The following is a 229600-nucleotide window of genomic DNA, read 5'->3' on the forward strand; positions in this document are numbered from 1 at the left end:
GATGGAACAGCACAAGGCCGTCATCGCGGCGCGCTGGCATATCGCGATCTACATCGCGACGATCGCGCTCGCCGTGTTCATGCGGTCGTGGATACCGGTGGTGCTCATCGGCGTGCCGCGCCTCTACGGCACCTGGCACATGGTGCTGACCGGCCTGCTGCAGCATATCGGTCTGGCCGACAACGTCGTCGACCACCGGCTCAACACCAGGACCGTGTACATGAATCCGATCAGCCGGTTCATCTACTGGAACATGAACTACCACGTCGAGCATCACATGTTCCCGATGGTACCGTATCACGCGCTGCCCAGGCTGCATGAACTGATCAAGCACGATCTGCCCGAGGCGAACCCCTCGATATGGCATGCCTATCGCGAGGTCTGGCCGGTCCTGCTCAGGCAGCTCAAATACGAGGACTATTTCCTCAAGCGCGAATTGCCGCCGACGGCACGGCCCTATCGTGGCGAGTTCCACGACGTGAACATGTCGGCAGCGGCTGAGTAGGCACTGCACGAGCGCAACGCAGAAATTTCAGGAGAAGCAGAGATGGCCGATTGGGTCGAAGCGTGCGCCGTGGACGATGTCGAAGAGGAAGATGTCATCCGCTTCGACCATGGCGGCCGCACCTTCGCGATCTACCGTTCGCCGGACGATGAATTCTTCGCCACCGACGGGTTTTGTACGCATGAACAGGCTCATCTGGCCGACGGGCTTGTCATGGACGACATCATCGAATGCCCCAAGCACAATGGCCGCTTCAATTACAAGACCGGCCAGGCGAAGGGCGCTCCCGTTTGCGTCAATCTCGCGACCTATCCAGTCAAGGTCGAAGCTGGCAAGGTGATGATCCAGATCGCCTGACCGGCCTTCTGTCACGTAGCAAAGGGGACCAAAATCCATGAGCCGGAAAAGACCGACCGTCGCCGACCTGCGCGCCATGAAGGGCAAGCGGCAGCTGACGATGCTGCGCGTGCTGACGATGGACGAGGCCGAGGCCGCCGAACGCGCCGGCGTCGATATCGTCTCGGTGCCGCCGGAGCTGGTGCTCAATCCGCAATATCGCGATGCGGCACCCAGCCTGTTCACCATGCCGGGCGAGAATTTCTTCGAGATCGGCACCGCCGATCATTTCGTCCGCTGGGCGTTCCGGCTCTACAAGGCCAGCGCCGATGCGGTCTATTGCAGCGCCGGCTACGCCACCATCAAACGGATGGCCGACGATGCAATTCCGGTGATCGGGCATGTCGGCCTCATCCCGTCACGCGCCACCTGGACCGGCGGCTTCAAGGCCGTCGGCAAGACCGCCGATACCGCCATGCAGGTGTTCGAGGCGGTGAAGCAACTGGAGGCCGCCGGCGCGATCGGCGCCGAGATCGAGGTGGTGCCAGTCGAGGTGGCCAAGGCGATTTCGGAACGCACATCGCTGATCATGTTGTCTATGGGGGCGGGCACCGGCTGCGATGCGCAATACCTGTTCGCAGACGATATCCTCGGCCAGAACCGTGGCCACATGCCGCGCCATTCCAAGGTCTATCGCAATTTCGCCGCCGAATACGATCGGCTGCAGGCCGAACGCATCGCTGCCTTTTCCGAATATGTCGCCGATGTGAACAGCCTGGCGTATCCCGAAGACAGGCACGTCGTGCACATGGACCCGGACCAGCTCAGCCTGTTCCTGGAGAAGATCGAAGCCGCATGAGACACGCCGGCAGTGGCGCGAAGCGCCATCGCGGATCGTAAAAACGCCGGTTCGGCGGCAGGGCCAGGTCATCGCATAGCCGGGCTGCGATGCCACACGAAAGTTTGTTGGTCCATGTCTGGACGGCACCGGCCAAATGCTGTTGAAACCGGTGCGTCATCGGTTTGCCGGACATTTGTGCGGCTGCCGATGGGGCGGGAGAAGATTCCCCTTCGGACAGTTCTACGCATGACCGCCATTCCCGAAGACAAAGCCTTACCCGAAACCGCGCCGGCGGCGCGGCAAGCCCGGCGGGTGGCGCTGATCGTCGCCGTCGCCTTCTTCATGCAGCTTCTAGATTCGACCATCATCTCGACCTCGCTGCCGCAGATGGGAGAATCCTTCGGCGTGCCGGCGGTGGCGATGAGCATCGGCATAACCGTCTATATGCTGACCATGGCGGTGTTCGTGCCACTGTCCGGCTGGCTCGCGGACCGTTTCGGCGCGCGCAACATCTTCCTCATGGCGATTGCCCTGTTCACGCTGGCCTCGCTCGCCTGCGGTGTCTCGCAGAACCTGGCTGAATTCGTCGCCGCACGTGCCGTGCAGGGCCTGGGCAGCGCGCTGATGACGCCGGTCGGCCGCATCCTGGTGCTGCGCAATGCGCCGAAATCCGAGCTTCTCAACGCTACGGCGCTGATCACCTGGCCGGCGCTGTTCGCGCCGGTGGTCGGGCCGGTGCTTGGCGGCTTCATCACCACCTATGTCTCCTGGCACTGGAATTTCTTCATCAACATTCCCCTTGGGGTTGCCGGTTTGGCGCTGGTCGCCCGCTTCATTCCCGGCGACCGCGAAGCTGGGGCCAAGCCGCTCGACTGGCCGGGCTTCCTGCTGACCTCGGTAGGGCTCGCCGCGATGCTCTATGGCCTCGAGCGCATCGCGCATCCGCGAGGGGGGGTGTTGCCGACCGTGGCACTGCTCGGTACGGGCATTTTGGTCGGCTGGCTGGCGGTGCGGCATCTGCGACGCGCCAACCATCCGCTGCTTGATCTCACAGCTTTCAAGGTGCAGACCTTTGCCATCTCGACGCTGTCGGCCGGCACGATTTTCCGCATCGCCATCAACGCCACGCCGTTCCTGCTGCCGCTTTGGTTCCAGGTTGGCTTCGGCCTGAGCCCGGTCGATGCTGGCATGATGGTCCTGGCCTATTTCCTCGGCAATCTCGGTATGAAGGTGGTGACGACGCCGACGCTGAGGCGGTTCGGCTTCCGTTCGGTGCTGATCGTCAACGGAGTGATCGCCTCTTTGTCGATCATGGCCTGCGCGGCGCTTACGCCGCAGACGCCGAAAGCGTTGGTGGTGGTGCTGATGCTGATCGCCGGACTGTCGCGTTCGATGCAGTTCACCGCGCTCAACACACTGGCCTTCGCCGATGTGGCCTCACCGCAGCGTAGCTCGGCGGCGACGTTGTCCAGCATGCTGCAGCAGGTGGCGATGCTGTTCGGCGTGGCGGTCGCGGCGGCGCTGCTCAACCTGTCGCAGATCGCCAGGGGCGCTGCGGCGCTCGATCTCGTCGACTTCCGACTTGCCTTCCTGGCGATCGGCGCAATCGGGCTCGTCGCCTCGTTCCGCTTTCTGGCGTTGCCGAAGGCCGCCGGCGCCGAGGTCTCGGGCCATGTTTTGCGGATTTGACGCAGAAGCTGCGCGGCGAGCGCGGACATAAATTCTGCCTGCTCCGCTCGTCCGGGAGCAAACCTTTGCCAGCGCTTCGATCGGCACGATCAATTGCAAAAGTGCTTGAGTTCCAGGCATTGCGCCAGCCTCGCAATCGGTGCGTCCAACCGCGGAATTTCCTCGCAAGCCGGCCTGCAATGCGCGGATTCATTTGACGGATTGGTCTTGAGCCGATTAGCTTTCGTTCGATGGCCGCAGAGGGAGCAGGGCGTAGCCATCGCGGGTGAAAGCGGGCAATGAACGCGACCGGCTGGCTAAACTGGAGAAGCCTGAACCAGGAGGGCATTGTCTTTGCCATCGCGGTCGTGCTGTTCATTGCCGCCGCCATCGGACTGCCTGGTTTTATCAACTCGAACAATCTTGTTGCCATCGTGCGCTCGGTCTCGGTGCTGGGCATATTGGCGCTCGGCATGGCGGTCGTCATTATCGGCAGGGGCATCGATCTGTCGGCGGTGGCGATCATGGCGATGTCGGTCGCTTGGTATCTGCAATTGCTGAGTTCGGGAATGTCCGACGGGCTGGCCTTCGCCTATGTGCTCGCCGGCGTTCTCGCCATCGGGCTTTTGAACGGCATTTTGGTCGCCTACGCCGAGGTTCCGGCGATCTTCGTGACGCTGGCGACCGCGTCCTTCGTCTTCGGCTATGTGCGCTCACAATTGATCACACAGGACGCCGTGCCGGTGCCGCCCGGCCATTGGGTCGAGCTTCTGGGCGGGCTTCGGTTCCTCGACATCCCGGTCGAGGTTTTTGTCTTCGCCGGGCTGGCTTTCGCCTTTTTCCTGTTCCTGCGCTACACCAAATGGGGCCGCTACGTCTATTTCGCCGGCGACAACCCGGTTGCGGCGCGCAATATCGGCATTCCAGTGCGCCCGATGCTGGTGCTGCGCTACGTGTTGTCGGCCTTGGTCTCGCTGATTGCCGGCTTGCTCACCGCCGCCAGCCTGCATTCGATCAACACCCGCATCGTCAATTCCACGCTGCTCTACGACATCGTGCTGGTGGCGGTGATCGGCGGCATCGGTCTATCGGGCGGGCGGGGCGGGGTGCGCAACGTGCTGGTGGGTGCCGCGCTGATCGGCATCCTGCTCAACGCCATGACCATCATCGACATTCCGCTGCTCTATCAGAACCTGATCAAGGCGGCGATCCTGCTGGCGGCGATCATCGTCGATGGGTTCATCAATCCGCGCGACGAGCAGACCGCGCAGCAAGGCGACATTTAGACTGACGCGAACGGTTGGGGCCGGCCGCGAACGACAACGACCAAACCAGAGGATGTGACATGAAAATGATCAGGACGTTTATGGCCGCCGCGGCAGCGCTTGCCGTCTCCGCCTTCGTGGCGCCAGGCTTCGCCGCCGAAGATCCGGGTCCGGGCGCCTATTCGCAAGCGCTCAAGGGCAAGCGCGTGATGCTGGTGCCGATGGCGATGGGCTTCGATCTGGCACAGGGCTGGGCGCATTACCTGAAGACCGAGGTCGAGGCCTGGGGCGGCGTGTTCGAGACGCGTGACCCGAACTGGGTGGTCGATGCCGGCGCGCAGGCGATAACCGACGCTATTTCGTCTGACACCAGGCCGGACGTGCTGATCATCCATTCGCCGGACCTCAACTCCTATGCCAAGCTGATGAAGAAGGCGCAGGCCGCCGGCACCTATGTCCTGCTGGTCGACAATCCGGCGAACTTCCCGGCCGATGCCTTTGTCGGCAGCGACTGGGATCGGCTCGGCCAGCTGGAAGCCGATGCGGCGATCAAGGGTTGTGGGCCGAACTCCTCCAAGAAGATCGGGCTGGTGCAGGGCGACCAGGCCAACTCGTCGAGCCTCTATCAATATGCCGGCATTATGAAGGTGCTGGACAAGAACCCCGACTTCAAAGTCGTGGCCAAGCCTGACTCGAACTGGGATGCGACGACCTCGCGCAACGTGACGACGACGATGCTGCAGCAGAACCCCGACATCTGCGCCATCATCGATTTCTGGGACGGCGACGCGACGGGCGCATCTGCTGCGATCCGCGATGCCAAGCTCGAGGGCAAAGTCTTTCTGGTCACCACCGGCGGCGGCGAAAAGACTGCCGACTGCGACAAGCTGCAGGACGGCACCTATGGCGCGGTGGTGATGACCGACCTTGCCCGCCAGTCGGGCGACATGAACGCCGTCATCAAGTTCCTGTTGCAGAGTGGCCAGCCAGCCGGCACCTCGCACACCTACATCTACACGCTGGAGAAGGCGACGACCAAGGCCGACCTCAAGCCAGACAGCTGCTGGGACTTGAAAGCACTGCAAGCCCAAGCTGCGGCCAAGTAAACCGCGGGTCCGTTGCAAGCATCGACGAGGTGGCCGGACCTTGTTCGGCCGCCTCTTTCTCTCTTGAGTGGCAGCAGCAACCGATGTCCTTTCGCGAACGCCTTCAATCCTGGCGCTACAATCTCGTGCCCGACCACCTTGTCGGCGAGATCCTAAGCAAACGCTGGACTGATAACGCCATTCCGTTCCTGGCGCTGGTGGCGACGCTCAGCGTGTTCGGTTCGATCATTCCCGGCTTCTTCAAGCCGATGTCGCTGCAGGAATCGACCCGCCAGCTCGGCGAATTTTCGCTGGTCGTCACCGGCATGACGGTGGTCATGCTCGGCGGCGGCATCGACCTTTCGGTCGGCTCGATCTTCGCGCTGTCCTGCTTTTCCGCCGTGTTCGTCTTTTTCATCCTCGAACAATCGGTATGGCTGGCGCTGGCCGCCTCGATCGCCACCGGGCTGCTGTTCGGCGCGATCAATGGTTATCTGATCGGCTATTTCAGGCTGCGCGCTTTCCTGACGACACTGGTCACCTTCATCTTCGGGCGGGCGCTGTTCGACATATTGGTCACCACCTATGCCGCCGACGTCCAGCTTTCCGATGCCACATCGGATGTGCTGGACTTCATCGGCGACGATACCTTCTGGGGCCTTTCGGTTGCGGTGTGGGCGGCGATTATCCTGGCCATCATCACCCATGTCGCGCTGACGCGCTCGCGGCCCGGCTGGCATGTGCAGGCGGTGGGCGGGTCGCGGCGATCGGCCCACAATGCCGGCATCCGCGTGCGCCGCACCGTGTTCATGACCTATGTGTTCTCCGGCTTCTGCGCCTCGCTCGGCGGCTTCCTCATCGCCTGCCGGCTGAGCGGGGCAGGGCCGGGCACAGGGCTCAATCTCGAGGTCATGGCTTTGACAGCAGCGGTCGTCGGCGGCGTCAGCCTGGGCGGCGGCCGCGGTTCGGTGATCAAGGGGCTGATGGGCGCGATCATCGTGCTGACGATGACCAACGGGCTGATCCGGCTGGGCTATGGCACCGGCACCAACCAGATGGTGTTGGGCATCATGCTGGCCGTGGCGGTCACCATCGACATTCGCTGGCTGAAGAACCGCCACAAGGTGCTGGACGAGGTCTATGTCGCACCGGTCTATTTGAAGATGGGGGCAACGCAGTCGGCCGCACCGGGCTCCGGCACGCCTTACGAGCTCGACAATCGCCTATCGGAGGCCGACCATATCGGGCTTGGCGAGCTGGAAGGGCCGGAAGACGTCATCCTCGACCGCGACGACCATCTCTATTGCGGCACCAGGCATGGCGAGATCGTCCGTTTCTTTGCGCCGGATTACAAACGTTCGGAGGTCTTTGCCCATATTGGCGGCTTTCCGCTCGGCCTGGCCTTCGACAAAACAGGCAATCTGATCAGCTGCGTCGGCGCGATGGGCCTTTATTCGGTCTCGCCGGAGCGGGAGGTGAAGCGGCTATCGGCGGAAACGTCGCGCTCCTGGACTTCGATCGTCGACGATGCGCGGCTGCGCGATCCCAATGATTGCGACATCGCGCCGGACGGCCGCATCTACTTCACCGATTCCACCAAGCGCTATGACGCCCACGACTGGGCGCTGGACTCGATCGAGAACCGCGCCACCGGGCGGCTGCTCGTCTATGACCCGAAGGACGCTTCGACGAAGACATTGCTCGACGGCTACCGCTACACCAACGGCGTGTGCATGGCGCATGACGGCAAGTCGCTGTTCTTTGCCGAAAGCTGGGCCTGCCGCGTGCACCGCTACTGGCTGGAAGGGCCGAAAGCAGGCACCGCCGAATGCGTCATCCGCGACATGCCGGGCTACCCCGACAACATCAACCGCGCCTCCAACGGCAACTACTGGATGGCCTGGCTCGGCATGCGCACGCCGAGCTTCGACCTGTCGCTGCGCCATCCCGACATGCGCAAGCGCATGACGCGCCGGCTGCCGCAGGACGAATGGCTGTTCCCCAACATCAACACCGGCGGTGTGGTCAAATTCAACGAGAAGGGCGGCATCGTCGAAGCGATGGGCGACCTGTCGGGCGCCGCGCATCCGATGGTCACCTCGATGCGCGAGCACAAAGGCTATCTGTTCGTCGGCGGCATCCTCAACAATCGGATCGGCCGCTACCGGATTGCCGGTGCCGACCCGAACTGGACCAGCCCCGCTTCCTATTGGGGAGCGAAGCCATGATGCTGGACCCGATCCTTGACATCTTTCGCGGCAAGGCGGTGACAATCCCGCCGCTCGATGGCGCCTTCAGGCCGAATACGCTGCTGGACGATGCTCCGGCTTTTGTTGAACTGCCGGAGCCTGACAACCTGCTGATCGATAAGGACCGGTTGCTGGCGGCCAGCGGCAATGCCGTCTATGCGCTCGCCGCCGGTGCCGCGCCGACGATAGTCGAGACATTTCCGTCCCCGGTCACAGCGCTCGCGCGCTCGCCCGCCGGCGAACTGACGGTCGGGCTCGAAAACGGCAGGCTGTTGATCGCGGGTAAGGACGCTCCGCTACCGGCCGAAATCCGCTGCATCACAGCGCTCGCCTACGCAGAAGATGGCACGCTTTGGCTGACCAATGGCTCGGCCGAACACGGGCCGTCGCAATGGGCCGCCGATCTGATGAAGAAGGGCGCTTCTGGTTCGCTGTGGAAGCGCGAACCGGCAGGCAGCGAATTCCGCAAGCTCGCCGGTGACATCGCCTTTCCCTATGGGCTGCATCCAACCGGCAAGGATGTGTTGGTCAGCGAGAGCTGGCGGCACCAACTTATCCGCTTCGACGGCGCGACAGGCAGCCGCTCGACGGTGCTGGCGCATCTGCCCGGCTATCCCTCGCGCCTGTCGCCTGCCGCCGGTGGCGGTGCCTGGCTGGCGCTGTTTGCGCCCCGCAACCGGCTGATCGAATTCGTGCTGCAGGAAACGCACTATCGAAACGACATGCTGGCGCAAGTGCCGCCGCAGCACTGGATCGCGCCGGCACTTGCCTCCAACCGCAGCTTCCTCGAGCCGCTGCAATGCGGCGGCATTCGCACCATGGGCATTCACAAGCCATGGTCGCCGAGCCGCTCCTACGGCGTGGTGGTCAGGCTCGACCGGGAGATGCGGCCGCAATTCAGCCTGCACAGCCGCGCCAACGGCACGCGCCACGGCATCTGCAGCGTGGCGGAGAAAGACGGTCGCCTGTTCATTGCCTCGAAAGGCGGCGATTGCCTGCTGGCCATCGACTTGGGTCCAGGAGGACATCGCTGATGGAACCGATCGTCCGCCTGGAGAACGTGACCAAGACCTATCGCGGCGTGCCCGCGGTGAAGAATGTCAGCTTCGAGCTGCGCAAGGGCGAGATCCACGCGCTGCTCGGCGAGAATGGCGCGGGAAAATCGACGCTGACCAAGATCATCGCCGGCGTCGTCGACGCGACCTCGGGAAAGATGTTCCACAACGGGCAGGAGATCGCCTACGCCTCGCCGCATGCGGCCCTTCAAGCCGGTATCGCCATGGTGTTCCAGGAGACCAGCCTGGTGCCGTCGATGACGGTGGCGCAGAACCTTTATCTCGGCACGGAAAGCTTTCTCAACCGGCTGCGCGGCACCTACATTTCAGCGCAGCAATTCCTGCAGTCGTTGAACTTTCCCGTCGACCCGAACGCCATGGTGGCGACGCTGGGCGCGGCCAAACGGCAGATGGTCGAGATCGCGCGCGCCGTCCACCACAATGCCGAGATCATCATCTTCGACGAGCCGACGGCGACGCTGACGCCGGAGGAGAAGCGGCACTTCTTCGCGCTGATCCGCCGGCTCAAGGCAAGGGGTGTGTCGATCGTCTTCATCAGCCATGCGCTCGAAGAGGCGCTTGATGTCGCCGACCGCATCACCATTCTGCGCGACGGCGAACTGGTGATCACCGACGACACAGCCGCCTTCGATCGCGACAGGATCGTCGCCGCCATGGTCGGGCGCACGCTGTCGGGGCAGCTCTACAGCCAGCGCGACGAGGCCAAGCTGCGCAAGGCCGGCAAGAAGGTGCTGTCGGTGCAGGACATCTCGATGAGCAATGTCGTGCGCAACAATTCCTTCTCGATCTTCGAGGGCCAGATCACCGGGGTGTTCGGGCTGATCGGCTCGGGTCGCACCGAGACGTTCAAGATCGTTTCCGGCATCTACAAGCGCGACTTCCTGCGCGGCGGCACCATAGAGCTGGACGACCGGCCGGTGCGCTATCTCGTTCCGAGCGAGGCGGTGGCGGACGGCATCGTCTATGTCACCGAAGACCGCAAGAGCGAGGGGATTTTCGAGACCATGGACGTTGCCGAGAACCTGTTCGGCGGCTTTTTGGCGGCCGGGCGGGAAAAGGGCTGGGTGATCAATGCGCAGGAGATGCGGGCGCTGTCGGCCGAATGGACCAAGACGCTGAACGTCAAGGCGATCAACGACAATGCGCGGGTGGTCGAGCTCTCGGGCGGCAACCAGCAGAAGGTGGTGATCGGCAAGGGGCTGGTGCAGAAGCCGCGCACCGTCATCTTCGACGAGCCGACGCGCGGCGTCGATGTCGGTGCGATCGCCGAAATCCACCAGATCATCAACCGGCTGGCCGATGAGGGCCTGGCCGTCGTCGTCATCTCGTCCTACCTGCCGGAGATCATGAACCTGTCCGACCGCATCCTGGTCTGCCGGCAAGGCCGCATCGTCGAGGAGTTCTCGCCGGCCGAGGCGACGGAGGAGAAGATCATGTATGCGGCGGTTCATTAGGTTCCAGGCGAAGCGTACTTCGACAATTGGCGGAGTCACCAGTCCATTCGTCATCGAGGGGCGAAGCAAGGAGCGCAGCGACGCGGCGCAGACCCCAGGATGACGACGGTGAGGGCCTCTGCATTTCCAGGGTTCTGGGCCGGCCTGCAAAACGTGAATCACCAGAACAAGTTAGCCGCATTCGCTACCAAGCCGATTCAACGACCTCTCTCATCGATTCAAACCGAAAGGAGCCTGCCCATGGCCACCACAAGACTTCTGACCGATGCCGAGGTCGAGGCGATTCCCGCTGTGAAGGCCGTGTTCGACGACATCCGCGCGACGCGCAAATCCGATTTCGTCAATAATTTCTGGCGCGGGCTGGCCAATGATCCGGTCTCGCTGAAGCGGGTGTGGGAACAGCTCAAGGCGGTGATGGTCGCGGACAGCGTCATCGACCCGCTGACCAAGGAGATGATCTACATCGCCGTCTCGACAGCCAATGGCTGCTCCTATTGCGTTCACTCCCACACCGCCGCCGCCCGCGCCAAGGGCATGACCGAAGCGCAGCATGGCGAGCTGGTGTCGATCATCGGGCTGGCCGGGCAGACCAACCAGATGGTGACAGCGCTGCAGATTCCGGTCGATCCGGAGTTCGAGGTGAGGTGAGGTGCGGCGCCTTCCCTTCTCCCCTTGTGGGAGAAGGTGGCCGAGCGAAGCTCGGTCGGATGAGGGGTGCCGGAAGGATTGCTAGCCTGGAGACGTAAGTGCTTCAAATTGCCTAGATTTCCACCGCCGAGTTTCTTCCAGCACCCCTCATCCGTCTCGGCGCTGCGCGCCGATCCACCTTCTCCCACAGCGGGAGAAGCGAATGCGCGCTACACCGGCCGATAAACCTTCTCCGCCGTGTTCCAGAAGATGTCGGCCTCTGCCGCCGCGCCGTGCTTGCCCACCGCTTCCCTGTGCGCCCTGATCAGCTCGGCGTGGCTGGTCCACAGTTTCTCGATCGGGAAGTTCGATCCGAACATCAAATGATTGCTGCCGAGGATGTCGATGGCGGCGTCGACGATATAGCTGATCAGCGCCGGGTCGTTGCGGTGGACGAAGGTGCCGAGGCCGGACAGTTTTGCATAGAGGTTGGGGGCCGCTGACAGCGTGCGCAGGCCGGCTTTCCAGGCCTCGGTGGTCTCTGGCTCCATGTCGGTCAGCATGCCGGCGTGGGTGAGGATGAAATTGGTCTCGGGGTTCTCGCCGACAAGCGTCAGCCCGTCCTTCATCTGGGCGGGGAAAAGCTGCAGGTCGAAGGACAAGCCGTAGTCCTTCAGACGCGCCACATTGGCCCGCACCTTCGGGTCGATGACCTGATCGGCCGAGGCAGCGAAGCGGAAGGCCGGCATTTCGTGCCAGTGCAGCTGCATGCGCACGCCGCGCAGCAGGGGGTATTTGATCAGCCGGTCGATCTGGGAACGCACGTCGTCCACGGTCATGTCGGCATAGCCGACGATGGCGTGCGGCCAGCCGGTTTCTTCCGCGGTTTTCTGCAGGAAGGCGACCTCATTCTCGAAATCCTCCTTGGCCCAGTTGGTCTGGACATAGACCGCCTTCTCGACGCCCGAGCCTTGCTGGTCGGCGAGGAATTCCCCGATAGGATAGTCGCGGCGGATCGGCTCATATGGTCCGAAGATGCGCGGCACCATCGGCCCGACCAGCCAGGGCTGGTCCTTTTGGCGCCAGATGTGGAAATGCGCGTCGATCGCCTTCTGCATCACGAAACCCTCCTCCAGATTGCCGCGGCCGCCGGGGCTGGGCGGGCGAGCGACAGGATGAAATCGGTGAGGCCGGCGGTCGACGAACCGTCGACCAGGTCGTCGAGCACTGGCAGGATGGCGCGAAGCGCTGCCGTCGCCGGCCGAAAGCGTGGATCGCCGGCCAACGGCGTCGCCAGCGAAAGCCGAAAAGCGCGGGCGCTCAGCCGGCGCATCGCCGTCTCCAGCTCGGCATGATCGCCGCGCTCCAGCGCATCCGACAGGATGACGATCGCCGCCCCGCGCGCAAAGGCCGAAAAACGCGGCACCGAGAGGAAGGCAAGCAGTGTCGGTCCCATGCGGGTGCCGCCGTCCCAGTCGTCGACCTGGGCAGCGGCGCGGGCCAGCGCCTGGTCGCGGTCGCGAATGCGCAGCGCCGAGGTGATACGGGTCAGTCGTGTGCCGAAAGTGAAGACCTCCGCCCGGTCGGCGCCTTGCACGGCCGCATGCGCCAGCTTGAGATAGTCTGAGGTGTAGAGTTTCATCGAGCCCGACACGTCGATCAGGATGAGTAGCTTGCGTGGCACTGTCTGCCGCCGGCGCAGCAGCGGCGAGGGGATATCGCCGTCGGCACTGACGATTTCGCGCAGCGAGCGGCGCAGGTCGAGCTTGCCGCGCGCATGCGTGCGCACCGTGCGGAAGGAGCGGCGGGCGGGCAAAGCGGTGGCGAGCTTGCGGCGGAAGGCGGCAAGCCCGTCGCTATCGCGGCTGAATTCGCGGACGCTCAACTGTTCGCTGGCCGAAGACAGTTCGCCGCCTTGCTCCTGGCGGACCACCTCGATTTCTTGTTCGCTGGTTTCGCCGTCATCCTTGATGCGGGTTTCCTCGTCGGCCTCGCCTCCGACCACTGCCGCGGTGCTGCCATAGAAATGGCTCCGAAAATGCGCCTCGAATTCGTCGCGGCGGTCGGGCGGCGGCGCCAGCGTGGCGAGCGCCGCTTCGCGGATGTCGGCCATCGAGCGCGGCCCAAGCAGCGTCACCGCTTGCATGAAGCCGGAGACCTGCTCGGGCGCCACTGAAAAGCCATAGCGGCGCAGCAGCCGGCCGAAGCCGAGGAAGGGCGTCGCCCCTCGAGGCAGAGCCGCGGGGCTCACGCCAGCGCCTCCTCGACAATCTTGCCGAACTCGGGCGCGATGCAGGAAAGGTCCTCCTCGTCCTTGATCAGCACGCCAATGGCGCGGCGAAACGCTTCCGGCCACGGACTGCCGCCTTTTTCGAGGATCGTCGCGGCGTTCGCCCATTCGACCGCTTCGGCGATGCCGGGCGGCTTCGCCAGCGGGCGGGCGCGAATGTCGCGCACTGCGGCAGCCACGGCGCGCGCCGTGGCCTCGGCGACGTCGCCGGCGCGCAGCATGATGATCTCGGCTTCGCGCCGGGCGTCGGGATAGGTGATCCAGTGGTAGACGCAGCGCCGCCGCAGCGCTCCGGCAAGCTCACGGGTGCGGTTCGAGGTCAGGATGACGATCGGCTGCGCAGTCGCGCGAATGGTGCCGCGCTCGGGAATGCTGATCTGGAAATCGGACAGGAACTCCAGCAGCAGCGCTTCGAATTCATGGTCGGAACGGTCGATTTCGTCGACCAGCAGCACGCGCTTTTCCGGCGCTTTCAGCACCTGCAGCAGCGGCCGCGCGATGAGAAAGCGGTCGTCGTAGATGTCGACCTCGTGCTCACCGGCATGGCGGATGGCGAGCAACTGGCGCTGGTAATTCCATTCGTAGAGCGCATGTGCGGCGTCGATGCCCTCGTAGCATTGCAGCCGCACCAGGTCGCGCCCGAGCACCTCGGCAATCGCCTTCGCAGCTTCCGTCTTGCCGACGCCGGGTGCGCCTTCGAGCAGCAGCGGCTTTCCCAGCCTGATCGCCAGGAAGATGGCGGTGGCCAGGCTTTCATCGGCGAGATAGCGCGAGGCGGCGAGGCGCGACGCCACCGCCTCAGGCGAGGTCGCGACTGTCTCAGCGCTTCTCTTGGGCATTTTCAGCACTCAGTTCGGGGCTTGCGCCTTCAGCGCCCGCAGGATGCGCTCCGGCGTGATCGGCAGCGTATCGATGCGCACACCGACAGCGTCGAAGACGGCATTGGCAACCGCCGGGATCTGCGGGTTGGCGCACATTTCGCCCGGCCCCTTGGCGCCATACGGCCCGTCCGCCGAGGGCCGTTCCAGCACGATGATCTCGGTTTGCGCGAGATCGCCAGGACCCGGCATCAGATATTGGTTGAAGTCGGTGCCGCCATGGTCGCGGTTGGGATAATAGGGCTCGGTCGTTTCGTAGAGCGCATGGCTGATGCCCATCCACGAGCCGCCAACGAGTTGCTGCTCGACCATTTTCGGGTTCAGCGCGCGGCCGATCTCAAACACGTTCTTTACCGTCAGCACGGTGACCTCGCCGGTCTCGTCGTCGACCTCGACCTCCGCCACCGTGCAGGCATGGGCGTAGCAGGTAGACGGCTTCATCGCTCCGGTCTCTTTCTCCGGATAGGAGCGGGGGATCAAAAACATGCCGCGGCCGGAAATCGAACGGCCGCGCTTGAAATGCGCCGACAGCGCGACATCGAAGATCGAGATCGATCTTTGCGGCGCGCCCTTGACCAGGATGTTGCCCTCGCCATCGGTCTCGAGGTCCGAGGCGTTTACCTCAAGTTCCTCGGCCGCCACTTCCAGCATCACCTGGCGGGCTTCCCTGGCGGCCTGGATGACCGCATTGCCGGCCCGATGCGTGCCGCGCGAGGCGAAGGTGCCCATGCAGTGCGGGCCGGTGTCGGTGTCGGCGGTGTCGACGACGACGCGGTCGGTCGGTACGCCGATCGTCTCGGCGCAGATCTGTGCCATGATCTGCTTCATGCCCTGGCCCAGGTCGACGCTGGAGAGCGTGACCATGAAATTGCCGGTCGGCGTCGAATGCACCAGCGCCTGCGTCGGGTCGCCGCCGAGATTCATGCCGGTCGGATAATTGATCGCGGCGACGCCGCGTCCGCGCCTGATCGCCATCTCAAGCTCCCTTCGCGTAAGACGACATCGTCATGAACTTCTCCGCCACTGGCCAGTTGGCGGCGCGCGAGGCTTCCTGCATGCACTCGATCAGCGCCGCCCCCTCCGTCGGCTGCCGGTGTGCCTTCATGTCGCCGTCGCGGTAGGCGTTGATGAAGCGGAATTCGAGAGGGTCCATGCCGATCAGCCGGGCGAGCTTGTCCATCTGCACCTCCAGCGCGAAGTCGCCGATGGTGACGCCGAAACCGCGCATCGCCGAGGACGGGGTACGGTTGGTGTAGACGCAGTAGGTGTCGATCCAGACATTCGGGATCGTATACGGGCCAGGATAATGCCCGGCGCCCTTCTGCGCGCCGTAGGGCGAATGGCGCGAATAGGCGCCGGCATCGGTGTAGCCGGTCACTTTCCGCGCCACGATGCGGCCGTCGTTCATGACGCCGTCCTTGATGACGACCTTCTCGGCGGCGCGCGGCGAGGAAATCTGCATCTCCTCCTCGCGGCTATAGACAAAACAAACCGGTCGTCCGGTTAGTTTGGCGCCGAGGATGGCGATCGGCTCGACGATGACGTCGACCTTGCCGCCAAAACCGCCGCCGACGGTGCCGCCGACGAAATGCAGCTTGTTGCCGGGCATCTGCAGGATGATCGAGGCGTTGTCGAGCGTGAAGAACATCGCCTGCGTGTTGGTGTAGCAGGTGAAGCGGTCGTTGCCCTCCGGTGCGACGATGCAGCCGGTCGTCTCGGTCGGCGCATGCTCGATCGGCGAGGACTGATAGGTCTGTTCGAGCACGTGGTCGGCTGTGGCAAAGCCTGCCTCGACATCGCCAAAGCGCACCTTGCGGCATTCGCCGCTGTCGTAGAGGTAATAGTTCCGGCCGTGATACTCGTTGACGATCGGCGCGTCGGGCTTCAGCGCTTCCTCCATGTCGAAGACGGCCGGCAGCACCTCGTAGTCGACCTTGACCTTGGCGGCGGCTTCCTGCGCGGCGCGCTCGGTCTCGGCCAGCACCGCCACCACCGCCTCGCCCTTCCAGCGCACCTTGCCGTCAGCCAGCACCGTCTCGTCCTCCGGCCCGATCTGGATCAGGATCAGGATGGTGTAGACATTGTGCGGCACATCCTTGGCGGTCAGCACCTTGACGACACCCGGATGCTTTTCCGCCTCGGACGTATCGATGCTGCGTATGCGGGCGTGATGGTGCGGGCTGCGCACCATCTTCAGGTGCAGCATGCCGGGAAAATTGCGGTCGGCGAAATAGGTGGTCTTGCCAGTGACATGGCCGGGTGAATCCGAACGCGGCCGCGGCTGGCCGATCTCGTGCAGATCGTCCTTGCGCTGGTCGGCGAAATAGCTCTTGCGGAGTTCCATTTTCTTAACTCCCTCAAACCGCGTTCTGCGAATTGGAGCGCGCGGCCGTCAGCACCGCCTGGATGATCGGCTCGTAACCGGTGCAGCGGCAGATATTGCCCGACAGCGCCTCGACCACGTCCTCGCGGCTGGGGTTCGGCGTGTGATCGAGCAGTACCTTGGCTGCCATGATCATGCCCGGCGTGCAGAAACCGCATTGCGTGGCGAAAGCATCGAGGAAAGCGCGTTGCAGCGGATGCAGCACGCCGCCTTCCGAAAGCCCCGACGTCGTGGTGACGGCCGCACCGTTGCAGGTCTCGGCCAGCGTCAGGCAGGACAGCCTGAGCTCGCCATCGATGATGACCGTGCAGGCGCCGCAAGTGCCTTGATGGCAGCCGCCTTTTGGCGAGGTGTCGCCGATCTTGTCGCGCAGCGCGTGAAGCAGCGTCGTGCCGCTGTCGATGAACTCGGCCTTTTCGGCACCATTGAGCGTGAACTGAACCGGGACCTTCGCCATCTTTATTACTCCTTGCGCCGCAGCCAGGGCGTTCAGGCGAGCAGCAGCCGGCCGAGATGGACCGGCAGGACTTCGTTGCGATACCAGGCACTGGCGATCGGATCGGTTGGCGGCGAAGTGCCGTCGTGGGCAACGGCCAGTGCCGGTGCGATGCCGTCTGCGGTGAGTTTGCGGCCAATCAAGGCTTTCTCCGCCGCCCTGGCACGGATCGGCCGGTCGGCCATGCAGCCGAGCGCGATCCGCGCTGACGTGACAGTGCCGTCCTGTGCCTGTTCCAGCATGGTGGCGATGCTCAGCACCGCGACGCCCTTTGGCTTGACCCGCGACTGTTTCAGGAAGCGAAAACCGCCTTCCTTCGGAAGCGTGAAGCCGACCGCAGTGACGATGGCGTGATTGCTCTCGCGCTTTGCCAGAAAGGTTTCGATCGGCAGCTCGCCGTAGTCGGTGGTGACGGTTGCGTCCAAAGCCAGCAGTGCAACGGTGAAATCGCCGTAAGGCGTTGGCGCGAAGAGATTGCCGCCGACCGTAGCCATGTTGCGGATCGCCGGTCCGCCGACGGCGCGCGCGGCGTGGGCCAGTGGAGCGAAATCCGGGTGACGGGCGATCGCCGCCATGGTCACCGAAGCGCCGATGCGGACCTCGCCGCCGGAAATGCGGATGACCGACAGCGCCGGTTCGGTCGACCGGATGAAACCGGAAATCGACACGTCGCCTTCGTTGGCGGCGCGCACGACCAGTGTGCCGCCACCGAGATAGCGGGTGCCGGCGGCCTTCAGCGCCGCGCCAGCGTCCTTCACCGTCGGGAAAGTCTGCAGTGCAAGCGCCATGGAACGCTCCTGGTTGTCAGCTCAATTCAGTTCAACCTTGCCGGCGAAATGGGCCTTCAGGGCGTTGAAGCCGCCCTGGAAGACGTTGGCGCCCATGCCTTCGGCCAGCTTGTCGGCTTCTTCGGGAGGGGCGTCGAAGCTGGCGGTCCATTCGGCATAGGTGCGGTCGCCGTCGGTCACCCGCCGCAACTGCAGCGTCGCCTTGTGGTTGGTAAGCGGTTGCGGCGTCTCCAGGATGGAGTAGCTGACGAGGAAATTCTCGTCGGAGAAATCGAGCAGCTTTTCGCGGAGGCGGGCGCCGCTGGCGAGCTGGAAATTGCGCACGCAGCCGATCGTGCCGGCATCCTTGCCGTCCTCGATATGGCTTTCGACCATGCGCGGGTGCCAGGTCGGCAGACCGTTGAAGTCGCGTATGCGCGCCCAGACCTTTTCGACCGGCGCATCGATGACGCTGGAGATGGTGACTTTCGCCATAGGATCGTTCCCTTGCAAATCAGCTGCTTGGGAGGGTAGGGCGGCGGGCTACGCGGCGCTTATCAATGCGTCTTGAATGCCTATCAATTAGTCTGAAAAACGGGCGCTCAGCTGATCGCCCGCGCCGCCTCGCGGTAAAGCGTCGGCGGAACGCCGACATGGTCGCGGAAGAAGCGCGAGAAATTGCCCTGGGTGGTGAAGCCGAGATTGCAGGCGACCGAGATCAGCGGCTCCTGCGACCACTGCAATTGCCGCACCGCTTCCTCCATGCGCAGCGTGTTCCAATAGACGTTGGGCGTCAGATTGGTCTGCTCCTTGAACAGGGCGAAGAAATGCGGCCGCGACAGGCCGACGCTGCGCGCCACGTCGTCGAAGCAGATACGCTCGCAGACATTGGCTTTCATCAGCTGGATCGCCTTGCGGACGCGGAAATCCTGCATGGTGTTGACGCGGGCGCGCACCGTCTGCGGTGCGCAGGCGTCGGCGGCATCGAGCACGCTGTCGATGAAGCGCTCGATCTCGTAATTGGCGATGTCGTCGATGCTCTCATTGTCGCTGAGATGGTCGAGAAGGTTGGCCGCTGCCTTGTGCAGCCAAGGCTCGAGCGTGATTGCCGGGGCGGAGAACAGCGGCGCGGCGGAAGGCAGCTCGCGGCGCCTTCGAGCCCAGTCCGGATCGATGTAAAAGGCGAGGAACAGGCCGGGCGTGCCGTCGCGGGACAGAGCGTGGCTGTGCGGCTGGAAGGAATTGATGCCGGCGGCGGTGCCCGGTCCAAGCCGCACCGTCTCGCGGCCGATGGTCATCTCGCCGGCCGTGCCTTCCAGCCAGATGATGATATGCGCCTCGACATGGGCATGGGTGACGAAGTCGCTGGCGACGTTCAGGACAGAAACATGTCCGAACCGGCCCCAGTAGAGCCTGATCGCTTCCGTCATCGGTATATCCTCCCGCAGGCGACTGGCCTCCCTTCGCCTGCTGCGAGCGATTGTGCGGCTCAGTTCGGGCTTGCGTCAAGACGGATGTGCACGTCCGGGCGCCGGCCATGCGCCGCAGCGGCGGATTTTCAGACTCGGCGATAGGAAGAAGGCGAGCGTTTCCAGGCCGGTATGGCAAGACCGGTGCGGTCGACGGCAACCGGCACTCCCTTCGAGGCTGAGCAAGGACTTTTGCCAGCGAAGCAACTTTGCCCCGCCGGCGGAAAAGTTCAGTCGTTGCGCCTGAAATTGCGGATGCGGTCGAACAGCACGGCAAGCAGGATGGCGCCGCCGATGAACACGCCTTGCCAGAAGGCATTGATGCCGAGCAGGCCGAGGCTGTTGCGGATGACCTCGATCAGCGCCGCGCCAACGACTGCGCCGAAGGCTGTGCCCATGCCGCCGGCCAGGTTGGCGCCACCGATGACGGTGGCGGCGATCACCTGAAGCTCCATGCCGTTGCCGAGATTTGTGGTGACCGCGCCCAGCCAGCCGGTCTGGATGATGCCGGCAAGGCCCGCCGCCAGTGCCGAGATCATGTAGACGACAACCTTGATCTGGCGCACAGGAACGCCGGTCAGCGTCGCCGCATGCTCGTTGCCGCCGATGGCGAAGATGTGCCGGCCGAATTTCGTCCAGCGCAGCACGAAGCCGGTGATCATCGCCAGTACGATCATATAGAGCACCGGATTGGCGATGCCGAACACCCAGGCGCCGCCGCCAAGCGCCAGCAGCTTGTCGTGGTCCGGCCCGAACTGGAAGACGACGGTGTTGTTGGAGGCGACCATGGCAAGGCTGCGTGCGATCGAGAGCATGCCAAGCGTCACCACGAAGGGCGGAAAGCCGAGATAAGCGATCAGAACCCCGTTGAAGGCGCCGATGATCAGCGCCGTCGCGATCGCTGCGGCAATGCCGGTCTCGATGCCGTAGCCGGCATGCATGGTCACGGCCAGCACCATCGAGCACAGGCAAAGCACCGAGCCGACCGACAGGTCGATACCGCCGGTGATGATGACGAAGGTCATGCCGAGCGCCACGATGGCGACGAAGGTGACGTTGCGGGTGATGTTGTAGAGGTTCTTGGTCGTGGCGAAGGAATCCGTTGCCACCGACAGGAACAGGCAGGCGAGGATGACCGCGATCACCACCCAGAAGGTCTGGCTGGCAAACACCTTGCTCAGCAAGGTGTGCTGCTTGTGCGCGATCGTCTGATCAAGGGTGACTGCCATTATCGACCTTTTTTACTCTGGTTGAGGCGTCAATCATACCTGTTCGATGGCGCCGGTGATGAGTCCGGTGACTTCTTCCGGCGAACTCGATGCGATCGTCTTGTCGGCGACCTTGCGGCCGCGCCGCATGACGATGACGCGGTCGGCGACGTCAAAGACGTCGGGCATGCGGTGGCTGATCAGCACGACGGCGATGCCCTGGTCGCGCAAATGGCGGATCAGGTTCAATACCTCGGCGACCTGGCGGACCGAGATCGCCGCGGTCGGCTCGTCCATCAGCACGATCTTGGCCTGCGAAAGCATGGTGCGGGCGATCGCCACCGCTTGCCGCTGGCCGCCCGACATCTGTTTGACCAGGTCGCGCGGGCGGGTTTCGGATTTCAGCTCGGCGAAGATCTGGCCGGCACGCTTGTACATCGCGGCATAGTCGAGGATGCGAAGCGGCCCGAGGCCGCGGCGCAATTCACGGCCGAGATAGACGTTGGCGGCGGCCGTCAGATTGTTGCACAGTGCCAGGTCCTGATGGACGATTTCGATGCCGTGCTGGCGCGCCTCGACCGGCTTGTGCAGGATCAGCTCCTTGCCGTCCATCTGCATCGTGCCATGGCTCGGTGGGAAATTGCCGGCGATCATCTTGACCAGCGTCGACTTGCCGGCGCCGTTGTCGCCCATCAGGCCGACAACCTGTCCGGCCTCGATCGACAACGAAACGTCGTTGACCGCCTGGATGGCGCCAAAATGCTTCGAGATGTTGGTGAGTTCGAGAACCGCCACCAGCCTTCTTGCCTCCCCGTGCTTTGCGGCCTGCGGTTCTGCCGCGGCCTTTCGCTCTCCCCAGTTCCTCCCGGAAGCAGCGATTTTGCCCATTTACGCATAAGCCACCTTGGCGTCAACCACGGCTTCTTTCGAAAAATCAGTTTTGTAGGACAAATAGCATTGACGTCGGTGACAAGGCGATATTAGCTAAGTGTCGGAGGAGCTTGCGCCGATCCCCCGGGTTGCCGGAAGGAATCGGTGAAGGTTTGTCGGTCAGGGATTTGGTAACCAGCAGTATCTGTCGGTGCCGGTCTGAGACTGAATATGAAAATGCTTATCGACCTGGCTTGGCGACACGAGTGCGACGTCCTCTGTCATCTTGCTCCGGGTCGATCTGTGTGTGGCGGGCACGCGGTGTCCGTTTGTTTCAAAAGGGAGGACTGACATGAGGAAATCACTATTGCTCGCTGCCGCCGCCATCATGGCGTTGGGTGCCGGGCCGGCTATGGCCAAGAAACAGCTCGTCATCGTCGTGAAGGGTCTCGACAATCCATTCTTCGAGGCCATCCACCAGGGTTGCGAGAAATGGAACAAGGAAAACGCCAGCTCGGAATATGAGTGCTTCTACACTGGACCGGCGTCGACCTCGGACGAGGCCGGTGAAGCCCAGATCGTCCAGGACATGCTGAGCAAGCCCGACACTGTGGCGATGGCGATTTCGCCATCGAACGCGCCGCTGATCGCGCAGACGATCAAAAGCGCCAATCCGTCGATCCCGATCATGACCCTCGACGCCGACCTCAGCAAGGAAGATGCGGCGCTGCGCAAGACCTACCTCGGCACCGACAACTACCTGATGGGTCACAAGATCGGCGAATACATCAAGAAGGCCAAGCCGAATGGCGGCAAGATCTGCACCATCGAAGGCAATCCGGCGGCCGACAACATCCTGCGCCGCGCGCAGGGCATGCGTGACGCGCTTTCGGGCAAGGACGGCCTCGCCGCGCTGGCAGGCGAAGGCGGCTGGACGGAAGTTGCCGGCTGCCCGGTGTTCACCAATGACGACGGCGCCAAGGGCGTGCAGGCGATGACCGACATCCTCGCTGCCAATCCCGATCTCGACGCCTTCGGCATCATGGGCGGCTGGCCGCTGTTCGGCGCTCCGCAGCCCTACCGCGACCTGTTCAAGCCGATGGCCGACAAGATCGCCAGCAACGCCTTCGTCATCGGCGCCGCCGACACGATCGGCGACGAGGTGGCGATTGCCCGTGACGGGCTGGTGACCGCGCTGGTTGGCCAGCGGCCGTTCGAGATGGGCTACAAGGCGCCCTCGGTGATGATCGACCTGGTCGAAGGCAAGCCGGTCGCCGATCCGGTGTTCACCGGCCTCGACGAATGCACCAAGGACACGGTCGACACCTGCATCCAGAAGTAGGTTCGCAGTTTCGGGGCGCCCTTCGACGGGCGCCCCGTCACAGACCGTCCATACGAACGCACGAGGCGACGCTGCTTTGGAGCGTAGGCCGCTGCTTTGTCGTGTCCTGAGTTCAGGCTTTCGACAAGCAGCTGCCGGGGAATACGAATGCCGGACGCGACATCAAAAAAGCGACCCGCCAAGTTGAAGGCCGAGGCTGAACGGCCGGCCGGCGTTCGGCGTGCCGACGCCGCACACTTTCCCGGCTCGAGTGTGCACGCCTCGCTGGCCAACGAAATCGGGCTGAGGATCGTGCGCGGCGATTATCCGCCGGGAACCATCCTGCCCAACGAGGCCAAATGGTCGGAGACCTTCGACGTCAGCCGCTCGGCGGTGCGCGAAGCCATAAAAATGCTGATGGCGAAAAGCTTGCTTGCGTCGCGCCCGAAGATCGGCAGTTGGGTCGAGCCTAAGGAGCGCTGGAACCTGCTCGATCGCGATGTGCTGGCCTGGTACGCGACCTCGCCGGACCGCGAGGTGTTTCTCAGGACGGTGCAGGAATTCCGCCACATCATCGAGCCGGAGGCCAGCGCCTTTGCCGCGATGCGGCGCACCGACGAGCAGATGGCCGAGATCAGCCAGGCCTGTCGCGAAATGGGCGAAGCGACCAACCTGCAGGAGCGAACGCGCGCCGACACGCGGTTCCACCTCGCCATCCTGCGCGCCTCGGGCAACGATCTGCTGGTGCCGCTCGGCGTGCTGATCGAATCGGCGCTCGATCACCTCTTTGTTTTCGTCACACGCGAAACCAGCGACCAGCGTCGGGCGCAGGCACTGCACGAGGCGATCGAGAAGAACATCCGCCTGCAGCGGCCCGCCGCAGCCCGTGCCGCGGTGCACAGGCTTCTCGCCAACACCGACGATGTTATCGGGCGGTCGCGGCGGTGATGGTTGCACCAGGGCTGGCATTGCTCCGAACGATTGCAAAACTCGGCATTCCTTCGCGCCCCTCTCTGTCCTGCCGGACATCTCCCCCACGAGAGGGGAGATTGGATGCCACTTCGGCTTTCGCTAATCATCAACGTTAGGCAATGAGGGCGGCGACCTCGGATGGGCCAGGGATTCGGACTTTTTTACCGCCGCAGCGTATTTTGTTCTTGCTTTGTGCCGGCAGCTATGCTACTAATTTGGCTATGGTGCTGATTGGCGCCGACGACCCGCCCACCGAGGCGGGTTTTTTGTTTCTGGCTTTGAAATTGCAGTGTTGCCGATCTGAGGTCTGAGGGACAGCACCCCCCTCTGCCCTGCCGGGCATCTCCCCCAACAAGGCAGGGCAAATCGCGTAAGGAGTCCCCCTCATCCGGCCGCTTCGCGGCCACCTTCTCCCCGCTGGGGAGAAGAGGCTGACGCCGGCGCTGGCGATCTCCTCTCCCCTCGGGGAGAGGTTGGATTGCCCCGAATTGCCCTTCGCAATTCGGTTGGCAATCCGGGTGAGGGGGCTCTTGCCTACATGCGATTGCACTGCCTCAAGGGGGAAGATTGGCAGGTTCGCCAGTGGCGCTGACGCCTCGGAATGTTGCGGCAAGCTTGCGTGGCCAAAAGCTGATCGGCCGGCTCAGATCGTCTGCTTCTTGCCATCCCTGGTCGGCATCAGGTCGACGCCGTTGACCTTGCCGATATGCGTGGCCAGCATCGGCACATATTGGTCGGCGGGGCCGGCCGCGAAGGCGCCGGCGAAGGCGTTTTTGGTGGCGTTGCCGAGTGGGTTGGCGATGCCGGCAGCATCCGCCATCGATTCGAGATAGGTGAGATCCTTGAAGGCGTTGGCGATGCTGAATTTGTGCGCGTCGCGGTCGCCTTCCAGCGTCCAGCGCATGAAGGTCTGGTAGAAGCCGCAATCCATGCGGCCGTTGCGGATGACGCTGTCGAAGCGCGGCGGCGAGATGCCGACCTTCTGCGCCAGCGCCAGCGCCTCGGAATAGATCGCAGCGTAGCCGAGCGAAATGAAGTTGTTGAGCAGCTTCATGCGATGGCCGTCACCGGTGTCGCCGATATGGACGATGCGCCCGGCCCAGGTGTCGAGCACCGGCTTCAGCCGGGCAAAGACCGCGTCGGGCGCGCCGACCATGGCATCGAGCGTGCCTTCCCAGGCCTCCTTCGGGGTGCGGCTGAGCGGGGCATCGACATAGTCGACGCCGAGCGCCTTGAGTTCGGCGGCTAGCGCCACCGTCGAAACGGGATCCGAGGTCGAGCAGTCGACGACAACCGATCCCGGCTTCAGGCCTTCCTTGAGGCCGCCTGGGCCGCGGATGATGGCTTCGACCTCGCGCGAGCCGGTGACGCAGATGAAGACGATATCGGATGCCGCGGCGACGTCGCGCGAGGTCGCCGCTTCCCTGGCGCCGCGGCCGAGCAGGTCTTCCGCCGGTGCGCGGTTCTTGCGGCCGAGAAACGTCAACGGATAGCCCTTGTCGACGATGTTCTTCGCTATGCCGTGCCCCATCAGGCCCAGCCCGATGAAGCCGATCTTTTCGCTCGCGGCGGTAGTGTTCATGTCGTTTCGTCCTATTTGCAGTGATGGATGACGGCGCTGCACCTTGCCGGCGAATTGTTGAAGCGGGTTTTTGCCGCATGCCATGGCAGGCGATTGCAGAGTTCGATATTGTCTGACAATACACGTGAATTCCAGGGAGAGCAAAATGACGAAGCGGATCATGTTCACCGGCGGCAGCGGCAAGGCCGGGCGCCACGTCGTGCAGTATCTGGTCGAGCAGGGCTGCCAGGTGCTCAACATCGACACCAAGCCGCTCGACAATCCCAAGGTGCGCACGCTGATCACCGACATCACCGACAGCGGGCAGGTGTTCAACGCGCTGTCGAGCTATATCGGCCTGCATGAATTCGACCCGTCGCTGCGTTCGCAACCGGTCGATGCCGTGGTGCATTTCGCGGCCATCCCGCGCATCATGATCACGCCCGACAACGAGGTGTTCCGCATCAACGCGCTCGGCACCTACAATGTCATCGAGGCCGCAGTGAAGCTCGGTATCCGCAAGGTGGTGATCGCATCCAGCGAGACGACCTACGGCCTGGTCTTCGCCAACGAACCGCGCGATCCGACGCATTTTCCGCTCGACGAGGAGTACGACGTCGATCCGATGGACAGCTACGCGCTGTCCAAGGTCGTCAACGAGAAGACGGCGCGCGCCTTTGCGCTGCGCAGCGGCTTCGACATCTACGCCTTGCGCATCGGCAACGTCATCGAGCCGCATGAATATTCGCTGTTTCCGAGATGGTTCGCCGATCCGGGTTTCCGCAAGCGCATCGCCTGGAGCTATATCGACGCGCGCGACCTCGGCCAGATCACGCTGCGCGCCATCGAAAAGGATGGGCTCGGCTATCAGGTGTTCAACGCCGCCAATGACGACACCTCGTCCGACCTGCCGACAGCCGAACTCCTGAAGCGGTTTTATCCCGATGTGCCGGTCAAGGGCGAACTTGGCGAATACGAGACCCTGCTCTCCAACCGCAAGGCACGCGACATGCTCGACTTCCGGCCGGAGCACAGCTGGCGGAAATATGTCAAGACGACCTGACGGGCGTACGTGATACGGAGCCGGCACTGGGCCAGCCCCGACGCGCAACGTTGAGAAGGCTCTGACTCAACCTCGAATTTGACATAGGCTATCTGCTGGCTGGTAATAACACGTTTCCCCCTTCGAGAGGAACGGTGCGGCCTGCGGGGAAATTGTTGACTTTAAACGCAACTAACTCTATTCTGTATCGAGCGGTCGAAACCGGTCGGCTCGTCGCGCGGCCTGCACTTAACCAAAAGGTGGAGGCCAAGCGGTTTCTGTATGTAACGCCAAATGTTTATAGAGGATTGGCTGGGAAGGATCCCGACTTAAGCCATTTGCCGATGGCGAAAATGGAAGAACTGATAGCAATTTTTTGTTTCGGTTGGTTCGTGACGGCAAGCCTCAAAGGAGACCCAGACGAGCGGGGGCCAGACATCGAACGATTGCATTCTGTTGACGAGGTCTGGGTAATTTGTGCGCGAAAGCCTAGGCATGTCCAAGTGCGTCTGTTCGGTAGGTTTCTCGACGCCGGGGTATTCATAGGTTTAGGACTGCATTGCCGACATTGGCTAGGGATCAAAAAGAACTATAGCGAAACCGTCGCTGGAATCCCCGATCTTTGGGGCAACACCATGGGTAATGCGCAACCTTTTCGTGCAGCAACGGCGTTAGAGCACGTGAAGGGAATATGTCGAGATGTGGATGAAAAAATCTAATAAGGTTTCCGACCAAGCGTTCGTTGAAGAGTTCGAACGCGGGATACTTCGTTCGGCTTTTGTGAGCGCCTTTTGGGCGGTCATTCAAGCCAGGAAAGCGGAAACGGGGCTCACCCTAAGTCAGCTTGCCGATCGCCTCGGAATTAACAAGTCTGCGGTCTCTCGCTGGTTTTCAGGAACAAAGCCGAACTGGGAAATAGACACTATCGCGGACCTCGCGACTGCCCTTGAGGTAGACGTAGAGGTTGTGGTCGTAGACAGAAAAATGAACCGTCGGTTTGGGCCTGCGGGCGAGATACAGCCGCTTACGCTCGGAGCGGGGACCACACTAAGTTCCGGGCAGCATTCCATCCTGCCGGGAACCGATGCCGTGAGTGCGGTGTCAATACGCCTTGAGGCAGCATGATTTTGAACCCCCATGCTAGCGTCGTGTTTTGCGATGACCTTCGACAGGAGGCCAACGGGAAGCAGCTGCACATAGGGGTCTATAATGATGCCGTTTTATTCGACGGACCTTTGCCGTGGGCATTGCCCACGGGGCTGTGGTGTCTGATTAAGTATCTTGAACCGTATCCAGAAACTTTGCCTACCCTCGCGATAAAAGTTCGTCTTGAATCCAAGGCCGGTGGGGTAGTTGATTTGATAGAAGCTCCAGTGCCGAAGACCGACATCATCCCCCAGAAAGGACCCCTCGAATTTGAGAAGGATACAGTCAAATTATTGGCCCTTAGCATGAACATTCAACTGTCAACCTTGGTCTTCCAAGAGCCTGCAAAACTCGTGGTCGTAGTCGTTCGGGACGGGGAGGAAATCTCAGCTGGCCGATTGCGCATCTCGCAGTTGAGTAGGGATGGAGCCGGCAACCCCATCCCCGCTGTTTAGGCCCAAAGGGGTCAAGGTTCTCCGATACTTCACTTGTTGAAGGGGCAATACCCTTGATCAATAAGTTCTGAGCCTAGCCCTCACTCGTTTCCTGCCGTGCGGCAATTAAGCTACTTGTCTTTCCAGAATTCGGCCTGGAGTTGCGCCGCCTCATCGGCAAGCAGCGGACCAACGACTTCAGTCGGACGCTGCCCAGCTTCGAAGACGATCCTGCAGGGCAGGTCGAGTGTAGGATTCTCGACATGTGCACCCGTCGATGCCTTGAGGTCATGTTCGCTCTGGCCAAAGACGACCCGTCCGATGCCCGCCCAATAGATTGTGCCGGAGCACATCGCGCAAGGTTCGGCCGAAGTGTAGAGTGTGCAGGAGGCCAGCTTTTCGAGACTGAAATTCATCCCCGCCCATGAGGCCAGCAGCCTTTCGGCATGAGCGGTGCGGTCGCCCCCGCCGGCTTTGTAAGCGTTGGGCTGCTCGCGCAAAACATTGCCGTCCTTGTCAGCGAGGAGCGAACCAAAGGGATGTTCGCCGGCATCGCGGGCCTTGCGCGCGACTTCGAACGCCTGACGGAGCAGGCGCTCATCATAGGGGCGTTGTGGCATCGGCGGATCCTCCGGCTATGCCGCTGGACCATAGTGCCGAACAATCCGCCGACACAAGTCGGCGGCCTAAAACGCGTCGCGTTCGACCGGCCTCATGCTACGCGCTTCAGGTTCTTGTTTTGATGCATGTCGTATCGCAAACCCGCTGCACACTTTTGAGCGACATGCATCAGGACTCGTTGCGATTGGGGCGTTGAGCCAGCCAGATGCTGCCGATGACGAAAACGACGCCGGCGATTTGAGGCAAGGTCAGCGTCTGGTCCAGGAATACCCATCCAAGCAGCACGGCGGTCACCGGGCTGAGGAAAAGCAGCGATGACACCACGGCAGATTCCAGTCGCGCAATGCCCCGGAACCAGAGGACATAGGTCAGCGCCGCACCGATCAGGCCGAGCCACACCAGTCCAAGCAGGTTGGCCGCGGTCGGGAGCGGGATGGAGGGCTCGAAAAGCAGGGCCACCGGAACGAGAAGCAGACCGCCGGCGGTCAGCTGCCATGCCGTAAAGGTAAGCAGCGATACTGGCGGTTGCCACTTACGGGCCAATACGCTTCCGAAGGCCATGGAGGCCGCCCCGGCGAGGCCGGCGGCAACGCCGACCGCATCGAGCGTCGCGTTCGGGGTCAGCACCAGCAATGCAACACCGGCGATCCCGACAAGGGCGGCGACGATCGCCAACCGACGGACAGGGCTGGCAAGCAGGGCAGCGGCAAGGAAAATCACGATCAACGGCTGGACCGACAGCACCGTCGCGGCGACCCCGCCCGGAAGCCGGTAGGCGGCGACAAACAACATGCTCAGGAAGATCGAGATGTTGAGGGCTCCGAGGACGAAACTGCGCAGCCACCAGATGCCCGTCGGCAGTTGCCGAACGATCGCCAGCAGCAGCAATCCGGCTGGCAAGGCACGCAGCATTGCGACCGTCATCGGCGAAAAGTTGGGCAGGAACTGGGTGGTGACGATATAGGTGCTGCCCCATATCGCGGGTGCAATGGCTGTCAGCAACAGATCGAAACGGCGCGTTTTCATAAGATTTCCAGTACTTCGGCAAGAGGGCGGCGCGGCTTTTGCGGCCAGTTGCCGGGCGCGGCGCGGCCGACCGCGATGAGCATCACCGGCACTTCATTCAGGCCAAGGCCAAACTCGCGGGCCACGCCTTCGGCATCGAAGCCTCCCATCGGACCAGCGACGAGCCCCAGCGCTTCGGCTGCAAAAATCAGCGTTGCAGCGCCAAGCGTTGCAGAGCGCACCGCTTCGTCGCGGGCTGCCCGAGGATCGGCATATTGGGCGCGGGCGCCTTCCTGCCAGCCCGAAGCCATATCCGCCGGCATGAAGCCGGCTTCGACGAAAGGACGCAGCCTTGCATTGAGGGCAGCGTGGTCGGGCAATACGCCGCAGACAATGAAGGTGACCGCTGCTTCCTGCACCTTGGCCTGGCCATGGGCCACGCTGCGCAACCGCGCCTTTGCTTCCGGCGTCCGCACGGCGATGAACCGCCAGTTCTGAAGGTTGTAGGCGGTTGGCGCGCGCGTTGCGAGACGTGCCAGTTCCTCGACCTCGGCATCCGTCAATGCGTACGAGGCATCGAACCGATTGGCCGACATGCGTCGCTCGATAAGGGAGATTGTGGGGTTGGTCATCATATCATTCCGAAATTGAGAAAGCCGTTCGGGAAGCAGATATGGAATTTACCAACAGACGATAATATGTGACAATTGAAAGACATTGTTTACTGGAAGAGAATGGTGCAGTGGATCGCCTGACTGCGTTGCAGGTTTTCCGTCATGTGGCGGAACTGAACAGCTTTGCCGAAGCCGGACGGCGGCTCGGTCTCTCGCCTCCCGCGATCAGCAAGAACATCGCCGAGCTGGAGGCGCATCTGGGGGTGCGGCTCATCAACCGGACGACGCGGCGGATGGCCCTGACCGAAGAAGGCAGGATCTATCTGGAGCATGTCACGCAGGGGCTCGATGCGCTGGCCAGGGCCGACCAGGTCCTCGGCCCGATCAAGACGGCGCCGAGCGGCACGTTGCGGGTCAGCGCGCCGATGACTGTCACGTTGACGCGGCTTTCGGCTGCCATTCCCGCGTTTCTATCGCGCTATCCCGATTTGAAACTCGACCTGCATCTTGATGACAGGCGCGTCGATATCGTGCGGGAGGGATTTGACCTTGCCATTCGCGGCAGCGACAATCTCGAGGATTCCAGCCTGGTCGCCAGAAAGCTTGCGGTCATGCCGCACGTGCTTTGTGCAGCTCCTGCCTACTTCGAGCAGCACGGCCGGCCTCAAACGCCTGCCGATTTGAAGGCGGCCAACTGCATCCGGTTCAGCCTCTCGGGGCATGCGGACATATGGGAATTCCGCAAGGACGGCCGCAGCGAGCGGATCGCCATCGACGGACGATATTCGGTCTCCTCGAGCCTTGCCGTGCGCGATGCGCTGCGCGCCGGCTTCGGCGTCAGCCTGATCCCCTATCCCTATGTCGAAAGCGACCTGAAAGCAGGCCGGCTGCAATCGGCTCTGGATGACTGGGACAAGGTCGAAACCACACTCTACGCGGTCTATCCGGCACGGCAGCATCTTGCCCCGAAAATCCGCGTCTTCCTTGATTTCCTGATCGAGGAATTCAGTCGGGACAAAGAGAAGCCGTTCGTGCCTCCCCGGCGTGAACGCCCGGCAAAGCGCGGTGTCGGCGAGGCGACGGATACGGAAAATCAAACCGAGATATTGCCGTCGATTTCATCTCCTTGACACGCCTCCAAATCCGGACTTTGTGGAGCCATGCAGGACGCGAAGCCGAATAAGGGAAAGACAGCGGCCGAGGCGTTCGCCGAACGCACGAGCGGTATTCGCCGCGCCGATGCGGCGCGCATGCCGGGGTCGAGCGTGCATGCGTCGCTGGCCAACGAAATCGGGCTGAGGATCGTGCGCGGCGACTATCCGCCGGGAACCATCCTGCCCAACGAAGCCAAATGGTCCGAGACCTTCGACGTCAGCCGCTCGGCGGTGCGCGAAGCCATAAAAATGCTGATGGCGAAAAGCTTGCTTGCGTCGCGCCCGAAGATCGGCAGCTGGGTCGAGCCTAAGGAGCGCTGGAACCTGCTCGATCGCGATGTGCTGGCCTGGTACGCGACCTCGCCGGACCGCGAGGTGTTCCTCAGGACGGTGCAGGAATTCCGCCACATCATCGAGCCGGAGGCCAGCGCCTTTGCCGCCATGCGGCGCACCGACGAGCAGATGGCCGAGATCAGCCAGGCCTGCCGCGAGATGGGCGAGGCGACCAACCTGCAGGAGCGGACGCGCGCCGACACGCGGTTTCATCTCGCCATCCTGCGCGCCTCGGGCAACGATCTGCTGGTGCCGCTCGGCGTGCTGATCGAATCGGCGTTCGATCATCTGTTCGCTTTTACGACCCGGGAACTCGACGATTTGCAGCATGCGCAGAGGCTGCATGAGGCAATCGAGAAGAGCATCCGCCTGCAGCGGCCGGACGCGGCACGCAATGCAGTGCGCAAGCTGCTGGCCAATACCGACGGCGTCATCAAGTCCAGGTAGCCGCCGTTCGGCTCCCGGTTTGAGTGCTCAGTCGAACCGGTCCGGTCGCGAGATGCCGCCGGGTCAGCCCGAGCAGCAAGGCCTGATCGCGGGCGGCGTGTTCGGGCGGGTTGACGACGGGGTCGCCATTGACGATCGCCGCCCAGAAGCCACGCATCTCCTCGACGAAGGCTTCCGCGTAGCCGGCGCGCAAATCTTTCTTCGACAGCGTGTGACCGTGCGAGGTCGCCACCGTCAGCCGGGTCGGATGATGGTTGAGCCAGGGCGAGGGGAATTCGAGCTCCAGGCTGGCATCGTCGAAGAACAGCGTGATCCGCTCCTTGTAGTCGGCGAGCTTAGGTACGGTAAGATGGGTCATGGTCCACAGCGCCTGTCCGTCCAGCAGCTTGACGGCGCCCTGGCCGCCGTCGCCATTGGCAAAGATCTGCGCGCCGACGATCTCGCCGTCCGGCACGCCGAGCGCATCGAGCAGGCCGTGAACGGCATTGACATCGTGAATCAAGGCCGAGCTGTAAGCGCCGGTAAATCCACGGAAAGCGAGATCAGTGAAAGGCACGCCAATGGCTTGTTCGACCTGGCGCTTCTGCTTGGCGGCGACAGCGGCGACCATGTCCTTCGGGATATCGGTGCCGCGCCTGTAGGGCAGGTGGGCGATGAACGGCCAGGCGTCGGGATCGTTCACTTCCACCGAGACCGAGCGCAGCGTGCTCGGTGTCCCCGGCAGCGAAGCGAGCGCCAGCCGGTAGCTCGGATCGAAGCGCTTCATGTAGCCGACTTGCATGATTTTCCTGGCGGCATCGCGCGCGGCGACGATCTCGGCGATTTCCGCCAGGGAATAGCAGAGCGGCTTTTCGCAAAAGACATGCAGGCCGCGCGCCAGCGCCGCCAGCACCTGTTCGTGATGCAATGGGTCCGGCGAGCCGATCACTACCGCGTCGAGGCGCTGGTCGAAGAGCTGGTCGATCGTTTCGAAATTGGCGATGCCATGGGTGTCAGTGACGAACTGCCGTGAAATCCTGGAGGGGTCGGCGACGCCGACCAGCTCGAACAATTCACCGAGGCGCAGCAGATTGGGAATATGCTCGACCTGCGAGATCATGCCGGCGCCGACGACCCCGACGCGTAACCTGCTCATGCCATCATCCCCGCGATGTCCGATTGTCAGCTCAAGCCGCCGCAGGCGGCCGGTTGCCGATCTGGGCGAGCAGGCCGGCAATCTCCGCCTCGACCGCCTTCAGATCCTCGCCACCCGACATGATCGAGATGACCTCGTCGCGCGAGATGTCCGATTTGGCGTAGGTACCGCGATTGCGGCCGCGGTTGAGCAGCGTGAAGGTGTCGCCGACCGGATAGGCATGGTGGATGTTGTGGCTGATGAAGATCACGGCCAGGCCCCGCATGCGTGCTTCGATGATGAACTTCAGCACCATCGCCGCCTGGTGGACGCCGAGTGCCGAGGTCGGCTCGTCAAGGATCAGCACGCGCGCGCCAAAATGCACGGCGCGGGCGATCGCCACCGACTGGCGCTCGCCGCCCGACAGCGTGCCGACGGCTTGCGTCGGGTCGCGCACATCGATGCCGATATCGGCCATTGCCTGCCTGGCGATAGTGTTGGCGCGCTCCTTGTCGATGCGCGAGAAGGGCAGGCTGCTTTTGGTCGGTTCGCGGCCGAGGAAGAAGTTGCGGGTGATCGACATCAGCGAGATCATGCCGAGGTCCTGGAACACCGTTGCCACGCCGAGCTCCTGCGCGTCGCGCGGGCTGCGGAAGGTGACCGTCTTGCCGTCGACCAGGATTTCGCCTTTGCTCGGCCGGTAGACGCCGGACAGAACCTTGATCAGCGTCGACTTGCCGGCGCCGTTGTCGCCGAGCAGGCAGTGGACCTCGCCCGGATAGACCTTGATGTCGATGTCCTGGAGCGCGCGCACCGAGCCGAAATTGACGCTGACGCCGCGCAGTTCCATTGCGGGTTCGGTCATTTGGGCCGTTCGCTCATTTGGGCCGGCTCGGTCATTTGCCACCTCCGCGGCCGAGCGCCTTCACCCTGATGTAGTTGTTGACCAGCACGGCCATCAGGATGACGATGCCGAGGAAGACCTTGAACCAGTCGGTGTCGATGCCGGTGTAGAAGATGCCCATCTGCACCAGCCCGAAGATCAGCGCGCCGAACAGCACACCATAGACTGTGCCGTAGCCGCCGGTGAGCAGCACGCCGCCGATGACGGCGGCGATGATCGCCTCGAACTCCTTGAGCAGGCCGCGCGTGGTGTCGGCGGAGCCCGCCTCCATCACCTGGATGGTGGCAAGCAGCGTCGCCGCGCAAGCGGTGTAGACGAACAGGCTGATCTTGACGCGATCGACCGGCACGCCGACGTTGCGAGCTGCGATCAGGTCGCCACCGGTGGCGAAGATCCAGTTGCCGTATTTCGTCTGGGTGAGCACGTAGCCGGCCAGCGCCGTCAGGCCAAGCCACCAGACGATCGACATCGGAATGCCGGCGACGAAGGGAATGCCGTCGCTGCGGGTGCCGATCCAGCCTTGCGCGCCCATCCAGTGGAACAGGCCGGTGAGCAGATGGCCGTTGAAAATGCCGGCCGTCGCCGGGTCCGGTACGCTTTCGAGGATGTAGGGAATTTGGGTGCGGCCGGTGACGGCGCGGGTGATGCCGATCGACAGTCCGCGCAGGATATAGAGCGTGGCGAGCGTGACGATGAAGGAGGGCAGGCGCGTCTTCACCACGATCAGGCCGTTGAGATAGCCGGTGAGGATGGCAACGGCGAAGGCACAGGCGATGCCGCCCCATAGCGGCAGGCCCCAGTATTTCACCGTCAGCCCGATGACGACACCGGCAAAGCCGACCATGGAGCCGACCGAAAGGTCGAACTCGCCGGCGATGATGAGAAGTGCTGCTGCGGTGGCGACGATGCCGAGCTCCGCCGACAGCGTCAGGAAGGTCATCGACCCCTGCAGCGAATAGAGGTTCGCCGCGCCCGGCAGCAGCGCAAAGATGATGATCGTCGCAAGCAGCCCGCCGGCAGCACCGGCTTCCGGCCGGCGCAGCCACTGGGTCAGCTTGCCGGTGCTGGCCAGCCGCTCGTCGGCGCCGGCGGCCCGCTTCGACGTCATGCCGAAGCGGTCGGTCGCCTTCAGTTCGCCCGGAGGTATCGCCTTGTCTTCCACGACCGCCATTAGGCTCTCCAATCGCTCAATTCGCAATCTTCGAACGGATCGGGAGAGCGCCTGGCGCATTCTCCCGTTCCGTCGGAGTGCTGGCCTAGCGGATGCCCTCTTTGGCGAGGGCCAGGATCGCCTTGGCTTTTTCTGGCGAGTCGATGAACAGCGGCCCGGTATAGGCGTTGTTCTGCGGCCAGAAGCCGTGCGTCGCCTGCTCGACCAGATAGATCACCGGCAGATAGCCCATCAGATATTGCTGGGCATCCATACCGAAGCCCATTTCGCCGGCGACGACAGAGTCGAGGACCTCCGGGCTGATGTCGAAAGTGTAGAGCTTGAGCTTGCCGAACAGTTCCTTGTCGCGGAACATCGGGATCAGCGGATTGGCGGCGGTGGCACCAAGCGCAAAGACGGCTTGGGTGTCGGGATGCGCCGACAGATAGGCTTCGGTGCGGCGCTGGATGTCGGCCGGATCGGGCGCCACGGCCAGAACCTCGGTGCCGCCGCCGGATGGCTTCAGCCCGTCATTGAGGCCCTGGCAGCGCTGGTCGAGGCTGACATTGCCGACCTCGTGGTTGATGCAGACGACCTTGAGCGTGCCTTCCTTGGCCAGCCGCTCGCCGGCCTTCTTGCCGGAATCATATTCGGAAACGGTGCCGACATAGAGCGTGGTGCCGAGCTCGGCGCCTTCCTTCTCGCCGGAATCCAGAACCACCATCGGAATATTGGCGGCAAGCCCGGATTTGACGGATTTGCCGAGTGCATTGGCGTCGGCGATGGAGACCGCGATGCCGTCCGGCTTGGTGGCGATGGCGGCGTCCAGAAGCCGGGCCTGCTCGACCACGTCGAAGACCTGCGGTGCGTAATATTCGACTTTGGCGCCGGTGAGGGCGGCCGCGTCATCGACGCCGCGCTTGACCACCGACCAATAGGGATCGGACGCCGACCCATGCACGACGAACGTGATGTGGACGTCCTTCGGATCCTTGAGGCCCGCGGCATATGCAATGCCTGTCATCAGGCCCGCCGTGACGAAGGCGCCCAATGCCGCTTTCAGAAGAGTTTTCATCTTATTCTCCCATTTGTCGTTGCAGTTCCAATCCCTCTGGCGCCGTTTTCCGGCCGCGACGATCGGCTCACGTCGCGGATCGGGTGGCCGCTTTGCGGGCCTTTGCCGACGTCAATCGCTGTTCGCCCGCGTTGTTGCCGCGGGCTGATGTTGACGATCGCCCGGCCGAGAGTGCTGCGCGAAGCTCCTCGCGCAACGGCTTCATGCCGATGACATCGATCGGCTGTGCGGCGAGCCAGTCGCGAAAGCCCTGGTCGCGGAACAGCTCGTACTCTTCGGTGCGGATATAGGCGGAGCGCGGCTCGATCAGCTCGAGTTCACCGGGCGCGTTGCAATGCAGGCAAAAGAAAGTCAGGCCCTCGCGCACACCCTCGATGAGCGCTTTGTAAACGGGCTCGATCGGCCTGGAGCGCGGCCGGCCCCAGGTCGTCTGGATGGCGGCGTCGAAAATGGCAAAGCCGCCGGCGCGGGCCAGCGCCACGCCGCGCTGGAACGCCTCCTCGGTGACGCCGACCAGATTGTCGTTGGGGGAATAAGCGGACAGGGTCTTGGTCAGCAGCACGGGCAGCTGATATTCGAGCCCGAGCTTGATGTAGATGTCGCAAAATTCGGGCGACAATGCTGCGCCCATATGCGCGTCGAGGTGGGTGACGTCGATGCCGGCGCGATAGGCGGTGTCGATCTGGGCGCGAAGCTCGGCCTCGACCGCCTGCGGCACCGCCTTGCGGCGCGTGGTCGCCACGTCGGGCCATAAGAAGCCGAACTCGTCGGTCAGGCCGGCCGCCCGCGACGGCGCGGTCAGCGGCCGCCATTTGTAGTGCTGTTTCTCGCTGTTCAGCGTCAGGTGGACGCCAAGGTCAAGGCCAGGGTTGGCTGCGGCGCTTTCGGCCATTTCGAGGAACCACGGGCACGGCACCATCACCGCGCCGGAACTGCAGACACCTAGCCCGTTCAATTCGAGAAAGGCGCTGTTGGCGCCGTGGCACATGCCGACATCGTCCTCGTGGAGCACGATCCGTTTGCTGGAGCCGGCGGCGTTCACGAATGTCGGCCTTTCCGCCGGCGCGCCGGTCTCGAGGGTCTTCCAAAGTGTGTCCCGTATTTCATGGAACCAACCGTTTGCCCAACTGGCCGGAATGGAACGCCGAAACCCGGCTTTCCGACAGGGCCACTTTGGCGAATTCGGATGGGTACGATTTGCCTGCCGGCTGAGACACTTAGCTGCCGATTTCCCCAATCAGGGTTCAAAACCACTCATAGGAACCGTCTTCTGGGCGCAGATGGCTTGGTCGAATAGCGGCGGAGTGGTTCTTCCAAACTGTGCCCACAAGCCTACAGCTGTCCACACCATCAAGCGACCCACATTACCAAGTGACCCAAACTACCAAGTAACTTGGAGGCCTGCCATGTACACCGCCGGCGAAGAGGAAATCGAAGCCATTGCCAGGGTGATCCGCTCGGGCGCGCTGTTTCGTTACGGCAAGGACAGCGAATGCGACCGCTTCGAGGCCCGCTATGCGCAGCATCTTGGCGTCGAGCATTTCGCACTGGCCGCCAGCGGCACCTATGGGCTCGCGGCCGGCCTGATCGGGCTCGGCATCGGTCCGGGGGACGAGGTCCTGGTGCCCGCGCACACCTATATGGCGACAGCGACCGCGGTGCTGTCGGTCGGGGCCATTCCCGTCATCGTCGACATCGACGAGAGCCTGACCATCGATCCCGTCGCCTTGCGCGATGCCATAGGGCCGCGCACCAGGGCGGTCATCCCGGTGCATATGTGGGGCGCGGCCTGCAACATGAATGCGATCATGGACATTGCTGCCAAGCGCGGCTTGCTGGTGCTCGAGGATGTCTGCCAAGGCATCGGCGGCGGCTATGAGGGCCGCAAGCTCGGCTCGATCGGCCATGCCGGCGCCTATTCCTTCAACTACTTCAAGAACATGACCTCGGGCGAGGGCGGCGGCATTGCCACCAGCGACCCGAAAGTGGCGGAGCGGGCGCGCTGCGCCATCGACCCTTGCCATTTCTACTGGCAGGGCAGAAGCGACAGCATCAAACCCTTCGCCGGCATCGGCGCGCGTGCTTCCGAACTGATGGGGGCGATGCTCAACGTCCAACTCGATCGACTGGACGGCATCATCGAGGCGATGCGCGCCGAGAAGAAGATGGTGCTGGCCGGCACCCGCCATCTCGGCAATCTCGGTCTGACACCGTCGCCGATGAACAGCCCGGACGACGATTGCGCCGCACAGGTGATGTACCTACTGCCGAGCGAGCAGGCGGCGCAGACTTTTTCGAAGACCATTCCGAGCGTCGTTGCCGGCAAGACCGGCCGTCACAATTTCACCCAGTGGGACCAGGTGCTGATGCATGAAGGGGCGCATCATCCGGCGCTCAATCCTTATGCATTGCCCGAGAACCAGGGCCTGCGGCTGGATTACGCCGACGACCTCGGCAAGCGCTCGCTCGACATCCTCAATCGCACGGTGATGATCGCCATGAACCCGGCGCATGACGATACCGATATTCAGGACATGATCCACAACATCGACGCGGCGGCGCGGGTGGCGCTGGAAAATGCTTCGCTGGATGATGTCGAATTGCGCAAAGCGGCACCGGTTGATCTGCAGAAGTTCGACAGTGTGAACTAGACCAGTTCCGACACGGTTTGCTACCCTGCGGCCGAGTTCCTTGTCCGGCGGCCGGGCGGGGATTCCGGCCGGCATAACCGGTCGTCAAAAATCCGCAGGCCCGTGTCGGATAGGCCGGGCTCCCGCTCGTCCTAGGGGCATCGATCACCAACCACGGAGGATTAACGATATGCCCGGCACCGTACGTCTGCACCGCGTTCTGACAACCAGCCCGGAGAAAGTCTACCGCGCGTTCCTCGAAGCGGATGTACTTGCGAAATGGCTGCCGCCGAACGGCTTCACCTGCACGGTTCATCACTTCGAGGCGAAAGTCGGCGGTACGTTCAAAATGTCCTTCCGCAACTTCACCACCGGCGACAGCCACTCGTTCGGGGGCGAATATGTCGAGCTCGTGCCCAATGAGCAGCTGCGCTACACCGACCGGTTCGACGACCCCAACCTGCCCGGCGAGATCGAGGTGACCGTGACATTGAAGAAAGTGTCGGTCGGCACCGAAGTGAATATCACGCAGGCCGGTATTCCAGATGCCATCCCGGTTGAGGCCTGCTATCTCGGCTGGCAGGAGTCGCTGCGAAATCTGGCGAAACTCGTCGAACCCGAGATCAAGCAGTAGGGTAAGCGCGCGCGGCTGATCCGTGGGGGCGATCTCTTCGCGCCAAGAGAGCGAAGCGGGCGCTGCCTTGGCTGCATCGGCGTCGCTAGCCGGGATCCTAGGGATTCCCGATCTTGCCAGGCAACATGCGCCGGCGCCGGAAAGCCCGGATTGGGGAAGCCTGGCTCTAGCTTCTGTCCAACCTTAGGAACGCGGCGCGCAGCGCCAGCACCGCGCGCAGGATCTGGCGTTCGTCCATTGCCGCATAGCCGAGCAGCAGGCCGTGCTCGGGTTCTGTGGAATGGTAGTTGATCGAGATGCCCTGGACGTCGAGCCCCTCCTTGACGGCGGCGGCGACCACGTCGCTGTCCTTGTAGGGCCTGACGAAGCTCGCCAGCAGCTGCATGCCGGAATCGTTTTCCGTGACGGTCAGCCATTCCGCCAGATGCTCCTGGCACAGCTTGACGAAGTTCGCCTGCCGGCGCGCGTAGAGCCGGCGCATGCGTTTGAGGTGCGTGGCGAAATAGCCCTGCGTGATGAAATCGTTGACCGTTGCCTGCAGGATCAGCGGCGCGAACTGGCCGGTGATGCTCACCGCCCGGTCGAACGGCACCGACAGTTCGCGCGGCACGATCAGATAGCCGATGCGCAGCGCCGGGATCAGCGTCTTACCGAAGCTGCCGATATAGACGACGCGGTCGGCATGATCGAGCCCGCGCAGCGCCGGCACCGGCCGGCCGCGGAACCGGTATTCGCCGTCATAGTCATCCTCGACGATCCAGGCGCCGTTGCGTTCGGCGATGTCGAGCAACTGCAATCGCTCCTCGATGCGCATGATGGTGCCGAACGGCCATTGGCAGGATGGCGTCACATAGATCAGCCGCGGCGGCGGCAGCTCCGGATCGGCAAGATGCCAGCCACGCCGGTCGACCTTCAACGGTGCCAGCCTGGCGCCGCTGGCGAGAAAGGCGCTCTTGGCGCCGAGATAGCCGGGCTCCTCCATCCAGACATGGTCGCCTTCGTCCATCAGCACGCGCGAGACGAGATCGAGCGCTGCCTGCGCACCGGTGACGATGATCACCTGGTCGGCGGTGCAGCTGATGCCGCGCGACAGGCCGATGGTCGAGGCAATGGCCTGACGCAGGCCGGGGTGGCCGGCAAAGGAGAGATAGCCAAGCAGGCTCTCGTCGCGGCTGCGTGCATTACGCACCAGAAGGCTTGACCAGATGGTGAACGGAAACGACGCCGTTTCAGGCACGCCCGGATGGAAATTAATGACGCCGGCATTACGCGGCGGTTGCGGGCCGTTGACGATGGTCTGACCGCGCCGCGACAGTTTTTGCGGCGCTGCCAGTCCGGCGCGCAGAGATGCCAAGGGGCGGTTCTGCTGGATCGGCGCTACCCAGGTGCCCGATCCGGCACGCGCCTCGATAAAACCTTCGGCGAGGAGCTGGTCATAGGCGGCGATGACCGTGTTGCGCCCGACCTTGAGGTCTTCGGCCAGCGAGCGCGTCGACGGCAGCAGCGTGTTCTGCGGGATTTGGCCGTCAAGGATGAAGCGTCGCAAGGCGCCGTAGATCTGACGATGCATCGGTTCTTCCGAAGCGCGGTCGACCGACATGATGTCGAGGGAAAGGCGCATGTGGTCGGCCAAGGCACTATTCCCCGACGAACCGGGCGGCGCGGGCGATCTTTTCCTCGTTGAGCCGACAGACGGTATCAAGCACCAGTCGCCTGGTTTCGGGGTGGACCTCGCGGCTGTTCTTCAGCGCGCGATGAACGGTGGCGGCGCCAAGTTCCGCCTTCTCGGCAATCTCCCGGATGGTGCAAAGCCGTTCCATGCCAAGCGCAGCTTCGAAAGCCATGTCGCTCCTCCTCGGTTGCATCAAGGCACGGCTTCCGGCCGGCCTCAAGCTCGAACGTCGGGGTTTGAAATCCAGAGCCGGGATTCTGCGATCCGCGCCGCGCAGGGAGCAAGGCGGCGCGGATCGCCGGGCGCATTCGCGTCGCTAACCCCATCGAGGCGCGCGCCCATTATGTTCCTCCGGCTCGCAATGCGGGCCGGTCAGTTTGCCTGCCGCGTTGCCACTTCGAAGCCGGCCTGCCGGGCGGTGGCGAGCAGCGAGAAATAGCCCTTGCTGGCATAGGTCAGCGGATGCGCCTTGGCCGGATCCTGCTCAGCCTCGACAACGATCCAACCCTCATAGCCGCGCGCGGCGAGGGGTTTCAGCAATGACAGGAAATCGACCGAGCCATCGCCGGGCACGGTAAAAATGCCGTCCACTACCGCCGCCATGAAGCTCATGTCCTCGCGGCGTGCCTTTTCCAGGACCGCCCTGCGAACATCCTTGCAATGGAAATGCACGATACGATCGAGATGCCGCTGCAACAGCGATTGCGGGTCGCCGCCCGAAAACAGGCAGTGGCCAGTATCGAACAACAGTCCGACGCTGTGCCCCGTCGCCGCCATCAGCCTGTCGACTTCATCGTCCGTCTCGACGATGGTGCCCATGTGGTGGTGGAAGGCCATGCCGACCCCGAATGCGGCCATGCGGGTGGCGAGGGCGGTCAGTTTCTCGCCATAGGCCCGCCAGTCGCCGTCGCCGAGGCGCGGACGCTCGGAGATCGGTGCGAAAATGCCGTCATGGCGACCGCGCGAGGTGTCGGCGTAGACGACGATCTTGGCGCCGAGGTCGCGCAGCAACGCCAGATGCGGGGTAATCGCCGCGAATTCCTCTTCGACCGTGCGGTCGAGGATGCGGCCATCATACCAGCCGGAGACGAGTTCCAGGCCATAGGATGACAGGAGCGGGCCAAGCACTTCAGCCTGGCGCGGAAATTTCCCGCCGAGCTCGGTGCCGCGATAACCGGCCTGTGCGGTTTCGGACAGGCAGGTCTGCAGCGGCGTGTCGCCGCCAAGCGCCGGGACGTCGTCATTGCTCCAGGTGATGGGATTGATGCCGATCTTGACCGTCATGACGCCAGGCTTTTGCAGGCTTGCGAATGCAAGCCAGCCTGCAGACTGGCGACAAAGAGGCCCTGTCACTAGGTCCAGTTCAGCCTGATTTGGCAGAACCAATCAATAGTGACCGATTCTAGTCTTCCTTTGGGCGGTCAAAAGGACGCGCAGTTCGTCCTTTGCGTCCTCCAGCACTTTCTTCTGCGCCGCCGGCAGGTTCTTGCCGGCGCGGTTGATGTAGAAATTCAGCATCGACATGGCGGATTGAAACGGCCCCGCCTTGCGCCGGTCGCTGTGCTCGGCCGACCGCCTCAGCGAGGCGGCGATCTTCCTCGGATCGTGGGATTCGAAGATGTGCTCCTCGAGATCCAGCGCGTCGCTATGCTCGGTGACGTCGGCAGACCATTTCCGTTGCGCGGTCATGGCAAACTCCTTCCACAAGCTCGTTCGAAAAGAAAACGCCCTATGGTGCGCCACTGTTCCACTTCGGCCCGCATCCCTGGAGCCACGGATTGGCCCGTCGTGGCGCTGCTCCGCGATGCGAATGCGCTGATAGTGGTCAGAACCGCCGATTTAAGAACTGCGGACAGGAAACGTTCTTGACCCCCATCGTCTCAAACCAGGCAGCAAGTTCCGGCATCGACAGTGCCTATGCCTGGATACGGCTCGGCGTCTCGATGCTGCTGGCAACCATAGGCGGGGTCGGCATGTGGGCGGTGGTCGTGGTGCTGCCCGCCGTGCAGGCAGAATTCGGCGTCGATCGCGCCGCTGCCTCGATGCCCTATACTGCGACCATGGTCGGCTTTGCCGCCGGCAATGTGCTGTTCGGCCGCGCCATCGACCGCGTGGGGTATTGGGTTCCGGCGCTGATTGCCGCGATTACACTTGGCGCCGGCTTCCTGCTGGCGTCGCTGACCAGTTCGATCCTGCAGTTCACCCTCGTCCAGGGCCTGTTGATCGGCGTCGGCTCGTCGGCGATCTTCGGGCCGCTGATTGCCGACATCTCGCACTGGTTCAACCGGCGCCGCGGCGTTGCGGTGACGGCTGCCGCGTCCGGCAACTATCTCGCCGGAGCGATCTGGCCGACGGCGATGCCCTATGTCATGCAGACCGAAGGCTGGCGCTTCACCTATGCCGCGATCGGCGTCGTCTGCCTGGTCACCATGGTGCCGCTGATCCTGCTGCTCCGGCGCGGCGCACCGCCCCACGCGGCTCCCGGATCGCCGGGCAGCCGCGTGGTCCAGCCGATCTCGCTGTCGCCGGCGGCCTTGCAGGCGCTGCTCATCGTCGCCGGACTCGGCTGCTGCGTGGCGATGTCGATGCCGCAAGTCCATATCGTCGCCTACTGCATGGATCTCGGCTACGGCGTGGCGCATGGCGCCGATATGCTGTCGATCATGCTGGCGGCGGGCGTCGTCAGTCGGCTTGGCTCGGGCTTCCTTGCCGATCGCATCGGCGGCGTCAAAACCCTGCTGATCGGCTCGGTGCTGCAATGCCTGTCGCTGTTGTTCTACATCCCGTTCGACGGGCTTGCCTCGCTTTATGTCGTCTCGCTGGTCTTCGGCCTGTCGCAGGGCGGCATCGTGCCCTGTTATGCGATCATCGTGCGCGAATATATGCCTGCCAAAGAGGCTGGCCAGCGCGTCGGCATCGTCATGATGGCGACCATCTTCGGCATGGCAATCGGCGGCTGGATGTCGGGCTGGATCTACGATTTGACCGGTTCGTATGCCGCCGCGTTCCTCAACGGCATTGCCTGGAACCTGCTGAACATTTTGGCCATGGTGCTGCTGCTGTGGAAGGCCCGGTGGAGCGCTGCTGTGACGGCCTGAAGCACGGCGACACGGGCACAGTCTCTCCGGCGGTCGCTTGACAATAGCCGAGGGCTGCGCGACGCCAGACAAGGTGTGGCAACGGGTTGGCAAGGCAGCAGTGGCAAAGACCCTGAACATCGTCTCACGGTCGCGTCTGGGCGGTTGCCCGGCGTCGGGACGAGTATAGTGATCAAGCCGCGCTCGCGCCGCGGCGGCGGCCGCCCGACCATCGCCGACGTCGCCCGCAAGGCCGGCGTCGGCGCCATTACCGTATCGCGCGCCTTGCGTGAGCCGGGGCGCGTCTCGGAAGATCTGCGCCGCCAGATCGAGTCTGCGGTGAACGAGCTCGGCTATGTGCCCGACCCGAATGCGCGGGCGCTGGCGTCGGCGCGCGCCGAGGTGTTTGGCGTCCTGGTACCGTCGCTTACCAACAACGTCTTTGCCGAAGTGGTGCGCGGCATCTACGACAGCCTGTCGGACGGCCCTTTCCGCATCCAGCTCGGCAACACGCACTATTCCGGCCTCGAGGAAGAGCGGCTGCTGCAGGTGTTTGGTCCGCAACGCCCGGCCGCGCTGATCGTGGCCGGCATCGACCAGACGCCGGCCTCGCGAAAACTGCTGGAAACGGCAGGCTGTCCGGTCGTGCAGGTGATGGAGACCGGGCCCGATCCGGTCGACATGATGGTCGGTTTCTCACATTTCGAGGGCGGCAAGGCGGCGGCGGAACATCTGATCGAGGCGGGCTATCGCCGGATCGGCTTCATCGGCGCGCGCATGGATCCGCGTTCGCAGCGGCGGCTTGCCGGCTATCGCGCGGCGATGGAGGCGGCCGGCCTGTTCGATCCGAGGCTCACCACCACGACGCCGGTGCCCTCCAGCGTGACACTCGGCCGCGAATTGTTCCGCGACGCGCTGGCCAAGGTGCCGAGCCTCGACGCGGTATTCTGCAACAATGACGATATCGCGCTTGGCGTGCTGTTCGAATGCCATCGCGCTTCGATCGCCGTGCCGAAGACGATCGGCATCGTCGGCTTCAACGATCTGGACATGATGGAGGTTGCTTTCCCGTCGGTCACCAGCGTTCGGACCTATCGCTACGAGATCGGCCGGCGGGCTGTCGCTATGGCGCTTGCGGCTATCGAGGGCAACAGGCCGGAGCAGCGGGTCGTCGACCTCGGCTTCGAACTCAAGCGACGTGAAAGCACGGCGCGCTGAAGCGAGCTCAACGTAATGTAAATGGCGCTTTACATAACGTCATGGTAGCGCTACCACTTTCCACGGTCGGAATTTCGCCTCGAAGAGCGGAGTCTGTTTATTATACATAAGCGACAGCTCATGCTTGTTTATTATGTATAATATGATAGTTTTTTGCGGGATTAGCCGGGCAATAAAGGAGGAAATCGGGTCGGCATTCGGCCACCTGAACGCGCAACGGGTAAGGCGGGAGGTGCCGGGCCGGGAACGCGCAAATTCATCGACGTAACAACAAACAAAACTGCAACTGGGAGGAATATCGATGATCAAGTCACTCGTTGGCGGTATCGTTGCCGCCACTGCTTTTGTCATGCTGAGCTCGTCGGCGATCGCCGATCCTGAAATCGTCAAGGGGCCATCGGCCGAGCCTGAGTGCTTCGCGCCCTGGTCTGCCGATACGCAGTTCTTCAAGTTCCCCAAAAAAGACGGCCCGTACCGCATCGCTCTGGCCAACGGCTACATCGCCAACACGTGGCGCATCCAGATGGTGCAGACGGCGAAGGCCTATGCGGCGCAGCCGGAGGTCGCGGCCAAGCTCAAGGAATTCAAGGTGGTCTCGACCGGCGAAGACGTGCCGGCCCAGATTTCGGCAATCAACAATTTCATCGATTCCGGCTATGACGCGATTGTCGTCAACGCCCAGAACCCGACCGCATTCGGCCCTGTCATCAAGCGGGCCAAGGAAGCCGGCGTCGTGCTGGTCGCTTTCGACAACATCCTCGACACCAAGGATGCCATCAACGTCAATGTCGACCAGAAAGGCCTTGGCGAATTGTGGGGCAACTGGCTGGTCAAGCATGTGCCGAACGGCGGCAAGGTGCTGGAAGTGCGCGGCGTCGCCGGCACGTCCGTCGACACCGACCGTCACAACGGCATCCACGAGGTTCTCGACGCGTCCGGCAAGAAGTGGGATGTCACCGAGGTCGTTGGCAAATGGGATGACGGCGTTGCGCAAAAGGCTTCGGCCGACGCCATTGCCACCAATGGTCCCTTCGACGGCGTTACCGGGCAGGGCGGCGATACCGGCATCGTGCAGGCGATGATCGATGCCAAGCATCCGTTCGTGCCGTTCGGCGGCGAGACGGAGAATGGCTTCCGCAAATTCTGCGCCAAGTTCGCCGCTGACGGCCTGAAATGCTCGTCGGCCGGTACCGGCCCGGCCCAGGTTGCGGTTGCCATCAAGACAGCGATTGCGGCACTTGAAGGCCAGGTCGTGCCGCAAGCGGTCAAGCTGCCGCTGGCGATCGTCGAGGATCCGAACTTCAAGGCAGGCCAGGATTACTTCCCCGACCAGTCCGACAATTTCTTCGTCGGCAATTCCTTCCCGACCTGCGGCATCAATTTCACGGCGCAGGAAATCATGGGCCAGAGCAAGGAAAACCAGTAAGCTCCAACAGCCCGACGCCGCGGGAAATCCCGCGGCGTCGGCGCTCGACATCCTGATTGCCAAGCGCCTGGGGAGGGCCGATGGACGGTGCGGTTCCGCTCTTCCGCATGGAAGGCATATCCAAGCGCTATGGCGGCGTGCGGGCGCTGGAAAAGGCCGAGCTGTCGGTCACTCCAGGCAGCATCCACGCCATTCTCGGCGAGAACGGCGCCGGCAAATCGACGCTGATCAAGGTCATGGCGGGGGTCGTCGCGCCCGACGAAGGCCGCATGATGCTGGACGGAAGCGAAGTGACCTTCGCTTCGCCGGCCGCCGCCAACCAGGCCGGCATCGTGTGCATCTTCCAGGAACTGTCGCTTGTCCCCGAACTCAGCGTGGCTGACAACATCGCCATTTCCGATCCGCCCAAGCGTTTCGGCATGATCGACCGCAAGGCACAGCGCCGCGTTGCGGAAGAAGCCCTGGCTCGCGCCGGCGCCTCCGATATCCATCCACTGGCGCTGGTCAAGGATCTTCCTCTTTCAAGAAGGCAGATGGTCGAGATCGCCAAGGCACTGGCGCGCAAGCCACGCATCCTGATCCTCGACGAGGCGACCTCGGCTCTGACCGCCGCTGACGTCGCCAGGGTTTTTGCCGTGTTGAAGCGGTTGCGTTCGGAAGGGCTGGCGCTGCTCTACATATCGCACCGCATGAACGAGATCGCCGAGCTGGCCGACCAGTGCACGGTGTTCCGCAATGGCCGCAATGTCGCCAGCTATGCGGCCGGCACCAAGAGCGACAATGAGGTCGTCGAACTGATGATCGGGCGCGAATACAGCCACATCTTTCCGCCCAAGCCCGCGCGGGCGGCTGCTACAGCCGCGCCGGTTCTCGAGGCGCGCAGCCTGTCATGGACGGATCGGCTGCACGATGTCTCGCTGTCGGTCGGGGCGGGCGAGGTGGTAGGGCTTGGCGGCCTCGACGGCCAGGGCCAGCGCGAATTGCTGCTCGCCTTCTTCGGTGTGCTGCGCGGCCTGTCGGGCCAAATCCTGATCGACGGCAGGCCGGTGGCGATCGCCAGCCCGGCCGCCGCGCGCGATGACCGGATCGGCATGGCGCTGATCCCGGAGGACCGCAAGACCGAAGGCTTGATGCTGCCGATGACGGTGCGCGAAAACCTCTCCTTCGCCGCCCTTGACCGGCTGTCCAGGGCCGGCATCATCGATCGCGCCGCCGAGCAGCGGCTGATCGACGACATGGTCGGTCTTCTGGCGATCAAGACGGCCGGCCTCGACATTCCGGTCGGCGCGCTGTCCGGCGGCAACCAGCAGAAGGTCGTCATCGCCAAATGGCTGATGCGGCAGCCGCGGATCATCCTGCTCAACGACCCGACACGCGGCATCGATGTCGGGACCAAGCAGGAGCTTTACCAGTTGATGCGCAAGCTTGCCGACCAGGGCGCGGCAATTCTGTTCTATTCGACCGACTATGACGAGCTGATCGGCTGCTGCGACCGGGTGCTGGTGCTCTATGACGGGGCGGTGAAGCGTGAACTGGTCGGCGCCGAAATCACCGAGCGGGCGCTGATCGCCAGCGCGCTCAACATTCACGAAGAGATGCCAAAGCAAGGAGCGGACGCGTGAAGGATTGGCGCTACTGGCTTGCCGAACAGCGCGGAACGCTGCTGGCGTTCGGCATCTTCGTCGTCATGTTCGTCATCTACACCTCGAACCATCCGGCGGGCTTCACCGCCAACGTCGTACAGACGGCTTCGAACAAGGGCGTGCTGCTCGCCTTCGTCGCCATGGCGCAGACGCTGGTGGTGATCACCGCCGGCATCGACCTCTCCGTCGGCATGATCTTCACGCTGACCAACTGCCTGGCGTCGTGGCTGGTCGTCGGCACCGGCATCGAGACCGCCTTCGGCGTCATCGCCGTGCTCGGCACCGGGCTGCTGTGCGGGGCAATCAACGGCGCCATCGTTATCTATGGGCGCCTGCAGCCGATCGTCGCCACCATCGCCACCGGCGCGGTCTATTTCGGCATCGCGCTGCTGCTGCGGCCGTTTCCGGGCGGCTCGGTCAATGAGGGGCTCGCCGACGCGCTAACCGGGCGCCTGTTTGGTATTGTGCCGGCGAGCCTGGTGGCGCTGGTGGCGGTCGTGCTTGTCGTCTGGGTGCCGTTCAGCCGGTCGGTGCTCGGCCGCGCCGCTTATGCAGCCGGCTCCTCGGAGATGGCGGCCTACATGTCCGGCGTGCCGATCCGGCGTGGAAAGTTCGCCGCCTATGCGCTTGCCGGGCTGCTTGCCGCGATCGGCGGGCTGTTCCTGACGTTCTTCACCTATACCGGCGATGCGGCCTATGCGAGCGGCAACGCCTATACGCTGTTTTCAATCGCCGCGGTCGTGCTTGGCGGCGTGTCGCTGTTCGGCGGCAAGGGCAGCGCCATCGGCGCGATCTTCGGCGCGCTTGCCTTCCGCACCATCGGCGACCTGCTGTTCGTCTTCGATTTCGATCCGCTCTGGCAGCCTCTGTTCCAGGGCGTCATCCTGCTGATCGCGGTCAGCCTCGGCGCCTTCGCCCTGTTCCGGGTCCGCAACCGGCTGGAGTGGTTCCTGTGAGCGAAACGACTGTGAGTGGTCTCGCCGGCCGCATGCCGAAATTCCTCCGCCGCGCCGACCCGGCGGTGCTGACGGCGTTCGCTTGTATCGTGCTGCTGCTTTTCCTCGGCAGCCTCTATTCGCGCAGCTTCCTGTCGCCTGAATACCTGTTGCAGCAGCTCAAGGTGGCCTCGTTTCTCGGCGTCATCGCCACCGGCATGATGCTGGTCATCCTGCTCGGCCAGATCGACCTGTCGGTGCCATGGTCGGTGGCGGTCGGCGCCATGATGGCCTGTGCCGCAGCCGCGTACGGCCCTGTCGGCGTGGCGCTTGCCATTCCGTTCGGCATCTTCTGCGGTGTCCTGATCGGCATCGTCAACGGCATTGGCGTCGCCTATCTGCGCATTCCCTCGATGATCATCACGCTCGCCACCAACGCGGTCGCGCAGGGGCTGATGGTGGTCTATACGGGCGGTTTCTCGCCGCAGGATTCGGCAACCGGTGCGATGCGCTATCTGGCGACCGGCTTTGCCGTTCCTGGCGTGCCGAACGCAGTTCTCATCTGGGCGCTGATCGGCGCCGCAATGGTGTTCGTGCTGACCCGCACCGGCTTCGGCCGCACTGTCTACGGCATCGGCAACCGCGAGCGTGCCGCCTATCTTTCCGGCATCGACACACGGCGCGTGGTGATGATCGCCTTTGCGGTTTCGGGCGGGCTCTCGGCCTTCGGCGGCGTGCTGTTGGCCGGCTATGCCTCCAAGGCGGCACAGTCGATGGGCGATGCCTATCTGCTGCCGTCGATCGCTGCCGTGGTGCTCGGCGGCACCTCGATCCTCGGCGGACGGGGCTCGTATCTCGGTACCGTCGCCGGCGTCATCCTGATCACGCTCCTGCAATCCATCCTTTCCGTCATGCAGATGCCGGAGGCGGGGCGGCAGATCATCTACGGCGTCGTCATCGTCGCCATGCTGCTGCTCTATGGCCGCGCGCCGGCAAGCCGCTGACCTGCATGACCGGGAACGACGTGTCATATAAGCCGGCGAGCACTGTTCGAACGATACCCGCCATCGTGGTGATGGGCGTTGCCGGCTGCGGCAAGTCGGTCGTCGGCGAAGCGCTTGCAGCGGCATTGGGCGCCCTCTTTATCGAAGGCGACAGGCTGCATCCGCCCGAAAACGTCGCGCGCATGGCGAGCGGACAACCGCTTACCGACGCGCTGCGCGCAGGCTGGCTCGACGCGATCGGCCAGCGCATGGCCGCGTCGATCGCAAGCGGGCAACGTGTGGTCGCCGCCTGCTCGGCGCTGAAGCGCAGCTATCGCGATCGCCTGCGCGGCTTTTGCCCGGATATCGTTTTCGTCTATTTGGAGATCGACCCGGCAACGGCGATGCGGCGCGTCGGCAATCGCAAGGGCCACTTCATGCCGGCAAGCCTGGTCGACAGCCAGTTCGCCACGCTGGAGGCGCCAGCGACGGACGAGGCGGCAATAACCTTGGATGGCACGCGTCCGGTCGCCGACATCGTCGCGACTGCCTTGAGCTTGCTGGCACGCTAGTTTAGCGCCTCGTTCAGTCCTGCAACTTTCGAGATTGGCTGTCATCCCTGGATTTCGCCAATCACAATGGTGAAGAGCGTAGAACTCGACGCGTGTGCTTGCATCGCTCTATGCCTCATCGCCATCGTCGAGCAAGCGGGTGGCGCGCCAGCGGGTGAGCACGATGTTGGTCTGTTCGATGACGAAGAAGCGCGCGGAATCGCGGTCATAGCCTTCGGCCAGCAGCTTTTCGTAGTCGGTGTGCATATGGCGGATGTGGGCTATTGTCGCCAGCCATACGGCAATGCTCGGTGGCAAGGTCTTCATATGCACGGCGCCGGCATCGGCACGGATCTTTTCCATGTCGGCATAGGGCGCCAGCGGCAGGAGCGCTGTCAGTGCCTTGGCGATGGCGCGGCGGCGGCCGGTCGGGGCGCTCACTGCTCATCCGATCTGGGTGACTCGTCCCGCCCGGCCATGGTCGCCTCGGCGAAGGCATCGGTCGAAGCGAAATAGGGCTTGATGTCGATGACCGGCGTGCCGTCGAGCACGTCGATGGCGTCGAGATCGATGCGGCCGATATCGATGTCGACGGCAACCAGCCTGGCTACATGCAGCCCAATTGGGTTCGGCCGGGCAGGGGAGCGCAGTGAAAAGACGCCCTTCGGTTCAACTGCATGGCGGGGTTTCTGGACAATCAGTTGCCGCGGCGCATGGTGCAGCCAGGACAGGATGATCACGTGGCTGGCGCGTTCCAGCCCAAGCAGGCCATCCCGGTAGAGCGGGTCGATGACCAAGTGCGCCGGCTGTCCTGTCTCCCGCGCGGCCCTCATGTTTTTGGGGCAGGTTTCCCGTGTCGTCCAAGGCGAAGCGATGCGGCCGATGAAGACGACATGGCCATCCGGCGGCATCGTTTCCGGGTCGGTTTCCAGAAGCTTTTCGCCGCTGCGCGTTTCGAACATGGTTCTCGCCTCGATGCTTGCGGCTTTGCGCGATCCGCCACGCATGCGTCATTTTCTTGTCCGGAAGCGACATAGCGCTTGCAAGCCTATCAAAATCGACATAAACATATGTTTATATCTTTTTCAAAGAGAATGCTCGCATGCATGTCGCTCTCGACACGATGGTAGATACATTGAAGGCGGCGGCCGAATCCAGCCGGCTGCGCATATTGGCACTGCTGTCGCGCGGCGACCTGACCGTTTCCGATCTCACCGAAATCCTCGGCCAGTCGCAGCCGCGCGTCTCGCGCCACTTGAAATTGCTGCTGGAGGCCGGGTTGATCGGCCGCTACCAGGAGGGTTCGTGGGCCTTCTTCCGGCTTTCGGATTCCGACACGTCGCGCGATTTCGTGCTCAGGCTGGTCTCCGGCATCCGCGGCGCCGATCCGCAGGTCGAGCGTGATCTCGAACGGCTGGCCGCGGTCAAGCGCAAGCGGCAGGACCGGGCTGCCGAATATTTCTCGGTAAACGCCGCAAGCTGGGACCATATCCGCTCGCTGCACGTGCCGGACCGCGCGGTCGAAGCAGCACTCGTCAAGCTCGTCGGCAAGCGGCCGTTTCAGTCGATGCTCGATCTCGGCACCGGCACCGGACGGCTGCTCGAGATATTTTCGCCGCTCTATCGGCGCGGTGTCGGCATCGATATGTCGCGCGAGATGCTGACGGTGGCGCGCGCCAATCTCGACAAGGCCGGCGTTTCGAATGCGCAGGTGCGGCAGGGCGATATTTTTGCGCCGCCGGTCGAACGCGACGCCTTCGATCTCGTTACCATCCATCAGGTGCTGCATTATCTCGACGATCCTGCCCGCGCCATCCGCGAGGCGGCACGGCTGTTGCGCCCAGCCGGCCGGCTGGTGATCGTCGATTTCGCGCCGCACACGCTGGAGTTTTTGCGCGACGAGCACGCGCATATGCGTCTCGGCTTCTCCGACCGGCAAATCGGCGACTGGTTTTCCGAGGCCGGCCTTGACCTCGAGGACAGCCAGGAATTCGAGCCGCGCGGCGGCAACGAGGCCAAGCTCACCGTCAAACTCTGGCTCGGCCGCGATCGGCGCATGCTGATTGCCGAGCCTTCCAACGACAGACAACCGGCCAATGCGTATCCGATAGGGGAAACCGCCTGATGAACCAGTTCCGCTTCTCCCGCCGCCCCGACATCGGCGATAAGGTCAGGGTTTCGTTCGAGTTCTTTCCGCCGAAAAACGACGAGATGGAAGCAAGGCTGTGGGATACGGTCACCCGGCTGGAGCCGCTCAAGCCGAAATTCGTTTCAGTCACCTATGGCGCCGGTGGTTCGACCCGCGAGCGCACGGCCCGCACCGTCAAGCGCATCCTCAACGAAACGACGCTGACGCCGGCGGCGCATATGACTTGCGTCGACGCGGCGCGTCACGAGGTCGATGCGGTGATCCGGGAATTCGCCGATATGGGTGTCAAGCGTTTCGTCGCCCTGCGCGGCGATCCGGCCGAGGGCGTCGGCGCGGCCTACCGGCCGCATCCGGAAGGCTATGCCAATGGCGCCGAGCTGGTTGATGCGCTGAAGGGCGCCGGCGATTTCGACATCTCGGTCTCGGCCTATCCGGAAAAGCATCCCGAAAGCCCGGATTTCGCCACCGACTTCGACATGCTGAAGCGCAAGGCCGACAATGGAGCGACGCGGGCGATCACCCAGTTCTTCTTCGACAACGATCTTTATGAACGCTATGTCGAGCGGGCACGGCGGGCCGGCATCTACATACCGATCGTGCCGGGCATATTGCCGGTGCACAATTTCACCCAGGTCGCCAACTTCTCGGCGCGTTGCGGCGCCTTGGTGCCGGCATGGCTGGCCGAGCGCTTCGATGGGCTGCAGAACGACCCGCAAACGCATGCGCTGGTGGCGTCCGCGGTTGCGGCCGAGCAGGTGCTGGACCTTGTCGAGCGCGGCGTCGGCGATTTCCACTTCTACACGATGAACCGGGCCGATCTGGTCTTTGCCATCTGCCACATGATCGGCATCAGGTCGCACGAAGTCGAGGCAGCTGGATCGGCCGCGGCGTAATGCGAAATGTCAAAGATCGGGGGAATGCAAAAGGCCGGGCAAAATGCCCGGCCCTTTCAATGGTTGTAGTATTCGGTGCTGGTCTTCCCCCGCTTAGCGGCCTTATGGAAGGACGCCCATAATGAGGGCGCCGATGAATGCAAACGCAGCACAAATCATCAATGCGTTGATCGGCCTCGTCAGTCCCATGTCATAGCCTCCTCTTAAAGAGCTATGGCGAGAGTCTAGGGTCATTTGTGCCACAGGCAAGCAGAAACTTTGCTGCAATGCGACGAGATTGTGGAATTTGCGACCTGCCGTTTGCCGTTAGGCATTGAAACTCTTTGTCAAAAGCCGGCTCGGGACCTGTGAATAATCTGTGGCAAAGCCGGGGCAGTAACGAGAATGGCAGCGCTACCGCTCCAGAAATCGGATTCGATTTTCGGACCGACTGAAGGTTCGGAGCGTCAGAGCGTCCTTTGCATGTCCAACCGGGTGCTGCACGCCATACGAATGCGATGGGGCAACCAGCAGCGCGTTGTGAGGATAGCCGGGACTTGCATATCCTGCCAATTGGCAGTATATTGTCTGCCAAGTGATGGAGGTTGGAATGAGTGTCGCTTATGCGGTTCGCGATCCTGCAAATCAGGCTTTGCCGGCAAATCTGGCGGATGCCTCGGCACGGGCGCGGCTCACGCCAGCGGCTGTTGCCGGCATCGTCAGGCTCGCAGACATCTGGCATCTGACCAGCACCGAGATCTGCACCTTGATCGGCGACGTATCGGAGAGAACCTGGTTCCGTATGAAGAAAGGCGAGTGGGAGGGCGTTCTCTCCCAGGATTCGCTGACACGCATCAGCGCCCTGATCGGCATCTTCAAGGGACTGCGGCTTCTGTTTTCCGAAGCGCTTGCCGATGAATGGGTGCGGTTGCCGAACAAAGGACCTCTGTATGGTGGCCGGCGCCCCCTGGACGTGATGATCGAGGGCGGCATTCCGAAGCTGCTGCAGGTTCGCCAACACATCGACGCTTTGCGTGGCGGACTTTGAATGCAGATCCCGCCGCGCGCCGACATTTCCCAGCGCGACACGATCCGGCTGATTTCGACAGGCAGGCTCAAGGAGCCGGTCCTGATGCCGTTGGCCAGGAATCATGGAGATATGGAGGACCTTGCGGAGCTTGAAGGAGCCACCAGCGGCCGTCTTCAGGCGCAGCAAGGGGGATTGCCCGACCTCGATCCGCGCGAACTGGTCTTCGGGAGGCCGGGCTACACCTTCATCAATGCGGCGTTCGCTTACACCCGTCCGGGCGGCAATCGTTTCAACGATGATGCCAGGGGCGTCTGGTACTGTGCGTTCGATGCGGAAACCGCGCTCGGCGAGGTCTCGTTTCATCTGACGCGCGAGCTTGCTGCGATCGAACGGTTCGAAAACGTTACCGACTATGCGGAGCTCGTTGCCGACTTCATAGGCTCGTTTCACGATCTGCGCGGCGCTGAGTTCAGCAAGGACCCGGTGCTCGATCCGGATACTGCCTTAGCCTATCCTGCCGGGCAGGCGCTGGCGAAGCAACTCCGCAAGCAAGACCCCGCGACCGGTTTTGTCTATCCTTCCGTGAGACATGTTGGCGGGACCTGCCTTGCCGCCTTCCATCCAGATCTCGTTCAGAATCTCCGGCAAGGCGGTATCTGGCGTCTGGAATGGCAGGGTTCATCTGTTCCGGCGATCACGCCCATATAGCGCCATCTCTAACGCCGCCCGAACAGGCGACCGTCGATGGTGACGAGGCCAAGCGCAATCAGCGCCATGCCGCCCAATTCGAACAGTTCGAGCCGCTCGCCCAGGAACAGGAAGCCGAGCAGGATGGCACTGGCCGGCACGATGAGCGTGACCAGCGAGGCGTTGGTGGCGCCGGCCGAGGCGACAAGGTTGAAATAGAGGATATAGGCGAACGCGGTCGACAGCAGCGCCAGCGCCAGCACCGCCGCCCAGACCGGCGGCGAAGCCGAAAACAGATTGGCGGTCCCGTAGGTGAACAGAACGACCGGGATCATGATGATGGTCGAGCAAGTCAATTGTCCGGTGGCAATGACCGGTGACGGCACACCCTTGAAGCGGCGGGCAATCATCAGCGCAACCGCATAGGATAGTGACGCTCCGATGAGCGCGAATTTCGCCCAGACCGGGCCGCCGAGCCCGGCGACGAGGCCGGGACCGATCATCACCGCCGTTCCCGCGATACCGAGGGCGATGCCGGCAAGCTTGTTCCAGGACAGCTTTTCGTCGCTGGTCAGGGCGTTGGCGAGGATCAGCGTCCAGAACGGCGTCGTCGAATTGAGCACCGAGGCGACGCCGGCGCCAAGCTCGGTCTGGCCGGCAAAGATCAGCGAGAAAGGGATGACATTGTTGGCGAGCGCCAGCAGGAAGAACAGGCCGGCATGCGGCAAAGCGAGGCGAAAGGATGGGCCGCGAACCGCAAGATAGAGCTGAAGTGCCGCCGCCGCGATGGTGACGCGGAACAGCACCAGCACCAGCGGAGGAAGTTCCGCCACCGCAATGCGGGCAAAGAAGAACGAACCGCCCCAGATGGCGCCGAGCAGCAGAAGCTGCGCCCAGTCCTTGAGCACCATCGGCCCGCGCATCGTGGTGGTGGCAGCTATCGCCATTGGTCGTCCTCCCAGACGAGATGCCTTGCTCTTCAGGCGTCTGTTCACGCCATACCCGATCCGGCCGCAAGGGCCACCCGAAACCTGAGCGATGGCCTAGCTCGCCCATAACCGGCGTACAGAAAGGCGTAGCGCCGCGAAGCCGGGGCGGCGAGACATAGAATTGTTTTCATTAGCCGCTAGCTTGGATTAATTGTGCGCAGCCTCAGTCAAGGGATTCGTCCATGCAGCGATTCGAAAATGCCCGCGAGGCAGCGCTGGCGCTGCGCCCGGACGATCCGATCTATTGCTTCCGCCCGCAGGTGCTGAAGGCGGACGCCAAACAGTTCATGGGCATGTTTCCCGGCAAGACCGCCTATGCGGTCAAGACCAATGGCGAGCAGATCGTGCTCAACGCACTGGTCGAGGCCGGCGTCAGCGCCTTCGATGTGGCCTCGCCCGGCGAATTCGCTGCCGTGCGCGCCGTCTCGCCGGACGCCGAGATGCTCTACATGCACCCGGTCAAGGCGCAGTCGGACATCAGGCTGGCGCTGGAAAAGTACGCCATTCGCGTCATTTCGCTCGACCATGAGGACGAGATCACCAAGCTGACCAGGGTGGTGCGGGCGCTCGACATCGATCCGGGCGCGATCACCGTGTTCGTGCGCATCCAGACGAAAGGCTCGGCGGCCTACGAACTGTCGAAGAAGTTCGGCGCCGGACCGGCCAATGCGGTGGAACTCGCCGAACGGCTGAACCGAACCGGCTACAAGGTCGGGCTGTGCTTTCACGTCGGCAGCCAGATCGAGGATCCCGACACCTATGAGCGGGCGCTGGCTTCGGCCGACTGGGTGCGCAACCGCGTCGGTTTCGACATTGCCGGGCTCGATGTCGGCGGCGGCTTTCCGGCCGAATATGGCCATGACCCGAACAGCCGCAAGCCGGAGATGCCGTCGCTCGGCCAGATCATGTCGCGATTATCGGGCGACCTCCAGGAGTACCAATTCGACCAGATGCCGCTGGTGGCCGAGCCCGGCCGGGTGATCGTGGCGCGCTGCCTGTCGCTGATCGTGCGCGTGCTGCTGCGCAAGGGCAAAAGGCTCTACATCAATGACGGCATCTGGGCGTCGCTGTCGGATTCATGGACCGGCAAGATCACGCTGCCGGCGCGCTTCATCCCCGATCCGGCGATCCGCTCGCGCAATGGCGAGGACAAGACCATCGTGCCCTTCAAGGTCTGCGGCGCGACCTGCGATTCCGTCGATATATTGTCGCGGCCGTTCTGGCTGCCCGAAACCGTCGATACCGGCGACTGGATAGAGATCGGCCATATCGGCGCCTACTCGCTGTCGCTCAGGACACGGTTCAACGGCTTCTATCCCGACACCTTCGTCGAGGTGGCAACGCCATTCGACGAAGGCGACGCGCCGCAAGGGTTCGCCAGCCTCGAGACGATGGCGGATTAGTGAATAGTGAATAGTGAATAGTAGTAGCTCTTGTGCTCTGCGCGGCTCAGGTGTTGTTCTTTTCACCATTCACCATTCACCATTCACCATTCACCATTCACCATTCACCATTCACCATTCAGTCAGGCTACTCCGCCGCCGGCCTGGATGTTCTCGCCGGTCAGCCAGCGAGCTTCGTCCGAAGCCAGGAAAACCGCGACATCGGCGACGTCGCGCGGCCCTCCGATCCGGCCGAAGGGCGACATGCCGGCGGCCACGGCCCGGTCCCGCTCCGGAAGCAGGTCGGTGTCGGTGAAGCCTGGCGAAAGCGCATTCACGGTAACGGCGCGCGGGCCGAGTTCGCGCGAGAGGACGCGGACGAACTGCTCGACGGCTCCCTTACTGCCGAGATAAAGCGCCGTGTGCGTGAAGAACATCTTCGTTCCACCGGTGGAGACGGCAATGATGCGGCCACCGTCGCGAACGCGGCGCGCCGCTTCCTGAAGCGTGAAGAAGGTGCCCTTGGCATTGGCCCCGAACACATGATCGAAGTCCGCTTCGGTGGCCTCGACGAGCGGCTTTATGACGGCGACGCCGACATTGGCTACGACGATGTCAATCGGCCCCATCTGCCGTTCGGTTTCGTCGAACAACTTGCGAATGTCGGGGATGCTGGAGACGTCCGCCTGGATGGCGACGGCTTTTCCGCCAATCCCTTCAATGGCGGCAACGACTTCCCTGGCTGCTTTCTCGTTGCCGACATAGTTGACGACCACGGCAGCACCCTTGGCCGCGAGCCCCTCGGCGATGGCGCGTCCGATGCCGCGCGAGCTGCCGGTCACAAGTGCGGTCTTGCCTTCGAGTGGACGATGCATGGCTGTTCCTTCGTCTGGCTACGGCCGCCTTGATCGAGCGGCGTTCCGGGGAAAAGCTAGGGGCATGCTATTGCTCAGAGAATAGCCTATTATCTAACTGACTTGTTAAGCCTGAGGTACATAATGCGAGGAAGCGAGTTTTCCGAACTCACGGCATTTGCAGCAATCATCGAAGAGGGAAGCTTTGTCCGCGCCGCGGCCAAGCTCAGGATTTCGCCTCCAGCACTCAGCCAGACGATACGTGGGCTGGAAGAGCGTCTCGGTATCCGCCTGCTTAACCGCACCACGCGCAGCATGTCGCCGACCGCTGAGGGCGAGAAGCTGTTTGCCCGCATCGCACCGGCATTCGGCGAACTGGAAGGCGCCGTCGCGGACGCGCATGCATCACGCGGCCGGCCAGCAGGCTCGCTGCGCATCAATGTTCCGCGCATCGCCGCCACGCGTTTCATCGCGCCGATCCTCGGCGATTTCCGCCGCGCCTATCCCGATATCGCCCTCACAATCATTGTCGACGACATGCTCACCGACATCGTCGAGGGCCGCTTCGATGCTGGAATCAGACTGGGTGAGCGGCTGCACAAGGATATGGTGGCTGTGAAGCTCAGCGAGGAGCTCGAGATGGCTGCAGTGGCGGCGCCGAGGTATCTGCAGCATCACCCGATACCCCGTCACCCCGCGGACCTGCATCAGCACCAGTGCATCAATTTCCAGTGGCCGAGCGGCGGCAATCTCTACCGGTGGGAGTTCGCCCGAGGCCAACGTGCCCTGGAAGTGGCCGTCAGCGGTGGCCTGACGGTCAACGATACGGACCTGATGATCGGGGCGGTTCTGGATGGGGTCGGCGTGGCGTACATGCTGGAATACCAGGTCCGGCCGTGGATCGAAGCGGGAAAGCTCATCCGCTTTCTCGAAGCCTGGTCGCCGAGATTTCCGGGTTTTTATCTATATCACGCAAGTTCCCGGCAGGTTCCCGCGCCGCTGCGAGCCTTCATCGATTTCTTGCTTGCCAGGCGGTGATGTGAATAGTGAATAGTGAATAGTAGTAGCTCTGGTGTTCAGTGCGGCTCGGGTGCTATTCTTTTCACCATTCACCATTCACCATTCACCATTCACCATTCACCGCCCTCACAGCCTCGCCAGCAGCTCGAGCGTCGGCCAGCCGTCGACCGGCAGGCCCAGCCGCATCTGCTCCTTGCGGATCGCCTCGCGGGTGTTGGTGCCTAGGATGCCGTCGACGGTACCGACGTCATAACCTTTCGCCTCGAGCTTGGTCTGCAGCGCCTTCATCTCGTCGCCGTTGAGGCCGGGTTCCGGGTTGCGCGGATCGAATCGCGGCGCGCCCCCCAGCCGGGCGGCAAGATTTGCCGCGGTCAGGGCATAGGTGAAGGATTGGTTCCACTCGAGATAGACGTCGAAATTGTCGTAGGTCAGGAAGGCTGGCCCCTTGCGACCCATGGGCAGCGCCAGGCCGGCCTTCAGGCCGTTGTCGAGAAGCGGCGTGCCGTCTGGCCTGGTAACGCCCCACTGGGTCCATTGCATCAACGGCAGCTTGTTGGTGCGTCCCGTCTGCTCCCACGGCAAATCGTCGGGCACACGGACTTCCTCGATCCAGGGCTGGTCGCGCTTCCAGCCGCGCGACTGGATCTTGCTGGCCGTGCTCATGATCACATCAGGCGCGCTGCCGCGCAGGTCGACCAGGCCATTGCCGTCGCCGTCCACGCCGTGGCCGAGATAGTCGGAAGGCAACATCTGCGTCTGGCCGATCTCGCCGGCCCAGGCACCGGTCACGTCGGCCGGCACCACGCCGCGATCGATCAGCATCAGCAGCGGCACGATCTGCGGCCGGAACAACTGCGGGCGGCGGCAGTCATGCGAGAGGCTGACCAGTGCGTTCAGTGTGTGGAAATCGCCTTGCACGGCGCCAAAATCGGTTTCCAGGGCCCAGAAAGCAGCGATGACCGGCGCCTGCACGCCGAATTCGCGATCGGCGCGGGCAAAGATCTCGGCATATTTTTGCAGATTGGCCGCGCCTTGCTTCAGTCGATGCGACGAGATCATGCGGTTCGAGAATTCGATGAAGGTCTGGGTGAAGACGCCCTGGGCGCGGTCGCGTGCCAGCGCCTTCTCATCGAGGGTGGCGTTTTCCAGCGCATCAAGGCCGGCAGCGCCGACGCCGGCCGCCCTGGCCTCCGCCGCCACGCCCTGCTTCCATGCCTCGAAATCGCCGCCGCATTGCTGTGCCGCGGCCGGCACGGCGGTCAGGAGCAGCGCCGCGAGAATTCCAAAGCGCGATCGCATCGCCATCCTTCCGAGAAGATTACCAGCGGTTGCGGGTATTCGTCATTGGCTGTGTCGAAAAGCAGGCGGCAGGCCTGGTGTCAACGGGTGTTCTGCCGCAACCACTTCTTCCAGGCGGCTTCGGAGCCGTTGAAGACGTTGATGTCGGCGTTTCCGGCCATGCCCGGCACGACGCCCGTTCCGGTATACTGCCAGAAGGTGAATGGATGGCTGCCGTATTTCTGGCGCGGGTGCCCGGCGACGGAGCGCAGCCAGTAGGGGTAGCCCCGGAAACCCGATAGACCATTATCTTCGAAGAAGTCGACCGACGTGTAGATGATCGGCTTCTTGCCGTAGTGTTTTTCGACGATTTTGAGGAATGTGCTCATCTCGCTGCGTACCGTGGCGGAATCTGGCCGCAGCTTGCAGGTCGGCGATTTCGGGTTCCATTCCATGTCGAGAACGGGCGGCATCGCCGAACTGTCTTTGGGCACGTTCTGGATGAACCAGCGCGCCTGGGTAGCGGCCGGCGTGCAAAAGTAGAAGAAATGATAGGCGGCACGGGGGATACCCGAGGCCTTCGTGCGGCTCCAATGCTCGTTGAAAGCTTCATCGAACCGGTCTCCGCCTTCGGTAGCCTTGATAAAGGCAAAGGAGATGCCGCTGGCCCTGGCCGCCGGCCAGTCGATCGATGTCTGGTATTTGGAGACGTCGGTGCCGTGGACGGCGTAGCTCCACGGTGCGCCGCTATCCCATTCATGCGGGTCGGAATCGGCAAAACGGGGCGCGCGTACCGCAACCGTCGGGGCGCTGGACGACGACAGCGATGGCGTCAGATCATCGACCGTCGAGCAGGCACCAAGCAGCATCAGCGTGATGAGGACCGCGAAACGGCGCATCGCTACTTCCCGAGCCGGTTTCAGCCGGCCGCTGATGGGTCTTTCCGCGGGTGGCCCCTCGACCGGGCGCGACGCGTTTGAAACTGACTTACGCGAAGCGCCTGGATCTTCGTTTCATGCATTCCCAAACCGTTGCGCAGTTTGGGACACATGCATGCAAGCCCAGCCGGACGATCACCCCACAGAATCGCCCAGTCCCTCGTGATCGCCGATCATGGTTGATATTCGGTTGACGGCGCTCGACAAGAGCCGCGATTTTGCCGAAACAATGGCGGCAAATCGATGACATAGATCGCGCTCGGGGGGAATTCGAAAAAAATGCAGATCCTTCTGAAGTTCGTCAAATGGCTGCTGGGCCTGGCTGTGCTGGCCGCTGCGATGCTCGCCGGCTGGCTGTATTTCGCGCCGCCGGAACTGATCCGCGTCGGTTCCGGCTATTCGGCCAAGATCGTCTGTTCGAACGTCTTCATCGCAGGGCGAGACGCCGACGACGTGCTCGCCGTCGATGTGCAGGCGCCGGGCCATCCGCTGCTGAAGCTGATGAGAGTGTCGGTGGACAAGGAGAAGGGAACGGTTTCGGCGGGCCTGTTCGGCGGGCTCGGCAAGAGTGTCGCGGTCGCCCGCGACGGGCTCGGCTGCGCCTCGGTTCCCGACAGCGATATTGCCGCCGCCAAGGCTGTCGCGGGAGTTGCACCGACGCCGGCGCCGCTGCCCGATGCGATCTGGCCGGAGGGCGACAAGGCCGATGCCTCGCAGGATCCCGAGGTCACGGCAATCCTCGACGATCCGGCATTGACCGGTGCTGGCATGCGGGCGGTGGTGGTGGTCAAGAACGGCCGCATCGTCGCAGAGCGCTATGGCGACGGCTTTTCCGAAAAGACCCCGCTACTGGGCTGGTCAATGACCAAGACGGTGAATGCGGCGATCGTCGGCACGCTGATGAAGGACAGCAAGCTGGCGATCACCAACCAGGGCCTGTTTCGACCCTGGCAAGCAGATGGCCGTGCCGTGATCAGCCTCGCCGACATGATGGCAATGTCGAGCGGACTGGAATTCAACGAGGATTATGGCGACGTCGCCGATGTGACGCGCATGCTCTATCTCGAACCGGACATGGCAGCATTTGCCGGATCCAAGCCGCTGACCGGCGAGGTCGGCAAGGTGTTTTCCTATTCGAGCGGCACGGCGGTGATGCTGTCCCGATTGTGGCAGGACGCGATCGGCGACAAGGACAAGGCGCTGGCGTGGCCGAGGGTCGCGCTGTTCGATCCGCTCGGCATGCGGAGCGCGGTGCTAGAGGCCGACGAGCACGGCACCTTCGTCGGCTCGTCCTATCTCTATGCCACGGCACGCGACTGGGCGCGCTTCGGCCAATTCCTGCTGCAGGGTGGCGTCTGGAACGGCAAGGCGATCCTGCCCGCCGGCTTCGTCGACTGGATGCGGGAACCGGCAACTGCCTCGAAGGTCTACGGCAAGGGGCAATTATGGATCGAAGGGCCCGGCGACGAGGAAAACCCCGGCGCCGGCATTGCCGCCGGCCTGCCCAAGGACACCTACTGGATGGAGGGGCATGATGGGCAAACGGTCGCCATCATTCCCTCCGAGCAGCTGGTTGTGGTGCGGCTCGGGCTGACGCCGGCCAGGCTCGGCTACCGGCCACAGGTAATGGTGGCGGCGCTGGTCAAGGCGCTGCATTAGGCTGTATCGATTCAGGTGATGCCGGCCTGCAAACGGCGGTTTCCTGCGCTTCCGGCCTTCGCCGGCCAAAGCACTCATGAGCGGTCGTGGCAGTTAAGGCTACGGCCGGGGTAGGCCGGTGCTCACGTACCCAAAAGTACGCTCCGCTCCGGTTCTCGGAACCCACCGTTTTCGACTCGGCCTGACCTGAATCTCAACACATCCTGGCTATCGACCTGGTCCGATCACGGCGAGCCACGCATAGCCGCGATAAAGCGTTTGGAAACGGAAGCTTGCGCCGGTTCTTGCAGATTCCGAATCCAGAACCGCGCGCAGCGATTGACGTGGCTCGACATGGAATTTTTTCAGCCAGCCGCGCAGCAGCGTGCGGAACCAGCCGGGCAGCGCTTCCTGCTGGCCAAAATCGACGACATGCAGCGAGCCGCCCGGTGCCAGGGCAGCAAGTGCCGCGGATACCGTCTTCTCCCAACCGGGGATCATCGACAGCGAATACGAGACAAAGACGCGGTCGAAACTTTTGACGCCGAACAACGCCGTCGCGTCGAAATCGGTGGCGTCGCCGCACGCCAGCGTGACGCGCCCGGAGAGGCCTTCGCGGGCAAGGGCGGCGGTGGCCGTCTCCAGCATCTCGGCCGAAATATCGAGGCCGAAGAAGCGCGCGCCCGGATAGCGGCGGGCGGCGAGGATGATGTTGCGGCCGGTGCCGCAGCCGAGCTCGAGCACGGTGCCGCCGGCCGGCACATCCAGGCCGGCGATAAGCCGGTCGCGGCCGAGCAAATAATATTTGCGTGTCAGGTCGTAGATATGACGCTGCCAGCGGTAGACGCCGTCCATCAGCTCGGCATGGCTGGCAGGCAATTCGGTCGCGCTCATGCGCCCTGCTTCACGTAGAGATGAAAGCCGCCATAGATGGCCGAGCGGTCGCGGGCCGAAAACTCGCGCGAGGCGTCGTTCTCGTAACGCCACTGGTCGAGCAGCGAATTCGAGACGCGGCCGGACAGCAGGCTGGGTTCCGCTGCGGTGCGGAAGATGACGCGGGCGCCGGCGGAGGCGGTTCGGGTGATCTCGGCCCACAACCCGTTGAGCTGGTCGTCCGTCATCCAGTCCTGTGCGTCGAGCAGCACGAAGCGGTCGACCGAACCGGCATCCTTGCCGGCAAGGAACTCGATCAGATTGGCATGGTGGATTGCCACGCGATCGACATTGTTGCGGATCGTCTTGTAGTTGCGCTTTTCGAGATAGGCGGGCAGGGCGGCCTCGCCGGGATTGGGATAGCGGCGGGCAAAAGCCTGCCAGGCGAAATAGTTGGTCTTCAGCGGAAAATCGCAGGCGAGCTTTTCCAGCCGCGCCTTGAGCACGCTGGCCATGGTGCCGTCACCCGAGGTGATCAGCGAATCGTACTGGGCCGGCGGAATGCCGAGGCCGAACAGCGAAGCTTTTCGCGAAGTCGCCCATTTCAGCAGCGGTTTTTCGAAGACCGGCGCCAGCTCTTCGTCGAAGAAGCGGCGCTGATCGGCGATGCTCTTGGCGTCCATGATGTCGGCCGGGTCGACGCCGAAGAATTTGGCGGTGCGATGGCCCATGGCGATGAACAGGCCAAGCAGGCCGGTCTGGTAGAAATTGCGGTCGAAGACAGCGATGCGGCGACGGCCGCGCCAGCTGCGGCGCTCCCAATAATGGCGGCTGACCGGGTCGAGATGCGGTGCGATGAAGCGGTCGTAGGCCTGCGAATTGTGCCCGGTCTCAGCCGCGCCGAAGAAACGGAACAGGTCGCCCTGCGACGGCAGGTGACGGACGGCTTCGAGCTTCATACGGTTCAGCGCGATGTGGGCGGTGTTGAGGTCGACGGCATCGATCCTTTCCGGCGACCGGGTGAGATAGGCGAGGATGTTGCAGCCGCCCGAGGCAATGGTGACGATGCGGTGACCCTTGCCGAGCTGCATCGCGTCCATGTCGATTTCGGGGTCTTCCCAGATCTGCGGGTAGACAAGGCCGGAGAACAGGAAGGCGAACAAGCGCTCGGAGATGCCGGCTTTCGACAGCGGGCGGTTCTGGTAGACGGCTTTGCCAACTTCCTTGCCGCGGCGAAAAACCAGTTCTCCAGAAATGTCCGTCATGGCAAGGCGATTCCCCGTTTGCTTTGCCGCAAGCGGGTAGCGCAGGGTCATGACAGGCCGGTGACAGCCTGTTGACGCGAGTTCAGGCCTTGCCAAATCCACCAGGCGTCGGCGTCGTCACGATGACTGCCTCGCCGGCGTCGAGGATGGTCTGATCGCAGGCCTTCAGGACCTCGACGCGGCCATCCTTGCGGCGGATCTTGGTCGAGCCAACCTCGCCATCGCCGCCGCCGTCCAGGCCTTGCGGCGGGCGGTTGCGATGCGAGGACAGGATCGCGCATTCCATTTTTTCGAGGAAGCGGATGGTGCGCTTGGTGCCGTCGCCGGCATTCCATTTGCCTTTGCCGCCGGAACCTTCGCGGATATGGAAATCTTCGAGCAATACCGGGAAACGCAGTTCCAGCACTTCCGGATCGGTCAGGCGCGAATTGGTCATGTGGGTGTGGACGCCGGAGGTGCCGTGAAAGCCGCGGCCGTCGTTCATGCGGCCGGCCGGCGAACCGGAGCAGATCGTCTCATAATACTGGTACTGCTTGTTGCCGAAGGTGAGATTATTCATCGTGCCTTGCGCATTGGCCATTGCCCTCATCGCGCCGAACAGCGCGTTGGTGACGTGCTGCGAGGTCTCGACATTGCCGGCGACGACTGCCGCGGGATAGGCGGGCTTCAGCATCGAGCCGTCGGGAATGACGATGTTGATCGGCCGCAGACATCCGGCATTCATCGGGATGTTGTCTTCGACCATGACGCGGAAGGCATAAAGCACCGCGGCACGGGCGACCGGCTCTGGCGCGTTGAAATTGTTCTTCATCACTGGCGACGTGCCGGTGAAGTCGACGGTCGCTTCGCGCTTGTGCCGGTCGACCGATATCTTCACCTTGATCATTTGGCCGGTGTCGGTCGGATATTCGTATTCGGAACTGTCGGGCAGCCGCTCCAGTACGCGACGCACGCTTTCGGCGGCATTGTCCTGGACATGGCCCATATAGGCTTCGACGACGCCAAGGCCGAAATGCGCGACCATCTTGCGCAGCTCGGCGACGCCCTTTTCGTTCGCGGCGATCTGCGCCTTGAGGTCGGCGATGTTCTGGTGCGGATTGCGCGCCGGGTAGGGGTGGTCGGTCAGCAGCGTCTCCAGGTCCTTCTCGCGGAACCTGCCGCGATCGACGATGCGGAAATTGTCAAACAGCACACCTTCCTCATCGACGGTAGTGGCAAGCGGCGTCATCGAGCCGGGCGCCGTGCCGCCGACGTCGGCATGGTGGCCACGCGAGGCTACGTAGAAGAGGATCTCCTCCCCCCTCGAGGGGGAGGTGGCGGCGAAGCCGCCGGGGGGGGTCGTTGCGGCAGTGCTCGACGCATTTGTGGTGCCTTCTGAGAGGACCCCACCCGGCCGCTTCGCGGCCACCCTCCCCTCGAGGGGGAGGGAAAACACCGGTGTCACCACGGTGATATCAGGCAGATGCGTGCCGCCATTGTAAGGGGCGTTCAGGGCAAAGACGTCGCCGGGGTGAATGTCGCCGGAATTGAGCCGGATGATGGTCTCCACCGAGCGGTCCATCGAGCCGAGATGCACCGGCATATGCGGCGCGTTGGCGACCAGCGCGCCATTCCGGTCGAAAACGGCACAGGAGAAGTCGAGCCGCTCCTTGATATTGACCGAATAGGCGGTGTTCTGCAGCGTTACGCCCATCTGCTCGGCGATCGACATGAACAGATTGTTGAAGACCTCCAGCATCACCGGATCGGCTTCGGTGCCGAGTGCGGCCTGCCGGTGCTTCTTCTCGATGCGGCGCATCAGTACATGGTCCTTGGCGGTGATCTCGGCCTGCCAGCCGGGCTCGACGACGATGGTCTGGTTCGGCTCGATGATCAAAGCGGGGCCGGCGATCTTGTTACCGGGCTTCAGCGTTTCGCGAGGGAAGATGCCGGCGTCGCGCCAGATGCCGTCGACGAAAATTTTCCGCGTCCCGGAAGGACTTGCGGCCTTGTGTTCAAGAACTGAATCGCTTTCGTCGCGGCCGGTGCTGCCGGTATCGGTACCTTCGACGCCGACCGATTCGACGATCATCGGCTTGTCATCATAGACGAAGCCGAACTGCGCCTTGTGCGCCAGTTCGAAGTCCGCCTTGGCCTGCGCAATCGAGCCGTGCCCAAAGTTCACAGGCAGCGCGGTATCGGTGCCGTCATAGCGGATCTGCAGCACCGGCTTCGAGGCGACCGCGTCTTCGGTGATGCCTTGCGCGGCGAGTTCGTCGATGACGGCTTTGCGCAGCGTTGCGATGAGCTCGTTGATCGCCGGCCCGGAATCGTCCGCCAGCGGCTTCAGCAGCGCCTGCTGGCGTGACGCAAACACCGAGGACAGGCCGATGCCGTATGCCGAGAGCAGGCCGGAAAAGGGATGGATCAGCACAGCCTCCATGCCGAGCGCATCGGCGACGAGGCAAGCGTGCTGGCCGCCGGCGCCGCCGAAACAATTCAGCAGGTATTCGGTGACGTCGTAGCCGCGCTGCACCGAAATCTTCTTGATGGCATTGGCCATGTTTTCGACGGCGATGGTGACGAACCCTTCGGCAACGGCTTCCGGCGAGCGGCCGTCGCCGATTTCGGCGGCAAGTGCGGTGAACGTCTCGCGAACTGTCCGCACGTCGAGCGGTTCGTCCTGGCCCGGCCCAAAAATGGCCGGAAAGAAGTCGGGCTGCAGCTTTCCCAGCATGACATTGGCGTCGGTGACCGCAAGCGGACCGCCGCGCCGGTAGGCGGCCGGGCCGGGATTGGCGCCGGCCGAATCCGGCCCGGCGCGAAAGCGGCCGGCCTCATAGTGCAGGATCGAGCCGCCGCCGGCGGCGACGGTGTGGATGCGCATCATCGGCGCGCGGATGCGCACGCCGGCGACCTCGGTGTCGAAGGCGCGCTCGTAGTCGCCATCATAGTGGGCGACATCGGTGGAGGTGCCGCCCATGTCGAAGCCGATGACTTTGCCGAAACCGGCGAGTTTTGCCGTCTCGACCATGCCGACGACGCCGCCGGCCGGGCCGGACAACAGCGCATCCTTGCCCTGGAACATGTCGGCGGCGGTGAGGCCGCCCGACGACATCATGAACATAAGGCGGGGGGATTGGCCAATCTCCCCCGTTGTGGGGGAGATGCCAAGTGGCGGCAAAGGGGGCAGGGCAGAGGGGGGCGTGACAGACTGAGATGTTGGCGGGACAGCGCCCCCCTCTGTCGGCTTCGCCGACATCTCCCCCACAAGGGGGGAGATTGGCGCGGCACCCAGTTCCGCCGCAACCCTTTGCACATACCTTGCCAGGATCGGCGACAGATACGCGTCGACCACCGTGGTGTCGCCGCGGCCGACCAGCTTGATCAGCGGCGAGACCTCGTGGCTGACCGAGACCTGCGAGAATCCGAGCTTTCGACAGACTTTGGCGACCGCCTTTTCGTGATCGGGATGTTTCCAGGCATGCATGAAGACGATCGCGACCGCATCGATACCGTCAGCCTTGGCCTGTTCGATGGCAGGACGCACGGAGGCGATGTCGAGCAGGCGTTCGACACGACCGTCGGCGCGCACGCGTTCGTCTATCTCGATGACGTGCTCGTAGAGCTGTTCGGGAAGGATGATCTGCTTGGCAAAGATATCGGGCCTGGCCTGATAGGCAATCCTCAGCGCATCGCGGAAGCCCTTGGTGATGAGCAGCAGCACGCGGTCGCCCTTGCGCTCGAGAAGCGCATTGGTGGCGACCGTGGTGCCCATTTTGACGTCGCCGATCAGAGCGGAAGGGATTGGGGCGCCGGGCTGGACGCCGAGCAGTTCGCGAATGCCCTGGATGGCAGCGTCGGCATAGGCTTCGGGATTTTCCGAAAGGAGTTTCCTGGGATACAGCCCGCCTTCCGGGTCCCGGCCGATGATGTCGGTGAAGGTACCGCCGCGGTCGATCCAGAAATCCCATCTTGCGGTCATGGCAGCGCCTCCGGCATTTTCATTTTACGCATCCTGTTAGTGCTCAACGCTTTGTACGGCCAAGCGCTTGATGTTACACGCGGAAACGCAACGTTACGAAACTCATCATGACCTGATGCATTGTGTCCTCGATCGTCGCCGGTAACGGTGGCGTGATTAGAGGAGAGATATCATGAAGAAACTCATTCTTGCGTCGGTCTCGGCGCTTGCCTTGCTTGGCGTTGCGGCCTGCAGCGACAGCGGCACCGACAACACTACGACGCAGAGCACTAACCCGCCGGCATCCGACCAGACGATGAAGCCGGCTGCTCCTGACGCCAACAAACCTGCCGAGCCGGCCCCGGCCCCCGCTCCTGCGCCGGCTGCCCCGGCGCAATAATTGATGTGACAACCAAGAGAGGCCGGCCTCACACGCCGGCCTTTCTGCTGCTTACGATACCCGCGCCTTGCGGCCGAGTGCGCCGACGCAGGTAACCGCAACGCGAAAAGTACGCCTCGCCCCTTACTTGCGCCGAAACGACGACCCAAGGCGCCAATCGCCAGGGCTCGCCGTTTGCGCGGCGAGGCTGCCGTCTGCGGATTTTCCATGGGTGAGCGCTAGCGCCAGCCGCCTCAGGCATTCCGCCAAATCGATTGGGCCAGCCCCTGCGGCACTGTCTTGGCTTGATAGCGATGGGCGGTTGGCCCTATGAAACCCTCATGTCGATTTGGGACCGCCTCGGCGACTTCGTCACACGCGTTTCATCTTCAGCGTCGTCAGGCGTCGCCGAAGTGGTCGAAGCCGTGCGCACGGTTTTCTCCGGCGATGCCGATCTGCGCCGGCGCGTCGCCTTCTCGGTGGCGATGATCGCGCTGTCGGCCAAGATGGCCAAGGCAGACGGCATCGTCACCCAAGACGAGGTGCGCGCCTTCCAGGAAATATTCGAGGTGCCGAAGGAACAGAGGCGCAATGTGGCGCGGCTCTACGATTTGGCCAAACGCGACATTGCCGGTTTCGAAACCTATGCCGAGCGGATGGCGCAGCTTTGCGGTTCGGGCCATTCGAATTGCCTGATGCTGGAGGACATACTCGACGGGCTGTTCCACATCGCCAAGGCCGACGGGCTGGTGCATGAGCGCGAGCGCCAATTCCTGCATCGCATCGCCGAGATCTTCCGCATCGATGAGGCGCACTACCAGAGCATCCTGGCGCGGCATGTCGATCTGGGCGCCGCCGATCCTTATGTTGTGCTCGGCATCGAGCGTGGGAAGCCGTTCGAGGAGGTCCGCAGGCGCTACCGCAAGTTGGTCTCCGACAATCATCCGGACCGGCTGATCGCACGCGGCCTGCCGCAGGAATTCATCAAGATCGCGACGACCAGGCTGGCGGCGATCAACGCGGCCTATGAGATGATCGAGCGAGGCCTGCGGCACGCATGAGCGGCTTTCCGCCCGACGAGCCGAGCGCCGAGGTTAGGGTATCGCCGAATTTCGGACCGCGGCGCGGCACGCTTAGACCCGATATGATCGTGCTGCACTACACCGGCATGGCGACCGGCGCCGGCGCCGAGGCATGGTTGTGCGATCCGGCAAGCGAGGTCTCGTCGCACTATCTGGTCCATGAGGACGGCCGCATTGTTCAGATGGTAAGGGAAAGCGATCGCGCCTGGCATGCCGGCAAGAGCTGGTGGTTCGGACAGAGCGACATCAACTCCTGTTCGATCGGCATCGAGATCGTCAATCCGGGGCATACTCTCGGCTATCGCAATTTTCCAAAACCGCAGATCGACGCGGTGATCGGCCTGTGCGTCGGCATTGTCGAGCGCCATTCCATTCTGGCGCAGCGGGTGCTCGCCCATTCCGACGTGGCACCGGGGCGCAAGGTCGATCCGGGCGAGAAATTTCCATGGAAAGCCTTGTTTGCCGCCGGTGTCGGCCATGTTGTGCCGGCAGCACCGATCCGGCGCGGCGCCGTACTGAAGCCAGATGATACCGGCGCCGAGGTCGAGGCGCTGCAGTCGATGCTGTCGCTCTATGGTTATGGCGTCGAGATCACCGGCGCTTTCGACCGGCAGACCGAAATCGTGGTCGAGGCATTTCAGCGGCATTTCCGGCAGCGCCTGGTCGATGGCATGGCTGACGGATCGACGATCCGCACGCTGGAAAGGCTGCTCGCTTCCGCAAGGATAGCCTCTCTCAAATAATCTTTTCCCAGATCAAAAGTTACAATCTGTTACCTAAAGTGACTTGCGCCGCCTTCTTTGGCGCCAATTCCGTCGTCAAAGGCGATCCGTACAGATTGTCGGACCTCTATCCCCCCAGATGTTCCGATGTTGATTGAGGGTATCTGCGCGAAGTTCTTTGTGCAGATCAAACAGAACAGGATCACATGCAGAAATTGACCGTTTTAACGGCAGCCATTGCTGCCGGCGTAATGACTTTTGCCTTCAGCGCGGCGAACGGCGCACCGCTGAGCCAACGGGCCGATCAGGGCTTCAGTGCCGCAGCCGGCAAAACCGCCATGCCGAAAGGTGGTGCAAAAGTAGAGAAGACCACCACCGCAAAAGTGGAAAAAGCGGCCGCGGTAAGAACGAAAAAGCCAGTCTCCGCGAAAAGGCCGACCGCTGCGAGAAAGACAATCTCCAAACAGCATGTGAAGCGTAACCGCAAACGCATCGACCGTATGGCAACGGCGTCAGTCGCTCCGAAGAGCAGGCCAGCGCCCCAGGCGGCGGTTGTCGGCGGCAGCGGACAGTATTCGGCGATCATTGCGCGATATGCCGCCAGCTACGGCGTGCCGGTGTCGCTCGCCAATGCCGTCATCAAGATCGAGAGCAACTACCAGCCGAACCAGGTCGGCAGCGCCGGCGAGATCGGCCTGATGCAGATCAAGCCGGCGACGGCAAGAATGATGGGCTATAGCGGTTCGGTTCAGGGTCTCTACGATCCCGATACCAACATCAAATACGGCATGAAGTACCTTGCCATGGCGCGGGATCTCGGCGGCGGCACGACCTGCGGCACGATCCTGAAATACAATGCCGGCCACGGCGCCACACGGATGAACCCGGTGTCCGCAGCCTATTGCGGCAAGGTCAAGGTGCAACTGGCAGCACTTGGAGCGCCCGCCTGACAAGCGATAACTTGCTTTTTCGTTTGCGTTTTCGGGCCTGAACCCCTTTATACGCCTTGCCAGCTGGCCGGGCGGCCGCACCCGCGAAGCCGAAAGGCTGCGGGTGAGGAAAGTCCGGGCTCCATGGAGACACGGTGCCGGTTAATGGCCGGCGGGGGCGACCCCAGGGAAAGTGCCACAGAAAGCAAACCGCCACGATCTAATCGTGGCAAGGGTGAAAGGGTGGGGTAAGAGCCCACCGCGCGACTGGCAACAGGAGCGGCACGGTAAACCCCACCGGGAGCAAGACCGAATAGGGGCGGTGCGAGGGGAAACCCTCGAGGGCTGTTTCCGGCTCACCGTCCGGGTAGGTTGCGTGAGGCGCATGGCAACATGCGCCCAAGATGAATGGCCGCCACGTTCTCGCCCCGTAAGGGGCGAGGGCCATACAGAACCCGGCTTACAGGCCAGCTGGCAGTTTCCCCGATAAAAGGAAATCTCCTGATATCAGCAGGTTACGTCTTCGGGCGCAGCCGTTGATTCACTTTTCGACCCGCAATCGAGCGCGACATTCCTTGAAAATGGTGCGATTAAATCGTACCAGTTGATGACGATATTCAGGAGCGCGTCATGGGACAGGTCGATAAACGCAGCATCACGCTGTCGCCGGAGTTGGCCGCGGCAGTCGACGACGTGGTCGCCGCCGGCGAATATGCCTCGGCGAGCGAGGTGATCCGTGACGCACTGAGGCAATGGAAGGACAGGCGCGACCTGCTCGGCTACACGGTCGAGGAATTGCGCAAGATGGCGCAGGAGGGGATCGACAGCGGACCGGCGCTGGACGGGCCGCCAATCATGGAACGGCTGCGCGCCAAATATCTGAAAATGGCCGAGGCCAAAGGCCTTGAGGAGTGAAATATCGCCTGCTTCCTCAGGCATTGATCGACCTCGAAGCCATCGTCGACTACATTGCCGAACAGAATCCAAATGCGGCGATTCGCCTCGTGGATCTCTTGCAAAGGCGGTGGATTTGCTGACCCTGCATCCCTTCTCAGGTGCACCGCGCGAAGACATTGCGCCCGGCATCCGTCACCTGATCGTCGGCGAATACCTCACTTTGTATCGTGTCCGCGAAGAGGCGATCGAAATCGTTCGCGTTCTCCACGGCCGGCGCAAGATCGACGCCGGCGATCTGAATTCGTAGTCGCGCTGCTCAGGTGCCGATGCGGTCTAGCGACGTCTCGATCGCCTGCCAAAGCTCTTCCACCGGCTCGCAGCCGATCGACAAGCGAACGAAGCCGGGCGGAACGGCATCTCCCCTTTTTGATCGCCGTTCGGCCGAAGTGTGTACGCCGCCGAACGATGTCGCTGCCTGCATCAACGCGCAGTTGTTGATGAAATCCTCGGCCTTGTCCTCCGAGGCGAGCACGAACGAGATGAGAAATCCGAAGCGCTCCATCTGGGCGCGGGCAAGATTGTGCGATGGGTCGCTCTCCAGTCCCGGAAAACGCAAGCCGCTGATCGCGCGATGGTTTTTCAGCCGTCGCGCTATCATTTCTGCGGAAGTGCACATGCGGTCGAAGCGCACGTCCAGCGTTTCGAGGCCGCGATGCACCAGCCATGCCTCGAACGGCCCGGGGATGGCGCCCGACGTCTCGCGCCAGTCGGTCACCCTCGAGATAATGTCCGCGTCGCGGCTGGCGACATGGCCGAACAGCACATCGGAATGGCCGTTTGGTGCCTTGGTGTCGGCAGCAATGACGATATCTGCGCCGAGATCGAGCGGGCGCTGGCCGAAAGGTGTCATCGTCGTGTTGTCGACCACAAGCACCGCACCCGCTCTATGCACGGCTTCGGCGACGGCTGCGATGTCGCATATGTCCAGTCCTGGGTTGGCGGGTGTTTCGACGAAGGCAAGCCGATAGCCGTCGAAGCCGCCGTCGAGGAAGCTCGACGTCGGCCGGACATCGTAGGCAACGCCGAAGGATTTCAGGAAACGGTCTGCCAGCGCTCGCGTCGTATGATAACCGTCGGACGGCAGCAGGATACGGTCGCCGGCTTTGAGCAGGCCGAAAAATACCGCCGAGATGGCAGCCATTCCCGAGGGAAAGGCGACGCATGGGGCGTCTTCCAAATGCGCCAGCATGTGCTCGACCGCATCCCAGGTCGGATTGCTGAAGCGGCCATATTGATCGAAGCCGGTGGCGTCGCCGGGCGCATGAAAGATGGCGGCCATGGTCAGGGGCAAGGGGATCGGCTCGCCCTTGGCCAGCCCGCCGCGGCGCAGATGGGGAAGTGCTGCGGCGCGTGACTTGGCTGTTTCGGACATGATTTCAAACCTCGTTACTGACCGGAAAAGGAGATGCCGAGGCTATGCGCGGCAGCGATCCGCAGCAAGTCGGCTCCGGTTGGGCCACACGGCTCTAAACGCTTCGTTAGGCTTAATAGACGATAAAGACGGGAGTGCCGTCAAAGCTGCTCTCCCCAGTCGTGGCAGGCGCGTTTTGAAGACTGTTCCCGTTGACGCCCATAACACCCCATGATATCCCATTCCGATACTCAAGCCTTCGTTCCGTGTCAGGGTGAAGCGTACGCCAATCGGGCAGCCGCGGCGGCTGCGCGTTTGCCTGCGTTCGCCCGTCATAATGAAGTGGGCTTTGGACGGCGACCGGGCCGGGGCGGCGCGGACAGGAAGATGCAGAGGGGTGCGGCGGCGCAAGCGGCCGTAAGGCGTAATGGACCGGTTTCTGTCGAACGCGGTGAACAGGATCGATGCGAAGGGACGGGTGTCCGTGCCGGCGCATTTCCGTGCCGTTGTGCAGAAACGCGGCTATTCGGAACTTTATGCGCTACGCTGCCTGGATCGCCCGGCGATGGATGTCGGTGGGCTCGACCTGCTCGATCGCTACGAGCAGCGCATCGCGCAGGAAGACCCGTTCCTGCAGGCGGCGGACGACATGTCGTTCTTCTGCCATGGCGATGGAACGTTTCTGAAGCTCGACCAGGACGGCCGTATCACGATGAGCGATTTCATTCGCGAGCATACCGGCATTTCAGCGGAAGTGGCCTTCGTTGGCCGCGGCAATTTCTTTCAGATCTGGGAGCCGGGACGGCTCAGCGCCTATGGGACGGAAGCTCGCGCCCGGCTTTTGCAGCTTCGGCAGGGGACGAAGCCCGGGGAGCGGCCGGAATGATGGCGGGCGACGGCGATGAAGTTCATGCCGTTGGCGGACCAGCCCGTCACATTCCGGTCCTCCTTGCCGAAGTTCTGGAGGCGCTGGCGCCGATAAAAGGCGAGGTGATCGTCGACGGCACGTTCGGTGCTGGCGGCTACACGAAGGCCATTCTGGCAAGCGGAGCCTCGGTCGTCGCCATCGACCGCGATCCGGATGCGATCGCGGCGGGGCGGACCCTTGAACAGCAGTCCGGCGGCAGGCTCAGGCTTGTCCAGGCACCGTTCTCAACGCTCGACGAGCAGGTTGAAAGTGCCGATGGCGTCGTGCTCGACATCGGCATCTCCTCCATGCAGATCGACCAGCCGGAGCGCGGCTTTTCATTCCGCGCCGATGGACCGCTCGACATGCGCATGGCGCAGGCGGGCCTGAGCGCCGCCTACGTCGTCAACACTTTCAAGGTGGGCGATCTTGCCCGCATCTTCGGTTTTCTCGGCGAAGAACGCCATGCTGGGCGCATCGCCCGTATGATCGAGAGCCGTCGCGAAAAACGCCCCTTTGAGCGCACGCTCGACCTTGCCGATGCCATCGAGACGCATATCGGCCGCGCGCCGAAAGACAAGATCCATCCAGCCACCCGGGTTTTCCAGGCGCTGCGCATCTTCGTCAACGACGAGCTCGGCGAACTGGCAAAGGCGCTGTTTGCCGCCGAGCGCGTGCTGAAACCGGGCGGGCGGCTTGCCGTGGTGACCTTCCATTCGTTGGAGGACCGCATGGTCAAGCGCTTCATCGCCGACAGAGCTGATTCAGCGACCGGATCGCGGCACCTGCCCGAGGCGCAGGCGCGCACCGCCACCTTCACCAAGAAGGGCAGCGGCGTGACGCCTGGCGATGCCGAGATTTCGGCCAATCCGCGGGCGCGCTCGGCAAGGCTGCGCGCTGCGATCCGTACAGAGGCGCCGGCGCGCGCTGGTGATTTTTCGATTTTCGGCCTGCCAAAACTGCCTGGCCCAAAGCTTCCCGGTGCCGATCGACCGGGAGAGAGGTGAACACGTGTTTCGTACCAGCGACATAGTCCTGATCGCCGTCATGGTTTCGGCGGCTGCCTTGACCTACAAGACCAAGCGCGAGGCCGAGGAGCAACTGGCGGCAGTGCACAAGATCCAGGCGCAGATCCGTTATGAAGAGGACACGATCGACCTGCTCAAGGCGGACTGGAGCCTGCTTACCCAGCCGTCGCGCCTGCAGAAGCTCACCGAAATCTACAAATCGCAACTCGGACTCGAGCCGGTCAATGCGCGCCAGATCGTCGGGCTGGACGATCTGCCGGCCAAACCCGTCAACATCGAGGACCTTTCATCGCAGCGACTGGGCGGCATGGCTGATATTGGCGGCAAGGATCCGGTGGTGACCGGAGGCATCGTCCAATGATCACCGGATTTCCAATGGCCGCCAGATTTCCACAGGTTGGCAGGCTGCTGAAGCGCGGTTCGAAGCCCGGCGCGGGCGGATCGATCGTGGTCGAAGGTGCCCGCAAGGCAACCGGTGGCAAGGGCAGGACCCGCATTGTCATGACGATGGCGGTGTTCTTCGGTATCTATTCGACCATTGCCGGGCGGCTGGTCTATCTGGGTTTCCAGAACCCCGACCTGTCGGGCGGGCCGCAGAGCCGGGTGACGGCATCGCGGCCCGACATCGTCGACCGTAACGGCGAAGTGCTGGCGACCGACATCAAGACGGCGTCGCTGTTTGCCGAACCGCGCCGCATCGTCGATGCCGACGAGGCGATCGAAAAGCTGTCGACGGTGCTTCCCGAGATCGACTACGAGCAGACATACAACAAGCTGAAGAGCGGCGCCGGCTTCGTCTGGCTGCAGCGGCAACTGACGCCGAAGCAGCAGGCCGATATCATGCAGCTCGGCATCCCCGGCTTCGGCTTCCGCACCGAAAAGCGCCGGTTCTATCCGGCCGGCGAAACCTCGTCCTACATTGTCGGCCTCACCAACATCGACAACCAGGGCATCTCCGGCATGGAGAAATACATCGACGAACAGGGCTTGAGCGATCTTCAGGCGTCGGGCCTGGCGGTGGCCAAGGATTTGAAGCCGGTCCAGCTCTCGATCGATCTGCGCGTCCAGCATATCGTACGTGACGAGGTCGCCACCGGCATGGAAAAGTACCATGCGATCGCGGCGGGTGCCGTCGTGCTCAACGTCAAGACCGGTGAGGTGCTGGCGATGGCGTCGGTTCCAGATTTCGATCCGAACAACCCCTATAACGCGCAGGACAAGGACCGGCTCAACCGTATGTCCGCCGGCCTGTACGAAATGGGGTCGACCTTCAAGAGCTTCACCACCGCCATGGCGCTCGATTCCGGCAAGATAACGCTGCAAAGCCGCTTCGACGCATCGCGCCCGATCAGGATCGGCCATCAGACCATCCATGATTTCCATGGCAAGGGCCGGGTGCTGTCGGTGCCGGAAGTGTTCATCTACTCATCCAATATCGGCTCTGCCAAGGAAGCCGAAGCGGTTGGCATCGACGGACACCGCGAATTCCTGCATCGCCTGGGAATCCTCGAGAAGATGCAGACCGAACTGCCGGAAGTCGCCCGGCCGACCGAGCCCAAGGTCTGGAAGCAGGTCAATTCGATTACCATCGCCTTCGGCCACGGCGTGTCGACGACCCCGCTGCAGACGGCGGTCGGCTGCGCCGCGCTGATGAATGGCGGCTATCTGATGGACCCGACCTTCCTGCCGCGCACGCAGGAGCAGGCGATGGCGGTGGCCAAGAAAGTGGTCAGCGACAAGACCGTCGAGGGCATGCGCTATCTCTATGCCCTCAATGCCGAAAAGGGATCCGGCCGCAATGCCCGGGTGCCAGGATACCGGGTGGGCGGCAAGACGGGAACGGCGGAGAAGGTCGTCAACGGCCGCTACTCGAAGGAAAAGAATTTCAACGCTTTCGTTGCGGCTTTCCCAATGGACGATCCGCAATACATAGTGCTTACGATCGCCGACGAACCGAAGCCGGAAAAGCCCGGCATGGGTGCCACGGCTGCCTCGAATGCGGGCATCATGGCTGCAAACATCATCCGACGTGCGGCTTCCATGCTTGGCGTGAAGCCAGATTTCAGCCATGAAAATGGTGCAACGCTGGTTTCCTATCAGTGATTCTTGGGGCGCGCCGGCAACTGCGCGCTATTTTGTTGCGATGAACGGGGTTCGATGAAGCTGAAAAATCTAGCCGGTATCCTGCCTGTCGAGGGGACAGCTTCCTTCGACATGGAGGTTACAGGGATTTCGTCGGACTCCCGCCAGGTAACACCGGGTGTTGTCTTTTTCGCGCTCACCGGCTCCAAGGCGGATGGCGCAGCCTATGCCGCCGATGCCGCGAGCCGCGGCGCTGCCGCGATTGTTGTCGGCAAGGGCAGTGCGGTCGCCGGGCTGCCAGTTCCGGTTCTTGTCGTAGACGATCCGCGCCTTGCGCTGGCGCTGAGTGCTGCCCGTATTTTCGGCAAGCAACCGCAAACCATGGTCGCGGTGACCGGCACCAGCGGCAAGACCTCCGTCGCCGCATTCACCCGACAGATATGGGAGCAGGCGGGTTTGGTCGCCGCTTCGATCGGCACGACCGGCGTGGTGGCGCCGGGCCGCAATGAATATGGCTCGCTGACCACGCCGGATCCGGTGGCACTGCACAGGCTGCTCAAGGAGTTGGCGGAGGCCGGCGTCACCCACGCCTCGATGGAAGCGTCCAGCCATGGCCTCGACCAGCGCCGGCTCGATGGCGTCAGGCTTGCGGCCGGCGGCTTCACCAATCTCGGCCGCGACCATATGGACTATCATCCGACGGTCGAGGACTATCATCGCGCCAAATTGCGTCTGTTCGATGCGCTGCTGCCGAAGGGCGCGCCGGCCGTCATCTTTGCCGACGACCCGTGGTCGGAGCCGACAATCAAGGCGGCCCGGGCAGCGGGACTGAACGTGCTGACGGTCGGCCGCCACGGCGATTTCCTGCGGCTGAAGCGGGTCGAGCACGAGCGCCACCGCCAACGCGCCGAGGTCGAAGTTGACGGCGTTCTCCATGAAGTCGACCTGCCGTTGGCGGGCGACTTCCAGATCGCCAATGCGCTGGTGTCGGCGGGCCTCGCCATTTCGACTGGAACATCTGTTGCCAAGGCGTTGATGGCGCTAGAGAAATTGAAGGGTGCGCCGGGGCGGCTCGACCTCGTTGGGACGGCCGCCAATGGCGCACCGGTCTATGTCGACTACGCGCACAAGCCGGACGCGCTGGAAAACGTGCTGGCTTCGGTGCGTCCCTTTACCACCGGCCGCGTCATCGTCGTATTCGGTTGCGGCGGCGACCGTGACCGGGGCAAGCGGCCGATCATGGGCGAGATCGCCACAAGGCTGGCCGATGTCGTCATCGTCACCGACGACAATCCCCGCTCGGAAGTTCCCGAGACGATCCGCGCCGCGATCCTGGAGGCCGCACCTGGCGCCATCGAGATCGGCGACCGGCGCAAGGCCATCCACGAGGCAGTCGGGATGCTTCACGCTGGCGACACGCTGATCGTGGCCGGCAAGGGCCATGAGGAAGGCCAGACCATCGGCACCGAGACGCTGCATTTTTCCGATCATGAGGAAGTTCGCTCGGCGCTCAGGGAGCAAGCGGCGTGAGCTATCTGTGGACCTCCGAGGCGCTGGTTGCCGCCATGGATGGCCGGCCGCTCGGTCCGATGCCTGAAGGCATCGCCGGCATTTCCATCGACAGCCGCAGCCTGCAGCCGGGAGACGCCTTCTTCGCCATCAAGGGCGAGGTGATGGACGGCCATGATTTCGTCACCGCCGCCATCAAGGCGGGCGCCGGCGTGCTTGTCGTCGCCGAGGGCAAGCTGCCGTCGCTGGGGCGGCTGACGGCACCGATGATCGTCGTGGAGGACGTGCTCGTCGCGCTGGAAAAGCTCGGCGTTGCGGCGCGCGCACGCTCGAAGGCGAGGGTGATTGCCGTGACCGGTTCGGCGGGCAAAACCACCACCAAGGAAGCACTGCGCCACGCTCTGTCCGCGGTCGGTACGGTGCATGCATCGGCTCAGTCGTTCAACAATCACTGGGGCGTGCCGCTGACACTGGCGCGCATGCCGCAGGATTGCGACTATGCCGTCTTCGAGATCGGCATGAACCATCCGGACGAGATCCGGCCCCTCGTCAAAATGGTCCGGCCGCATGTCGCCATCATTACGCTGATCGCGGCCGCTCATCTCGGCTTCTTCCGCAACCTGGACGAGATCGCCAAGGCCAAGGCAGAGGTTTTCGAGGGACTGGAGCCCGGTGGCGCCGCCCTTCTCAACCGCGACGACCAGCGCTGGAAGCTGCTGGAGAAGATGGCGAAAGAAGCGGGCGTCGAGCATGTCTACGGGTTCGGCGAGAATGCACGGGCGACCTTCAAACTGATCAAATGCGAGCTCAATGCCGATCACTCCGTGATAGCCGCCAAGATTGGCGGACACGAGATTGTCGCCAGGATCGGCGCGCCGGGCCGCCATATGGTGCAGAATGTGCTGGCCGTGCTGGGTGCCGCGCATCTGGTCGGCGCCGACGTCACCAGGGTTGCGCAGGCGCTGGCCGATCTTTCGCCCGAACGCGGACGCGGCAAACGCTATGTGTTGCGCCATCCCAAGGGGCCGATCACACTGATCGACGAGAGCTACAACGCCAATCCGGCGTCGATGACCGCTGCAATGGCACTGCTCAACACCACACCGGTGTCGGGCGAGGGCAGGCGCATTGCCGTGCTTGGCGACATGCTCGAGCTCGGCAGCCATTCGGCGAAATTGCATGCCGCGCTTGCCGACCTGATCGTCGGCACCGATACGCGCACGGTTTTCCTCGGCGGCCCGGAAATGCGGGCGCTGGCCGACGTGCTGCCGGGCGAGATCAAGACGGAATACCGCGCCGGCGCGGAAGATCTGAAACCGGTGCTTCTGTCGGAATTGAAGCCCGGCGACGTGGTCATGATCAAATCGTCGAAGGGCATAGGCTTTTCAAAGCTGGTCGAGGCGTTGCTCGGCAAGTTTCCGGCGGAAGCCACAACCAGCAGACAGACCTAGGATCGGTCCGGGGGACGCAAGCGCATGCTAACACTGCTCGTCGAATTTGCGGACAAGATCTCGGTCTTCAACGTCTTCCGCTACATAACTTTCCGCACCGGCGGAGCGCTGATCACAGCGGCGCTGATCGTGTTCATCTTCGGACCGACCATCATCAATTCGCTGAGGCTGCGGCAAGGCAAGGGCCAGCCGATCCGCGCCGACGGGCCGCAGACGCATTTCAAGAAGGCGGGAACGCCGACAATGGGCGGACTGATGATCCTGTCCGGCATCGTCGGTTCGTCGCTGCTGTGGGCGAACCTGTCGAGCATCTACGTCTGGGTGGTGCTGCTGGTGACGCTGGGGTTCGGCTCGATCGGCTTCTACGACGATTATCTCAAGGTGACGAAGCAATCGCATCTCGGCTTTTCCGGCAAGGCGCGGCTCGGGCTCGAATTCGTCATTGCCGGCATCGCCGCCTGGGTGATCATGCATAACGGCCAGGTGCCGTTCTCGTCATCGTTGACATTCCCTTTCGCCAAGGAGTTTCTCGTCAATCTCGGCTGGTTTTTCATCCCGTTCTCGTGCTTCGTCATCGTCGGCGCCGGCAATGCGGTGAACCTGACCGACGGCCTCGACGGGCTGGCGATCGTGCCGATCATGATCGCGGCGGCGTCCTTCGGCGTCATCGCCTATCTCTCCGGCAATGCGGTGTTCGCTGAATATCTGCAGATCCATTTCGTTCCCGGCACCGGTGAGCTTGCCGTGGTCCTCGGAGCGGTGATCGGTGCCGGTCTCGGTTTCCTGTGGTTCAATGCGCCGCCGGCGGCAATCTTCATGGGCGATACCGGCTCGCTGGCGCTGGGTGGGCTGATCGGCACGGTCGCGGTGGCGACCAAGCACGAGATCGTGCTGGTCATCGTCGGCGGCCTGTTCGTCGTCGAGATATTCTCGGTCATCATCCAGGTCGGCTATTTCAAGATGACCGGCAAGCGCGTCTTTCTGATGGCGCCGATCCACCATCATTTCGAAAAGCTCGGCTGGACCGAAAGCCAGGTGGTGATCCGCTTCTGGATTATCGCCGTCATTCTGGCGCTGGTCGGGCTGTCGACCCTGAAGCTCAGATAGGAGGCCGCTTGATCCCCGCCGCATCCTTTTCAGGCAAGCGCGTTTCGCTCTTCGGGCTCGGCGGCTCGGGGATTGCCACGGCGCGCGCGCTGATCGAGGGCGGCGCGGACGTCCTCGCCTGGGACGACAATCCCGACAGCGTTGCCAAGGCCGGCGCGGTCGGCATCGCCACCGCAGACCTGCGCGGCGCGGACTGGGCGAGGTTTTCCGCCTTCGTGCTGTCGCCCGGCGTGCCGCTGACGCATCCCAAGCCACACTGGACCGTCGAGCTCGCGCGGGGCTCAGGCGTGGAGATCATCGGCGATATCGAGCTTTTCTGCCGCGAGCGGACGGCGCGGGCGCCGGCAGCAGCCTTCATCGCCATCACCGGCACCAACGGCAAGTCGACGACCACGGCATTGACGGCGCACATCCTCAAATCGGCCGGGCGCGACACGCAGATGGGCGGCAATATCGGCCGCGCGGTGATGACGCTCGATCCGCCGCAGCCCGAGCGGCACTATGTGGTTGAGTGCTCGTCCTATCAGATCGATCTTGCCCCTTCGATCAATCCGACGGCCGGCATCCTGCTCAACCTGACGCCGGACCATCTCGATCGCCATGGCACGATGCAACACTACGCCTCGATCAAGGAGCGGCTGGTGGCCGGCAGCGAGACGGCAATCATCGGTGTCGACGATTCCTGGTGCGCCCAGATCGCCGACCGGCTGGAGCGAGCGGGCCGGCAGATCATTCGCATCTCCAAGCGCCTGCCGCTGACCGACGGCTATTTCGCCGAAGGCACCAATCTGATGGAAGCCGTGCACGGCCGCTACAGCCGGGTCGCCTTTCTCGAAGGCATCGGCTCGTTGCGCGGCCAGCACAACGCGCAGAATGCGCTGGCCGCCGCCGCCGCCTGCCTCAAGGTCGGGCTCGAGCTCGGCGAGATCCAATCCGGACTGGAGAGTTTCCCGGGGCTGGCGCACCGCATGGAGCAGGTCGGCCGCAAAGGGCATGTGCTGTTCGTCAACGATTCCAAGGCGACCAATGCCGATGCCGCGGCACCGGCGCTGTCGAGCTTTGCGCGTATCTACTGGATTGCCGGAGGTCTGCCGAAAGAGGGTGGCATCGAGCCGTTGCGCGGCTTCTTCCCGCGTATCGCCAAGGCCTATCTGATCGGCGAAGCCGCACCGGCCTTTTCGGCGACGCTGGGCGAAGCGGTGCCCTACGAGATATCAGGCACGTTGGCTGCGGCGGTCGAACACGCCGCCCGCGATGCGGCCAAGGATAGTAGCGGCGAGGCGGTGGTGCTGCTGTCGCCGGCCTGCGCCAGTTTCGACCAGTTCAAGAATTTCGAAGTCCGCGGTGAGGCGTTCAGGCAAGCCGCAACCGCCATTGATGGCGTGAAGCCCATCGGAGGGACACGATAATGCAAAGCCGTCTCGACAAAAGCCCCGTGGCGACCTGGTGGTGGACGATCGATCGCTGGTTCCTGGCGGCGTTCCTGTCGCTGATGGGCCTCGGCATCGTTTTGTCCTTCGCCGCAAGCCCGGCGGTGGCCGAACGCATCGGACTAGACAGTTTCCACTTCGCCACACGCCAGATCATCTTCACCATTCCGGCACTTGGAGTGATGCTTGCCGTCTCGTTCCTTGAATCCAGGCAGATCCGGCGCATGGCGCTGGTCATGCTGTGCATCACGCTGTTTTTGATGGTGGCGGTGCTCTATATCGGCGTCGAGGTGAAAGGCGCGCGGCGCTGGGTATCGCTTGCCGGCCTGTCGATACAGCCGTCCGAGTTCCTGAAACCGGGCTTCGTCATCATCTGCGCCTGGCTGTTCGCCGAGCACAAGCGCCAGCCCGACATTCCGGGCAATCTGTTCGCCATGTTGCTGCTTGCGCTGGTCATCTCGCTGCTAGTGGCGCAGCCTGACCTGGGGCAGACCATGCTGGTGCTCGGCACCTGGGGGGTGATGTTCTTCATGGCCGGGCTGCCGTGGCTGTGGATCGTCGCGCTGGGTGCTGCCGGCGTCGGCGGCGTGTTCGCCGCCTATGCGGTGTTCCCGCACGTTGCCGGCCGCATCGACCGCTTCATGACCGGCGAGGGCGACACGTTCCAGGTCGACATGGGCCGCGAGGCGCTGATCAATGGCGGCTGGTTCGGCGTCGGGCCGGGCGAGGGCACCGTCAAGCGGGTCATCCCCGACAGCCATGCCGATTTCGTCTTCTCGGTCGCTGGCGAGGAATTCGGGCTGATCATGTGTTTCTTCATCATGTCCATCTTCGGCTTCATCGTGCTGCGCGGCCTCAACACGGCACTCAAGGAGCAGGACGATTTCACGCGCTACGCGGTTGGCGGCCTGGTCACCGTCTTCGGCCTGCAGTCGGTCATCAACATGGCCGTCAATCTGCAACTGATGCCGGCCAAGGGCATGACGCTGCCGTTCATCTCCTATGGCGGTTCCTCCCAGATCGCGATCGCCATCTCGATGGGCATGGTGCTGGCGCTGACGCGCAAGCGCCCGGAAAAGCGCAAGCAGCTGGGCTTCATGCCGTCGCCGCGTGCGATGCCGGCGGAGTGAGATGGCGAAGGGGGTCATCCTTCTAGCTGCTGGCGGAACGGGCGGACATCTGTTCCCGGCCGAGGCGCTGGCACATGAGCTCAAGGCGCGCGGCTGGGCGGTACATCTGGCCACCGACGACCGCGCCGAGCGCTTTGCCGGGCAGTTCCCGGCGACCGCCATCCATCCGATCCAGTCGGCGACGATGGGCTCGAAGAATCCTTTTGCCATGCTCGCCGCGTTTTGGAAAATCTGGCGCGGGGTGCGGCAGGCGTCGGCCGTCATCGCCAGCATCAAGCCCGCCATCGTGGTCGGCTTCGGCGGCTATCCGACACTGCCGCCGCTTTACGCGGCGACCCGGCGCAAGGTGCCGACGCTGATCCACGAGCAGAATGCGGTGATGGGCCGCGCCAATCGGGCGCTCGCCGGCCGCGTCGACGCCGTTGCCGGCGGGTTCCTGCCGGAAGACATCAGTGCCACTGGCGCCAAGACGGTGACCACCGGCAATCCGGTCAGGCCGCAAGTGTTGGAAGCAGCGAATACACCCTATGCTGCATCGGCCGGCGAAGAGCCGTTCCGGTTTCTGGTGTTTGGCGGCAGCCAGGGCGCGCAGTTCTTTTCCGATGCGGTGCCGGCGGCGATCGCCCGGTTTTCCGATGCACAGCGTAGGCGACTGGCGATCACGCAGCAGGCCCGCGCCGACGATGTGGCGCGGGTGGAAGCCGCCTATGCCGCGCTTGGCATCGAGGCCGAGGTGTCGCCCTTCTTCACCGACATGGCGGCGCGGCTCGCGGCGGCGCATCTGGTGATGTCGCGCTCCGGCGCGTCGACCGTATCGGAAATCGCGGTGATCGGCAGGCCGGCGCTGCTGGTGCCTTATCCGCACGCGCTCGACCACGACCAGGCGGCGAATGCGGCCGCCCTTGCCGCAGCGGGTGGCGCCGAGGTGCATCCGCAATCCACGCTTTCGGCGGAGCGGATCGCTGCGCTTGTCGGCGGGCTAATGGATGATCCAGGCAGGGCGGCGACAATGGCTGCGGCGGCGAAATCGTCCGGTAAACCGGATGCCGCGCGGTTGCTCGCCGATCTGACAGAGGCTATTGCGTCCAGGAAATCCGTTTCGGAATTCAGGAAGGAGACGCATTGATGAAGATGCCACAGACGATCGGCCTCGTGCATTTCATCGGCATTGGCGGCATCGGCATGAGCGGCATCGCCGAGGTGCTGCACAATCTCGGCTACAAGGTGCAGGGATCCGATCAGGCCGACAACGCCAATGTGCAGCGGCTGCGCGACAAGGGCATCGAATGCTTCGTCGGCCACCAGGCCGAGAACCTCGGCGAGGCCGAAGTGGTCGTCGTCTCCACCGCAATCAAGAAATCCAACCCGGAGCTGAAGGCGGCGAGAGAGAAGTTGCTGCCGATCGTGCGGCGCGCCGAAATGCTAGCCGAGCTGATGCGCTTCCGGCAGGCGGTCGCGATCGGCGGCACGCACGGCAAGACAACGACGACTTCGATGGTGGCGACGCTACTCGATGCCGGCGGGCTCGACCCGACGGTGATCAATGGCGGCATCATCAATGCCTATGGCACCAACGCCCGCATGGGCGACGGCGAATGGATGGTGGTCGAGGCCGACGAGAGCGACGGCACCTTCCTCAAGCTGCCGGCCGAGATTGCCGTCGTCACCAATATCGACCCCGAACATCTCGACCATTACGGCTCCTTCGACAAAGTGCGCGAGGCGTTTCGCCAGTTCGTCGAGAACGTGCCGTTCTACGGCTTTGGCGTGATGTGCACCGACCATCCCGAGGTGCAGGCGCTGGTCGGCCGCATCGAGGACCGGCGCGTCATCACCTATGGCGAAAATGCGCAGGCCGACGTGCGCTTCACCAATCACCGCATGGACGGCCCGACCTCGGAATTCGACGTGGTGATCCGCGACCGCAAGACGCACGGCCAGATAACGATATCAGGTCTGCGGCTACCCATGCCCGGGCGCCACAATGTCTCCAATGCGACGGCGGCGATTGCCGTCGCGCATGAGCTCGGCCTTTCGGCTGAGGCAATCAAGAAGGGTCTGTCGTCCTTCGCCGGCGTCAAGCGGCGCTTCACCCATACCGGTTCGTGGAACGGTGTCGATGTGTTCGACGATTACGGTCATCATCCGGTCGAGATCACGGCGGTACTGAAGGCGGCGCGCAGCGCCACCAAGGGCCGCATCATCGCCGTTACCCAACCGCATCGCTTCACTCGGCTGCGCGATCTGTTCGACGAGTTTTCCGTCTGCTTCAACGACGCCGATACGGTAATGGTGGCGCCCGTCTATGCGGCCGGCGAGGAACCGATCGACGGCGTTACGTCCGACGCACTGGTGTCGCGCATCCGCTCCGGCGGCCATCGCGACGCACGCTACATCGAAGGTCCGGCGGCGATTGCGCCGATCGTGCGCGAGGTGGCGAAGCCGGGCGATTTCGTCGTCTTCCTCGGTGCTGGCAACATCACCCAATGGGCCTATGCGCTGCCCAAAGAACTCGGCGGGACTATCTCATGATGCGCGGCCAGGCGTTGATCGACAAGCTTGGCGACCGGCTTGCCGGACTGCGCGGCCGCATCACGCCCAATGCCGAGATGGACAAGATCACCTGGTTTCGAGCCGGCGGGCTCGCGGAGGCATTGTTCCAGCCGGCCGACGAGGACGATCTTGCCGCGTTCCTGAAGGCGGTGCCCGAGGAAATACCGCTGACTATCGTCGGCGTCGGCTCAAACCTGCTTGTCCGTGACGGCGGCATTGCGGGCTTCGTCATCCGGCTTTCGGCCAAAGGCTTTGGCGAGACCGAAGTGATAGCGCCGACCACGATCAAGGCGGGGGCCGCGACACCCGACAAGCGCGTTGCGGCCGTTGCCTACGAGGCCGGCATCGGCGGCTTTCATTTCTACCACGGCATTCCCGGCGCCATCGGCGGAGCGCTGAGGATGAACGCCGGCGCCAACGGTGTCGAGACGCGCGAGCGCGTGGTCGAGGTGCGGGCGCTCGACCGCAAGGGCAATGTGCATGTGCTGAGCAACGCCGACATGGGCTATGCCTATCGCCATTCAGCTGCGCCGTCCGGGCTGATCTTCACGTCGGCGCTGTTCGAAGGCGTTCCGGAGGACAAGGCGGCGATCAAGGCCGCGATGGATGCTGTCCAGAACCATCGCGAGACCGTGCAGCCGATCCGCGAAAAGACCGGTGGCTCGACCTTCAAGAATCCCGAGGGCACCTCGGCCTGGAAGGAAATCGACAAGGCCGGCTGCCGCGGCCTGATGGTCGGCGGGGCACAGATGTCGCCGATGCATTGCAACTTCATGATCAACACCGGGACCGCCACAGGCTACGAGCTTGAATATCTCGGTGAGACGGTGCGTGCGCGCGTGCTCGAAAGATCGGGCATCCGGCTGCAGTGGGAGATCAAGCGCATCGGCAATTTTCGGCCGGGCCATGCCGTCCAGGAATTTCTCGGGCAGCTGCTTTAGCGCAAGCCGAAGACCGTTGCCTCCGGACCTCATGAATTCACATTTTGCTGCCGTTTTTGCGGAAAGTGAATCCATCGGAATCGTAAGCACTTGCCAGCGAATCAACTCTCTGATTCTCTGCCCTGAAGCGTTTCCTGATTTGAGTCGTTTCGACGCGTTACTCGCGTTTCCGTCTGGGGGGCAACCTGCCGGGAGACTCGGACTCAATGTTGCGGAAACACGGGAGCAAAGCTGCTCGGCGTATTTGAGTGCGCGCGATGCTTTTCGGGCCATGCACGATGGTGCAGGCCTGCTGTGAGAGGAAATGACGGGGAATGACAAGCAAGCACGTGGCCGTCCTTCTGGGGGGATTCTCGTCCGAGCGGCCCGTGTCCCTGTCGTCGGGCAAAGCCTGCGCCGATACACTCGAGGGGGAGGGCTACCAGGTCACCCGGGTCGACGTCTCGCGCGACATCAGCTCGGTGCTCGCCGAGCTCAAGCCCGACGTCGTCTTCAACGCGCTGCACGGCCCCTTCGGCGAGGACGGCACCATCCAGGGCATCCTCGAGTATCTGGCCATTCCGTACACCCATTCCGGCGTGCTTGCCTCGGCGCTCGCGATGAACAAGGAACAGGCCAAGAAGGTCGCCAAAGCGGCCGGCATTCCGGTAGCGGAATCGAAGGTGGCCAATCGCTTCGCCATCCAGAACAAGCACCCGATGAAGCCGCCCTATGTGGTCAAGCCGGTCAACGAAGGATCGAGCTTCGGCGTCGTCATCGTGCATGAAGGCCAGTCGCATCCACCGCAGATCATCGGCTCGTCCGAGTGGAGATATGGCGATACGGTGATGGTCGAGCGTTATGTGCACGGGCGAGAATTGACGTGCGCGGTGATGGGCGATGTGGCGCTCGGTGTCTGCGAGATCATCCCGACCGGCCATTCCTTCTACGACTATGATTCAAAATACGTCGCGGGCGGATCAAAACACGAATGCCCGGCAAAACTTTCACCGAATATTTACCAAAAAATACAGACACTGACGCTCAAGGCTCACCAAGCTATCGGCTGTCGGGGCGTTTCCCGGTCGGACTTCCGTTATGACGATCGTCACTCCGAAAACGGTGAAATTGTCTGGCTCGAGGTCAACACCCAGCCGGGTATGACGCCGACGTCTTTGGTGCCGGAAATCGCCGCGCAAGCGGGACACTCGTTCGGCGATTTGTTGAGTTGGATGGTGGAGGACGCTTCGTGTCTGCGTTGAAGTGGGGACAGGGCAAGGGGAAGGGCGCGGCCGGGCCGGTGCTGTTCGGCATGCCGTTGTCGTTCGACCATTTCGTGCTGCCACGCCTGCTCCGCCGGCCGGTGCGTGTGCTGGCGCGCCTCGGCGAGGGCGATTTCGAAGCGCCGCCCTATTGCGCTGCCATCCTGTCGGCGGCACTGCTTATTTCGAGCAGCGCCTATGGCGCCTATCTCGGCGGGCATGCCGACGCCATCGTCCAGAGTGTCACCGCCCGCACCGGTTTTGCCGTCGACCAGGTCAAGGTCGTCGGCAACCGCGAAACCTCCGAGATCGATATTCTCGACAGGCTGGAACTCGACGGCTGGACCTCGCTGATCGGCTTCGATGCCGAAGCTGCGCGCGAACGCATCACCACGCTGCCCTGGGTCGAAGCCGCGGCAGTGCGCAAAGTCTACCCGCATACGCTGGAAGTGCGCGTCGAGGAGCGCGAGCCGTTCGCGCTGTGGCAGCAAGGGAGCGCGCTTTCGGTCATCGAGAAATCCGGCACCGTGATCGCGCCGTTCTCCGGCGGCAAGCAGATATTGCTGCCGCTGATCATCGGCACCGGCGCACCGGCCAAGGCGCCGGATTTCCTGGCCAGGATCAAGAATTATCCGGAGCTTGCCGCGCGGATCAAAGGCTATATCCGCATCGGCGAACGGCGCTGGGATCTCAAGCTTGAGAATGGCATCACCGTCAAGCTTCCCGAAGACGGTGAGGACCAGGCGATTGCCGACCTGGTCAGGATGGACCACGAGAACGGGCTTTTGACGCGCGACATCGCAGCCGTCGACATGCGCCTTTCCGACCGTCTGGTCGTCCAGTTGACGCCGGAAGCGGCGACGCAGCGCGAGGCTGCGCTTAACGAAAAGCCCAAGATGCTGAAGCGCAAGCCGGAGACGAAGATATGAGCTGGCTTGGCGGCAACAGCGATGCCTCGTCGCGCCGGTCCGGCATCCTGACGGTGCTGGATGTCGGTTCCAGCAAGGTCTGCTGCGTGGTGGCCAAGCTCAAGCCGCGCGACGATGGCAAGCTGCTGCGCGGACGCTCGCATCGCATCCAGGTGATCGGCATCGGCCACCAGAAATCGCAAGGCGTGAAATCGGGCGTCGTCATCGATCTCGACCGTGCCGAGCACGCCATCCGTCTTGCCGTCGACGCCGCCGAACGCATGGCGGGACTGACGGTCGATTCGCTGATCGTCAACATGACCGCCGGCCGGCTGAAGAGCGAGGCTTTTTCGGCCACCATCAATCTCGGCGGTCATGAAGCAGACGAGGCCGACATCAAACGCGTGCTTGCCGCCGGCGCCAAGCAGGCGCTGCGGGCTGAGCGCGAGGTGATCCATTCGCTTCCCGTGGCCTTTTCGCTGGATGCCGAGCGCGGTGTGCGCGATCCGCGCGGCATGGTTGGCGACCAGCTTGGCGTCGACATGCACGTGCTGACAGGCGACGCGGCGCCTCTGCGCAATCTGGAGCTCTGCATCAACCGCTCGCATCTCTCGGTCGAGCGCATGGTGGCGACACCCTATGCCAGCGGGCTAGCCGCCCTGGTCGACGACGAGCTCGAAATGGGCGCGGCCTGCATCGACATGGGCGGCGGCACGACGACGATCTCGGTATTTTCGGAAGGCAAGTTCGTCCGCGGCGACGCCATCGCGATTGGCGGCAACCACGTCACGCTGGATATGGCCAAGGGCCTGTCGACCTCGCTCGATGCCGCTGAAAGGCTGAAAGTGATGCATGGCTCGGCGCTGCCAGGAAGCGCCGACGACCGCGACCTGGTCTCGATCCATCCGATCGGCGAGGACGGCGAGGTGCCGTTGCAGATCCCGCGCTCGGTGATGACGCGCATCATCCGCGCCCGCATCGACGAGACGCTGGAACTGCTGCGCGACCGGCTGAACAAGTCCGGCTACGGCAATGCCGTCGGCAAGCGGGTGGTGCTGACCGGCGGCGCCAGCCAGCTTGCCGGCCTGCCCGAAGCCGCACGCCGCATTCTCGGCCGCAATGTGCGCATTGGCCGCCCGCTCGGCGTGGCAGGCCTGCCCGAGGCGGCCAAGGGGCCGGCTTTCTCGACCCCGGTCGGACTTCTGATCTACCCGCAGATGGCGAGCTTCGAGAGCCGCCCGGCGAAGGGAATTTCCGGTCTTCGGATGACCGGAACAGGCGGAAAACTGCATCGAATGAGTCAGTGGTTGAGAGACAGTTTTTAATTTGACGGGGACAGCCCCATAGGCGGCCGCGGCGGCGAAGCGGCGGGAAAGGCAAAGGACGAAGACAATGACCATCAATCTGCAGAAGCCGGACATCACCGAGCTCAAGCCGCGCATCACCGTGTTTGGTGTCGGCGGCGGCGGCGGCAATGCCGTCAACAACATGATCACCGCCGGCTTGCGCGGCGTCGAGTTCGTGGTGGCCAACACCGACGCGCAGGCACTGACGATGTCGAAGGCCGAGCGGCTGATCCAGCTCGGTGCGCATGTCACCGAGGGTCTCGGCGCCGGATCGCAGCCTGAAGTCGGGCGCGCGGCGGCGGAAGAGTGCATCGACGAGATCATCGATCATCTCTCGAACACGCATATGTGCTTCGTCACCGCCGGCATGGGCGGCGGCACCGGCACCGGGGCGGCGCCCGTGGTCGCGCGCGCTGCCCGCGAAAAGGGCATCCTTACCGTCGGCGTCGTCACCAAGCCGTTCCACTTCGAAGGCCAGCGCCGCATGAAGACGGCCGACATGGGTATCGAGGAACTGCAGAAATGTGTCGATACGCTGATCGTCATTCCCAACCAGAACCTGTTCCGGCTGGCCAATGACAAGACGACCTTCGCCGACGCCTTCGCCATGGCCGACCAGGTGCTCTATTCGGGTGTCGCCTGCATCACCGACCTGATGGTCAAGGAAGGCCTGATCAATCTCGACTTCGCCGACGTCCGCTCGGTCATGCGCGAAATGGGCAAGGCGATGATGGGAACCGGCGAGGCTTCGGGCGAGGGCCGCGCAATGGCCGCCGCGGAAGCCGCCATCGCCAACCCGCTGCTCGACGAGACCTCGATGAAGGGCGCCAAGGGCCTGCTGATCTCGATCACCGGCGGCCGCGACCTGACACTGTTCGAAGTCGACGAGGCCGCAACCCGCATTCGCGAAGAGGTCGACCAGGACGCCAACATCATTCTGGGCGCCACCTTCGATGAGGAACTCGAAGGCGTTATCCGCGTGTCGGTGGTCGCCACCGGCATCGACAAATCGGCGGCCGAAATCGCTGCAGCGCCGATCGCCATCCGCACGGCTCCGCCGAAGCCGGTCAGCCGCCCGGCGGCTCAGGTCACGGAAATGCGCCCGGCGCCTGTCCAGCAGCCGATCTATGAACCACGTGCTGCCGATCCGGTCGCCGAGGCCATTCAGCTCGCCGAGGCGAATGCGGCAGCGATGGCGCAGGCCCGCCCGGCACCGGTCGCGCATTCGGAAGACTTCCGTCCGCAGAGCAAGATCTTCCAGGCGCCTCCCGCTCAGCCGCAGCCGATGATGCAGCCAGTGGTTCAGCAAGCGATGCAGCCGGCTCCGCATCGTGAAATGCCGCAGCCGATTGCCGCGGCACCCCAGCGCATGCCGCGGGTAGAGGATTTCCCGCCGCAGGTGAAGGCTGAAGTGGAAGCCAAGGCCCGCCCGGCCGACCACGAGAACAGCGGCCCGATGGGCTTGCTCAAGCGCCTGACCAACGGCCTAACCCGCCGCGAAGAGGAACCTGCACGGCTGCAGCCGGCGCAGCCGCGCGAACCGAAACTGCGCCAGGCGCCGGCGGAAGTGCGCCGCCTAGCCAGCCAGGATCCGCAGCTTTACGCGCCGCGCCGCGGCCAGCTGGACGAGCAGGGCCGACTGACGCCGCAGAGCCGGGCTGTCCAGGAAGACGATCAGCTGGAGATTCCCGCCTTCCTGCGCCGGCAGGCCAATTGATCTGTTGACGGTTCGTAACAGTTGTTAACAGGCGAGCAGGAAACTGTTCGCCTGTTAATATTAAAAGGGATTTTAAAACAAGGACTTATGGGGCAATCCCGCGCTGGACCGCAGTTACAAAGAGTAAGAAACCGTGATTTGGAGTCTCCCTGTGGGACCATTATCTTCGCCACCGACCAAAGTCGGTTTGCTGGGAGTCTCGGGGAAGTGGCCCTGCCTGCCGATCAATCAAGAGCCGCGCCCTCAGGGCAGATGAAGCGGACCTAGGCAGTACGGGCTATGGGGATTGTTTTGCACGACTATCAGACGACACTTAAATCGCGTGCGACGCTGACTGGTATCGGCGTCCATAGCGGCAATCCGGTCACCGTCCATTTCCTGCCGGCAGATGCCGATACGGGTATCGTCTTCCAGCTTTCGAATGCAAGCGGAAGCCACGAATTTCGCGCGCTCGTTTCCGAGGTCGGTGCCACCGACCTCTGCACCATGCTTGGCGATCCGCAAGGCGAGCACATTGCCACGGTCGAGCATCTGATGGCGACGCTCTTTGGGCTTGGGATCGACAATCTCGTCATTGAAATCGACGGCCGTGAGGTGCCTATCCTCGACGGCAGCGCGGTCATGTTCATCGAGGCCATGGACCAGGCAGGCATCGAAACGCTGCCGGTCAAGCGTCGCTACATCAGGGTGGTCAAGCCGGTTCGCATCGAGAACGGCGCCTGCTGGGCGGAGTTCAGGCCCTATGATGGCACGCGCTTCGAGATCGAGATCGATTTCGAAAGCCCGGCGATCGGCCGCCAGCTTTTCGCATCCGATATGAATGCCGACATTTTCCGCCGCGACGTCGCGCGGGCCCGCACTTTCGGGTTCATGAAGGACGTCGAGCGGCTATGGGCAGCTGGCTACGCGCTCGGCTCCTCGCTGGAGAACTCGCTGGTGATCGGCGATGACAACCGCGTGATCAACATGGGAGGCCTGCGCTATCCCAACGAGTTCGCGCGGCACAAGACGATGGATGCAATGGGCGACCTGGCGCTCGCCGGTGCCCGGTTTATCGGCTGCTTCCGCTCCTATCGTGGTGGCCACAGGCTGAACGCCGCGGCGCTGCGCCGTCTCTTGTCCGACCGTTCGGCTTTCGAGATCGTCGAGACGACGCGCCGCGAGCGCGGCCGTGCCGCCGAGATGAGCGCTGTCAATGCCCCCCTCTTTGCGCCCTGGATGATCTGATTCTTAACGTTTTTGCGGCTCTTATTGCGATCAGCTGTGTTGCAAGGATGCATCACTGGCCGGCCAAATCGCACAGCTTTCCAGGTGGCGCCAAACCGCCACAAAAATGTGCGATTGGCCGGGGATAGCGTTGCCGGGCAAGGCGGTTATGGTTTATGGCTGCTGCCGTCGACTGAAATGACGCCGAAAGGGCGGAATCCAATCATGTTTTTCAAGCGAGTTGGTCAATCGAAGGCGCCGCGGCGGGCTGTTTTCCTGGCGCTTTCGGTCGTCGTTCCATCGCTGTTTCTGTCGGCCTGCATGTCGTCCGAGAAGGACGTCGATCTATCGACCTATGTCGATCAGACCGAGCCGGCCGACGTGCTCTATAATCAGGGTCTCGCCAATCTGAATGCCGGGCGCCTGCAGGAGGCAAGCCGCAAATTCGATGCCGTCGACCGCCAGCATCCGTATTCGGAATTCGCCCGCAAATCGATGGTGATGGGCGCCTTTGCCGACTACCGTCAGGGCAATTACGACGAGGCGATCGGTTCGGCCAAGCGCTACCTGACCCTTTACCCGTCGACCGACGATGCAGCCTATGCCCAATATATTATCGGGCTGAGCTACTACCGCCAGATCAAGGACGTCACCCAGGACCAGAAGGAAGCGCGTCTTACCGTGCAGACGATGCAGGACCTGGTGACGCGCTGGCCCACGTCCGAATATGCCGACGACGCCAAGGAGAAGATCCGCTTCGCCAACGATCAGCTCGCCGGCAAAGAGATGCAGATCGGCCGCTATTATCTCGAGCGCCGCGAGTACATCGCAGCCGTCAAACGATTCCGCAACGTGGTGGAGAACTATTCCAACACACGCCATGTCGAGGAGGCGCTGGCGCGTCTGACCGAGAGCTACTACGCGATGGGGCTGACGTCGGAAGCGCAGACCGCCGCGGCCGTGCTCGGCACCAACTATCCCGACAGCCAGTGGTACAAGGACTCCTATAAGCTCCTGCAGAGTGGTGGGCTCGAGCCGCGCGAGAATGCCGGATCGTGGATCTCCAAGGCCGGGAAGCTGATCACCGGCGCCTGAGCGGCGCGTCACCATGCTCTCCAGGCTGTCGATCCGCGATATCGTTCTGATCGAGAAGCTGGACATCGACTTCTCGTCCGGCCTTTCGGTGCTGACCGGCGAAACCGGCGCCGGAAAGTCCATCCTGCTCGACGCCTTGTCGCTGGCGCTTGGCGCCCGCGGCGACGCCTCGCTGGTGCGGCATGGCGCGGCACAAGGCCAGGTCATCGCTGTGTTCGACGTGCCGCGCAACCACCCGGCCCGTATGCTGCTCGCCGAGAACGCCATCGAGGACGACGGCGACATCATCCTGCGCCGCGTCCAGACGGCGGACGGCCGCACGCGCGTTTTCGTCAACGACCAGCCGTCCAGCGTGACGCTGATGCGCGACGTCGGCCATGCGCTGGTCGAGATCCACGGCCAGCACGACGAGCGCGCTTTGGTCGATCCCGGTGCGCATCGGGAATTGCTGGACAGCTTCGGCGGTCATCTGGGCGCCGCGCGTGCAACAGGCGAGGCGTGGCGGCACTGGCGCGCCTGCGAGCAGGAATTTTCACGGCACCGGGCCAAAGTCGAGGCGGCTTCCCGCGAGGCCGATTATCTGCGTGCGGCGGTCGCCGAATTGACCAGGCTCGATCCGCAACCGGGTGAAGAGACCGAGCTCGCCGAACTGCGCGCCTCGATGATGCGTGCCGAAAAGATCGCCTCGGAAATCCACGATGCGCAGGATGTGCTCTCGGGCCCGTCCTCACCCTTGCCGCAGTTGGCCAGCCTGCTCAGGCGGCTGCAGCGCAAGGTGACGGAAGCGCCCGGCTTGCTTGAAGAGGTCGTCAAATCGCTCGACGAGGCGATGCTGTCGCTCGACGCGGCGCAGTCGGGCGTGGAAGCAGCACTTCGCGCCACTGAATATGATCCGCAGCGGCTGGAGAAGGCCGAGGAGCGGCTGTTTGCGCTGCGTGCCGCCTCGCGCAAGCACAGCGTCGCTGTCGACGATCTGGCGCAACTGCGCGACACCATGGCGGCCGACCTTACCGATCTCGACGCTGGCGAAGAGCGCCTGCATGCGCTGGAGAGACAGGCTGCAGCTGCGCGTCAGGCCTATGACATTACGGCGGCCCAGCTGTCGTCGCTTCGCCATGCGGCGGCCGCAGGGCTGACCAAGGCGGTAATGGCCGAACTGCCGGCGCTGAAGCTCGAACGGGCTGAGTTCATCGTCGAGATCGCAAGCGATCCCGGGAGCCGCATGGAAGAAGGCATCGACCAGGTCGAGTTCTGGGTGCGCACCAACCCCGGCACCCGGCCCGGCCCAATGATGAAGGTCGCTTCCGGCGGCGAGCTTTCGCGCTTTCTGCTGGCACTCAAGGTGGCGCTGGCCGATCGCGGCTCGGCGCCGACCCTGGTCTTCGACGAAATCGACACCGGGGTAGGCGGCGCGGTTGCCGACGCCATCGGCCAGCGGCTGGCGCGGCTGGCAAAGCGCGTGCAGGTGCTTTCGGTCACGCACGCGCCGCAAGTGGCGGCGCGCGCCGCGACGCATTTCCTGATCTCCAAGTCAGGCGGGGCCGACCGGGTGTCGACCGGCATCGCCGAGATGGACCGGGCGGCGCGGCAGGAGGAGATCGCGCGCATGCTCGCCGGCGCCACCATCACCGACGAGGCGCGCGCGGCGGCCGAGCGCTTGCTGCGGGAGAACATCGCGGCAGCGTAGAGCGGTTCATCACGCCGAACCGCTCTACCTCTTTGTTTTGCGCAATTCCGGACGGAAAACCGTTTCACACTTTTCCTGGAATTGCTCTAGACGAGTTCGTTTCCGGCGCTCGTGACCTGAGTCAGGGTCTGGCTCCATCCTGCTGTTCAGGAATGATTTCCGTGTCTGATCTCTCCCTCATGAGAGAATCCTGTTCTATTGTGTCGCGCCACCGTGGAGGGAGCAGTGTATGGACGAAAAACCAGTAGATTCGCTCAGCGAAAGCGAGGCGGCAAGCGAGTTGAAGCGGTTGGCGCAGGAGATCGCCGAGCACGACCGGCGCTACCATGGCGAGGACGCGCCGATAATCACGGACGCGGAATATGACGCGCTGACGCGGCGCAATCTCGCCATCGAACAGCGCTTCCCTGCTTTGCTGCGTGAGGATTCCCCCTCACGCAGGGTCGGCGCGCCACCGGCGGAAGGCTTTGCCAAGGTGCGTCATGCGGTGCCGATGCTCAGCCTCGCCAAGGCCTATACCGACCAGGATGTCGCCGATTTCATCGTACGTGGCCGGCGGTTCTTTGATCGCGACAAGGATCTGGACATCGCCTTCACGGCTGAGCCGAAGATCGACGGGCTGTCGGCTTCGCTGCGTTATGAAGGTGGTGTGTTCGTGCAGGGGGCAACGCGCGGCGACGGCGCCGTTGGCGAGGACATCACCGCCAATCTGAGGACCATCGCCGACATTCCCAAGACCTTGAAGGGATCGGGCTGGCCCGAGGTCATCGAAATACGCGGTGAGGTCTATATGACCTACGCGGAATTCGAGGCGTTGAAGCAGCGCTCGGCGGCGATCGGCGGCCAGGATTACGTCAATCCGCGCAATACCGCGGCCGGGTCGCTCCGTCAGAAGGACCCGTCTATTACCGCCAGCCGCAACCTCAAGTTCTTTGCCTACGCCTGGGGCTTTACCACAAAGGATCCGGCTCCGACCCAGTACGATTCCGTGCAGAAATTCGCGGAGTGGGGGTTCAAGGTCAGCCCGCTGATGGTCCGGGCAAGATCGGTCGAGGAACTGGTCGCGCATTATCACCTGATCGAGACCCAGCGCTCATCACTGGGCTACGACATCGACGGCGTCGTCTACAAGGTCGACCAGCTGGAATTGCAGCGCAGATGGGGTTTCGTCACTGGCGAACCGCGCTGGGCCATCGCCCACAAATTTCCGGCCGAACAGGCGATGACAACCGTGCTCAGGATCGACATTCAGGTGGGCCGTACCGGTACGCTGGCGCCCGTTGCCCGGCTTGCACCCGTCACGGTCGGCGGCGTAGTGGTCGAAAACGTCACGCTTCACAACGAAGATTACATCAAGGGTCTGGACAGCAACGGCCAGCCGATCCGCGACGGCTATGACGTGCGTATCGGCGACACAGTGGTCATCCAGCGGGCAGGGGACGTCATTCCGCAGATCGTCAGCGTCGTAGCCGATAAGCGTCCGCCAGATGCCGTGCCCTACGAATTCCCGCACAAATGTCCGATCTGCGGCTCACCCGCAACGCGCGAGATCAACGAGAAGACCGGCAAGGAGGATTCCCGCCGCCGCTGCACCGGCGAACTGATCTGCCCTGCGCAGGCCGTGGAAGGATTGCGCCATTTCGTGTCACGCGGCGCCATGGATATCGAAGGCCTGGGCGCTGAAAACATAGATCTGTTCTTCAACGCCGGGTTGATCAAGACAGCCGCCGATATCTTTACGCTCAGGGATCGTCGTCCCGCCGTTACCAAGGCGCTGGCCGAGCGGCGGGAAGAGCAGGCCAGGCAGCGTGAGGCCGCGTCGGGCAAGACGCGCAAGAATGTACGCAGTGTCGAGGAACGCAACTACGACGGCCTCGACAAGCTCTTCGCTGCCATCGACGCTCGCCGCGAACCGGAACTCGATCGCTTCATCTTTGCGCTGGGCATCCGCCATATCGGCGAAACGACGGCCGCTGTGCTTGCCCGAACCTTCTCGACGATCGAGGAGTTGATCCGCATTGGCAAGGAGACAGCAGCGGCAGCCGATCCACACACCGTTTTTCCTTCGATCAACGGCATCGGCGATACGGTGATAGGTGCGCTTCGCGATTTCTTCGGCAATGAACGCAACGACGCCGTGCTTGAAGCGCTGCTCACACAGGTCCACCCGAAGCCATACATCGTGAACGTCTCAGCCGATAGTGCGGTCGCCGGCAAGACAATCGTGTTTACAGGCACGCTGGAAAAGATGACGCGCCCCGAGGCCAAGGCGATGGCCGAACGTCTCGGCGCGAAGGTCGCCGGCTCGGTTTCTGCGAAGACCGATCTCCTGGTAGCGGGGCCGGGCGCCGGTTCCAAGCTGAAGGACGCGACCAAATTCGGCATCGAGGTGATCGACGAGGACACCTGGTTGCAGCGGATCGGCAAGGGCGCGTGATGGCGGCTGCGTTCAACGGTTTTGGGCAAAAGGCCATTCCCTTCCTCAAGGCGCTGGATTTTCATCAGAGCCGGGAGTGGTTTTTGGAAAACCGCGACCTTTTCGAACGGGATCTGCGCGACCCCTTCGGCGATCTGGTCGAAACGCTCTCCGAGCGCTTCACGGCCGCGGGGCTCGGCCTGCGCGGCGACCGCAAGAAGTCGCTGTTCCGGATTAATCGCGATGTGCGTTTCGCCAAGGACAAACGGCCTTATAACCGGCATTTGTCGGCGATCCTTTCGCCTGACGGCACCAAGATGGAACAGGGCGTGTTTTACGTCCATATCGGGCTCGATCGCTGCTTTGCCGCCGTTGCCTGGTGGCAGCCCGGACCGGAGCTATTGCTGGCGCTGCGCAACGCGATCGCGAAGCGGCCGGCTGAATTCCGCACCCTCGTCGCGGCGCTGAAGAAGAACGGCCTCGAGCTCGACCCGGACGGCTGCATGAAGCGCACGCCGCGCGGCTTCGAGCATATCGCCGAGCCTGATCTCGCTGCCGCGATCCGCAATCGGCATTTTGCCGTCCGGCACGCAGTCGAGCCGGCGGATATTTATGGAGCTGGATTGGTCGACGAACTCGTCGACTTCGTCATGCGGGCAAAACCGCTGCTCGACTGGGGCAGGGCGATCGAAGGCAAGGCTTCGCCGCGCTAGCGGATAAATCAGACAGTCAAATGCGCCGCGCAGTGTAGAGGCTGGTGGTCATGTTGCGGGTTATGGAGCCTTGGAACTCGTCGCGGACGATGCGACCCAGCTCCGCCAGGATTGCTTCGCGGTCGCTGCGGATGTTGATGTTGGAAAAAGTGGCATAGAGGGCCACCGTCTGGTCAGGATCGAGGACGAGCGACCAGACACTTGTCCGATGTTCGATGGAATCGAACGCGCCGGTTCGCTCCAGCGCCGCCACGCGGGCCTCGGCATCAAGGGCGAACGGAATACCATTTGAGCCCGCCGAAGGGCTCGAAGGCCCTTCAAGCAGTGCCTTCGTCGCATCATGAAAGGGATCGGGGCGACTGTTGTCGCCGAATACATTCCAGACCATTGCCCACCAGCCGCCCGGCCGAAGCAGCTCGGCGACCTTGACCAGCGCGGTGTCCTCATCCAGCCAATGAAAGGCAGTGGCGCTGACGCCGAGATCAAAACCGGCCTTCTCAAGGACGGCATCCTCAAACGCAGAGACGCTCACCGAGAGCGCCTTGTCCTGAATAGTCTCGCAAAGGAAAGTCGCGAGGCGAGAATCCGGCTCGATGGCGAGCATCGGGCTCGCGCCCAGTTCGAGTAAGCGGCGCGTAGCAGTTCCTGTACCTGCGCCAATCTCGAACGTCGCCGTGCCAGGGGCGAGACGGCACCGTTCACATAGAATTTCGAATACCCAATCAGGATAGCCAGGCCGCGTCGCGTGATAGCTGCCGGGATCGGCGCCGAAGGCCAGGCGGCCGAATTTTGGATCGATGAAAAATTCGCTCATTGCAACCACCTCTGGGGAACCACCCTTGGGTCTGTGGCCGCCACTTTGGCAAGGACCGATGGGCGCCAACGGATATGCCCTCCCAGGTGCCAAGCGTCTGATTTTTATCCACTGGGCACTGGAGCGCCTTGCCGCCCGCCTCAGCCATCACTTCCGCTGATCATTTGCCTCAATCGAATTGGTGTGACAAGGAGGGCGGCCCTCCCTACATACGACCGTCCCGAGGAGGCGATTGATGTCGGCGGAAGCAATCTCCGAAAACAGTGCGAAAAGCGATTTCTGGGACGGCGTGCGGCTCAGCATGCCCGTCGTGGTGGCATCGGCGCCGTTTGCATTGCTGTTCGGGGCGCTCGCAGTCGACAACGGGTTTTCCGTGCTCGAAGCGTTCCTGATGAGCGCAACGGTGTTCGGCGGCGCCAGCCAGATGGTAGGCATCGAGCTGTTCGGCCAGCATGTCGCGCCGTGGCTGATCGTGCTGTCGATCTTCGCGGTGAATTTTCGCCACGTGCTCTATTCGGCCGGTATCGGCCGGCGCATCGCGCATTGGCCACTGATCCAGCAGGCGATAGGCTATTTCGTGCTCACTGATCCGCAGTTCGCGATGGCCGAGCGCAAGGCGGAGGCCGGCGAAACCGTCGGGTTTACCTGGTATATGGGGCTTGGGCTGCCGGTCTATGTGTTCTGGGTCATCGAAAGCGCGCTCGGCGCGATGTTCGGCAAGCTTATTCCCGACACCCATGTGCTGGGCATCGACTTCCTGCTGCCGATCTATTTTCTCGGCCTGGTCATGAGCTTCCGCAAGCGGCCGCTGTGGCTGCCGGTGGTCATCGCCAGCGCTGCCGCCTCCATCATTGCGTACAAAACCGTCGGCTCGCCCTGGCATGTCTCCATAGGTGCGCTGGCCGGCGTGCTGCTCGCCGTCATCCTGCCGCCCCGCCACAGCGGCGTGGAGACACGGCCATGAGCACGACCTTGTGGATCATCGTCGCCGCTTCGATCGCGACCTATCTGACCCGCATCGGCGGTCATCTGGTGATCTCACGCTTCGACCATATCCATCCGCGCGTCGAGGCCGGGCTCAGCGCCGTGCCGGCGGCGGTGCTGACCACGCTGGTGGCGCCGGCGGCGCTCAGCGCCGGACCGGCGGAATGGGCAGCCTTGATTGTTGCCGGCCTGGTCTCGCTGCGCGGCGGGCTGATGGCGATGTTCCTGGCGGGTGCTGCCGTGCTGATCCTTGCGCGGCAGCTCGTCGGGTAGTGGACCGACGGAGTACGCCTGTCTTCCTGCCAGATCGCCGCTCTATGGTATTTTGCCGTCCATCTTCGGGAAGAGAATGACACTCTCCTGTGCGGTCGGTTCGTTGCGGGCGCCAATAAAGGTGGCCGGCGTGCTTGCCCGGTTCACGGCAACGTGAAGCACGTTGGCGGGAATGTAGAGATAGTCGCCGGGATGCACGAGGTCGCGAAACTGCAGTTCGTCCCCGCTCCACATCTCCAACTCGTCTCCGCTCAGCATATAAAATGCTGTTTCGTGGCGCGCATGGACATGGGCTTTGGTCCGCTTGCCCGGCGGGATTGAGGCGACGCCCAGCCAAAGGGCCTTCGCTCCGACGGTCTCAGCACTTATTCCCGGCAGATAGTCCGACCCCTGTTCGGCCCGATAAGCCTCGCCGCCCCTAACAACCAAAGCCTTTCCCTCGCTGGGCGCAGCACTGTCCATTGCGGCCGGCTGTTTCAACATCATCATCTTGAACCTCCATTTGTGTTAGTCTGTGCGAAGGACGGCCAGAATGATCAGTCCCCCGTCCGAAGTCCTTAACAGGAGGCGAAAAGTTCCGAATTCTTCCGAAGCCGGAAAGCGAGATGCTTCAGCACCGCGACGCTTCGCGTTCGGGCCGTTCGTGCTCGACCTGCTGCGCGGGACGCTTGTTCGCGAGGGCAAGCCAGTTGCGGTCGGGCAAAAAGGCTTGTCGTTGCTTCAGGCCCTGGTGGAGGCACCGACGCAGGCGCTGAGCAGGACGGCCCTCATGGAGGCCGCCTGGTCCGATGCCGTCGTCGAGGAAAGCAATCTTTCGGTGCAGATTGCCGCCCTGCGCAAGCTACTCGGCCCGCAGCCGGACGGCAGCGAATGGATCGCCACCGTCCCCCGCACCGGATATCGCTTCGCCGGCAGTGTTCATGTGCTTGACCCCGCTGCAGACGATGCGCTTCCGAGCCAACTGGCGGGTCTCTCCGAAAGGGCGTCCATTGCGGTGTTGCCGTTCGCCAATGTCAGCGGCGACAGGGAACAGGCCTATCTGGCTGACGGCATCACCGAGGACATCATCACCGCGCTGACAAGGTTCCGATGGTTCCGGGTGATCGGGCGCAATTCCAGCTTCGTCTATAAGGACAAGTCGGTCGACTCCAAACAGGTGGCCCGCGAGCTTGGCGCCCGTTATGTCTTGGAAGGAAGTGTGCGCCGGTCCGGCCAGCAGATCCGGGTCTCGACGCAACTGGTCGATGCCGCCTCGGCCAATCAGATCTGGGCCGAACGATACGAGATGGAACTGACGGAGGCGTTCGCCGTCCAGGATGCCATAGCCGAGCGGGTGGCTGGTGCGATCGAACCCGAACTGCTCAAGACGGAGTCGCTCCCAGCCGTTGGACGCAACAGCGGAAATGCGACGGCCTGGGACCTGGTGCGGCAAGGTACCTGGCATTTTCACCACGTCGGCCGTCAAACTCACTTGCGTGGCCGCGAGTTATTTCGGCTGGCGTGCAAGCTCGATCCTGAACTCGCAGAGGCCCATCTCTGGCTCGGTCGGGTGAGCGCCGGCATCGTCGCTTACGGCTGGAGCGACAAGCCGGCACAGGATATCCGAGAAGGCCTGGATGCAGCCCTGAAGGCGGTTCGGCTCGACGAGAAAAATCCCTATTCGCATTATGCGCTCGCCATCTGCAGCATATATGCCAATGCGCAGGAACAAGCCGTTCTTGCTGCGGAAAGAGCGATCGAGATCAGCCCAAGTTTCGCCCTTGTTCATCTGGCTATGGGAATGGGGCAGCTTTTCCGCGGCAGCGCATCCGAAGCGATAGCGCCGCTCGAACACGGCCTTATGTTGAACCGGTACGATCCGCAGAACTTCGTCTGGTTTAATGTCCTGGCGCTCGCTTATCTATTTGCGGGGCAGGCAAACGAGGGGCTCGTCGCGGCGATTGAGGCTCGCAAGGTCGGTCCCACGTGGCGACCCACCTATGAAACACTCGCCTGCTGCTACGTCTCGCTTGGCCGTCTGCCGGAGGCAAGATCTTGCGTCGAACTGATGCGGGAGATGGAGAACCCTACAGGCGATGCCTTGGCGCCGCTCAGGCTGCGCAATCCACATTGGGCAGACCAGATGGCGGATCTGTTGAAGAAAGCCGGTTGGCAGCAGTAAGGCTGCGGTCAATCCCCTGCAGATTGGCGTCGTCTGTGTGATGTCGGTCACGCAGTTGTTGGGCAGCACAAGCCAGGTCGGCTTCGCACTCAGGGTGATGCTGGGGTCCGGTCGATAGCCGACCCACCGCCATTGCGAAAATCACCACTTCTGATCGTGCGGCTTCGCCGCAGCGCTCATCTGCGCTGCAAACCATGTAATAGCTCCTGCCCAGCCAGCAGGTTTCTTGAATATCGACGCGACCTGCGACAGGCTCAGCCGGATCGCCTCCGCTCTCTCCTGGTGGGCGCGCCGCACGGCGCCGCTATAGAGCGCTTCACGCTGCTTTGGCGTCAATGCGCTTAGATCGATCGGCTGGATGCCGAAGGGCTCGGGCGACATTTCCATCTCCCCCTGGTTTGCCGTTTTGATAGGCAGCTACACCGACGATTTACGGGAAAGGGCTAATCAGCTAAAATGAATAATTAAGATCGTTACGTTCTCCAGGAGAGATGTATGGATTTGGCCGATCTGCGCATCTTCCGCACGGTGGTGCGCGAGGGCGGAATCACCAGGGCAGCGGAAAAACTGTTTCGCGTGCAATCGAACGTGACCACACGCATCCGGCAGCTCGAGGAGGATCTCGGCGTGCAGCTGTTTATCCGGGAGGGCAAGCGCCTGCACGTATCGCCGGCCGGTCACAAATTGGTCGGCTATGCGGATCGGCTGCTGGCGCTTGCGGAGGAGGCGCGAACGGCGATGCTCGATCCACGCCCGCGCGGCACGCTTCGCCTAGGTGCCATGGAGAGCACCGCCGCGGCCCGGCTTCCAAGTCTGCTCGCCGACTATCACGCACGTTATCCCGAAGTGGAAATCCAGTTGCGCACCGGCAATCCTCAGGTTCTCGCGACCGCCATGCTTGCCGGCGAGCTCGATGCGGCGTTCGCCGCCGAGCCCATCGCCGACGCTCCGTTCGAAAAGCTGCCCGCATTCCAGGAGCAGCTGATCATTGTCTCGGCGGCATCGCGCGTTTCGATCGACGACCGCCTGGACATGCCCAAAACCATGATAGCCTTCGAGCACGGCTGCCCGCACCGCAAGCGGCTGGAACAATGGTACGCGCGCAGAGGGTTCATGGCCGAGAAAACCATCGAGCTTGGTTCATACCATGCCATCCTTGGTTGCGTGGTGGCTGGCATGGGCATAACGCTGATGCCGAAAAGTGTGCTTTCGGGTTTCCCGGAGAGCCGCTGGCTAAAGCTGCACGAACTGCCCTCTGACGAAGACAACGCCGTCACGGTGTTGTTCTGGCGCAAGGGAGCCGGTTCTCCCAACGTCACGGCTTTGCAAGAACTGCTTGCGGAGCAAAGCCTGTCAACCGGCGTTGCCGCCGCCGCTATTGCTTGAAGTCGTGCGGCAGCGGGGCGGTTGCCTTTTCCAGCCAGGCCAGCGTCTCGCCGTCGAGCATCGGTCCGATCTCGGCCAGCACCCGCGCGTGGTATTCGTCGAGCCAATGCAACTCGTCACGCGTCAACAGATCCGACCGGATCAGCCGCTTGTCGATCGGCGCCAGCGTCAGCGTCTCGAAGCCATGCATGGCGATGTCACCGCCTTCGACCATCTCAGCCGGAGTGACCAGGACAAGATTTTCGATGCGGATGCCGTAAGAACCTTCCTTGTAATAGCCGGGCTCATTGGAGACGATCATGCCGGCCAGCAATTTTTCGGTGCCGGTCTTGGCGATACGCTGCGGGCCCTCATGTACGGCAAGATAGGAGCCGACACCGTGCCCGGTGCCATGGGCGAAATCGCAGCCGTGTCTCCATAGCGCCAGGCGCGCTACGGCATCGAGTTCGGAGCCGCGCGTGCCCAGTGGAAAGCGCAGCATGGATATGCCGATCATGCCTTTCAGCACCAGCGTGAAGCGCTCGCGCATCTCTTCCGTCGGCGCGCCAATCGGCACTGTGCGGGTGATGTCGGTGGTGCCGTCCTGGTACTGTCCGCCGGAATCGAGCAGGAACAGCTCGCCATGCTCCAGTTTGCGATTGGTGGCGCGGGAGACGCGATAGTGCATGATGGCGCCGTTGGGACCAGCGCCGGAGATTGTGTCGAACGAGACGTCGCGCAGCGGCATCTGTGTTTCGTCGCCGGTTTGCCGGCGCGTCTCCTCGAGCCTGGTGACAACGGTGATCTCGTCGAGCGTGCCGGGTTCCTGACGGTCGAGCCAGCACAGCAGCTTGGCGACGGCGGCTCCGTCACGGCGATGCGCGGCGCGGGCGCCGGCGATCTCGGCTTTGTTCTTCGTTGCGCGTGGGATGCGGGCCGGATCCGGTGCGGCAGTGACGGTGCCGCCATTGTCCTCGACCAGCATGCTGAGCTTCTCCGCCGCCAGAGCGGGGTCCAGCGCGATTTTTGCACCGCCCTTGGCCAAGGTGACGATCGCCGTTTCGAATTCACCGGGTTCGTGCAATTCGGCGAGCTGCGTCAGATAGGCTGCGACGATGCGTGAGAACTTGCGCTGGTCCATGAAAAGCAGATGCGATCCGTCGGCGGCGAGCACGGCAAAGCCGAGCGCCAGCGGTGTGTGCGGCACGTCGCCACCACGGATGTCGAAGGCCCAGGCGATGGAGGAGGGGTCGGTCAATACGGCATGGGTGGCGCCCTCCTTCTCGATGGCTGCCGCCAGCCGGACCAACTTGTCCTTGGCCAGTTCGCCGGCAAAGCCGATCGGGTGGATCTCGACCGGCGCCAGTGGCGGCCCGGGCTGGTCCTGCCAAATGGCGTCGATCGGATTTTGTTCGAGCGGCACCAGTATCGCGCCGGACTTCACGGCCGAGGCCCTCAGCGCCTTGACGTCGCTGATCGTATGCAGCCATGGATCGAAGCCCAACCGCACGCCCTTGCCGAGATTGTCCTTGATCCAGTTGGCCGGCGGGTTGTCGACAAGGCTCTCGATCGAAAAGATGTCGAGATCAACCTCCTGGCGCACCTGCAGCGTGTAGCGCCCGTCGACAAACATGGCGGCGCGCTTGCCAAGCACAATGGCGACGCCGGCCGAGCCGCTGAAGCCGGTCAGCCATTTCAGCCGTGCCGAGCGGTCGGCGACATATTCGCCCTGGTGCTCATCGGCGCGGGGCACGATGAAGCCGTCCAGCCCATTCGCCGCCAACCATTGGCGTAGCATTGCCACGCGCGGCTTGCCAACGGCCGGATCGCCGGCGGAATCGAAGGTCTGGAACATGTGGGCTCTCCTCGAATGCTGGCGCGACCGTAGCGCATGACCTCGAAAATCGGAATCGATTTTCGGAACGATCATGCCTGGTCGCGACAGCCTCTTTTTGCGCATGGAGGCCATGCAGAATCGGCGATTTCAAAAAGCGTCAGCAAGGCTTACCTTCTTAACGTGGAGGAACGTGTCTTATTGCCTGCAAAGGAGACCATCATGTCCACGATTTCAGCCAGACGCGGATTTTTCAGAAGCGCTGTGAACGCGCTGATCGAAGCTCGCCAGCGCGAAGCGAGCCGGTATGTGAGCGGCGTTTTGCTTGGCTTTGATGACGAAACGCTGAAAGCTCACGGCTACGATCGCGAAGAGCTGAAGAAAGCGGCGAACTCTCGCTAGGTCCGAGCGGATGCGTTGAAGGCGCGGCGCCTCAGCGCTTGAGATGGATCGTCACCCAGCCTTCGCGGTGCAAGGTGCGGACGTGCCGGAATTTCTGGCCGACATAGGCCGCGATCACCGCGTCGCGCTGGCGCTCGAGAATGCCTGACAAAACGATCGAGCCACCGCGCGCGATATGCCCGGCCATTTGCGGCGCCAGCCGCATCAGCGGCCGCGCCAATATATTGGCAATTATCAGGTCGAAGGGCGCACGCGCGGCAAAGATCGGATGATGAAAACCGGGTGCAGCCACCGTTTCAATGAGCGCCTTGACATGGTTCAGCCGCGCATTGGCGGCGGCCACCTTGACGGCGACCGGGTCGATGTCGGTCGCCAGCACTGGAATATGAGCGAGCTTGGCCACCGCGATGGCGAGCACCGCGCTGCCGGTGCCAAGGTCGAGCGCGTTGCGCGGATGCTCGCGCTCTATGACCTGCTCCAGCATTTCGAGGCAGCCGGCGGTGGTGCCGTGATGGCCGGTGCCGAAGGCAAGGCCGGCCTCGATCTCGATGGCGAGCTCACCGCTGTGGCGCTTCCTGCGGTCATGCGCGCCATGGACGAAGAAGCGCCCGGCCCGCACCGGCTTCAACCCCTCCAGCGAGCGCGCCACCCAGTCGATGTCGGGCAGCGCTTCGCGCTCTATCGATTTCGACAGCGACAGTCCGGCAAGGATGTCCCTAAGCCGCGCCTCGACCGCATCGACGTTGTCGTCCGCATAGAGCGATACTTCGTGGATGTCGCGGTCCTCGTCGACCTCGAGCACCGCAACCGGCAGGCCCTCATCGTCGAACGCCGCACCGAGCGCCGCGAAGATGCGATCAGCCTCGATCTTGCCCGCGGTGAAATACAAACGCGTCTGCGTCATTACCGGATATGTCAACCTTCCGCCGCCAGCCGTTTGAGCTTGGCGATGGCGGCGTCCGGGCTTTCGCCATAGGCAATGGTGCCGGCGAAATCGCCCTTGGCATTGAGCAGCAGCACCGAAGCGGTGTGGTCCATCGTGTAGTCGCCGTCGTTCGTGTCGACTTTCTTCCAGTAGATACCGAAGGACTTGGCCATGGCGTGGACCTTGTCGGGATCGCCGGTGATGCCGAGGATGCGATCGGAGAAATTGCTGACATAGGTGTTCATGATTTCGGGCGTGTCGCGCTCCGGGTCGACCGTAACGAAATAGGCGCGCAGATTCTTGCCGTCGTCGCCCATCGTCTTCAGCCAGCCGGCCAACTCGAAAAGCGTGGTCGGGCAGACTTCCGGACAATGCGTGAAGCCGAAGAAAACGACGCTGGGGTGGCCGCGAAAGGCGGCTTCGGTGACCGGCGCGCCCTTCTGGTCGACCAGCGTAAACGGCGCTCCGAACGGCTCGCCGCCATAATGTCCGCGGTACCAGTCGAAGGTGAGCCAGCCGATGCCTGCGGCCATCAGGACCAGAATGCCGACCAGAATTGAACGCATCATCAGTGAAAGTCCGTCGTGATTTCCATCGGCCGCCATATTGGCGCCGTGAAGGCCCCAGCTTGGCGATCACTCTTAGCGGTTCAGTCGCACCGACGCAAAGATGTCGCGTTGCCGCAACCGGCAATGCTGTGGGAAGGCGATCTGCTTGCAAAGCGCCGCCGTTCGTCCCACCTGAGGTCGGCAAAATTCGAACCGCAGGAGGCCTCTTTGCGAAAATTGATTGGCGGCGCGTTGGCTGCATGCCTGGTCATTGGTGCCGGCGCGGCCGTCGCCGAGGAAGTCGGCAAGGTCGGCGTCGATTGGCTCGGCAACGACATCATCGTCGAGGCGATCAAGGATCCGAAGGTCGAGGGCGTGACCTGCCACGTCTCCTATTTCGACCGTGGCATGATCGACCGCCTGCAGAAAGGCAACTGGTTCGAGGACCCGTCCGATTCTTCGATCTCCTGCCGCCAGACCGGGCCGATCACCATTGGCGACATCGACATGAGCGAGGCCGGCGAGGAGGTGTTCAAGCAAGGCATCAGCCTGATCTGGAAAAAGCAGGTGGTGAACCGCATCTACGACAAGGCCAACGAGACGCTGATCTACCTATCGCATTCGCGCCAGGTGCAGGATGGCTCGGCAAAGATGTCGGTCACCACCGTGCCGCTCTACGGCCAGAACGTGGTGTGGACCAGCGGCAAGCCGAAATAGAGACTGAAGGTGCTACAGGGTCCTTGGCGCATCCAAACGGATGCGCGGCGCTGCACTCGGCTTGCGAGACTATGCGTGCCGGCGTAAAGCGCGCGCATGGACCGTCCCGAACACCTTGTCCTGAAAGATCCCGAGCCGCGCATCCATCCGACGGCGGAGCTGAAGGCGTGCAAGCTTGGACGCTATGCGTCGATCGGCGAGCGGGTCATCCTACGCGAGGTGACGGTCGGCGATTTCTCCTACTTCGAGCGCCACGCTGAAGCGATCTATACGACGATCGGCAAATTCTGCTCGATTGCCGCCAACAGCCGCATCAATGCGCTGGAACATCCGGTCGAGCGGCTGACGCAACACAAGATCAGCTACCGGCCCAACGAGTACTTCCGCTGGCTGGGTGTCGATCAGGCGTTCCGCAACCGACGGCGGGCGAAAGCCGTCAGCATCGGCCATGATGTCTGGATCGGCCATGGCGCGGTGATCATGCCTGGCATAGTGATCGGCAACGGCGCGATCGTCGGTGCCAACGCGGTGGTGACGCGCGACGTGCCGGCCTATGCAATCGTCGCTGGCGTTCCGGCCAGGCCATTGTACCAGCGCTTCAGCGCGGAAACTGCGGCACGGATCGAACGTCTTGCCTGGTGGGACTGGCCGGTCGAGAAACTGGCCAGGGCAGTCCCCGACATGCAGGCCTTGCCCATCGAGGCTTTCCTCGACCGCTGGGAAAACGACGCCGCCTGATCGTTGCGAGCGCGGCGCGTGCGCTGTTTGACCGTGAATTCCTCCTCGCAGGGAACTCGAAGCAGTTGCCGATTGTTTCTCCCTGCCATGATCGAAAAGCTGTTCACCAGGATCGCCAACCATATCGCCCATCTTGCCGGTCTGCCGCCGACGTTTGCCGTCTGTTTCCTGATCATTGTGGTCTGGGCGGCAAGCGGTCCGGTCTTCGGCTTTTCCGACACGTGGCAGCTCGTCATCAATACCGGCACCACGATCGTCACCTTCCTGATGGTGTTTCTCATCCAGAACACCCAGAACCGCGACAGTGCAGCGATCCAGGCCAAGCTCGACGAGTTGATCCGCGTCAGCAAAGCCAAGAATACCTTTATCGGCATCGAGCACCTGACCGAATCCGAAGTCGAGGAAATCCGGGCCAAATGTGAACGCGCGGCGAAGCGGCACGACGAACAGGTTGCCGACATGGCCGCACCCAAAGCCGTGGCCAAGAAGCGCAACGCGAAGAAGCACGCTTCGGCGTGAGGGAGCCTGTTGTCCGGGTTCCTGCGCGACGTTCGCCGGATCATTTCATGAATGCTGCAAAGGCTTCCTTGTAGTCCGGGTGCCAGCGCGACAGGGCAGGGCGGTTCTCGATGATGTCGCCAATCGCCCAAGCCATGCGCTTTTCGTCCATGGACCGGGTCGCCTCGTTATCGGGACACAGGATGTAGAAATCGCCACGCAGCACCGAGGCCAGCATGAAGTCGATGACCTGCTCGCCGGTCCAGGCGCCGGCCGGCTTTTCGGTCGCACCTTCGGTCAGGCCGGTAAAGGTAAACCCGGGAATGAGCAAATGCGCCGCGACATTGGCGCCGGGCTCGTTGCGCAGCGCGTGTGCAAGGCCCTCGGTATAGGTCTTCACGCCAGCCTTGGAGACGTTGTAGGCGAGGTTGCCGGGCGGCGTGGTGATGCCTTGCTTGGAGCCGGTGTTGACGATCAGACCCGGCTTTCCCGCCGCCAGCATGCGCTGCGCAAAGGCCTCGACGCCATGGATGACACCCCAGAAATTGATGTCCAGCAACTGCTTCCAGGCCTCGCGGTTCTCCCAGGGCTTGCCGGGGTTGTTGCCGACGCCGGCATTGTTCATCAGCAGCGAGACGTCGCCGAAGGCGCCGAATGTCCGTTCGGCCAGTCGGTCGAGCTCGTCGGCTTTCGAGACGTCAGTTGCAACGGCAAGCACGGCGCTCTCGCCGGCGATGGCGGCGACGGCGTGTCGGGCCTCATCGAGGCGTGCGCCGCCGATGTCGGCCAGCACGATCTTCATGCCCATCGCCGCTAGTCGTTTGGCCGCGGCAAGGCCGATGCCGCTGGCCGCGCCGGTGATGACGGCGACATTACCGGAGGCAAGTGCGGGCAGGGCGGTCTGGATCTCGGCGTTGGTGGTCATGATTTTCTCCTGTTCTGGCCGCGGCGAACTTAGCGCGGAACGAGGCTCGCGCAAGCCGATGCCGGTATCTTCGGGTTGACCGCGTCGGCGGGCGCTGCGCATGCTGATATCGAAAAAGGAGACTGACGATTGACCGACTGGATCGAGATCCTGAAAGAACAGACCGCAACCGGCGACCAGATGAGCCGCGAAGTGCCGCAAATGCTTGCCAATCCCGACATCAGCGAAGCGCAAGTGAAAACACTTTTTTCGGCGCTCGAAAAACAGGCGGAGTTCGTCGAAAAGCTGCGTATGGCGCTGGAAAAGTTCGGCCATGATTTTTCAGTGATCAAGGCGGCCGAGCGGCTGGAGGAGCGCTACGCCGACCTTGCCGCCTCGGTAGCGGAAAAGCTGAAGGAAATGCGAGGCTAGAGCCTGTTCCATCCCGATAAAATTCGGGATGGGCTCTATCTTCTCGTTGGACCATGATCTTTTCCGAAAACCGGCATCCACTTTTCGCTGACGCGGTCCTTCGGTTCGGGATCATGGTTTGTCTATTTCTCGATTAGCCGCTCGAAGCGCCTGTCCGGCACTAACCAGATCAGCGCTACCAGGACATAGATCGAGACACCGATCCAGTGATTGACGAAGGTCAGTGCGACGGCGGCGATATAGAGGGCCAGCGAGATCTTTCCCTTGAGGTCATTGCCCAATGCCCTGGCGAAAAGGGTTTCGCTGCTGTGCAGTCGATGCAGGGCCATGGTGAGGATGTTGAAGCCGATGGCGCAGAGCGCCAGGTCGACGCCATAGACGGCGACCGGCACGGGCGCGAAATGGTTCTCACCCATGAAGGCTGTCGTCGCCGGCATCAGCGATAGCCAGAACAGCAGGTTGAGGTTCGCCCACAGCACGCGGCCGTCAACCCGCTGCACGGTATGGAACATGTTGTGCAAATTGTTCCAGTAGATGCCGACATTGATAAAGGACAGCACATAGCTGAGGAATATCGGCCAGAGTGGTGCCAGCGCGGAAAAATCCTCGCCATGCGGCACCTTCAATTCCAGCACCATGATGGTGATGATGATGGCGACCACGCCATCGGTGAATGCCTCGACCCGTCCTTTGCCCATGAATCTCCCCTGACAATCCGCTGAGGTTAAAAGAGGATCTCGCTCAGCGCCATCGGCAAAGCTGCCAAACTTGTCAGGAGCAAGTCGGGAAGGGGGAACGGCTGACGCGAAAAAGGCGTTTGGTGTCAGATCCCGAACAGCAAAAGGTCGAAAAATGACAGCTCACGCTCAAGTCATGACGCGCGATCACGAACTCGGCGGCAGCGCCGCAGCGGCTGCCGTGGCTGCCATGATCGCGGCTCTTTTCGCCGGCAGCACGGCGCTGACGCCGCTTTACATCATCTACAAGCAGGTCTTCGGCTTCTCGCAGATCACTTTGACGCTGGTCTACGCCGTCTATGTCATCGGCAATCTGGCAGCGCTGCTGATGTTGGGCCGTGTGTCCGATGTTATCGGGCGCCGTCCGATGGCATTGGCCGGGATGGCGGTGGCCGTCGTCAGCGCGGTGTTTTTCCTGTTCGCAGAAAATGTCGCGTGGCTCGACATCGCCCGGATTTTGAGCGGATTGGGAATTGGCGTCGGCGCCGGGACTGGGACGGCCTGGCTCGCCGAATTGCTCTCGGCCAACGACAAGTCACAGGCGGCGACGATTGCCACCAGCACCAATTTTCTCGGCCTCGGCATTGGTGCGCTGGGGGCCGGGTTGCTCGCAGAATACGCACCTTGGCCGCTCAGGCTGATATTCGTCGTCCACCTGGCGATGCTAGCGATCGTAACCCTGCTGATCTGGCGTACGCAGGAAACCGTTTCGCGGCCGGGAAAACTGGCTGACGTCTCGATGCGGCCGCGGCTTTCCGTGCCTGATGACATCCGCGCAAATTTCGTTGCGCCGGCGGTGACCGGCTTTGGCGCGATGGCGCTCGTCGGCTTTTATGCGGCACTCGCGCCGAGCATCCTGGCGCAGCAACTGCAGGTAGCCAACCATGCGGTAGCCGGCGCTCTGTTCTTTGAATTGTCGATCGTGGCGGCCGGCACCATTGTGGCGACGACGCGTCTTTCGAGCCGGGCCGCGATGTTTGCGGCACTTGCGCTGATGATCCCCAGCGTCGCACTGATCGTTGCGGCGCAGGTCTTCGCCTCGATGGCCATCATGGTCGCCGCAAGTGCTCTGTGTGGCGTGTCGGCAGCGCTCGGCTATCGCGGCGGCTTGCAAGTGGTGAACGAGATCGCGCCGGCGGACCGGCGCGCCGAAGTGGTCTCGGCCTTCTTCATCTGCTGTTTTTGCGGCAACGCGCTGCCGGTCATCGGCATCGGCATCCTGTCGACCGTGGCAAGCGCGACCGTGGCGAGCCTGGCCTTTGCCGGCATGATTGTCGTCTTTTCCCTGGTGGCGCTCGGGTTTGGCGCGAAATACGCGCGCTGAGCCGGCCTTTCAGCCGTTCGGCGTCTCGGGCGAAAGATGCGCGCGCTGGCGCGGCACGCCGAGGCCGGTATCCGGCGGTTCGCCGGCAGCCGGCCGGCTCTCGATCATGTGCACGCTGCGCCAACCGCCGAAGCGATAATAGGCCGTGGCCAGCACGAGCGAGGTTATCGAGCCGGCCGGAAAGCTCCACCACAACGCTTCCTCACCGATCGCACTTCGAAAGAAATAGGCGAAGCTGGTGCGCACCAGAAGTACCGAGATCACCAGGATGATCAGCGGCGGCATCACCGCGCCCGTGGCACGCACAGTGGCGAAGAGCACGATGGTGATGCCGAACAGGATGAAGGACCAGGATGCGACCTTGTTGATGTGGGTGGCGATGTCGATCGCTGCACTGTCGCTGCTGAGGAAGAGGCTGAGCACCGCGCGATCGAATACGAACAGCAGCGCGACAAGCACGCCGGTAAGCACAAGGTTGAAGCCGACGCCGGACGCGGCGATGCGGCCGATCCGGTCCCAGCGCCCGGCGCCGACATTTTGCGCCGCCATGGACGAGACCGCGGCGCCGATGGCGAGCGCCGGCATCTGGATATAGGTCCAGAGCTGGGCGGCTATGCCGTAGGCAGCCGCGACCTGCGAGCCGTAGGCATTGACCATGCCCATCACAGTCAGCGCCGCGGACGAGACGACGATCATCTGCAGGCCCATCGGCACGCCCTTGAAGACGACAATGCGCAGCAGCGCCGGGTCCGGCCGCAGCAGAGCAAGATTGGCGCCGGCCAGCCGCAGCGGGTGCTTGCGCGCATAAAGCACGATCAGGATGGCAAGCACGCTTACCGTCTGGCCGATCAGCGTCGAGGTGGCCGAGCCGGCGATGCCGAGTTCGGGGAACGGGCCGATGCCGAGAATAAGCAACGGGTTCAAAATGACGTCGAGCACGACGGCCAGCGCCATGAATAGGAAAGGCGTGCGCGAATCGCCGGCGCCGCGCAGCACCGTCATGACGAAGGACAGCAGGTTCATCATCGGTACGGCGAGAAAAATGATACGCAGATAGGAGCGCGCCAGCGGCAACGCATCGGCCGGCGTGCCGAGCGCATTGAGGATTGTATCGACCCAGATCCAGCCGCAGACCGCGAACACCACCGAGACAAGGAAGAAGAAGGTGGCGCTGGTGCCGACGATGCGGCGGGCTTCGGGCAGATCGCGGGCGCCGACCGATTGCGCGACCAGGATGGTCGCCGCCATGCCGATGCCGAAGACGGTGCCGAGGATGAGAAACAGCACGAGGTTGGCATTGGACGTGGCGGTCAGCGCCGCTTCGCCGAGGAAACGACCGACCCAGACGGCATTGATTGAGCCGTTGAGCGACTGCAGAACATTGGAGCCGAGCACCGGCAGGGCGAACAGCAGCAATGTACGCGGGATAGGTCCACTGGTGAGGTCGCTGGTCCGCCGGCGTGCGGGCATCTTGTCGTCCATGGCAGGCAACTCGGCGAAGGCTTATCTTGAGTCCGGTCCGCAATGATTGCCGATTTAACGAGACAGGTCGACGCAGCGTTGCGAATTCCGCCTGGCGTGCCTTGATCCAATCATGTTCTCAAAGCTTCCGGAATCGTATATTGATCCTGCACGCGTGGGGCCGCATCTTTCCTGGATCTCATGGGCAAGCCGGGGGTTCATGTCCGATATTCCGCTGTTTTTTGAGCGCCTGAACCGGCGTGCGTTTCTTGGTGCATCCGCTTTGGGCGCGGCCTCCGTGGCTCTTTCGGCGTGCACCACGACGGACGTAGCGGCGCCGCCAGTGACCGCGGCGCCAAGCGATCCGGCTTTCGGCGATGCCGCAAGTATGTATGCGGCGCGCGTCGACGAGGGCTATCAACTGCCGGCAATCCCGGTAGCCAAGGTCGATCCGAAATTCGTGCGCCAAATCGTGTCCGATCCGACCGGAGAAAAACCCGGCACGATCGTCGTCGATACCTCCGAGCACTTCCTCTATCTGGTGCGCGACGGCGGCAAGGCAATTCGCTATGGCGTCAGCCTCGGCAAGGCCGGTTTCGGATGGACCGGCAGCGCTGTGGTTCAGGCGAGGAAGAAGTGGCCGGTCTGGACGCCGCCGCCAGAGATGATCCAGCGCCGGCCGGAACTGGCGAAATACAAGGACGGCATGCCGCCCGGCCCGCACAGCCCGCTGGGCGCACGCGCGCTATATCTCTTCCGCGACGGCAAGGACACGATGTACCGGCTGCACGGCACGCCGGAGTGGGATTCCATCGGGAAGAACGCTTCCTCCGGCTGTGTGCGCTTCATGAATCAGGACATTATCGACCTCTACAGCCGCGTCGACGGCGTCGCGCCGGTCTTCGTGCGCCCGAACCTGTCGGCCGCCGGGAAGATCGCCGCCGTGTCGGACAGGACGGCCGAGCCGATCGATGCGGGCGTGCCAAAGGACGCGGAGATGTTGAGGTAAGTGCCTTCGACGGATCGTCAGTCTTAGGTTTTGCAAACCCACTAGAACACAATCCTTGTGCCGGCGAGCCGCAACTGAAGGGCCCGACCGTTCGATCGTGCCAGGCAGGCGGACGCGTTCGGCGCGGCCGCCTGCCTGGGGGTGTCGCTACTTCCCGGCGAGGCCTGGAAGCGTGACCTGATAGACCAGGAACATCGTGTCGACATCGGCGCCATCTTCGGCCTTGTAGGCCGCGCCGACCTGGAAGCCGTCCTGGGTGAGAAAGTCATTGTCGTTGGCGACGAACAGGAAATAGTCGTCGGGCCGTGTTGGATCGAGGACGCTCACCACCGACATCGCCTCCCACTTCTCCGAAAGGTTGTTGCGGTCATTGGGCGCGCCATTGTGCAGCCCGAAGCGGCCGAGCTCGGTCTTGTCGTTGATGTCGATGAACGGCGTCAGCTTGGCCGGCGTCACCGAGGGATCGAGCTCACCTTTGGGCGCAACCGGCTTGTCCTTGTCGAACTCGGTGCCGGCGATGTCGGTTGCCACCGACACATCGACGACGCTGATCTCGCGATAGAGCGAGGTGTCGCCCTTCACCCCCTGGCCGTTGCCGCTGTCGCGCGCCAGCATCAGGAAGGTCTTGTCCGACAGAGCCACGATTTCGCTCTGCGCGGCAATCTTGGTCTTGCCCTTGGCATCGGTGAACACCGGCAGCGGCACAACATATTCATGCGCAAGCTTGAGTTGGGCCGGATCCGAGGCATCGTAGACCAGCGCGCGCGTGTTCTGGCGCGTCGAAGCGGAATCGCCGCCATCCTGCCTGGGGGCCGATTGCAGCACCGCGATCAGGAACTTGCCGTCGGGCGTCAGTGCCATGCCTTCGAGGCCCTGGTTGTTCTGGCGGCCGGTTTCGGGATCCTTCGGATCTGGGTCTGCCGCGCCAGGTCCCGGATTGTTGGACGCGAAGTTCGGCGTTCCATGACGCATCGGGACAAGCGCCGCCGGTGGCTGCGTTGCCGACATCAGACGCCCATCGGCGGAGAAGTGGTAGATGTTCGGACCATATTCGTCCGAGATGAACATGGTGCCGTCGGGCAGCCGCACGATCGCCTCGTTATCGAGCGCGAGCTTGCCGTTGGCTTCGGGCAGGATCGGCATGTCGTCGGTCGCTGCGCGCACGCCGTTGAGCGGATCTAGGCCGGTTGCATCGATGCCCTTGTCGTCGGTCAAAAGCATGGTGTCGGCTAGCGTTGCCTTGAGGCCCGACTGTTCCTGGCCGGCGGCTGGCACTGCACCCGGCGCGATCGGGGCGAACTCGAGGGCGATCGTGTTGAGGCGCGGACGGTAATCGGTGGTGCCGACGACATTGTAGCCGCGGTCCGGCAGCAGCCATAGCGAGCCCTTGTAGCCATCGGCGCCATGCGTCCAGCCGGCAGCGTCAATCGCCATGCCCGAGCCGGAGCCAAATGTCTCGCCGAACCTGTCTTTCTGGCTGGCCGGGATGCGGCCGACGCCGACCAGGCCCTTGTTGACGAAGTTGGCGCCGCCGACGGTCGCGGCGTTTTCCGCCAAGGCCGGACTCAAGGCGGTGAACATCGCGAGCGCGACAGCGAGGGGCGCGGTTCGGTGCAGGTTTTTCATGGATATCCTCTTTGAGACAAAGCTGCCGGGATCTGAAAAGCGCCGCGTCGCATCGAGAATGCCGCGAAAGCCTTCGGAGAAGCGATCTAGGACGCGAACATGATACTTGCGTGACAGTGCTGCGCTTGCCTGGCCTCGTGTGGTCGCAACTGGCCTGTGCATGGCGAATCGTTGCTATCGAAAGAGCAATTAATAACTTTACAAATAACCATTCTTGTGTGAAGTTATGACAATGAAAGATCACCGATGACAGTCTGTCGCTTCGCCACCCGCCTCAATTCCTTTGCCTCGCGGCCACAGGCCGAGTGGCCTGATCTTGTTGGTAAACCGTCCATGCTGCAAATGGCGGCGCGTGCGGCGAAGGTTGCGGAATTGACCGATCTCGACCTCAACTTCCCCGATCATGTCGATGAAAAACCTGCGGAAATGGCGCGCAAACTCAGCGATCTCGGGCTTTCCATCAATGGCTTCGCCATGCGCTACTACTCTAATCCGGCCTTCAAGCTCGGCGCCTTCACCAATCCGGATCCTTCCGTTCGCCGCGAGGCCATCGACCTGACCAAGGCCGGCATCGACGCCGCGCGCGAGGCCGGCGCCAGCCTGATGACATTGTGGCTCGGGCAGGATGGCTTCGACTACGCCTTCCAGGCTGACTACGCAACACTCTGGCAACACGAAATCGATGGCATTCGTGAAGTAGCGGCGCATGATCCGGGCTGCCAGATTAGCCTTGAATACAAACCCAACGAGCCGCGCTCCTACAGCCTGATGCCCGATGCGGCGACGACATTGCTGGCGATCCGCGAGATCGGCCTGCCCAATCTCGGCGTGACGCTCGATTTCGCTCACGTGCTCTATGCCGACGAGCAGCCGGCTTTCGCTGCCGCCCTCATAGCACGGCACAGCAAGCTGCTCGGCGTGCACCTCAACGACGGCTACGCCAAGCGCGACGACGGCCTGATGGTCGGTGCCGTGCACACGCTGCAGACGATCGAGCTGCTCAGGCAGATCCGCCGCGACGGCTATGCCGGGGCCATCTACTTCGACACGTTCCCCGACATGACCGGGCTCGATCCCGTCCACGAATGCGAAGTCAACATCGCCACCGTCAAGCGCATGCTGCGCGTCGTCGAGCGGCTGGAAAAGGACAACCGCCTGTCAGCCGCCGTCGATCGTCAGGACGCGGTCGCGTCGCAGGCCATCATCCAGGAAGCCATGCTCGGGCCGGACAGCTGAGGCCGGCGCCATCACCGTTTTTCAACAAGGGAGGAAAGACCATGAAATTTCTGCTCGTCACCGCTACCGCTGCCCTGATGACGCTGTCCATCGGCTCGGTGTTTTCCGCGGATCTCGCGCCGCTCAATTCCGACACCGAGAAGGATCGCATCGACTGGTCGCAGCTCGAGGCCAAGTTCGGGGCTTTCCCCAAGCTGCCCGAGGGCACCAAGGCGGGTGCGGTCTCCAAGACGCTGACCAACGAATACTGGCGCTCGCTGGGTGAGGGCTACAAGTCGTTCGGCGACCGCATCGGCGTGCCCGTCGTCTACCAGGCGGCGCAGAGCGAGGGCGACCAGCTCGGCCAGCTCACCATCGCCGAAGGCCTGGTCACGCAAGGCTACAACGTGCTGCTCGTTTCACCGCAGACCGACTCCAATTTGCAGCCGATCATGGAACAGGCCAGGGCCGCCAACGTGCCGGTGGTCAACGTCAATGACGCGGTCATCCCGCAGGCCGAGTACTATGTCGGCAATGTCCAGCGCGACAATGGTGTGCGTGTCGCCAAATGGTTCATCAAGAACCGGCCGGATGGCGGCAAGGTTGCCATCGTCGAAGGCCAGGCCGGCGTCTACGCCGCCGTCCAGCGCACCGACGGCTTCAAGAGCACGATCACTGAAGGCGGCAAGTTCGAGGTCGTCGCCAGCGTGCCGGGCAACTGGGATCGCCAGACCTCCTACGACGCGGCCACCAATATCCTGCAGCAGCACCCCGACCTGATCGGCTTCTATGCCAATAATGACGGCATGGCGCTGGGCATCGTCGAAGCGGTCAAGGCGGCCGGTCTGCAGGACAAGGTGGCCGTCTTCGGCACCGACGGGATTTCCGACGCTTATGCCTCGATCCGGGCCGGCGAGCTGACCGGTACCGTCGACAGCTTCCCGGTGCTGACCGGCGAGGTGGCGCTGGAATCGGCGCTGCGACTGGTGGCTGGGCAGAAGCTGCCGCGTGTTGTTGCCACCCCGCAGGCGCTGATCACCAAGGACAATGCCGACCGTTACTCGGGCGGCGGCGACGCCGTGCGCAAAGCGCTGCTCGAGGACGCGGCAGCAGGCCAATAGAGCAGGGCGGCGGGTGCCGGCCTTGGGTCGGCGCCCTTGCTTGGAGAACCGAAGCAATGTCAGCGCGGCTGCAATTCGAGGGCATTTCCAAGCTGTTTCCGGCCGTGCGGGCGCTGAGCGACGTGTCCTTTTCGGTCGGCGCCGGCGAAATCCATGGCCTGCTTGGCGAGAACGGCGCCGGCAAGTCGACGCTGCTGCGCATCCTGTCGGGCGTCTACCGGCCGACAGCGGGAAGCGTTTTCATCGACGGCAGGCCGGTGACGCTGAACAACCCGGTCCAGGCGCGGGCCGCGGGCGTCGCGATGATCCATCAGGAATTACAGCAGGTGCCACGTCTCAGCGTTGCCCAGAACATGTTCCTGGGCCATCCGCTGACGCGCGGCGGCGTCTTCGTCGCACGGCGCGAGCAGGAGCGCCGCGCTGCGGAAGCCCTGGCCGCCATCGACCCGACCATCGATCCGGCAGCCCCGCTTGGCTCGCTGAAGGTGGCGCAGCGGCAAATCGTCGAGATTGCCCGGGCGCTGCTCGACCGCGCCAGGATCGTGGCGATGGACGAGCCGACATCGAGCCTCACGCCGAGCGAGTTCGAACGGCTGGCCGAAGTGATTGCGGGCCTGGCGCGCGACGGTGTCACGGTCGTCTATGTCTCGCACAAGCTGGATGAGGTGTTCGGCATCTGCCAGCGCGCCACCATCATGCGCGACGGTGTCGTGGTCGAAACCGTTGATCTCGCGCAGGTGTCGGAAAAGGCCGTCGTTTCGATGATGGTCGGCCGCGAACTTGCGCAGGAACAGCACCGCTCGCATGCTTCCAGCGAGATCAGGCTGAGCGTGCGTGGCCTGGCCTCGGCGACCAAGGTCCATGACGTTTCGTTCGACCTGCATCGCGGCGAGGTGCTGGGCATTGCCGGCCTGGTCGGCTCGGGCCGCACCGAGCTGCTGCGATTGCTGGCCGGCGCCGACCGGGCGTCATCAGGCACAATGGAGATCGACGGCAAGGCGATAAAACTTTCCAGTCCGCGCGGCGGCATCGCCGCCGGCATCGGCCTTGTGCCGGAGGAGCGCAAGCGCGAAGGCATCGTGCCGTTGCGGTCGATCTCCAGCAACATGGCGCTGGCGTCGATGGGCGTGTTCGCGCCGCGCGGCGTCATCGACCACCGCCGGCTGAAGCGCGTGGCAGCCGAGAAGATGAAACGCGTCAATCTCAGACCGTTCCTGCTCGACCGGCCGATCCGCCTATTCAGCGGCGGCAACCAGCAGAAGGCGATCATCGGCCGCTGGCTGGCGGCGGGAACGCGGATCCTTCTGTTCGACGAGCCGACGCGCGCCATCGATGTCGGCGCCAAGGCGGAGATCTACCACCTGATCGAGGAGCTCGCCGCCGAAGGCCATTCGGCAATCGTCGTTTCGTCCGAGTTGCCCGAGGTGATCCGGCTCGCCGACCGGGTGCTGGTCATGCGCGACGGCACGGTCGCCGCCGAACTGGGCCGCGCAAGTCTCAGCGAACAGGCGATCGCCGCGCACGCCATACCCCAAACGGAGATTGAGGCCGGCAAGGCGCAAGGCCGTCGGGCCGGTGCATAACGGACAGGACCAGCGGATGACCGATATAGCCGAACACACAGCAGCGCGCCCAAGCGCAGATTTCCTGCACCGGTTTTCGGTGCGCGACGCTGGCACGCTGATCGGCCTGGTGGTGATCCTCGCTGTCTTCGGGGCGCTGGTCCCCGGCTTCTTTGCCGAGCGTAACCTGATCAACATCCTGCAGCAGTCGAGCATCAATGCCTGCCTGGCGTTGGGCATGACGCTGGTCATCATCTCGGGCGGCATCGATCTGTCCGTCGGGCCGACGGCAGCTCTTTCGGCCGTCATCTCGGCCTCGATGCTGGTTGCCGGCGTGCCGTTTCCGCTGGCCATCGCCGCCGGCTTCGCCATCGGCCTCGCCTGCGGCCTGCTCAATGGCGTGCTGGTCGCCTATGTCGGGCTGCAGCCCTTCATCGTCACGCTGGGAACCCTCAGCACCTACCGGGCGCTGGCGCTGATCTATACCGGCGGCAATCCGGTGCTCGGCCTGCCTGCCGGCTTCCGTGCCATCTTCAATGGCTCGCTGTTCGGATTGCCGTTGGCGGTCATTATCGTGGCCGTGGTCGCGCTGATTGCCTGGATCATCCTCAAGAAGACGCCGTTCGGCGAATATCTGCTCGCCGTCGGCGGCAATGAGGAAGCGGCCTATATAGCCGGCGTGCCGATCGCCCGCACCAAGATCGCCGCGTATATGATCTCGGGCCTGCTGGCGGCGCTTGCCGCACAGATCCTGATCGGCCGGTTGGGTGCGGCCGAACCCATTCTCGGCAATCTCTGGGAGCTCGACGCCATAGCAGCGGCGGCGATCGGCGGTGCCTCGCTGATGGGCGGCAAGGGCAGCGTCGTCGGCACAATCCTGGGTGCCGTCATCCTTGGCAGCATGCGCAATGGCCTGACGCTGATGAACGTGCAGTCCTTCTATCAGCTCCTGGCAACTGGCCTTATAATCCTCGCCGCGATGCTTATCGATCGCGTGACGAGGGGACGTGGATGACATTGACCGGGCTGGATCTGAAAGCAGTAGGGCCGCGCATCCGCATGATGATGCCGCATCTGACGCCGCTCGAGGCGAAGGTGGTGGAAACCGTCTTCGGCAGGCGCGGCTTCGACGAGACTATCCCGCTCAAGCAGATCGCAGAGGAGGCCGGCGTCTCAGAGGCGATGGTGGTCAAGATCGCGAAGAAGCTGGGTTTTTCCGGCTATCGTGACTTTCGCACGGCGGTCTATGAATACAGCCGCCTGCCGACCGCCGAGATGCATCAGGAGCTGTCGGTGGACGACAGTTCGGCGGAAATCGTGCAGAAGGTGTTCCGCACCTCCATCCAGGCGCTGGAGGAGACGCTCGCCATCCTCGACATGGACGATTTCGACCGCGCCGCCGATCTGCTTTACCGCGCCAGGAACCGCGATTTCTACGGCGTCGGCGGTTCGGCGCAGATCGCACGCGATGTCTCGCACAAATTCCTGCGCATCGGCATCCGCACCTCCGTTTACGACGATTCGCACATGATGCTGATGTCGGCCTCGCTGCTCGGCGCCGACGACATTGCTGTCGGCTTCTCGCATTCCGGCAACACGAGCGCCGTCATCGACGCCATCCAACTTGCGCGCAAAAGCGGCGCGCGCACGCTGGCCATCACCAACTACGATAACTCGCCATTGGCAGCCGTCGCCGACATCGTGCTCTGCTCGACCGCGCAAGGCTCGCCGTTGATGGGTGAGAACGCCGCGGCGCGCATTGCCCAGCTCAACATCCTCGACGCGCTGTTCGTCGCGGTGGCGCAACGCGACTACCAGGCGGCGGAGCGCAATCTCGGCCGCACCATGTCCGCGGTGACGTCGAAACGAAAAGACAAGAACTCATGAAAGGCAGCGGCTCGTGAAAGTCAGGGGCACATGACGGCTTCCCCGCCGCTGGTCACCGTATTCGGCAGCCTGCATTACGACATCATGGTCGAAGCCCCCGATCGCCCACGCAAGGGCGAAACGGTGACCGGTCATGCCTGGCATCCAAAATGCGGTGGCAAGGGCGGCAACCAGGCGGTATCGGCAGCGCGGGCCGGCGTGCGTGCGGCAATGATCGGAGCTGTCGGCGATGACGATTTCGGCCGCACGCTTCTCGACAATCTCGATCGCTGGGGCGTTGACCGGCGCTCCGTGCGGGAGGCTTCCGGCGCCGGCTCGGGCATGAGCGTAGCGATTTTCGACGACAGCGGCGACTATGGCGCGGTGATCGTCTCGGGCAGCAACCTCACTCTCAGCGAAAAGGACATTGCGGAGGCGGCCGAGCTGATCGCGCAAACGGCGGTGCTGCTGCTGCAAAACGAGGTGCCGGAAGCCGCCAATATCGCCGCGGCGCGGGCGGTGAAGGCGCAAGGCGGCCGCGTCCTCCTCAACGCCGCACCCGCCCGGAAACTGTCCGCCGAGCTGATCGCGCTCACCGACATCGTCATCGTCAACGCCATCGAGGCGGAATTCCTGGCCGGTGTTCCGGTCGTCGACACGCTCGAGGGTGCTGCGAATGCGGCCGGTATGCTCGTCGGCTCCTACCCGGCTGCCATCGTCACCGCCGGCGGGGAGGGGGTCGCCTATCGCGACCGCGACGGCCAGGCGTTCGCCTTGCCTGCGATGCCGGTGAAGGTCATCAGCACCCACGGTGCCGGCGACGAATTCGTCGGCGCCTTCGCGGCGGGGCTTGCGCGTGGGCAGCCTGTCGAGGCGGCACTTGCCGCCGCCAATGCCGCAGCGGCCTTGCTGGTCGCAACGCCGGAGCGCGAGCGCGGCCGGCTTGATCAATCTGAGCCTGCTCAGTGACCGCCGCGCTCAATCGCTATCGCGCGCGATAAGCTCCAGCGGCCAGACTTCGCGGATGATGCGAGCGCCTTCGGTGCCGGCGAAGGCCGGAATCGATGCCAGCAGCATTTCGGCCAGCCGCTCGCCCATCGGCTCCAGCGCCGGGCGGAAGCCGGTCAGCGCCGGCGAAAAATAGCGGCAGAGCGGCGTGTCGACGATGACGATCACCGCGATGTCGTGGCCGGGCTTGATTCCCGCCTCGGCCAGAGCCTTGCAGCCGCCAAGCGCCATCGCGTCGTTGTTGAAGATGATGGCGCTCGGCGGGTCCTTGGAGCGCATGACCTTCGGTGTCACCGCGTAGCCGCCGGCCTCGTTGATGAAGCCGTCGGCGATCAACTCGGAGTCGAATTCGATGCCGTGCCGCCGCAACGCCTTGCGATAGCCGGCGAGGAACAGATAGCCGAAATTGAGGTCGAGCGACGGGCGGATGGCGGCGATGCGCCGGTGGCCGCGCGCGACGAGACGATCGACGGCGTCAGCTCCGGCTTTTTCGAAGTCGAGGTCGAGCGAGGGGTAGGCATCGCCGCCGGAACGGCTGCGGCCGAGCGTCGCGAACGGGAAACCGGCCTGGGTCAAATAGTCGATGCGCTCGTCTTCGCGCCGCGTCCAGGCCAGCACCACGGCATCGGCCCGGCGGGTCTCGACGACACGGCGCAGGCGCTCCTGCTGATAGTCGCCCGGCGCGCCCATCACCACGATCAGGTCGAGCCCGCTTTCGGCGAGCTTGGCCTGCAGCCCGGTCAGGAATGGAATGAAGAACGGCTCGCCATACTCCTGGTCGCCCGGATGCGGCTGCAGCATGAAGGCGATCGAATGGGTGGCGCCGCGCCGCAGGCTGCGGCCGGACTGGTTCGGTGAATAGTTCAGTTTCTTGGCCGCATCGAGCACGCGCTGGCGTGTGTCGGCATTGACGTCGGCGCGACCGTTGAGCGCGCGCGACACCGTGCCGATCGAAATGTTCAGGTGACGCGCAAGGTCGTGAATGCTGGACGCCAAAGGACAGTTCTCCCCCTTGCCTGGCTAGCACCGGCTGCTCTCCGGGCCAAGCCGACACCACGATTTTTCGCAACCGGCCAATTGACATTCTACGCCATCGGGTGTGTTCTCGTAAACGTTTACGGAAAAACATTCACGGCCCTGCCGTGAATGCCGTGAGGATCGGTCTGGAGGGGCCGAGAGGGAGGAACACTGGATGATCAATGTCGTCCTGGTCGGCTGCGGAGCGATGAGCAAGGCCTGGCTCGATGCGGCCAGGCAGATCGACGGGCTCGCCATTGTAGGCCTGGTTGATATCGACGCCGAAAGGGCGCGGGCGAGGGCGCGCGAATACGAGCTTTCCGGCGCTGTCATCGGAACCGACCTCGACGCCGTGCTCGACCAGACCAGGCCCGACGCGGTATTCGACGTGGTGGTTCCCGCCGCCCGCCGCGAGGTCGCGTTTTCCGCCTTTGCCCATCATTGCCACCTCTTGACCGAAAAGCCGCTGGCCGACAGCCCGGGCAATGCGCGTGCCATTGTCGAGGCCGCCCGCAGCGCCGGGCGCATCCATGCCGTCGTGCAGAACCGCCGCTATGTCGCCAATGTCAGGCGCATCCGGCGCTTTCTCGCTTCCGGCGTCATTGGTGCTGCGACCAGCATCCACGCCGATTTCTTCGTTGCGCCGCATTTCGGCGGTTTTCGCGAAGAGATGCGCCATGTGCTGCTGCTCGATATGGCGATCCACACATTCGATGCCGCCCGCTACATGGTGGCCGGCGAGCCGGCCGGTGTCCATTGCCAGGAGTGGGAGCCGGCCAATTCCTGGTATCGGCAAGGGTCGTCGGCAACCGCAAGCTTCGACCTCGGCGGCGGCAAGCTGTTCACCTATGCCGGCAGCTGGTGCGCGGCCGGCTTCCGTACCAGTTGGGACAGTACATGGCGTATTGTCGCCGAGCGCGGCAGCATTGTCTGGGACGGCGAGGATGGGCTGAAGGCGGAAGTCGTGCGGCCGGTCCGTGAAGGCCTGTTCGACCGCACCGAACCGATCGCCGTGCCGCCGCTCGACCCGGCCGATCGCGTCGGCGGCCATCTCGGCATCATCCAGGATTTCGTCCGCGCCGTCGAAACCGGCACCGAGCCGGAGACGCGCGGCGCCGACAACATCAAGAGCCTGGCCATGGTTTTCGCTGCGATCGAGAGCGCCGAGACCGGGCGCCGGGTCGCCATCGCTGCACAGGAAGGATCATGATGCCAAACCCGCTGCTCGACATCAGGATCGGCACAATGGTGCGGGCCAATCTCGACGACCCGGCCGCCTATGTCAGGCAGATCCTGCCGCTCGGCTTCGAGAGCATCCAGCCGTTCTTCTGGCAGACGCTGGGCGGCAAGGACATTCCGCGGCTGGCGGGCGAGATCCGCGAGGCGATCGGCGATGCCGATGTCATCGTCTCGTCGATCGGCGTGTTCGGCAATCCGCTGGAGAGCGGTGAAGTTGATCGCGGCGTGCTCCAGGCGTGGGAAACGATCATCGACAACGCGCATCTATTCGGCACCAACATGGTCAGCGGCTTCACCGGCCGCATTCGCGGCAAGCCGCTGCCAGACAGCCTGCCGCGTTTCCACGAGGTATGGGGGAAGTTGGCAAAACGGGCTGCCGACAAGGGCGTGCGCATCGCCTTCGAGAACTGCGCCATGGACGGCAACTGGGCCAGCGGCGACTGGAACATCGCCCACAATCCAGACGCCTGGGAGCTGATGTTCAACGAACTGCCGGACGACAATCTCGGCCTGGAGTGGGAGCCCTGCCACCAGCTGGTCTACCTGATCGACCCGATCCCGCAGATCCGCAAATGGGCGCCGCGCATCTTCCACGTCCACGGCAAGGACGCGACGGTGCGCTGGGACGTGATCCGCGAACATGGCGTGTTCGGCCGCCTGCCGTTCGTGCAGATGCGCACACCGGGGTTCGGCGACAGCGACTGGACGCGAGTGATCAGCGAGCTGCGGCTGGCCGGCTACAAGGGCGCCATCGACATCGAGGGCTGGCACGACCCCGTCTATCGTGGCGATCTCGAGATCACCGGCCAGGTGCGGGCACTGGATTATCTCAAACAATGCCGGGGAGGCGCGAGCTATCTGCCGAACCCGGTGTGAGAAGTCGGCCGGCGGGAGGTGCCGGCCAGCGAAAGATTGCGGCGCGTTGCCGAAGCGATCGTCAAAACCCCTCGGCTAGCGAGGGAACAAAGGGAGGAACGTGCATGAGCATTACGATGAGAAGGACAGTTCTGCGCTCGACCGTCGCGGCGGCCGCGATGGCGTTCGCCGCCGCACTCTCGACCTTGCCGGCGCAGGCGCTCGATGCCCAGTGGTGCAAGGATGTCCATATCCGTTTCTTCGCCGGCGGGGCGGAGGGCGATGCGTTCGGCACCATCGTCTATAATGGCGCCAAGCAGGCGGCCGCCGATCTCGGGCCCAAGGTCGACTATATCTTCTCTGGGTGGGACGTGGAGAAGATGGTCCAGCAATTGCGCGAGGCTGTTGCGGTCAAGCCCCAAGGCATCGCCATGATGGGCCACCCGGGCGACGCCGCCATCATGCCGCTGGCCGAACAGGCGCACAAGGACGGCATCAAGATGATGTACCAGAACGTGCCGGTGCCGACGGTCACGGCGGCGTTCGGCGGCGGCTATGTCGGCGCCCAGCAGGAGCAGCAGGGCCGGGCGCTCGGCGCCGAGGCGTTCAAGCTGGCCGGGCTGAAGGCCGGCGACAAGGCGATCATGATCGGCCCGTTCGAGAACGAGAGCCGCGGCGCGCGCGAACGCGGCACGGTCGCCGCACTGAAAGAGGCCGGCATCGACGTCGTTCAAATCAATTCTCAAACCGAGTGGGCAGCCGATCCCAATCTGGCCATTCCGGTGATCACGGCAGCACTGCTCAACAATCCCGACGTCAAGGCGGTCGGCTATCCCGGCGGGCAGCTGCTAGGCAATGTGCCGACTTACATGCAGGCGGCGGGCAGGAAGCCGGGCGACATCTTCAACTTCGGCTTCGACACCAGCCCGCAGATCGTCGAGGGCTTCAAGGGCGGCTGGGTGCAGCTGACGGCCGACCAGCAGCCGTTCATGCAAGGCTACCTACCAATCCTCAGCCTCTGCCAGCAGGTGGTGTTGGGTCTGGCGCCGATGAATGTCGACACCGGTGCCGGCTTCGTCACGCCGCAGAATTATGAGATCGTTTCCGAACTCGCCAAGCAGGCGTTGCGCTGATCGCCCGATCTGCCGGCCGGGTTGAATCCCGGCCGGCGACGACCGACAAACAAGCGAGGACCGCCATGGCCGAACGCCTCATCGAACTGCGTGAAATCAGCAAGTCCTACGGCCAGGTCTATGCGCTTGGCGGCGTCAATCTCAGCGTCGACCGCGGCGAGGTCGTCGGCCTGATCGGCGACAACGGCGCCGGCAAATCGACGCTGATCAAGATCCTTTCCGGCGTGGTCAAGCCGACCAGCGGCGAAATCCTCATTCGCGGCAAACCGGTGACCGGGTGGAGTGCTGCGCGCTCGCGCGACGCCGGCATCGAAACGGTGTTCCAGGACCGGGCGCTCGCCGTGCAGCAGACGATCGTGCGCAACATCTTCATGGGCCGCGAGCTCACCGGCTGGCTTGGATGGCTGAAGGTCAACAAGGAGATCGCCGAGGCGAGCCGGCTGATGCGCGAGATCGGCTTCACCTCGAAGGTGTTCACGCCGCAGTCGATCGTCGGCCAGCTGTCGGGCGGCGAACGCCAGGGCGTGGCGATCGCCCGCGCCATCTACAAGCAGGCCGACCTGATCATCCTCGACGAGCCGACGACGGCGCTGTCGCTGACCGAAACCGCGAAGGTTTTTCATTTCGTGCGCCAGGTGCGGGCGAGCGGCCGGTCGATCCTGTTCATCGGCCACAACATCCACCACGTCTTCGATATCGCCGACCGCTTCGTGGTGCTCGACCGCGGCAAGGTCGCGCTCAGCGCCGACCGCAGCGAGGTCAAGTCGGCCGAAGACCTCATCAATTTCATGGAAGACGTGGCACATCCCGGCGGATTGCCGGGACTTCGCGACGCCGGGGAGCAGATAGCGCGATGAGCAAGACCATGGATCCCGATCTGCAGACCCCTCTAGGCAGCAGCGATGCCGCCCGAAAGGCATGGAAACACCCGTCCGATAACTGGCTGCGCGGCTTTGTCCTCGACAACCGCGCCGCACTCGGCACGCTTGCCGTGTTCATCGTGATGATGGCGGTGTTCATGATCGCCAATCCGACGGTCTTCACCAGCTGGTATCTCTATAGTTCCGTGCTGACCACGCTGCCTGTGGCGCTGTTCGTGGTGGTGCCGCTCGTCTTCGTCGTCACCTGTGGCGAGATCGACCTGTCGTTTCCGGCGACGATGGGCTTCGCCTCGTGGGTCTTCGCGCTGGTCGTGCAGGCCGGCTACGACCCGTTCGTCGGCATCGCCGCCGCAATCGTCACCGGCATGCTGCTCGGCTTCCTGGTCGGCTCGCTGGTCGTCTATGGCGGGCTGTCGTCGCTGATCGCCACGCTCGGCATGAATTTCCTGCTGCGCGGCCTGATCCAGATCATCAACGAGGGCAGGTCGACCGCGCTGACCGGCCTTGCCGACAGCTGGGCCTACAAGATCTTCTCCAGCCAGCTTTACGGCATCCCGGTGCAGATATTCTGGGCCATCGCCTTCGTCGTGCTGTCGGCGCTGCTCTACAACCGCCATCGCTTCGGTGCCCAGGTCAAGGTGGTCGGCGACAATCCCGACAGCGCCCAGCAGATGGGCATCGATGTCAAGCGCGTCAGGGTGAAAGTGTTCGTCTTCGTCGGTATCGGCGCGGCGATCGCCGGCACGTTCTCGGTAATGATCAACTTCACCTGGTGGCCGACGGCGGGCGACGGATACCTGCTGCCGGTGCTGGCATCGGTGTTCGTCGGAGGCACGCCGACCTGGGGCGGCATCGGCACCGTCGTCGGCGGCGCGATCGGCGCGGTTACGGTGTCCTTCATCCAGACCGGCGTCGTCGCGGCGGGACTGAGCGGCTTCTACGTCCAGTTCTTCAACGGGCTGATCATCATCCTGTCGCTGCTCGGCCATAAGTGGAACCAAGCGCGGTATCGGTGACCGGCGGCCTCAAACCCCCGTGACAAACCCGTCCAGCACGCGTTTCTGGCCGGCCTTGTCGAAGTCGATGGTCAGCTTGTTGCCTTCGATGGCCGAGATGTTGCCGTTGCCGAATTTCTGGTGGAAGACGCGGTCGCCAACGCTGAAGGGGGAGGGCGTGTCGGCGACGGATTTGGCGACCAGCTCGCCGTCGATGGTGCGGCCCTTGATCGAGGTGCGGCCGGCACCGTAGCCCGAGTCGGTTTCGCCATAGCCGATGCGCTCGACCTGGTGGCCGGAGCGCGTGCCCCAATTGCGGTCGGTCGCTTCGGTGCGGTTGGCCTGAGCACGTTGCCAGCCCGGTGTCGCATAGGTGCTGGAGAAGGCGCCGGATTTCTCGGCGCCGTTGTTGCCACCGATGTTATCGAAGCGCGACGCCCCATAAGGATTCTGTCTTCCAGCCCCCTGGCCGCCACGACCGGGAGCGAACGAGCCGCCACCATAGGCATTGCCGTAGCCGCCATAGGAGTTGCCGCTCTCGGCGACCTCGACATGGGCTTCCGGCAGCTCGTCGAGGAAGCGCGACGGGATGGTCGATTGCCAGAGGCCGTGGATGCGGCGGTTGGAGACAAACCAGAGATGCAGGTTCTTCTTGGCGCGGGTCAGGCCGACATAGGCAAGGCGGCGCTCCTCCTCGAGCCCGGACCGGCCACCCTCGTCGAGGGAACGCTGGTGCGGGAACAGGCCTTCCTCCCAGCCGGGCAGGAACACGGTTTCGAATTCGAGGCCCTTGGCCGAATGCAGCGTCATGATGTTGACGGCGTCGAGCTCAGCGTTCTGCTCGGCGTCCATCACCAGCGCGACATGTTCGAGGAAGGAGCGCAGCGATTCATACTCCTCCATGGAGCGTATCAGCTCCTTTAGGTTCTCCAGCCGGCCGGGCGCTTCGACCGAGCGGTCGTTCTTCCACATGTCGGTGTAGCCGCTCTCCTCCAAAATGGTCTCGGCGAGTTCGGTGTGCGGGGTGGTTTCGAGAGCCTTTTGCCAGCGCTCGAAATTGGCTGATACCTCGCGGAGTGCGGCACGCGGCTTCGGCTTCAGCTCGTCGCTTTCGGCCAGTTTTGCCGCCGCCTCCAGCATCGGGATGCGCAGCGCGCGTGCGGTGTCGTGGACCTGGCGGATGGTGGCCTCGCCCAACCCGCGTTTCGGCACGTTGACGATGCGCTCGAAGGCGAGGTCGTCGGCGCCTTGTGCGACGACGCGGAAGAAGGCCAATGCGTCGCGAATCTCGAGCCGCTCATAGAAGCGCGGGCCGCCGATGACGCGGTAATTGAGCCCGAGCGTGACGAAGCGGTCCTCGAATTCGCGCATCTGGAAAGACGCGCGGACGAGAATCGCCATATCGTTCAAATTGTGCTTCTGGCGCTGGTAGGCCTCGATGGTCTCGCCGACGGCGCGGGCCTCCTCCTCGGAATCCCAGGCGGCGTGGACATGCACCTTCTCGTCGTCCTCGGCGATCTTCTCGGTAAACAGCGTCTTGCCGAAGCGGCCCTCATTGTGGGCGATGAGATGCGAGGCGGTGCCGAGGATGTGCGCGGTCGAGCGGTAGTTGCGCTCCAGCCGGATGATGGTGGCGCCGGGGAAATCCTTGTCGAAGCGCAGGATGTTGTCGACTTCGGCGCCGCGCCAGCCATAGATCGACTGGTCGTCGTCGCCGACGCAGCAGATGTTAACTTTGCTTTCGCTCACGGCCGCGCGCGAGCTTCGCTCGCTGGCCTCCGCGGGGGCGGCCTGGCCGGCCGACGCCCGGTCGGGCTTGCGGCCTTCGGCCGAAGAGCGCCCAATCTCCCCCCTCGTGGGGGAGATGTCGGCGGAGCCGACAGAGGGGGGCGCTGTCCCGCCAGCGTTTCCGCCAGGACCATTGGAAGCGTCGCGATCCTTCGCGCCCCCCTCTGTCCTGCCGGACATCTCCCCCGCGAGGGGGGAGATTGGCTTGCCTTGAGGCCGCTGGGCCAGCAGGCGCAGCCACATGTACTGTGCGGTGTTGGTGTCCTGGTACTCGTCGACGAGGATGTAGCGGAAGCGCTTGTGGTATTCCTTCAGCACGTCCGGATTGGCGCGGAAGATGCGGATCGGGTGACATAGGAGATCGCCGAAGTCACAGGCATTCAGCGTCTGCAGCCGCTCCTGATAGGCCTTGTAGAGTTCGCGGCCCTTGCCGTTGGCGAAGGCACGGGCATCGCCCTCGGGGATGTCGGCGGGACCGAGGCCCTTGTTCTTCCAGCCGTCGATCATCTGGGCGAACTGCTTGGCCGGCCAGCGCTTGTCGTCCAGCCCTTCCGCCTGGATGAGCTGTTTGATCAGCCGCACGACATCGTCGGTGTCGAGAATGGTGAAGTCGGATTTGAGCCCGGCCAGCTCGGCATGTCGGCGCAGCAGCTTCACGCCAATCGAGTGGAAGGTGCCGAGCCACGGCATGCCCTCGACATTGCCTTCGCCGATCAACAGGCCGATGCGCTGCTTCATCTCGCGCGCCGCCTTGTTGGTGAAGGTGACGGCGAGGATCTGCGAAGGGAAGGCCTTGCCGGTGGCAAGGATGTGGGCGATGCGGGTGGTCAAGACGCGCGTCTTGCCGGTGCCGGCGCCGGCCAGCACCAGCACCGGGCCTTCGGTGGTTTCCACCGCCAGCCGCTGCTCGGGGTTGAGGCCGTTGAGATAATCGGGCGCGTTGTTTTGATTGCTGCGGGCAGCCATGGCGCGCGCGGCGATGCCCGACGGGGCCACGGGCCGCGCGTTCGGTTCGTCAAAAAAGGGCATGTCTTCCGAAAAGCCGGACATCTCTCCCCGAATGTAGTGATTCGGCAGCGAAAGGCCAGAAGTGTCTCCGTTTTGTTCTCTGTCCAGTCGGTAGACTCACAATCTGAATGGGTCCGCTAACCAAAACGCCGAGCTTGCCGTGGGTCGACGCCGTAAAACGCCGAGCTTGCTTGACAGGGGAAGCGGGCCGGAGAAAGTTGCGTGGGGGCAGGCACGCAATGCGGGGTTGCCCATGGACGCGTCGCGGAGCGCACCAGTCGAAGGAGCACCGTCTTGGCTGTGGTCATCACCTCCCTGATCCTTTTCCTCATCGGCCTGGCGCTTGGCGGCGGCGGCATCTGGCTCGTGACGCTGGGCGGCAGCTGGTATTACGTCATCGCCGGCATAGCTTTCCTGATCGCTGCCTGGCTGCTCTACAGGCGCAGATCCACGGCGCTGTGGCTCTACGCGGCGATCGTGCTCGGCACGCTCGCCTGGGCTGTCTGGGAAACCGGCTTCGACTGGTGGGAGCTCGGCCCGCGCGGCGGCATCATCGTGCTTGTCGCGCTGTGGCTATTGACGCCATGGGCGCGGCGCGGGCTTACCGGTCCCGACGGACGAGCGCCGCTGATCCTCGCGGTGCTGGCATCGCTCGGCGTCGCCGGTTATTCGATGACGACGGACCCAAAGGATATTGCCGGCCAACTCAACACCGACAAGGTGACGCCGACGGCCGAACTCGGCGGCAATGTGCCGGCCGGCGAATGGCACTATTACGGTCGCACGCAATATGGCCAGCGCTATTCGCCGCTCGACCAGATCACCCCCGAAAACGTTGCCAATCTGCAGCCGGCCTGGACCTATCGCACCGGCGACGTGAAAGGGCCCGACGACATCGGCGAGACGACCTATCAGGTGACGCCGCTGAAAATCGCCGACACGCTCTACATCTGCACGCCGCATAATTTCGCCATCGCCATCGATGCCGCGAACGGCAAGGAGAAATGGCGTTTCGATCCGCAGGTCAAGCTCAACAAGGACCGCCAGCACCAGACCTGCCGCGGCGTGGCTTACTATGCCGATGCCAAGATCGCCGCCGGCCAGCCCTGCGCCACGCGCATCTATCTGCCGACATCGGACGCCCGGCTGATCGCGCTCGACGCGGCGAATGGCCAGGTCTGTCCGACATTTGCCGAGGGCGGCACGCTGAACCTGCTCGCCAACATGCCATATCCGAAGCCGGGCTATTACTATTCGACTTCCGCGCCGCTGATCGTCGCCAACAAGATCATCGTCGGCGGCGCGGTCAACGACAATTATTCGACGCAGGAGCCGTCCGGGGTCATCCGTGCCTACGATGCCGACACCGGCGCGCTGTTATGGAATTGGGATTCCGGCAATCCGGACCAGACGACGCCGCTGCCGCCGGGCCAGACCTACACCAACAACTCGCCCAATATGTGGTCGACGGCGAGCGCCGACGAGAAGCTCGGCCTGCTCTATGTGCCGCTCGGCAACAAGACGCCGGACCAGCTCGGCGCCGGACGCAGCGCCAATGACGAGAAATTCTCTTCCTCGATCACCGCGCTCGATCTCAACACCGGACAATTGCGCTGGGTGCGGCAGACCGTGCATCACGATCTCTGGGACATGGACGTGCCGGCGCAGCCGACGCTGGTCGACATAACCACGGCCAGTGGTGTGGTGCCGGCGCTGGTCGGGCCGACCAAGCAGGGCGACCTCTATGTGCTCGACCGGCGCAGCGGCGAGCCGATCGTTCCGGTCAAGGAAGTGCCGGCGCCGGGCGGCGCGATCGAAGGCGACCATACCTCGCCGACGCAGCCGGTCTCGGACCTCAGCTTCAGTCCGAAGCCACTGACCGGCGCGGATATGTGGGGCATCACCATGTTCGACCAGCTGGCCTGCCGGATCGAGCTTCGGAAGCTGCGGTATGAGGGCCGCTATACGCCGCCGTCGCTGCAAGGCTCGCTGATCTATCCTGGCAATTTCGGCACCTTCAACTGGGGCGGCGTGGCAGTCGATCCGGTCCGGCAGGTGATGTTCGGCATGCCGACATACCTGGCGTTCATCTCCAAATTGGTGCCGCGCGCCGACGTGCCGCCGCCGGGCGATACCAAGGGCAGCGAACAAGGCCTGAACCGCAATGACGGTGCGCCTTACGCAGTGATATTGAAGCCATTCCTGTCGCCGCTCGGCATTCCCTGCCAGGCGCCTCCGTGGGGCTATGTGGCCGGCGCCGACCTTCGGACCGGCAAGATCGTCTACAAGCATCGCAACGGCACCGTCTACGACATGACGCCGCTGCCGCTGCCGTTCAAGGTCGGCGTGCCGGGCATTGGCGGGCCGATGATCACTGCCGGCGGCGTCGCCTTTCTCGGTGCGGCGGTCGACGACTATGTGCGCGCTTATGACCTGACGACCGGCAAACAGCTCTGGCAGGCGCGGCTGCCTGCCGGCGGGCAGTCGACACCGATGACCTACACGGTAGCCGACGGACGCCAGTTCGTCGTCATCGTTGCCGGCGGCCACGGCTCGGTCGGCACCAAGCCGGGCGATTATGTGATGGCCTATACGCTGCCGAAATAGAGAAGTTCCTCAGAGCCCGAGATGCCCTTTCAGGTCGGGTACCGATGCAAGTACCTCGTTGGTCAGCTGCGGGCCGGCGGCTGTCTCGGCCTGCTGGACCAACGCGGCATCAAGGCCATCGTGCAGAGACTTATGGCAGCCCTCACTCAGCCGTGACTGGACCAGCCAGGCTTCGACCCTATGTTGCTGCCGGGGGCCGAAGACCTAGGAGCGCGCCATGACAACACCTGCCGGCCCCGCCAAGCCTGTCATTACCCAGGCGATGATCGATGCCTATGATGAATACACGCATCTGACGCTCGACCGGCGGCGCTTCATGGAGCAGTTGACCAGGCTTGCCGGGTCGGGTGCGGCAGCGGCCGCGATCTCGCCGCTGCTGGCGGCGAATTCGGCCCAGGCGGCAATCGTCGCGGAAAACGATCCGCGCGTGAAAGGCGAGGACATCAGCTATACAGGCAGCGGCGGCGAGATGAAGGGTTATCTGGTCAAGCCGGCGGGTCAGGCCGGCAAGCTGGGCACGGTCATCGTCGTGCACGAAAACCGGGGGCTCAACCCGCATATTCGCGACGTGGCGCGGCGCGTGGCGCTGGAGGGGTTCGTGGCGCTTGCCCCGGACTTCATGACACCGCTCGGCGGCACGCCGGCCGATGAAAACAGGGCACGTGACCTGTTTTCCCAGCTCGATCCAGCACAGGTCGCCACCAATGCCGTCGCAACGGTCGCCTACCTCAAAGGCCACAAGGACGGCAACGGCAAGGTCGGCGCCGTCGGCTTCTGCTGGGGCGGCGGCACGGTGAACATGCTGGCCGTCAACGCGCCGGATCTTGCAGCCGCCGTTGCCTATTACGGCATGCAGCCGAAGGCCGAGGACGTGCCGAAGATCAAGGCGCCGCTCATGCTGCATTATGCCGGGCTCGACACCCGCACCAATGCCGGCATCGACGCCTTCAAGAAGGAACTCGACGCGGCCCATATCGAATATTCGGTCTATGTCTATGAAGGCGCCAACCATGCCTTCAACAACGACACATCGGCGGCCCGTTACGACAAGAAGGCGGCTGACCTCGCCTGGGGGCGGACGATCGCTTTCCTCAAGGAGAAGTTGGCCTGATCAGGCGGGCGCCAGCGCCGGTTTGTGAAGGGCGACGCCGGCCACCACCAGCGCGATGCCGAGGCAGTCAGTGAGGCTCGGCACCTGCCGCAGCACGATGACGCCGATAAACGTCGCGGTAACCGGAAGCAATGACAGCATCAGCGCGAAACTGGAGCGCGGCAGCCGCGACATGGCAAGCTGGTCGCAAATATAGGGAATGACCGACGAGCAGATGCCGACACCGACCGCCGCAAGCAGCAGCGGCGGCGTCGAGAACGCCGGCAGCGCATCGGCAAGACCGATCGGCAGAACGACGAGAAGGGCGACCGCCATGGCGGCACCCAGCCCGGCGATGCCATCGCCAGCGTCGGCGCGCGCGACGCGGTGGCCGAGCACGATATAGAAGACAAACAGCGCGCCATTGAGGAAGGCCCAGAACAGGCCGACAGGATCGCTCGACCATTTGACGTCGATGAGCAGCAAGGTGCCGGCGACGGCGATTGCAAGGGCGGCGAGATTGCGCGGGCTTCTGAGGCCGACAAGCGCGACGCCGATGGTGCCGACGAATTCGATCGCCGCTACCAGCGAGATCGGCAGCCGGTCGAGCGCCAGGTAAAACGAGCAATTCATCACCCCAAGGCAGACGCCGAAACCCACAAGCAACAACCGCGTCGAGCGATCGGCGCGGGCGAAGACCGCCCATGGTCGGGTCAGCGGGGCAAAAACCAGTGCCGCGGTGGCGATGCGCAGCCACGCCATGCCGAGCACGCCGACATGCGAGAAAAGCAGGACTGCGAAAGCGGGGCCGAGATAGTGGAACACGGCGCTGACGCCGAACCACAGATGGGGCGGCACCGAGCTTGCCAAGGTAAAAGCCGGGCCGGCGAGTGCCGGACTTGCTGCTGGGGCTTGCGTCCGATCTTCCATGGGGTCAGTATCGCAGGCGATTTTTGCCGTTGATATGGATGATGGCCGGGCATTGCGGCTATTCCCTTTTCGAAAGCAAGGAGTATTCCGCTGAAACGCCTTCGAAATGAAAATACCGATCTGGATCCGGCGGATCTAAAAATCCTGCGCCTGCTGGAGGAGGATGCGCGCACCAGTATTGCCGAACTGGCGCGCTCAGTCGGCCTGTCGGCGCCGAGCGTCGCCGAGCGCATCAAGCGGCTGCAGGAAAGCGGCGTGATCGAGGCCTATACGGTGCGGATTAATCCGGCCGCGCTCGGCATGAAGCTGTCGGCATGGCTGCGCATCAGGCCGGTGCCGGGGCAACTCGCCGTCGTGGCCGAAATCATCCGCGACCTGCCGGAAATCGCCCAATGCGACCGGGTCACCGGCGAAGACTGTTTCATCGCGCTGGCGCATGTCGGCTCGGTCGCCGAGCTCGAGCGGGTGATCGACCGGATCATTCCCCATGCGATGACCAATACGGCGATCATCCAGTCGACGCCGGTAGTGGCACGCTCGCCGCTAGGGGCGGTGAAGCGCCCGGCCTGATGCTAGATTTAAATCTGCGACGTCAGCTCGACCGGGAAATCGTCATTGTCGGCGTCGCGCATGGCGGCGAGGCTGCGGTTGTCCAGCACCTCTGCGATCGCCTGACGCACCTCCAGCATCATGTGCCGGACCTGGCAGGTCGCCTCGTCGCAATCCTCGCAGCGCTGGTATTGTGTGCGGCTGGCGCAAGGGATCGGCGCCAGCGGCCCGTCGAGGACACGCACGACATGGCCGATCTTGATTTCGGAAGCGGGACGGGCGAGGCGGTAACCGCCTTCCTTGCCCTTGCGGCTCTGGACGAAGCCGGCATTGCGCAACTCGCCCAGGATGGCATCCAGGAATTTCTTGGGGATGTTGTTGGCGACCGCAATGTCGTTGACGAATGCGAGCTGGCCGACCGGCAGGCCGGACAGATGCACGAGAGCCTTGAGGCCGTATTTGCCTTTTTTGGTAAGCATGCCCGAGTCAACCCATTAAGCCCCAACCACCCGCATCTGGCGGCTGTTTGTGTGCAAATAATGACGGTTTGGCCGTGCGATGCCGTTCGCGCAGACAGGCCGCCCGAAGACATATTGCGCGCAAACGCGTTGATTCTTCGTCACGTTTTGGAGGGCGGGCGTCCGGAACGGGCGGAGGCCACGTTTTCGGCGAGCAAATGAAGAAAGCCGGCAAACGCCCGCTTTCAATCAGTTCACGAGGTTGCAGACGTCAGCGGCTGCCGTAAGTCTGGTCGAGCAGGCCGCCAGCGGCGAAATGCTCGGCCTGGACCTTGGCCCAGCCGCCAAAGACATCCTGCACCGTCAATAGGCGGACATCGGGAAACTCAGCCTTGTACTTGGCGGCGACCGTCGCGTCGCGGGTCCGCAGGCCGTTGCGGGCGGCGATGTCCTGGCCCTCCAGCGTATAAAGGAAGTCGAGATAGGTCTTGGCGAGGTCGCGCGTGCCATGCTCGTCGGCGATCGTGTCGACGATCGCCACCGGAAACTCGGCCAAAAGGCTGACCGAGGGCGTCACCTGCTCGAATTTGTCCTCGCCATACTCCTTGCGGACGCCGCGCGTTTCCGACTCAAAGGTGATCAGCACGTCGCCGATCTCGCGCTGCACGAAAGTGGTGGTCGCGGCGCGTCCGCCGCTGTCGAAGATCGGTACGTTGTTGAACAGCTTGGTGACGAATTCCTTCACCTTGGCGTCGTCGCCCTTGAAGGCTTCCTTGGCGTAGGCGGTGGCCGCAAGGTAGGTGTACCGGGCATTGCCGGAGGTTTTCGGATTGGGGAAGATCACCTGGACGTCGTCGCGCACGAGATCGTTCCAATCCTTGATGTGCTTCGGATTGCCGGCGCGCACCAGGAAGGAGGGCAGCGAATAGAAGGGCGAGGCGTTGTCGGGAAAATCTTTCTGCCAATCCGCGGAGATGAGACCCTTCCTGACCAGGAAGTCGATGTCGAGGACCTGGTTGAAGGTGACCACATCGGCGCCGAGGCCCTCGGCGATGGCACGTGCCTGCGCAGACGTCCCGGCATGCGACTGATCGATGGTGACGCCTGGGTGGCCGGCGACGAACGCCTTGTTGACCTGCGCAAACAGCTCGCGGCCGACATCGTAAGAAGCGTTCAGCAATTTGTCGGCCGACCAGGCTTGGGAGGATGCGAGGAACAGGCCGGCCAATGTGGCGACGCCAAGCAAAAATCGCTTCATGAAAACAAGGCTCCAATGCGTGCGCTTATTGCCGGACCATAGCGGCAAGGCATTGTGCGCGACGAGGCAGGCAGAGCGGCCGCTCCACGTTGTCGATAGAAGAAATATTCCCGCTGTGGAGGATTTCTAGTTTTTTCTTTCAGGCAGAGTCTTCCGGGCAGCTTGGCAGCGGTGCCGATGCCGTCGGCGTGCACGATGGTTCCCGGCCGGCCAACGCGATGGCGATTGCATCGCCGCGCGGTCTGGCATATACAAATGGTATATACAAGGAGCTATCGTCATGCCTCAACGCCGCCATTCAACAACCCCGCCGAAAGAGGCGAAGCTGTTTCGTAACAATCGCAGTCAGGCGGTGCGCATTCCTGTCGAGTTCGAACTTCCCGGCGAAAAGGTCTTGATCAGTCGTGAAGGCGACCGCCTGATCATCGAGCCGGTTCGCAAACCCGGCCTCACGGCGCTGCTCGCGCAATGGGCGAAAGAGCCGCCCCCCGGTTCCGAGGAGGACTTTCCCGAAGTCGAGGATATGCCTGTCAAATCCGAGGATTTTTTTTGATGCGGTTCATGCTGGACACGAACATTATCAGCGACATGATCCGAAATCCGGCCGGGAAAGCCGCCGCCGCCGTCCTGCGCGTGGGAGACGCCGCCGTGTGTACCAGCATCGTGGTCGCCTCGGAACTGCGATATGGCTGCGCCAGGAAAGAGTCGGCCAAGTTGCTCAAGAAGGTCGAGGAATTGCTGGCTGAGATTCCTGTCTTGCCGCTCGATGTGCCGGTAGATGCCGAATACGGCGCGATTCGCGCAGAGCTGGAAGGAAGGGGCCAGACCATCGGCCAAAACGACCTTTTTATTGCTGCCCACGCCTATGCACTGGGAACTACCCTGGTGATCGCCAACACCGGCGAGTTCAACCGGATCAAAGGCCTGAAGGTCGAGAACTGGCTGGTGTAGCGCCTAAAAGAGGATCAAGCAGCCGGAAAAAGCTTCCAGCGCCGCGGCCTGAAAGCCACCCGGCTTTTCTGCGCCGCCGGATGGTCGACTGGCAACTCGATCTCGACCCGCTGGCGTTCGCCGCCGATTTCGAGCTCGACCCGCCTGGTGCCGGCGACGCGGCGGCTGGCGACAACCGTGCCGGCGATGCAGCCGTTGCATTCTTCCACCAGATCGACGTCGTGCGGGCGGAAGAACAGCGTCGCTTCACCTTGCGGTGCGTGCGGCGCGGAAAGCCCGATCGGCCGGTCGGCGATCCAGACCTGGCCGTCCTCGACCTTGACCGGGATCGAGCTCGATTCGCCGATGAAGCCATAGACGAAGGGCGAGTTCGGCGTGTCGTAGATCTCGTCGGCGGTGCCAACCTGCTCGATGCGGCCCTGGCTCATCACCACGACGCGGTCGGCAAGCTCCAGCGCCTCTTCCTGGTCATGGGTGACGAAGACCGTGGTGTGGCCGGTGGCGTCGTGGATGTCGCGCAGCCAGCGGCGCAGTTCGCGGCGCACCTGGGCATCGAGCGCGCCGAACGGCTCGTCGAGCAAAAGCACGGCCGGTTCGATCGCCATCGCGCGGGCCAGCGCCACGCGCTGGCGCTGGCCGCCCGAAAGCTGCGCCGGATAGCGTTTTTCCAGACCGGAAAGCTGAACGAGGTTGAGGAGTTCCGAGGCGCGGCGGCGGATTTCCTTCGCCGACGGGCGTGACGGCCCGTGCCGGACCTTGAGTCCGAAGCCGATATTGTCGGCGACCGTCATATGGCGAAACAGCGCGTAATGCTGAAAGACGAAGCCGACATTGCGCTCCTGGATCGACTTTTGCGAGGCATCCTCTTCGCCGAAGAAGATCTTTCCGCGGGTCGGCCGCTCCAACCCGGCAATCAGCCTGAGCAGCGTCGTCTTGCCGGAACCGGATGGCCCCAGCAACGCGATCAACTCACCCGACTTGATGTCGAGCGAAACGTCGTGAAGGGCCGGAAACCGCTCAAACTCCTTGCGCACGTTGGCAACGCGAACTTCCATACAAATCCCTTTGTAGTTGATGCATGTCGTTATCCCAAAACCGGTTCCCACTTTTGGGCGACATGCATTTTGTCAGTGTCCGCGCGTCGCGGCGATCTCGGCGCCGTAGCGCATCTCGAGAAGTGTTTTCAAGACCAGTGTGACGAGCGCCAGGCCGGCAAGCAGCGAAGCGACGGCAAAGGCGGCGGCGGCATTGTACTCGTTATAAAGGATTTCGACATGCAGCGGCATGGTGTTGGTCAACCCGCGTATGTGGCCGGACACCACCGAGACCGCGCCGAACTCACCCATGGCGCGGGCATTGCACAACAGTACGCCGTAGAGCAATCCCCATTTGACGTTAGGCAACGTCACGTACCAGAACGCCTGCCAGCCATTGGCGCCGAGCGACAGGGCCGCCTCCTCGTCGCCATTGCCCTGCTCCTGCATCAGCGGGATCAATTCGCGGGCGACGAAGGGGAAGGTGACGAAGATGGTGGCCAGCACGATGCCCGGCACGGCAAACAGGATGACGATGCCATGCGCCTTGAGCCAAGCACCGAGCAGGCCTTGCGCGCCGAAGAGGAGTACATAGACCAGGCCGGAAATGACCGGGGAGACCGAAAACGGCAGGTCGATCAGCGTGGTCAGGAACGCCTTGCCCTTGAACTCGAACTTGGCAATCGCCCAGGCGGCGGAAATGCCGAAGACGACGTTGAGCGGCACCGAGATCGCCGCGACCAGAAGCGTCAGGCGGATCGCCGAGCGCGTATCCGGTTCCGACAGCGCCTGTGTGTAGGCCTCGATGCCTTTGGCGAAAGCTTCCTTGAAGACGATGATCAGCGGCAAGAGCAGGAAAATGCCGAGGAAGGCAAAGGTCACGATCATCAGCACGGTTCTCGCCGTGCGGCTTTCGGTCACCGCCGGCGACTGGCTTTCGTGGTGCGGCGCGTAGGATTTGATCTCCGGGTCAGCCATAGCGCTTGCGGCTCCACGTCTGCACCAGGTTGATGACCAGCAGCATCACGAAGGACAGCGCCAGCATGATCGCCGCGATCGCGGTCGCCGCAGCGTAATTATATTCCTCGAGCCTGATGACAATCAGAAGCGGTGCGATCTCGGATTTATAGGGCAGGTTGCCGGCGATGAAGATGACTGAGCCGTACTCGCCGACGCCGCGCGCGAAGGCCAGCGCGAAACCGGTGACGATGGCCGGCGCCAGTCCGGGAAGCAGGACGCGGCTGATGATCTGGAAGCGATTGGCGCCGAGCGTTGCGGCCACTTCCTCGACCTCCTTGTCGATCTCCTCCATGATCGGCTGCACGGTGCGCACGACGAAGGGCAGCCCGATGAAGATCAGCGCAATGACAATGCCGAGTGGCGTATAAGCGACTTTGATGCCGAGCGGCGTCAGCAGGCTGCCGATCCAGCCGTTCGGTGCGTAAAGCGTGGTCAGCGCGATGCCGGCAACCGCCGTCGGCAGCGCAAAGGGCAGGTCGACCATGGCATCGACGATGCGGCGGCCGGGAAAGCTGTAGCGCACCAGCACCCAGGCGACGATCGTGCCGAAGACGACGTTGACGGCGGCGGCAATGAAGGCGGTGCCGAAGCTGATTTCAAGCGCGTTGATGGTGCGGCGGTCGGTGACGATCGCCCAGAAGTCGGTCCAGCCGAGCGCCGCCGAGCGCCAGATCAACCCGGACAGGGGAATGAGGATGATGAGGGTGAGGTAGGCAAGCGAGAAGCCGAGCGTCAATCCGAAACCCGGAATGACGCTCGGCTGCCTGAACCGCCACCCCGCCTTGGCGGGTGCTGTGGTCATGTCGTCCTGATCTAAATGCTACTGGGCCGGCTTATAGATCTGGTCGAATATACCACCGTCGCCGAAATGATAAGGCTGTGCCTTCTTCCAGCCGCCAAAAAGTGGGTCGTCGATGGTGACCAGCTTGATCTCAGGCTGCTTGGCCAGGTCCTCCGCCGGCACCAGGTCGGGCTTCGAAGGGCGATAATGGTTCTTGGCGATGATCGTCTGGCCTTCCTTGGAATAGAGGTAGCTCAGATAGGCTTCGGCAACTTTGCGTGTGCCTTTGGCGTCGACATTGGCGTCGACCACTGCGACCGGCGGCTCGGCCAGGATCGAGGTCGGCGGGTAGACGATATCGAAATTGTCAGCGCCGAACTCGTCGAGCGCCAGATAGGCCTCGTTTTCCCAGGCGAGCAGCACGTCGCCTAGCCCTTTTTGCGCAAAGGTCACGGTGGCGCCGCGCGCACCGGTGTCGAGAACCGGGACATGCGCATAGAGATTGCCAACGAATCCCTTGGTCTTGGCCTCGTCGCCGCCATCCTTGGCGCTGGCATAGGCCCAGGCGGCAAGATAGTTCCAGCGCGCGCCGCCGGAGGTCTTCGGATTGGGCGTGATCACCTGGACGTCATCCTTGACCAGATCGCCCCAATCATGAATGCCCTTGGGGTTTCCCTTGCGGACGAGGAAGATGATGGTCGAGGTGTAAGGCGCCGAATTGTTTTCGAATTTCGTCCGCCAGTCGGGATTGATCTTCTTCGTTTTCGAGACAATGGCGTTGATATCGCCTTCGAGCGCCAGCGTCACCACGTCGGCGTCGAGCCCGTCGATCACGGCGCGCGCCTGGGCGCCGGATCCGCCATGCGACTGCTGGATGATCACCGTCTCGCCTGTCTCGGTCTTCCAGTGGGCGACAAAGGCCTCATCGAATTGCTTGTAGAGCTCACGCGTCGGGTCATAGGACACGTTGAGAATGGTGGTGTCGGCAAACGCGAAACCGAGCGTGCCGAACTGGACCGATGTGGCGACCAGTGCGCCGAGCAGTTTCCTGAAATGAGGTTTGGTCATTTCCGCCTCCGTTGAACTCGCGCCAAATCTACCGAATTGATAGAATTTAGATGCATTCAATGTTGCCTTTTTTGGCCTATTGAAGCAATTTTTCGCCTACTTTCGGCGATGGGAGGAACTATTTTCCCTTGCACGGGACCTACGCTCCCGACGCGATTATCTAGAGACGGCTAGCTCTTCGGCAATGGCGGCGTCGCGTCCGAACGAGGTTTTGGCGGACTATTCGGCGGCGACGGGAAAGTTGAAGCGCTCTCTTGGAAACGGCTCGTTTTCCAGCGTGAAGTGCCACCATTCGCGTGCGTAATTCTTGAAGCCGCCGGCGCGCATCGCCTCGACAAGTTTTTTGCGGTTTGCCGCCGCTTCACTGGCGATCGGTCGGTGAGCCGTTTCGCTCGTCGGATCGAAACAGTCGAAACCGGTGCCGAAATCCAGCGTGTCGGCATCGGTCGCGCCGCAGGCCGGTTTCGGAGCGCTCTTGCGGTCCGCTCGCGTGATGGCGACATCGACCGTCGATCCGCGCGAATGGGTGGACAGTTCGCCGATATAGCCCTTGGCGATGAGATCCTTGCGCTTGACCTTTGGGTACCATTGCGGGTCCGGTGGTCCGCTCGTTTTTGTCCAGTCACCCATGTCGGAGACAGCACGCGCAGGGCGGTAGCAGTCGAACACGACCAGCGTCAGCCCTCCGGCAGCAATCGCTTTCTGCACTGCGGAAAGCGCTTGCGCCGCTTGGCTGGTGAGGACGCATACCGGCGCATCGTAACCGCATACCTTGCGATGCAGGAAGTTTTCGAGGCCGGCATAGCGGATATCCTGCCGGATACTGGGATCGATGTCGGCCAGCCGAACAAAGCCGGCGGGGAGGGCGTCAGCAGAGGCCGAGGAAATACCGGCGGCCGAAAGCAAGGCGTAAAACCCAATCCGCTGAATCACCTGCCGGAAACTATTCAAGGGAAACTTTCACTCGACAAAAACCTTCACACTGGCCGCGCGCCCCGCCGCATCGACTACGGTCAGGGTGGAATAGCCGGCGCCGTCCGGCTGCCAGGTCGCGGTGCGCCGCCGGTCGATGCCGACCAGCGGCTTGCCGTTGGCCAGCCAGCGGAACGGTGCGCGGCCGCCTTGCAGCTTGAGCACCAGCGGCGAGGCGTCGGCCGAGGAAGTGCCGAGATCGACACGGGCGCCGTCAGGCGGAAAGACGATGGTTGGTGCAGGTTCGGTCGGCGTCGCCTGCACCAGCCCGTCGACGCCGGCGCCGAAGCGCGTCAGCGTCACCGGCAATTCTTCGCGCTTTGGCCGGCGGACGCCGGACGGTTGGCTTGGCAGCGGCACGGCGGCTAGGCTGGAACGGACAAAGCCTTCGAACAGAATGGGCGCGGCCGAGACATAGCCGGACAGACCGGGCACCGCGCCGGCATCGGGGCGGCCGACCCAGACGCCGAGCACATAACGGCCGTCGAAGCCGACCGACCAGGCGTCGCGATAGCCGTAGGAGGTGCCGGTCTTGTAGGCGATGCCGCGTTGGGCGGCACCCTGGGGCGGCTTGACGCCCGACAGGATGTCGGTGATCTGCCAATTCGCCTGACCATCGAGGATGGTGGTGGTCGAGCGTTCGGTGTTCGCCGGCTCGGTGCCGTCATGCAGCGTGTGTGCCTTGCCGCCATTGGCAAGGCCGGCATAGAGTTGGACGAGGTCGCGCAGCGTCACTCCGACGCCACCGAGGCCGATCGCCAGGCCAGGCGCTTCGTTGACGGGCAGTATCGGCATCACGCCTGCCTGGCGAAAGCGCGCCATCAGCCGGGCCGGGCCGACCGCGTCGAGCACGCGGATCGCCGGCACGTTGAGCGACAATTGCAGCGCCTGCCTGATGCTGACATCGCCCTGATAGCCCATGTCGAAGTTCTTCGGCCGGTAACCGGAGAAATCGGCCGGGCTGTCCTCGATCAGCATCTCCTGCGCCACCAGGCCTTGCTCGAAGGCGAGGCCGTAGATGAACGGCTTCAGCGTCGAGCCAGGCGAGCGAACGACCTTGGTCATGTCGATCCAGCCCGAACGGCTGGCATCGAAGAAATCGGCAGAGCCGACCTCGCCAAGAATATCGCCGGTGCGGGCATCGGCCAGCACCATGGCCACCGAGAGGCGAGGGCCGAGCTTGGCGGCGGCATCCTTGGCCACCTGCTCCAGCCCTTCCTGGACACTCTTGCGGATCGTCAGTTGCAGCTTCTGGCCGGGAATGGCCTTGGGCAGCATTGCATAGGCAGCATGAGCAGCGAGCGCCGGCAAGGTCCGCCGCAGCCCCGACACATCGTCGAGCGCGGCTCGCGCGGCCTCGCGTTCGCCGAGCAGGCCTGCCGACACCATGCGGGTCAGCACGCGGTCGCGGGCGGCATGAGCGACTTCGAGGTTGCGGTCAGGGCGTCGCTTTTCCGGCAATTGCGGCAAAGCGACGAGCAGGGCCGCCTCAGAGACCGTCAGCGGCTTCGGCTCCTTGCCGAAATAGGCGAGCGAAGCGGCGCGCACGCCTTCGAGATTGCCGCCATAGGGCGCCAGCGTCAGGTAGCGTTCGAGGATCTCGCGCTTGGACAGCCGCCGTTCTATCTGGACGGCGCGCAGCATCTGTTTGATCTTCGAGCCGAGGCTGCGGCTGTCGCGCGGTTCGATCAGCCGGGCGAGCTGCATCGAGAGCGTCGAACCACCGGAGACGATATGGCCGCTGGTCGCGAACTGGCCGGCCGCACGCGCCAGTGCCAGCACGTCGACGCCTTGATGATCCCAGAAGCGCTTGTCCTCATAGGTGACCAGCATGTCGACGAACTGGTTGTCAACCTGGTCCAGGTTGGTCGCAAGCCGCCAATAGCCGTCCGGCGTGGCGAAGGCCCGCAACAGCTGGCCGTCACGGTCCTGCACCTCGGTCGAGACCGTCAGCGCAGCCGGCAGCGGCGGCGGAAAAGCGCGGTCGAGCTGCCAGAGGGCGACAGCGGTGATTGCGGCGAAGGAAATGCCCGCAATGGCCGCTCGGCGGAGGAATCTTTTGGAGAGCACGGCGCCGCCCCTCATCCGCCTGCCGGCACCCTCTCCCCGTGGAGGACGGGGAGAGGGTGAATGGCCGCAACGCTGGCGACCCCCTCTCCCTGTCCTTCACGGGGAGAGGGTAAGGGTAAGGGGCGGCGCGGCGTCACGTCGTTAGCTACAGCCAACCAGTTTGCGTCCCTCTCCATCGTTACGGCGCCTTGACCTCCATCATGCCGGTGGCGGTGCGGGCCGAATATTGCGGCCGGTACATGTCTTCGATCGTTGCTGCCGGGTGGGCATAGGTGCCCGGCGTCACCGCGCGTACGACGTAGGCGAGCGTGATGTTGCGGTCGCCGTCGCCGTCGTTCGGATTGAAGGCCGCGACGAAACGGTCGTTGCGGAATTCGAGATGGGCAGCATCGGTCTGCGCCAGCCAGGAGAAGTTCGTCAATTGGGCGCTGGAGACCAGGCCCGGATTGTCGATCTCGAAGCCGGCCGGCAACAGGTCGGTGATCAGCAGCCGCGAAGGCCAGGTGTTCTGCTCGTAAACCTTGAGCACGACGACATAGCGTTCGTTCTGCTTGACCTCCGTCACGTTGGCCTCTGTGCCGTCGAGCTTGTAGTAGGTACGGCTGATGGTAAAGCCGTTGCCGCCGGCCGGCAGAGGCTGGATCGGCGAGGCCACGGTGGTGACGACCGCCTGCAGCGGATTTCTGCCGGTGTTGACGATGGTCAGCGGACTGTCGGCCAGTTCGCCACCGGCGATCTGGTCCGAATAGCCGCCGGCATGCGGTGCGCCGTTGACGGTCAGCGCGATCGAATCATTGCCGGCCTTCAGCGCGCGGGCCGCCAGCAGCATCCAGGACTCGTCCTGGGTGCTGGTCCACCTGGCGTCGGCGCGTTCCCTGGTCACCAGCTGGATCAGCGCCGGCACGATGGTCGGCACCGGCTTGCTTTCCGCGGCAAGCGCCAGGATCGCCGCACCGTCACGCAGCGGCGAGCCATAGTCGGACCGGTAATAGTCATATTCCGGCGTCGACTTGGCCAGTTGCAACGCGGCCTGGAAGGTTGCCTCCGAGCGCTGCGTGTCGCCGTAGAGCGCGAGAGAGGCCGCCAGTTGGGCGACGGCCATCGGGCTGGTAAAGGCTTCGAGCTGGGTGTCGGCGTAATAACGCAGATCGCCGACCGAGGCCTTCTTGTTGCGGGCAAGCACATAGAGCGCATAAGCGATCTCACTGCCGCGATCCTGGACGTCCTGGTCGTAGCCGATCGCGTTCTGCAGATTGCTCAGCGCTTGGTTCATCGCCAGGGCCGGCACGTCGTATTTCTGCTCGCGCGCCCGGGTCAGGAAATCGGTGACATAGGCGTCGAGCCACAGATCGCCGGAACCCGGACCCCACAGACCGAAGCTGCCGGCCGAGGCCTGGTAGCTCAGCACCTTGTAGATGGCGTCCTGGACGCGGCCATGCAGATCGGGGTCGCTGGCCATGCCGATGCCGGAAGCCATCTCGTTGACGTATAGAAGCGGCATGGCGCGGCTGGTGGTCTGCTCAGCGCAACCATAGGGATAGCGGTCGAGCGTCATCAGCAGCGACGGCACATCGAAGGCAGCTGACTGCGAAACGCCGACGCTCACCGAAGCGCCATCGAGCAGGCTTGCCGCCAACAGTTCCTTGTCGACGCGCAGCGCGCCGCCATTGCCCTTGAGGTCGACGACCATGCGGGTGGTCACCGGCAGTTGCGCCGGGCGCACCGGCACATAGAGCGTCTGCTCGACGGCGGTGCCATCGGCATGCGCAAGCTTGATGGTGATCGAGGCGTTGCCCGCGGTCTGCGCAATCAACGGCACGGTCAGCGTCTGCCGCTTGCCTTTGGCGAGCGTCAGCTTCTCAGGCAAGGCGGCACTGCCGGTAGACAGGTCGCCCGTCGTGTCGATGGTCAGCTTGTAGTCGCCAGCGGGGCCATCGGTGTCGGCGACGTCGAGCCGCATGACGGCGGAATCGCCGGGCGCCAGGAAGCGCGGCAGGCCGGCGGTGATCACCACCGGATCGCGCACGATGACGTCGGACTGGGCATGGCCGACCGCTTCCTTTGTCCAGGCGACGGCCATGACGCGCACGGTGCCGTTGAACTGCGGTATGTCGAAGTCGATCCGCGCCTTGCCGTCGGCGTCGAGCTGGACCGGGCCGGAGAAGAAGGCGACCAGCTTTTCGGTCGGCGGACTGCCTTGCGACTGCATGTTGGCGCCATCGCCGCCAGTGCGCAGCTTGCCGGTCGTGCCCAGCGAGCCGTCGATCAGCCGGCCATAGATGTCGCGAACCTCGAGACCGAGCATGCGCTGGCCGAAGAACCAGTTCTCCGGATCCGGTACCTTGTAGTTGGTCAGGTTGAGGATGCCGACGTCAACGGCCGCGACCATGACATAGGCGTTGGTGCCGGGCTGCACGCCGGCAACGGCGACCGGGATCGACAGCTGCTGGCGCGGCATGGTCTTGTCCGGCGGCGCCAAGCTGACGGCAAGCTTACGCGAGCCGGGATCGAGCTTCAGCCATTTGACGCCGATGGCGCGCGCCGGCATGCGCGTCTCTTGCGCATCGCCCGGCCTGAACAGCGTTGCCGTGACGTAGGCGCCGGCACCCCAATCGTCCCCGACCGTGATGTCGACAGTGCTGCCGCCGGCCGGCACGCTGGCCGTGACCGTCCTCAAGAGCTTGTCGGCGCCGATGGTGACGAGCAATTCGCCGGCAAAGTGCGGCGATACTTTGAGCTTGGCTACTTCGCCCGCCGCATAGGTTTCCTTGTCGAGGGCGATCTCGAGCCCGTCGGGCGTTTCGGTCGTGGTGGAACTGACATACCAGCCGGCGTCGAACTCGTAGCTGGTCGCCGGGCCTTCCGGATCCGATGTCTCGATCTCGAGCCGGTAGCGGCCCCAGTCGACCGGCAGCGACATGGTAGCCTCGCCATCGGCGCTCAGGTCGACCCGGCCGTTGGCCACCGCCTTGGTGAAGATGACCGGCTCATAGTTCCAGGAATTGCTCGAGCGGTACCACTGGTAGCTGCGCTCGACCTTGACCAGCGACCACTGCGCGCCCTTCAGCGCTTCACGCTTGCCGTCTGGGTCGACGGCGATCAGGCTGAACTTGGCCGTGCCGCCTTGCGGCACCTCGTCGCCGTCGAAATCGGGGCGGATGCCGATCATGTGGCCCTGCGGGCGGATGCCGATATTCAGCGAGCGCTCGATCGCACGGCCGCCGGTCTCGCGCAACCGGACCGTGACCTTGGCATCGACCAGCTTGGTGGTGGATGGCAATTGATCGACGGAAACCGGGAAGGTCGCCTTGCCGTCGTCGCCGACCACCGGCAGGCCGGTGAAGGGCGTCACCGTTGGTTCGGCCGACTGTTCGTCGGCCAGACCGAAGGAATAGCCTTTGAAGCGGTCCCAGTCGCGGCCGGTCGACAGCGTCAATTCGCCTTCGAGCGCGAGGCCCGCGGCCGGCGCGCCATAGAGAAAGCGGCCGTCGACGGTGATGTTGGCGGTCTCGCCCTGGGCGATCTCCTGCTTGTCGGCGGACAGGTCGAACTCGATGCGATCCGGGACGAAGTCCTCGACCAGGAACATCTGGCTGGCGACCGCCGCCTGCTTGGGATCGGTGTGGATCGCCACTGTCCAGGTGCCGCGCATGGCGTTGGGTTCCAGCGGCAGGTCGACGGCGTGGCCGCCGGCCGATGCTCCGTCGCTGACGATGCGGCGGTCCTCGACGCCGTCGGGCCGCGAGAAGATGAAGGTGAGCGGCAGGTTCTCGACCGCCTTGGCGGCACTGTCGCGGGCAAGAGCCGAGACATGGACGTCCTCGCCGGCGCGGTAGATGCCGCGCTCGGTCCAGGCATAGACGTCGAGCGCGCCCGGCGCCGCGCGTCCGGCGACGCCGCGATCGGACAGGTCGAACCCGGCCCGGCCCATATCGAGGAAGACGAAGTCGTCGTCGCCCTGCTTGGCCATCAGCACCGCCGGCGCCATGCCGCTGTCGCCGCGCGTCAGGCCGGGATTGAACACCGCCCGCCCTTCCGCGTCGGTGGTCGCGGTGCCGAGGATTTCGTTGTTCCTGGCCAGCAGCGTCAGCTCGGCGCCGGCGATCGGCTCGGCGGTTGCAAGCGAACGGGCAAAGACGTTCAGCCCATCCTGTCCGGTATAGGTCGACAGGCCGATATCGGAGACGACGAACCATTGCGTGGCGTGCGAATCATAGTCGTCGCTGCGATCGTTGACGGCTTGTGCGGTCAGCACATAGACGCCGGGCTTGCGCTTCGGCAACGCCTCGTCGATGGGGAAGGAGGTGGTGACTTCCTTGTTGAGGTCGTTGGCGATGTCGAGCTGGCCTTGCCAGACCGGCTCGCCCATCTGTTCGGAGATGTTCGAAATGTCGTAGCCGTCAAGTTGGCGCAGGAACTGATACCCCGACAGAAGCTGGGCCAGCGAGCGGTCGCCGATGCGGAAGAGCTTCATTTCGGCGGCATTCATGTTGACGGTGACGACCGGTATGCCGCGGCGTGCGCCGGCGGGCAGCACGAAGCTGTCGCCGGTGAAGCGGGCCGAAGGCGCGCGGTCCTGCACGTAGATCGACAGTACCACCGGTGCCGCGGTGACCTCGCCAATGGCGGCCGGCAGGCCGGCGCGGAAGGTCACGTCATAATGCTGGCCGTGCTCGAGCCCTTCGACGCAGATCTGCTTGTCCTTGGCTTCGACGCCCTTGGGAGCGGCGTTGTCGACGGTGACGAACTGGGAATAATCGACGCCGGTCTTGACCAACTCCTCGGAGAACTGCGCGCAGATACGCGGCGCGCTGGTGTCGGCATCGACGGTATGATCGATGACGCGGAAGCCCTTGCGGGCCTTGAGATCCTGATAAGCGGCCCTGACCGCCGGCGAATTGACCAAAGCGAGGCTCGCCTCGTAGGCCTGCAGGGCCGGCCTGTAGAGGTCGCGGCGGTCAAGGCCGTCGCCGAGCAGCGCCAGCACGTCGGCGCGCGTCTTGGTGGTGCGCAGCAATTTGTAGGCGTTGAAGGCGGCGGAAGTGGCGTTCGCCGGAAGGGTCGACGGCTCCGAACTATTGGCGGTCGGATGGACGGCAAGCGTTTCGCGCGCCAGCTCGAGCCAGAGCTGGCCATCATCCGGCAACACCGAAACCGCCGCTTCGTATTTGTGCATGGCCGAGCGATGATCGCCCGTCAGCGCCGACTGTTCGGCGGCGGCCCTCAGCGCCGTCAGCCCCTCTGTCGGCTTGGTGTAGGTCGGCCCGGTGAGCTTGTTGCGGTATTGCTGGGCCTGGTCGGCCATCCAGTTGGGGAAGAAGGCGAGTTCGGGTGGCGCGCCGATGTCGGGATCGCCATCGATGTTGACGACCTTGCCGGCGACGGCGCCGCCGAAGGGTTTCAACGAGTTGTAATCGGATTTAAGGAAGCACCATTTGGCCTTGAGGTTGTAGGTGAAGGCGCGGCAGGCCGGATCGCCGAGGCAGGTGGTCTTGCACTGATCGAGGCTGACATTCTGGTCGGATCTGAGATCGAAACCAAAATAGTCGGAATTTTCCGATGTCACCACCCGCCGGGCTTCGGCCGCTTGCGCGACACCGCTCCAGGCGAAAAAGAGAAGGAAAAGAATCGATAGACCACGAGCCGCGCGCATTGCCATAAACCCCTCCAGACAAGTGCTTACGTCCAGAAATCTTCAAGCTTCAGTCGCGCTTGTCAACATCAGGACGCGGCAGGATCCGCCTGCCAACGGTTTGCTTTCCGGTCGGTGACCGGTAGTTGCTCCATAGGACAGGGGATCACGCTTTCTTGCGGCGACGCAGAAGGTGTGAGTTCCAAGCCCTGTCTATTTCAGCAATTGGATTGTGGCCCCTTTACGAGTGCTTCAGAACTTCATTCCAATTTTAGGTTTGCGAGCTAGGCTAGGAGCATAATGCCGGCGTATGAAAGGCAGATGTCGGGAGGAACCGCGCCACAGCGCGCGCTTTCGCGCGCCCTGCTTTTCGCTTTGTTGTGCTCGACGGCACTTGTTGCCGAAACCGGAAGTGCGGCAGCCTTCGAGATTTTTGGCATCAAGCTGTGGGGGTCGTCAAAGGACGAAGATGCCGACATCGTCGACCCACTGCGCTATGCCGTGACGATAGAAGCGCCCGACGCCGACGAGGATCTTGCCGAGAAGCTCGAAAACGCCTCGGCGCTGAAAGCCGACGAGGAACACCCGGTATCAGGTTCGCTGGGTCTTTTGGCCAAGGCGCGCAGCGACCGTGAGCAACTTGTCGCCGCGCTCTACGCGGACGCGCGCTACGAGGGTGTCGTCACCATCACTATTCAGGGCAAGCCGCTCGACGATCTGCCGCCCGATGCCGAGTTTTCCGGCCCGCAGCCGATTCCGGTGGTGATAAGCATAGCAGCCGGGCCGAAATTCACGCTTGGCAACATCAGGCTGAAAGGCGATGCAGCGGGGCTGGCAAGTGCCGACTTCGGTCTGATCGCCGGCGGTGACGCCAGTTCGGGCGCCGTGCTCAAGGCCGAGGCGGCGATCGTGCGGGCACTCAAGCAAGAAGGCAGGCCGCTGGCCAAGGTGACGGGCCGCGAGATCGTCGCCGAGCACGCCGGTTCGACGCTCGACGTGACGCTCACCGTCGCGGCCGGGCCGGTCGCCGGCTATGGCGACACCACTGTCGAGGGCACCGAAAAGGTCGACCGCGACTTCACCGAATATATGACCGGCCTGAAGCGCGGCCGCCAATATTCGCCCGATGAGATCGACGATGCGCGCGACCGGCTGCTCGGGCTCGAGGTCTTCAACAGCGCGACGGTGAAGGAAGCCGACCCGCTCGACGCCGACGGCAACATCCCGATCGGTGTCCAGGTAAGCGAACGCAAGCCGCGCTATTTCGGCATTGGCGGCAGTTTCTCAAACACCGAAGGGCTGGGCCTCGAAGGCTATTGGGGGCACCGCAATCTGTTTGGCCGCGCCGAAAAGCTGCGCATCGACGGCAAGATCAGCGGCATCGGCAGCAACGACTTGACCCAGCTCAATTATAATGCCGGCGTCATGTTCGAAAAGCCGGGCGTGGTCGGGCCGGCGTCGAAATTCATTGCCAGCGTCAATACCGTGCTGGAGCACCCCGACGCCTACGACCATTTCTCGGTCAAGGGCAGCACCGGCCTGTCCTACGAACTCGACAAGAAGCAGACGGTTTCCGCGCAAGTCGCGCTCGACTATTCCAGGATCCACGACGCTTTCGGCAAGCACACCTATCTGATCGCCAGCATTCCGCTGCAATATGTCTACGATAATCGCGACAGCAAGCTCAATCCGACCAGGGGCTTCAGGGTGCTGGCCTATGCCGAGCCGAGCTACGACATTTTGAGCGGGGCTGCGTTCGTCAAGCTGAAGGGCGAGGGGTCGGCCTACCAGTCGCTCGATTCGGCCTCGAAATTCGTTTTCGCCGAACGTGTCGCCATCGGCTCGATCATCGGCGCCGGTCTTCAGGATGTTCCGGCCGACCGCCGCTTCTACTCCGGCGGCGGCGGCTCGGTGCGCGGTTATGCCTATCAGGGCATCGGCCCGAAGGACAGCAACGGAGAGCCGATCGGCGGGCTTTCCTTCTTCGAGACCTCGGTCGAGATGCGCATCGCTGTCACCGACAAGATCGGCGTCGTGCCGTTCGTCGATGCCGGCACGGTGTCCACCAGGCAGGTCCCCGATTTTTCGGACATGAAGGTCGGCGCGGGTGTAGGCTTGCGCTATCTGACGGCGTTCGGGCCGCTGCGCATCGACGCGGCAGTGCCGCTCAACCGCGGCCCCGACGATCCTCATTTCGGCATTTATGCCGGCATCGGCCAGGCATTCTGATGGCAATATTCAGGCGCATCCTCCGTATCCTTTTCTACACGCTGCTCATCGTGGTGGCAGCGGCGGTGGGGGCACTCGTCGTGCTGACCAAAACCGAGCGCGGCCGCGAAAACCTTGCCGGCATCATCTCGACCATGGCCTCGACCGGCGATCGCAAGGTCACTGTCGTCGGCATCGACGGTATCTGGTCGGGCGCGCTGAGGGTCGATCATCTCGTTCTGGAGGATCGCGAAGGCGCCTGGATGGTGGCGCGCAAGGTGGCTGTCGACTGGTCGCCGCTGGCACTCCTGTCGAAGAGCTTCAGCGCCGATCGTATTGGGGCCGAGCGTATCGAGTTGGCAAGGCTGCCGGTGGCCAGCACACAGCCGAGCCAAAGCGGAGCGACCACGCTGCCGGTTTCCATCGACGTCAAGCAACTCGACCTTCCCGAAATCGCGCTCGGGCAGGCTCTGGCCGGCAGCGGTGTCGCCGAACTTGCAGCCAAGGGAGCGCTCAAGGCGGACGCCTCGCCATTGGCCATCGAGAGCAGCCTCAACATCGTTCGCCATGACGGCAAGCAAGGCACGGTCGACGCCAAAGCCCATTTCGCGCCGGCTGACAACAAGCTCGACTTAGACCTTAAGGCATCCGAGCCGGCCGGCGGCATCATCGCCAACCTGCTCAAGCTGCCGGGCGCGCCGCCAGTCGACATTGTCGTTTCCGGCACAGGACCGCTCGCCAACTGGAATGGTATTGGGACTTTCGTTGTCGACGGCCGGATCGTCACCCAACTCACCGGTCGCCATCAGCTCACCGATAAGGGCCATTATGTCGAGGCCAACGGCGATGGCGAATTCGAGCGCTTCCTGCCCGAAACCCTGAAACCGCTGTTTGCCGGCAAGACCACCTTCGACCTTGCCGGCACAGCGACCGCGGCCGGCGGCGTCGATGTCGAGCGCGCCAATATCGACAGCGGCGCCGTGCACGCGACCGCCGCCGGCATTGTCGATCCGAACGGCGTCAGCGATCTTTCTGTGAAACTCGCCGCGAAAGGACCGCCGATCGTGCTTAGCCTCGGCAGCGAGGCACAGCCGATAACCGTGGCGATCAAGGACGCCACGGCCCGCGCTTTCGGCGATGGCAAGGCGCCGATGGTCGATATCGGCGCGTCGCTGGTCTCGGTGGTGGCGGGCGGCACGCGGGTGGACGACCTGATCGGGCAAGTTCATTCCGATGGCTTCGACATCCAGAACCGTAGTGGGCCTGTCACCATCAAGCTGACGGCGGCCGGCCTGAACACCGACGTTGCGACATTGGCGCCGCTGATAACGGGCAGGGTCAGCGCCGGTCTCGCCGGCTCGGTCAGCAAGGACCAGGTCGTCGTCGACCAAGGCACGCTTCGCAGCGACGCGCTCAATGCGTCCGTGACGGCCACAGTAGCGCTTGCCGATCTGTCGATGACGCTCAAGATGAATGCCGACGCGGCCTCGACGGCGCTGCCGCCGCAGATCAGCTCGGTTCTCGGCCAGCGCGTGCAGTTTTCCGCAACCGCGACACGCGACCCGGACGGTGCGTTCGCCGCCAACGCATTGCAACTCACCTCAGGCACGCTTAGCGCCAGCGGCACCGCCATGGCGCAAGGCACCGATATCCGGGCCGATATCAAGGGCACGCTCGGCGACGTGTCGGTGCTGTCCCCGCTGGTCGGCGCGAAGGTCGGCGGCGCCGTCGGTTTTGCGCTGACGGCAAGCGGCGCGCGCAGCGCACCGGATTTCTCGGTTTCGGCCAACAGCGACAGCCTGACGGCGTCCGGCCGTGTGGTGAAGCAGATCAAGTTGAGCGCGAGCGGCAAAGCCGATATCGCCAGTCCCGCCGCCGATGTCTCGCTGACCGGCTCGGTCGACGACCAGCCGCTCGACCTCAAGGCATCGCTGGTCACAACCGATGGCAAGCGCTCCATCAATGGACTTGCCGTCTCGTTAGCCGACAACAAGGTCTCCGGCGACCTCGGGCTCGATGACAACCTGCTGCCGCTCGGCACGTTGAACCTCGATGCGGCGGATATTGCTCCGCTGGCCAGACTTGCCGGCCAAACGGTAGCCGGCGACGTGCGTGGCACGATCCGTTTCGCGAATGACAATGGTGCGCCGACGGTCGCGATCGATGCGACGAGCGCCGCGATCTCGCGCGGCGAACTGGCGGCGAAGACAATCGCTGTCAACGCGCTGGTCGCCAACTATCTCAAAGCCCCGGCGATCTCCGGCAAGATCAAGGCCGACACGATCACCTCCGGAACCACGGTGATCAGCGGCATCGACGTCGACCTGAAGCGCGATGGCGACTGGACCGGCTTTAGCGGCGGCGCCACGGTCGCCGGCATTCCGGCCAGCGCGGCCGGGCGGGTCAGGGTTGCGAACGGCACCACCAGCATCGAGCTGGCCTCGGGCGAGGCGACCGTCCGCGGCATCAAGGCAGCTGTCGCACAGCCATCGGCGCTGACAATCGCCAATGGCAGGGTGAGCATAGAGAAACTGGCGCTCGGTGTCGGCGGTGGTTCGGTTGCCGTGTCGGGTACGGCTGGCCAGACGCTCGATCTCGCTGCCACCTTGTCGGCGGTGCCGGCAGCACTTGCCAATGATTTTTCACCGGGCCTCGATGCCGTGGGCGCGCTCAGCGGCACCGCGCAAGTCACGGGATCGTCGGCTGCCCCCGACATTCGCTTCAACGGCCAGCTCAGCGGCGCCGAAACCAGCCAGACCCGGCGGGCCGGGCTCGGGCCGCTCAATCTCGATGCGGCAGGCCGTTTCTCGTTGGCCAGCGGCGTCGCCATCGAGCATGCGACGCTTGCCGGCGAGAAAATCTCCGGCAAGGCAGCCGGCACCATCAATCCGAACGGTGCCAGCGATTTCTCGCTCGACCTCGCATCCACCGGCCCGAGCCTGCCGCTTTCGCTCGGCAGCAAGGAGAGCCCGATCAAGCTCGAGCTGCAGACGCTGTCGCTAAAGGCGGCCGGGCAGGGCACCCAGCCGAAGCTCGACATCTCCGCGACACTGCCATCGGCCGCCACCAATCTAGCTAAGATCGAGGGCATCACGCTTGCGCTGCACTCCGACCGCTTCGACGTGAAAGCCCGGAGCGGGCCGATCTCCGGCTCGGTGATCGCCGAAAAAATCGGCCTCGACAATCCGACCGTCGCGCCGCTGATCGCCGGCAAGGTCACTGCCAAAGTTGCCGGCAGCCTTGCCGCCGACGCTGTCATCATCGATAGCGGCACCGTGACCAGCGACGCGTTGAACAGCGGCTTCAACGGGCGGGTCTCGCTGGCCGACGGCGCCATCGATCTAAATCTCAAGGCGGACGCCGCGTCGGCGGCGCTGCCGGTGGCGGCGCGTGGCATGCTCGCCGAGCGGACGCAACTCAGTGCCGCGCTGAAGCGAGACGCCAACGGCAATGTCACCGCCAACGCGATCAGGCTGTCATCAGGCGCGCTGACCGCAGACGGGCAGGCGAGCCTTGCCGACAACAGGCTGAGCGCCGACGTCAAAGGCGCACTAGGCGACGTCTCGCTGCTGTCCAAGGATGCCAAAGGCGCTATTTCTTTCGCGCTGAATGCGCAAGGCGCCAGCACCGCGCCGGATCTGTCGCTGACTGTCAACAGCGACAAGCTTTCGGTGGCCGCGCGCGAGATCACCGGGCTGAAGCTCACAGCCACCGGCAAGGCGGACGCAGCCAACCCGGCGGCGAATGTGCGACTCACCGGAAATGTCGCGGGCCAGTCGCTGCAGGGCAGCGCCGTGCTGGCGACATCGGACGGCAAACGCGCCATCAACGGGCTCTTGCTGTCGCTGGGCAAGAACCGTATTTCCGGCGACCTGGCGCTCGACGATGCCTTCGTGCCGGTCGGCACTGTGGCACTCGACCTGCCCGATATCGGTCCGCTTGCTGCCCTGGCACTGGAAAAAGCCGATGGCGATGTGCGCGGCACGATCGCCTTCTCCAAGGCGGGCGCCGTGCCGCAGGTCGCCGTCAAGGCGACGACGGGCTCGATCTCGCGCGGCGATTTCTCGGCCAAGGCGGTGACCATCGATGCTCTGATCGCCAACTATCTGGCGGCACCGGTGATCTCCGGAAAAATCCGCGCCGACAGCGTAAACTCCGGCGGCACCGTTATTCGGGGCGTCGACGTCGATCTCAAGCGCGACGGCGAATGGACCGGTTTTTCGGGTGGCGCCACCGTCAAGGATATTCCGCTGAAGGCCGCCGGCCGGGTCAGGGCGGTCAAGGGCACGACGACCGTCGAACTTGCCTCCGGCGAGGCGACCATTCGCGGCATCAAGGCGGCCATCGCCCAGGCCTCGACCATCAACATCGCTAATGGAGTGACCAGCCTCGACAGGCTGGTGCTCAACCTCGGCGGCGGAACGGCGACGGTCACGGGCAAGGCTGGGCAGGCGCTCGACCTCAACGCGACGCTGGCCCGCGTCCCGATCTCGATAGCCAACAGTTTTTCGCCTGGCCTCGATGCCGCCGGCTCCGTCTCGGGCACGGTGAAGGTGACGGGCGCGCCGGCCAATCCGGCCGTCGCCTTCAAGATCGACGCCACAGGCGTTCAGACGTCGCAGACCCGCGGTGCAGGTTTCGGCGGCATGGGCGTTTCGTCTTCAGGTACGTATTCGGGCAACAGACTGACCTTCGACGCCAACATGAGCGATGCCGCCGGCCTTGGCCTCAAGGGCGGCGGCACGATGACGACATCAGGCGCGCCCACCCTTGATCTCAACTTTTCCGGCAAGGTGCCGTTCGCCTTCCTCACCAGGACACTCGCCGCGCAAGGCCTGTCCTTGAGCGGCACGGCCGACGTGGATGTGCAGGTGCGCGGCCCGGCGACGTCGCCGGTGATCTCAGGCACGGTCCGTACGTCAGGCGCCCGCCTGGTCGACGCGCGCTCGGGGCTCGCGATCAACGACATCACCGCCGATGTCGCTATCGGTGGTGGCGTGGCCAGGATCAACCGCCTGACCGGCACGCTGTCGACGCGTGGCAGCCTTTCGGCCAGCGGCACCGTCGGCATCGATCCGGCTAAGGGTTTCCCAGCCGACCTGTCGGTCAAACTGGTCGACGGCCGTTATACCGACGGCAAGGTGGTCACTGCTAACCTCGGCGGCGACCTGACCATCAAGGGACCGCTCACCTCCGGGCCGGTGATTTCCGGTACCGTCAACCTGGCCAAGACCGTCATCACCGTACCCGAAAAGCTGCCCGGCTCGCTGGCCGAGCTCAACGTCAAGCACAAGAATGCGCCGGCAGCCGTGCGTGCGCAGGACAAGGCGTTGCGCCCGGCCGCTGCAAGCAGCGGTGGCGGCGGCAGTGGCCTCAACCTCGACGTCACGATCAATGCGCCGAGCCAGATCTTCATCCAGGGCAGGGGCGTCGACGCCGAGCTCGGCGGTTCGCTGCGGCTGACCGGTCCGGCATCGTCACCCCAGGCGGTCGGCACCTTCACCTTGCGGCGCGGGCGGCTGACGATCCTTGCCAAGCGGCTGACCTTCACCGAAGGCACGGTCGGCTTCTCGGGCTCTCTGGTGCCCTACCTCAACCTTACGGCGCAATCCAAGACAACCAGCGCCACCGTGACCATCGTGGTCTCGGGCGAGGCGACCAACCCGAAATTCACCTTCTCCTCGGTACCCGCGCTGCCGGAGGACGAGGTGCTGGCGCAGCTGATCTTCGGCCGTTCGATGTCGAACCTGTCGCCGCTGCAGATCGCGCAGCTTGCCGAGGCTGCCGGACAACTGGCCGGCGTCGGCGGCTCGACCTCCCTGCTGCAGAACCTGCGCAGCGCGATCGGCGTCGACGATCTCGACGTAATCACCGACGAAGAGGGCGGCACCGCCGTCTCGGCGGGCAAGTATCTCAACGACCGCACTTACGTGACGATCCAGAAGGGCGATAGGCCCGGCTCGGGCAAGGCAACCGTCGATCTCGACGTCGGGCGCGGCGTCAAGCTGCGTGGTGAGGCAACCGACGCCGGTGAAGCCAAAGGCGGTGTTTTCTATGAACGGGAATATTGAAACGGCTGTTCGCGCAGAACAGTTGGTTGCCCGAAGAACGAGCGGCGCAGCAGCAAATGTCCCGGTTTAATTGTCCGTGGAGATTTCGCGCGAAATCCCTGGCGCAGTAGCAAATTTGCGCCAAGACTGTCGTTATCGCGCGAACCGCCCTGCTTTCAAAGTTGCACATTCCTTGGCATGTTCCCAATCCGTGCCGTCTTTGACATCATGGCGCGAATGCGGAATGTTAAAAGGCAGAAAGCCAACAATGGGAGTTAGTCATGACGATCTACAAGAGTAACGGCGACCGCGTTCCCGATCACATCCTGGCCATGGCCGAAGACGCCAAGGCAGGCAAGATGGATCGTCGCGAATTTCTGGCTCTCGCCAGCGTCTTCGGTGCGTCGACGGCGATGGCATATGGCATGCTTGGCCTTGCAGACCCCACGCCGGCCAAGGCGGAAGAGGTCCAGGGCAAGAAAGGCGGCGTATTGAAGGTCGCGCAGTGGATCAAGGATCCGAAGGATCCGCGCAAGTCCGACTGGTCGGAAATCGCCAATGCCGAGCGTCAGGCGCTCGAGCCGCTGGTCAAATATACCACCGAATACACATTCCGCCCCTATCTGCTGGAGAGCTGGGACGTGAATGACGACGCTACCGAATACACGCTGCACGTGCGCAAAGGCGTCACCTGGAACAACGGCGATCCGTTCACCGCAGACGACGTCATCTTCAACCTCAAGCGTTGGGCCGACAAGAAGGCCGAAGGCAATTCTATGCCCGGTCGCCTCGGTTCGCTGGTCAAGGACGACAAGCTGGATGAGAGCGCGGTGACCAAGGTCGACGACCACACGATCAAGCTGACGCTCAGCAAGCCCGATATCGCCCTCATTCCCAACGTGTGCGACTATCCCGGCCTCATCGTCCACAAGACGTTCGACGAAAAAGGCGGCGACTTCAAGTCCTGCCCGATCGGCACTGGGCCGTTCGAGCTGGTCTCTTACGATGTCGGCCAGAAAGTGGTCTACAAGCGTCGTGAAGACAACAAGTGGTGGGATGGCGAGGTCTTCCTCGACGGCATCGAGTTCATCGACTACGGCACCGATCCGGCGGCGATGGTCAGCGCTTTCGAAGCTGGCGAAGTGCACACCAATTTCGAAACCTCGGCCGACTATGTGTCGATCCTCGACGGCATGGACCTGGCGAAGTCCGAGGTCGTCACCGCCTCGACGATCGTCTGCCGCACCAATGTGACCAACAAGCCTTACGGCGACCAGAAGGTTCGCAACGCCCTGCAGCTCGCGGTCGACAACGCTGTCGTCCTCCAGCTCGGCTACGGCAATGCCGGCACGGTTGCCGAGAACCACCATGTCGCCCCGATCCATCCGGAATACTACGAATTGCCGAAGGTTGCTCGCGACCCGGCCAAGGCAAAGGCGCTGATGGCGGAAGCCGGCCAAGCCGATTTCGAGCACGAGCTGATCACGGTCGACGAAGACTGGCACAAGAACACCGGCGATGCGATCGCCGCGCAGATGCGCGACGCCGGCATCAAGGTAAAGCGTACGGTGCTGCCGGGTTCGACCTTCTGGAATGACTGGACGAAGTATCCGCTGTCGATGACCAACTGGAACATGCGGCCGCTCGGCGTCCAGGTTCTGGCGATCGGCTATCGTACAGGTGAAGCCTGGAACGAGACGGCTTGGTCGAATCCCGAGTGGGATGCCAAGCTCAACGCTGCGCTGGCAGTTGCCGACGCCGCCAAGCGCAAGGAAATGATGAAGGATATCGAGCAGATCCTGCAGGATTCCGGCATTATCATCCAGCCTTATTGGCGCAAGCTCTACAGCCATTCGGTCAAGGCGGTGCAGAACTACAAGATGCACCCGACCTTCGAGCGCGACTACGGTAAGGTCTGGCTCGACCAGGCCTGACCGGACGATCCGGAAAGGGGCGTCTGGCCCCTTTCTCTCGCTCGTTGCATGGTCCTTGGACCGGAAGTCGGCGCAGGAAAAAGTTGCGGACTCTTCGGCCGGGGTCTGCAATAAAAAGGGTATTGCATCTGGGACTGGTCTGAAGGCTTGTTCTGCCGCTGGCGGCAGGGCACGGCTTGCAAACCGGTTCCACCCCCCAACCCGACCGGCAGGGGACCGCCATGCTTTCTTTCGTTATCAGGCGTCTCGGCACCATGGCATTGACGATGCTGTGCCTGACGATGATCGTCTTCTTCCTGGTCAATCTCGGGCCCAATCTGAAGAAGCTCGCGATCAGCCAAACCGAAATGCACACATCGGCCGAGCAGCTCGAGGCTTGGCTGGTCAATCATGGCTATCGGCAGAATTTCTTTGTCCGCTACGGACAATGGCTGGGCGTCGTGCCCAAGCAGCCGGTGACCGACCCGGCGACAGGCAAGCCAGCGCAGCGTTTCTCCTTCTGCAACGATCCGGTCGTGCCGACATTTTCCGGCATCCTGCAAGGCGATTTCGGCTGCTCGACCAAATTCAAGACGACGGTCGCCTCGAAACTCTTTCCGGCGCTCAGCGCCACCGGCATCCTGATGCTCTGCGTGCTTGCGGTTATGGTGCCGGTCTCGCTCCTGATCGGCATTCTTGCCGGCATGCGCGAGGGCTCACGCACCGACCGCACATTGTCGGTGGCTTCGATCGCCTCGACGGCGACGCCCGAATATGTTTCGGGCGTCATCTTCACCGTCATCTTCGCCTCCTGGCTCGGCGTGCTGAACGGCTCGGCGGCCTCGGCCAGCCAGGGCATCACCTTCTACAATTTCACCTTGCCGGTGATGACGCTGGCGATCTACGGCATCGGCTACATCGCCCGCATGACCCGCGCCTCGATGGTCGAGGTGATGACGCAGCAATATATCCGAACCGCCCGGCTGAAGGGCCTCTCCTTCGGCAGCGTGGTGGTAAAGCACGCTCTGCGCAACGCGCTGATCGCACCGTTCACGGTCATCATGCTGCAGTTCCCCTGGCTGCTCACCGGCGTCGTCATCGTCGAGGTGATGTTCCGATACCAGGGGTTCGGCTACACGCTGGTCGAGGCGGCCGGCAACAACGACATCGATCTTCTGCTCGGCTGCTCGCTGGTCTCGGTGTTTATCGTCCTGATCACACAGCTCATCTCCGATGTCGGCTACGCGTTCCTCAATCCGCGCATCAGAGTTCAATAGGAGACCGGGCGGATGCAGGTCGAATATCTCAGCGCCTTCAACGTCGTACTCGGCGTGCTTACCCGCTTCTGGCCGGTCTGGATCGCTCTCGCCCTGGTGATGGGGGCGAGCTTCGGCTACAAGAAGAAGCTTGGCCTTTACGGCCAGCTTTTCGACAGCGGCGTCGGCATCGTCGGCGTCGGCATCTGCCTGTTCTGGCTGTTCACGGCGATCTTCGCATCGACCGTCGCGCCCTTCGATCCGCTCGCCCAGGTGCCGATCATGAAGGACGCGCTGCCGGGCGCGATCGAGCCGGCGTCGAAACTTGTATACTATTTCGGCGGCGACAAGCTCGCCCGCGACGTGTTCTCCCGCATGGTCTATGGCAGCCAGATCGTGCTGATCATCGCGCCGGCGGCAACCGGCTTTGCGCTGATGGTCGGCATCACGCTCGGCTTGCCGGCTGGCTATTACGGCGGCAGGATCGATACGGTGCTGTCCTTCCTCGCAAACCTTGTGCTGGCCTTCCCGGTGATCCTGCTGTTCTACCTGCTGGTGACGCCAGGCATCATGGACACGCCGATCCCCTACGCGATGGCCGGGCTGTTCTTCCTGTTTCCGATCATCTTCTTCAGTGTGCTGTTCTGGACGCGCTATAAGAACCGCCCCGACCGCCTCTATATCCTGCTTGGCTTGACGTTGGTCGTTGGCGGCTGGATCTATGCCGGCCTTGTCTTCGACGCCGATCCGTTCAAGATCATCCACATCGATCCTAACCAGCTCAACATCTTCGTGGCAGTGGTGTTCGCCTCCAGCCCGGGCGTGTTCCGCATCGTGCGCGGCCTGGTCATGGATATCAAAACGCGCGACTATGTTGCGGCGGCGCAGACGCGCGGTGAATCGCCCTGGTACATCATGCTGTGGGAGATATTGCCCAATGCGCGCGGGCCGCTTATCGTCGACGCCTGCCTGCGCATCGGCTACACCACGATCCTGCTCGGCACGCTCGGCTATTTCGGGCTGGGACTGGCGCCGGAAAGCCCGGACTGGGGCACGGCGATCAAGGATGCCAGCCGGCTGCTGCGCTCGTTCATCCACCCGGCGCTGCCGCCGACGATCGCATTGATGTCGTTCGTGCTCGGCCTCAACCTCCTGGCGGATTCGTTGCGCGAACAGTCGATGAAGGATTGATGCCGGGAAAGATTGAACCGGGAAAGATCGATGCCGGGTTCGGCCCGACATGCCTGCAGAACAAGGATTGGAGCGACCCATGAATGAGGCAGTTCGAAATCCCGCCAAGCCGACCAATGGGCCGACCAGTGGGCCGATCATCGAGATCGAGAACCTGTCGATCTCCTTCTTCACCCGCAAGGGCGAGATCCCGGCCGTCATGGATTTTTCCTGCACGGTCATGCCCGGCGAGGCGATGGGCATCGTCGGCGAATCCGGCTGCGGCAAGTCGACCGTGTCGCTCGGCATCATGCGCGACCTCTCCAACATCGGAAAGATCGTCGGCGGAAAGATCAAGTTCCAGGGCAAGGACATGGGAGAACTGTCCGACGAGGAACTGCGCGCCATCCGCGGCAACAAGATCGCGATGATCTACCAGGAGCCTATGGCCAGTCTGAACCCGGCGATGAAGGTCGGCCAGCAGCTGATGGAAGTGCCACTGATCCACGACAAGGTGTCGAAGGACGAAGCCCATAAACGCGCTTTGGAAATGGTGCGCGCGGTGAAGCTGCCGGATCCCGAGCGCATGATGCGTTCCTACCCGCACCAGCTTTCCGGCGGCCAGCAGCAGCGCATCGTCATTGCCATGGCGCTGCTGTCGAAGCCTGCGCTGCTTCTGCTCGACGAGCCGACGACAGCGCTCGACGTGACGGTTGAGGCCGGTATCGTCGATCTGGTCAAGGGGCTGGGCGAGAAGTTCGGGACCTCGATGATCTTCGTGTCGCACAATCTCGGCCTGATCCTGGAGACCTGCGACCGCATCACGGTGATGTATTCGGGCGAAGCGGTGGAGACGGGCAAGATCAAGGACGTCTTCGACCGGATGCGCCATCCCTACACGCAAGGCCTGTTCCGCTCGATCCCGTTGCCGGGCGCCGACAAGAATTCGCGGCCTCTGATATCCATTCCGGGGCAGTTGCCGCTGCCGCACGAGCGGCCGAAGGGCTGCAATTTCGGCCCGCGCTGCCACCATTTCGTCGAGGGCGTCTGCAACGCCGCCGAAATTCCGATGATCGCGGTCGAAGGCCATGACGGGCATTTCTCGCGCTGCGTACGCTTCAACGAGATCGACTGGGAGGCGCTGCCGCCTGGCGCCAAGAAAGTCAACGAGCGCGTGGTGCCCGGTGCGCCGGTGCTCCAGATCGAAGACCTCAGGAAGTACTACAAAGTCGGCGGCAGCGAAGTGTTCGGCTCGAGCGAAGGACGTGTCGTCAAGGCCAACGAGACGATCTCTTTCATGGCGCGCGAATCCGAGACCGTCGCTATCGTTGGCGAATCCGGCTGCGGAAAATCGACCCTGGCCAAGGTGTTGCTCGGCCTCGAAACGGCAAGCTCCGGCCGCGTGAAGCTGGGCAACAAGGAAATCCAGTCGACCGGGATCGAGAAGCGCAGCGTCGACACCGTGTCGTCGATCCAGATGGTTTTCCAAAATCCGTTCGACACACTCAATCCCAGCCATTCGGTCGGTTCGCAGATCATCCGTACGCTGGAAAAGTTCAATGTCGGCGACACGGTGGCCGACCGCCGCAAGCGGATGCTGGAACTGCTCGATCTGGTGAAGCTGCCAAGGGCATTCGAGACGCGCAAGCCGCGCCAGCTTTCAGGTGGCCAGAAACAGCGCATCGGCGTGGCGCGGGCCTTTGCCGGCGACGCCAAGGTGGTGGTGGCCGACGAGCCGGTCTCGGCGCTGGATGTGTCCGTCCAGGCGGCGGTGACCGAACTCTTGATGGACATCCAGCGCAAGAACAAGACCACGATGCTGTTCATCAGCCACGATCTGTCGGTGGTGCGCTACATCGCCGACCGCGTCGTCGTCATGTATCTCGGCTATATCGTCGAGCAAGGCACGACCGACCAGATATTTTCGCCGCCCTATCACCCCTATACCGAGGCGCTGCTGTCGGCGATCCCGATTGCCGATACCAGCGTGGTGAAAAGGCATATCGTGCTCGAAGGCGACATTCCGTCGGCGATGAACCCGCCCTCGGGCTGCCCGTTCCAGACGCGCTGCGGCTACAAGAAACTTGTGCCGGACAATCTTTGCGAAACTACGGTGCCGCCGGTCAAAAATCTCGGCGACGGTCATATGAGCCTGTGCTGGCTGGCCGACGACGTGCTGGCAAAAATGGAGCCGGTGATTAAATTCGACAAGGAACACGCGGCGAATGAGGGCGTGCCGGATGATGCAAACCACGGTGTTGGCCCGGGCTTTGCTGGAGATCCGCCCAAGCGCCCGCATGGCAAGACTGGCAGCGTTGAAGCCGATGCCGAGGGTCAGGCAGCGGAGAATGCCGAAGCGGTCGCCAAAGCCCGCCGTCACGAGGTTCGCGACGAGGTTTCAGAGACCGGCGGCATCTCAAGCTCTGCCGATAGCGCGGTGGCACCAATCACGCCGCCGACAGTCGGCGACGGCCGCCAAGCTGAGAACGCCACGCGCAAGCCGCGCAAACCCAAGGGCGGCTGAAATACCGTTGATATGCTAGGGCGCGCATTGCCGTAGCTGCGCGGCGTAGTCCTGCGCCATCTGTTCGGTGGCGTGCGCATAGCGCTGCACGTCGGCGCCGCCGCGATTGCCGCGCTTATAGGCATTCCAGCCAAGATAGTAGGCGAGATACAGATTGTAGGTGTCGTTGCGGGCGACGCCGAGCGTGTCGGCGGTCTTGGAATGATACCAGCCGACAAAATCGACGGCATCGGCAAACCTGGTGCGGCGCGCCGCCCAACTGCCGGTCTCGTTCTGGTATTGCGCCCAGGTGCCGTCGAGCGCCTGCGAGAAGCCGGTGGCACTGGAGATATGTTTCCAGGGAATGAAGCCCAGCAGCTTGGTGCGCGGCGGCCTGGCGTTGCTCTTGAAGCCGGATTCCTTGCGCACCGTCGCCATCAGCACGGGGACCGGCACCCCATATTTCTGCTCGGCGCGCTGTGCCGCCGCCTGCCAGTTGTCGAACCAGCCATCGTTCTGGTCGAAAACGGCGCAGACATCGTTGATGTGGTTCGGCGGCGTCGCGCATGCCGAAAGCGTCAGCGGCGCGGCAATCGCTACAATTTTACTAAAACTCGACCTACGCATTGGAAGAGCATTAGGCCGAAAACATAAAAGGAATCTTGCGGCGTTCCTTAACGGCTCGTCGGCCGCTTTGGCAGGCGCTGAGGAAGTATGAAGATTCCGACGTTTGTTGTCGCTTTTACCGATATGCAATTCCCGGAATGGCGCCTTGGCTAAAATCACGCCCGCAGGTGGCGGATTCTTGACAGCTCGATCCTCGTGCCGGCGCTTTGATGCGCCGCATGAGCGAACCAAGACGCAAGCGCGGCGCCGAGCGAACGAGCAACAGGGGACCGACCGCCATCCCGCAACTGCCGCTCAGGCGGGTGACAAACCCTTATCCGCCGATGGCGATGCTCTCGGCCGACCAGATCGAGGCGATCCATGAAGCCTCTATGCATATCCTGGAGAATTTCGGCATCGAGGTGATGAGCCCGCGGGCGCTGTCGCTGTTCGAGAAGGCCGGGGCCAAGGTCGATCATGCCTCGATGAACGTCCGCATCGATCGCGGCATGATCGAGGAAGCGCTGAAGACGACACAGTCCAGCTACACTCTGACGCCGCGCAATCCCGCCCATGCCGTCCACCTCGGCGGCAATACCATCAACTTCACGCTCGTCGCCGGGCCGCCCAATGTGCACGACATGGAGCGCGGCCGCCGTGCCGGCAATTTGCGCGATTATTCCGATCTCGTCCGCCTGGCGCAGCATTTCAACTGCATCCACATGCTCGGCAACCAGGTCTGCGCGCCGGTGGAATTGCCGGCGAATTCCCGTCATCTCGACACCTATTTCGCCAATCTGACGCTGACGGACAAAAGCTTTCACGTCTCGGCCATCGGCCGTGGCAGGGCGCTCGACGGCATCAAGATGATGGCAATCGCGCGCGGACTGACGCTTGACGAGATGCGCGACGATCCCGGGGTCACCACGATCATTTCGGTCAACTCGCCGCGCCGCTTCGACGAGATGATGGCCGAGGGGCTGATGACGATGGCCGAGTTCGGCCAGTCGGTGGCGGTGACGCCGTTCACGCTGATGGGAGCGATGAGCCCGGTGACGCTTGCCGGCGCGCTCGCCCAGCAGAATGCCGAGGCGCTGTTTGGCGTTGTGCTGACGCAGCTCGTCCGTCGCGGCGCGCCGGTGATGTATGGCGCCTTCACCTCCAATGTCGATATGAAATCGGGCGCGCCGGCCTTCGGCACGCCTGAAAATACCAAGGCGAACATCGCGTCCGGACAGTTGGCGCGGCGTTACAAGCTGCCTTATCGCACGACACCGGGCTCAGCCTCCAATGCCGCCGACGCGCAAGGCGCCTATGAGACGCTGATGGCGCTGTGGGGCGCGGTGCTAGGCCACGGCAACCTCGTCTATCACGCCGCCGGCTGGCAGGAGGGCGGACTAACTGCATCGTTCGAAAAGTTCATCATCGACGTCGAGATGATCCAGCACATGATGGCGTTTTTGCGCCCGATCGAAGTCAACGAGGCCGAGCTTGCCGTCGAGGCTCTGGGTGCGGTTCCGACCGGCGGCCACTTCTTCGGCGAGCCACACACGCTGGAGCGCTACGCCACGGCCTTCTACCAGCCGATACTGTCCAACTGGCAGAACTACGAGGCCTGGCAGGAGGCCGGTGGGCTCGACGCCACGTCGCGTGCGACCAGGCTGTGGAAGAAGGCGCTGGAGGACTACGCCGAGCCGGTGATGGAAATCTCCAGGCGCGAGGCGCTGGAGGCGTACCTAGCCAAGCGCAAGGAAGCGATCGGGCAGAGCGAGCCTTAAGCACCACTCTTCTCGGATTCATCTTCTTCTCTTCCAGAATCATGAAACCCATCCAACTCTTTGAAATGACGAGAATCCCATGAAATCACATGCAAAGGTCGTGGTTATTGGCGGTGGCGTCGTCGGGTGCTCCGTGCTGTTCCATCTGGCCCGGCACGGCTGGACCGACATCGTGCTCCTGGAGCGCGATGAATTGACCTCCGGCTCGACCTGGCACGCGGCCGGCGGCATGCACACGATCAACGGCGATCCCAATGTCGCCAAGCTGCAGAAATACACGATCTCGCTCTACAAGGAGATTGAGGAACTGTCCGGCCAGGCGACCGGCGTGCATCTGACCGGCGGTGTGCTGCTGGCGGCGACCGAGGCGCGGCTCGACTGGCTGCGCGGCGTTGTCGCCAAGGGCCGCTATCTCGGCATCGAGCTCGAGGAGATATCGCCGGCCGAAGCCGCCGAACTGATGCCTCTGCTCGATCCCAAGCAGTTCGTCGGTGCCGTCCGCAACAAGGAGGATGGCCATCTCGATCCATCCGGCGTTACCCACGCCTACGCCAAGGCCGCGAGGAAGCTTGGGGCCGAGGTTGAGCGCTTCACCAAGGTCGAGGACATCGTGCGGCGCGCCGACGGGCTGTGGCGCGTCATTACCAACAAGGGCGAGGTGGTGGCCGAGCATGTCGTCAACGCCGGCGGCCTGTGGGCGCGCGAGGTCGGCCGCATGGTCGGGCTGGAGCTGCCGGTGCTGGCGATGGAGCACATGTACCTGATCACCGAGGACATGCCGGAAGTCGCCGCCTGGAACCAGAAGACCGGCACGGAAATCATCCATGCAGTCGACTTTGATGGCGAGCTCTATCTGCGTCAGGAGCGCGGCGGCATGCTGATGGGTACTTACGAAAAGGCCAACAAGCCATGGTCCGAGTTCCAGACGCCGTGGAACTTCGGCCACGAGTTGCTCGAGCCCGACATCGACCGCATCGCGCCATCGCTGGAGGTCGGCTTCCGGCATTTCCCGGCCTTCCAGAACACCGGTATCAAGCAGATCATCAACGGGCCCTTCACCTTCGCGCCGGACGGCAATCCGCTGGTCGGGCCGGTGCGCGGCCTGCCGGGGTTCTGGGCGGCCTGTGGTGTCATGGCCGGGTTCTCACAGGGGGGCGGCGTCGGGCTGGCGCTGTCGAACTGGATGATCGAGGGCGATCCCGGCGCCGACATCTGGGCGATGGATGTGTCGCGCTACGGTGACTGGGCCACGATGGCCTATACCAACGCCAAGGTGCGCGAAAACTATTCGCGGCGGTTTTCGATCCGCTTCCCCAACGAGGAACTGCCCGCTGGACGGCCGCTCAAGACCACACCGGTCTATGATCTCCTGTCGGCCAAAGGCGCGCAATGGGGCGTCGCCTATGGGCTGGAAGTGCCGCTATGGTATGCGCCGGAAGGCGTGAGGGACGAGTTCTCGTGGCGGCGCTCGAGCGATTTCGAGCATGTCGCAAATGAGGTCAAGACCGTTCGAGAAGGCGTTGGCCTGTCGGAGATTTCGAGCTTCGCCAAATACAAGGTGACGGGCGAGGGCGCTGCAGCCTGGCTCGACCGCCTGCTTGCCTGCAAGCTGCCAAGGCCCGGCCGCATGACGCTGGCGCCGATGCTGAAGGAAGACGGCAGGCTGATTGGCGATTTCACGCTAGCCAATCTCAGCAGCCCAAATTCGGAAAGGGACGGCTGGTTCCTGGCCGGCTCCGGCGTCGCCGAGCAGTACCATATGCGCTGGTTCGAAGCGCATCTGCCGAAGGACGGCTCGGTCAGTATCGAAGCGCTGGGAGCAAAACTCACCGGCTTATCGATCGCCGGGCCGAGCACGCGGAACCTTCTTGAAAAGGTCACACCATCTGATGTGTCGAATACGGCCTTTCCGTTCATGGCCATCAGCAAGATGGACATCGGCATGGCGCCGTGTCTGGTCGGGCGTGTCAGCTACACCGGCGATCTCGGCTACGAGATCTGGGTGGCGCCGGAATATCAGCGCGCCGCCTATCAGGCGCTGATGGCGGCGGGCGAAGAATTCGGCATCGGCCTGTTCGGCTCGCGAGCGCTCAACGCATTGCGGCTGGAAAAGAATTACGGCTCATGGGCGCGCGAATACCGGCCGATCTATGGGCCGCTGGAGGCCGGCCTCGATCGCTTCGTCGCCTATGCCAAGGAGGCCGATTTCATCGGCAAGCAGGCGGCGCTGGCAGAGCGCAAGCAAGGCGGCAGACTGCGGCTGCGGGCCTTTGTCGTCGATGCTGTCGATGCCGACGTCATCGGCGACGAACCAATCTGGCATGGCGGCGCCGTGCGCGGCTGGGTCACGTCGGGCGGCTATGCGCATCATTCGAAAAAATCCGTCGCTATCGGCTATGTGCCGAAAGAGATTGCCGACGAAGTCGACGGTTTTGAGATCGAGCTTCTGGGCAAACGCCATGTTGCGCGCATGCAGCCGGTCCCACTGTTCGACGCGAACTTCGAGCGGATGCGTGGGTGAGGTTTCAGGCGCTGCGGCGGTTATCCAGCGCCAATGCGCCGGCGCCGGCGAATACCAGATAGAGGAAGATGAAGCAGAACGATATTGCCGCATCGCCACCATTGTTGACCGGGAAGAAGTCGCGCGGCATGTGCGCCATGAAATAGGCGATCGCCATCTCACCGCTGAGAAGGAATGCCACCGGCCTAGTGAAAAGCCCCAATACCAGCAGGATGCCACCGGCGAATTCCAGGATGGCCGCGGTCAGCGATAGCCCGCTCAGGGCGCCGGCATGGTCGCCGACGGGGAAATTGAACAGCTTTTGCGTACCATGTTCGATGAATTGCAGTGCCGTCACGAAGCGCAATGCGGCCAGAGCCTGCAGCTGATATCTGACAAGACCGTCGAAAAGCTTCATCTAAGACTCCATTTTACCCCCGAACCGGCCATAGATCATCGCCCGACAGGGGACCATTCACTTCGCATGGCCCGCCAGCCACAATCAGTGATTGGAAATGTTCCTCGTTCTTTTAATATTTTTCTCTCCAGGGTTGTATTTTAAATGCTATAGTTGTAGTGATATCCAGACACTCCAAACCATGTGGGTTCCGTTTGCCATGAGAAAAGTCGTCGTCAGCCTATCCGCCATCCTTGCAGGCACCAGCGTCGCCACGGCCGACGATGCCGGCTGTGCTGCCTTCAAATGGCCGGTGACGCGCGAGGAGGCCCTGTTTGCGGCGGCGCCCGCCGCGCAGTCCGGCGCTGACCTTTCGGTCGGCGAGGCTGCAGATGTGGCGTTGGCGCCGGTCGGCACGATCAGCTTCACCGTTCCGCCGGAACGCGCGCCGGCAGCCGGTACATTCGGCGCGATGGCGAGCGTGGCCGTGCCCCCGGAGGGAGAGCTCCAGATCAGCCTGTCTGATGAGGCTTGGATCGATGTCGTTCAGGACGGTAAAGCCGTGAAGTCGGCGGCTTTCAGTGGTATAAAAACCTGTCCGGGGATCCGCAAGAGCGTGCGCTTCAAGCTAGCCGCCGGCCCGGCGACCATCCAGCTCAGCGGCGCCAAGAAGCCCGATCTCAAAGTTTCCGTGCTGACGCCGGAATAGTTCTCAAAGAGCGTAAGGTTGGAGGGACAGCGCCCCTCTCTGTCCTGCCGGACATCTCCCCCACGAGGGGGGAGATCGGTTTTTGCTGCCGGTTTCGCCAATCGCGACGAGACGTTGCTACCGCACCGGTGCCATTAGCGCGAAATGGGCGCCTTGCGGGTCTGTGCACTGCACGATCCAGCTGCCGCCGGGGACCTCCATCGGACCCATCAGGATCTTGCCGCCATTGTCGGTGACGCGCTTGGCTGCCGCGTCGATGCCGGGCACGTTGAAATAGAACTGCCAGACCGGCATCGGGATCTGCTCGGGCTTGTTCATTATGCCGCCAACGGGCTCGCCGCCGAAGGCGAAAAGCTGGTAGACGCCCATCGGACCCATATCCATGGCGTCGCCCTTCTCCCAGCCGAACTGACTGGAATAGAAATCGGACGCCGCCTTCCAGTCTGATGTGTAGAGCTCATGCCAGCCGATGTTGCCGGGTGTCGCCAATGGTAGCGGCGGCTGGTCGGGACCGCTGGGCTGCAGGAAGTTGAACATCGCGCCTTGCGGATCGGCAACGACGGCGAAGCGGCCAACGCCCGGAATGTCGTCTGGCTCGCGGTGAACCGCGCCACCAGCCTTCTTGAGGGAGGCCGTTGCGGCATCGACATCCCTGGTGAGGATATAACCGATCCAGGCCGGCGGCATTCCCATCTTGCGCGCGTCATCGGGCAGCGTCATCAGCCCGCCGACGCCGCGCTCGCCGACATTCATGACGATATAGCGCGGCATGCCCGGCGCCCCGTCGAAAGGCTGCCCCCGCCAGCCTACCACGGCGGTGTAGAACGCCTCGGCGGCGTCGAGATCGGTGGTCATCAGCTCGTACCAGAAGAAGGGCATGGGGGACTGTGGCATTGTCGTGCTCCTTGCGGTTTTTCGATCATGCGCGATCCATTCTAGGACGATCTTCACGACGAAAATCCGACAGCCAACCAAAAAAGATGACGGCAAACCGGAAATGTTACCGGGTTGCGCGCCCTGTGGTTTTCGACTTTGCTTGCAGTCAACGAGGGGTTGTTGATCCATGCGCCGGATGTCGCTCACTTCCGAACTTGTCGCGCTGTGCGACGAGATCAGGTTGATCCATGGCAACGCTCCTGAATGCGGTTCCGTACCTGCTTCGTGACGTATATGGCCGTTTGGAAAAACATGATTATTACAGTCATGTTTGTTGAAGCTTTTCAGTCGCTTGCGCCGAAAATTGACCAATTGATAAAAAAATAAAACGTGCTAGCCTTCCCCAAAACAAGAACATGGGGAACTGACGATGGCAGAAGGCCAGTTCAAGCAAGGCATTGCCGGCGGGCGGCTTTCGCCGGAACAATACGCCGATAATTTCGCCGACCTGCATCCGCCGCTCGATCACCACGAGGCGCTGGTCGAGTCCGACCGCTGCTACTTCTGCTATGACGCGCCGTGCATGAATGCATGCCCGACCTCGATCGACATCCCGCTGTTCATCCGCCAGATTTCGACGGGCAATCCGATCGGCTCAGCCAAGACGATTTTCGACCAGAACATCTTGGGCGGCATGTGCGCCCGCGTCTGCCCGACCGAGACGCTGTGCGAAGAGGTCTGCGTGCGCGAAGTGGCCGAAGGCAAGCCGGTGCAGATTGGTCGCCTGCAGCGCTACGCCACCGATGTCGCCATGGCCGAAAACAAGCAGTTCTACAAGCGCCCCGAACCGACCGGCAAGACCGTCGCCGTGGTCGGCGCCGGTCCGGCCGGGCTAGCGGCCGCGCATCGGCTCGCCCGCTACGGCCACGACGTGACCATCCTGGAAGCCCGCCCGAAGGCCGGCGGCCTTAATGAATACGGTATCGCGGCCTATAAGAGCGTCGACAATTTCGCCCAAGCCGAGGTGGACTATGTCACGTCGATCGGCGGCATCGACATCCAGAACGGCAAGGCGCTCGGCCGTGATTACCAGCTGTCGGACCTGACCCGGAATTACGACGCGGTGTTCCTCGGCATGGGGCTTGCCGGCGTCAATGCCTTGCGAGCGGATGGCGAGGAGGCGCCGGGTGTCACCAATGCCGTGGAATTCATCTCGGAGCTTCGCCAGGCCAGCGATCTGGCCAGCCTGCCGGTCGGCCGGCGTGTTGTCGTCATCGGCGGCGGCATGACGGCGATCGACGCGGCGGTGCAATCGAAGCTGCTCGGGGCCGAAGAGGTGACGATCTGCTACCGGCGCGGGCCGGAGCACATGAACGCCTCCGAATTCGAGCAGGACCTGGCCGCTGCCAACGGCGTCATCATCCGGCACTGGCTGCAGCCGAAGCGGGTCATTGCCGATGGCGGCAAGGTGTCGGCGATCGAGCTCGAATACACCGCGATGGACGGCGACCGGCTCGTCGGCACCGGCGAGCGGCTGACACTGACCGCCGACCAGGTGTTCAAGGCGATCGGCCAGAGTTTTGTCCCGGCTGCGCTCAACGGCAGCGGGGCTTTGCTTGACCTGGAAGCCGGCCGCATCAAGGTCGACACCGAAGGCCGCACCTCGCTGCCAAACGTCTGGGCCGGCGGCGACTGCATCTTTGGCGGCGACGACCTGACCGTCTCGGCCGTCGCGCAAGGCCGCGACGCGGCGGAAAGCATTCATCGGGCACTTGCCTCGAACGGGAGGGCATGAGCATGGCAGACATCCGCAATAATTTCGTCGGCATCAAATCGCCGAACCCGTTCTGGCTGGCCTCGGCGCCGCCGACCGACAAGGCCTACAACGTCATCCGCGCCTTCAAGGCGGGCTGGGGCGGCGTTGTCTGGAAGACGCTCGGCGAAGAGGGTCCGCCGGTGGTCAACGTTAATGGCCCGCGCTACGGCGCGATCTGGGGCGCCGATCGTCGCCTGCTTGGCCTGAACAATATCGAGCTGATCACCGATCGCGACCTGCAGGTCAATTTGCGCGAGATCAAGCAGGTCAAGATGGACTGGCCCGACCGGGCGATCGTCGTCTCGCTGATGGTGCCGTGCGAGGAGCATGCCTGGAAGGCGATCCTGCCGGTGGTCGAGGAGACCGGCGCCGATGGTATCGAGCTCAATTTCGGCTGCCCGCACGGCATGTCGGAACGCGGCATGGGTGCGGCGGTCGGTCAGGTGCCGGAATACATCGAAATGGTGGTGCGCTGGTGCAAGGCCAACACCCGCATGCCGGTCATCACCAAGCTGACGCCCAACATCACCGACATACGCAAGCCGGCACGCGCTGCGCTGTCCGGCGGCACCGATGCGGTGTCGCTGATCAACACCATCAATTCGATCACCGGCGTCAATCTCGACAATTTCGCACCGGAGCCGACCATCGACGGCAAGGGTTCGCATGGCGGCTATTGCGGTCCGGCGGTGAAGCCGATCGCGATGAACATGGTGGCCGAGATCGCGCGCGACCCGGAAACGCATGGCCTGCCGATCTCCGGTATCGGCGGCATCACCACCTGGCGCGACGCCGCCGAGTTCATGGCGCTCGGCGCCGGCAATGTGCAGGTGTGCACGGCGGCAATGACCTATGGCTTCAAGATCGTGCAGGAGATGATCGCCGGCCTGGAAAACTGGATGGACGAGAAGGGCCATGCCTCGCTCGACGACATCGTCGGCCGCGCCACGCCCAACGTCACCGACTGGCAGTATCTCAACCTTAACTATATCGCCAAGGCGCATATCGACCAGGACGCCTGTATCAAATGCGGCCGCTGCCACATCGCCTGCGAGGACACCTCGCACCAGGCGATCACCAGCATGGTGGACGGCGTCAGGCATTTCGAGGTGATCGAGGCCGAATGCGTCGGCTGCAATCTCTGCGTCAATGTCTGCCCGGTCGAGAACTGCATCACCATGGAGCCGCTGGCGGTCGGCGTGATGGACCAGCGCACCGGCAAGCCGGTGTCACCGATCTACGCCAACTGGACGACGCATCCGAACAACCCGATGGCCAAGGTGGCGGCGGAATAGCATTGCGAAAAAAAAGCGGCGTTCACGGGCGCCGCTTTTTTAATTTCCCTATTGCGGACAAAGATTATCCACGATAATCTATATCCATGACTAGGAGAGCGAAATGAAGCTGGGTGAGGGCGTCGAAGCGGCCATCCACTGCGCCGCGATGCTTGCTGGCGTTGATGGCGCCGCGACCATGCCGGGTGCTGCCATGGCGGAAGCGTTCGGGCTGTCGCCGAGCTATCTCCTCAAGCATCTCAACATGCTGACGGTGTCGGGCATTCTGGAATCGGTTCCGGGGCCGTCCGGCGGCTACCGGCTGGCGCGGCCGGCGGAACGCATTACGCTGCTCGATATCGTGTTGGCCGTCGAAGGGCGAGAACCGGCCTTTCGCTGCGCCGAAATCCGCCAGCGCGGCCCCGCCAGGCTCGATGCCTCGGTTTATGTCAAACCCTGCGGCATCAAGGTGGCGATGCTGAAGGCCGAGCGTGCCTACCGCGCAGCGCTCGCCGACGCCCGGCTGTCCGACATCGTTGCAGAATACACGGCCGATGCCGATCCCCGTTCGGTCGCCGCCAACTGCGCCTTCGTCGAGCGCCATCAGCGTCCGCAGAAATCAAGTTCAACCAAGCAAGCATGAAAGGCTAAAAACGATGAAAGAGAGGCTGCAATTTTTCGGCGCGGCGCCGGAGATCATGAAGGCGGTGTCGGCGCTCAACAAGGCAGTCGACGAATGCGGGCTCGAAAAAAGCCTGTTGCATCTGATCAAGCTCAGGTCGTCGCAGATCAACGGCTGCTCGTATTGCGTCGAGATGCACAGCCGCGAGGCGCGCCACGACGGCGAGAGCGAGCAGCGGCTCTATCTCGTCTCCGCCTGGAAGGAATCGCCGCTATTTTCAGAGCGCGAACGCGCAGCCTTTGCCTGGACCGACGCGCTGACCAGGATCGCCGACAACGGTGTTTCGGACGAACTCTACGCAAGGACGCTCGAGCATTTTTCGGAGCAGGAGTTGGTCAAGCTGTCGGTTGCACTCGGCATGATCAACACCTGGAACCGACTTTGCGTTCCGTTCCATGCAATCCATCCGATGCCGGCGGTCATGGCCGCTTGAGCATGGACCAGGCGCGCGGCCTGCGTCGCGCGCCTCTTTTCTGCCCAAGGACCAACAGCATGTTTTCAAGCTTTGATAGTGAGATTCTATTCGCGGCCCGCCTGCTGCTCGGCGGCGCCTTTGTCTTTGCCGGCCTGCGCAACATCCAGAACGCGGCGTTCCTGACCCAATTGATGACGACGCGCGGCGTGCCGCAGGCGCGGCTGGTGCTCTGGCTGGGGATCGTCCTGCAGACCGTCACCGGAGCACTGGTGATCGCGGGCATCTGGACCGCTGCCGCCGCTCTGTGCCTGGTGTTGTTCCTTGTCGTTGCTACGCAGATGTTCCATAATTTCTGGGATCATCAGGGTCCCGAGCGCGCGTCCCGCATCAATGGCTTTGTCGGCAACGTCGCGCTGACCGGAGGATTTCTGGCGCTGATCGCGCAGTCGCTTTGAAAGCGATTACCGCGTAGATGTAGCCGCGTTACGCCGCATACCGCAAGCCGCCGTCGCAGGTCAGGATCTGGCCGGTGACGAAGCTGTTCGAAACCAGGAACGCGATCGCCTCAGCAACGTCCTCGGCGCGGCCGATGCGGCCGACCGGCGTCTTGCCTGCATAATCGGCAAACACCGCATGGCGCTGTTCATCAGGCAAAAAATCCCACCAGGGCGTGTCAATGACGCCCGGCGCCACGACATTGACGCGTAACGGCTTCAGCTCCATTGCCAGGATCGGCACCACGGTCAGCAGCATGCCGTTGACGGCGGCGATGCCGGCGACACCCGGCGCCGACAATTGCGCCGACACCGCCGAGATGAAAGTCACCGAGCCGCTCTTGTTCAGCGTCGGCAAGGCGGCCTGCAGGCAGGAGAGCTGCGGCCGGACCTTCTCGTCGACGCCGCCGCCGATGTCGGTCAGGTCAAGCGTTTCGAACGGGCCGAGCCCCTTGCCGCCGCTGGCGGCCAGCACCAGGTGATCGAAAGGGCCGAGATCGCTGAAAAACCGGCGAACCTCGTCCGGCTTCGCGGCATCGAAGGCAGCTTTTCCGACCGCGCCGCCAAGGCTTTGCCCTGCGTTGTCGAGCCTTTCCCGGTTGCGCCCGGTGATCGTCACCTTCATGCCCGGACCAAGCAGCTTTTTCGCGGTGGCGAGGCCGATGCCGGAGGAGCCGCCGACGACCACAGTGTGCTGCGCTTTCTCGATCATGAATTTTCTCTCTTCGATGTTGCGGAAGCCGGTGCGAGCCCGACAAGACCGAGGCTCAATTCCCGCAATCGACGTCGTGCCTTAGCGTCATAGGCTTGCGCATCGGCGCGGGATTCCCTCTGGCCGTCGAAATAGAGGCCGCTCCGCCCTTCGAGCGCCGGCGATGTGGCGAGATTGATGATGGCTTCGGCGCCGGTTTGGACCGAGCTCCAGGGTGTGACGCCCGCCTGCCGCACCATCGTGGTGTTCATGTAGCTTGCCGGATGCAGGCTGTTGACCGTGACGCCGGTGCCGTTCAGCTGCTCCGCCAGATCGATGGTGAACATGATCTGCGCCAGCTTGCTCTGGCAGTAGGCACGGATGCCGTCATAGGAGCGGGTCAGCATGACATCGTCGAAATCGATCGCCTGCTGGCCTGCCGAGGCGACGTTGACGATGCGCGCCGGCGCGCTGGCCTTGAGCAGCGGCAGCAGCTCCGTGGTGAGCAGGAAGCCGGCGAGATAGTTGACGGCAAAGCGCAGTTCGTAGCTGTCGGCGCTGACCTGTCGTTTGGCGTTGGGGCCGGCGGTGCCGACGCCGGCATTGTTGATGAGGACATCGAGTCGGCCCGTGCGGGCGCGAACAGCCTCGGCGAGGCGGCGGACCTCGGCCAGGGAGGAGAGATCGGCCACGAGCAACTCGGCTTTGCCGCCGGCGGCTTCGATCTCGGCCACGATCGCCTTGCCCCTGGTCGCGTCGCGGCCATGCACCAGGATGCGGGCGCCGCCGGCGCCGAGCCTTTGCGCGACGACACGGCCGACGCCGTCGGTCGACCCGGTGATGAGGATTGTCTTGTCTTTCAGTTCCATGTTCAGAGCCTCCATCTCATCGCTTTGAGCGGAAAGATGGGGCACCAGCCACTTGCCAAACAGTTCAAACTTTATCCTGGTATCGGTACTGCTATAATAGCGGCCATGGATTCCACCGCGCATTCCGCCGAAGACAGCCGCCGCCGCGAGCTCGGCGCCTTCCTGCGTTCGCGGCGCGAAAGGCTGACGCCTTCGGCCACCGGCATCTCGACCGGCTTACGCCGGCGCACGCCCGGGCTGCGGCGCGAGGAGGTGGCGATGATCGCCGGCGTCGGCACGACCTGGTACACCTGGCTGGAGCAGGGCCGCGACGTTCGGCCGTCGGTGGAAGTGCTGACCGCACTCAGCCAGGCGCTGCGCCTGGACGCGGCTGAGCAACGGCATCTGTTTATTCTCGCCGGCCGGCCGCAGCCGGAGCGTCGCGTCGACGCGCCGGAAAAGATCGACGGCCCCTTGCTGCACATGCTGCAGAGCCTGGTCCTGCAGCCGGCCTATGTCGTCGGGCGGCGCTGGGATGTGCTGGCCTGGAACCCGGCGGCGGCAGCCGTGTTCGGCGATTATGGCCTGCTGGAGGGCGATGCCCGCAACATCGTCCATATGGTTTTCACCAGCCCGCAGCATCGGCGCCTGCTCGTCGACTGGGAGGAACTGGCGCGCGCCGTGCTGGCGTCATTCCGGGCGGAAAGCGCGAAGTATGTCGGCGATCCGGATTTCGAGCGGTTGATTGCGCTGATGACGCGTTCAAGCCCGGAGTTCCGCGCCTGGTGGCCGCTGCGCGATGTGGCCCGCAACCTATCGGGTGTGAAGCATGTCAGGCATCCGATAGCGGGCGCCATGGCGTTCGAACATATGAGCCTGTCGATCGACGACGGCTCGGACATGAAGCTGATCGTCTACACGCCGCTCGCCGAGCAGAACTCGATCGCCAAGCTGCAGAAGCTGCTCGATGCGCTGCCGGCCGCGCGGCGCAGCGCGTGAACCATCAAGGTTAGTCTTTCGGCTTCAGCCCGTCGATGAACAGTTGCTCGAGAAACCTTGCGGCATCCTCGAAGCGGCCGTCGCCGCCGCGGTCGGGGCCGAGCACGGCGCGGACCTGGACGTCGAAATCGGCATAATGCTGCGTCGTCGCCCAGATCGAGAAGATCAGGTGCCAGGGGTCGGTGCGGGCAATCTTGCCGGCGCGCATCCAGCCCTTGATGACGTTGGCTTTCTCGTCGACCAGCGTCTTCAACTCACCTTCCAGCATCGGCATGATGCGCGGCGCGCCCTGCAGGATCTCATTAGCGAATAGCCGGCTCTCGCGCGGGAAATCGCGCGCCATTTCGAGCTTGCGCCTGATGTAGTTGCGCAGTTCAGTCAGCGGATCGCCAATGTCGTCGAGTTCGCGCAGCGGCGCCAGCCAGGTGTCGAGAAGGCGTTGCATCAGCGTCTCGTGGATGTCCTCCTTGCGGCGGAAATAATAGAGCAGGTTCGGCTTCGACATGCCGGCGGCTTCGGCGATCTGGTCGATGGTCGAACCGCGAAAACCGTTGGTGGAGAAGACTTCGAGCGCCGCCTCCAGAATGAGCTCGCGCTTTTCCAGCTGGATGCGGGTGCGGCGTGGAGCGGAGCTTTCGACCGCCCCCGTCACCTCGAACAACCTTCGCTGTGAGGAGCGTCTGGACCAATTCTCTGGACCAGTTTTTCCCCGCCCTGTGGAGCGCACTTCGAAAGCCGCATTTCCGCTAGTAATCCCTTGACCGCTGATAAGGCGGTGCTAACGTTTGTCCAACCGGTCAAAAATTTGCGTAGCACGAAAACGCAGCAAAGACCAAGTGTTGGAAAGACCAAGCGTTAGCCGCACCGAAACAGGTTACAAGGGGAAGTCTTGGTCATGTCCAACCGGCTGAAAGTCACGCCGAACGATCTCAGCGCATTCTGGATGCCGTTCACGGCAAACCGGCAGTTCAAGCAGGCGCCGCGCATGATGGTGTCGGCCAAGGACATGCATTACACGACCAGCGACGGGCGCAAGGTTCTCGACGGCACCGCCGGCCTGTGGTGCGTCAATGCCGGCCACTGCCGCCCGAAGATCACCGAGGCGATCCAGAGCCAAGCGGCAGAGCTCGACTATGCGCCGGCCTTCCAGATGGGCCACCCGATCGTGTTCGAGCTGGCCAATCGCCTGGTCGACATCGCCCCGAAGGGCATGGACCATGTGTTCTTCACCAATTCCGGCTCGGAATCAGTCGAGACGGCGCTGAAGATGGCGATCGCCTATCACCGCGTAAAAGGCGAGGGCTCGCGCACCCGGCTGATCGGCCGCGAGCGCGGCTATCACGGCGTCAATTTCGGCGGCATCTCGGTCGGCGGCATCGTCACCAACCGCAAGATGTTTGGCACGCTGCTCGGCGGCGTAGATCACATGCCACACACGCATTTGCCGGAAAGGAACTCCTTCACGAAAGGCGTGCCCGAGCATGGCGCGGAACTGGCCAACGAGCTGGAACGCATCGTCGCCTTGCACGACGCGTCGACCATCGCCGCAGTCATCGTCGAACCGGTTGCCGGTTCCACCGGCGTCATCCTGCCGCCGAAGGGCTATCTGCAGAAGCTGCGCGAGATCTGCACCAAGCACGGCATCTTGCTGATCTTCGACGAGGTCATCACCGGTTTTGGCCGCCTCGGCACGCCGTTTGCCGCCGACTATTTCGGTGTCACCCCGGATATCATGACGACGGCCAAGGGCGTCTCCAATGGCGTCATCCCGATGGGCGCGGTGTTCGTCAAGAAGGAAATCCACGACGCCTTCATGACCGGGCCCGAGCATATGATTGAGTTCTTCCACGGCTACACCTATTCGGGCAATCCGATCGCCTGCGCGGCGGCGCTGGGCACACTCGACACCTACAAGGAAGAGGGGCTGCTGACGCGCGGCGAGGAACTGGCGCCGTACTGGGAGGACGCGCTGCACTCGCTGAAGGGCGAACCGAACGTCATCGACATCCGCAACATCGGCCTGATCGGCGCGATCGAGCTGGCGCCGATCGCAGGCCAGCCGACGAAGCGCGCCTTCTCGGCTTTCGTCAAGGCGTTCGAGCGCGGTGCGCTGATCCGCACCACCGGCGACATCATCGCTCTGTCGCCACCGCTCATCATTACCAAGGGCCAGATCAACGAATTGATCGACCATGTGCGCGAAGTGCTGAGGGCGGTGGACTAGCTCCCCAACATGTAGGGCGACGACGGGAACCGTCGTCCTAATGTGAGTAAATGAGAGGAACTTGAATGGCCGCCCCCGGCGAGAATCTGCGAATCAATTCAGACCGTTTGTGGGATTCGATAATGGAGATGGCGAAGATCGGCCCCGGCATTGCCGGCGGCAATAATCGCCAGACCGTTACCAACGAGGATGGCGAAGGGCGGCACCTGTTCAAGCGCTGGTGCGATGAGGCGGGGCTCGAAATGGGCGTCGACGAGATGGGTACGATGTTTGCCCGTCGCGAAGGCACCGACCCCAGCCTGCCGCCGGTGTATGTCGGCAGCCATCTCGATACGCAGCCGACCGGCGGCAAGTACGACGGCGTGCTCGGCGTGCTCGGCGGCCTGGAGGTTGTGCGCTCGCTCGACGATCTCGGCATCAAGACCAAGCACCCGATCGTCGTCACCAACTGGACCAACGAGGAAGGCGCGCGCTTTGCGCCGGCGATGATGGCGTCCGGGGTATTCGCCGGCGTGCTCGATCAGGCCGAAATCTATTCGCATGTCGACAAGGACGGCAAGAAATTCGGCGAGGAGCTCGAACGGATCGGCTGGAAGGGCACCGAAAAGGTCGGCGAGCGCAAGATCCACGCCTTCTTCGAATTGCATATCGAGCAGGGCCCGATCCTCGAGGACGAGGGCATCGACATTGGCGTCGTCACCCATGGCCAGGGACTGAAATGGCTGCAGGTGACGCTGACCGGCAGGGAGGCGCATACCGGCTCTACGCCGATGCCGAAGCGGCGCAATGCCGGGCTCGGCATGGCGCGGGTGATCGAATTGGTGCACGAGATCGCCATGGACTACCAGCCGGACGCCGTCGGCGCGGTCGGCCATATGGAGGTCTATCCGAACTCGCGCAACATCATCGCCGGACGCACCGTCTTCACCATCGACATCCGCTCGCCGGAAAAGGAGGTGCTGGACGCCATGGACGGCCGCATCCGCGAAGGCATCGACACGATCTGCGAGGCGCTCGACATCAAATATCAAATCGATCAGGTCGGTCATTTCGATCCGGTCACCTTCGACGCGGGCTGCGTCAAGGCTGTGCGGGATGCGGCGGAGCGCCTGGGATATACGCATCGCAACATCGTCTCCGGCGCCGGCCACGACGCCTGCTGGATCAACCGCGTCGCACCGACGGCGATGGTGATGTGTCCCTGCGTCGACGGGCTCAGCCACAACGAGGCCGAGGAGATCACCAAGGAATGGGCAACGGCCGGCGCCGACGTGCTGTTCCACGCGGTGGTCGATACGGCGGTGATTGTCGAATGATGGGATAGCTGCCACCTCGCAACGCCGCTCGCAAGAAGCGCGAAAAGAATAAGGGAACAAGAAAATGTCCAAAGTCATCAAGAATGGCACCATCGTCACCGCGGACCGGACATGGAAGGCCGATGTGCTGTTCAGGCACGGCAAGATCGTCGGCATCGGGCCGGATCTGCATGGCGACCATGAGTTCGACGCCAGCGGCTGCTATGTCATGCCGGGCGGCATCGACCCGCATACCCACCTCGAAATGCCGTTCATGGGCACCTATTCGGCCGATGATTTCGAGAGCGGCACCCGCGCCGCGCTCGCCGGCGGCACGACGATGGTCGTCGATTTCTGCCTGCCGGCGCCGCAGCAGTCGCTGCTCGAGGCCTTGCAGATGTGGGACAACAAGACTTCGAAGGCTTCCTGCGATTATTCCTTCCACATGGCGATCACCTGGTGGGGCAAGCAGGTGTTCGACGAGATGGCCACCGTCGTCGACAGGGGCATCACCTCGTTCAAGCATTTCATGGCCTACAAGGGTGCGCTGATGGTCGATGACGACGAGCTGTATTCGTCGTTCCAGCGCTGTGCCGATCTCGGCGCGCTGCCGCTGGTCCATGCCGAGAATGGCGACGTGGTGGCGGCACTATCGCAGAAGCTGCTGGCGGCGGGCAATAGTGGTCCGGAGGGACACGCCTATTCGCGCCCGCCGGAAGTCGAAGGCGAGGCGACCAATCGTGCCATCATGATCGCCGACATGGCCGGCGTGCCGCTCTATGTCGTGCATGTCTCCTGCGAGCAGGCCCACGAGGCCATCCGCCGGGCGCGCCAGAAAGGCATGCGGGTATTCGGCGAGCCGCTGGTCCAGCACCTGACGCTGGACGAGAGCGAATATTTCAACAAGGACTGGGACCATGCGGCGCGGCGCGTTATGAGCCCGCCCTTCCGCAACAAATGGCATCAGGATTCGCTGTGGGCCGGCCTGCAGGCTGGGTCACTGCAAGTGGTGGCGACCGACCATTGTGCCTTCACCACCAAGCAGAAGCGCAACGGCGTCGGCGACTTCACCAAGATCCCGAATGGCACGGGCGGGCTCGAGGATCGTTTGCCGGTGCTGTGGACGACCGGCGTCAACACCGGCCGGCTGACGATGAACGAGTTCGTCGCGGTGACCTCGACCAACATCGCCAAGATCCTCAACATGTACCCGAAGAAGGGCGCCATCGTCGAAGGCGCGGACGCCGACATCCTTGTCTGGGACCCGAAGCGCAAGAAGAAAATCACGGCCAAGAAGCAGCAGTCGGTGATCGACTACAACGTCTTCGAAGGTTTTGAGGTAACCGGCCTGCCGCGCTTCGTCTTCTCGCGCGGCGAACTGTCGATCGAGGAAAACGAGGTTAAGGCAAAGCCCGGCCATGGCGAATTCGTCGCTCGCGAGCCGAACGCGGCGGTCAACCGGGCACTGTCGACCTGGAAGGAAATTTCCGCGCCGCGCAAGGTGGAGCGTACAGGCATCCCGGCGACGGGCGTTTGAGCTTGGCGAGCCACGGAGCGATCATCTCAATGGCCGCGGTGATCCTTGCCGCCGGGCCGGCGGCGGACGTCCTTGCCGGCTCCTTTGGCAATGAGGTCGGCTGCGCTGGTGTACGGCTCGGTTATCAGGACAGCGACGATTATGTCGTGCTGACCGCCGAGGGCGTCGAAACCTATGGCAGCGGCTGCGAGTTCGCACAGCCATTGACGACGACGCCTGGCACCCAGTTGTTGAGCTCCACCTGTTTCGCCGAGGGCGAGAAGGGGACGACCACGGATGTCGTCAAGGTCATCAACAAAGGAGGGGACGGTTTCTTCGTGACCATTCCCGGCCTTGAGGAGATGGGGCCGCTGAAATCATGTTCGTGACGGTGCCGATGACGGCCGCCGCCTCGACCCAGTCCTCAGGCGACCAACCCGTCCAGTTCCGGCAGCAGGACGACGCTTTCCTGTTCGTTGGGATCGGTGCGGGCAATAACCGCCGAGGCGGGGCTGTCGCTCAGATTGGCCGGCAGATGCGGCACACCGGGGGGAATATAGAAAAGATCGCCGGCCTTGACCACGATATGCTGTTCGAGCCGGTCGCCATACCAGGTATGGACTTCGCCGGAGAGCACATAGATCGCGGTTTCATGGTTTTCGTGCATATGCGCCTTGGCGCGGGCGCCCGGAGGCATGGTCAGCAGATGCATGCAGATGCCGGAAGAGCCGACGCTTTCGGCGGCGATACCGGCGAAATAGCTCAGGCCCTGCTTGCCTTCATAAGAGCTTTCAGGGCGGATAAGATGGCACGTCGGTTTGGGCGACATCGGGGCAACTCCGGGCGTCTATCTGATGGGACAAGGGCACGTAGAACTGCGGCACGTAGAACTGGGGCGAGTAGGACTGGGCGAGTGGAAAGCAACATCGGGGTAAAATCAATCGGATTCCGGCCGGCGCCGCAGTGGCCGGAAGCGACAGGCTACGGCCGATGACGGGAGCATCGCCAGCCGTTGTTTCGGCAAGCAAGCTTGGCCTGACCTTCCAGACCAATGACGGTCCGGTGCAGGCGCTGTCGAATGTCGACCTGACCATCGGCAAGGGCGAATTCGTGTCCTTCATCGGGCCCTCCGGCTGCGGCAAGACGACCTTGCTGCGCGTCATCGCCGATCTGGAGAAGCCGACATCGGGAGCCATTTCCGTCAACGGCATGACGCCCGAGCAGGCGCGCCAGCGCCGCGCCTATGGCTATGTCTTCCAGGCGGCCGCACTTTATCCGTGGCGCACGATCGAGCGCAATGTGGCGCTGCCGCTGGAGATCATGGGCCTGTCCAGGGCGGAGCAGGCGGCGCGCATCAAGCGAACCCTCGACCTCGTCAACCTCAGCGGCTTCGAGAAGAAATACCCTTGGCAGCTTTCGGGCGGCATGCAGCAGCGCGCCTCGATCGCACGGGCGCTCGCCTTCGATGCCGACCTTTTGTTGATGGACGAACCGTTCGGCGCGCTGGACGAGATCGTGCGCGACCACCTCAACGAACAACTGCTGGAGCTTTGGGAGCGGACCAACAAGACCATCTGCTTCGTCACCCATTCGATCCCCGAGGCGGTCTATCTGTCGACGCGCATCATCGTCATGTCGCCGCGCCCGGGGCGTGTCAGCGATGTCATAGAATCGACGCTGCCGAAGAAGCGGCCGCTCGATATCCGCGAGACGCCGGAGTTCCTGGCCATCGCGGCACGGGTGCGCGACGGGCTGAGGGCAGGGCACAGCTATGATGATTGAGCGGGATGAGGGTCCTCCTCTCCCCGACGGGGAGAGGGTGGCCGGAGCGAAGCGGAGGTCGGGTGAGGGGGCGGCGCTAACAGATCCAACTAAAAGAAATGTTGGGGCAACCGCTCGTGCCCGAAAGCTCCGGTTTGACGAGACCGAGGCTGAGTACCGGCTTTGGGGGGAACTGAGAGGACGTCATCTCAACGGCTACAAATTTGTGAGGCAGGTGCCCCTTGGCCTTTTCATCGCGGACTTCGTTTGTCGCGAGAAGGGTCTGATTGTTGAAGTCGACGGCAGTCAGCATGCGGATTCTCCAACCGATACGGCGAGAACTGCTTGGCTGAATGGCTATGGCTATTCCGTTCTTCGGTTCTGGAACCATGAAGTTCTGGCCGAACGTCGAGCGGTCCTTGATACGATATTGGCTTGCCTCGACGGAAAGATTTCTACCCCCTCACCCGGCCTCCGCTTCGCTCCGGCCACCCTCTCCCCGTTGGGGAGAGGAGGGCGCCAAGCGCCCGAGGATCGCTAGATGGACTCGTTTCGCGACAAGATCGTTCCCGTGACCTCGATCCTCCTGGGCGTGGTCGTCGTCTGGTACGTCATGGCCGTTGTCCTCAACGCGCCGTTCCAGCGCGATCTCGACCGCCGCGCCAATTTGACACCGGGCATTGTGGAATTCATCGGCAAGACGCTGGCACAACCGAAGCCGACGCTACCGGCGCCACACCAGGTGGCGGTGAATTTTTTCGAAAACACCTTTTTGCGCAGCATCACCTCGAACCGCAGCCTTGTCTACAATGCCTGGGTGACGCTGTCGTCGACGCTGCTCGGCTTTGCCTTCGGCACGGCGCTCGGCATCGTCATCGCCGTCGGCATCGTGCATGTGGCGACGCTCGACCGCAGCATGATGCCGTGGATCATCGCCTCGCAGACCATTCCGATCCTGGCGGTGGCGCCGATGATCATTGTCGTGCTGGCGGCGGTCGGCATCACCGGGCTGATCCCGAAAGCGCTGATCTCGACCTATCTGTCGTTCTTCCCGGTGGCGGTTGGCATGGTGAAGGGGCTGCGCTCGCCCGAGCTCACCCATCTCGACCTGATGCATACCTATAATGCCAGTCCCTCGCAGACCTTCTGGAAATTGCGGGTGCCGGCCTCGGTGCCGTTCCTGTTCACCTCGATGAAGGTGGCGGTGGCCGCCAGCCTGGTCGGCGCCATTGTCGGCGAGCTGCCGACCGGCGCCGTCGCCGGCATCGGGGCCAAATTGCTCGCCGGCGCCTACTACAGCCAGACGATCGACATCTGGTCGGCGCTGGTCGCCGGCTCGGTGGTGGCGGCGCTGCTGGTTATGCTGGTCGGCATTGCTGGGCGCCTTGTCGACCGCGCCATGGGCGGGAGGCCGGCATGAGCTCGCTCCTGAGCCTTTCCTCAATCACCCCCCGATCCTGGCAAGGATATGCCGCGCTTATCCTGCTTGTCGGCGCGCTGCTTCTTTGGCCGCTCGTCAGTGCTACGCCCGGTTACGGCATGGCGACTACGGTTTTGATTTTCATTTTGCTGCTCATGGCAATCGAGGCCGACAACTTTCCACCGATGATCGGGGTGGTGTTGCTGTTCCTTGGCGCGCACGGCGCGGCGTGGATGTTGCTCGCCGGCATAACCGGCAATGAGGGCAGCGCTCGTGGCTCCTTCTATCTGCTGCTCGTCGCGGCGTGGTTTTTGGCCTGGCGCTGCGTAACGGTCTTGTCGTCGGTTCGCCCGACGTCGCGCTGGGCGTCAACCGCCTTGCGCCTGATCATTCCAGCCATCTTCGGCGCTTGGATCCTGATCATCTGGGAGGCGGTGACGCGTGGCGCCGGCATTCCCTTCATCCTGTTGCCGCCGCCAAGCGCCATCGGTGCACGCATCGTCGGCTCGCTGCCGGTGCTGGGGGCCGATGTCAGGCAGACCATCTTCAAGGCGGTGATCTTCGGCTATGTCGTGGGCAGCAGCGCCGGCTTCCTCGTTGCCATCGCCGCCGACCGTGTGCCGTTCCTGCGGCGCGGGCTTTTGCCGATCGGCAATATGGTGTCGGCGCTGCCGATCATCGGCGTCGCGCCGATCATGGTCATGTGGTTCGGCTTCGACTGGCAATCCAAGGCAGCCGTGGTCATAATCATGACCTTCTTCCCGATGCTGGTGAACACCGTCGCCGGGCTTACCGCCTCCGGCCATATGGAGCGCGACCTGATGCGCACCTATGCCTCGAGCTACTGGCAGACGCTGTTCAAGCTGCGGCTGCCGGCGGCGGCACCGTTCATCTTCAATGCGTTGAAGATCAATTCGACGCTGGCGCTGATCGGCGCCATCGTCGCCGAGTTCTTCGGCACGCCGGTGGTCGGCATGGGATTCCGCATTTCGACGGAAGTCGGCCGGATGAACATCGACATGGTGTGGGCCGAAATCGCAGTTGCAGCACTTGCGGGTTCGGTCTTTTATGGCGTGGTCGCTCTTTTCGAGAGAGCAATCACGTTTTGGCATCCCTCTGTCCGTGGTGGATAGGGGCGGTGGGTTTAGGGCGCTAACTTCAGAGGGTAAAAACATGAAAAGACTTGTTGTTTCGATGCTGGCCGGCGCGATGTCGCTTGCCGCCTTCCAGGCGATGGCCGCAGACAAGGTGACGCTGCAGCTGAAATGGGTCACCCAGGCACAGTTCGCCGGCTATTATGTCGCCAAGGCCAAGGGCTTCTATGACGCCGAAGGCCTCGACGTCGACATCAAGCCCGGCGGCCCGGACATCGCACCCGAGCAGGTCATTGCCGGCGGCGGTGCCGACGTCATCGTCGACTGGATGGGCGGCGCGCTGGCTGCACGCGAAAAGGGCGTGCCGCTGGTCAACATCGCCCAGCCGTTCAAGAAGGCCGGCATGGAGCTGGTCTGCCCGAAGGACGGCCCGATCAAGACGGAAGCCGACTTCAAGGGCCATACGCTCGGCGTCTGGTTCTTCGGCAACGAGTATCCGTTCTATGCCTGGATGAACAAGCTTGGCCTCAAGACCGACGGCGGGCCGGACGGCGTCACTGTGCTCAAGCAGAGCTTTGACGTGCAGCCGCTGATCCAGAAGCAGGCGGATTGTATCTCGGTGATGACCTATAACGAATACTGGCAGCTCATCGACGCCGGCTACAAGCCGGAAGAGCTGACCGTCTTCAACTATTCCGCCATGGGCAACGATCTGCTCGAAGACGGGCTCTATGCGTTGGAGGACAAGCTCAAGGATCCGGCCTTCGAGGACAAGATGGTGCGTTTTGTGCGCGCTTCGATGAAGGGTTGGAAATACGCTGTCGACAATTCCGACGAGGCGGCCGGCATCGTCATGGACAATGGCGGCCAGGACGAGAACCACCAGAAGCGGATGATGGGCGAAGTCGCCAAGCTGATCGACAATGCCGACGGCAAGCTCGATCCGGCGACCTACGAGCGCACCGCCAAGGCGCTGCTCGACCAGAAGATCATCACCAAGGAGCCGACCGGCGCCTACACGACCGCGATCACCGACAAGGCGATCAAATAGAGCTATCAAGCAGGCTCTGTTGGAAGACGAAAAGGGGCGGGCGACCGCCCCTTTTTAGTGGATGTAAAATGAACGTTACCGGTGGAAACATCCGCTCGCAAAATCGTTGTGCCGGTGCATCCGCCTCAAGGGTGTCACAACGGAGGTTTCCATGCGCATCCAGTCCTTCACGCCGATGCTTTCGGCGCTGGCCATTTCTGCAGCCATCTTCTCTGCTTCACCGGCCCTGGCCGAAACTATAAAGATGACGGCGACGCTCGATGGTGCTCAGCAGAACCCGCCCGTCACCACGAAGGGCAAGGGCACCGCCACGCTCAGGTTCAACACCGCCACCAAGAAACTCAGCTGGACGGTGAGATATTCCGGCCTCAGCGGGCCGGCGAAGGCCGGGCACATTCACGGCCCGGCGGCAGAGGGTCAAAACGCCGATCCAGTGGTGCCGTTCGAAGGCAAGCTGAAGAGCCCGATCAAGGGTTCGGCGACATTGACCGATGCCCAGGCGACCGATCTTGAGGCGGGCAAATATTACGTCAACATCCACACCGCGGCCCACGCCGACGGCGAGATCCGCGGCCAGATCGAAAAGGTCAAATAGGCAGATCAAGACGACAAAACAGGGCAACCACCCTGTTTGTCAGGCCTTGTCGCGAATCTGGGTCATCGTGCGGGTCGGCGTGATGGCTTCGGGGTCGAGCCTGATCTCGACGATCGACGGCTTGCCGCTAGCACGCGCGCGCTCGAAGGCCGCCGCGAAGTCGGCGGTCTTTTCCACCGTCTCGCCATGGCCGCCATAGGCACGGGCCAAAGCAGCAAAGTCGGGGTTTTTCAGATCGGTGGCGACGACACGGCCGGGATATTCGCGCTCCTGATGCATGCGGATGGTGCCATAAATGCCGTTGTTGACTACGATGACGATGATCGGCAATCCGTATTGTACGGCGGTGGCGAATTCCTGCCCGTTCATCAGGAAACAGCCGTCGCCGGCGAAGGCGATCACGTCGCGGTCGGGGAAAAGCTGTTTGGCGGCGACCGCCGCCGGCGTGCCGTAGCCCATCGAGCCGGATGTGGGTGCTGCCTGCGTGCCGAAACGCCGGAAGCGATGGTAGCGATGCACCCAGGTGGCGTAGTTGCCGGCGCCATTGGTGAGGATGGCGTCGTCCGGCAGCATCGTTTCGAGATAATTCATGATCGGCCCCATCTGCACGGCGCCGGGGCCGCTCTCCGGAGGCGTCGACCAGTCGAGATAGGCGGTGTGCAGCTTCGCTGCCTCCGCCGCCCACACCGGCGTTGCGGCCGGCTTGCGTTTGGCAAAGGCTTCGACGAAAGCGGCAGGCGAGGTATTGATCGCCAGCGCCGGCCGGTAGACGCGGCCGAGCTCGCCGGCGTCGGCATGGATATGGACCAGCGTCTGGTCGGGGTAGGGGCTCTTCAGCAGCGTGTAGTCGGATGACGGCATCTCGCCCATGCGGCCGCCGATCAGCAGCACAAGGTCGGCCTGCTTGATGGCGGTTGCCACTTTGGGATTGATGCCGATGCCGACATCGCCGGCATAGTTCGCGTGGAGATGGTCGAACAGCATCTGGCGGCGGAAGGAGCAGCCGACCGGCAGCGACCAGGCTTCGGCTATCGTCCGCATCCGTGCAACGGCCTGCGCATCCCAGCGCGTACCGCCAAGGATGACGAACGGCCGCTTTGCCTTGTTGAGCAGCTCGTCCAGCGCGTCGAGCTCGGCTTCGCCAGGCCGCGTCTCGACAGGGGTGTAATGCCGGGCTTCCGGTGCCTCGGCAAGGCTGGTCAGCATGTCCTCGGGCAGCGAGATGACGACCGGGCCCGGGCGGCCGGACGTCGCCACTGCAAATGCCCGTGTAACGAATTCGGGGATGCGCGCGGCGTCGTCGATCTCGACCACCCATTTGGCGATATCGCCGAAGAACCTGACATAGTCGACCTCCTGGAAGGCCTCGCGCCCCTTGGCGTGGCTGGCGACCTGGCCGATGAACAGGATGAGGGGGACCGAATCCTGCATGGCGATGTGGATGCCGGCCGAGGCATTGGTGGCGCCTGGGCCGCGGGTGACGAAGCAGATGCCGGGCCTGCCGGTCAGGCGGCCATGGCAGTCGGCCATCATTGCGGCACCGCCCTCCTGGCGGCAGACGATGGTGCGGATTGGCGAATCATGCAGCGCGTCGAGCACCGCCAGATAGGATTCGCCGGGCACGCAATAGATACGGTCCGTTCCGTTGGCTTCGAGCGCATCGACGATGAGTTGTCCGCCGGTCTTCATTTTCCTGACCTCTCCAGTTCGGCAAGGATTTCTTCGGTGTGTTCGCCGAGACGCGGCGACGGCCGTTCATAGACCAGCGGCGTGCCGGACATGACCATCGGCGCGCGCACCGAGGGCAAGAGATTGCCATGGCCGTCATCGAGGTCGAGCCGCATGCCGCGCGCGATGGTCTGCGGGTCGGCAAACATCTGGCCGATATTGTTGATCGGGCTGGCCGGCACGCCGGCTGTCTCCAGCCTGGCCAGCAGCGGGTCGCGATCGAAGACCTTCAGCGCCTCGACCATGTGCTCGCGCAGCTTTGCCCGGTTGGCGACGCGGGCGGGATTGGTGGCGAAGTCAGGGTTCGAAGCCAGCTCATCGAGGCCGACGGCAGCGCAAAACTTTGCGAATTGGCCGTCATTGCCGACCGCCAGGATGATGTGGCCATCTTTCACCGGCACCACCTCGTAGGGCGCGATGTTCATATGCGCATTGCCCATCTGCACCGGCGATTGTCCGGAGACGAGATAGTTGAGGTTCTGGTTGCCGAGCGTTGAGATCTGGGTGTCGTAGAGCGCCATGTCGATATGCTGGCCTTCGCCGGTCTTCTCGGCGTGGCGAAGTGCCGCCTGGATGGCAACGACCGAATAAAGCCCGGTGAAGACATCTGAAATAGCCACGCCCGCCTTCTGCGGTTCGCGGCCGGCTTCGCCGGTGATCGACATCATGCCGGCCATGCCCTGGATGATGAAATCATAACCGGCGCGCGGCGCATACGGTCCCGACTGGCCAAAACCGGTGATCGAGCAATAGATCAGCCGTGGGTTGATTTTCCTCAGGCTGTCATAGTCGAGGCCGTATTTCTTAAGTCCGCCGACCTTGAAGTTTTCGATCAGCACTTCCGAGGTCGCGACCAGCCGGCGCACCGTCTCGGCGCCCTCGGGCGTCGAGAAGTCGATGGCGATGGAGCGCTTGCCGCGGTTGCAGGAATGGTAATAAGCGGCCGAAAGGTTCTCGCCATCATGGCCGATGACGAAGGGCGGTCCCCATTTGCGGGTGTCGTCGCCGCTGTCCGGGCTCTCGACCTTGATCACGTCGGCGCCGAGGTCAGCAAGCAGCTGCCCGGCCCATGGCCCGGCGAGGATGCGTGCGAGTTCGATGACGCGGATGCCTTTGAGCGGAGGCTCAGTCATGGATCACCGTGGTTGGCCGAAAGCGCAGGCTTAGATGTTTTTTGTGCATGTCGTTATCCCAAAACCGCTGCGCACCCTCGGGTCGAGCCCAAGGGCATGCTTTGGGCGACATCCCACTATCAATCCCGGGTGCCGCTGTCACGGCCCTTGCAATGGGCCAAGTATCAAGGCGCCCTCAGCACGCGATCGGCCCAAGCGGCAAAATCCTCCATGATGATGTCTCGATTGACCTCGTTCAGGCTCTCGTGGCGGGTTTCGGCGTAAACCTTTGAAACGAGATTCGAAAAGCCCAGCATGTGCATCCGGCCGGCGAGATGGCTGACCGCCTTGCCGCCGTCCGAGGCCGGATCCTGCCCGCCTCCGACCAGATTGACGAACAGGTCGCGCCGCACGCCGGAAAAATTGCGGTCGCGGCCGCAATGCAGCGTCATCTTGACGATGTCCTGCCACATCGACACCGATGCGTCCCAGCCGCAGAGCGGGTCGGCGATGTATTTCTCGACTTCGGCGGCATCGCGCGACAGCCAGTCGAAGGGCGTCCGGCGATCGGGCACTGCCTTGCCCCAAGCCCGGAACGTCAGCCGGGGCAGCATGCGCGACGGCACGTCTGAGCCAAGCCGGAACTTTTCCCAGGCAAGCATGCCCAGCGCGATTTGGCCGAGCAGTCCGGCAGAGAAATTGCCGTTCCAGATCGCGGCGGCATGGATGCGCGCCGAGTTGCGGAGGACAAAGTTCAGAGCGACCGACGCGCCCAAGGAGTGACCGAAGGCGATGACCGGCAGGCCGGGCTGTTCCCTGGCGATCAGATCATGGACGGCAGCGACATCGGCGATGACCTTGGCACCTCCATCCGCATCGGCGAACCTGCCAGGTGGCGCGTCGGGCGCCTTGGTGACGCCGTGGCCACGGTGGTCGTGCGCGTAGACCTGGTAGCCGCGCGCGCCGAGGAAATCGGCGAAGCGGGCATAGCGCGCCGCGTGCTCGGCCAACCCGTGATTGATCTGGACAATGGCGCGCGGCTGGCCTGTGGCGTGTTTCACATAAAGGTTGAGCTCGGCGCCGGTCGGCGATGCCAGCATCCTCTGCTTGTCAAATGGCATGTCTCGCTCCCGTCGGCGACTGTTGGGCGACGCAGCGATCGACGTCAAGAGACGTAGGGTACCCATTCGACGCTAGTTGACAGTATGCTGTCAATATGATTACATGACAGCATACTGTCAATTGGCCAGCAGATTGGGGGTATGACTATGAAAACCACCGGGGCCATTTCGCGGCGTGCAATCTTGCTGGCGGGCTTCGCCTTCACGACGGCCACCCTGTTGCCAGGGATTGCTGCGTTCAGTCAGGAAACCAGGGAGATGACCCATGATGACGTCCACCGTTCCAGGCCCGCAAGGCCAGCTTGCCACTTATAGGATCAACGCCGGCAATGGCCTGCCGATCCTGTTCCTGCATGGAGATTGCAGCCGCGCTTCCCACTGGGACCGGGTGATGCAGCTCTCCGTCGAAGGCCGCGAGGCGGTAGCCTTCGATTTTCGCGGCCATGGCGCCTCCGCGCCGGCGCAGGACGGTGACTATGGCTATGACGGCCGTGCAATGGATGTCGGTGCCGTGGCCGACGCGTTTGGCCTGAAGCGGTTTCTCATTGTCGCGCACAGCGGCGGCGGTGGTGTGGCGCTCGCTTATGCCGCCAGCCATGCCGACCGGGTCGCAGGTGTCTTGCTCGTCGACCCGGCGACCAATCCTCGTGCGCTGCCGCAGGCGATTCGCGACGGCTTTGTCCGCGATCTGGCCGGTCCGCAAGGCCGCGATGTCCTGAACGCCTATTACACGTCGATTGCCGGCCCTAACGCGGCTGTTCGCCAGCGTGTTCTGGCCGATGTGGCAGTGGTCGATCCGGCGGCGAGGGCAGGTGTCGGCAAGGCACTGGCCGAATGGAACCCGGAGCCGGCACTCAATGCGTATCGCGGGCCTATGTTCGTATTGGCTACCGAGGCCAGTGACACTCCAGCCGCGCTCTACCGGCTGCGCACGGACATTCCGCGCCAGATCGTGGCGGGCAGCGGCCATTGGGTGATGCTTGACAAGCCCGAGGTCGTAGCCGAAGCCGTTAATAATTTCGTCGCGACCATCGAGGCCGGCCAGAAATGACGACCAGGACCGAAGCGGCAAATGTGTTCACGGAACTCGTGCTTGCCGTGTTCAGGATGAACGGCAGTTTTCTGGATGCGGCCGACCGGCTGGCCGCTCCAACCGGGCTGACGGCAGCGCGCTGGCAGGTTTTGGGTGCGGTTTTGAAGGAGCCGAAATCCGTGGCCGACGTCGCCCGCGACATGGGTCTCGCCCGTCAGAGCGTACAGCGGCTGGCCGACATACTGGCTGCGGAGGGGCTTGCCGCCTATGCCGACAACCCAGCGCATCGCCGCGCCAAGCTGTTGTCGATAACCGATGCCGGCCGGGCAGTGGTCAAGAATATCGGCACACGCCAGCATGTTTGGGCGAACCGCGTTTCGGAGGGTATGGACGCCGACGCGCTAAAAGCCTCGCTTGATCTGCTGCGCACCTTGACAGAACGCGTGGAGGCGGGCGGATCCTGATCGACCACACGGGAACCGTCTCAATGCGCTGGCGATTGTTTTTACGGCCGACGAAAGAAATCGTAATTCTGACATGTCGCAAGTTCTAGCTTGCGGCGTGAATACGAGGAGTGCCGGAATGCGGATTTGGGCGATATGGGGGGCGGTGTTTCTTGCGTTTGCTGGCGCAAGCGCGGCGCGGGCCGATGTGAAGATGACCGGCTCTTTCGTCGCCGATGCCGCCTGTCCGGCAACGCAGGCGATCAAGAGCGGCAAGAATCCCCGCAACGTCTCGACCGCGGCTGGCCAGAGTTACGATCTGCTGGCCGGCAACAAGGACGCGCCCACGCACTATCTCATCCGCGTTCCGGGCGCCGATCCGGAGCGCCGCTGGGTTAAGATCAGCTGCGGTCACGTTTCGGGCGGCAGCGCGTCGACGATACCGGCTGCACCGGCGCCTGCCGAGCCGAACAAGCCATCGGCGTCCGGAAAGCCGGAATATGTCTTCGCGCTGAGCTGGCAGCCGGCTTTCTGTGAGACCAAATCCAGCAAGACCGAATGCCGGGCGCAGACCGCCGCCGGTTTCGATGCGACCCACTTCACCTTGCATGGGTTGTGGCCGCAACCGAATGGAAATTTCTATTGCCAGGTCGCGGCAAGCGACAAGGCGAACGACGATCCGGCACATTGGCGGGATTTGCCGCCGGTCACGCTGGACCCGAATACGCGATCGGAACTCGACCAGGTGATGCCGGGCACCGCATCCGCCCTCGAAAGGCATGAATGGATCAAGCACGGCACCTGCTACGGCAAGAGCCAGCAGGAGTATTTCTCCGACGCTTTGAACCTGATGCAAGCGGTGAACGCGTCGCCGGTGCGCGATCTCTTCACCAGGAACGTCGGCAAGCAGCTGACATCCGATCAGATCCGCAGCACCTTCGACAGCGCCTTCGGCAAAGGCGCGGGCGACCGGGTCCGCGTATCCTGCGTGGTCGATCCCTCGAGCGGCAGGCGGCTGATCGACGAGCTGACGCTCGGCCTGGCCGGCCCGATCGCTTCGAACTCTTCGCTCGGTGCGCTGCTGCTTGCCTCGGCACCGACAGCCAAGGTGGGTTGTCCGAAGGGTACCGTCGACGCCGTCGGGTTCCAGTAGACAGGCCGAACGCGACTGTCGCCTTGCGCCGGGGGTGGTATGGTCTTGAAGGCACACATTCGTAGGGGGTGGCGATGAGTGGCATGACGAACGGGGCGCTGGCGCGGCTGGCGTTCTGGGCCAGGGGCATGACGGCGATCCGAGACGGCCATATGGAATGGCCGGGCTTTTCCTACACCGAAGTGGAGTGGGCGCGCATGACCACGCTGGCCAAACCGATCGGCGGCGGCACCTACCAATTGTTCACGCTGGTCAACGCGGCGATCTTCATCGCCATCGCCGCGCTCGGGATCTTCTGTGTCTTCCTGCCGCTGGCGACGCTGCTGTTCCCGGTACCACCCGAAACCAGTGCGCTCAAGTTTTCGCTGCTCCTGGCGGCATGCGCCTTGCTGATCATCGGCATCGGCTTGCCGATTTCGCTGCGTCTCTCGACCGCGCTGGTCGCGCCGAAGGCAATGCGGGCCGCGCTTGTCGCCGTGCCCGGCGACCAGATGCTTGCGGCAAAAGTGTCATGGCAGATCAACCGGATCACGCTCGTGCTTTGCGGCCTGCTGGTGCCGGGCATTCTTCTGTTCATCGCCTACGACATCGATGCCGGCCCGGTCATCGCGGCAATGAAATGGCTGGCGATCGGGTTGATGGCGGTTTCGGTTGCGATCGGCGCATGGCAGCGGCGCAAACAATCCTGATTGCGCCAATCCGAGACCAGAGTGAGAGTTACGCGCCGGCGCTGCGCTCCGGCCTGTTCCATGTGTTGCGCCCGTCTGCTTCGTTGCCACCCGGTTCGCCGACAACGCGATCGCGTCCGGTCGATTTGGCCTTGTAGAGACGCTGGTCGGCCAGCGCAAAGAGATCGGCAAGGCAACGCGTCGTCTCGCTGACCGTCGAGATGCCGGCGCTGACGGTGATGTCGAACCGGCTGGTGCTCGCAGACGTCTTGACCGCTTGCCTGACGGTTTCGCCCAGCAGTCTGGCGAGCGGCTGTGGACGCCAGCAGAGGATGGCGAATTCCTCACCGCCGATCCTGAACAATTGATCTTCGGTCCCGACAAGTTCGCCAAGCAAAATCGCCAGGGCTTTCAGCACCTTGTCTCCCTCGGCGTGGCCGAAGCGGTCATTGATCGATTTGAAGTGGTCGACATCGATGATCAGCAGGCTGAGCGGCCTGGCAGTCCGCAGGCTGGCGGCGACGGCGGCCTCGCCATCGCTGTCGAAGCGCCCCCTGTGCAGGAGGCCGGTGAGGCCGTCGCGACCGACATGCTCGACCAGCGCCTCATAGCGCTCGCGATAGGTCAGCGTGTCGAAAATGTCGGAAAGCCCGCGCGGCGCCGGCACCTGCCGCGCCTCGAACCACCTGATATAGGCGACCAGCATGGTGCTGTAGACCAGGGCCGCTGCCATCTTGGCGAACCAGCCGCCGAAGAACACCGCGACCGGCGCACCGGTGACGAAATGCAGCGCCGTGAAAAAGCCTGCCTGGTCGAAGGTGAGCACGCAGGCGACGGAGACCAGGATGCGGGTGAAAAGCGCCTTGCGCAGATATTTGCCGAGCTTTTCATAGAGCAGGATGATCAGGATGGCGTCGACGAACAGCAGCGTCGTGCCCCACACCATCAGCCAGCCCATCTCGTCGATGAAGCCGATGTCGGGAAGCTTGCCGTCGGGCAGCGGTGCGATGTCATGCAGGCGCAGGATCAGCACGAGCCCGATCATCAGGGCATTGCCGAGCAGCAGGCCGTAAATCGGCTGCCGGACAGTTGCCGCGTCCTCCTTGATGTAGAGCAGGAGCAGCATGACCAGCTTGCCGGAAAACAGCACGGCCGAACCCGGCGATACCATGCCGAACGGCAGCGCGACGTAGAAGACGCTGGCGAGATAGGTTTCCAGGAAATGCATGACGCCAATGGCGCAAACAAAGACACCGAGGCCGATGCGGCCCCTGAACCGGAAAAGCGTGACCATGATGCCGAAATAGAGAACCGCTTCGGCAAAAAGCAGGAAACTGTTCAACACGGCCCGATCTCTCTCCCCGAAATCGCGGCTGCCAGCGATTTCCCATCCAAACACTGTTTTGACGCGGAATGGTTAACCGGAGCTTTCGCCCGGGCGCCGGCACGAAATGAAGCGGCTAAGCGTTCGCGGTGCGACCAACTCCGCCTGGGACCAAAACTGTTTGCCGTTCGGGGCCGCATCGCTTACATAGCCCCCAACTTCCATTCAATCCGACATCAGTCGACTTTTCAGGGAAAGCGCGCGTGGCACGCCAGTTCATCTATCACATGGCCGGCCTCAACAAGGCCTACGGCACCAAGAAGGTGCTCGAGAACATCCATCTGTCCTTCTACCCGGACGCCAAGATCGGCATCCTCGGTCCCAACGGCGCCGGCAAGTCGACGATTCTCAAGATCATGGCCGGCATCGACAAGGAGTGGAGCGGCGAGGCCTGGCTGGCCGAGGGTGCTACCGTCGGTTACCTGGCGCAGGAGCCGGCGCTCGATCCGAACAAGAATGTGTTCGAAAACGTCATGGAAGGCGTTGCCGCCAAGACCGCGATCATCGAGCGCTACAACGAATTGATGATGAACTATTCCGACGAGACGGCGGACGAGTCGGCCAAGCTGCAAGACGAGATGGACCGGCTCAATCTGTGGGATCTCGAGCAGCAGGTCGAGATGGCGATGGAGGCACTCGGCTGCCCGCCCAAGGAGGCCGATGTCACCAAGCTGTCGGGCGGCGAACGCCGTCGCGTCGCGCTCTGCCAGCTCTTGCTGCGCCAGCCCGACCTTCTGCTGCTCGACGAGCCGACCAACCATCTCGACGCCGAGACGACGGCGTGGCTGGAAAAGCATCTGCGCGCCTATCCGGGCGCGGTGATGATCATCACCCACGACCGCTACTTCCTCGACAATGTCACCGGCTGGATCCTCGAGCTCGATCGCGGCCGCGGTATCCCGTACGAAGGCAACTACACCAAATATCTCGAAGCCAAGGCCAAGCGGCTCAAGCAGGAAGGCCGCGAGGACGATGCGCGCCAGCGGGCGATCGGCCGCGAGCGCGAGTGGATCCAGTCCAGCCCGAAAGCCCGGCAGACCAAGTCGAAGGCCCGTATCCAGGCGTTCCAGGATCTGCTGGATGCGGCCGACAAGCGGCGTCCGAGCGATACGCAGATCGTCATTCCGCATGGCGAGCGGCTCGGCAATGTGGTGATCGAGGTCGAGGACCTGTCGAAGGGCTTTGGCGACACGCTTTTGATCGACGATCTCGAATTCAAGCTGCCGCCCGGCGGCATCGTCGGCGTCATTGGCCCGAACGGCGCCGGCAAGACGACGCTGTTCCGCATGATCACCGGCCAGGAAAAGCCCGATGCCGGCACCATCCGCGTCGGCGAGACGGTCAAGCTCGGTTATGTCGACCAGAGCCGCGACGCACTCGACCCGACCAAGACCGTCTGGGAAGAGATCTCGGGCGGCGCCGAAGTGGTCAAGCTCGGCAAGTTCGAAGCCAACACCCGCGCCTATTGCGCGTCGTTCAATTTCCGCGGCGGCGATCAGCAGCAGAAGGTCGGCAACCTGTCCGGCGGACAGCGCAACCGCGTGCATCTGGCAAAGATGCTGAAGACCGGCGGCAATGTGCTGCTGCTCGACGAGCCGACCAACGATCTCGATACCGAAACGCTGGCCGCACTTGAAGACGCGCTCGAGAGCTTCGCCGGCTGCGCCGTCATCATCTCGCACGATCGCATGTTCCTCGATCGTCTGGCGACGCACATCCTCGCCTTCGAGGGCGACAGCCATGTCGAATGGTTCGAAGGCAATTTCGAGGATTACGAGCAGGACAAGATCCGTAGACTCGGGCCCGATGCCGTCAATCCGCACCGCATGACGTATAAGCGGCTGACGAGGTAGGGTCTCGATCCGTTGCGGGCGATCGTCGTTTGGCCTAAATTGATCGGATGGAGTTGCCCATGATCACGGTCAAATTGCCGCAAAAAGCCGAGAAGCTGCTGGCCGATATTGCCAAGGCCAGCGGCCGTACGATCGATCAGGTCGCAGTTGAAACGATCCTCGAAACCATTGAGGATTGGCAGGATGCCAGGATTGCGGAGGAACGCCTGAGGGATGACGACGGCGTACGCATTCCGTTGGAAGAGGTGATCCGGAAGCTTGAACTTCGCGAAGTCGAGGAGCGGCACAAGAAACCTGCCGCTGAATGAGTTGGCAGGTCGAGTTTACGCGAGCCGAAAAAGACATTGAAGGGCTTTCACCGAAGGACTAGCGCCGTGTCCTAGAATTCCTGTATCAAAGAGTTTCTGTGCACCCCAATCCAAGAGCACTCGCCAAACGGCTGACTGGGACCAAGGAAGCTTGGCGGTTTCGCGTCGGCGACTACAGAATCATTGCCCAGTTTCAGGACAGCCGGCTCGTCGTGCTGATCGGGAGATAGGCAACCGTCGCGAGATCTATCGATGAATAACAGCATAGCGGTAAAGGCAAAACCCGACTGGTCCGCCGCACTCTACCTGAAATTCGAGGATGAGCGCACGCGGCCGGCGCGCGACCTCCTAGCGCAGGTGCCAGTGCCGGAACCGCGCCGGGTGGTGGACATTGGCTGTGGGCCGGGCAATTCGACCGAATTGCTGGTCGAGCGCTGGCCGCAGGCACAGATCAGCGGCTTCGATACCTCGCCCGACATGATCGAGAAGGCGAAGGCGCGCCTGCCCGGCGTCACCTTTGCCTTGGCGGACGCGGCGACGTGGCAGCCGGCCGAACCGGTCGACGTGATCTTCGCCAATGCAGTGTTTCAGTGGCTACCGGAGCATCCGGCTGTCTTCCAGCGGCTGATAGGATTTTTGGCGCCCGGCGGCGCGCTTGCCGTGCAGATGCCGGACAATATGGGCGAGCCTTCGCACCGGCTGATGCGGGAGACCGCGGCCGAGATGCCGTTCACTGAAAAGTTCGAGCGTGCGGCCCGCGCGCCGCTGCCGCCTGTCGCGTTCTATTACGACCTTTTGTCGCCATTCTCGGATCGGCTCGATATCTGGCACACGATCTACAACCATCCGCTGGCCGATGCCGAGGCGATCGTCGAATGGGTGAAGTCGACGGGGCTGAAGCCGTTCCTCGATCCGCTCGACGAAGGCGAGCGGCAGCTTTTCCTGAAGCGCTACACGGCCAGGATCGCCGAAGCCTATCCGAAAACGGCAAGCGGCAAGGTGTTGCTGCGCTTTCCCCGTGTCTTCATCGTGGCGCGGCGTTCTGCTTAGAAACTCTTAGCTACACCCAAAAACAGCCAGCAGCGGATGCTTGACCGGCTTTCGCCGTCATGCGCATCTCGCTGGGGCAGGGATGGCGGCCCTCATGGGCCATGGGGGGTGGATGATGACACTGAAAACGCTCATTTTCGGCGGCAGCATTTGTGCGGCCGCTGTGCTTGCCTTTCGATATCGGCGCAGGCCAAGCGAGCGCGCTGCTTCACCAGCGATGACGGGTATTTCTCCTGCAGCTATCGGGCGCTGGATGATGCCGGCAGCTTTCGCATCTCGGCGCCGGGCTATCCGACTTACGTCCTGGAGATCGACGACCCGGGTTTTGCCTACGGCTATGTCAATCTCGGCCAGCGCAACGTGCCGCTGCCCGGACAATTCGTGCGCAGCAATGATGACGGTGCCTGCTGGAACAACCCGCAGACCAATACCAAGCTCTGCGCCTGGTAAAGACCCGTTCCAGGGACTTGATTTAAGCCGGCATAAACTGGCTAGGTGCAAAAAGAGGTTGCGCCGAGCTTTTGCGGCGTCGACATGAAGCCGCAACGCCTGCGCACGGGACGAACTGGAAATGCATCGCGTCATCATCAGCGGCATCGGCGTTGAAATCCCCGAAGCGTCGATCACCAATGAGGAGCTCGTCGCCAGCTTCAACACTTGGGTGGACATGGAGAACGTCCGGCGCGAGGTCTCGGGCGAGCCGCTGCTGCAGAAATCGGACAGTGCCTTCATCGTCCACGCCTCGGGCGTCCAGACCCGCCATGTCATCGAACGGGAAGGCATCCTCGACCCGACCCGCATGGCGCCGCGCTTCCCGGCGCGGCCCGACGATGCGCTGTCGCTGGAGGCCGAGTTCGGCATCGCCTCGGCCAGCAAGGCGCTCGATCATGCCGGGCTGAAGCCTGGGGATATCGACCTGGTGATCTGCTCGGCCTCGCACCATCAGCGGCCCTATCCGGCTATCGCCATCGAAATGCAGCAGGCGCTGGGCACGAGAGGCGCCGGCTTCGACATGGGGCTTGGCTGCTCTTCGGCGGCGGTCGCATTGCACATTGCGGTCAATCTGGTGCGGGCAGGGGCGCATAAACGCGTACTGGTGACGACGCCGGAGATCATCACGGGCCAACTCAATTTTCGCGACCGGCAGACGCATTTCATCTTCGGCGACGCGTCCGTGTCGATGATCGTCGAAGGGCTCGCCCAGGGCGAGAAGCGGTCGGGGCGTTTCGAGGTGCTCGACACGCGTGCCTGGACGCAGATGTCGAACAGCATCCGCACCAATCTCGGTTACTATACCCGCGCCACCCAGGACGATCCGTACATGATCGATCTGGAAGGCAATCTGATCAAGCAGATCGGCAACAAGGTGTTCAAGGAAGTCACCGTCGCCGGCCACAAGTTCATCGTCGAATTCCTGGCCGAACACGGGCTGACACCGCAAGCGATCCGGCGCTTCTGGCTGCATCAGGCGAATGCGCGGATGAATGCCATGATCCTGAAATTGTCGTTCGGCCATGACGTCGACCATGACCGCGCGCCGATGGTGCTGGAGCGCCTCGGTAATACTGCCGCCGCCGGTGCCATCATCGCCCTGTCGGAGAACCATGCCGACATGAAGGCCGGCGACTACGGCCTGCTCTGCGCCTTCGGCGCCGGCTACTCGATCGGCGGCGCGCTATTGCGCATGCTTTGACCATTTCGGCGCGAACGGAACCAGCATCGGAACGCGCCGAGCAGAGTCGCATCAGTCCGCTTGATCGGAGCATCAGCGCTTTCGACTGGACCCGATGAGCTGACCGCGGCTAATTGCGCGTATCACGCGAGGAACGAACCCATGCTGGATCTTTTTCCCGAAGCCGAAACTCCGGTCGAGATCGTCCCGGCGCGAAAGCTCACCGCCAGGGTGGCCTCGCTCTATCTCGCGCTGTTCGATCATTTCGAGACACGAGCCATCGACACCTTGCAGCTTGGCTTCGACGGCATTGAAGGCGATTTCCACGCTGGCACGACACGGCGCTCCGGCGGACGGGAACCCTGGTATCCGCGCGGCACCGAAATGCGCAACGAACGGCAATTGTCGATCGTGGCGGCGGACGAACTGACCACCGTCGCCGAACGGATGGGCATCGCCGAGATCAAGCCGGAATGGATCGGCGCCAATCTCCTAATCGAAGGCCTGCCGCACCTCTCGATGCTGCCGTCCGGCGCGCTGCTGTTCTTCAAAGGCGGCGCGACTGTCAAGATCGACGCGCAGAACGGGCCTTGCCGCATCGCCGGGCGATCGGTCGCCGAAAGTGCCGGGATGGCCGATCACGAGGCCGGCGCGCTGCTGTTCGCGAAAGCGTCGAAGCGTTTGCGCGGCCTCGTCGCCTGGGTCGAGAAGCCCGGCACGATCACGGCCGGCGAGGAGATTTCGGTGCGCGTGCCAGAACAGTGGATTTACCGGGCCTGAAGACTAAAATCTTAGAGGATCAGGGATTGTCTGTTTGTAGTTGGCTGCTGAAACAGCTTCCAATCCATCGCCTTGTTTGGCCGTTTTCTTTGTTCGCCGCAATTTCGTCACCGCAATTCTTGCAACGATAGATGCCGGAATTCGGTGGCTTGCTGCCTGGCGACCATTCGTTGTCGTAAGCAACGCTGTCTTCTTGTGCCGCAAGCTCGGTGTTATCATAACAGTTTCAGGCGTGGCCACGTTTCATCCGCGCCTGCTTAAGGATGGCGCGCCAGCGGATCATGGCGAAGGGAATAGGCTCGTTGTTGTTGGCAATGTGGAAGATCTCGTTGTTGAGGTTCTTCAGCGAGCGCCAGAAATCATAGTCGGTGATGCGTGGGTCAGCCGCCAGCCTGTCCGCCTCGACCTTGATGTCGGTTTTCATGCACGTTCCCCGAACCGCTGCTGCTCCGCCGCCCGTATCGCAATTCGATGCGGATGGTTTTCCAACGCCGCGCTGAGTCGTTCAACGTCTCAATTCGGCTTGTTCACGTTAAAACCTCGGTAAGGTTAACGGCGGTTGGGTTGCGGTTCAAGCCGGCTTACGACGAATACCGATCGAGCGGCCGGCGCGCTCCGGCATCGGCAGGGCGGCATGGGCGGCGCGCATCGCTTCGACATTGGCAAGGACGTCGGCGGGGAAGGGCGCCACCTTCGGGCCAGCCATGTCGACATGCAGCGACAGCGTTTCAGACGTGGCGGCAAGCCAGCCGTCGACATGGCGGATTTCCTGATAGGCCCTCAGCCGCTTGTCGTCATGGTCGAGGAGTTGGAACGAGACCGTGACCTTGTGGTCGAGATGCAGCTCCTGGACGTAGCAGACATGGACTTCCGCGGTGTAGATGGTCAGCCGCCGTTCCCTTACATAGTCCATCCCCATTCCCATCATCTCGAAGGCTTCGTCGGAGCAACGGTCGAACAGCACGTTGTAATAGGCCATGTTGAGATGGCCGTTGTAGTCGATCCAGGCCTTCTCGATGTCCATGGCGCGAGAGACGAAAGGGGCGGGGATGGGCATCGGAAACTTCCTTCTCGTCATGCCGGGATGAGCGTGGACTGGACAGAGCGTGGTCGGTGAGACTACGCATCCCTAGATGCAGAACAAGGGTGGACGCTGGTCCATTCGCGGAGGAATCGATGGCTCTAAGCGACCTCAACCCGGTCGAACGCAACGAGGAAGGCATTGCCGCCGTGCTCGGCATCCTCAAGCAGCGGCTCGGCGAGCGATTCCAGACCGGCCAGGCGATCCGCGCCCAGCACGCGCACACCACGACCTATATCCCGACGCAAGCGCCGGATGGTGTCGCCTTTGCCGAGACGACGGAGGAGGTCCAGGAGATCGTGCGTGCGTGCGCGGCACATCGCGTGCCGGTGATCGCCTTTGGCGTCGGCTCTTCGCTCGAAGGTCACACCAATGCGCCGGGCGGCGGCATCTCGCTCGATACGTCACGCATGAACCGCATCATCGCGGTCAATCCGCAGGACCTCGATTGCATCGTCGAGCCCGGCGTGACGCGCGAGGACCTCAACCGGCATCTGCGCGACACCGGCCTGTTCTTTCCGATCGACCCGGGCGCCAACGCTTCGCTCGGCGGCATGGCGGCGACACGGGCGTCGGGCACCAACGCCGTGCGCTACGGCACGATGCGCGACAACGTCCTGTCACTGACGGCGGTGATGGCCGACGGCGAAGCGGTTACGACCGGAAAGCGCGCCAAGAAAAGCTCGGCCGGCTATGATCTGACGCGGCTGCTGATCGGCTCGGAAGGTACGCTTGGCATCATCACCCAGCTGACCTTGAAGCTGCAGGGCATTCCGCAGGCGATTTCGGGCGGCGTCTGCCCGTTTCCCAGCGTCGAGGCGGCCTGCAACGCGGTGATCGCGACCATCCAGATGGGCATTCCGGTGGCGCGCATCGAATTGGTCAATGCGCTGCAGATGCGAGCGATGAAGACCTATTCGAAGCTCGACTATCCGGAGAGCCCCTGCCTGTTCGTCGAGTTCCACGGCAGCGATGCCAGCGTCGCCGAACAGGCCGAGACTTTCGGCATGATCGCCGAGGAAAATGGCGGCGGCCCGTTCCTGTGGACCAGCATCGCCGAAGAGCGGACAAAATTGTGGAAAGCCAGGCACGATGCCTACTGGTCATCGCTGACGCTGCGGCCGGGCGCCAAGGGCCTGTCGACCGATGTCTGCGTGCCGATCTCGCGCTTTGCCGAATGTGTCACCGAGACCGAGGCGGATATCGCCGAGATGGGCCTGGTCGCACCGATCGTCGGCCATGCCGGCGACGGCAATTTCCATGTATTGGTGCTGATGGACGTGGACGACCCGAAGGAGATCGCATTGGCGGAAAAATTCGTGGCGCGGCTCAATATGCGCGCCATCGCCATGGACGGCACCTGCACTGGTGAGCATGGCATAGGGCAGGGCAAGATCGGCTTCCTGCGGCATGAGCTCGGTCATGGCGTCGACATCATGCGCACGATCAAGCAGGCGCTCGACCCGCTGAATATCATGAACCCGGGCAAGATATTGCCGGCCGAATAGTGGAAGAAGATCCAGATGGTCCCTGGCTTGACCGCACCACCATTTGGATCGAGACTCCAAGGACCTGAGAGGCAGGCAGGCGTCACAGACGGAGGAATGGTGTCATGGCGATTTCACGCAAGGAAGAGGCTCGGGCGCTGAGCGCCGACGAACATGCTCTCGTCGAGAAGTCGCACCATCCAGCAGTGCAGCATCTTGCCGACGCCGAACTCGCCAGCCTGGTCAAGCTCCTAAGGGAGCGGCGCGACAAGGCCCAGACCGAGGCGCATCGCCGCCGCCGCGAAATGCGCGGCAAGGGTGCGCCAAAGGGCGCCGGCGCCTCGAAGGCCGATGAAGGTTCGCAGTTGAAGCTGGCGGTTCTGGCGATGACCATGCGGCGGCTCAATGGCGAGGCCGAACGCCGCCGCCAGTTGGCAGCGCGTGTTTCGCTGGTCGAGAATGCACGCAAGGCGCTGTCCATGAAGCAGGGCGCTGCGGCAGACGGTCCCGAGTTCAACACGCGCACCGCGCACAAAGGCATGCGCGCGATCGTGAGCCGGCGGCCCGAGAATCTGATCCGGCCGATGGAACTCGGCCGGCAGCGGCAGGCGGCAAAGGTGGCGCAGGCAAAGCGCGACGCGCGCTGAGTTTTCTTGGCCGCCTTCTTTTGCTCTGGAAACCTGTCTGGCGGAATTGCCTCTTTATCGACACGCTGATGCGGGTAGAGTGCGGCTGATTTTCAATCAACCGCTTCGGAGTTCATGCTCGCACGCCTGTTCGTGATCTTCGGTGGGCTTCTCGTGCTGGTGCTGTGTGCGGCGCTGGTGGTGCCTTACTTTGTCGATTGGACGGGTTACCGTGCCGATTTCGAGCGCGAGGCGAGCGCCGTCCTAGGCCGCAAGGTGACCGTGCGAGGCGATGCAACGGCAAGGCTGCTGCCATTCCCCTCGGTGACCTTTTCCAACGTCGCCGTTGCCGGCGGCCCCAACGGCCAGCCGGCGATGACCGTCGAAACCTTTTCGATGGATGCAGAACTCGCGCCATTCCTGCGCGGCGAGGTGCTGATCTTCGACATGCGTCTGGTGCGGCCGAAGGCGATGATCGACATCGCCGCCGACGGCACGGTCGACTGGACGATACGACCGTCCTCGCCCTTCGATCCTGGCCAGATCTCCATCGAGAAGCTGACGGTGACGGAAGGACAGATCGCGCTCAGCCACGCCGCAGGCGGGCGCAGCCATCTTATTTCCGAGATCAACTCGACGATCTCGGCCAAGTCGCTGGGCGGCCCCTGGCGGATGGACGGCTCCCTGTTGCTGGACGGGTTGCGGACCACGATCGCCGCTTCCACCGGCAAGGCTGAAGCGGACGGGCAAATGCGGCTCAGGCTCAAAGCCGATCCGGATGACTATCCGCTGGTCATCGAGACCGACGGCAATGTGGGCCTCGTCGAGGGCGCCGCGGTCTATTCGGGCCAGTTCAAGATATCGGGCGCAGACCAGACTGTAGCGCAGTTGCGCGGCACCGACGGCGAGGCAGTGAAAGTCAGCGCCGGCAAGCCGGATCCGGGGTTCAGGCTGAACGGCAAGTTTTCGCTCGACCACCAGGAGCTCGGCGTCGACGAGTTCCGCTTCGAGACCGGACCGCTCGGCAATCCTTACACCGCCGACGGCAAGGCTGCGGTCGACCTTGGGCTGAAGCCGCATTTCTCGATCGAGGCCAATGGCGCACAGGTGCAGTTCGACGAGGCCGTGGGGGCGGCGGCCGGTGCCGGATTGACGCTGTCCGAGCGGGTGGCGGCGCTGGAGCAGGCGCTGCTCGATCTGCCGAAGCCGACCATACCGGGCACGGTCGAGGTGAGACTGCCGGCGGTGGTGGCAGGCGACACGACGGTTCGCGACGTGCATCTATCCGCCGAACCGGCCGAGGGCGGCTGGGCGGTGAAATCGCTGGCCGCCACGCTGCCCGGCCGCGCCAAGCTGGAAGCCAATGGCATGGTCAGCGTCGAGGATCATTTTGGATTCACCGGATCGCTGCTTCTGGCTGTGGCGCAGCCCTCCGGCTTTGCCGCCTGGCTGTCGAAGGACGTCGACGAGGCGATCCGCCGCTTGCCGGCCGCCGGCTTCAAGGCAAAAGTAGATTTGAGTGAAAAGCACCAGGCCTTCAGCGATCTCGAACTCATCCTCGGCAAGGCGAAGTTCTCCGGCCGCATCGATTCCACCCAGCCCGAAGACACAAGGCCATCGGTGCTGATGCAACTGGAAGGTGGCGAACTCGACGTCGATGGACTCGCCGCCTTCGCCTCGATCTTCGTCAGCGACAAGGGAGCCAACCGCTTTTCCGACCGCGACCTCGATTTCCAGATCAAGGCCGGGCCGGTCAGCGCAGGTGGGTTGACCGCCGATAGCGTCGACACCGCGCTTAGATTGCGCGACGGGCTGCTTGAGATCGACCGCCTGTCGGTCGGCGGACTTGCCGGCGCCTCTATCAGCGCCACCGGCCGGATCAAGGACTTCCCGGCGAGCCCGACCGGCAAGCTCGACGCCTCGGTGGTCGCCGTCGACCTCAAGCCGCTGATCGACGTCGCCGTCCGGCATTATCCGGACAATGCGGTGCTGAAGGGGCTGGCGGCGCGCGCCGCTGCCTATCCGGAGCTGTTCCAGGATGCGCGTATCGACGCCGTCACGAGTGCCGCAGACAATGGCGACGGTACGACTGGACTGGCAATGAGCGCACAGGGCAGGGCCGGTGGCTCGGCCTTTTCGGCGTCGTTGTCCGGCAAAGGGGCGCTCGACCGGCCTCTCGAAGCGCCGGTGACGTTGACCTTCAATGCAAGGAACGCCGACGCCACCGCACTTCTGGCGCTTTACGGGTTGCCGGCACTGCCACTCGGCATGCTCGGCGAGGCGACCACCGACGTCTCGGCCAAAGGCACGCTTGGCGGCGGCCTGGCGACACGCTTCAGCCTCGCCGGCAACGACTTCAAAGCTAGTTTCGACGGGACAGTTGCCGACACGCCTCAGGGCGCCGCCGCAAAGGGCAAGGTCAGCCTTGAAACGGCCGATATCGAGCCATGGCTGATGACGACCGGCGTCGGCCTGCCTGGCATGGGGACCGGCATGTCGACGTCGCTTGCGGCCGATGCCGACTACGGCAATGGTCTCTTGGTGCTGAGCGGCCTCAGTGGCGCCGTCAATGAAGCGGCGGTTTCCGGTGACGTAAATATCGACGTCAAAGAGGGGCTGCCGCATCTTGCCGGCGCGCTGTCGCTGGACGAGCTGGACCTCGATCCGATGGCGATGATGCTGTTCGGCGACCAGGCCTTCCTTGTCAATGATGGGGCCTGGCCGACGGCACCGTTCAGCCAGAAATCCAGTCTGCCATTTACCGCCGATCTCGATCTGACGGCGGCGTCGCTCGCCACCGGCCCGCTTGCCACCGCCTATGACGCCGCGCTGTCGCTGCAGCTCGACCAGGAGGGTATCCGCGTTTCCGATCTCAAGGCAAAGTTCCTCGGCGGTGTGCTGAGTGGTCTGTTCGAGCTCAAGAACAATGACGGCACCGGGCTTTTCTCCGGCCAGATGAAGCTCGCCGGCGGCGATCTGGCAGCCGTGCTGCCGGAGGCCGGCATCAGCGGAAACGGCGAGTTCACGACGGCGCTGTCGACCAGCGGCAAATCGGTCGACGCGATGGTGGCGGCGCTGTCCGGTTCCGGCACGGCGACGCTGAAGGGCATGACCATTGCCGGCTTCAATCCCGATGCCTTTGGCGCATTCATTGCCAAGGCCGACGCGATAGGGCGCGATATCGACGCGTCGAAGACTGCCGGCTTTGTGCCGCAGATCGCCGCGGCGGGCAGTTTTCCGGCGCAGGACACCGATATTGCCTTCACCATCGCCGGCGGCACGCTGAGGGCGCCGCCGGTCAAATTCGAAAGCCCGGGCGCGACGCTGTCCGCCGACATCACCGCCGATCTGAATACCAGCACCGTCGATGCTAAGGGCGAGATCGCCTACCGGCCCGGCGACGAGGCGCTGGTCGGCTCCGAACCGATTTTGAATTTCAGCGTCGACGGGCCGTTCGGCGCCACCAAACGGCAGTTCGACAGCGAGCCGCTGACACAGTTCCTGACCCAGCGTGCGCTGGAAAAGGAGCAGCAGCGGGTCGAAGCCATGCAAGCCGCACTGCTCGAGAAACAAAGGCTGCGGCGTGAGGTGCGCTACTACGCTGCCCTGCAAACGGAGCGTCAAAGAGCGGCGGAGGAACTGCGCAGGCAACAGGAAGCAGCGCGGCTGAAGGCCGAGGCCGACGCCAAGGCAAAGGCCGAAGCTGAGGCGCAGGCCCAAGCCGAAGCGGAGGCGAGGGCGCAGGCTGAAGCCAAGGCGAAGGCTGAAGCGGACGCCAAGGCAAAGGCCGAAGCTGAGGCGCAGGCCCAAGCCGAAGCGGAGGCCAGGGCGCAGGCTGTAGCCAAGGCGAAAGCGGATGCAGCGGCGAAGGCCGAAGCCGAGGCCAGGGCGAAAGCCGAGGCGGCTGCAAAGGCCAAAGCGGATGCCGAAGCCAAAGCCAAGGCGGCGCAACAGGCTGCCGAGGAAGCAGCGCAGGCCGAAGAACAGCAACGCCAGAGGGCGGAAGAGGCGTTGCGGATAGCCTCGGAAGAGAAGGCAAAGCTCGACGCCGAACGCAAGGCCGCGGCGGAGCAGGCGCAGAAAGCGGAACGGGCGCCACCGGCCGCAAATAACGTGCCACCGCCAGTGCCGCCGCCGCCAAAGCTCAAGTTCGACCCCTCGTCGATCGACGATCTGCTAAAATCACTGAGTGGCGGGTGACGGCGCATCCTTTATGCGCCGCATCCAGCAAGCAAGCGCTTCAGCATCGGCTCGATCCGCCCGAGTTCGTCGAGATGAGCGGCTGACAGATCGGCGAGACTGTCGTCGGCGCGGTCGGTCAGCCGCAGCAGCACGCGGCGGTGGTCCTCCTCGTCGTGGTCCCTCGCGACGAGCCCGGCTTCGCACAGACGGTTGACCATCCGGATGAGTATCTCGAGGGCCTCTCCGACAAGCTGCTGATGGCGAACGTGTCCCATTTGCCCGTCGTCACGCGAGAAAATGCGCGGCTGGTGGGCTATGTCGGCTGGAAGGACCTGATGCGTGTCAGATCGAAGAAGCAGGCCGAAGAACGCGACCGCTCGGCTTTGCTGGGCTTCCGTATCCGGCGCAGGAAACAAGATAGCGTTGCCTGAAGGCTACAACTTGCGGCGCTTGGCCCAGTCCAGCACATAGAGCCTGAGCGCCGAGGAGAGGTTCGCATCGCGCGGGCGGCTCTCGTCGATTTCGGCGACAAGCGCGGCGAGCGTCAATTTTCGCGCGGCCGCGATGGCGACCAGGTCGTCGTAAAAAGGCTTTTCGAGCGAATAGCTGGTGCGGTGGCCGCGAATGGTGACCGAGCGCTTTTCGACCGGGCTCACGCGACCGCCCTCACACTTCAAGCATCGGATTTGTCCGAATCGCCCGATTTTTCCCGGCGATGACTGGCGACGAATTTGTCGGCCTTGTCGGCGATCAGGCGGTCGCGATCCCGGCTGGTTTTGGAACGGCCATGCAGCGCCCGGTTCTGTTCGGCCAGGCGCTCCTTCTCGGCTCGCGCCTTCTGCTTGCGTGCCTGACGGAGATTGACGATCTCGGCCATGTCACGCCGCCCGTTGGGTCACTTCTTGCGGAAGGCGTCGAGCGACACCACGTCGGCCCCCTTGGCGCCGGCGTCGGCCGCGGCAGGCTTCTTTTCCGCCTCAGCGGTTTTCTTCTTCGTCTCAGGCTTTTTCTCGGCGACGATGGCCAGCGGCTCGGGAGCAGGCTTGGCCTTTGTCTCCTGTTCAGCCGGGGTATCCGTCTTGACGTCGAATTCGAGCTCGAAGTTGACGGACGGATCGTAAAAGCCGCGTACGGCCGAGAACGGGATTTCCAGTTTCTCCGGCACGTCGGAAAACGACAGCCCGACCTCGAAGCCGGTGTCGCTCACCTTCAGGTCCCAATATTGGAACTGAATAACGATGGTCATCTGTTCGGGATAGCGTTCGCGCAGCCGCGAAGATACGCGCACGCCCGGCGCGCCGGTGAGAAATGTGATGAAGAAGTGATGGTTGCCTGGGAGACCGGTGCGCGCGACCTCGGCCAGGACCTTGCGCATGACGCCGCGCAACGCCTCCTGGGCCAGAATGTCGTAGCGGATGTGGTCGTCGGCCATGTGGCTGTCGGCTTCCGTTGAATCGTCCTGATAGCTGTAATCAAGCTTGAGCGCGGCGTAAACCGGATATAGATCGCCGGGGTGCGGAAGCGAAGCCTGTTGGCGACGATTTGATCGCCAAACGGCTTTGATCGTCAAGCGCTGGCGAGCACGCCCTGTTTGCTTGCTCGGGCCACAGGCTGCCGCTTGCCGAAGGCGCGCAGGAAGGTGCGCACGCCATTTGTCGCCGATTGCACCACCTCGTCCTCGGTCGGTGTACCGCGGAGCATGAACGTCGTCTGCAACTCGGCATTGGCAAGCGCCATGAACTGGCGCGCTGCGACATCGGGATCGTCGATATCAAGGAAGCCGGCATGAGCGAGGCGGGCGAAACGGGCGGCGATCGCCGGCCATGTCCTGCCCGGTCCTTCTTCGCGCCATTCGGCGAACAACTCGGGGTAGCGCTCGCCCTCGCTCTGGATCAGCTTGCGCAGGAATTTTCCGTCGCGGTTGCAGATGCAGTTGTGATTCATCCGCACAGCAAAGGCGATGAGGTCGGCCTCGAGATCCTTCGGCCGATCGGGAAAAGTGGAGATCGTGGCAAAGATGCCGGCATTGCAACGTTCGGTGAGTTCGCGAACGATAGCAACGAAGAGTTTTTCCTTGTCGCCATGATGATTGTAGATGGTCTGGCGGGAGACGCCGGCTTCGGCGGCAATCATGTCGATATTGGCACCGGCGAAGCTTTCGCGGCAGAAGACCGAGGCGGCGGCGTCGACAATTGACATCCGCTTGGCCTCATGGCCCCGCGGCGGGAAAATGTCAGGAGAAACGTTGGCCTTCATGCAAAACTATATAGAGGTGGTTGACGAATTAGACAAGCCTGTCTAAATTTGTGGACTAACACGAGGGGGTTTCGTTCCGCAGAAGAGTCGGAACTCCACGGGATGGAACGTCCTAGGGTTACACGCCGGCCCGCGGCGGCAACCAGAATTCGAAAGAGCCTGCTATCATGAACGCCAAATTCCTCCGCATTGCGGTCGTGCTCGGCCTATTGTCCGCCATCGGCCCGTTTGCCATCGATATGTATCTTCCGGCCTTGCCGTCGATCGGCGAGGATCTGCATGCCGGCACCGCCGCGGTGCAGATGAGCCTGCTGATCTTCTTTCTTTCCATGGGCTTCGGCCAGATCGTCGTCGGACCGATCTCCGACATGGTCGGCCGCAAGCTGCCGCTCTACGGCGGCCTGGCGCTGTTCATGGTCGGCGGCGTCGGCTCGGCGCTGGCTCCCTCGATCGAATGGCTGATCGCCTTCCGCTTCCTGCAAGGGCTCGGCGCCAGCGCCGGCATGGCCGTGCCGCGCGCGATCGTGCGCGATCTGCATACCGGCACCGAGGCCGCCAAGTTGATGTCGCTGTTGATGCTGGTGTTTTCGGTGTCGCCGATCCTGGCGCCACTGACCGGTAGCCAGATCATCGAGAATTTCGGCTGGCGCGCCGTGTTCTGGACGGTGACGGGCGCGGCCGTGCTCGCCACCATCCTGCTGGCGACCTCGCTCAAGGAGACGCGGCCGGTCGAGGAGCGCGCCGGGTCGTCCTTCGGGACGGCACTTTCCGGCTACCGCTTCCTGATGGGCGACCGCAACTTCCTTGGCCTGACGGCCATCGCCGGCTTCGGCATTGCGAGCTTCTTCGTCTATCTGTCGAGCTCGTCCTTCATCCTGATCGACCATTACGGCCTGTCGCCTTCGGTCTACAGCGTGTTCTTCTCGATCAATGCGGTTGCCTTCATCGGCATGTCGCAGCTGACCGGGTTGCTGTCGGAGCGGTTCGGGCTGCAGCGCGTGGTACGCGTCGCGGTGACCGGCTATGCGACGACGATGGTGGTGTTGTTCGCGGTGATGGCCTCGGGTGTCGACCGGCTCGACGTGATGGCGGCCCTGCTGTTCGTCGGCTACGGTTTCCTCGGCCTGGTTATCCCGACCACGTCGGTGCTGGCCATGGAAGAGCATGGTGAGATCGCCGGCACGGCGTCGGCGCTGATGGGCACGCTGCACTTCGCCATCGGCGCGGTCGCCATGGGTGTCGCCGGCGTGTTCTTTGACGGCACGCCGCTGCCAATGGTGGCGGGCATCACGCTCTGCGCGGCGATCTCCTTCACGCTGGCCAAGGTAACGCTCGGCCGCAGCCGCGAAGCTGCGGAAGCGCCGGCGGAGTAAGCTTCTCCTAGCGAGACAAAAAAGGCCGGGCGATGTTCCCGGCCTTTCACGTTTGCGATCCCGGTTCAAAGCAGCCTATGCCTATATGACGGGTTCAGGACATGCAGCTTCGACATCTCAAGACCTTCGTGGCGGTCGCCACCACCTTGAACATCACACGCGCCTCCGAGCGGGTTCATCTTGCCCAATCGAGCGTGACCGAACAGATCCAGGCGCTGGAAGCCGATCTGGGCACGTCGCTGTTCGACAGGTCACGGCGTGGCTTGAAGCTGACGGCGGCAGGACAGCGCCTGCTGGACTACGCAAACGATCTCCTCGACCTTGCGGACGAAGCCCGTTCCGCTGTCGCCGACGCGAGCGGTACGGTTGCCGGTCGCCTGACGGTCGGCGGCCTGGAGACGCTTTGCGTTACGCGCTTGCCAGCCTTGCTGAGCGAATTCCACCGGCGCTATCCAGACGTGGAACTGAACCTCCAGGCGGGCGATAGCAGCCGGTTGCGTGCCGGCGTGGCCAGCGGGGCGCTGGACGTGTCTTTGCATTTCGGGGCCGCCCCGGCGGCGGCGCCGGAGCTGCGAAGCGAGCAGGTGGCAGAAGAAGAGCTCGTCATCATAATGCCGGCAAATCACCGGTTGGCCGGATATTCTGCCATAACGCCCGACGATCTGGCTGACGAGGCCTTCCTCGTCACCCAGCCCGGTTGCGTCTACAGGCGGATGTTCGACGAAACGTTTGCCGCAACGTTGCCTGACCGTCCAAAACTGGTCGGCGAGTTCGCCAGCATGGGCGCGATACGGGGCCTTGTTGCAGCCGGTCTTGGATGCGCGCTGGTCCCGCGTCTCGTGGGTTCTGCGGCTGACGCCAATATCGTCGTGCTGCCTTGGGTCGGAAGCAGCCCGGTGACGCCGGTCACCATGGTATGGCGCCACCGGCGCATTCAAGCGCCGGTCTTGCAACTGTTCCTCGCAATGGTTCGCGAGGTCTGGCCATCACTAGACCAATCGCTGGCCACCATCGACATGAAGCACGGTTCCGGTGATGAAGCCGTTATGCATCAGGGACGTGATAGCTTGGGCAACGTCGGCTGCCCGGCCGATCCGGCCGACGAGCAGACGCTTTGCCATGGCGTCCAGCGCAGCCGTCTTTCCGCTGCCGACGACGGCATCCCAAATCGGCGTGTCGACCCAGCCCGGCGAGACGACATTGACGCGGATCGGCGCCAGTTCGACGGCAAGCGCGTAGGCGAGTGAGCCAAGGGCCCCATTAACGGCTGCCACCACCGAGCCTTTCGCCGCCGGACGATAGGCGGCGATGCCCGAGGTCAGCGTGATCGACCCCCTGGGCGTCAGATGAGGCGCGCCGTGTTTGGCGAGAAGAAGCGGCGCGACGACTTTGGAATCCATCACTTTCCGCGCTATCGAGACGTCCATCTCGGGAAGCAACACATAGACGCCGATGATGTCTGCGGCGGTCGAGACGATGTGGTCGAGCGTACCGACGTCCTCGAACAGGCGCTGGACCTCGTCCTCGCTTGTGACGTCGGCTGCGATCGTCCTCAGCCTTTCCGGGTGAGGCAAGTGCTGCCGTGCGGCCGACAACCGGTCCTCGGAGCGGCCGACGATCGTAACCTCGGCGCCGGCAGCAAGCTGCTGTTCGGCAAGCGACAGTCCCATGCCGGAACTGCCGCCAACGATCAGGATGCGTTCGGGTGTTGGTGTGGTTTCCTGGTTCATCTTTTCTCCATCAGGTAGCTCGCGGGGCGTGACCGACACGCGGCGAGAAACTGAAGCCTTGTTCGACAAAGGCAGGGGAGAAGGGAAACGGGAAGATACGAATGCTGCCATCGGAAATTCCGATGAAGGGAAGCCCTTGGGTTTTCGCCTTGGCCTGAGACGCCTTAGCCTGAGACGTTGACGATGCGCGATTTTCTGTGTTAGCAGCGATGATCATGAAGATCGCTATGGTTCTTGCAGTGGTAGGAAAGCGCATGGGCAGGATGGTGTAACCATCCGGCGACAGCCACCCGTGCGCGACAAACAGGCTCCTGACGGGGCCTTTTTTTATGCCCGAAATTCTTCTTACGCCCGATTTCGGCGATGCCCCGTCAACCCATCCTCATCACGCTACGGGACAGAACCATGACAAGCGATAATTCCATTCAGGATACGAGCAACCGCATGACAGGAGCGGAGATCGTTCTCCGCGCACTCAAAGACAATGGTGTGGAGCATATTTTCGGCTATCCCGGCGCGGCTATTTTGCCGATCTATGACGAGATATTCCAGCAGGACGATCTCAAGCATATCCTTGTGCGCCACGAACAGGGCGCCGGCCATGCCGCCGAGGGTTATGCCCGGTCCACGGGCAAGGTCGGCGTGATGCTGGTCACGTCAGGCCCAGGCACGACGAATGCCGTGACGCCCCTGCAGGACGCACTGATGGATTCAGTGCCGATCGTCTGTCTGTCCGGACAAGTGCCGACAACATTGATCGGCTCCGATGCCTTTCAGGAATGTGACACGATCGGCATCACGCGATCCTGCACCAAGCACAACTCTTTGGTCAAAGACGTCGATGACTTAGCGTCAGCGATCCATAGGGCGTTCCACATCGCCCAGTCGGGGCGACCGGGGCCTGTTCTCGTCGACATGCCAAAGGACGTTCTGTTTGCGTCCGGCATGTACACGCCGCGTTCGGACGTTGCTGCGCTGAAAAATTATCAACCGAAGCTGCAGGGCGACATCAACAAGATCGGCCAGGCGATAGCGCTGATGGCCAATGCCAGCCGTCCCGTTATTTATGCCGGCGGCGGCATCGTCAATTCCGGCCCGAAAGCATCGACATTGCTCCGGGAGCTGGTTCAACTGAGCGACTTTCCGGTCACCTCGACGCTTATGGGCCTTGGAGCTTACCCCGCCTCCGGCAAGAACTGGCTCAAGATGGTCGGTCTGCATGGTTCCTATGAGGCGAACATGGCGATGCACGATTGCGACGTCATGATCTGTATCGGCGCGCGCTTCGATGACCGCGTGACCTCGCGTGTGGATGCTTTTTCGCCCAACTCCAGGAAGATACATATCGATATAGATCCGTCCTCGATCAACAAGAACGTCCACGCCGATATCGGCATACAAGGCGATGTCGGCAATGTTCTGGGTGACATGGTTCGTCTATGGCGCGCATTATCTCAGAAACCGGATGGAAGCCGCCTTCAGGACTGGTGGAGAAAGATCGCCGCCTGGCGCGCATGCAATTCGTTCTCCTATGAGATGAACAACGGCGTGATCATGCCGCAATATGCGGTGCAGCGCCTTTACGAGCTGACGAAGGATCGCGACACATACATCACCACTGAAGTCGGCCAGCATCAGATGTGGGCGGCCCAATTCTACGGCTTCGAAAAGCCGAACCGCTGGATGAGTTCGGGCGGCCTGGGGACGATGGGTTACGGCCTGCCGGCGGCGCTCGGCGTACAGATCGCTCATCCGGACAGCCTCGTCATCGATATCGCCGGCGACGCGTCGGTTCAGATGACCATGAAAGAGCTGTCGACGGCAGTCCAGTACGACGCGCCGATCAAGATATTCATCCTGAACAACGGATATATGGGCATGGTTCGCCAGTGGCAGCAAATCCTTCATGGCAACCGCCTCGCGCATTCCTATTCCGAGGCCTTGCCCGATTTTGTCAAATTGGCCGAGGCGTTCGGAGCGGTCGGCCTGCGCTGTGACAAACCAGCCGACCTTGACGATGCGATACAGGAAATGATCGACGTGGACCGGCCGGTGCTCCTCGACTGTCGTGTTGCCAAGCTCGCCAATTGTTTTCCGATGATCCGGACGGGCAGAGGGCACAATGAGATGCTGTTGCCCGATGAGGCTACTGGTGAAACATTCGCCGGTGCGATCGACGCGGTCAGCCAGGGGCTGGTATAAACGCCGCGGCGTCTTGAGCGTATCAGGGCGCATAAAAAGCCCAGCCGGCGAGGCCTGCAGCTGCACATATCAAAAAAGAAGAAATGGAGGTTTCTGTTGCCAGGTACCTCCGAACCCCGCCTAGAAGTGCGAACCACTAGGGCTTGAATTGAAGCTATCGCACCGCTTACGCGGCGAGACGTGCTTCCGCATAGTTGTCGTTGGCAACTATAAGTTTAGCCCGATAACGGTGGTACAATGCCGGGCAAAAGTACGATCTTTACACCTTCGTCGATCCTATTTCGCCCCCAGCAAAAGCCGCTCTTGAGCAGCGGTTTTTGGTGGAGGCGCCGGGTACCGCCCCCGGGTCCGAACGGCTTATTTCATCGTCTGTTTATCACCATAGTCGGTCGAGCCGACGAGGCGAATATAGGGACTGGCGGTGGAAAATGAAAGGCCGGAATGCCACTTTCGTCCGTGTCAAAGTGGATCATCAACGGGTTGACTTGCAGCCGGTCTCAATCGAAGCTTTGTGGCGGTGAGGAGACCCAGCGCACAGTTGCGGCAGCGCGCCACAATCCTCATCGACCGGATCCCGTGGCGCCGACGAGGGGAAATTCGATGGCCGATTATCTCGCAGACGTAAAAAAATATGATGCGGCGGCGGATGCCGACGCGGTCGCCAAGATCGTCAAGCATCTGGGCATCGCGCTCAGGAACCGCGATTCCTCGCTGGTGTCCTGCACCGACCCGGAGGAACTGAAGCGCGTCAGGAACAGCTGGGTCGCTGGCAAGCTCGGTGTCACCGACGGCGCCAAGGCGGATGCGGCTATCGAAAAGACCTGCATGGCGATGGCGGCCGACAACAGCAAGAGCCGGGTGACGTTCTATTATCTTGTCGCCAAGGATCTGGGCATGCTCGGCTCGCTCTGAACAAACTCGCCGCTGATGCTGGCGAGGCTTCTGCTGGAATTGTCTCGCTTTGCTGTGTTCGGCCGACGGTCATTCGGCTATGATGGCTGACAACCCGAATCGGACCGGAGCCGATGCGCCAGTATCTCGACCTTCTGAAGCATGTGCTGGAAAACGGCGCAGATCGCGGCGACCGTACCGGCACCGGAACACGCTCGATATTCGGCTACCAGATGCGCTTCGACCTGGCCCGCGGCTTTCCGGTCACCACCACCAAGAAGCTGCACCTCAAGTCGATCATCCATGAGCTTTTGTGGTTCCTGGCCGGCGACACCAACATCAAATATCTCAACGATCACGGCGTCTCGATCTGGGATGAGTGGGCCGACGAGAATGGCGATCTCGGCCCGGTCTATGGCAAGCAATGGCGTTCGTGGCCGGACGGCCATGGCGGCGCCATCGACCAGATTGCGAATCTTCTGAAGGAGATACGCAAAAATCCTAACTCGCGGCGGCTGATCGTTTCGGCGTGGAACCCTGCCGAGGTAGAGGCCATGGCGTTGCCGCCCTGCCACTGCCTGTTCCAGTTCTATGTTTCGGAAGGCAAGCTTTCCTGCCAGCTCTATCAGCGCTCCGCCGACATCTTTCTCGGTGTGCCCTTCAACATCGCTTCCTATGCGTTGCTGACGCTGATGGTGGCGCAGGTGACCGGATTGAAACCCGGCGATTTCATCCACACGCTCGGCGACGCGCATCTTTACTCGAACCATTTCGAGCAGGCGCGCGAACAATTGCGGCGTACGCCCAAGGCGTTGCCGACGCTATGGATCAATCCCGAGGTGAAGGATCTCTTTGCCTTCGGCTTCGAGGATTTCCGGCTCGACAACTATTTCGCCGACGCGACGATCAAGGCGCCGATCGCGGTTTAGCACCCTACCTGACTGTGCATATCGAAATTGCCTACTGCGGCTACGCCCTCGGACGTTGTCAGCATCCATCTTGATCGACCGACGTCTGCGGTGCGCGCAACAGAGTCCATGCGATATTTTCTTCGACCTCGATACCGCTGTATCTAAAGGAGGTTATCGCAGGCGGAGAAAACCGCAGCTCAGAATGCCGTCGCCTGGTAAAGAGCCTTTCCTTGTTATGTTCACATGGATATATCGATGGACGGCTTCGGGCGATCCGAGACGAGGAGAGTTCATGCTGGCGCGCAAAGGTTCGACGACGATTGCCATCGCGGGTCTCGCTGCCATGCTGATGGCCGCGGTGCCGGCGGCCCATGCCGATGACAAGGTGGTCGTGTTTGCCGCGGCGAGCCTGAAGGACGGGCTCGATGCCGTCAACAAGGCCTGCGAGGCCAGTGTCGGCGAGGCGGCAACCATTTCCTACGCGGCGAGCTCGGCGCTGGCCAAGCAGATTGAAAGCGGCGCGCCGGCGGACGTGTTCATCTCGGCCGATCTCGACTGGATGAAATATCTTTCCGACAAGGAGCTGACCAACCCCGACACCGAAGTGAAATTGCTCGGCAACCAGATCGTGCTGATCGCGCCGCAGGATTCCAAAGTTGAAACCAGGATTGAAAAGGGTTTCGATCTTGCCGGGCTCGTGGGTGACGGCAAACTTGCCATGGGCGATTTCAAGGCGGTGCCGGCAGGCAAATACGGCAAGGCGGCGCTCGAATCGCTCGGTGTCTGGTCTTCCGTCGAAGGCAACGTGGCGCAGGCCGAGAATGTGCGTGCCGCCCTAAAGCTGGTGTCGACCGGCGAGGCAGCACTCGGCATCGTCTATGCCACCGACGCGCATGCCGAGCCTGGCGTGAAGGTGGTCGGCACTTTCCCGGACAATACACATCCGCCGATCATCTATCCGGTTGCCCAGCTTGCGGATTCGAAGGGCAAGGATACTCCGGCATTCCTGAAATGCCTGCAATCCGCCAAGGCTGGCGAACTCTTCAAGGCGCAAGGTTTTACAATCCTCGCGCCGAGCAACTGACGAACGGCCCTGACCATGAGCTGGCTGCTGGATCTCGCTCCCGACGAATGGAATGCGGTCCGGCTGTCCATCAAGGTGGCGACCGTAGCGATGATTGCCAGCCTGCCGCCGGGCGTAGCAATCGCCCTTGTGCTCGCCCGCGGCCAGTTCTGGGGCAAGACACTGCTCAACGGGCTGGTGCATCTGCCGCTGATCCTGCCGCCGGTGGTGACCGGCTATTTGCTGCTTTTGAGTTTCGGCAAGCGCGGTCCGGCCGGCGCTTTCCTGGCCGAGCATTTCGGCATCGTTTTTTCCTTCCGCTGGACCGGCGCCGCGCTCGCCTGCGGCGTAATGGGTTTTCCGCTGATGGTGCGGGCGATCCGGCTGTCGATCGAGGCGGTCGACCGTAAGATCGAGGCGGCCGCCGGCACGCTCGGCGCCAATCCATTATGGGTGTTCGGCACGATCACGCTGCCGCTGATCCTGCCCGGCCTGATCGCCGGTGCGATCCTCTCCTTCGCCAAGGCGATGGGCGAATTCGGCGCGACGATTACCTTC

General features: G+C 63.1%; 208 protein-coding genes, 2 other RNA genes and 2 pseudogenes (2 of these 212 only partly in view). 136 read left to right on the forward strand and 76 right to left on the reverse strand.

All coding sequences use genetic code 11. From position 1 onward, the window contains the following. From NKH63_RS01225 to NKH63_RS01270, 10 genes are all read left to right on the forward strand, one after another. A protein-coding gene (locus tag NKH63_RS01225; RefSeq protein ID WP_352481592.1) for a fatty acid desaturase family protein crosses the window boundary here: on the forward strand, positions 1-505 show its final stretch. It extends 584 nt beyond the left edge of the window; the window shows 505 of its 1089 coding nt (coding positions 585-1089); the start codon falls outside the window, past its left edge; its stop codon occupies positions 503-505. 42 nt (positions 506-547) lie between these two features. After that, entirely contained in the window at positions 548-862 is a 315-nt protein-coding gene (locus tag NKH63_RS01230) for a MocE family 2Fe-2S type ferredoxin (RefSeq protein ID WP_352481591.1), read from the forward strand. A 37-nt stretch (positions 863-899) separates the two neighbouring features. Then, on the forward strand, positions 900-1700 hold the full coding sequence (locus NKH63_RS01235) for a 3-methyl-2-oxobutanoate hydroxymethyltransferase (protein WP_352481590.1): 801 nt from the start codon (positions 900-902) through the stop codon (positions 1698-1700). 228 nt (positions 1701-1928) lie between these two features. Then, complete coding sequence (locus NKH63_RS01240) at positions 1929-3371, forward strand: DHA2 family efflux MFS transporter permease subunit (RefSeq protein WP_352917616.1); 1443 nt, start codon at positions 1929-1931, stop codon at positions 3369-3371. A 278-nt stretch (positions 3372-3649) separates the two neighbouring features. Continuing rightward, a complete protein-coding gene (locus tag NKH63_RS01245; protein ID WP_023721272.1) occupies positions 3650-4636 on the forward strand; it encodes an ABC transporter permease in 987 nt (328 codons plus the stop codon). Positions 4637-4695: 59 nt separating this feature from the next. Further along, positions 4696-5721: a sugar ABC transporter substrate-binding protein gene (locus tag NKH63_RS01250; RefSeq protein ID WP_352481587.1), complete on the forward strand. Its 1026-nt coding sequence runs from the start codon at positions 4696-4698 to the stop codon at positions 5719-5721. 83 nt (positions 5722-5804) lie between these two features. After that, on the forward strand, positions 5805-7928 hold the full coding sequence (locus NKH63_RS01255) for an ABC transporter permease (protein WP_352481586.1): 2124 nt from the start codon (positions 5805-5807) through the stop codon (positions 7926-7928). Continuing rightward, entirely contained in the window at positions 7925-8983 is a 1059-nt protein-coding gene (locus NKH63_RS01260; RefSeq protein WP_023721269.1) for an SMP-30/gluconolactonase/LRE family protein, read from the forward strand. Before NKH63_RS01255 ends, NKH63_RS01260 begins: the two co-directional genes overlap by 4 nt. Then, complete coding sequence (locus NKH63_RS01265; protein ID WP_352481585.1) at positions 8983-10479, forward strand: sugar ABC transporter ATP-binding protein; 1497 nt, start codon at positions 8983-8985, stop codon at positions 10477-10479. The genes NKH63_RS01260 and NKH63_RS01265 overlap by 1 nt, the downstream gene beginning before the upstream one ends. 240 nt (positions 10480-10719) lie before the next feature. After that, positions 10720-11127, forward strand: coding sequence for a carboxymuconolactone decarboxylase family protein (locus NKH63_RS01270; RefSeq protein ID WP_352481584.1), 408 nt, complete (start codon positions 10720-10722; stop codon positions 11125-11127). A 209-nt stretch (positions 11128-11336) separates the two neighbouring features. On the opposite strand, the gene NKH63_RS01275 is transcribed toward NKH63_RS01270, so the two are convergent. The 11 genes from NKH63_RS01275 to NKH63_RS01325 all read right to left on the reverse strand — a co-directional run bounded on the left by NKH63_RS01275 (position 11337) and on the right by NKH63_RS01325 (position 21392). Next, a complete protein-coding gene (locus NKH63_RS01275; protein ID WP_352481707.1) occupies positions 11337-12224 on the reverse strand; it encodes an amidohydrolase family protein in 888 nt (295 codons plus the stop codon). Continuing rightward, positions 12224-13357, reverse strand: coding sequence for a vWA domain-containing protein (locus tag NKH63_RS01280; RefSeq protein WP_352481583.1), 1134 nt, complete (start codon positions 13355-13357; stop codon positions 12224-12226). The genes NKH63_RS01275 and NKH63_RS01280 overlap by 1 nt, the downstream gene beginning before the upstream one ends. Then, the gene (locus tag NKH63_RS01285; RefSeq protein WP_352917617.1) at positions 13354-14235 is read right to left on the reverse strand and encodes an AAA family ATPase; all 882 of its coding nucleotides are present in this window, start codon (positions 14233-14235) and stop codon (positions 13354-13356) included. The genes NKH63_RS01280 and NKH63_RS01285 overlap by 4 nt, the downstream gene beginning before the upstream one ends. Before the next feature lie 9 nt (positions 14236-14244). Beyond that, positions 14245-15249, reverse strand: coding sequence for a xanthine dehydrogenase family protein molybdopterin-binding subunit (locus NKH63_RS01290; protein ID WP_023721264.1), 1005 nt, complete (start codon positions 15247-15249; stop codon positions 14245-14247). Position 15250: 1 nt separating this feature from the next. Further along, on the reverse strand, positions 15251-16618 hold the full coding sequence (locus tag NKH63_RS01295; protein WP_023721263.1) for a xanthine dehydrogenase family protein molybdopterin-binding subunit: 1368 nt from the start codon (positions 16616-16618) through the stop codon (positions 15251-15253). Between the two features lie 13 nt (positions 16619-16631). Next, positions 16632-17114: a (2Fe-2S)-binding protein gene (locus tag NKH63_RS01300; protein WP_352481581.1), complete on the reverse strand. Its 483-nt coding sequence runs from the start codon at positions 17112-17114 to the stop codon at positions 16632-16634. 32 nt (positions 17115-17146) lie between these two features. Next, positions 17147-17941: an FAD binding domain-containing protein gene (locus tag NKH63_RS01305; protein ID WP_352481580.1), complete on the reverse strand. Its 795-nt coding sequence runs from the start codon at positions 17939-17941 to the stop codon at positions 17147-17149. Between the two features lie 21 nt (positions 17942-17962). Further along, positions 17963-18415, reverse strand: a complete 453-nt coding sequence (locus NKH63_RS01310; RefSeq protein ID WP_352481579.1) for an SRPBCC family protein — start codon at positions 18413-18415, stop codon at positions 17963-17965. 107 nt (positions 18416-18522) lie between these two features. Further along, entirely contained in the window at positions 18523-19350 is an 828-nt protein-coding gene (locus tag NKH63_RS01315) for an AraC family transcriptional regulator (RefSeq protein ID WP_352481578.1), read from the reverse strand. A gap of 269 nt (positions 19351-19619) precedes the next feature. Then, the gene (locus tag NKH63_RS01320) at positions 19620-20618 is read right to left on the reverse strand and encodes an ABC transporter permease (RefSeq protein WP_352481577.1); all 999 of its coding nucleotides are present in this window, start codon (positions 20616-20618) and stop codon (positions 19620-19622) included. A gap of 33 nt (positions 20619-20651) precedes the next feature. Further along, entirely contained in the window at positions 20652-21392 is a 741-nt protein-coding gene (locus tag NKH63_RS01325) for an ATP-binding cassette domain-containing protein (RefSeq protein WP_023675804.1), read from the reverse strand. A gap of 427 nt (positions 21393-21819) precedes the next feature. Here NKH63_RS01325 and NKH63_RS01330 point away from each other — a divergent pair, with 427 nt between their 5' ends. Further along, positions 21820-22809, forward strand: coding sequence for a sugar-binding protein (locus NKH63_RS01330; RefSeq protein ID WP_352481576.1), 990 nt, complete (start codon positions 21820-21822; stop codon positions 22807-22809). Positions 22810-22956: 147 nt separating this feature from the next. Further along, the gene (locus NKH63_RS01335; protein ID WP_023721256.1) at positions 22957-23736 is read left to right on the forward strand and encodes a FadR/GntR family transcriptional regulator; all 780 of its coding nucleotides are present in this window, start codon (positions 22957-22959) and stop codon (positions 23734-23736) included. A gap of 667 nt (positions 23737-24403) precedes the next feature. On the opposite strand, the gene NKH63_RS01340 is transcribed toward NKH63_RS01335, so the two are convergent. Beyond that, entirely contained in the window at positions 24404-25342 is a 939-nt protein-coding gene (locus tag NKH63_RS01340; protein WP_352481575.1) for an NAD(P)-dependent oxidoreductase, read from the reverse strand. A 145-nt stretch (positions 25343-25487) separates the two neighbouring features. On the opposite strand from NKH63_RS01340, the gene NKH63_RS01345 reads away from it, so the two are divergent. The 4 genes from NKH63_RS01345 (at position 25488) to NKH63_RS01360 (ending at position 27964) form a co-directional block, all read left to right on the forward strand. Beyond that, positions 25488-26384: an NAD-dependent epimerase/dehydratase family protein gene (locus NKH63_RS01345; RefSeq protein WP_352481574.1), complete on the forward strand. Its 897-nt coding sequence runs from the start codon at positions 25488-25490 to the stop codon at positions 26382-26384. 155 nt (positions 26385-26539) lie between these two features. Further along, positions 26540-27082 (forward strand): hypothetical protein, encoded by a 543-nt coding sequence (locus NKH63_RS01350; protein ID WP_352917618.1) that lies wholly within the window; start codon positions 26540-26542, stop codon positions 27080-27082. Next, a complete protein-coding gene (locus tag NKH63_RS01355; protein WP_198030531.1) occupies positions 27069-27488 on the forward strand; it encodes a helix-turn-helix domain-containing protein in 420 nt (139 codons plus the stop codon). Before NKH63_RS01350 ends, NKH63_RS01355 begins: the two co-directional genes overlap by 14 nt. Continuing rightward, positions 27485-27964, forward strand: coding sequence for a hypothetical protein (locus NKH63_RS01360; RefSeq protein ID WP_023721252.1), 480 nt, complete (start codon positions 27485-27487; stop codon positions 27962-27964). The genes NKH63_RS01355 and NKH63_RS01360 overlap by 4 nt, the downstream gene beginning before the upstream one ends. Before the next feature lie 110 nt (positions 27965-28074). Here the strand turns inward: NKH63_RS01360 and NKH63_RS01365 are convergent, their stop codons facing one another. The 3 genes from NKH63_RS01365 to NKH63_RS01375 form a co-directional block, all read right to left on the reverse strand. Further along, positions 28075-28563: a nucleoside deaminase gene (locus NKH63_RS01365; RefSeq protein ID WP_023721251.1), complete on the reverse strand. Its 489-nt coding sequence runs from the start codon at positions 28561-28563 to the stop codon at positions 28075-28077. Positions 28564-28732: 169 nt separating this feature from the next. Next, positions 28733-29590, reverse strand: a complete 858-nt coding sequence (locus NKH63_RS01370; RefSeq protein WP_023721250.1) for an EamA family transporter — start codon at positions 29588-29590, stop codon at positions 28733-28735. Beyond that, positions 29587-30201 carry a nitroreductase family protein gene (locus NKH63_RS01375; RefSeq protein ID WP_352481572.1) on the reverse strand — a complete coding sequence of 205 codons (615 nt, stop codon included), beginning with the start codon at positions 30199-30201 and terminating at the stop codon, positions 29587-29589. The genes NKH63_RS01370 and NKH63_RS01375 overlap by 4 nt, the downstream gene beginning before the upstream one ends. Positions 30202-30311: 110 nt before the next feature. On the opposite strand from NKH63_RS01375, the gene NKH63_RS01380 reads away from it, so the two are divergent. Both NKH63_RS01380 and NKH63_RS01385 read left to right on the forward strand, forming a co-directional pair. Then, entirely contained in the window at positions 30312-31313 is a 1002-nt protein-coding gene (locus NKH63_RS01380; RefSeq protein WP_352481571.1) for a LysR family transcriptional regulator, read from the forward strand. Between the two features lie 30 nt (positions 31314-31343). After that, positions 31344-32117: a FadR/GntR family transcriptional regulator gene (locus tag NKH63_RS01385; protein WP_352481570.1), complete on the forward strand. Its 774-nt coding sequence runs from the start codon at positions 31344-31346 to the stop codon at positions 32115-32117. Here the strand turns inward: NKH63_RS01385 and NKH63_RS01390 are convergent. The 5 genes from NKH63_RS01390 to NKH63_RS01410 all read right to left on the reverse strand — a co-directional run bounded on the left by NKH63_RS01390 (position 32104) and on the right by NKH63_RS01410 (position 37402). Beyond that, positions 32104-33252, reverse strand: coding sequence for a Gfo/Idh/MocA family oxidoreductase (locus tag NKH63_RS01390; protein WP_352481569.1), 1149 nt, complete (start codon positions 33250-33252; stop codon positions 32104-32106). The two genes, NKH63_RS01385 and NKH63_RS01390, sit on opposite strands and share 14 nt — an antisense overlap. Before the next feature lie 31 nt (positions 33253-33283). Continuing rightward, the gene (locus tag NKH63_RS01395; protein WP_352481568.1) at positions 33284-34096 is read right to left on the reverse strand and encodes an ATP-binding cassette domain-containing protein; all 813 of its coding nucleotides are present in this window, start codon (positions 34094-34096) and stop codon (positions 33284-33286) included. A 31-nt stretch (positions 34097-34127) separates the two neighbouring features. Then, a complete protein-coding gene (locus NKH63_RS01400) occupies positions 34128-35243 on the reverse strand; it encodes an ABC transporter permease (RefSeq protein WP_352481706.1) in 1116 nt (371 codons plus the stop codon). A gap of 148 nt (positions 35244-35391) precedes the next feature. Continuing rightward, entirely contained in the window at positions 35392-36360 is a 969-nt protein-coding gene (locus tag NKH63_RS01405) for a rhizopine catabolism ABC transporter substrate-binding protein (RefSeq protein WP_023721243.1), read from the reverse strand. Positions 36361-36427: 67 nt separating this feature from the next. Continuing rightward, positions 36428-37402: a polysaccharide deacetylase family protein gene (locus NKH63_RS01410; protein ID WP_352908842.1), complete on the reverse strand. Its 975-nt coding sequence runs from the start codon at positions 37400-37402 to the stop codon at positions 36428-36430. Between the two features lie 364 nt (positions 37403-37766). On the opposite strand from NKH63_RS01410, the gene NKH63_RS01415 reads away from it, so the two are divergent. Together NKH63_RS01415 and NKH63_RS01420 are read left to right on the forward strand one after the other, a co-directional pair. Then, positions 37767-39011, forward strand: coding sequence for a DegT/DnrJ/EryC1/StrS family aminotransferase (locus NKH63_RS01415; protein WP_023721241.1), 1245 nt, complete (start codon positions 37767-37769; stop codon positions 39009-39011). Between the two features lie 169 nt (positions 39012-39180). Continuing rightward, positions 39181-39624 (forward strand): SRPBCC family protein, encoded by a 444-nt coding sequence (locus NKH63_RS01420; RefSeq protein ID WP_352917619.1) that lies wholly within the window; start codon positions 39181-39183, stop codon positions 39622-39624. A 166-nt stretch (positions 39625-39790) separates the two neighbouring features. Here NKH63_RS01420 and mocR read toward each other — a convergent pair whose 3' ends face one another. The 4 genes from mocR to NKH63_RS01440 form a co-directional block, all read right to left on the reverse strand. Continuing rightward, a complete protein-coding gene (gene mocR, locus NKH63_RS01425; protein WP_245274662.1) occupies positions 39791-41257 on the reverse strand; it encodes a rhizopine catabolism transcriptional regulator MocR in 1467 nt (488 codons plus the stop codon). Between the two features lie 4 nt (positions 41258-41261). Further along, positions 41262-41468 carry a LacI family DNA-binding transcriptional regulator gene (locus tag NKH63_RS01430; protein WP_352481565.1) on the reverse strand — a complete coding sequence of 69 codons (207 nt, stop codon included), beginning with the start codon at positions 41466-41468 and terminating at the stop codon, positions 41262-41264. A gap of 200 nt (positions 41469-41668) precedes the next feature. Continuing rightward, positions 41669-42580: a myo-inosose-2 dehydratase gene (gene iolE, locus NKH63_RS01435; protein WP_352481564.1), complete on the reverse strand. Its 912-nt coding sequence runs from the start codon at positions 42578-42580 to the stop codon at positions 41669-41671. Positions 42581-42682: 102 nt separating this feature from the next. Beyond that, positions 42683-42985, reverse strand: coding sequence for a DUF3175 domain-containing protein (locus NKH63_RS01440; protein ID WP_352917620.1), 303 nt, complete (start codon positions 42983-42985; stop codon positions 42683-42685). A gap of 176 nt (positions 42986-43161) precedes the next feature. On the opposite strand from NKH63_RS01440, the gene NKH63_RS01445 reads away from it, so the two are divergent. From NKH63_RS01445 to NKH63_RS01475, 7 genes are all read left to right on the forward strand, one after another. Next, complete coding sequence (locus tag NKH63_RS01445) at positions 43162-44394, forward strand: MFS transporter (RefSeq protein ID WP_352495777.1); 1233 nt, start codon at positions 43162-43164, stop codon at positions 44392-44394. Positions 44395-44562: 168 nt separating this feature from the next. Beyond that, positions 44563-45591 (forward strand): HTH-type transcriptional regulator GntR, encoded by a 1029-nt coding sequence (gene gntR / locus NKH63_RS01450; protein WP_352481561.1) that lies wholly within the window; start codon positions 44563-44565, stop codon positions 45589-45591. A gap of 301 nt (positions 45592-45892) precedes the next feature. Beyond that, complete coding sequence (locus tag NKH63_RS01455) at positions 45893-47017, forward strand: sugar ABC transporter substrate-binding protein (RefSeq protein WP_352481560.1); 1125 nt, start codon at positions 45893-45895, stop codon at positions 47015-47017. Between the two features lie 80 nt (positions 47018-47097). Then, on the forward strand, positions 47098-48639 hold the full coding sequence (locus NKH63_RS01460) for a sugar ABC transporter ATP-binding protein (protein WP_352481559.1): 1542 nt from the start codon (positions 47098-47100) through the stop codon (positions 48637-48639). Continuing rightward, positions 48636-49616: an ABC transporter permease gene (locus NKH63_RS01465; RefSeq protein ID WP_023721232.1), complete on the forward strand. Its 981-nt coding sequence runs from the start codon at positions 48636-48638 to the stop codon at positions 49614-49616. Before NKH63_RS01460 ends, NKH63_RS01465 begins: the two co-directional genes overlap by 4 nt. After that, the gene (locus NKH63_RS01470; protein ID WP_352495779.1) at positions 49613-50599 is read left to right on the forward strand and encodes an ABC transporter permease; all 987 of its coding nucleotides are present in this window, start codon (positions 49613-49615) and stop codon (positions 50597-50599) included. The genes NKH63_RS01465 and NKH63_RS01470 overlap by 4 nt, the downstream gene beginning before the upstream one ends. A gap of 5 nt (positions 50600-50604) precedes the next feature. Further along, a complete protein-coding gene (locus tag NKH63_RS01475) occupies positions 50605-51150 on the forward strand; it encodes a gluconokinase (protein ID WP_352495780.1) in 546 nt (181 codons plus the stop codon). A gap of 108 nt (positions 51151-51258) precedes the next feature. Here NKH63_RS01475 and NKH63_RS01480 read toward each other — a convergent pair whose 3' ends face one another. Next, positions 51259-51570: a DUF2293 domain-containing protein gene (locus NKH63_RS01480; RefSeq protein ID WP_352481556.1), complete on the reverse strand. Its 312-nt coding sequence runs from the start codon at positions 51568-51570 to the stop codon at positions 51259-51261. Then, on the reverse strand, positions 51567-52091 hold the full coding sequence (tsaA, locus tag NKH63_RS01485; protein WP_352495781.1) for a tRNA (N6-threonylcarbamoyladenosine(37)-N6)-methyltransferase TrmO: 525 nt from the start codon (positions 52089-52091) through the stop codon (positions 51567-51569). Before tsaA ends, NKH63_RS01480 begins: the two co-directional genes overlap by 4 nt. A gap of 140 nt (positions 52092-52231) precedes the next feature. On the opposite strand from tsaA, the gene NKH63_RS01490 reads away from it, so the two are divergent. From NKH63_RS01490 to NKH63_RS01505, 4 genes are all read left to right on the forward strand, one after another. Further along, complete coding sequence (locus NKH63_RS01490) at positions 52232-53254, forward strand: ArsR/SmtB family transcription factor (RefSeq protein ID WP_352917621.1); 1023 nt, start codon at positions 52232-52234, stop codon at positions 53252-53254. Next, positions 53254-54171 (forward strand): methylenetetrahydrofolate reductase [NAD(P)H], encoded by a 918-nt coding sequence (metF, locus tag NKH63_RS01495; RefSeq protein ID WP_023676795.1) that lies wholly within the window; start codon positions 53254-53256, stop codon positions 54169-54171. Before NKH63_RS01490 ends, metF begins: the two co-directional genes overlap by 1 nt. A gap of 589 nt (positions 54172-54760) precedes the next feature. Continuing rightward, complete coding sequence (locus NKH63_RS01500; RefSeq protein ID WP_023676794.1) at positions 54761-55198, forward strand: MbcA/ParS/Xre antitoxin family protein; 438 nt, start codon at positions 54761-54763, stop codon at positions 55196-55198. Further along, positions 55199-55888, forward strand: coding sequence for an RES family NAD+ phosphorylase (locus tag NKH63_RS01505; protein WP_352481553.1), 690 nt, complete (start codon positions 55199-55201; stop codon positions 55886-55888). A gap of 8 nt (positions 55889-55896) precedes the next feature. Here the strand turns inward: NKH63_RS01505 and NKH63_RS01510 are convergent, their stop codons facing one another. Continuing rightward, positions 55897-56814, reverse strand: a complete 918-nt coding sequence (locus tag NKH63_RS01510) for a DMT family transporter (protein WP_023721224.1) — start codon at positions 56812-56814, stop codon at positions 55897-55899. A 224-nt stretch (positions 56815-57038) separates the two neighbouring features. Here NKH63_RS01510 and NKH63_RS01515 point away from each other — a divergent pair, with 224 nt between their 5' ends. Continuing rightward, positions 57039-58259, forward strand: a complete 1221-nt coding sequence (locus NKH63_RS01515; RefSeq protein ID WP_023721223.1) for an alanine racemase — start codon at positions 57039-57041, stop codon at positions 58257-58259. A 122-nt stretch (positions 58260-58381) separates the two neighbouring features. On the opposite strand, the gene NKH63_RS01520 is transcribed toward NKH63_RS01515, so the two are convergent. Then, positions 58382-59113 carry an SDR family oxidoreductase gene (locus tag NKH63_RS01520; RefSeq protein WP_023721222.1) on the reverse strand — a complete coding sequence of 244 codons (732 nt, stop codon included), beginning with the start codon at positions 59111-59113 and terminating at the stop codon, positions 58382-58384. A 123-nt stretch (positions 59114-59236) separates the two neighbouring features. On the opposite strand from NKH63_RS01520, the gene NKH63_RS01525 reads away from it, so the two are divergent. Beyond that, positions 59237-60130, forward strand: a complete 894-nt coding sequence (locus NKH63_RS01525; protein ID WP_352481552.1) for a LysR family transcriptional regulator — start codon at positions 59237-59239, stop codon at positions 60128-60130. Between the two features lie 108 nt (positions 60131-60238). Here NKH63_RS01525 and NKH63_RS01530 read toward each other — a convergent pair whose 3' ends face one another. Then, positions 60239-61411, reverse strand: a complete 1173-nt coding sequence (locus NKH63_RS01530) for a lytic murein transglycosylase (protein WP_352481551.1) — start codon at positions 61409-61411, stop codon at positions 60239-60241. A gap of 80 nt (positions 61412-61491) precedes the next feature. Continuing rightward, a complete protein-coding gene (locus NKH63_RS01535; RefSeq protein WP_352481550.1) occupies positions 61492-62289 on the reverse strand; it encodes a glycoside hydrolase family 25 protein in 798 nt (265 codons plus the stop codon). A 318-nt stretch (positions 62290-62607) separates the two neighbouring features. On the opposite strand from NKH63_RS01535, the gene NKH63_RS01540 reads away from it, so the two are divergent. Further along, positions 62608-63987, forward strand: a complete 1380-nt coding sequence (locus NKH63_RS01540; protein WP_352917622.1) for a serine hydrolase domain-containing protein — start codon at positions 62608-62610, stop codon at positions 63985-63987. Positions 63988-64194: 207 nt separating this feature from the next. Here the strand turns inward: NKH63_RS01540 and NKH63_RS01545 are convergent, their stop codons facing one another. The 3 genes from NKH63_RS01545 to NKH63_RS01555 are packed head-to-tail and all read right to left on the reverse strand — an operon-like array spanning position 64195 to position 70068. After that, positions 64195-64860, reverse strand: coding sequence for a class I SAM-dependent methyltransferase (locus NKH63_RS01545; RefSeq protein WP_352481548.1), 666 nt, complete (start codon positions 64858-64860; stop codon positions 64195-64197). Continuing rightward, positions 64857-66155, reverse strand: coding sequence for a BtaA family protein (locus NKH63_RS01550; protein ID WP_352481547.1), 1299 nt, complete (start codon positions 66153-66155; stop codon positions 64857-64859). Before NKH63_RS01550 ends, NKH63_RS01545 begins: the two co-directional genes overlap by 4 nt. Before the next feature lie 31 nt (positions 66156-66186). Then, positions 66187-70068 carry a hydantoinase B/oxoprolinase family protein gene (locus tag NKH63_RS01555; protein ID WP_352917623.1) on the reverse strand — a complete coding sequence of 1294 codons (3882 nt, stop codon included), beginning with the start codon at positions 70066-70068 and terminating at the stop codon, positions 66187-66189. 172 nt (positions 70069-70240) lie between these two features. Here NKH63_RS01555 and NKH63_RS01560 point away from each other — a divergent pair, with 172 nt between their 5' ends. From NKH63_RS01560 to NKH63_RS01590, 7 genes and pseudogenes are all read left to right on the forward strand, one after another. After that, positions 70241-70447: a hypothetical protein gene (locus NKH63_RS01560; protein WP_023721215.1), complete on the forward strand. Its 207-nt coding sequence runs from the start codon at positions 70241-70243 to the stop codon at positions 70445-70447. 320 nt (positions 70448-70767) lie between these two features. After that, entirely contained in the window at positions 70768-71487 is a 720-nt protein-coding gene (locus NKH63_RS01565) for a J domain-containing protein (RefSeq protein ID WP_023721214.1), read from the forward strand. Next, on the forward strand, positions 71484-72251 hold the full coding sequence (locus tag NKH63_RS01570) for an N-acetylmuramoyl-L-alanine amidase (RefSeq protein ID WP_352481545.1): 768 nt from the start codon (positions 71484-71486) through the stop codon (positions 72249-72251). Before NKH63_RS01565 ends, NKH63_RS01570 begins: the two co-directional genes overlap by 4 nt. A 185-nt stretch (positions 72252-72436) precedes the next feature. Then, positions 72437-73180, forward strand: a complete 744-nt coding sequence (locus tag NKH63_RS01575; RefSeq protein ID WP_352481544.1) for a lytic transglycosylase domain-containing protein — start codon at positions 72437-72439, stop codon at positions 73178-73180. A gap of 59 nt (positions 73181-73239) precedes the next feature. Next, an RNA gene (rnpB, locus tag NKH63_RS01580) (RNase P RNA component class A) lies at positions 73240-73638 on the forward strand. A gap of 151 nt (positions 73639-73789) precedes the next feature. Beyond that, on the forward strand, positions 73790-74074 hold the full coding sequence (locus tag NKH63_RS01585; RefSeq protein ID WP_352481543.1) for a type II toxin-antitoxin system ParD family antitoxin: 285 nt from the start codon (positions 73790-73792) through the stop codon (positions 74072-74074). After that, positions 74071-74363, forward strand: a pseudogene (locus NKH63_RS01590) (type II toxin-antitoxin system RelE/ParE family toxin). Before NKH63_RS01585 ends, NKH63_RS01590 begins: the two are co-directional and overlap by 4 nt. A 9-nt stretch (positions 74364-74372) precedes the next feature. On the opposite strand, the gene NKH63_RS01595 reads toward NKH63_RS01590, so the two are convergent. Beyond that, entirely contained in the window at positions 74373-75488 is a 1116-nt protein-coding gene (locus NKH63_RS01595; protein WP_352481542.1) for a cystathionine gamma-lyase, read from the reverse strand. Positions 75489-75894: 406 nt separating this feature from the next. Between NKH63_RS01595 and mraZ the strand changes: the two genes are divergently transcribed. The 21 genes from mraZ (at position 75895) to NKH63_RS01700 (ending at position 101934) form a co-directional block, all read left to right on the forward strand. Continuing rightward, positions 75895-76353, forward strand: coding sequence for a division/cell wall cluster transcriptional repressor MraZ (gene mraZ / locus NKH63_RS01600; protein ID WP_352481541.1), 459 nt, complete (start codon positions 75895-75897; stop codon positions 76351-76353). Further along, the gene (rsmH, locus tag NKH63_RS01605) at positions 76350-77381 is read left to right on the forward strand and encodes a 16S rRNA (cytosine(1402)-N(4))-methyltransferase RsmH (RefSeq protein WP_352481540.1); all 1032 of its coding nucleotides are present in this window, start codon (positions 76350-76352) and stop codon (positions 77379-77381) included. Before mraZ ends, rsmH begins: the two co-directional genes overlap by 4 nt. A 4-nt stretch (positions 77382-77385) precedes the next feature. Beyond that, entirely contained in the window at positions 77386-77763 is a 378-nt protein-coding gene (gene ftsL, locus NKH63_RS01610) for a cell division protein FtsL (protein ID WP_023676771.1), read from the forward strand. A 14-nt stretch (positions 77764-77777) separates the two neighbouring features. Then, entirely contained in the window at positions 77778-79505 is a 1728-nt protein-coding gene (locus NKH63_RS01615) for a peptidoglycan D,D-transpeptidase FtsI family protein (RefSeq protein WP_352481539.1), read from the forward strand. Positions 79506-79559: 54 nt separating this feature from the next. Continuing rightward, positions 79560-81014 (forward strand): UDP-N-acetylmuramoyl-L-alanyl-D-glutamate--2,6-diaminopimelate ligase, encoded by a 1455-nt coding sequence (locus tag NKH63_RS01620; RefSeq protein ID WP_023721206.1) that lies wholly within the window; start codon positions 79560-79562, stop codon positions 81012-81014. Beyond that, positions 81011-82444 (forward strand): UDP-N-acetylmuramoylalanyl-D-glutamyl-2,6-diaminopimelate--D-alanyl-D-alanine ligase, encoded by a 1434-nt coding sequence (locus NKH63_RS01625; protein ID WP_023721205.1) that lies wholly within the window; start codon positions 81011-81013, stop codon positions 82442-82444. The genes NKH63_RS01620 and NKH63_RS01625 overlap by 4 nt, the downstream gene beginning before the upstream one ends. Before the next feature lie 24 nt (positions 82445-82468). Next, positions 82469-83551: a phospho-N-acetylmuramoyl-pentapeptide-transferase gene (mraY, locus tag NKH63_RS01630; protein WP_023721204.1), complete on the forward strand. Its 1083-nt coding sequence runs from the start codon at positions 82469-82471 to the stop codon at positions 83549-83551. Between the two features lie 8 nt (positions 83552-83559). After that, complete coding sequence (murD, locus tag NKH63_RS01635) at positions 83560-84960, forward strand: UDP-N-acetylmuramoyl-L-alanine--D-glutamate ligase (protein WP_023721203.1); 1401 nt, start codon at positions 83560-83562, stop codon at positions 84958-84960. Then, positions 84960-86111, forward strand: a complete 1152-nt coding sequence (gene ftsW, locus NKH63_RS01640; RefSeq protein WP_023721202.1) for a putative lipid II flippase FtsW — start codon at positions 84960-84962, stop codon at positions 86109-86111. The genes murD and ftsW overlap by 1 nt, the downstream gene beginning before the upstream one ends. A gap of 1 nt (position 86112) precedes the next feature. Then, positions 86113-87237: an undecaprenyldiphospho-muramoylpentapeptide beta-N-acetylglucosaminyltransferase gene (gene murG / locus NKH63_RS01645; protein WP_023721201.1), complete on the forward strand. Its 1125-nt coding sequence runs from the start codon at positions 86113-86115 to the stop codon at positions 87235-87237. Continuing rightward, the gene (gene murC / locus NKH63_RS01650; RefSeq protein WP_352481538.1) at positions 87237-88643 is read left to right on the forward strand and encodes a UDP-N-acetylmuramate--L-alanine ligase; all 1407 of its coding nucleotides are present in this window, start codon (positions 87237-87239) and stop codon (positions 88641-88643) included. Before murG ends, murC begins: the two co-directional genes overlap by 1 nt. After that, on the forward strand, positions 88640-89605 hold the full coding sequence (gene murB, locus NKH63_RS01655; RefSeq protein WP_031194586.1) for a UDP-N-acetylmuramate dehydrogenase: 966 nt from the start codon (positions 88640-88642) through the stop codon (positions 89603-89605). Before murC ends, murB begins: the two co-directional genes overlap by 4 nt. A 314-nt stretch (positions 89606-89919) precedes the next feature. Next, positions 89920-90846, forward strand: a complete 927-nt coding sequence (locus NKH63_RS01660; protein ID WP_352481537.1) for a D-alanine--D-alanine ligase — start codon at positions 89920-89922, stop codon at positions 90844-90846. Further along, positions 90834-91775 (forward strand): cell division protein FtsQ/DivIB, encoded by a 942-nt coding sequence (locus tag NKH63_RS01665; RefSeq protein ID WP_023721197.1) that lies wholly within the window; start codon positions 90834-90836, stop codon positions 91773-91775. Before NKH63_RS01660 ends, NKH63_RS01665 begins: the two co-directional genes overlap by 13 nt. Further along, positions 91772-93079, forward strand: coding sequence for a cell division protein FtsA (ftsA, locus tag NKH63_RS01670; protein WP_352481536.1), 1308 nt, complete (start codon positions 91772-91774; stop codon positions 93077-93079). Before NKH63_RS01665 ends, ftsA begins: the two co-directional genes overlap by 4 nt. A gap of 67 nt (positions 93080-93146) precedes the next feature. Further along, positions 93147-94817 carry a cell division protein FtsZ gene (ftsZ, locus tag NKH63_RS01675; RefSeq protein WP_023721195.1) on the forward strand — a complete coding sequence of 557 codons (1671 nt, stop codon included), beginning with the start codon at positions 93147-93149 and terminating at the stop codon, positions 94815-94817. A gap of 279 nt (positions 94818-95096) precedes the next feature. After that, positions 95097-96044 (forward strand): UDP-3-O-acyl-N-acetylglucosamine deacetylase, encoded by a 948-nt coding sequence (gene lpxC / locus NKH63_RS01680; protein WP_352481535.1) that lies wholly within the window; start codon positions 95097-95099, stop codon positions 96042-96044. Positions 96045-96248: 204 nt separating this feature from the next. After that, the gene (locus NKH63_RS01685; RefSeq protein WP_352456160.1) at positions 96249-97118 is read left to right on the forward strand and encodes an outer membrane protein assembly factor BamD; all 870 of its coding nucleotides are present in this window, start codon (positions 96249-96251) and stop codon (positions 97116-97118) included. A gap of 13 nt (positions 97119-97131) precedes the next feature. Continuing rightward, positions 97132-98805, forward strand: a complete 1674-nt coding sequence (gene recN, locus NKH63_RS01690) for a DNA repair protein RecN (protein ID WP_352481534.1) — start codon at positions 97132-97134, stop codon at positions 98803-98805. A 229-nt stretch (positions 98806-99034) separates the two neighbouring features. Then, positions 99035-101242, forward strand: a complete 2208-nt coding sequence (gene ligA / locus NKH63_RS01695; protein WP_023721191.1) for an NAD-dependent DNA ligase LigA — start codon at positions 99035-99037, stop codon at positions 101240-101242. Further along, on the forward strand, positions 101242-101934 hold the full coding sequence (locus NKH63_RS01700; protein WP_023721190.1) for a DUF2461 domain-containing protein: 693 nt from the start codon (positions 101242-101244) through the stop codon (positions 101932-101934). The genes ligA and NKH63_RS01700 overlap by 1 nt, the downstream gene beginning before the upstream one ends. Positions 101935-101950: 16 nt before the next feature. Here the strand turns inward: NKH63_RS01700 and NKH63_RS01705 are convergent, their stop codons facing one another. Further along, positions 101951-102748, reverse strand: a complete 798-nt coding sequence (locus NKH63_RS01705) for a class I SAM-dependent methyltransferase (RefSeq protein WP_352481533.1) — start codon at positions 102746-102748, stop codon at positions 101951-101953. Between the two features lie 235 nt (positions 102749-102983). Here NKH63_RS01705 and NKH63_RS01710 point away from each other — a divergent pair, with 235 nt between their 5' ends. Then, the gene (locus NKH63_RS01710) at positions 102984-103712 is read left to right on the forward strand and encodes an AzlC family ABC transporter permease (RefSeq protein ID WP_023721188.1); all 729 of its coding nucleotides are present in this window, start codon (positions 102984-102986) and stop codon (positions 103710-103712) included. After that, complete coding sequence (locus NKH63_RS01715) at positions 103709-104005, forward strand: AzlD family protein (RefSeq protein WP_023721187.1); 297 nt, start codon at positions 103709-103711, stop codon at positions 104003-104005. The genes NKH63_RS01710 and NKH63_RS01715 overlap by 4 nt, the downstream gene beginning before the upstream one ends. 42 nt (positions 104006-104047) lie before the next feature. Here the strand turns inward: NKH63_RS01715 and NKH63_RS01720 are convergent, their stop codons facing one another. Next, positions 104048-104494, reverse strand: coding sequence for a cupin domain-containing protein (locus NKH63_RS01720; protein WP_502895805.1), 447 nt, complete (start codon positions 104492-104494; stop codon positions 104048-104050). Between the two features lie 154 nt (positions 104495-104648). Here NKH63_RS01720 and NKH63_RS01725 point away from each other — a divergent pair, with 154 nt between their 5' ends. Next, on the forward strand, positions 104649-106166 hold the full coding sequence (locus tag NKH63_RS01725) for a winged helix-turn-helix domain-containing tetratricopeptide repeat protein (protein ID WP_352481532.1): 1518 nt from the start codon (positions 104649-104651) through the stop codon (positions 106164-106166). A gap of 141 nt (positions 106167-106307) precedes the next feature. Here the strand turns inward: NKH63_RS01725 and NKH63_RS01730 are convergent, their stop codons facing one another. Further along, on the reverse strand, positions 106308-106547 hold the full coding sequence (locus tag NKH63_RS01730) for a hypothetical protein (RefSeq protein ID WP_352481531.1): 240 nt from the start codon (positions 106545-106547) through the stop codon (positions 106308-106310). A 114-nt stretch (positions 106548-106661) separates the two neighbouring features. Here NKH63_RS01730 and NKH63_RS01735 point away from each other — a divergent pair, with 114 nt between their 5' ends. Continuing rightward, on the forward strand, positions 106662-107552 hold the full coding sequence (locus NKH63_RS01735) for a LysR family transcriptional regulator (protein ID WP_352481530.1): 891 nt from the start codon (positions 106662-106664) through the stop codon (positions 107550-107552). Here the strand turns inward: NKH63_RS01735 and NKH63_RS01740 are convergent. Next, positions 107542-109386 (reverse strand): aminopeptidase P family protein, encoded by a 1845-nt coding sequence (locus tag NKH63_RS01740; RefSeq protein WP_352481529.1) that lies wholly within the window; start codon positions 109384-109386, stop codon positions 107542-107544. The two genes, NKH63_RS01735 and NKH63_RS01740, sit on opposite strands and share 11 nt — an antisense overlap. 36 nt (positions 109387-109422) lie before the next feature. Between NKH63_RS01740 and NKH63_RS01745 the strand changes: the two genes are divergently transcribed. Further along, positions 109423-109767: a hypothetical protein gene (locus NKH63_RS01745; RefSeq protein ID WP_348633244.1), complete on the forward strand. Its 345-nt coding sequence runs from the start codon at positions 109423-109425 to the stop codon at positions 109765-109767. Positions 109768-109798: 31 nt separating this feature from the next. On the opposite strand, the gene NKH63_RS01750 is transcribed toward NKH63_RS01745, so the two are convergent. Beyond that, the gene (locus NKH63_RS01750) at positions 109799-110671 is read right to left on the reverse strand and encodes a 50S ribosomal protein L11 methyltransferase (protein WP_023721180.1); all 873 of its coding nucleotides are present in this window, start codon (positions 110669-110671) and stop codon (positions 109799-109801) included. Positions 110672-110682: 11 nt separating this feature from the next. Further along, complete coding sequence (locus NKH63_RS01755; RefSeq protein ID WP_352465122.1) at positions 110683-111261, reverse strand: SCO family protein; 579 nt, start codon at positions 111259-111261, stop codon at positions 110683-110685. A 207-nt stretch (positions 111262-111468) separates the two neighbouring features. Here NKH63_RS01755 and NKH63_RS01760 point away from each other — a divergent pair, with 207 nt between their 5' ends. From NKH63_RS01760 to NKH63_RS01770, 3 genes are all read left to right on the forward strand, one after another. Continuing rightward, complete coding sequence (locus NKH63_RS01760) at positions 111469-111957, forward strand: CreA family protein (RefSeq protein ID WP_023721178.1); 489 nt, start codon at positions 111469-111471, stop codon at positions 111955-111957. A 96-nt stretch (positions 111958-112053) separates the two neighbouring features. After that, a complete protein-coding gene (locus NKH63_RS01765; protein ID WP_352481528.1) occupies positions 112054-112695 on the forward strand; it encodes a DapH/DapD/GlmU-related protein in 642 nt (213 codons plus the stop codon). Between the two features lie 87 nt (positions 112696-112782). Beyond that, positions 112783-113214 (forward strand): low affinity iron permease family protein, encoded by a 432-nt coding sequence (locus NKH63_RS01770; RefSeq protein ID WP_031194582.1) that lies wholly within the window; start codon positions 112783-112785, stop codon positions 113212-113214. 40 nt (positions 113215-113254) lie between these two features. Here the strand turns inward: NKH63_RS01770 and NKH63_RS01775 are convergent, their stop codons facing one another. Next, entirely contained in the window at positions 113255-114118 is an 864-nt protein-coding gene (locus NKH63_RS01775; protein ID WP_352481527.1) for an SDR family NAD(P)-dependent oxidoreductase, read from the reverse strand. Positions 114119-114247: 129 nt separating this feature from the next. On the opposite strand from NKH63_RS01775, the gene NKH63_RS01780 reads away from it, so the two are divergent. Further along, entirely contained in the window at positions 114248-114529 is a 282-nt protein-coding gene (locus NKH63_RS01780) for a hypothetical protein (protein ID WP_023721174.1), read from the forward strand. A gap of 122 nt (positions 114530-114651) precedes the next feature. Here NKH63_RS01780 and NKH63_RS01785 read toward each other — a convergent pair whose 3' ends face one another. After that, the gene (locus tag NKH63_RS01785) at positions 114652-115227 is read right to left on the reverse strand and encodes a TMEM175 family protein (RefSeq protein WP_023721173.1); all 576 of its coding nucleotides are present in this window, start codon (positions 115225-115227) and stop codon (positions 114652-114654) included. A gap of 175 nt (positions 115228-115402) precedes the next feature. On the opposite strand from NKH63_RS01785, the gene NKH63_RS01790 reads away from it, so the two are divergent. Beyond that, positions 115403-116590 (forward strand): MFS transporter, encoded by a 1188-nt coding sequence (locus tag NKH63_RS01790; protein WP_352481526.1) that lies wholly within the window; start codon positions 115403-115405, stop codon positions 116588-116590. A 9-nt stretch (positions 116591-116599) separates the two neighbouring features. On the opposite strand, the gene NKH63_RS01795 is transcribed toward NKH63_RS01790, so the two are convergent. Further along, complete coding sequence (locus NKH63_RS01795; protein WP_352481525.1) at positions 116600-118072, reverse strand: MATE family efflux transporter; 1473 nt, start codon at positions 118070-118072, stop codon at positions 116600-116602. 199 nt (positions 118073-118271) lie between these two features. Between NKH63_RS01795 and NKH63_RS01800 the strand changes: the two genes are divergently transcribed. Beyond that, positions 118272-119060, forward strand: a complete 789-nt coding sequence (locus NKH63_RS01800) for a L,D-transpeptidase (RefSeq protein WP_352481524.1) — start codon at positions 118272-118274, stop codon at positions 119058-119060. A 147-nt stretch (positions 119061-119207) separates the two neighbouring features. Here NKH63_RS01800 and NKH63_RS01805 read toward each other — a convergent pair whose 3' ends face one another. Next, a complete protein-coding gene (locus NKH63_RS01805) occupies positions 119208-120686 on the reverse strand; it encodes an esterase-like activity of phytase family protein (protein WP_352482897.1) in 1479 nt (492 codons plus the stop codon). A 246-nt stretch (positions 120687-120932) separates the two neighbouring features. On the opposite strand from NKH63_RS01805, the gene NKH63_RS01810 reads away from it, so the two are divergent. Genes NKH63_RS01810 through NKH63_RS01835 form a run of 6 tightly spaced genes read left to right on the forward strand, consistent with a single transcriptional unit; the run spans position 120933 to position 127419 of the window. Then, entirely contained in the window at positions 120933-121922 is a 990-nt protein-coding gene (locus tag NKH63_RS01810) for a TIM barrel protein (RefSeq protein WP_352482898.1), read from the forward strand. Between the two features lie 41 nt (positions 121923-121963). Next, positions 121964-123022, forward strand: a complete 1059-nt coding sequence (locus NKH63_RS01815; protein ID WP_352482899.1) for a sugar ABC transporter substrate-binding protein — start codon at positions 121964-121966, stop codon at positions 123020-123022. Between the two features lie 56 nt (positions 123023-123078). Next, complete coding sequence (locus NKH63_RS01820) at positions 123079-124605, forward strand: sugar ABC transporter ATP-binding protein (protein ID WP_352482901.1); 1527 nt, start codon at positions 123079-123081, stop codon at positions 124603-124605. Positions 124606-124621: 16 nt separating this feature from the next. Next, entirely contained in the window at positions 124622-125599 is a 978-nt protein-coding gene (locus tag NKH63_RS01825; RefSeq protein WP_352482903.1) for an ABC transporter permease, read from the forward strand. Then, on the forward strand, positions 125596-126471 hold the full coding sequence (locus NKH63_RS01830; protein ID WP_023721163.1) for a MurR/RpiR family transcriptional regulator: 876 nt from the start codon (positions 125596-125598) through the stop codon (positions 126469-126471). The genes NKH63_RS01825 and NKH63_RS01830 overlap by 4 nt, the downstream gene beginning before the upstream one ends. Before the next feature lie 30 nt (positions 126472-126501). After that, a complete protein-coding gene (locus NKH63_RS01835) occupies positions 126502-127419 on the forward strand; it encodes a ribokinase (protein ID WP_352482904.1) in 918 nt (305 codons plus the stop codon). A gap of 9 nt (positions 127420-127428) precedes the next feature. Here the strand turns inward: NKH63_RS01835 and NKH63_RS01840 are convergent, their stop codons facing one another. Next, positions 127429-128454 carry a LacI family DNA-binding transcriptional regulator gene (locus NKH63_RS01840; protein WP_352482906.1) on the reverse strand — a complete coding sequence of 342 codons (1026 nt, stop codon included), beginning with the start codon at positions 128452-128454 and terminating at the stop codon, positions 127429-127431. A gap of 196 nt (positions 128455-128650) precedes the next feature. Here NKH63_RS01840 and NKH63_RS01845 point away from each other — a divergent pair, with 196 nt between their 5' ends. The 5 genes from NKH63_RS01845 (at position 128651) to NKH63_RS01865 (ending at position 133599) form a co-directional block, all read left to right on the forward strand. Next, entirely contained in the window at positions 128651-129685 is a 1035-nt protein-coding gene (locus tag NKH63_RS01845; protein ID WP_352482907.1) for a Gfo/Idh/MocA family protein, read from the forward strand. Next, the gene (locus NKH63_RS01850) at positions 129685-130590 is read left to right on the forward strand and encodes a sugar phosphate isomerase/epimerase family protein (RefSeq protein WP_352483073.1); all 906 of its coding nucleotides are present in this window, start codon (positions 129685-129687) and stop codon (positions 130588-130590) included. The genes NKH63_RS01845 and NKH63_RS01850 overlap by 1 nt, the downstream gene beginning before the upstream one ends. Before the next feature lie 104 nt (positions 130591-130694). Continuing rightward, positions 130695-131702: a substrate-binding domain-containing protein gene (locus NKH63_RS01855; protein WP_352482909.1), complete on the forward strand. Its 1008-nt coding sequence runs from the start codon at positions 130695-130697 to the stop codon at positions 131700-131702. A gap of 65 nt (positions 131703-131767) precedes the next feature. Then, positions 131768-132559, forward strand: coding sequence for an ATP-binding cassette domain-containing protein (locus NKH63_RS01860; RefSeq protein WP_352482911.1), 792 nt, complete (start codon positions 131768-131770; stop codon positions 132557-132559). Next, positions 132556-133599: an ABC transporter permease gene (locus NKH63_RS01865; protein WP_352482912.1), complete on the forward strand. Its 1044-nt coding sequence runs from the start codon at positions 132556-132558 to the stop codon at positions 133597-133599. Before NKH63_RS01860 ends, NKH63_RS01865 begins: the two co-directional genes overlap by 4 nt. A gap of 9 nt (positions 133600-133608) precedes the next feature. On the opposite strand, the gene NKH63_RS01870 is transcribed toward NKH63_RS01865, so the two are convergent. Continuing rightward, positions 133609-136416, reverse strand: a complete 2808-nt coding sequence (locus tag NKH63_RS01870) for an ATP-dependent helicase (RefSeq protein ID WP_352482914.1) — start codon at positions 136414-136416, stop codon at positions 133609-133611. 252 nt (positions 136417-136668) lie between these two features. Between NKH63_RS01870 and NKH63_RS01875 the strand changes: the two genes are divergently transcribed. Together NKH63_RS01875 and NKH63_RS01880 are read left to right on the forward strand one after the other, a co-directional pair. Then, a complete protein-coding gene (locus NKH63_RS01875) occupies positions 136669-138981 on the forward strand; it encodes a glucose/quinate/shikimate family membrane-bound PQQ-dependent dehydrogenase (protein ID WP_352482915.1) in 2313 nt (770 codons plus the stop codon). Positions 138982-139198: 217 nt separating this feature from the next. Continuing rightward, a complete protein-coding gene (locus tag NKH63_RS01880) occupies positions 139199-140092 on the forward strand; it encodes a dienelactone hydrolase family protein (protein WP_352482916.1) in 894 nt (297 codons plus the stop codon). Here the strand turns inward: NKH63_RS01880 and NKH63_RS01885 are convergent, their stop codons facing one another. Beyond that, positions 140093-141001 (reverse strand): EamA family transporter, encoded by a 909-nt coding sequence (locus NKH63_RS01885; RefSeq protein ID WP_352482917.1) that lies wholly within the window; start codon positions 140999-141001, stop codon positions 140093-140095. It lies immediately after the preceding gene. A gap of 90 nt (positions 141002-141091) precedes the next feature. Here NKH63_RS01885 and NKH63_RS01890 point away from each other — a divergent pair, with 90 nt between their 5' ends. After that, positions 141092-141571, forward strand: a complete 480-nt coding sequence (locus tag NKH63_RS01890; protein ID WP_352483074.1) for an Lrp/AsnC family transcriptional regulator — start codon at positions 141092-141094, stop codon at positions 141569-141571. Between the two features lie 8 nt (positions 141572-141579). On the opposite strand, the gene NKH63_RS01895 is transcribed toward NKH63_RS01890, so the two are convergent. Together NKH63_RS01895 and NKH63_RS01900 are read right to left on the reverse strand one after the other, a co-directional pair. Then, positions 141580-142029, reverse strand: a complete 450-nt coding sequence (locus tag NKH63_RS01895; protein WP_006202816.1) for an RrF2 family transcriptional regulator — start codon at positions 142027-142029, stop codon at positions 141580-141582. A 250-nt stretch (positions 142030-142279) separates the two neighbouring features. Beyond that, positions 142280-143266 (reverse strand): sulfate ABC transporter substrate-binding protein, encoded by a 987-nt coding sequence (locus NKH63_RS01900; protein ID WP_352482918.1) that lies wholly within the window; start codon positions 143264-143266, stop codon positions 142280-142282. A gap of 280 nt (positions 143267-143546) precedes the next feature. Between NKH63_RS01900 and NKH63_RS01905 the strand changes: the two genes are divergently transcribed. Together NKH63_RS01905 and NKH63_RS01910 are read left to right on the forward strand one after the other, a co-directional pair. Then, positions 143547-143819, forward strand: a complete 273-nt coding sequence (locus tag NKH63_RS01905; protein WP_352482919.1) for an antitoxin — start codon at positions 143547-143549, stop codon at positions 143817-143819. Beyond that, positions 143819-144217 carry a type II toxin-antitoxin system VapC family toxin gene (locus tag NKH63_RS01910; protein ID WP_502896288.1) on the forward strand — a complete coding sequence of 133 codons (399 nt, stop codon included), beginning with the start codon at positions 143819-143821 and terminating at the stop codon, positions 144215-144217. Before NKH63_RS01905 ends, NKH63_RS01910 begins: the two co-directional genes overlap by 1 nt. A gap of 14 nt (positions 144218-144231) precedes the next feature. Here NKH63_RS01910 and NKH63_RS01915 read toward each other — a convergent pair whose 3' ends face one another. The 7 genes from NKH63_RS01915 to NKH63_RS01945 form a co-directional block, all read right to left on the reverse strand. Then, the gene (locus NKH63_RS01915) at positions 144232-145272 is read right to left on the reverse strand and encodes a sulfate/molybdate ABC transporter ATP-binding protein (RefSeq protein ID WP_352482922.1); all 1041 of its coding nucleotides are present in this window, start codon (positions 145270-145272) and stop codon (positions 144232-144234) included. Positions 145273-145344: 72 nt separating this feature from the next. Then, positions 145345-146229: a sulfate ABC transporter permease subunit CysW gene (gene cysW, locus NKH63_RS01920; protein WP_023720881.1), complete on the reverse strand. Its 885-nt coding sequence runs from the start codon at positions 146227-146229 to the stop codon at positions 145345-145347. Continuing rightward, positions 146222-147073: a sulfate ABC transporter permease subunit CysT gene (gene cysT / locus NKH63_RS01925; RefSeq protein WP_023720880.1), complete on the reverse strand. Its 852-nt coding sequence runs from the start codon at positions 147071-147073 to the stop codon at positions 146222-146224. Before cysT ends, cysW begins: the two co-directional genes overlap by 8 nt. An 18-nt stretch (positions 147074-147091) precedes the next feature. Continuing rightward, positions 147092-148120 carry a sulfate ABC transporter substrate-binding protein gene (locus tag NKH63_RS01930; RefSeq protein ID WP_352482923.1) on the reverse strand — a complete coding sequence of 343 codons (1029 nt, stop codon included), beginning with the start codon at positions 148118-148120 and terminating at the stop codon, positions 147092-147094. A gap of 219 nt (positions 148121-148339) precedes the next feature. After that, the gene (locus NKH63_RS01935; protein ID WP_352482924.1) at positions 148340-149053 is read right to left on the reverse strand and encodes a M15 family metallopeptidase; all 714 of its coding nucleotides are present in this window, start codon (positions 149051-149053) and stop codon (positions 148340-148342) included. 27 nt (positions 149054-149080) lie between these two features. Next, on the reverse strand, positions 149081-151177 hold the full coding sequence (gene pbpC, locus NKH63_RS01940) for a penicillin-binding protein 1C (protein ID WP_352482925.1): 2097 nt from the start codon (positions 151175-151177) through the stop codon (positions 149081-149083). 163 nt (positions 151178-151340) lie between these two features. Beyond that, on the reverse strand, positions 151341-156821 hold the full coding sequence (locus tag NKH63_RS01945) for an alpha-2-macroglobulin family protein (RefSeq protein WP_352482926.1): 5481 nt from the start codon (positions 156819-156821) through the stop codon (positions 151341-151343). Positions 156822-157094: 273 nt separating this feature from the next. Between NKH63_RS01945 and NKH63_RS01950 the strand changes: the two genes are divergently transcribed. From NKH63_RS01950 to NKH63_RS01975, 6 genes are all read left to right on the forward strand, one after another. Continuing rightward, positions 157095-159023 (forward strand): autotransporter assembly complex protein TamA, encoded by a 1929-nt coding sequence (locus NKH63_RS01950; RefSeq protein ID WP_352482927.1) that lies wholly within the window; start codon positions 157095-157097, stop codon positions 159021-159023. Next, positions 159023-165073: a translocation/assembly module TamB domain-containing protein gene (locus tag NKH63_RS01955; RefSeq protein ID WP_352917624.1), complete on the forward strand. Its 6051-nt coding sequence runs from the start codon at positions 159023-159025 to the stop codon at positions 165071-165073. The genes NKH63_RS01950 and NKH63_RS01955 overlap by 1 nt, the downstream gene beginning before the upstream one ends. Positions 165074-165333: 260 nt before the next feature. Beyond that, positions 165334-166986 carry an ABC transporter substrate-binding protein gene (locus NKH63_RS01960; protein ID WP_023720874.1) on the forward strand — a complete coding sequence of 551 codons (1653 nt, stop codon included), beginning with the start codon at positions 165334-165336 and terminating at the stop codon, positions 166984-166986. Positions 166987-167207: 221 nt separating this feature from the next. Next, positions 167208-168242 (forward strand): ABC transporter permease, encoded by a 1035-nt coding sequence (locus NKH63_RS01965; RefSeq protein WP_023720873.1) that lies wholly within the window; start codon positions 167208-167210, stop codon positions 168240-168242. Positions 168243-168254: 12 nt separating this feature from the next. Further along, positions 168255-169412: an ABC transporter permease gene (locus NKH63_RS01970; RefSeq protein WP_352482929.1), complete on the forward strand. Its 1158-nt coding sequence runs from the start codon at positions 168255-168257 to the stop codon at positions 169410-169412. Positions 169413-169491: 79 nt separating this feature from the next. After that, positions 169492-171915 carry a dipeptide ABC transporter ATP-binding protein gene (locus tag NKH63_RS01975; RefSeq protein WP_352482930.1) on the forward strand — a complete coding sequence of 808 codons (2424 nt, stop codon included), beginning with the start codon at positions 169492-169494 and terminating at the stop codon, positions 171913-171915. A gap of 15 nt (positions 171916-171930) precedes the next feature. Here the strand turns inward: NKH63_RS01975 and NKH63_RS01980 are convergent, their stop codons facing one another. Further along, positions 171931-172521 carry a transglycosylase SLT domain-containing protein gene (locus NKH63_RS01980; RefSeq protein ID WP_352482931.1) on the reverse strand — a complete coding sequence of 197 codons (591 nt, stop codon included), beginning with the start codon at positions 172519-172521 and terminating at the stop codon, positions 171931-171933. A 218-nt stretch (positions 172522-172739) separates the two neighbouring features. Between NKH63_RS01980 and NKH63_RS01985 the strand changes: the two genes are divergently transcribed. Together NKH63_RS01985 and NKH63_RS01990 are read left to right on the forward strand one after the other, a co-directional pair. Continuing rightward, on the forward strand, positions 172740-174278 hold the full coding sequence (locus tag NKH63_RS01985; RefSeq protein WP_352482933.1) for a trimethylamine methyltransferase family protein: 1539 nt from the start codon (positions 172740-172742) through the stop codon (positions 174276-174278). Positions 174279-174357: 79 nt separating this feature from the next. Beyond that, the gene (locus tag NKH63_RS01990; RefSeq protein ID WP_352908876.1) at positions 174358-176799 is read left to right on the forward strand and encodes a GcvT family protein; all 2442 of its coding nucleotides are present in this window, start codon (positions 174358-174360) and stop codon (positions 176797-176799) included. Between the two features lie 4 nt (positions 176800-176803). Here the strand turns inward: NKH63_RS01990 and NKH63_RS01995 are convergent, their stop codons facing one another. Continuing rightward, complete coding sequence (locus NKH63_RS01995) at positions 176804-177196, reverse strand: DoxX family protein (protein WP_023720867.1); 393 nt, start codon at positions 177194-177196, stop codon at positions 176804-176806. Positions 177197-177377: 181 nt separating this feature from the next. Between NKH63_RS01995 and NKH63_RS02000 the strand changes: the two genes are divergently transcribed. After that, positions 177378-177884, forward strand: coding sequence for a hypothetical protein (locus tag NKH63_RS02000; RefSeq protein ID WP_352483075.1), 507 nt, complete (start codon positions 177378-177380; stop codon positions 177882-177884). A 117-nt stretch (positions 177885-178001) separates the two neighbouring features. Here the strand turns inward: NKH63_RS02000 and NKH63_RS02005 are convergent, their stop codons facing one another. Continuing rightward, positions 178002-178778 (reverse strand): VOC family protein, encoded by a 777-nt coding sequence (locus tag NKH63_RS02005; protein ID WP_023720865.1) that lies wholly within the window; start codon positions 178776-178778, stop codon positions 178002-178004. Positions 178779-179190: 412 nt separating this feature from the next. Between NKH63_RS02005 and NKH63_RS02010 the strand changes: the two genes are divergently transcribed. The 5 genes from NKH63_RS02010 to NKH63_RS02030 all read left to right on the forward strand — a co-directional run bounded on the left by NKH63_RS02010 (position 179191) and on the right by NKH63_RS02030 (position 183402). Further along, positions 179191-180555: an NAD(P)-dependent oxidoreductase gene (locus NKH63_RS02010; protein WP_352482935.1), complete on the forward strand. Its 1365-nt coding sequence runs from the start codon at positions 179191-179193 to the stop codon at positions 180553-180555. A gap of 2 nt (positions 180556-180557) precedes the next feature. Then, entirely contained in the window at positions 180558-181871 is a 1314-nt protein-coding gene (preA, locus tag NKH63_RS02015) for an NAD-dependent dihydropyrimidine dehydrogenase subunit PreA (protein WP_023720863.1), read from the forward strand. Between the two features lie 103 nt (positions 181872-181974). Further along, positions 181975-182493: an RrF2 family transcriptional regulator gene (locus NKH63_RS02020; protein WP_023720862.1), complete on the forward strand. Its 519-nt coding sequence runs from the start codon at positions 181975-181977 to the stop codon at positions 182491-182493. Between the two features lie 13 nt (positions 182494-182506). Further along, positions 182507-182965 (forward strand): carboxymuconolactone decarboxylase family protein, encoded by a 459-nt coding sequence (locus tag NKH63_RS02025; RefSeq protein ID WP_352482936.1) that lies wholly within the window; start codon positions 182507-182509, stop codon positions 182963-182965. Between the two features lie 59 nt (positions 182966-183024). Beyond that, on the forward strand, positions 183025-183402 hold the full coding sequence (locus tag NKH63_RS02030) for a DoxX family protein (protein WP_352482938.1): 378 nt from the start codon (positions 183025-183027) through the stop codon (positions 183400-183402). Positions 183403-183430: 28 nt separating this feature from the next. On the opposite strand, the gene NKH63_RS02035 is transcribed toward NKH63_RS02030, so the two are convergent. Both NKH63_RS02035 and NKH63_RS02040 read right to left on the reverse strand, forming a co-directional pair. Beyond that, on the reverse strand, positions 183431-184153 hold the full coding sequence (locus NKH63_RS02035) for an SDR family oxidoreductase (RefSeq protein WP_352482940.1): 723 nt from the start codon (positions 184151-184153) through the stop codon (positions 183431-183433). Beyond that, a complete protein-coding gene (locus tag NKH63_RS02040) occupies positions 184150-185001 on the reverse strand; it encodes an SDR family NAD(P)-dependent oxidoreductase (RefSeq protein ID WP_352482942.1) in 852 nt (283 codons plus the stop codon). Before NKH63_RS02040 ends, NKH63_RS02035 begins: the two co-directional genes overlap by 4 nt. 105 nt (positions 185002-185106) lie before the next feature. On the opposite strand from NKH63_RS02040, the gene NKH63_RS02045 reads away from it, so the two are divergent. Further along, on the forward strand, positions 185107-185979 hold the full coding sequence (locus NKH63_RS02045; protein ID WP_023720857.1) for a helix-turn-helix transcriptional regulator: 873 nt from the start codon (positions 185107-185109) through the stop codon (positions 185977-185979). A gap of 10 nt (positions 185980-185989) precedes the next feature. On the opposite strand, the gene NKH63_RS02050 is transcribed toward NKH63_RS02045, so the two are convergent. After that, positions 185990-186631 carry a TetR family transcriptional regulator C-terminal domain-containing protein gene (locus tag NKH63_RS02050; RefSeq protein WP_352482943.1) on the reverse strand — a complete coding sequence of 214 codons (642 nt, stop codon included), beginning with the start codon at positions 186629-186631 and terminating at the stop codon, positions 185990-185992. A 243-nt stretch (positions 186632-186874) separates the two neighbouring features. On the opposite strand from NKH63_RS02050, the gene aptA reads away from it, so the two are divergent. The 4 genes from aptA (at position 186875) to NKH63_RS02070 (ending at position 191403) form a co-directional block, all read left to right on the forward strand. Beyond that, the gene (aptA, locus tag NKH63_RS02055) at positions 186875-188203 is read left to right on the forward strand and encodes an omega-aminotransferase AptA (protein ID WP_023720855.1); all 1329 of its coding nucleotides are present in this window, start codon (positions 186875-186877) and stop codon (positions 188201-188203) included. 65 nt (positions 188204-188268) lie between these two features. Next, the gene (locus NKH63_RS02060; protein ID WP_352482945.1) at positions 188269-189519 is read left to right on the forward strand and encodes a Zn-dependent hydrolase; all 1251 of its coding nucleotides are present in this window, start codon (positions 188269-188271) and stop codon (positions 189517-189519) included. Between the two features lie 64 nt (positions 189520-189583). Next, complete coding sequence (hydA, locus tag NKH63_RS02065) at positions 189584-191035, forward strand: dihydropyrimidinase (RefSeq protein WP_352482947.1); 1452 nt, start codon at positions 189584-189586, stop codon at positions 191033-191035. 29 nt (positions 191036-191064) lie between these two features. After that, on the forward strand, positions 191065-191403 hold the full coding sequence (locus NKH63_RS02070; protein ID WP_352482948.1) for a hypothetical protein: 339 nt from the start codon (positions 191065-191067) through the stop codon (positions 191401-191403). A 35-nt stretch (positions 191404-191438) separates the two neighbouring features. Here the strand turns inward: NKH63_RS02070 and NKH63_RS02075 are convergent, their stop codons facing one another. Then, positions 191439-191843, reverse strand: coding sequence for a cupin domain-containing protein (locus NKH63_RS02075; protein ID WP_352482950.1), 405 nt, complete (start codon positions 191841-191843; stop codon positions 191439-191441). A gap of 161 nt (positions 191844-192004) precedes the next feature. On the opposite strand from NKH63_RS02075, the gene NKH63_RS02080 reads away from it, so the two are divergent. From NKH63_RS02080 to NKH63_RS02105, 6 genes are all read left to right on the forward strand, one after another. Further along, positions 192005-192796 (forward strand): ABC transporter ATP-binding protein, encoded by a 792-nt coding sequence (locus tag NKH63_RS02080; RefSeq protein ID WP_023720849.1) that lies wholly within the window; start codon positions 192005-192007, stop codon positions 192794-192796. Beyond that, a complete protein-coding gene (locus NKH63_RS02085; RefSeq protein ID WP_502896296.1) occupies positions 192789-193316 on the forward strand; it encodes an endonuclease domain-containing protein in 528 nt (175 codons plus the stop codon). Before NKH63_RS02080 ends, NKH63_RS02085 begins: the two co-directional genes overlap by 8 nt. Then, positions 193317-194195 (forward strand): ABC transporter permease, encoded by an 879-nt coding sequence (locus NKH63_RS02090; RefSeq protein ID WP_352482952.1) that lies wholly within the window; start codon positions 193317-193319, stop codon positions 194193-194195. It begins immediately after the preceding gene. Beyond that, entirely contained in the window at positions 194192-195328 is a 1137-nt protein-coding gene (locus NKH63_RS02095; RefSeq protein WP_031194513.1) for an ABC transporter permease, read from the forward strand. Before NKH63_RS02090 ends, NKH63_RS02095 begins: the two co-directional genes overlap by 4 nt. Before the next feature lie 40 nt (positions 195329-195368). Then, positions 195369-196340 (forward strand): ABC transporter substrate-binding protein, encoded by a 972-nt coding sequence (locus NKH63_RS02100; protein WP_352482954.1) that lies wholly within the window; start codon positions 195369-195371, stop codon positions 196338-196340. 151 nt (positions 196341-196491) lie between these two features. Then, positions 196492-196935, forward strand: a complete 444-nt coding sequence (locus NKH63_RS02105) for a CHRD domain-containing protein (protein ID WP_352482955.1) — start codon at positions 196492-196494, stop codon at positions 196933-196935. A gap of 39 nt (positions 196936-196974) precedes the next feature. On the opposite strand, the gene NKH63_RS02110 is transcribed toward NKH63_RS02105, so the two are convergent. The 3 genes from NKH63_RS02110 to NKH63_RS02120 form a co-directional block, all read right to left on the reverse strand. Beyond that, a complete protein-coding gene (locus NKH63_RS02110) occupies positions 196975-198624 on the reverse strand; it encodes a thiamine pyrophosphate-binding protein (protein ID WP_023720843.1) in 1650 nt (549 codons plus the stop codon). After that, the gene (locus tag NKH63_RS02115; RefSeq protein ID WP_352482956.1) at positions 198621-199796 is read right to left on the reverse strand and encodes a CaiB/BaiF CoA transferase family protein; all 1176 of its coding nucleotides are present in this window, start codon (positions 199794-199796) and stop codon (positions 198621-198623) included. The genes NKH63_RS02110 and NKH63_RS02115 overlap by 4 nt, the downstream gene beginning before the upstream one ends. A 164-nt stretch (positions 199797-199960) precedes the next feature. Beyond that, positions 199961-200896, reverse strand: coding sequence for an alpha/beta fold hydrolase (locus NKH63_RS02120; RefSeq protein WP_352482958.1), 936 nt, complete (start codon positions 200894-200896; stop codon positions 199961-199963). A gap of 265 nt (positions 200897-201161) precedes the next feature. On the opposite strand from NKH63_RS02120, the gene NKH63_RS02125 reads away from it, so the two are divergent. The 4 genes from NKH63_RS02125 (at position 201162) to NKH63_RS02140 (ending at position 204214) form a co-directional block, all read left to right on the forward strand. Continuing rightward, positions 201162-201947: an alpha/beta fold hydrolase gene (locus NKH63_RS02125; protein WP_023720840.1), complete on the forward strand. Its 786-nt coding sequence runs from the start codon at positions 201162-201164 to the stop codon at positions 201945-201947. Then, entirely contained in the window at positions 201944-202393 is a 450-nt protein-coding gene (locus tag NKH63_RS02130) for a MarR family winged helix-turn-helix transcriptional regulator (protein WP_352917625.1), read from the forward strand. The genes NKH63_RS02125 and NKH63_RS02130 overlap by 4 nt, the downstream gene beginning before the upstream one ends. A 118-nt stretch (positions 202394-202511) precedes the next feature. Continuing rightward, the gene (locus NKH63_RS02135) at positions 202512-203525 is read left to right on the forward strand and encodes a ribonuclease T2 family protein (RefSeq protein WP_352482960.1); all 1014 of its coding nucleotides are present in this window, start codon (positions 202512-202514) and stop codon (positions 203523-203525) included. A gap of 74 nt (positions 203526-203599) precedes the next feature. Then, entirely contained in the window at positions 203600-204214 is a 615-nt protein-coding gene (locus tag NKH63_RS02140; protein WP_352482961.1) for a hypothetical protein, read from the forward strand. Positions 204215-204242: 28 nt separating this feature from the next. On the opposite strand, the gene NKH63_RS02145 is transcribed toward NKH63_RS02140, so the two are convergent. After that, positions 204243-205538, reverse strand: a complete 1296-nt coding sequence (locus NKH63_RS02145) for a GGDEF domain-containing protein (protein WP_352482962.1) — start codon at positions 205536-205538, stop codon at positions 204243-204245. A gap of 242 nt (positions 205539-205780) precedes the next feature. Here NKH63_RS02145 and ettA point away from each other — a divergent pair, with 242 nt between their 5' ends. From ettA to NKH63_RS02180, 7 genes are all read left to right on the forward strand, one after another. Then, positions 205781-207430 carry an energy-dependent translational throttle protein EttA gene (ettA, locus tag NKH63_RS02150; protein WP_023720834.1) on the forward strand — a complete coding sequence of 550 codons (1650 nt, stop codon included), beginning with the start codon at positions 205781-205783 and terminating at the stop codon, positions 207428-207430. A 59-nt stretch (positions 207431-207489) separates the two neighbouring features. Further along, positions 207490-207738, forward strand: a complete 249-nt coding sequence (locus tag NKH63_RS02155) for a DUF6290 family protein (RefSeq protein WP_352482964.1) — start codon at positions 207490-207492, stop codon at positions 207736-207738. A gap of 98 nt (positions 207739-207836) precedes the next feature. Beyond that, positions 207837-207968, forward strand: a complete 132-nt coding sequence (locus NKH63_RS02160; RefSeq protein WP_352482966.1) for a type II toxin-antitoxin system RelE family toxin — start codon at positions 207837-207839, stop codon at positions 207966-207968. 22 nt (positions 207969-207990) lie between these two features. Continuing rightward, positions 207991-208788, forward strand: coding sequence for a trans-aconitate 2-methyltransferase (tam, locus tag NKH63_RS02165; protein WP_352482967.1), 798 nt, complete (start codon positions 207991-207993; stop codon positions 208786-208788). A 108-nt stretch (positions 208789-208896) separates the two neighbouring features. Beyond that, positions 208897-209238 (forward strand): hypothetical protein, encoded by a 342-nt coding sequence (locus NKH63_RS02170; protein ID WP_352482968.1) that lies wholly within the window; start codon positions 208897-208899, stop codon positions 209236-209238. Positions 209239-209359: 121 nt separating this feature from the next. Continuing rightward, positions 209360-210481 (forward strand): beta-ketoacyl-ACP synthase III, encoded by a 1122-nt coding sequence (locus NKH63_RS02175; protein ID WP_352482970.1) that lies wholly within the window; start codon positions 209360-209362, stop codon positions 210479-210481. A gap of 141 nt (positions 210482-210622) precedes the next feature. After that, complete coding sequence (locus NKH63_RS02180; protein ID WP_352482971.1) at positions 210623-211240, forward strand: MOSC domain-containing protein; 618 nt, start codon at positions 210623-210625, stop codon at positions 211238-211240. A gap of 226 nt (positions 211241-211466) precedes the next feature. Here NKH63_RS02180 and NKH63_RS02185 read toward each other — a convergent pair whose 3' ends face one another. Both NKH63_RS02185 and NKH63_RS02190 read right to left on the reverse strand, forming a co-directional pair. Beyond that, on the reverse strand, positions 211467-211664 hold the full coding sequence (locus NKH63_RS02185; RefSeq protein ID WP_023676715.1) for a hypothetical protein: 198 nt from the start codon (positions 211662-211664) through the stop codon (positions 211467-211469). Between the two features lie 147 nt (positions 211665-211811). Next, complete coding sequence (locus NKH63_RS02190) at positions 211812-212297, reverse strand: thioesterase family protein (protein WP_023720828.1); 486 nt, start codon at positions 212295-212297, stop codon at positions 211812-211814. Between the two features lie 119 nt (positions 212298-212416). Between NKH63_RS02190 and NKH63_RS02195 the strand changes: the two genes are divergently transcribed. The 3 genes from NKH63_RS02195 to NKH63_RS02205 all read left to right on the forward strand — a co-directional run bounded on the left by NKH63_RS02195 (position 212417) and on the right by NKH63_RS02205 (position 218634). Continuing rightward, positions 212417-213829: an FAD-binding oxidoreductase gene (locus NKH63_RS02195; RefSeq protein WP_352482973.1), complete on the forward strand. Its 1413-nt coding sequence runs from the start codon at positions 212417-212419 to the stop codon at positions 213827-213829. Between the two features lie 104 nt (positions 213830-213933). After that, entirely contained in the window at positions 213934-214455 is a 522-nt protein-coding gene (locus NKH63_RS02200) for a hypothetical protein (RefSeq protein ID WP_352482975.1), read from the forward strand. Between the two features lie 114 nt (positions 214456-214569). Beyond that, positions 214570-218634, forward strand: coding sequence for an AsmA family protein (locus tag NKH63_RS02205; RefSeq protein ID WP_352482976.1), 4065 nt, complete (start codon positions 214570-214572; stop codon positions 218632-218634). 11 nt (positions 218635-218645) lie between these two features. Here NKH63_RS02205 and NKH63_RS02210 read toward each other — a convergent pair whose 3' ends face one another. Next, a complete protein-coding gene (locus NKH63_RS02210; RefSeq protein ID WP_352482977.1) occupies positions 218646-218891 on the reverse strand; it encodes a winged helix DNA-binding protein in 246 nt (81 codons plus the stop codon). Between NKH63_RS02210 and NKH63_RS02215 the strand changes: the two genes are divergently transcribed. Continuing rightward, entirely contained in the window at positions 218775-219047 is a 273-nt protein-coding gene (locus NKH63_RS02215) for a CBS domain-containing protein (RefSeq protein WP_352482979.1), read from the forward strand. The genes NKH63_RS02210 and NKH63_RS02215 overlap by 117 nt on opposite strands. Before the next feature lie 3 nt (positions 219048-219050). On the opposite strand, the gene NKH63_RS02220 is transcribed toward NKH63_RS02215, so the two are convergent. The 4 genes from NKH63_RS02220 to NKH63_RS02235 form a co-directional block, all read right to left on the reverse strand. Continuing rightward, entirely contained in the window at positions 219051-219272 is a 222-nt protein-coding gene (locus NKH63_RS02220) for a ribbon-helix-helix domain-containing protein (RefSeq protein WP_023720823.1), read from the reverse strand. A gap of 17 nt (positions 219273-219289) precedes the next feature. After that, positions 219290-219493 (reverse strand): DUF4169 family protein, encoded by a 204-nt coding sequence (locus tag NKH63_RS02225; protein WP_023720822.1) that lies wholly within the window; start codon positions 219491-219493, stop codon positions 219290-219292. An 18-nt stretch (positions 219494-219511) separates the two neighbouring features. Continuing rightward, the gene (locus NKH63_RS02230) at positions 219512-220048 is read right to left on the reverse strand and encodes an SspB family protein (RefSeq protein ID WP_023676707.1); all 537 of its coding nucleotides are present in this window, start codon (positions 220046-220048) and stop codon (positions 219512-219514) included. A 134-nt stretch (positions 220049-220182) separates the two neighbouring features. Next, positions 220183-220872 carry a TetR/AcrR family transcriptional regulator gene (locus NKH63_RS02235; RefSeq protein WP_352482981.1) on the reverse strand — a complete coding sequence of 230 codons (690 nt, stop codon included), beginning with the start codon at positions 220870-220872 and terminating at the stop codon, positions 220183-220185. 167 nt (positions 220873-221039) lie between these two features. Between NKH63_RS02235 and NKH63_RS02240 the strand changes: the two genes are divergently transcribed. Continuing rightward, a complete protein-coding gene (locus tag NKH63_RS02240; RefSeq protein WP_023720819.1) occupies positions 221040-222245 on the forward strand; it encodes a multidrug effflux MFS transporter in 1206 nt (401 codons plus the stop codon). Positions 222246-222346: 101 nt separating this feature from the next. After that, positions 222347-223168, forward strand: a pseudogene (locus NKH63_RS02245) (LysR family transcriptional regulator); the annotation flags it as partial. 66 nt (positions 223169-223234) lie between these two features. Here the strand turns inward: NKH63_RS02245 and NKH63_RS02250 are convergent. Beyond that, positions 223235-223975: an SDR family oxidoreductase gene (locus NKH63_RS02250; RefSeq protein ID WP_352482982.1), complete on the reverse strand. Its 741-nt coding sequence runs from the start codon at positions 223973-223975 to the stop codon at positions 223235-223237. Between the two features lie 405 nt (positions 223976-224380). On the opposite strand from NKH63_RS02250, the gene NKH63_RS02255 reads away from it, so the two are divergent. Beyond that, the gene (locus tag NKH63_RS02255; protein WP_352482983.1) at positions 224381-226177 is read left to right on the forward strand and encodes an acetolactate synthase 3 large subunit; all 1797 of its coding nucleotides are present in this window, start codon (positions 224381-224383) and stop codon (positions 226175-226177) included. Between the two features lie 82 nt (positions 226178-226259). Here the strand turns inward: NKH63_RS02255 and ssrA are convergent. Beyond that, positions 226260-226615, reverse strand: a transfer-messenger RNA (tmRNA) gene (ssrA, locus tag NKH63_RS02260). Positions 226616-226777: 162 nt separating this feature from the next. Between ssrA and NKH63_RS02265 the strand changes: the two genes are divergently transcribed. The 4 genes from NKH63_RS02265 to modB all read left to right on the forward strand — a co-directional run. Beyond that, a complete protein-coding gene (locus NKH63_RS02265; RefSeq protein WP_352482985.1) occupies positions 226778-227089 on the forward strand; it encodes a DUF2853 family protein in 312 nt (103 codons plus the stop codon). 113 nt (positions 227090-227202) lie between these two features. After that, positions 227203-227997: a thymidylate synthase gene (locus NKH63_RS02270; RefSeq protein WP_352482986.1), complete on the forward strand. Its 795-nt coding sequence runs from the start codon at positions 227203-227205 to the stop codon at positions 227995-227997. A gap of 274 nt (positions 227998-228271) precedes the next feature. Further along, a complete protein-coding gene (modA, locus tag NKH63_RS02275; protein ID WP_352482987.1) occupies positions 228272-229063 on the forward strand; it encodes a molybdate ABC transporter substrate-binding protein in 792 nt (263 codons plus the stop codon). A 15-nt stretch (positions 229064-229078) separates the two neighbouring features. Beyond that, positions 229079-229600, forward strand: the 5' portion of a protein-coding gene (gene modB, locus NKH63_RS02280; protein ID WP_352482989.1) for a molybdate ABC transporter permease subunit. Its footprint extends 183 nt past the window's final position; the window shows 522 of its 705 coding nt (coding positions 1-522); the start codon lies at positions 229079-229081; the stop codon falls past the right edge of the window.

Origin of the sequence: Mesorhizobium sp. M0960 (genome assembly GCF_040319055.1) — a bacterium.
In the GTDB taxonomy this organism is placed as follows: Bacteria; Pseudomonadota; Alphaproteobacteria; order Rhizobiales; family Rhizobiaceae; genus Mesorhizobium.

Bases quoted from the DNA above. Each gene is read 5' to 3' on its own strand.
- NKH63_RS01270 (WP_352481584.1), top strand. From the start codon at position 10,720: ATGGCCACCACAAGACTTCTGACCGATGCCGAGGTCGAGGCGATTCCC.
- tam (WP_352482967.1), top strand. From the start codon at position 207,991: ATGAATAACAGCATAGCGGTAAAGGCAAAACCCGACTGGTCCGCCGCA.
- NKH63_RS01865 (WP_352482912.1), top strand. From the start codon at position 132,556: ATGAGCAAGACCATGGATCCCGATCTGCAGACCCCTCTAGGCAGCAGC.
- NKH63_RS01570 (WP_352481545.1), top strand. From the start codon at position 71,484: ATGAGCGGCTTTCCGCCCGACGAGCCGAGCGCCGAGGTTAGGGTATCG.
- NKH63_RS02135 (WP_352482960.1), top strand. From the start codon at position 202,512: ATGCGGATTTGGGCGATATGGGGGGCGGTGTTTCTTGCGTTTGCTGGC.
- cysW (WP_023720881.1), bottom strand. From the start codon at position 146,229: ATGGCTGACCCGGAGATCAAATCCTACGCGCCGCACCACGAAAGCCAG.
- NKH63_RS02020 (WP_023720862.1), top strand. From the start codon at position 181,975: ATGAAGCTGGGTGAGGGCGTCGAAGCGGCCATCCACTGCGCCGCGATG.
- NKH63_RS01955 (WP_352917624.1), top strand. From the start codon at position 159,023: ATGGCAATATTCAGGCGCATCCTCCGTATCCTTTTCTACACGCTGCTC.
- NKH63_RS01620 (WP_023721206.1), top strand. From the start codon at position 79,560: ATGAAGCTGAAAAATCTAGCCGGTATCCTGCCTGTCGAGGGGACAGCT.
- NKH63_RS01550 (WP_352481547.1), bottom strand. From the start codon at position 66,155: ATGACCCTGCGCTACCCGCTTGCGGCAAAGCAAACGGGGAATCGCCTT.
- NKH63_RS01255 (WP_352481586.1), top strand. From the start codon at position 5,805: ATGTCCTTTCGCGAACGCCTTCAATCCTGGCGCTACAATCTCGTGCCC.
- NKH63_RS01975 (WP_352482930.1), top strand. From the start codon at position 169,492: ATGAATGAGGCAGTTCGAAATCCCGCCAAGCCGACCAATGGGCCGACC.
- NKH63_RS01290 (WP_023721264.1), bottom strand. From the start codon at position 15,249: ATGGCGATCAGGCGCGGACGCGGCGTCGCCGCGATCAATTATCCGACC.
- NKH63_RS01905 (WP_352482919.1), top strand. From the start codon at position 143,547: ATGCCTCAACGCCGCCATTCAACAACCCCGCCGAAAGAGGCGAAGCTG.
- NKH63_RS02140 (WP_352482961.1), top strand. From the start codon at position 203,600: ATGAGTGGCATGACGAACGGGGCGCTGGCGCGGCTGGCGTTCTGGGCC.
- aptA (WP_023720855.1), top strand. From the start codon at position 186,875: ATGTCCAACCGGCTGAAAGTCACGCCGAACGATCTCAGCGCATTCTGG.
- NKH63_RS01835 (WP_352482904.1), top strand. From the start codon at position 126,502: ATGACGGCTTCCCCGCCGCTGGTCACCGTATTCGGCAGCCTGCATTAC.
- NKH63_RS01965 (WP_023720873.1), top strand. From the start codon at position 167,208: ATGCTTTCTTTCGTTATCAGGCGTCTCGGCACCATGGCATTGACGATG.
- NKH63_RS01960 (WP_023720874.1), top strand. From the start codon at position 165,334: ATGACGATCTACAAGAGTAACGGCGACCGCGTTCCCGATCACATCCTG.
- NKH63_RS02185 (WP_023676715.1), bottom strand. From the start codon at position 211,664: ATGAAAACCGACATCAAGGTCGAGGCGGACAGGCTGGCGGCTGACCCA.
- NKH63_RS01895 (WP_006202816.1), bottom strand. From the start codon at position 142,029: ATGCTTACCAAAAAAGGCAAATACGGCCTCAAGGCTCTCGTGCATCTG.
- NKH63_RS01430 (WP_352481565.1), bottom strand. From the start codon at position 41,468: ATGGCTTTCGAAGCTGCGCTTGGCATGGAACGGCTTTGCACCATCCGG.
- NKH63_RS02125 (WP_023720840.1), top strand. From the start codon at position 201,162: ATGATGACGTCCACCGTTCCAGGCCCGCAAGGCCAGCTTGCCACTTAT.
- NKH63_RS01385 (WP_352481570.1), top strand. From the start codon at position 31,344: ATGCAGGACGCGAAGCCGAATAAGGGAAAGACAGCGGCCGAGGCGTTC.
- NKH63_RS01730 (WP_352481531.1), bottom strand. From the start codon at position 106,547: ATGTCGCCCGAGCCCTTCGGCATCCAGCCGATCGATCTAAGCGCATTG.
- NKH63_RS02230 (WP_023676707.1), bottom strand. From the start codon at position 220,048: ATGGCCGACGACCACATCCGCTACGACATTCTGGCCCAGGAGGCGTTG.
- NKH63_RS01455 (WP_352481560.1), top strand. From the start codon at position 45,893: ATGATCAAGTCACTCGTTGGCGGTATCGTTGCCGCCACTGCTTTTGTC.
- NKH63_RS01900 (WP_352482918.1), bottom strand. From the start codon at position 143,266: ATGAAGCGATTTTTGCTTGGCGTCGCCACATTGGCCGGCCTGTTCCTC.
- NKH63_RS01785 (WP_023721173.1), bottom strand. From the start codon at position 115,227: ATGGGCAAAGGACGGGTCGAGGCATTCACCGATGGCGTGGTCGCCATC.
- NKH63_RS01340 (WP_352481575.1), bottom strand. From the start codon at position 25,342: ATGAACACTACCGCCGCGAGCGAAAAGATCGGCTTCATCGGGCTGGGC.
- NKH63_RS01540 (WP_352917622.1), top strand. From the start codon at position 62,608: ATGCAGATCCTTCTGAAGTTCGTCAAATGGCTGCTGGGCCTGGCTGTG.
- NKH63_RS01240 (WP_352917616.1), top strand. From the start codon at position 1,929: ATGACCGCCATTCCCGAAGACAAAGCCTTACCCGAAACCGCGCCGGCG.
- NKH63_RS01615 (WP_352481539.1), top strand. From the start codon at position 77,778: ATGGCCGCCAGATTTCCACAGGTTGGCAGGCTGCTGAAGCGCGGTTCG.
- NKH63_RS01260 (WP_023721269.1), top strand. From the start codon at position 7,925: ATGATGCTGGACCCGATCCTTGACATCTTTCGCGGCAAGGCGGTGACA.
- NKH63_RS02225 (WP_023720822.1), bottom strand. From the start codon at position 219,493: ATGGCCGAGATCGTCAATCTCCGTCAGGCACGCAAGCAGAAGGCGCGA.
- NKH63_RS02255 (WP_352482983.1), top strand. From the start codon at position 224,381: ATGACAAGCGATAATTCCATTCAGGATACGAGCAACCGCATGACAGGA.
- NKH63_RS01815 (WP_352482899.1), top strand. From the start codon at position 121,964: ATGAAATTTCTGCTCGTCACCGCTACCGCTGCCCTGATGACGCTGTCC.
- NKH63_RS01885 (WP_352482917.1), bottom strand. From the start codon at position 141,001: ATGGAAGATCGGACGCAAGCCCCAGCAGCAAGTCCGGCACTCGCCGGC.
- NKH63_RS01250 (WP_352481587.1), top strand. From the start codon at position 4,696: ATGAAAATGATCAGGACGTTTATGGCCGCCGCGGCAGCGCTTGCCGTC.
- NKH63_RS01555 (WP_352917623.1), bottom strand. From the start codon at position 70,068: ATGACCGCAAGATGGGATTTCTGGATCGACCGCGGCGGTACCTTCACC.
- NKH63_RS01370 (WP_023721250.1), bottom strand. From the start codon at position 29,590: ATGAAAACGCGCCGTTTCGATCTGTTGCTGACAGCCATTGCACCCGCG.
- NKH63_RS02110 (WP_023720843.1), bottom strand. From the start codon at position 198,624: ATGAAGACCGGCGGACAACTCATCGTCGATGCGCTCGAAGCCAACGGA.
- NKH63_RS01700 (WP_023721190.1), top strand. From the start codon at position 101,242: ATGGCGGCTGCGTTCAACGGTTTTGGGCAAAAGGCCATTCCCTTCCTC.
- NKH63_RS02080 (WP_023720849.1), top strand. From the start codon at position 192,005: ATGACGGGAGCATCGCCAGCCGTTGTTTCGGCAAGCAAGCTTGGCCTG.
- NKH63_RS01990 (WP_352908876.1), top strand. From the start codon at position 174,358: ATGAAATCACATGCAAAGGTCGTGGTTATTGGCGGTGGCGTCGTCGGG.
- NKH63_RS01810 (WP_352482898.1), top strand. From the start codon at position 120,933: ATGACAGTCTGTCGCTTCGCCACCCGCCTCAATTCCTTTGCCTCGCGG.
- NKH63_RS01560 (WP_023721215.1), top strand. From the start codon at position 70,241: ATGAAGAAACTCATTCTTGCGTCGGTCTCGGCGCTTGCCTTGCTTGGC.
- mraY (WP_023721204.1), top strand. From the start codon at position 82,469: ATGCTAACACTGCTCGTCGAATTTGCGGACAAGATCTCGGTCTTCAAC.
- NKH63_RS01320 (WP_352481577.1), bottom strand. From the start codon at position 20,618: ATGGCAGTCACCCTTGATCAGACGATCGCGCACAAGCAGCACACCTTG.
- NKH63_RS01845 (WP_352482907.1), top strand. From the start codon at position 128,651: ATGATCAATGTCGTCCTGGTCGGCTGCGGAGCGATGAGCAAGGCCTGG.
- NKH63_RS01745 (WP_348633244.1), top strand. From the start codon at position 109,423: ATGACCTCGAAAATCGGAATCGATTTTCGGAACGATCATGCCTGGTCG.
- NKH63_RS01795 (WP_352481525.1), bottom strand. From the start codon at position 118,072: ATGGACGACAAGATGCCCGCACGCCGGCGGACCAGCGACCTCACCAGT.
- NKH63_RS01855 (WP_352482909.1), top strand. From the start codon at position 130,695: ATGAGCATTACGATGAGAAGGACAGTTCTGCGCTCGACCGTCGCGGCG.
- NKH63_RS01245 (WP_023721272.1), top strand. From the start codon at position 3,650: ATGAACGCGACCGGCTGGCTAAACTGGAGAAGCCTGAACCAGGAGGGC.
- NKH63_RS01850 (WP_352483073.1), top strand. From the start codon at position 129,685: ATGCCAAACCCGCTGCTCGACATCAGGATCGGCACAATGGTGCGGGCC.
- NKH63_RS01825 (WP_352482903.1), top strand. From the start codon at position 124,622: ATGACCGATATAGCCGAACACACAGCAGCGCGCCCAAGCGCAGATTTC.
- NKH63_RS01830 (WP_023721163.1), top strand. From the start codon at position 125,596: ATGACATTGACCGGGCTGGATCTGAAAGCAGTAGGGCCGCGCATCCGC.
- NKH63_RS01375 (WP_352481572.1), bottom strand. From the start codon at position 30,201: ATGACCAACCCCACAATCTCCCTTATCGAGCGACGCATGTCGGCCAAT.
- NKH63_RS01985 (WP_352482933.1), top strand. From the start codon at position 172,740: ATGAGCGAACCAAGACGCAAGCGCGGCGCCGAGCGAACGAGCAACAGG.
- NKH63_RS01660 (WP_352481537.1), top strand. From the start codon at position 89,920: ATGACAAGCAAGCACGTGGCCGTCCTTCTGGGGGGATTCTCGTCCGAG.
- NKH63_RS01235 (WP_352481590.1), top strand. From the start codon at position 900: ATGAGCCGGAAAAGACCGACCGTCGCCGACCTGCGCGCCATGAAGGGC.
- NKH63_RS01525 (WP_352481552.1), top strand. From the start codon at position 59,237: ATGCGAGGAAGCGAGTTTTCCGAACTCACGGCATTTGCAGCAATCATC.
- NKH63_RS02205 (WP_352482976.1), top strand. From the start codon at position 214,570: ATGCTCGCACGCCTGTTCGTGATCTTCGGTGGGCTTCTCGTGCTGGTG.
- NKH63_RS02180 (WP_352482971.1), top strand. From the start codon at position 210,623: ATGCTGGATCTTTTTCCCGAAGCCGAAACTCCGGTCGAGATCGTCCCG.
- murC (WP_352481538.1), top strand. From the start codon at position 87,237: ATGAAGATGCCACAGACGATCGGCCTCGTGCATTTCATCGGCATTGGC.
- NKH63_RS01345 (WP_352481574.1), top strand. From the start codon at position 25,488: ATGACGAAGCGGATCATGTTCACCGGCGGCAGCGGCAAGGCCGGGCGC.
- NKH63_RS01390 (WP_352481569.1), bottom strand. From the start codon at position 33,252: ATGAGCAGGTTACGCGTCGGGGTCGTCGGCGCCGGCATGATCTCGCAG.
- NKH63_RS01295 (WP_023721263.1), bottom strand. From the start codon at position 16,618: ATGGAACTCCGCAAGAGCTATTTCGCCGACCAGCGCAAGGACGATCTG.
- NKH63_RS01880 (WP_352482916.1), top strand. From the start codon at position 139,199: ATGACAACACCTGCCGGCCCCGCCAAGCCTGTCATTACCCAGGCGATG.
- NKH63_RS01735 (WP_352481530.1), top strand. From the start codon at position 106,662: ATGGATTTGGCCGATCTGCGCATCTTCCGCACGGTGGTGCGCGAGGGC.
- NKH63_RS01705 (WP_352481533.1), bottom strand. From the start codon at position 102,748: ATGAGCGAATTTTTCATCGATCCAAAATTCGGCCGCCTGGCCTTCGGC.
- NKH63_RS02235 (WP_352482981.1), bottom strand. From the start codon at position 220,872: ATGAAGGCCAACGTTTCTCCTGACATTTTCCCGCCGCGGGGCCATGAG.
- NKH63_RS02045 (WP_023720857.1), top strand. From the start codon at position 185,107: ATGGATTCCACCGCGCATTCCGCCGAAGACAGCCGCCGCCGCGAGCTC.
- NKH63_RS01945 (WP_352482926.1), bottom strand. From the start codon at position 156,821: ATGGCAATGCGCGCGGCTCGTGGTCTATCGATTCTTTTCCTTCTCTTT.
- NKH63_RS01930 (WP_352482923.1), bottom strand. From the start codon at position 148,120: ATGACCAAACCTCATTTCAGGAAACTGCTCGGCGCACTGGTCGCCACA.
- hydA (WP_352482947.1), top strand. From the start codon at position 189,584: ATGTCCAAAGTCATCAAGAATGGCACCATCGTCACCGCGGACCGGACA.
- modA (WP_352482987.1), top strand. From the start codon at position 228,272: ATGCTGGCGCGCAAAGGTTCGACGACGATTGCCATCGCGGGTCTCGCT.
- NKH63_RS02100 (WP_352482954.1), top strand. From the start codon at position 195,369: ATGAAAAGACTTGTTGTTTCGATGCTGGCCGGCGCGATGTCGCTTGCC.
- NKH63_RS01265 (WP_352481585.1), top strand. From the start codon at position 8,983: ATGGAACCGATCGTCCGCCTGGAGAACGTGACCAAGACCTATCGCGGC.
- pbpC (WP_352482925.1), bottom strand. From the start codon at position 151,177: ATGAGGGGCGGCGCCGTGCTCTCCAAAAGATTCCTCCGCCGAGCGGCC.
- recN (WP_352481534.1), top strand. From the start codon at position 97,132: ATGCTCTCCAGGCTGTCGATCCGCGATATCGTTCTGATCGAGAAGCTG.
- NKH63_RS01475 (WP_352495780.1), top strand. From the start codon at position 50,605: ATGACCGGGAACGACGTGTCATATAAGCCGGCGAGCACTGTTCGAACG.
- NKH63_RS02200 (WP_352482975.1), top strand. From the start codon at position 213,934: ATGGCGATTTCACGCAAGGAAGAGGCTCGGGCGCTGAGCGCCGACGAA.
- iolE (WP_352481564.1), bottom strand. From the start codon at position 42,580: ATGACGGTCAAGATCGGCATCAATCCCATCACCTGGAGCAATGACGAC.
- NKH63_RS02105 (WP_352482955.1), top strand. From the start codon at position 196,492: ATGCGCATCCAGTCCTTCACGCCGATGCTTTCGGCGCTGGCCATTTCT.
- metF (WP_023676795.1), top strand. From the start codon at position 53,254: ATGAACCAGTTCCGCTTCTCCCGCCGCCCCGACATCGGCGATAAGGTC.
- NKH63_RS02195 (WP_352482973.1), top strand. From the start codon at position 212,417: ATGGCTCTAAGCGACCTCAACCCGGTCGAACGCAACGAGGAAGGCATT.
- NKH63_RS01330 (WP_352481576.1), top strand. From the start codon at position 21,820: ATGAGGAAATCACTATTGCTCGCTGCCGCCGCCATCATGGCGTTGGGT.
- NKH63_RS01355 (WP_198030531.1), top strand. From the start codon at position 27,069: ATGAAAAAATCTAATAAGGTTTCCGACCAAGCGTTCGTTGAAGAGTTC.
- NKH63_RS01310 (WP_352481579.1), bottom strand. From the start codon at position 18,415: ATGGCGAAAGTCACCATCTCCAGCGTCATCGATGCGCCGGTCGAAAAG.
- NKH63_RS01805 (WP_352482897.1), bottom strand. From the start codon at position 120,686: ATGAAAAACCTGCACCGAACCGCGCCCCTCGCTGTCGCGCTCGCGATG.
- NKH63_RS01980 (WP_352482931.1), bottom strand. From the start codon at position 172,521: ATGCGTAGGTCGAGTTTTAGTAAAATTGTAGCGATTGCCGCGCCGCTG.
- NKH63_RS02210 (WP_352482977.1), bottom strand. From the start codon at position 218,891: ATGGGACACGTTCGCCATCAGCAGCTTGTCGGAGAGGCCCTCGAGATA.
- NKH63_RS01720 (WP_502895805.1), bottom strand. From the start codon at position 104,494: ATGATGATGTTGAAACAGCCGGCCGCAATGGACAGTGCTGCGCCCAGC.
- NKH63_RS01770 (WP_031194582.1), top strand. From the start codon at position 112,783: ATGATCGAAAAGCTGTTCACCAGGATCGCCAACCATATCGCCCATCTT.
- NKH63_RS01565 (WP_023721214.1), top strand. From the start codon at position 70,768: ATGTCGATTTGGGACCGCCTCGGCGACTTCGTCACACGCGTTTCATCT.
- NKH63_RS02075 (WP_352482950.1), bottom strand. From the start codon at position 191,843: ATGTCGCCCAAACCGACGTGCCATCTTATCCGCCCTGAAAGCTCTTAT.
- NKH63_RS01685 (WP_352456160.1), top strand. From the start codon at position 96,249: ATGTTTTTCAAGCGAGTTGGTCAATCGAAGGCGCCGCGGCGGGCTGTT.
- NKH63_RS02090 (WP_352482952.1), top strand. From the start codon at position 193,317: ATGGACTCGTTTCGCGACAAGATCGTTCCCGTGACCTCGATCCTCCTG.
- NKH63_RS01405 (WP_023721243.1), bottom strand. From the start codon at position 36,360: ATGAAAACTCTTCTGAAAGCGGCATTGGGCGCCTTCGTCACGGCGGGC.
- NKH63_RS01820 (WP_352482901.1), top strand. From the start codon at position 123,079: ATGTCAGCGCGGCTGCAATTCGAGGGCATTTCCAAGCTGTTTCCGGCC.
- NKH63_RS01360 (WP_023721252.1), top strand. From the start codon at position 27,485: ATGATTTTGAACCCCCATGCTAGCGTCGTGTTTTGCGATGACCTTCGA.
- NKH63_RS01490 (WP_352917621.1), top strand. From the start codon at position 52,232: ATGCATGTCGCTCTCGACACGATGGTAGATACATTGAAGGCGGCGGCC.
- NKH63_RS02250 (WP_352482982.1), bottom strand. From the start codon at position 223,975: ATGAACCAGGAAACCACACCAACACCCGAACGCATCCTGATCGTTGGC.
- NKH63_RS01575 (WP_352481544.1), top strand. From the start codon at position 72,437: ATGCAGAAATTGACCGTTTTAACGGCAGCCATTGCTGCCGGCGTAATG.
- NKH63_RS01950 (WP_352482927.1), top strand. From the start codon at position 157,095: ATGCCGGCGTATGAAAGGCAGATGTCGGGAGGAACCGCGCCACAGCGC.
- NKH63_RS02010 (WP_352482935.1), top strand. From the start codon at position 179,191: ATGGCAGAAGGCCAGTTCAAGCAAGGCATTGCCGGCGGGCGGCTTTCG.
- NKH63_RS01740 (WP_352481529.1), bottom strand. From the start codon at position 109,386: ATGTTCCAGACCTTCGATTCCGCCGGCGATCCGGCCGTTGGCAAGCCG.
- NKH63_RS01970 (WP_352482929.1), top strand. From the start codon at position 168,255: ATGCAGGTCGAATATCTCAGCGCCTTCAACGTCGTACTCGGCGTGCTT.
- cysT (WP_023720880.1), bottom strand. From the start codon at position 147,073: ATGACCACAGCACCCGCCAAGGCGGGGTGGCGGTTCAGGCAGCCGAGC.
- NKH63_RS01790 (WP_352481526.1), top strand. From the start codon at position 115,403: ATGACGCGCGATCACGAACTCGGCGGCAGCGCCGCAGCGGCTGCCGTG.
- NKH63_RS01765 (WP_352481528.1), top strand. From the start codon at position 112,054: ATGGACCGTCCCGAACACCTTGTCCTGAAAGATCCCGAGCCGCGCATC.
- NKH63_RS01800 (WP_352481524.1), top strand. From the start codon at position 118,272: ATGTCCGATATTCCGCTGTTTTTTGAGCGCCTGAACCGGCGTGCGTTT.
- NKH63_RS01505 (WP_352481553.1), top strand. From the start codon at position 55,199: ATGCAGATCCCGCCGCGCGCCGACATTTCCCAGCGCGACACGATCCGG.
- ligA (WP_023721191.1), top strand. From the start codon at position 99,035: ATGGACGAAAAACCAGTAGATTCGCTCAGCGAAAGCGAGGCGGCAAGC.
- murG (WP_023721201.1), top strand. From the start codon at position 86,113: ATGGCGAAGGGGGTCATCCTTCTAGCTGCTGGCGGAACGGGCGGACAT.
- NKH63_RS01995 (WP_023720867.1), bottom strand. From the start codon at position 177,196: ATGAAGCTTTTCGACGGTCTTGTCAGATATCAGCTGCAGGCTCTGGCC.
- NKH63_RS02265 (WP_352482985.1), top strand. From the start codon at position 226,778: ATGGCCGATTATCTCGCAGACGTAAAAAAATATGATGCGGCGGCGGAT.
- NKH63_RS02030 (WP_352482938.1), top strand. From the start codon at position 183,025: ATGTTTTCAAGCTTTGATAGTGAGATTCTATTCGCGGCCCGCCTGCTG.
- mraZ (WP_352481541.1), top strand. From the start codon at position 75,895: ATGGACCGGTTTCTGTCGAACGCGGTGAACAGGATCGATGCGAAGGGA.
- NKH63_RS01315 (WP_352481578.1), bottom strand. From the start codon at position 19,350: ATGACGGAAGCGATCAGGCTCTACTGGGGCCGGTTCGGACATGTTTCT.
- NKH63_RS01395 (WP_352481568.1), bottom strand. From the start codon at position 34,096: ATGACCGAACCCGCAATGGAACTGCGCGGCGTCAGCGTCAATTTCGGC.
- ftsW (WP_023721202.1), top strand. From the start codon at position 84,960: ATGCAAAGCCGTCTCGACAAAAGCCCCGTGGCGACCTGGTGGTGGACG.
- NKH63_RS02190 (WP_023720828.1), bottom strand. From the start codon at position 212,297: ATGCCCATCCCCGCCCCTTTCGTCTCTCGCGCCATGGACATCGAGAAG.
- ftsA (WP_352481536.1), top strand. From the start codon at position 91,772: ATGAGCTGGCTTGGCGGCAACAGCGATGCCTCGTCGCGCCGGTCCGGC.
- rsmH (WP_352481540.1), top strand. From the start codon at position 76,350: ATGATGGCGGGCGACGGCGATGAAGTTCATGCCGTTGGCGGACCAGCC.
- NKH63_RS01715 (WP_023721187.1), top strand. From the start codon at position 103,709: ATGAGCACGACCTTGTGGATCATCGTCGCCGCTTCGATCGCGACCTAT.
- tsaA (WP_352495781.1), bottom strand. From the start codon at position 52,091: ATGTTCGAAACGCGCAGCGGCGAAAAGCTTCTGGAAACCGACCCGGAA.
- NKH63_RS01910 (WP_502896288.1), top strand. From the start codon at position 143,819: ATGCGGTTCATGCTGGACACGAACATTATCAGCGACATGATCCGAAAT.
- NKH63_RS01230 (WP_352481591.1), top strand. From the start codon at position 548: ATGGCCGATTGGGTCGAAGCGTGCGCCGTGGACGATGTCGAAGAGGAA.
- NKH63_RS02155 (WP_352482964.1), top strand. From the start codon at position 207,490: ATGATCACGGTCAAATTGCCGCAAAAAGCCGAGAAGCTGCTGGCCGAT.
- NKH63_RS02060 (WP_352482945.1), top strand. From the start codon at position 188,269: ATGGCCGCCCCCGGCGAGAATCTGCGAATCAATTCAGACCGTTTGTGG.
- NKH63_RS01755 (WP_352465122.1), bottom strand. From the start codon at position 111,261: ATGATGCGTTCAATTCTGGTCGGCATTCTGGTCCTGATGGCCGCAGGC.
- NKH63_RS01460 (WP_352481559.1), top strand. From the start codon at position 47,098: ATGGACGGTGCGGTTCCGCTCTTCCGCATGGAAGGCATATCCAAGCGC.
- NKH63_RS01440 (WP_352917620.1), bottom strand. From the start codon at position 42,985: ATGACCGCGCAACGGAAATGGTCTGCCGACGTCACCGAGCATAGCGAC.
- NKH63_RS01500 (WP_023676794.1), top strand. From the start codon at position 54,761: ATGAGTGTCGCTTATGCGGTTCGCGATCCTGCAAATCAGGCTTTGCCG.
- NKH63_RS02025 (WP_352482936.1), top strand. From the start codon at position 182,507: ATGAAAGAGAGGCTGCAATTTTTCGGCGCGGCGCCGGAGATCATGAAG.
- NKH63_RS01545 (WP_352481548.1), bottom strand. From the start codon at position 64,860: ATGAGCGCGACCGAATTGCCTGCCAGCCATGCCGAGCTGATGGACGGC.
- NKH63_RS02115 (WP_352482956.1), bottom strand. From the start codon at position 199,796: ATGACTGAGCCTCCGCTCAAAGGCATCCGCGTCATCGAACTCGCACGC.
- NKH63_RS01285 (WP_352917617.1), bottom strand. From the start codon at position 14,235: ATGCCCAAGAGAAGCGCTGAGACAGTCGCGACCTCGCCTGAGGCGGTG.
- ftsZ (WP_023721195.1), top strand. From the start codon at position 93,147: ATGACCATCAATCTGCAGAAGCCGGACATCACCGAGCTCAAGCCGCGC.
- NKH63_RS02085 (WP_502896296.1), top strand. From the start codon at position 192,789: ATGATTGAGCGGGATGAGGGTCCTCCTCTCCCCGACGGGGAGAGGGTG.
- NKH63_RS02270 (WP_352482986.1), top strand. From the start codon at position 227,203: ATGCGCCAGTATCTCGACCTTCTGAAGCATGTGCTGGAAAACGGCGCA.
- NKH63_RS01400 (WP_352481706.1), bottom strand. From the start codon at position 35,243: ATGACGTCGAAGCGGGCCGCCGGCGCCGACGAGCGGCTGGCCAGCACC.
- NKH63_RS01870 (WP_352482914.1), bottom strand. From the start codon at position 136,416: ATGTCCGGCTTTTCGGAAGACATGCCCTTTTTTGACGAACCGAACGCG.
- NKH63_RS01365 (WP_023721251.1), bottom strand. From the start codon at position 28,563: ATGCCACAACGCCCCTATGATGAGCGCCTGCTCCGTCAGGCGTTCGAA.
- NKH63_RS01335 (WP_023721256.1), top strand. From the start codon at position 22,957: ATGCCGGACGCGACATCAAAAAAGCGACCCGCCAAGTTGAAGGCCGAG.
- NKH63_RS01515 (WP_023721223.1), top strand. From the start codon at position 57,039: ATGCAGCGATTCGAAAATGCCCGCGAGGCAGCGCTGGCGCTGCGCCCG.
- NKH63_RS01275 (WP_352481707.1), bottom strand. From the start codon at position 12,224: ATGCAGAAGGCGATCGACGCGCATTTCCACATCTGGCGCCAAAAGGAC.
- murB (WP_031194586.1), top strand. From the start codon at position 88,640: ATGATGCGCGGCCAGGCGTTGATCGACAAGCTTGGCGACCGGCTTGCC.
- NKH63_RS01520 (WP_023721222.1), bottom strand. From the start codon at position 59,113: ATGCATCGTCCACTCGAAGGCAAGACCGCACTTGTGACCGGCAGCTCG.
- NKH63_RS02120 (WP_352482958.1), bottom strand. From the start codon at position 200,896: ATGCCATTTGACAAGCAGAGGATGCTGGCATCGCCGACCGGCGCCGAG.
- preA (WP_023720863.1), top strand. From the start codon at position 180,558: ATGGCAGACATCCGCAATAATTTCGTCGGCATCAAATCGCCGAACCCG.
- NKH63_RS01860 (WP_352482911.1), top strand. From the start codon at position 131,768: ATGGCCGAACGCCTCATCGAACTGCGTGAAATCAGCAAGTCCTACGGC.
- NKH63_RS01300 (WP_352481581.1), bottom strand. From the start codon at position 17,114: ATGGCGAAGGTCCCGGTTCAGTTCACGCTCAATGGTGCCGAAAAGGCC.
- NKH63_RS02175 (WP_352482970.1), top strand. From the start codon at position 209,360: ATGCATCGCGTCATCATCAGCGGCATCGGCGTTGAAATCCCCGAAGCG.
- NKH63_RS02000 (WP_352483075.1), top strand. From the start codon at position 177,378: ATGTGGGTTCCGTTTGCCATGAGAAAAGTCGTCGTCAGCCTATCCGCC.
- NKH63_RS01595 (WP_352481542.1), bottom strand. From the start codon at position 75,488: ATGTCCGAAACAGCCAAGTCACGCGCCGCAGCACTTCCCCATCTGCGC.
- NKH63_RS02035 (WP_352482940.1), bottom strand. From the start codon at position 184,153: ATGATCGAGAAAGCGCAGCACACTGTGGTCGTCGGCGGCTCCTCCGGC.
- NKH63_RS01510 (WP_023721224.1), bottom strand. From the start codon at position 56,814: ATGGCGATAGCTGCCACCACCACGATGCGCGGGCCGATGGTGCTCAAG.
- NKH63_RS01420 (WP_352917619.1), top strand. From the start codon at position 39,181: ATGCCCGGCACCGTACGTCTGCACCGCGTTCTGACAACCAGCCCGGAG.
- NKH63_RS01535 (WP_352481550.1), bottom strand. From the start codon at position 62,289: ATGCGCCGTTTCGCGGTCCTCATCACGCTGATGCTGCTTGGTGCCTGC.
- NKH63_RS01915 (WP_352482922.1), bottom strand. From the start codon at position 145,272: ATGGAAGTTCGCGTTGCCAACGTGCGCAAGGAGTTTGAGCGGTTTCCG.
- NKH63_RS01585 (WP_352481543.1), top strand. From the start codon at position 73,790: ATGGGACAGGTCGATAAACGCAGCATCACGCTGTCGCCGGAGTTGGCC.
- NKH63_RS02240 (WP_023720819.1), top strand. From the start codon at position 221,040: ATGAACGCCAAATTCCTCCGCATTGCGGTCGTGCTCGGCCTATTGTCC.
- lpxC (WP_352481535.1), top strand. From the start codon at position 95,097: ATGGGGATTGTTTTGCACGACTATCAGACGACACTTAAATCGCGTGCG.
- NKH63_RS02005 (WP_023720865.1), bottom strand. From the start codon at position 178,778: ATGCCACAGTCCCCCATGCCCTTCTTCTGGTACGAGCTGATGACCACC.
- NKH63_RS02130 (WP_352917625.1), top strand. From the start codon at position 201,944: ATGACGACCAGGACCGAAGCGGCAAATGTGTTCACGGAACTCGTGCTT.
- NKH63_RS01305 (WP_352481580.1), bottom strand. From the start codon at position 17,941: ATGGCGCTTGCACTGCAGACTTTCCCGACGGTGAAGGACGCTGGCGCG.
- NKH63_RS01415 (WP_023721241.1), top strand. From the start codon at position 37,767: ATGTACACCGCCGGCGAAGAGGAAATCGAAGCCATTGCCAGGGTGATC.
- NKH63_RS01775 (WP_352481527.1), bottom strand. From the start codon at position 114,118: ATGACCACCAACGCCGAGATCCAGACCGCCCTGCCCGCACTTGCCTCC.
- NKH63_RS02095 (WP_031194513.1), top strand. From the start codon at position 194,192: ATGAGCTCGCTCCTGAGCCTTTCCTCAATCACCCCCCGATCCTGGCAA.
- NKH63_RS01750 (WP_023721180.1), bottom strand. From the start codon at position 110,671: ATGACGCAGACGCGTTTGTATTTCACCGCGGGCAAGATCGAGGCTGAT.
- NKH63_RS02040 (WP_352482942.1), bottom strand. From the start codon at position 185,001: ATGGAACTGAAAGACAAGACAATCCTCATCACCGGGTCGACCGACGGC.
- NKH63_RS01530 (WP_352481551.1), bottom strand. From the start codon at position 61,411: ATGCGATCGCGCTTTGGAATTCTCGCGGCGCTGCTCCTGACCGCCGTG.
- NKH63_RS01710 (WP_023721188.1), top strand. From the start codon at position 102,984: ATGTCGGCGGAAGCAATCTCCGAAAACAGTGCGAAAAGCGATTTCTGG.
- NKH63_RS02070 (WP_352482948.1), top strand. From the start codon at position 191,065: ATGGCCGCGGTGATCCTTGCCGCCGGGCCGGCGGCGGACGTCCTTGCC.